Here is a 227,940-nt window from a genome sequence, read left to right as displayed (position 1 = left end):
GGGTCGAATTGCATGTCCGAGCGCCAGACGAGATTGACCCGTGCCGACTTCCGTCTGTTTCGGCCGATCCAGACCCGCTGGCTCGACAATGACGCCTACGGCCACGTCAACAACTCGGTCTATTATCATTACTTCGACACGGCCGTGAACGCCTACTTGATCGAGAACGGCCTGCTGTCGGTCACCGGCAGCGGTCCGATCGGCCTCGTCGTCGAGACGGCCTGCGTCTTCTTCGAGAGCGTAGCCTATCCCGAGCACCTGGAGGCCGGCCTGCGCATCACGCAGCTCGGGTCGTCCTCGGTGCGCTATTCGCTAGGCATCTTCCGCCTGGGCGACGACAAGGTCGCCGCCCAGGGGCGTTTCGTGCACGTTTACGTCGATCGCGAGAGCCGCCGCCCCGTGCCGATCCCCGAGGCGGCGCGTGCCGTGCTCGCACACCTGATCTGAGCGTTGCGAGCCTGTCCGTGCGCCGCAACCGGCCGGCGAGGGGCCCCGCTCAGGTCAGGTCGATCAGATGGGGGATCAGCGGCTCGTCGGCCGGGGGCATCGGATAGTCGCGGAGCTTGTTCGGCTTCACCCATTTGATGGCCTGGCCCTCGCGCGCGGCCACGATGCCCTCCCAGCGGCGGCAGACGTAGAGCGGCATCAGCAGGTGAAACTGCGCGTAGGCGTGGCTTGCGAAGGTCAGCGGGGCGAGGCACGGCTCCCTGACGGTGATGCCGAGCTCCTCGGCGAGCTCGCGGATGAGCGCCTGCTCCGGGCTTTCCGGCGGCTCCAGCTTGCCCCCCGGAAACTCCCACAGGCCGGCCATCGGCTTGCCCTCGGGGCGCTGCGCGATGAGGATGCGCCCGTCCGCATCGATGAGGGCGCAGGCGACGACAAGGAGCAGCTTCACGGCGCCGTCACGGTTGCTGCAAAGACCAGACGGTCTCCACGTCGGCGGCGATGGTCAGGGCGCCGACCTCGATCGGCACGGCCGCCCGCGGGGAGGCTGCCCGCATCATGCCGAACTCGGCCACAGGCGCCGCGCCGCGCGGTGGGTAGGTGATCACCATGATGCGGCCGACGCCGGCACCGGCTGCCTCCGCCAGGCGGTTCGCCGTCTTGCGCGCATCGGCCACCGCCTCCACGCGCAGCTCCTCGACGACCTTGTCGCGGCTGGCGACATCGAAACTCAGGCCATTGATGCGGTTGGCCCCGCCGGCGACGACCTCGGTGAGCAGGCTGCCGAGCTTGCCGAGGTCGCGGACGCGAACCGTGACGGTGTTGGTGGCGATGAAACCGTCGGGCTCCTGGGTGATCGACGAGGACGCCGCATCGCGCTTGTTGCGCATGTTCTCCGTCAGGTTGACCGCGCTGGTCTGGATATCCCTGGGTTCGATGCCGCTGCGCTTGGCGATGTCGATGACTTTCTGCGCATCGGCGGCATTGGCGGCCAGCGCGTCGCCGGGCTTGGGCGCCCGCGACGTCACGCCGAGCGACAGGCGCGCCATGTCCGGCACCATCTCGCGGGAGGCGTGGCCCTCGACGCGGACGACGCGATTTTCGCGCGGCGCCGGCTCCTGCGCCACAGCGGTCGTGGCGGCCACCAGCGCGCCGGCGAGCGCCAGGGGCGGCGTGAGAATTGACCTGATCATGACCGGTAGTCTCCGTTGATGGTGACGTACTCCTTGGTCAGGTCGCATGTCCAAACCGTGGCCGAAGCGCGGCCGAGGCCGAGCTCGACGGTGATCGTGACCTCGTCCCCCCGCATGTAGGCCGAGGTTTGCTTCTCGTTATAATCGGGGTCGCGGGCTCCTTGAGCGGCGACCCGGATGTCGCCAAAGAAGATGGCGAGCTTGTCGCGGTCGGCCGGCTCGCCGGCCTTGCCGACGGCCATGACGACGCGGCCCCAATTGGCGTCCTCGCCGGCGACCGCGGTCTTCACCAGCGGCGAGTTGGCGATCGAGAAGGCGATGCGACGCGCCGAGCGCTCAGTGGTGGCGCCCTTGACCGTGACGGTGATGAGCTTGCGTGCCCCTTCGCCGTCGCGGGCGACCTGTTGGGCGAGGTCGAGCAGCAGGTCGTCGAGCGCCGCGCGGAAGGGCGCCAGGCGCCGGTCGCCGGCGGTGCCGATGAGCGGCGCGCCCTGCGCGGCGGCGGCACCGGTGGCGAACAGCAGCAGCGTGTCCGAGGTAGAGGTGTCGCCGTCGACGGTCACGCAGTTGAACGACTTGTCCGTCCCTCTCTTCAGCAGCGACTGCAGCACGGGCGAGGCGATCGGCGCGTCGGTCGCCACGAACGACAGCATCGTCGCCATGTCGGGGGCGATCATGCCGGCGCCCTTGGCCATGCCGTTGATGACGACGTCGACGCCGCCTAGCGAGACCGTCCGGGTCGCGACCTTGGGGAAGGTGTCGGTGGTCATGATCGCCCGGGCCGCGTCGGTCCAGTGATCGCCTGTCGCCCGCTGCGCGCAGGCATCGAGCACGCCCTCGAACTTGTCCGCATCGAGCGGCTCCCCGATGACGCCGGTCGAGGCGAGGAAGACCTGGCCCGGCCGGCAGGCGGCGGCCTTGGCTGCGAGCTTGGCCGTCAGCTCCACCGCCTTGCGCCCCTTCAGTCCGGTGAAGGCATTGGCGTTGCCGGAGTTGACCACGAGCGCCCGCGCCTCGCCGCCCGGCAGCTTGGCCCGGCACCAGTCGACCGCCGCCGACGGGCATTTGGATCGCGTCAGCACGCCGGCGACGCCCGTGCCCCGATCGAACAGCGCCAGCAAGACATCGGTGCGCCCCGCGTAGCGGATGCCCGCCTCGGCCGTGGCGAAGCGAACGCCCGGCACCGTCGGCATGGACGGGACGGTCTTGGGGGCAAGGGGAGACACACTCGGCGGCATCAGGCGCTCCTTCGCCGTCGTGGCGGACGCCACAACGGCCCTCTCTAGATGTGACGAATGTCGACCGCGAGCCTCGGGGTGCGATCCGCCCGCAGTCTCGCGTGAGGTGCTATTTCGGTGCCGGCGGGCGCGCGGTGGGCTCCGCTCCCTCCCCCTTGCCGCCACGGAGGGCGGAGTCGGGCTTGGGCGGCGCGTCGAGGCGCTCGATCGTCGCTTTGGCGCGCAGGGCCAGGATGCGATCCTGCTGCGCCTTGCGCGAGACATAGGCCTCGACTTCGTTCTTGACGGCGTCGAAGGCTGGAACCGGCTTGGTGCGGCGCTCCTCGACCTCGATGACGTGCCAGCCGAACGGGCTCTTGACCGGCTCGGAAACGTCTCCCGGCTTCAGCTTGAAGGCCACCTCGGCAAACTCCGGCACCATCTGGTCCTTGGTGAACCAGCCGAGCTCGCCGCCGTCCTTGGCCGAGCCCGGGTCCTTGGAAAGCTCGGCGGCAACCCTCTTGAAGTCTTCTCCCCCCTTGATCTTGGCGTAGGCCTTCTTGGCCAGTTCCTCGCTGTCGACCAGGATGTGACGGGCGCGCACCTCTTCCTGCGGCTTCACGTCCTTGACCGTCTGCTCGTACATCTTGCGGGCCGCTTCCGGCGTTGCCGCCTTCTTGGCCTCCTGCGCAAGGTACTCGTCGAGCAGCAGCTTGTTGCGGTTGTAGGAGAGCTTGCGGGCGAAGTCGGGCGTATCGCCGATCTTGGCCTCGGTCGCGGCCTGGGAGCCGATGGTGAGATCGATCAGATAGCTCAGCAGATAGTCGCGCTTCTGATCCTCGGGGACGCGCGGCAGCCGGTCCGCCATGTCCTCGGCGGCGACGTCCAGGTCACGCTGGGTGATCGGTGTGCCGTTGACGCGCGCCAGCACCTTGTCGGGATCGGGGGCCGCCTTGACCTGCGCGGGCTGGGCCACTTTGGCGTCCGGCACCGGCCTATCCGGCGTGGCGGGGGCCGCGACCGCGGGCTTGGCGGGAGGCTGCTGCGCGGCGGCGCCCTGCAGAGGGCCCGCAACCGCTGCCAGCGCCAGACATGAAAGCAAGGCTGCGCGGTAGCCGGGGGTCATCATGCAACATCTCGTCGATCGGGCGAGCCCAAGGGCGCTCGCCGGGCATGAGTGGCCGAACGCGCAGCGCTTGGCAAGCGCCACGATGGTCGGCGGCGGCCTGTCTGCGCGCCGTGGTCTTGTCCCGCCCAGGGTGCGGCGGCCGCCGGCGACCGCTACGGCTTCCAGGCGTCGGCCGGGGCTGCCTCGTCCGCGTCGTGGCGCGCATCGTCGATGATTTGCAGCAGGCGGCGCAGCACGTCGTCGACGCCTTCGCGCGAGGCCGACGAGAGCAGCAGCGGCGGCCGGCCGGCGGCGGCCGCGAGCTCCGCGCACCGCTCGGCCCTGGTCTCCGGGTCGAGGGCATCGACCTTGGACAGGGCGACGATCTCGGGCTTGTCGGCAAGCTCGGCCCCGTAGGCGACGAGCTCGGCCCGGACGGTCGCGTAGGCGGCGGCGACATCCTCCGCCGTTCCGTCGACCAGGTGCAGCAGCACGCGGCATCGCTCGATGTGGCCGAGAAAGCGGTCGCCTAGGCCGAGGCCCTCGTGCGCACCCTCGATCAGGCCGGGGATGTCGGCCAACACGAATTCGCGACCGGCCACGGCGACGACGCCCAGCCCGGGGTGAAGGGTGGTGAACGGGTAGTCGGCGATCTTCGGCTTGGCAGCCGTGACGGCGGCGAGGAAGGTGGACTTGCCTGCGTTGGGCAGGCCGACCAGCCCGGCGTCGGCGATGAGCTTCAGCCGGAGCCAGATCCACAGCTCCTGGCCTGCGAGGCCCGGATTGGCTCTTCGTGGCGCCTGGTTCGTCGACGTCTTGAAATGGGCGTTGCCGAAGCCGCCGTTGCCGCCCTCGGCCAGGCAGACACGCTGGCCCACGGCGGTGAGATCGGCGAGCAGCGTCTCGCCGTCCTCGGCCAGTACTTCGGTGCCTGCCGGCACCTTGAGGATGACGTCGTTGCCCCTGGCGCCGGCACGGTTGCGGCCCATGCCGTGCACGCCCGGCCGGGCCTTGAAATGCTGCTGGTAGCGGTAGTCGATCAGCGTGTTGAGGCCTTCCACGCATTCGATCCAGACGTCGCCGCCGCGCCCGCCGTCACCCCCGTCCGGGCCGCCGAACTCGATGAACTTCTCCCGGCGGAACGAGACGCAGCCGGCACCGCCGTCGCCGGAGCGGACATAGACCTTGGCTTGATCGAGGAACTTCATGACATTTCGCAGGTCTGCGGCGAGGCACCGCGAAGCGCCCCGCAGCGGAGCAGCGAGGCCGGATTGGTTGTCCGCAAGGGTGCGGCCGACGAGAGCGCTTGCTTCCGATCGGCTTGCCCGCCCGGTCGGAAGCAAGCGCTCCGGATTCAATAAGTCGAGCACCTTCTAGCCGATCAGATGATTCCATCCGATCGGGAAATGCTCTAGAGCGCTTCCCGGGCGGGTGGATACCTTCCCGGGAAGAAACGCACCACGCTTCGAACCTGGAGCATGATCCGGCCGGATACCACATCCGGGCGGCACATGCGCCCGGTCTGGTGATCCTGCAAGCCTCATAATCCAGAAAAGCCATGGCCGTCCAATCGCCCGCGTCGACCTCCACCGCCCTGCGAGGCTCAGGCCACGCCACCGGCATCCTGTTCATGCTCGCCGGCGTATTCCTGTTCGCCATCAACGACGTGGCGGCCAAATGGCTGCTCGGCAGCTATGGCATCGGCCAGGTCATCCTGATCCGGACCGTCGTGGCCATGGCCATCCTCGCGCCGTTGCTCGTCCGCGCCGGCCTGGCCCCCTGGCGGACGGCGCCGAAACCGGGCCTGCAGGTGCTGCGGGCCCTGTTCTCGACGCTCGAGATCGTCCTGTTCTACGCCGCGGTGATCTACCTGCCGGTGGCAGACGCGGTGACCTTCTATCTGGCGAGCCCGATCTACGTCACTATTCTCGCCGCCCTGCTGCTGGGCGAGCGGGGCGATCTCGTCCGGTGGCTCGCTGTGGCGGCGGGCTTCGTCGGCGTTTTGATCGCCATGGAGCCATCGCGAGCCAGCATCAGTTGGCCTGCGGTCATCGTCATCCTGGGCAGCCTGATCTTCTCCGGCCTGATGATCCTGACACGCTACCTCAGAGGCACGTCCGACCTGGTGCTGGTCACCAGCACGAACATCGGCCTGCTCCTCGTCGGCGTGCTTGCTCTGCCCTTCGGCGGCTGGGTCACGCCGCCGTCCGGCGATCTGCTGCTGCTTGCCGGCGTCGGTGTCATCGCGCTCGCCGCGCATATGAGCGTGAACCGCTCGCTCAAGTTCGCGCCAGCCTCCACCGTGGTGCCCTACCAATACCTGCTCATCGTCTGGGCGCTGATCTTCGGCTACCTGGTCTTCGGCGACCAACCCCGCCTGGCCACCCTGGCCGGCGCCGTACTGATCATCGCCGCCGGGCTCGTGATCTTCGTGCGGGAGCAGCAGGTCGACGGCCGCGACGAGGCATTGCCGCCACCGCCGTAGGGCTTCGCCCTCGGCGGTCGCGCCCGGCGCGCTTCCTGGTCGGGTGGACCCACCCGACCAGAGAGAAGCGCTCCGCATTCAAATACTTAGAGCATTCCAGCCGATCAGACGGTTCCTTCTGATCGAGACAAGTCTCTAGAGCGTTTTCGAGCGAAGTGGACGCCGGTTCGCGTGAAGAAAGCGCGTTAAATCAAACAGATAGAGCATTTCGACGATTCGAAGAGACGCGGAAATGCTCTATCCGGCCATCTCGGGCTGGACGCGCAACGCATCCTTGGGCGCTTCGTCCGCCTGGCCGCGACGCAGTGCGAGCCAACCCTTGCGGGTCAGGCGCATGCGGTGCACCGGAAACAGCCCGCCGCGCGCCGGAAACAGCGACAACGCGGTGCCGTAGGTCCGGAACCCTGCCTTTTCCAGGACATGGCGGGATGCGCCGTTGGACGAGCGCGCCTCGGCGGTCACGGCCGGCGCGTCGGCGTGCTCGAAGGCCGCCGCGACCATGGCGCGCGCCGCCTCGGTGGCGAGGCCACGGCCCCAGTGGTCGCTCCCCAGCCAGAAGCCGAGAAACGGCTCAGCCAGCTGTTCGGCGACCGCCGCTCCCGACGGCGTCTCGTGCAGGGCGATGGCGCCCAGCAACTCGCGCGGCTTGCGCCGGTTGATGATGGCCAAGGTCAAGCCCGCGCCGCCGGCGTTGGCGAGCCGCGCCGCGAGAATGAACGCCGCGGCGGCGCCCGACGGGTAGGGATGGGGGATGAGAGCGGTCATCTCGGCGACGGCGCGATCGCCGGCCAGCCGCTCGATGGCGGCGCCGTCCGCCAGCCGCGGCCAGCGCAGCAGCAGCCGCTCGGTCTCGATGACGAAGCCGTCGTCGATGGTCTCGCGCGTGAACATGGGGTCCGCTCCAGCCGACATGCAGGGTGATCTAGCAACCCCCATGCCGCAAAATGACGAAAGGGAGATGGCACCCCATCTCCCTCGTCACGGACCCGTCTTCGGCACTCGCAAGATGACCTGAGACGCTGCGTCCGCCGGGCGCTGGGATGCCGGCGGAACGCTTGCCTCGGTGCGAGCGCTCGCCGTTATTCGGCTGCCGTTTTGGCGGCTGCGGCCGCCGCTGCCGGCTCGATCGATACGATCGATCGCCCGAGCTTGGTACCGAAGCGGACCCGGCCGGCCGTCAGGGCGAACAGCGTATGGTCCTTGCCGACGCCGACATTGACGCCGGGATGCACCCTGGTGCCGCGTTGGCGAATGATGATGTTGCCGGCAATGACGGCTTCGCCGCCGAACTTCTTGACGCCGAGACGGCGGCCGTCGGAATCGCGGCCGTTGCGCGAGGAGCCGCCTGCCTTTTTATGAGCCATCGAATGTCTCCGTTATATGCTGGCCGGGCCGCGGCTCAGGCGCTGATGCCGGTGATGCGCACGACCGTGTGGTCCTGGCGGTGACCGCGCTTGCGCTTGGAGTTCTGGCGGCGGCGCTTCTTGAAGGCGATCACCTTCTCGCCGCGCCCGTGCCGCACGATCTCGGCGGCGACCGAGGCGCTCGCGACAGCCTGCGCGCCGACGGCGACATTCTCGTCGCCTGCGAGCAGCAGCACGTCGAAGGAGACCGCGTCGCCCGCCTCGCCGGCGAGCTTGGCGACGGTAATGGTGTCGTTGGCGGCAACGCGATACTGCTTGCCGCCGGTCTTGATGACTGCGAACATCGTTCTCTTCCGTGTTCCACCCGGCCTCGAGCCCATGGCTCCGGCCGGCTTCTTGGCAGCCCGTTTCCGGTCCGGGATGCCTGCGTACGTTGACGCAGGCGCGAAAAACAACGGGCGCGGGTCTCCCCGCGCCTGAAGCGTGCTTTCTAATCGCAGACGGGCGCCGCTGTCAACGGTCGGATGCTATCGGGCCTGCCGAGACCGAACCGGCCTGCTAGGTCGTCCCGCATCGCCGAAGGCCGCGGCCACGGCCTTTGGTGGCTGACCCTCATCAAGGCCGCGCCGCACCAAAAGGCCGCGCCGCACCAACTCGGCTCGGATGTAGACTGTCAGCCGGGCATTCTTGTGGACGTTCATCCGACCCTCTCGTGAGATCCTGTAGCTTCGCAACCACAGCTTCCCCGGACCGGGTCGGTGGACAACCTATTGAGAGCTCACATCTAGCTCGCCGCCGCCCGGCGCGCCATGGCCGTCCGACGGTAGAGATAGTAGCGTCCCTTGTCCGCCTCGGCCGGCACCGGCTGAGGCGCGAGACCTTCCGCGGTGAGCCGTTGATCGCTGGTGATGATGCCGCCCTCCGCCAGCATCGGCACGATCAGCGGGCCGAGCCAGGCCGCCAGCCGGGCGTTCGCGGTCTCATCGCCGGAGCCGACGTCCGCATGGATGAGGGCGGCGGGCCCACCCAGCCGCGTCACGGCCCCGGGCAGCGTCTCGGCGAAGTCGCCGACGACCAGATAGCCGGCCGCTGGCGTGCACAGCGGATGGGCTGCCGGGGCGCGCTCGAACACGTAGATGCGGCGCTCCGGCAGGATCTGCCGCAGATGGTCGTAGGTGCGTCCATTGCCGAGCCCCAGCTCGACGACGGGGCCCGGTACGCCGCCCACCAGGACGGCGGCGCGGTCGAGGCAGGCTCGCTGGGCCAGCAGCCGGCGGATGAAGCTGTCGAGGCGCGACACGGATGCTCAAATGCCGGGCGAGGCGGGTCAGGGCTTGTTGGCGAGCTTGTCCAGGCGGGCCTGCATGTCCGTCACCTGCCGCTTGAGCTCCGTCAGCTCCGCATCGCTTGGTGCCGGGCTCTGCGGATCGCCTCCGGGGGTGAACGGCACGAACATGCGCAGCGCCTCCTGAAATACCGTCATGTTGGCGCGGGCCTGGTCCTGCAGGGCCTGGAAGGCGGCCGCGGGGCCGAACGTCTTGGACAACTGCTCGCGAAACTTCGCCTGATCTTTAGCCAGGTTCTCGATCGAGAACTCGAGATAGCTTGGCACCAGGGCCTGGAGGCTGTCGCCGTAAAAGCGGATGAGCTGACGCAGGAATGTCACCGGCAGCAGGTTCTGCTGGCCGACCTTGCTCTCCTCCTCGAAAATGATCTGGGTCAGCACGGAGCGGGTGATGTCTTCGCCGGTCTTGGCGTCATAGACGAGGAAGTCGTCGCCGGCGCGCACCATCTTGGCCAGGTCTTCGAGCGTGACGTAGGTGCTCGTACCCGTATGATAAAGGCGACGGTTGGCGTACTTCTTGATTGTCGTCGGTTGCTTCTCGTTGGCCATGGCGCTCCTGCTGGGGAAGGCGGCACCGTGGGGGTTGCCTCGGATCACGGATGGGCCTCGCTGCCGAACGATAGGGCTTCTGCTGCTGTTTGGAAAATAATATTGTGCAACGGAGAGGCATTTCCGTGCGGCCGGCCGCTCCGGTCTGCGCTAGATCATTATGAGCCCCTCGGCCCGGGGCAACTTCGGCTGGACAGATGCTCCGCCGTTTTGCAAAGGGGCGGAGGCATAACCAACTCTGGTCGAGACCAGGGATCGAGAGGAATGCACCCATGGCTGCTTCGGACATTGTCATTGTCAGCGCTGCGCGCACCCCGGTCGGTGCCTTCAACGGCGCGTTCGCTGCGACCCCTGCGCACGAGCTCGGTGCCACGGCCATCAAGGCGGCGCTGACGCGCGCCAAGGTCGAGGCCGGCGAGGTGGACGAAGTCATCCTGGGGCAGGTGCTGACGGCGGCGCAGGGGCAGAACCCGGCCCGCCAGGCGGCGATGCAGGCGGGCGTGCCGGTCGAGAAGACGGCGTGGGGTCTCAATCAGGTGTGCGGCTCGGGCCTGCGCACGGTCGCCATCGGCATGCAGCAGATCGCCAGCGGCGATGCCTCCATCATCGTCGCCGGCGGCCAGGAATCCATGTCGCTGTCGCCCCATGCCCACCACATGCGGGGCGGCACCAAGATGGGCGGCGTCGAGTTCGTCGACACCATGATCAAGGACGGCCTGTGGGATGCGTTCCACGGCTATCACATGGGCAACACCGCCGAAAATGTCGCCCAGAAGTGGCAGATCTCGCGCGAAGCGCAGGACGCTTTTGCCGTGGCTTCGCAGAACAAGGCGGAGGCCGCCAAGAAGGCCGGAAAGTTCAAGGATGAGATCGTGCCGGTCACGATCGCCTCGCGCAAGGGCGACATCATCGTCGACACCGACGAATACATCCGTGACGGCGCCACCATCGATCAGGTCGCCAAGCTGCGTCCCGCCTTTACCAAGGACGGTACCGTCACCGCTGCCAATGCATCCGGCCTCAACGACGGCGCCGCGGCGCTCGTCCTGATGACCGCGGCCGAAGCCGAAAAGCGCGGCCTCACGCCGCTCGCCCGCATTGCCTCGTGGGCGACGGCCGGCGTCGAGCCTGCGGTCATGGGCTCGGGCCCGATTCCGGCCGCCCGCAAAGCGCTCGAGAAGGCCGGTTGGAAGGTGCAGGACCTCGATCTGGTCGAGGCCAACGAAGCATTCGCCGCCCAGGCGCTGGCGGTGAACAAGGACGTGGGCTGGGATCCGGCGATCGTCAACGTCAACGGCGGAGCGATCGCCATCGGCCATCCCATCGGCGCCTCCGGCGCCCGCATCCTGGTGACGCTGCTGCACGAGATGCAGCGTCGCGACGCGAAGAAGGGCCTGGCGACCCTGTGCATCGGTGGCGGCATGGGCATCGCCCTCACCGTCGCGCGCTAGAGCGCTTCGCTTAGGCGTCAAGCTCCGCCCGAGCGGATCATCTGATCGGGCGCCAGACTTCTTGCACCGGTCGTCCGCCGCGCGAGCGGCGGCCGACCGGCCTGTGCCGGCATTATTACAACGTAGCACTTGCGGTTTTCGGATCGTTGCGTCAGTAACCATATGGCTGGCGCATACGCCGGCTACATCGGCTTAGAGCCGGCGAGGGGCCGGCTGCGGACACTTCCAGGAGGAACAATGGCTCGGGTAGCGGTGGTCACGGGTGGAACGCGCGGTATCGGCGCAGCCATCTCGAAGGGGCTCAAGGCGGCCGGCTATGAGGTCGCTGCCGTCTACGCGGGCAACGAGGACGCGGCCAAGGCGCTCAAGGCCGACGCCCAGTGCCACACCTACAAGTGGGACGTATCGGATCCCAAGGCCTGCGCCGATGGACTGGCCCAGGTCGCGGCCGACATCGGCCCGGTCGACATCCTCGTCAACAACGCCGGCATCACCAAGGACGGCATGTTTCACCGCATGTCGTTCGAGCAGTGGCAGGCGGTGCTGCGGACCAATCTCGATTCCATGTTCTGCATGACCCGTCCGGTGATCGAGGGCATGCGCGAGCGGGGCTTCGGGCGCATCGTCAACATCTCGTCGATCAATGGCCAGAAGGGCCAGATGGGCCAGGCCAACTACTCCGCCGCCAAGTCGGGAGTGATCGGCTTCACCAAGGCGCTGGCGCAGGAGAATGCCAGCAAGGGCGTCACCGTGAATTGCATCTGCCCCGGCTACATCGACACCGACATGGTGGCGGCCGTGCCGGAGGAGGCGCTGAAGAAGATCATCGCGGCCATCCCGACGGGCCGGCTCGGCAAGGCCGACGAGATCGCCGACCTCGTGGTGTTCCTGGCCTCCGAGCGTGCCGGCTTCTTCACCGGCGCAGTGCACACCATCAACGGTGGCCAGTACATCGCCAACGGCTGAGCACGGCAGCACGCATCGCGGGCGGGCTGGTCTCGGCCCGCCCGCGTCGCATGAGAGCCCGCTGTCTTCAAGCTTTCGGGAGCCTCTCGTTGCGATTGGATGGTCGCCTCCCATGGCGGAATGCTCTGGGTTCCGGCGTAGCACGGGATGGACGTGTCTCTGCCGCCACCGCGACCGCCATGGGCGCCGGCGCCATCCTGCTGTGGTCTCTCCTGGGGCTTTTGACGGCCGCCTCCGGCGCGGTGCCGCCGTTCCAGCTGGCGGCCATGACCTTCCTGGTGGGCGGCCTGGTCGGCGCATGCACCTGGCCGGTCAGGCCGGGGGCGATGAGGAGCCTGCGCCAGGGCTGGCGGGTCTGGGCGCTCGGTGTCGGCGGCCTGTTCGGCTACCACGCGCTCTATTTTGCCGCGCTGCGCCGCGCCCCGCCGGCGGAAGCCGGGCTCGTCAACTATCTCTGGCCCCTGCTCATCGTGCTGTTCGCGGCGGCACTGCCAGGCGAGCGGCTCAAGCCGGCGCATCTTGTCGGGGCGCTCATGGGCTTTGCCGGCGTCTTTGTTCTGATCGCCGGCCGGACATCGCTGACGCTCGCGCCGGAGCACGCCTGGGGTTACGGCTACGCCTTCGTAGGGTCGTTCGTGTGGGCGGGCTATTCCGTGCTGTCGCGGCGCTTCGGCCACGTGCCGAGCGACGTGGTGGGCGGCTTTTGCCTGGTGACCGCGGCGCTGAGCGCCCTATGCCACGCGGCCTTCGAGACGACCGTCTGGCCGCAGACGACGAGCCAATGGCTAGCCGTGCTCGCCCTCGGCCTCGGGCCGGTCGGCGCGGCGTTCTACCTATGGGACACGGGCGTCAAGCGCGGCGACATCCGCTTCCTCGGCGTCGTCTCCTACGCCGCGCCGGTCCTGTCGACGCTGATCCTGGTGGTTGCGGGCTACGCCGAGCCGACGCTCGCGCTGGCCGCAGCCTGCGCGCTCATCGTGGCGGGCGCGCTCGTGGCAACGTGGCGGCGCCGCTGAGGTCCGGCCGCTTGCCGAACGACCCAGGCATCTGAGAGACACGCCTATCCCGGGACTTGGTTCATTGACCCGTCAGATGGCATCGTCCGCTCGGCAAGAGATGCTGCAATCTCGTGATCTGGAGCGCTTCTCTTGCGCTGTGACTCCACCCACTCGAGCGGGACGCGCGCTAGGAGCGTTTTCGAGCGAAGTGGAGGCCGGTTCGCGTGAAGAAAATGCGACAAAACAAACAGATAGAGCATTTCGGCGATACGAAGAAACGCGGAAATACTCTAGCCGGTCGGCCGCGGCGTGGGTCGCCAATCCGGCGGGGCGAGCTCGAAGGCGTCGAAGATGAAGCCGGGCGACACCGTGCAGCCGACCAGCGTCCAGGCGCCGAGGCTCACGGCGGTCTGCCAGCAGTGCGGCCGCACCACGAATTGCGGTCGCTGGCCCGCAGACAGCACCGGCCCGAGGTGATGCGCCGAGGCGTCGTGGCCGTTGGGCGACACCGTCAGCACCAGCGGTGCGCCCGCGTACCAGTGCCAGACCTCGGTCGCGTCGATGCGGTGCCAGGCGGATAGGTCACCGGCACCGAGCAGATAGTAGATGGCGGTGGAGAGGGCCCGGCCGCCGCCGTCGGTACACTCGTCCCGGAACGTCTCGCGATAGAAGCCGCCCTCGGGATGCGGCGTGAGCGCCAGCGCGCGCACGACCTCCTGCTCGCCGAGCCCTTCCATCGGGCCAATGTCGGCCATCGTCCGGCCTCCGCCCGCTCAGAAACTATTCTTCCACTCCCGCAGGGCGGCGAACACCGCCACGGGGTCGCGCCCGTCAAGCTTGACGGAGCGGGCGAGCTCCGGCCGGTCTGCGCGGAGAAACGGATTGGTCGCCTTCTCGTCCTGGAGGCGCGAGGGAATCGTGAGCTGGCCGTCGGCCCGCTGGCCCTCGACGACCGCGGCCCGCAGCTTCAAGGCCTGGTTGTCCGGATCGGCGGCGAGGGCGAACCTCGCGTTGGACAGGGTGTATTCGTGGCCGCAGAAGACCAGCGTGTCGTCGGGCAGGGCGGCGAGCTTCTGCAGCGAGTGCCACATGTCCGCCGGCGTGCCCTCGAGCAGGCGCCCGCAACCCAGAGCGAACAGAGTGTCGCCGGCAAACAAAGCCTTTGCCCCGTCGAAATGAAAGACGATGTGTCCCGCCGTATGGCCAGGCGTGAAAATGACATCGGAGGCGAGCGTGCCGACCATGACGCGGTCGCCTTCGTTCACGAGCAGGTCGGCCTGGGGCACGAACTCGGCCTCGCGGGCCGGCGCCACCACGCGGGCGCCGAAGCGCTCCTTCAGCGGCGCCACGCCGGCGACGTGATCGAGGTGCTTGTGGGTGACGAGGATGTCCGTGAGCTGCCAGCCGGTCTCCTCGAGGGCCGCGAGGATCGGCCCTTCCTCGGGCGCGTCGATGCTGGCGCAGGCGCCGGTCGTCGTGTCGCGCATGAGCACGCCGATGTTGTCCGAAAGGCACGTGAAGACATGGAATTCAGCGGTCATGGGGGCGCTCGCGTTGCCAGGGCGTTCGCCTGATACCTGGACCGCCGGCCCCGGCCCGTCAACACGGTCGCCCGCCTGGGCCTCGCCAGCCCCCGGCTTCGGTCCGCCCCAGATTTAAGGACCTGGAGCATTTCTGTGCAATTGGATGATCTCATCCGGTTGCGAAATGCTCTAGAACTGTCGCGACTTCGATGTGACCGTCAGGCGAGAGCCCATGCAAGGGGAGGCTCTGCGGCGCCGGTCGGGCGGCCAGCCTGGAGCGAGGATCGCGATGCCCGTCGATGTCGTCGACCTGCGCAGCTTCTACAGCAGCCCACTGGGCGGAGTGGCGCGCCAGCTGCTCGCGCGCGCGTTGAGCCGTGCCTGGCCGTCGGCCGCCCATCTGCGCGTACTCGGCCTCGGCTATGCGACGCCCTACCTGCCGCTGTTCGCGGACGGCACGGAGCGGTTGGCGGCCTACATGCCAGCCACGCAAGGCGTGGTGAACTGGCCGTCGTCAGGGCTGTCGGCCTCGGCGCTGGTGGATCCCACCATGCTGCCGCTGGCCGACGCCTCTTACGACCGGGTGCTGCTGGTGCACGCGCTCGAGCACAGCGAGGCGCCGGCCGAGGTGCTGTCGGAGGTCTGGCGCATCCTGACGCCCGGGGGGCGCCTGCTCGCCGTCGTGCCCAACCGTCGTGGCCCGTGGGCCCGCATGGACAGCACGCCCTTCGGTCACGGCCAGCCCTACAGCCGATCGCAGCTGAAGGCGCTGATGCGGCAGACCCTGTTCTCGCCGGAGCTGTGGCTTGATGCGCTTTACGTGCCGCCGTCGGACGCACGGCTGCTGCTGCGCTCGGCGTGGGCGTGGGAGCAGGCGGGAACGCGGCTCGCCTTGCCGTTCGCCGGCGTGCATGTGGTCGAAGCCACCAAGCAGCTCTATCGGCCGATCACCGTGCGAGCCGCCAAGCCTGCGCTACGGCTCCAGCCCGCCCTCCTGCCGTCCGCCGGCGCCACCATGTCGCCCGGCCGTTCGGTGCGGGCCGGACTGGGGCGCGACGCCGACCCATGGAGCCGGCCGCGCCCACAGCGATAGGCTAGCGTGCCGTGCGCTCGGGTGGCACCACTCAAGCGCGGGATCCAGTTGCAGGTGCCCCGGGCGGAACAGCCTGGGTCACCTCAAGGTCTGGCTCCGCGATAGGGAACCACCCAGGCCTTGCCGCGCACGTCGGCCGCGACGACGACCGGCTGGCCGCCGCCCGGGCAGGGCCGCCGCGGCTCGCTCGCCAGGGTAAAGCCGACGCGGACCTTCCGCAGGCCCGGCATGCCGAGGGTATCGGCCGCCGCCGGCCTGAGCCGCTGCCGCTTGGCCCAGGCGATCTGCCGGCCCTCGCAGAAGACCGCGATGAACGTCGTGGTCTTCGGCGCCTCGCGGTCGAGGGCCCAGCCGGCGATGGCGAGGCGCTCGTCCGGCAGCGTCGCGACCTGTTCCACCTCGCCGGCCGGCGCGGCGAAGCCCGCGCCCTTTCGCGCGATGGCCGCGGCCACGGTGGCCGCGTCGGTCACGGGGCCGAGGCCGTCCAGCGCCGCGGCCGCCGCCGCGGTGTCGCGGCTTTCGATGAGATTGACCACGCTGCCGTAGCTGGCGATGACGACGAAGGCGGCGATATAGGCCCCGACGAAGGCTCGCGCTTGCGGCGCGCGCAGGCCGTCGGCCCAGCGCTTGAGTCGGCGGTAGAGGCCGATGTCGAGACGGCCGACGGCGAGGCCGACGGCGACCGCGAGCGCCGAAGCCACCGCCCAGGCCGGCCCGAGCGGCACGACCTCGGGCAGCCAGCGGTAGGCGGCCACGATCACCGGCACGTGCACCAGGTAGATGGCGTAGCTCGCATCGCCGAGCTTCAACATGGCCCGCTGCAGGGCTGCAGGCAGCGTCTCCACCCGCCAGGACAGGGCCGAGGCGATGAGCGCCGCCGAGGTGACGCCGGCGATCACCCGGTTCTCGGCCAGATCGAAATAGCCAGAGACCGCGAGGGCCGCGAGCGGCGCGAGGGCCGCCGGCCAGGGCACGCGCACGTGGCGCATCAGCGTCGGCACCAGCAGGCCGCAGGCGAAGGCGCCATTGGCGGCGTTGAATGGCAGCAGATAGAGCGGCGGCGTCAGCGTGGCCACGTCGGGCCGCGGCAGCAGCCAGAGCGAGGCCACGACGAGGGCGAGCCAGGCGAGCCCGATGGCCGCCAGCGCACGCGCCGCCCCGGCCCAGATGACGAGGAACACGAAGACGTAGAACGTCACCTCGAACAGCAGGGTCCACTCGATGCCGAGCGCATAGCTGGCCGAGCCGATGGGAATGAGCGTGGTGGCCAGCAGGCGCGGCGTGTAGGCGGACCCGATGATGAGCGGCGAGAGGGCGCAGAAGGCGGCCGTGCAGATCAGGTAGATCGGATAGATCCGGGTCAGCCGGTGCAGCAGGAAGCGCTCCGGTCCGCTGCGCAGCGCCAGCTCCGCCATGAGATAGCCGGACAGGGCAAAGAAGATGGCGACCCCGTGCAGCGCCAGCCGGCCGTCGAAAAAGCCTTGCAGATCAGGGCCCTGCCGATGCCCGATGAGATAGTGGCCGGCGTGATAGAAGACCACCATCAGCGCTGCCAGGGCGCGCAGGTACTGAAGCGCGTCGACCTTGCCGAGGCCGGCGGCGGGGAGCCGCGGCGCTTGCGCGTGTTTGCGCGAGGAGGTGGTGAGGGATGAGGCGGGCGAGGGGCGGTCCATCGCCGCGGCAGTTACAGGTGCGGATGGCCCTTTGTCCACGCCGGCCACGCAGCAAAGGGCCCGCCGGAGCCGCAGCCGCTTGACTCGGCTGCCTCCCGCGGCCAGTGCATGAGCGAGCGGCAGCCCCATTTAGGGCGCTTTCCCGATCGATGGATGCCGCATCCCGCGGGCGAAGCCCGTCAACACGGCCCGAACATGCGCAGTTATCTCGATTTCGAAAAACCCGTCGCCGAGCTCGAGGCGAAGATCGACGAACTCCGGACAGTCTCGGAAGGCGGTGTCGCCGTCGAGCTCGACGAGGAGATCGCGCGCCTCGAGGCCCGCGCCGGCAGGGCGCTGAGCGAGGTCTACGCGACACTGACCCCGTGGCAGAAGACCATGGTGGCGCGCCATCCCAGCCGGCCGCACTTCAGCGACTATTGTGCAGAACTGATCACCGAGATGACGCCGCTGGCCGGCGACCGCGTTTTCGGTGAGGACGAGGCGATCGTCGGCGGCTTCGGCCGTTTCCGCGGCGAGTCCGTCTGCATCATCGGCCAGGAGAAGGGGTCGACGACCGAGACGCGTCTGCGCCACAACTTCGGCATGGCGCGGCCGGAGGGCTACCGCAAGGCCGTCCGTCTGATGGAGATGGCCGACCGCTTCGGGCTGCCGGTGATCTGCTTCGTCGACACCGCCGGCGCCTATCCGGGCATCGGCGCGGAAGAGCGCGGGCAGGCCGAGGCGATCGCGCGCTCGACCGATACGTCGCTGGGGCTCGGCGTGCCGAACGTCGCCGTCGTCATCGGCGAGGGCGGCTCGGGCGGTGCCGTGGCCATTGCCGCAGCGAATCGCGTGCTGATGCTTGAGCACGCCATCTACACGGTCGCCTCGCCGGAGGCGTCGGCCTCGATCCTGTGGCGCGATTCCGGGCGCGCCCAGGACGCGGCGACCAACATGAAGATCACGGCGCAGGATCTGCTGCGCTTCGGCATCATCGACGGTATCATCGCCGAGCCGCCGGGCGGTGCCCATCGCGACCCGCAGGCCGCCATATCGTCCGCGGGGCGGGCCATCGCAGCGGCCCTGCAGGAATTCGCCGGCCGGCCGCCCGACGACATCCGCCGGCAACGGGAGACCAAGTTCCTGGCCATCGGCCGCAAATGAAGGCGGGGCAACCGAGCTAGGCATTTCCGTAAGGGGATGATAACTATGGGCGCGGTATCGACTGGCAAATGTTGGCCGAAGGCCCCCATCCTGCGTCGATGGACGTGTCAATGCTGAAGTCGCTCATCCGGTTCGCGCTCATCGCCGCCGCCGCACTTTCGCTGGCGGCGTGCCAGGGGGACGGCCGCCTCGGGAACGCCAAGGCCTACGCGCCGATCCCGATGAAGCTGGTGAAGCAGATGGCCGAGCAGGGCATGACCCCGGCCGCTCCCATCCTCATCCGCTCCTACAAGAAGGAAGCGGAGGTCGAGATCTGGAAGCGTGACAGCAAGGGCGAATACGCCCTGCTGAAGACCTATCCGATCTGCCGCTGGTCCGGACAACTGGGACCGAAGGTGCGCGAGGGCGACCGGCAGGTACCCGAAGGCTTCTACGCCATCACCCCGGCGCAGATGAACCCCAACTCCAGCTTCTACCTGTCGTTCGACGTAGGCTTCCCCAACGCCTTCGACCGTGCCAACGGCCGCAGCGGTTCGTATCTGATGGTGCATGGCGCCTGCTCCTCGCGCGGCTGTTTCTCGATGACCGACGAGCAGATTGCCGAGATCTATGCGGTCGGCCGCGAGGCCTTCGCCGGCGGGCAGCGGTCGTTCCAGTTCCAATCCTATCCCTTCCGGATGACGGCGGAGAACCTCGCCAAGCACCGCAACGACCCCAACATCGCCTTCTGGCGCAACCTGAAGGAAGGCTCCGACGCCTTCGAGGTGACCAAGCAGGAACCGGTGGTCGGCGTCTGCAACAAGCGTTACGTCTTCGATACGCGTCCTGCGGGCGGCGGCCGGCTCGATCCCACTGCCTCGTGCCCGCCGCTCACCGTGGATCCGACGATTGCCAGCGCGGTGAAGCAGAAGGAGCATGAGGACGACCGGAAGGTCGCCGACCTGGTCTCCAAGGGCACGCGGGCGGTCAAGCTCGTCTACGACGACGGCGGCCAGCATCCCTCGTTCCGTGCCACCGCGTATGCGTCGAGCAGTTCGGAAGGCTTGGTCATGGCGCAAGCCTCCAGCACCCCCTCCTTCGGCCAGGTGAGCCGTCCGGAGGCGCTGGCGCGTGGCCCGCAGGAGATCGTGCAGGATGATCCGGTGCCGGGCCGCCGTGCGCCGACCGCTGTTGCCACCGCGCCCGCCAATTCAGAGGCCTTGCCGGATGCGACCGCGTCTTCTGCGAACGCCGCTCGTGCGGTGACATCCCCGGCCGTCGCCAAGGCCCAGGGCGCCGGGGAACCGGTCGACCCGGTGACCCAATTGGCCAAGTCCGAGCGGAAGGAGTCTGCGCTCGAGACCTCCTCGGTCACCAGCCTCGCTCCGCTGACCACGGGCAGCACGACGTCGGCGGCGACCGCTTTCGTCAAGCGGGCCCTGTCTCTGGAGTCCTTGCTGGCCTCAAGGAAGAAGGACGGAGCGGAGACGGCGGCCGCCGCGGAGCCTGCTGGCGCCAGATAGTGGGCGGGGCGTCCCCGCCGTCAGCCCGGCAGCTCGATCTCGTCGCGAGGGAACAAGTGGTCCGTGACGACGATGCCGATCACGAGCAAAGGGATCGCCATGAAGGCGCCCGCGGGTCCCCAAACCCACGCCCAGAAGGCCAGTGACAGGAACACGACGAACGGGTTCAGCGTCAGCCGGCGCCCGACGATGCTCGGCGTGATGATCTGCCCCTCGGCCGCGTGCAGCACGAGAAACACCAGCGCGGGGGAGAGCGACCACAGCAGCGTCTGAAACGTGATGACGCCGACGCCCAGCAGCACGGCTGCCATCAGAATTGGCCCCACGAACGGCAGATAGTTGAGGATGCAGGCGAGCAGCCCCCACAGGGCGGCGTTGGGCACGCCGAGGGCCCAAAGCGCGGCGGCAGTCACCACGCCAAGGGCAACGTTGATGATCGTCACCGTCGCGAGGTAACGCGCGAGTTGATGCTCGATGTCGCGCTGGATGCGCAGCATCGTGAGCCGCGCCTCTCGGGTCATGAAGGCAACGACAAGGCGGCGCTTCAGCTGTGCCCGGCCGGCGACGAAGAACAGCAGGGTGCCGAGGAACAGGAAAAACTGGCTCAGCGCGGGCGTGGCGACGGCGATCACGCTTTCCAGCATCGACGAGCGTCCGACGTCGACGGCGATCGCGCCGCTCGCGGTGCCCATGATCGAGCCCAAGGAGTCCTGAACGGACTTGAGCGCATTAATCGGCTCCCGCAGGGCGGCGAAGCGATCGCGTAGCAGGCCGATGATTTCGGGCGCGCGATCGATCCAGCTCGACAGCGGGGCCGAGAATGCTAAGGCCGCGCCATAGATGAGCAGCAGGAGGGCGCCGACGATGAGAAAGGCACTCGCAAACGGCGGCACCTTGTGCGCCGCGAGGCGCTCGACCAGGAAGCCCACCATGGTGCCGACGAGAATGGCTGCGACGACCGGCACGGCGACCGCCCGCGTGTAGATCAGCGTCGCGCCGATCAGGATCACGAAGATGCCAAGGATGGCGAAGCGCTCGGCATTGCGCCAGACCCGCCTGCCGGCGGGCTCCTGCGGATCGCCGGCAGGCGGGGTCACGCTCGTTCCTGCCGTGCCGACCGCCGCCGCTGGAGCCGGACTCGGACGAGCGGAGGGCGACCGCGAGCGGCGCGATGACATGTGCACGGATCCGCCTCCTGAAAGGTCGACAATCGGCGGTTTCCCCTTAAAGGGAACGGCGTCCGCAATTGCGGGATGGAAACGCCGACCGTCCCAAAGCGTTCCGGCGCAGATCGCGCGCCGCTTGGGCTATTTCGCCGCCCGCCATCTGCTGCTATCGAAGGTCGATCGCCCTTCGGCCGCCGCGGGCGGCCTGGTACACGCCTGCGGTGCAGACGCGGAGATACGACGATGCGTTTGGCGTGCGTTATCGTAGCCGGCTTCGTCGCTGGTGCGGCGGTCGCTGAGCCGGTGGCTGAGCCGTCGGCCGCGCGTCTTCCCGCGTCGATCGCGCCGCTGGACGTTCCGTTGCCGGTTCCGCCGCTGCCGGCGGCCGACGGGCCCTCTGTGCCGGCCCCACCTGCCGACGGCATTGCAGGCCGGATTTCCGCCAGTCACGATGCGGGTCGCCCGCCGCTCCGCGATGCCGACCTCAGCGCCAAGCTTCGCGAGGCTACCATGGCGCAGACGAAGACCCCCGACCGGGTTAGCCCCGCGGTGGGAGCCGGGCCGTCGGCTACGGCAGGGGCGCGTGCGGGGCCGGCGAGCGGCGAGGGCGGTTCGGCGAAGCCTGATGCCGAAGCCAGGGAAGGTGCGGCGCCGAAGCCCGCAGTGGTGCGGCCGGTCACGTCGGCGGACCGGGCGGGGCTGCGCATCAAGGTGCGCACGCAGGCGCTTAAACTGGGGCTGCCGCCGCAGATCGCCGATGCGGTGGCGGAGGTCGAGAGCGGCTACAACTCGTCGGCCATCGGCGGCGCCGGTGAGGTCGGCCTGATGCAGGTGCTGCCGTCGACCGCCCGGATGATGGGTTTTTCTGGCACCGAGGCCGATCTGGCTCAGCCCGAGAACAGTGTGCGCTACGGCGTGACCTATCTTGCCCGCGCCTGGCAGCTGGCGAGCCGCGACATCTGCACGACGGTGATGAAATACCGGGCAGGGCATGGCGAGACGCGCTTCTCGGTGCGCTCGGTGGACTATTGCCGGCGCGTGCGCGCGGTGCTCACGTCACAAGGCTATCCGGTGACCGGCGAACTGCCGGAGGCGACGTTCGGCGAACCGGCGGCGGCGGGCGCCCAGGTCTTCCCGGGCCCGCGGGGGAAGGCGCGGTCGGTCGTGCAGGCGCGCACCAAAGGCGGGCGGAGCGTGGCGGCGGGCCGGCGGCGCAGCCGAATCGACTGGGCCGCTGCCGATCAGCGCATGCGGGCCATCACCAGCAAGGTGTCGGCGGCGACGCTCCTCATCGCCCGTTAGCGCTGAGCCGGCTCTAGAGCGTTTTCGAGCGAAATGGACGCCGGTTCGCGTTAATAAACGCGTCAAATCAAAGAGATAGAGCATTTCGGCAATTCGAAGAAACGCGGATGCACTAGCGCATTGAGCCATTGGATGGGATGGGATCATCCAATGGCGCAGACATGCTAGGCTGCCGGCTGGGCGAGACCCCGTCCATCGCCACGCCAGCTGAAGCGATGATCACGCGATCGGTCCGCTCCAGGCCGGCGCAGCCGCCGGTTGCGTGTCTCGCTGCGATCGGCATGCCGAATCAGCTTTCAAACGGGTTTTGAGCTCGAGCGTTCAGGCAACGCCGACCGCGGCCAAAGCAACTTGGCCGTTGAGCGGTACGGTCAGCCCTGCCGTATGCTGCATTTGCCCGCACGCCTTTGGCTGTGTCTTGCGGGTCACAGATTGGAATAGACCTCCGGTTGAGGGGCAAATTGCCCATTCGGTGAGCAGTCTGCTTAAACATATGAATTGCTAATACGCCTAATTCCCGGATCTTGGCACCATAAGACGGACACGTTCGAGGGCCTGGCATGTTCAAAACAAGACGAATTCTGGGTTGCTTCGCGGCAATCGCCGGCGCGACGCTGCTGGCAGGCAATGTCGCGGCAGCCGACTTGGAGGTGCCTGCGGCCGCGCCGGCGACACCGGACGTTCCTTTCGAGCTCCTCTTCGGCGTGAAGGGAACCACCAACTACATCTTCCGCGGCATCTCGCAGTCGAACAACAAGCCGGTCATCCAAGGCTACGCGGAAGCTCAGTTCTTCAATAACTTCCTGTATGCCGGCTTCTTCTACTCCAAGGTCGATCTGGTCACCAAGCCGTCGTGCGAGTGCGACTTCACGGCCGGTATTCGGCCTAAGTTCGGCCCCCTGACCTTCGACTTCGGCTACATCCTCTACGGTTACCCGAACGAGCGCCGTCTGCTGAGCCCCGATTACACGACCTACACGAACTATCTCACCGGCGCCTCGTTTGACGCACCGATCTATCTGACGCCGAAGAATACGGATTTCGGCGAAGTTCACGCCGCCGTCACCTACAACGCCCACGACACCTATATCCTCGGTGCCGGCGTCTACTACGCCTGGAACTGGCTGGGCACGGGCGCCCCGGGCACGTATGTCAACGCTACCGCCAAGTACAACGTGCCGGAAGGCTTCCTCGGCTTCATGCCGTCCGGCCTCTCCGTCTCGGGCGAACTCGGCTACTACGACCTGGGCTACGTGAACTCGCGGCTGGCGGTCACCTCCTACGGCACACCGCTCAAGCTCAAGAGCTATACGACCTGGAACGTCGGCGCCGCGTATACCTACAAGAATCTGACCCTGGATCTGCGCTACTACGACACCAACCTTAACAAGGGCGATTGCTACCTCAACACCAGCGATCCCCAGGGCACCGCCACTGGCTCCGGACAGTCGAAGTGGTGCGGCGCGGCATTCGTGGCCACTCTCTCGGCCGACTTCACCCTCTCGGGCCTGAAGGACCTGCTGCCGCGATAAGCTGACGTCCGGATGCGCGGGGCGTGCCCCCGCGCGCCCGTCGAGAAGAGCGATCGAGCGGCGACCTTCGGGTCGCCGCTTTTTTTTGTTTGTGTGCGCATGACGGAGCGGTACGGGCTGCGCCGAGACCAGTTGCCGCGACGGGCCGGCACCGAGCCCGACGCATCTCCCTGTCAAAACCCGTCGTTCGACTGGATCGACATGCTCCTGGGGTCGCGTTGGCAATCCCGCGACCGCCCCCGGTCCCCGAAAATCCGGCTATCTCGTGCCCGGTTCCTCGGGGGCGTCACACATGCCGTTGGTGCAGCAACCCGGCCGTCGTCACCCGCTTCCCGAGCGATGCCCGCCGTATCGCGCTGCAGGTCGGAGTTGCCGGGGACAGCCGCGGCGTCGATCCCGCTCCGCCGCCGCCCCGTCAGGCGAGGCGGCCGTGGCAGTGCTTGTACTTCTTGCCCGAGCCGCAGGGGCAGGGGTCGTTGCGGCCGACCTTCCCCCAGCTGGCGGGCTCGCTCGGATCGCGATCCTTCGCCGGCGGACGCTGCAGCGTGGCGAGCTCCTCCGGCATGGCGCCGAGGCCGGCGCTCGCAAAGCTCGGCTGTTCCGCCGCCGCCATTTCGTCAAAGCCCGTCTGCGGATCCAGGTGGTGGCCTATCATGGGCGGCAACTGCTGCTCCGCCGGCGGCTCGAACATCACTTCGACGCGCATGAGCTGGGCAGTGACCTGCTCACGCAGATTGCCGATCAGGCCGTCGAAGAGCTGGAAGGCTTCGGACTTGTACTCGTTCAGGGGGTCGCGCTGGGCATAGCCGCGCCAGCCGATGACCTGACGCAGGTGATCGAGCGTCACCAGGTGCTCGCGCCAGAGATGATCCAGGGTCTGAAGCAGCACCTGCTTCTCGATGTAGGTCATGATCTCGGGCGAGTTCGTCTCGACCCGGGCGGCGTAGGCTCCGTCGGCCGCCTTGCGCAGGCGTTCGCGGATCTCCTCGTCGGCGATGCCCTCTTCCTTGGCCCAATCGCCAACGGGAACGTCGAGGTTGAGCTGGCGCTGCACGTTCTCGGCGAGGCCCGCCACGTCCCATTGCTCCGGATAGGCCTCGGGGGGGATGCCGTCGGCCACGACATCGTCGACAGTGCCGCGGCGCATCTCGTCGATGGTCTCGCGCACGCTCTCCGCCGCCATGAAATCCCGGCGCTGCTCGAACACGACCTTGCGCTGGTCGTTCATGACGTTGTCGTACTTGAGGATGTTCTTGCGCATGTCGAAGTTGCGGGCTTCCACCTTGCCCTGCGCCTTCTCGATCGCCTTGTTGATCCAGGGGTGGACGATGGCCTCGTCCTCCTGGAGGCCGAGCCGTTGCAGCATGCTGTCCATGCGCTCCGAGCCGAAGATGCGCATCAGGTCGTCCTGCAGCGACAGGAAGAATTTGGAGCGGCCGGGGTCGCCCTGGCGGCCGGCGCGGCCGCGCAGCTGGTTGTCGATGCGGCGGCTCTCATGGCGTTCGGTGCCGAGCACGTAGAGGCCCCCGGCGCCGAGCGCCCGCTGCTTCAGCTCGGCCACCTCGGCGCGGATGACGGCGGCCTTGGCGTCGCGCTCATCGCCTTCGGCGATACCCTCCAGCTCCTGGCGGATGCGCATGTCGGCGTTGCCGCCGAGCTGGATGTCAGTACCACGGCCGGCCATGTTGGTGGCGAGGGTGATGGCGCCGGGCACGCCCGCTTGGGCGACGATGAACGCCTCCTGCTCGTGGAAGCGGGCGTTGAGCACGGCGAAGTGCTTGGAGGCCTTGCCCGAGCGGGCCGCAGCGTAGAGCGGCGCCAGCACGTCGGGCTTGCCGAAGTCGATCTGCGTCAGCCCATTCTGCTTGAGGAACTCGGCCAGGTACTCCGACTTCTCGATGGAGGTGGTGCCGACCAGGACTGGCTGGCCCTTCTCCTGTGCCTCGGCGATCTCGCGCGCGATGGCCTTGAACTTCTCCGGGACCGACCGATACACCTCGTCGTCCTCGTCCAGGCGCTTGACCGGGACGTTGGTGGGGATCTCGACCACCTCGAGGTTGTAGATGTCCATGAGTTCGTCGGCCTCGGTGGCAGCCGTGCCGGTCATGCCGGAAAGCTTTGCGTAGAGGCGGAAATAGTTCTGGAAGGTGATCGAGGCGAGGGTCTGGTTCTCCGGCTGGACCTGCACATGCTCCTTGGCCTCGAGCGCCTGGTGCAGCCCCTCCGAATAGCGCCGGCCTGGCATCATGCGGCCGGTGAACTCGTCGATGATCACCACCTCGCCGTTGCGCACGATGTAGTCCTTGTCGCGCGTGAATAGCGTATGCGCCCGCAGGGCCTGGTTGACGTGGTGGACGAGGGTGGCGTTGGCGGCGTCGTAGAGGGAGCCCTCCTCGAGCTGCCCGGCCTGTCGCAACAGCTCCTCGATGTGCTCGTTGCCTGCTTCGGTCAGCGAGACGGTGCGCTGCTTCTCGTCGAGGTCGTAGTCGGCCTTGGTGAGCTGCGGGATGAGGCCGTCGAGCTCGTTGTAGAGATCCGAACGGTCATCCAGCGGGCCGGAGATGATCAGCGGCGTGCGTGCTTCGTCGATCAGGATGGAGTCGACCTCGTCGACGACGGCGTAGGCGTGCCCGCGCTGCACCATCTGCGCGATCTCGTACTTCATGTTGTCGCGCAGATAGTCGAAGCCGAACTCGTTGTTCGTGCCGTAGGTGATGTCGCAGGCGTAGGCGGCCCGGCGCTCGTCGTCGTCGAGCCCGTGCACGATGACGCCGACATTGAGCCCCAGGAAGCCGTAGACGCGGCCCATCCATTCGGAGTCGCGGCGCGCCAGATAGTCGTTCACGGTGACGTTGTGCACGCCCTTGCTGGCGAGCGCGTTGAGATAGGTCGGCAGCGTGGCGACCAGGGTCTTGCCCTCGCCGGTCTTCATCTCGGCGATGGCGCCCTCGTGCAGCACCATGCCGCCGATCAGCTGCACGTCGAAATGGCGCTGGCCCAGCACGCGCTTCGCCGCCTCGCGCACGGTGGCGAAGGCGGGCTCGAGGATGTCGTCGAGCGTCTTGCCGGCGGCGAGTTCGGCACGGAAGGCCTCGGTGCGTGCCCGCAGCTCATCGTCGCTCAGGGCAGCGAGCTCCGCCTCGAGGCTGTTGATCCGCTGCACGCGAGGCGCGTACGACTTGAGCCGTCGGTCGTTGACCGAGCCGAAGATTTTTTTCGCGAGAGCGCCGAACATGAAGGGCCTTTCGGACGGGTCCGGGAGCGCGCGCCTCCGCGAGAAGGCGGCTCGGCGGCGCCGAACCCGGTAAACCTGCTGTTCCGGACTTGATGCCCGCTCCGGTCCGGTCCGGGGTAGGCGTCGAGCCGGCAATAGCCTCCGCCGCTGGAGCATGTCCCGATCAGATGGTTTCACCTGATCTGAACGCGCTCCAGCGACCGGAAGCACGGACGGAGCCGCGCGCACGCACACCGCCCCAGACCCGCCAAATGGGTCGAGAACGTCCTTCTGTCAACGATTTCCGGCGCTATTGAGGCCCGCGACACCCACAGCTGTCGCCGCCGCCCCGGACGCCTTCGGCCGCAGCCGTGGCGACGTTCCGCTCAGGCCGTCGGCAGCGGCTTCAGGCCGGCCTCGATCTCGGCCCGCCGCCCTTCCAGGAACGGCGGCAGCGCGAGCCGCTCACCCAGCCTGTCCGCCGGTTCGTCGGTGGCGAAGCCCGGCCCATCGGTGGCGATCTCGAACAGAATGCCGTTCGGTTCGCGGAAATAGAGGCTGCGGAAGTAGAAGCGGTCCACCTCGCCGCTGTTAGGCACGCGCAGCGCGTCCAGGCGTTGTGTCCAGGCGTGGTATTGGGCGGGGTCCGGCGTGCGGAACGCCACGTGATGCACGGCGCCGGCACCCTGCACGCTGCGTTCCAGCTCTGGGCGCTCCACCGCGTGGAGCTCGGCCGCCGGGCCACCGACGCCCATCTCGTAGACCCGCACCTCGCCGAGCGCCGGGTCGGCGTAGCTGCGGGTCATGCGCATGTCCATGACCTTGGTCAGGACGGCATCGAGCTTGTCCAGCCCGGTCACGCAGAGTGTCACCGGGCCCAGCCCGCGGATCTGATAGGGGCGCGGCACCGGGCTACGATCCCAGGGGTGTGCGTCGCCCGCGCCGCCGTCATCGATCAGCGCCAGCCGCTGGCCTTCCGGATCCTCGAAGTCCAGCGTGGGCCGCCCGTCGCGGACCGTCACGACACCGTGCGTGACACCGAGCTCGTTGAACCGGCGCTGCCAATAGGCGAGCGCCTCGGCGCTGCCCACACGCAGGGCGGTGCGCACGACGCTGTCGCCGCCGCGCTGCTCCTGCGGCACCGGCCATTCGAAGAAGGTGAGGTCGCTGCCGGGCGACGCTGCCTCATCGGCATAGAACAGGTGATATCCGCTGACGTCGTCCTGATTGACCGTCCGCTTGACCAGGCGCATGCCGAGCACGCCGGTGTAGAAGGCGTGATTGCCGGCCGCATCGGCGGAGACGGCGGTGACGTGGTGGAGGCCGGTGAGCTGCATGTGCGTTGCCCTTTCATGCGTGGGGGCTCTGGCGCACAGTTAGGCAGGCGGTCCTGGCCGGAGAAGCGGTCGCCGCGCCTGATGCCCTTTGCACCTGTGCAAGGTTTGCACGAAGCCGGCGAGACCCGGGGTGCCGGGTGCGCCGCGATCAGGGCTCCAGCTCGGTGTCCCAGTAGAGGTAGTCCATCCAGCTCTCGTGCAGATAATTCGGCGGGAAATGGCGGCCGTTCTGGTGCAGGTCGTGCACGCTGGGCTGGTAGGGCATGGCGGCGGGCAGCATGCCGATCTCCCTGGGCAGAAAGTCGCTCTTGCGCAGATTGCAGCATGAGCAGGCGGTGACCACGTTGTCCCATGTGGTCTGGCCGCCCTTGGAGCGCGGGATCAGGTGATCGAAAGTCAGGTCCTCGCGGTTGCCGCAATACTGGCAGGTGAAGCGGTCGCGCAGGAACACGTTGAAGCGGGTGAACGCCGGTTGCCGCGACGGCTTGACGTAGGTCTTGAGCGAGACGACCGACGGCAGCCGCATCTCGAAGCTCGGGCTTCTGACCAGCGTGTCGTAGTAGGAGATGATGTTCACGCGATCGAGGAAGACGGCCTTGATCGCATCCTGCCAGCCCCACAGCGAGAGCGGGTAATAGCTCAACGGCCGGTAGTCCGCATTGAGCACCAGGGCGGGGCACGCCTCCGGTGACGCGGGAAGGGGCACGTGGACCGTCACTCAGCCACCTCCAGTCGCAGGAGCAGAGTCCGATCCGCAGCGAATCGCAGTCCGCTCGCTAACTGCTGTGTTCGAGCATGACCCGAGCCACACGTGAGGCCGTTCGCGGGACGTGCCCGTGGAGCGCTTCCTGACCGATGGAATCGGACCTGAAATGCTCCGGCTGACGCGACGACGGTCGCTCCAGCGGCCGCACAAGAGGCGCGAATCTGTTGCGCGTCAATAGACTACACAGGGTGTGACGGCGTTGTGAACCTCGTGCGCCCATCTGGTGGCGGGGATGAGACGCCTGCGGCGCAAGGCTTCGCAGTGCGGCGCCGGGCGCGACGCTCAGCGCGTGGGCAGCGGCTTTTCGCCGCGATAATCATAAAAGCCACGCCGCGTCTTGCGGCCAAGCCAGCCGGCCTCGACGTATTTCACCAGCAGCGGGCAAGGCCGGTACTTGGAGTCGGCGAGCCCTTCATGCAGCACCTGCATGACCGAGAGGCAGACGTCGAGTCCGATGAAATCGGCGAGCTGCAAGGGGCCCATGGGGTGGTTGGCCCCGAGGCGCATGGCGTTGTCGATGGAATCGACCGAGCCTACCCCCTCGTACAGGGTGTAGATGGCCTCGTTGATCATCGGCAGCAGGATGCGGTTGACGATGAAGGCCGGGAAATCCTCGGCCACCGTGATGGTTTTGTTGAGCCGGCGGATGAAGGTCTTGGCGACCTCGAAGGTGGCATCCTCCGTCGCGATGCCACGGATCAGCTCGACCAGCTGCATCATCGGCACGGGGTTCATGAAATGCATGCCGATGAAGCGCTCGGGCCGGTCGGTCGAGGCGGCGAGGCGCGTGATCGAGATGGACGACGTGTTCGACCCGACTATGGTGTCGCTGCGCAGCACCGGGCAGAGAGCCGCGAAGATCTTGCGCTTGACGTCCTCGTTCTCGGTCGCCGCCTCGATGACGAGGTCGCAATCGTCGAAATCGGCATAGTCGTAGCTGGGGGCGATGAGGTCGAGTGCGGCGCGCCGCTCCTCGTCCTTCAGTTGGCCACGCGCCACCTGTCGCGCCAGATTGCCATTGATCGTCGCCAGCGCCGAGTTGACGCGATCCTCGGTCAGGTCGTTGAGGCGCACACCGAAGCCCGAGACGGCGCAGACGTGGGCGATGCCGTTGCCCATCTGACCGGCGCCGATGATGCCGACTTTCCTAATTTCGCTCGCCATTGCTTCGCCATCCGGGCCGTTGCCGTCGCCGCAGCCCCTCGATGGGAGAGCTCGGCGCCATTGCCGCACTGCGTGCCAGCTCGCCTAACGTACCGGTCACCCCGGGGATTTGATAGCCGCCCCCGCATGCCGATGCGTTCATTCTGCCGTGACCGGCGGTCGTTCCCGAAGCTCCCACCGCCGAGCCGACGCTATGTCTCGACGCAGCAACAGGTTGACACAACGGGTCACAGACGATCCCAGGCGGGCCGTCGCCGGCCCGCCTGGGATGATCCTACTTGTCCAGCGCCGCCGCCAGCTCCGGCAGGATGGTGAACAGGTCGCCCACCAGGCCGTAGTCGGCGATCTGGAAGATCGGCGCCTCCTCATCCTTGTTGATGGCGACGATGACCTTGCTGTCCTTCATGCCAGCCAAATGCTGGATGGCGCCGGAGATGCCGACCGCGATGTAGAGCTGCGGGGCCACCACCTTGCCGGTCTGGCCGACCTGCCAGTCGTTGGGCGCGAAGCCCGCATCGACTGCGGCGCGCGAGGCGCCCATGGCCGCGCCGAGCTTGTCGGCGACCGGCTCGATGTATTTGGTGAAGTTCTCCGAGGAGGCCAACGCCCGGCCACCCGAGATGATGATCTTGGCGGAGGCGAGCTCGGGCCGGTCGGACTTCGACAGTTCCTCGCCCTTGAACACGGAGAGGCCCGGATCGGCTGCTGCGGTGACGTCCTCGATCGGCGCCGAGCCGCCCTGGCCGGCCCCCTGGAAGGCCGAGGTGCGCACCGTGAGCACCTTCTTGCCGTCGCCAGACTGCACCGTCTGGATGGCATTGCCGGCGTAGATCGGCCGCTCGAACGTGTCGGGGGAATCGACCTTGGTGACCTCGGAGATCTGCATGACGTCGAGCAGCGCGGCGACACGGGGCGTCACGTTCTTGCCGGTCGACGTCGCCGGGGCGACGATCGCGTCGTAGGAGCCGGCGAGCGAGACGATCAGGGCTGCCAGCGGCTCGGCCAGGCCGTGCTCGTACGCCGCGTTCTCGGCGAGGAGCACCTTGTCGACGCCGTCGAGCTTGGCGGCCGCTTCGGCGGCCGCACGGGCGCCCGCGCCGGCGACCAGGACATGCACAGGGCCGCCCAGCGCCTTGGCGGCCGTCAGCGCCTTGCCGGTGGCGTCGTTCAGCGCCGATCCGCTGTGTTCGGCGAGCAGTAGGGTCGTCATGTCAGATAACTCCTGCCTCGTTGCGCAGCTTCTGCACAAGCTCCTCCACCGAGGCGACCTTGACGCCGCCCTGCCGCTTGGGCGGCTCGACGGTCTTCAGCACCTTGAGGCGCGCTGCGACGTCGACGCCCAGGGTCTCGGGCGTGGTCTCGTCGAGCGGCTTCTTCTTGGCCTTCATGATGTTGGGGAGCGAGGCGTAGCGCGGCTCGTTGAGGCGCAGGTCGGTGGTGACGATGGCCGGCAGTTTCAGCGAGACGCTCTGCAGGCCGCCGTCCACTTCGCGCGTCACGGCCAGGTTGTCGCCATCGACCTCGATCTTGGACGCGAAGGTGCCCTGGGACCAGCCGAGCAGCGCCGCCAGCATCTGGCCGGTCTGGTTGCTGTCGTCATCGATCGCCTGCTTGCCGAGGATGACCAGGGACGGGGACTCGTTGGCCACGACCTTCGCCAGGAGCTTGGCCACACCGAGCGGCTCGACTGCGCCGTCGGTTTTCACCAGGATGCCGCGGTCGGCGCCCATGGCGAGCGCGGTGCGGATAGTCTCGGCGCACTGCGCCGGCCCGATCGAGACGGCGACGATCTCGGTCGCCTTGCCCTTCTCCTTCAGCCGGATCGCCTCCTCGACGGCAATCTCGTCGAAGGGATTCATCGACATCTTCACGTTCGCGAGCTCGACGCCGGAACCGTCCTGTTTCACACGGATCTTGACGTTGTAGTCGACGACCCGCTTCACGGGCACGAGTATCTTCATACGGGCATCCCTTCGCGCATAGACAGTGCAAGAGCCGGCCGCTCATCCGCCGCATGTCGCCCGAGAGCCGTGCAGCCGAGAGGTCGGCTGTACGTTCGCTCGTCTCCCGCGACGCCGCGCCCGTTCAGGCGCCCCTCGCCTGGATCACGCTCCGTCACATCGAAAGGATGATGAGAGCCCGTCTCTTGAAGGGCCGGAACCTAGCGCGCCGACGCGCCATGTCAACGGCGTGTGCCGCTGCGGCAAGGCTGCACCAGGGATTTGTCGCCGCGAAGCCCCGAGGCGGGCGCCATCAGCGGTTTTGGCCCGGCACCCACAGCACGTCGGAGCGGCCGTTGCCGTTCGCCGCGCGGGCCGCGACGAACAGGAAGTCCGACAGGCGATTGAGGTATTTGACAGCCGTGGGCGATACCGCCTCGTCGGGTTGATCGGCCAGTGCGACGACCAGCCGCTCGGCGCGGCGGCAGACCGTGCGGGCGACGTGCAGCGCCGCGGCGGCCGGCGAGCCGCCCGGCAGCACGAACGACCGAAGCGGCTCGATCGGCGCATTGAGCGCGTCGATCTCGGCTTCGAGCCGCAGCACCTGGCTCTCGCGCACACGCAGTGGCTCGTGCTTGGTCGGCTTGCCGGTTTCCGGAGTGGCGAGATCGGCGCCCAGATCGAACAGGTCGTTCTGGATGCGAGCGAGCATGGCGTCGAGATCGCCGCTGGTATGGAGCCGTGCCATGCCGACGGCCGCATTGGCCTCGTCGACGGTGCCGTAGGCCTCGACGCGCAGATCGTGCTTCTTGCGTCGCTCACCGTTGGCGAGGCCGGTCGTGCCCGCGTCGCCGGTCCGGGTGTAGATGCGGTTCAACGCGACCATGGCAGCCTCCTGGCGGCGGATTCTCGATCCAGCGGCGACGGCTTCCGCCATGGCCTCCATGTCGAGATAAAGCCGGATCGCGGCCGGTGCGCAAGCTGTTGCACGCGCCGGCACCGAGGCGGATCGAGGCTTCCGCGATCGGTGGTGGACGAGCGGCCTACGTGCCCCGCCACCACAGCACGGCCATGATGATGATGACCGCGAGGAACTGCAATTGGACGCGCATGCGCATCAGCTTCTGCGAGCGCTCGGCGCTGCCGCCCTGCATCATGTTGACGAGGCCCATGATGAGCACCACGGCGACGGCGGCGACGGCAATGCCGACGATCCAGTTCGATCCGCTCATGGTTCACTCCTGCGGTTGATCGCGGGCTGCGTCGGGCCGCGTCCTCCGTGGACCGTCCGCCGACTGCATTCGATCGGCGACGGAGGGGCCCGGTGCACGAAGAGCCGCGGAGCCGAGGCGCCGCAAGAGGATCCGCTCATCCGGCCTATTGCCGGATATAGAGCCTGATCTGACGGCCGGGCGATGCGATAGGAAGCCGCGGTCCCCCCTGGGTCGATCTCGCGGTCGGCGCGGGGCAGCCGAGCGCGAGGGGCCTGCGGGCCGAGCCGCAGGACGTGCCGGGTCGCGGCGGAAGACCTCAGCGCGGCCTGAGCAGGCGCTCGAGATAGTCGAGTTCCTCTCGCGGCCGCTCCGGCTCGCCGAGGCGGCGGCGCAATTCTTCCAGGATGCGCCGCGCGCGGGCCACGGTTGCGTCGGCGCCGCTCGGGATCTTGACCCGGCCGTCCACCCAGTCGCGGCCCCGCGTCGGCCGGCCGAGGGGATCGGTGTCCTCCGCCCCTTGGGCGCGACCTTCGGGGCGGCCCGGTTCACCGTCCTGGCCGTCGGCCTGCTCGTTGCCGTTGCCCTGCTGCTGCATCTGGTCGGCCAATCCCTGGGCGCCGCGGCGCATGGCCTCCAGGGCCCGGCCTTGCGAGTCGACCGCATCGCCCGCTTCGCCGCGGCCGAGCGAACCTTGGGCGTCGCCCATCTCGCGCCCGGCGTCGTCGAGCCCCTGCTCGCCCTCCATGCCGAGGCCCTTGAGTCGGTTCTGCAGGTTCTCGAGGCGCTGGCGCAGGGCCTGCTGGCGGCGCTCGAGCTCCTCCGGCGAGGGCCCCTGTTCACCCTCGCCCATCTGCTGCTGGCCGCCGCGCTCACCCGGTGCACGGCGCTGGCCGCCGCGCTGGCCGTCTTCGCCGCGGCGCTGCTGTTGCTGGCTGCGGCTGTTCGGCATGCGCTGCTGGCCGTTGCGATAGGTCTCGTCGCGCAGGCCCTGCTGGTCGCGCATCAGGTTGTCCAACTCGTCGAGCGAGCGGTTGAGCTCGCGCGCCATCGGGTTCGGCTGCCGGCCCGGCCGGGCCGTGCGCAGGTTCTCCAGGATGTTGCGCAACTCCTCAAGCAGCCGTTGGGCCTCCGCGGTCGCGCCCTGGCGCGACAACTCCTCGATGCGGTTCAGCATGTTCTTGAGATCGTCCGGCGTCACCGTGCGGCCGTTGGGGTCGCTGCGTTGGTCCTGAGCCTGATCGCGGTTCTGCTGCTGACGCTGGGCGAACTCGCTGACGAAGCGATCGAGCGCGCGGCGCAACTCGTCGGTGAGCCGTCGCATCTCGTCCTCGGGCGCGCCGCGCTCCAGCCCCTGGCGCACAGCCTCCTGAGCGGCCCGCAGGGCCTTCTCGGCATCGGACAGGTCGCCGTCCTCTATCTGCAGCGCCATCTCCCACAGGTAGTTGGCGACCTCCAGCAGGTCCGGATCCGTCTTGGCCTGGCGCAACTGGTCAGCCGCGAAGTTGAGGCCGAGGTAGACGCCCGGCTCAGGCATGAACAGCTCCGGCGCGATGAGCAGCGCGTCGAGGGCCGTCTGGACCCGCCGGCGCTGTTCGGGCTCGATGATCAGATCGCGGCGCTGCTCCACCAGGGCGCGGGCGAGGGGCTTGGAGAAGGGCCGCTGCGGCAGGGTGACGATCGCCGTCGCGCTCGTTCCCGTCTGGCCCGCCTCGTCGCGCGCCACCAGGGTGAGCTTGACCCGGGCGCCGGCCCAAGGGCTGTCCGACAAATCGACCGTCGTCTTGGTCTCGCCGTCGCCGGCCGCCTCGCTCGGCAGAGCGAGCGCCAGCTTGGGGGGCTCGACCAGCGTGCGGCCGCTGCGGCCGTCTGCGCGCTCCACCATGCCTTCGGCCGAGGCGAGGCCGTAGTCGTCCTTGGCGGTGTAGGTGACCGTCAGCGAGCCGCGTGCGTTGGCCTGGGGCTGGCCGACCAGCGCGATCTGAGGTGGTTTGTCGGGGATCGCTTCCACCGTCAGGCGGCCGCTGGACGGGCCGGCGCGCACGGAGACGTCGGCATTGGCCGCGATCGTGAAGCGGTGCTCGCTCAACTGCGGGCTCGTCGGCCTGTTGCCCGCCTGCGCCGGCGGGAGTTCCTTGAGGCCGGCGTCGGTGTCGACCGCAAGCGGGCTGCGGCCGGCTGCGCGCAGCACCAGGGTACTGTTCACCGGCACCCGCACGTGCGCCGGCTGGCCGCTCTTGAAGTCGAGAATGAGGGGCGGAAGGCGCGTGTAGAGCGGGGGATCGATCCAGCCGTCGATGCGCACGTCCGCGCCGGCGCTCGGCAGGCCGCGCCAGTCGAAGGCCGAGGTGAGACGGCTCGCCAACTCGGGCCCGGCGACGAAGGCGCTGGCGGCCAAGGCGACGATGGCGAGGCCGCGGAGGGCATAGGGGTCTCGCCGCGTCATCTGCGGGGCGGGCGGCGCCACGGTGAGGCCCGCCAGGCTGTCGGCGGCCCGACGCTGGTGCAGCGCCCATAGCGCCTTGGCGGCGGCATCGCCGCTGCCGAGCGCGAGCGTGTCCTCCAGCGCCATCGCCGGGCGATGGGGCGAGGCAGCCGACCGGTCGAGCCGCGACAGTGCGTCGCGGCGCGACGGCAGACGCAGGCGGAGCAGCGGGACCAGCGAGGCCAGAAATGCCAGGCCGAACAAGCCGCAGCCGACGGCACGGGCCAGGGGCGGCAGATCGATCCAGACGCCGAGCCAGGCGAGCGTCACGAATATGCAGAGCACGCCGAGCGGCAGCCAGATGGCGGGCCAAGCCCGCTCCCACAGCAGCGCGCGGCGGGAACGTTCAACCAGACGGTCCAACCTCGATTGCTCGCGTCGCGGTTCCGACGGCGGGCGCAGGGCCGCCCGCTGCGGCACGTTGCTCATCCAGTTCTCCTGGCCGCGCCGCTCCGGCGCGCGTCAGTCCGATCGTCCGGTCCCAGCAAGAAACCTGCCGACGCTTCGTCCGCCCCCGCACCTGAAGCTAGCATGCGCAACCGAACTTTCCAGAGCGCCCCCGGGGTCGGCACCTCATCTACGGCCAGGACCGCGCAAGCGCGGACCCGGCGCCAAGGAGCAGCGTTACGCCAGCCACGATGGCAGGCGATCAAGGCCGATCAATGTCTCGACCGTGATGCGCGGTCGCACCACCGCATGGTCCGCCCCCTTCACCAGCACCTCTGGCACGAGCGGGCGCGAGTTGTAGGTGTTGGATTGGACTGCGCCGTAGGCGCCGGCCGTCATCACCGCGATCAGGTCACCGGCGGTGAGCTGCGGCAGATGTCGGCCCAGCGCCAGATAGTCGCCGGTCTCGCAGACCGGGCCGACGACGTCGGCCACCATCTCCGGCGCGTCGGTCGCATGGGCGACCACCGGCAGGATGTCGTGGTGGGCCTCGTAGAGCGTCGGTCGGATCAGATCGTTCATCGCTGCGTCCACGATGAGAAAGGTCTTGCCCTCGCCGTGCTTCACGTAGAGCACGCGCGAGACCAGGATGCCCGCGTTGCCGACAATCAGCCGGCCCGGCTCGAACACCAGTTCGAGGCCGAGATCGTGCGTCGCGCGCTTGATGATGGCGGCGTATTCGGCCGGCAACGGCGGCGGCTCGTTGTCGAGCTTGTAGGGCACGCCCAGGCCGCCGCCGAAGTCGATATGGCGTAGCCGGTGCCCCGCTGCCATCAATTCGCGCGCCAGCTCCGTCAGCCGGCGGGCGGAGTCCTCGAACGGCTTGAGGTCGATGATCTGACTGCCGATGTGCATGTCGACGCCGATCGGCTCGATGCCAGGCAGGGCGGCGGCGCGGGCGTAAACCGCTGCGGCCTGCGAGATCGGAATGCCGAACTTGTTGTCGAAGCGCCCGGTCGAGATCTTGGCGTGGGTACCGGCGTCGACGTCCGGGTTGACGCGGATCGAGACCGGTGCGCGGCGGCCCAGCCCCGCCGCCACCTCCGACAGCGCCTCCAGCTCCGGTTCGGACTCCACGTTGAAGCAGAGGATGCCGGCCTGGAGTGCATCGGCCATTTCCTCGCGCGTCTTGCCGACGCCGGAGAAGACGATGCGCTCGCCGGGCACGCCGGCTGCCAGCGCGCGCGAGAGCTCGCCGCCCGAGACGATGTCCATGCCGGCCCCGAGCCTGGCCAGGGTGGCGAGCACGGCCTGGTTGGAGTTGGCCTTCACCGCATAGCAGACGAGCGAAGGAACGTCGGCGAAGGCCTCGGCGAACACCCGGTAGTGGCGTTCCAGCGTCGCGGTGGCGTAGCAGTAGAACGGCGTGCCGACCTCGTCGGCCAGGCGGCGAAGGTCGACGTCCTCGGCGTGCAGGACGCCGCCGCGATATTCGAAATGGCGCATGCGGTGCAGGAGCGGGACGCCTCCGTTCCGCTCCATCTCCTGGTGGGTGGCTGATGTCGTGGGGATGGGAGGCCGAGCCCGGCCCACCCACCCGTTCGGGGGCAGTTTATCAGGACCGAGCCCTATGCGCTTTTCCCGATCCGGGCGTGCCCCTCGTTATTTGAATCCGGGGTGCTTCTTTCCGATCGGGGGCGCCTCGCCGGCGACGGGTGCTCCCCGCCCTGCCGCGAAGGGCTTAGAGCAGCGAGTCGAGGATGAAGCGATCTTTCGGGATGGTGTAGCCCTTGGGCTTCTTCTTCGCTCCGGTGATCGCGGGCGTGGGCACGATCGTATCGGGTTCGTCGTCGTCGGACTGCGCGTCGGCCTTCTGCGCCTCGGTCTGCTTGGGGGCACCGGGGTCCGGTGGCGGCTGCAGCGCGCCGCGCCGGCCGCAGGCGGCCAAGGCCAAAGCCATCACTGCGGTGACGACGACAACGCGCAACAGCGCGGGGAGGGGAGCGGACAAGGGGGGCGATCCTCACGAAGCGGGCGGCACTATAACCGAAAGATCCGGGGACGGAATCGCAAAGCTCAGGCGTCGGCGGCCGCCTCGCCCGGCCCGGCTGCGCCCGCCGGGGCGAGTGCGGCGAGCCAGCGCCGGGCCTCGCGCGTCACGTTGACCGGCGCCGTGCCGCCGTGGCTGGTGCGACTCTCCACCGAGCGGTCGACGCCAAGCACCTCGAACACGGCGGCGGTGATGCGCGGTTCCACGGTCTGCATCTGGGCGAGCGTCAGGTCCTCCAGCCCGATCCGGGCCTCGGCCGCGAGCCCGACGAGGCGCCCGGTGACGTGATGGGCCTCGCGGAAGGGCAGGCCGAGCGCGCGCACCAGCCAGTCCGCCAGGTCGGTCGCCGTGGCGTAGCCGCTGCCGGCAGCCCGGCGCATGGCGTCCAGGTCCGGCGTCAGGTCGTCGACCATGCCGGTCATGGCGGCGAGGCAGAGCGATAGGGTGTGCAGGGCATCGAAGGTGCCCTCCTTGTCCTCCTGCATATCCTTGGAGTAGGTCAGCGGCAGGCCCTTCATCACGATCAGCAGCGCCGTGAGCGCGCCGACGACGCGGCCGGCCTTGCCGCGCACGAGCTCTGCCGCGTCCGGGTTGCGCTTCTGCGGCATGATCGACGAGCCGGTCGAGAACGCGTCGGAAAGCCGCACGAAGCCGAACTGCGGCGTCGCCCACAGCACGATCTCCTCGGCGAAGCGCGACAGGTGCACGGCGCAGATCGATGCGGCGGCGAGCGTCTCCAGCGCGAAATCGCGGTCGGACACCGAATCGAGCGAGTTGGCGGTCGGCCGGTCGAAGCCGAGGGCCGCCGCCGTGCGGGCGCGATCGATGGGGAAAGAGGTGCCGGCAAGCGCGGCAGCACCGAGCGGGCACTCGTTCATGCGGCGCCGCGCATCGGCGAGGCGGCCGCGGTCGCGGCCGAACATCTCGACGTAAGCGAGCAGGTGATGACCGAGCGTCACCGGCTGGGCCGACTGGAGGTGAGTGAAGCCGGGCATCACCGCGGCGGCGAACTCCAGCGCCCGGCCGGCCAGCGCCCGCTGCAGGGCGGCGAGCTGGGCATCGAGCGCATCGACGGTGTCGCGAACCCACAGCCGCATGTCCGTGGCCACCTGGTCGTTGCGCGAGCGGGCCGTGTGCAGCCGCCCGGCTGCCGGCCCGATCCGCTGCGCGAGCTCGGCTTCCACGTTCATGTGGATGTCTTCCAACGCCCGCGACACCGTGAAGCGCCCGGCGTCGATGTCGGCCGCGATGGCCCGCAGGCCGTCGGCGATGGCGGCACCATCGGCGTCCGCGACGATTCCGGTGGCCACCAGCATGTCCACGTGCGCCAACGAGCCGCGCACATCTTGCGGGCCAAGCCTCTTGTCGAATTCGATCGAGGCGTTGATCTCTTCCATGATCGCGGCGGGTGCGGTCGAGAACCGCCCGCCCCACATCTTGTTGCTCATGTTGGTCTCGATTCCGGTCTCATGACCCCATCCATCCGCCGTCGCGCGTCCTGGCTCGTCGCTGTCGCAGCGCTCGTGGCCGCAGCTGGCGCCGCAGCCCTATATTGGCGCGCGTCGTCCCGCAACGTAGCCGAGGCGCAGTGCGGTCGCTGGGACGCGGCCTCCGTCGATGCGCTCGCCAAGGGCGAAGTGGCGGGCGTGCGTGTGGCGCGCACACCGGAGCCGGCCCCGCCCATCGCCTTCCAGGCGGCGAACGGGGCGGCGCGCACCGCCGCCGACTTTAGCGGCCGCGTCATCCTGCTCAATCTGTGGGCGACGTGGTGCGTGCCGTGCCGCAAGGAGATGCCGGCGCTCGATGCGCTGCAAGCGGCGCTCGGCGGCCCGGACTTCGAGGTGGTGGCCGTGAACATGGACGGCCGCGACCCGGCGAAACCCAGGCGATGGCTGACCGACAACGGCATCTCCAACCTGGTCTACTACGCCGACCCGCAGGGCAAGGTGTTTCAGGCGCTGCGCAGTGCCGAGCGCGCCTCAGGCCTGCCGACGACGCTCGTCGTCAACCGCAGGGGCTGCGTCGTGGCCAACCTGGATGGCCCGGCCGAATGGGCTTCGGCGGACGCGCAGGCGCTGCTGCGCGCCATCCTGCAGCAGAAATAGCGCTGCCGCTGACCGGGACCAAGCCTGGAACCGGCGCTCAAAGCACACGTAACCCGGCGTCGTCGTGGCCGGGCCGGCCCCGGCCATCCATCGGAGCGCAGCGATCGCCCGTCACGCCACCTGGCGGACGGTGATGCCGTTCTCGGTGAAGTGGCTCTGCAGCTCGCCGGCCTGGAACATCTCGCGGATGATGTCGCAGCCGCCGACGAACTCGCCCTTGACGTAGAGCTGGGGAATGGTCGGCCAGTTGCTGTAGGTCTTGATGCCCTGGCGCACCGCATCGTCGGCCAGCACGTTCACGCCCTTATAGGGGACGCCCAGGTAGTCGAGGATCTGCACCACCTGGCCCGAGAAGCCGCACTGCGGGAACTGCGGCGTTCCCTTCATGAACAGCACGACATCGTTGGACTTCACTTCGTTGTCGATCAGGGCGTGAGCATCGGTCATTGAACGTTCTCCAATCGCGCGGTCAAGGCGCGCGCAGGCTTCGCTAATCTTGGGGAGCGGATGTCGTCAATGCAAGCGCGTGCAGGACACCGCCCATATTGCCGCGCAGGGCCTGATAGACCATCTGGTGCTGCTGCACGCGGGTCTTGCCCTTGAACGACGGCGACACCACCGTCGCGGCGTAGTGGTCCCCGTCGCCGGCGAGATCATGGATCTCCACCGTGGCGTCCGGGATCGCCTGGCGGATCATCTCCTCGATTTCGCGCGCCTGCATCGCCATCGTCCGGTCCCCGCTCCTGCGCCGCGGCTCACCGCGTGCTTCGCTCCATCGCCCCACTGACTATATAGGATGGCGCTCGCACGCCCGCACGGGCGCGGCCGCCTCGCCTGTCAGGCGGCGGTCAGATGCCCCTGGCCGGCCATGTAGGTCGGCAGCCACGATTCGTGCCGCTCGCGTAGCTCGGCCAGCGCCAGCGGCGCCTCGCCGGGCAGCGCCAGCACGTCCCCGCCGGTCACGCCTAGCCGCCGCACGGGCACCTGGGCATGGGCCGCCTCGGCCATGATCGCCTCCATGGTCTCGGGGGCGGCGGCGATGACGTAGCGGGCCTGATCCTCGCCGAACAGGAAGGCATGGGCGGCGAGACCTTCCGGCAACGGATCGAGGGTAGCGCCGACGGCACCCGCCAGCGCCATCTCGGCCAGCGCCACGGCGAGGCCCCCGTCCGAGCAATCGTGCACGGTGGCGAGCCGGCCGGCCTGGATTAAGCCGCGCACGAAATCGCCGTTGCGCCGCTCGACGGCGAGATCGACCGGTGGCGGGGCGCCGGCCTCGCGGCCGCAGACGTCACGCAGGTAACAGGACTGGCCCAGCCAACCGGCGGTGTCTCCCACCAGCGCGATGACGTCGCCGGAGCGCCTGAAGCCGACGGTGGCGTGCACGGCGACGTCGTCCAATACGCCGACCCCGCCGATGGTCGGAGTCGGCAGGATCGAACGTCCCTGCGTCTCGTTGTAGAGCGAGACGTTGCCTGAGACGACCGGGAAGTCGAGGGCGCGGCAGGCCTCGCCGATGCCGCGCAGGCAGCCGACGAACTGGCCCATGATCTCAGGCTTTTCCGGGTTGCCGAAGTTCAGATTGTCGGTGATGGCGAGCGGGCGGCCCCCCACGGCGGTGATGTTGCGCCAGGCCTCGGCCACCGCCTGCCGACCGCCCTCCACCGGGTCGGCCTCGCAGTAGCGGGGAGTGACGTCGGTGGTGAGCGTGATGCCCTTGGGCCCGTCCTCGATGCGTACGATGGCGGCGTCGCCGCCGGGCGTCTGCACCGTGTTGCCGAGGATCAGGTGGTCGTACTGCTCCCACACCCAGCGCTTGGACCCGAGGTCGGGCGAGCCGATGAGCTCGAGCAGTGCTGCTCCGTTGGACATCGGCGCCGCGACCTCGGCGGCGGTCAGAACGGGCTCGAAGGTGTTGGAGATGTAGGGCCGGTCGTAGAGCGGGGCCTCGTCGCCCAGCTCCTTGATCGGCAGGTCGGCGACCACCTCGCCCCCGTGCTTGACGACGAAGCGAAGCGTGTCGGTGGTGCGGCCCACCACGGCGAAGTCGAGGCCCCATTTGCGGAAGATCGCCTCCGCCTCATCCCGCTTTTCGGGCTTGAGCACCATGAGCATGCGCTCCTGGCTCTCCGAGAGCATCATCTCGTAGGCGCTCATGCCCTCCTCGCGGCAGGGCACGGCGTCGAGGTCGAGCTCGACGCCGAGGTCGCCCTTGGCGCCCATCTCTACCGCCGAGCAGGTGAGGCCGGCCGCCCCCATGTCCTGAATGGCGATGACGGCGCCCGAGTCCATCAGTTCGAGGCACGCCTCCAGCAGCAGCTTCTCGGCGAAGGGGTCGCCGACCTGGACGGTCGGCCGCTTCTCCTCGGAATTCTGGTCGAACTCGGCCGACGCCATGGTGGCGCCGTGGATGCCGTCGCGGCCGGTCTTGGAGCCGAGATAGACGATCGGATTGCCGACGCCGGTGGCGGTCGCGTAGAAGATTCTGTCACTGCGCACCAGGCCGACGGCCATGGCATTGACCAGGATGTTGCCGTCGTAGCGGGTGTGGAAGCCGACCGCGCCGCCGACCGTCGGCACGCCGAAGGAATTGCCGTAGCCGCCGATGCCGGCCACCACGCCGGAGACCAGGTGGCGCGTGCGCGGATGGTCGGGCGAGCCGAAGCGGAGCGCGTTGAGCGCCGCGATCGGCCGGGCGCCCATGGTGAAGACGTCGCGTAGGATGCCGCCGACGCCGGTGGTCGCGCCCTGGTACGGCTCGATGAACGACGGATGGTTGTGGCTCTCCATCTTGAAGGCGATGGCGTCGCCGTCGCCGATGTCGATGATGCCGGCGTTCTCGCCAGGCCCCTGGATCACCCAGGGCGCCTTGGTGGGCAGGTTGCGCAGGTGCAGGCGCGACGACTTGTAAGAGCAGTGCTCGTTCCACATGGCGGAGACGATGCCGAGCTCGGTGATCGTCGGCTCGCGACCGATGAGCGCCAGGAAGCGCTCGTATTCGTCGGGCTTGAGGCCGTGCTCGGCGACCAGCTCGGGGGTGATCTTGGGGGCGTTCGCGATCATCGTTCTTCGTCGTGAGGCAAGCGGGGAGGGCGGTGCTCAGGCGGCGCGGCGCGCCTCAGCGAGGCTTTCAAAGAGGCCGCGCCCATCGGTGCCGCCGACGAGGTCGTCGATCAGGTTCTCCGGATGGGGCATCAGGCCGAGCACGTTGCCACCCTGCGAGTAGATGCCGGCGATGGCGTTGACCGAGCCGTTGCAGTTGGAGGCGGGCGTCAGCTCGCCGGCAGCGTCGCAGTAGCGGAAGGCGACGCGGCCCTCGCTCTCCAGGCGGTGGATCGTGTCGGTGTCGGCGGCATAGCTGCCCTCGCCGTGGGCCACGCACACGTCGATGACGGCGCCCGGTAGGTAGCGGCCGGTGAAGGCCGTGTCGTTGCGCTCCACGCGCAGGTGCTGGCGCCGGCAGACGAAGCGCAGCTGGGCGTTGCGCATCAGCACGCCCGGCAACAGCTGCGATTCGCACAGGATCTGGAAGCCGTTGCAGATGCCGAGCACCAGGCCCCCGCGCGCCGCGTGGGCCCTGACCGCGTCCATGATCGGGGCGCGCGCGGCGATGGCGCCGCAGCGCAGATAGTCGCCGTAGCTGAAGCCGCCGGGCAGTACCACCAGATCGGTGCCGGACGGTAGCGCCTGCTCGCCGTGCCAGAGCATGGCCGGTGTCGAGCCGGCGGCATCCTTCAGCGCGCGCGCGACATCGCGCTCGCGGTTGGATCCGGGGAAGATGACGACGGCCGATTTCATCGGGTACTCCGGCGACCTTCAGGTCGATGCAAGGGCGTCCGTGATCGGGTGGATCCACCGATCTCGGAGCGCTCCAGACTTAAAAAACGTGGAGCATGTCTTCGCGACCGGATGATCTCATCCGGTTGCAGAAGGCTCCAGGGCGCGGGCCAGCGCCAGGCCCATGATGTCCAGTGCGGTCTCCGCGCTGCGGATGAGCTTCGACATGGTGATGAAGCCATGCATCTGGTCACTCATGTGCAGATATGCCACCTGCACGCCCGCCTTTTCGAGCGCGGCGGCGTAATCGCGGCCCTCGTCGACCAGCGGATCGTAGCCGGCGGTGAGCACGAAGGCCTGGGCGAGGCCGCCGAAGCGCGGCGCCTTGAGCGGCGAGGCCCACCAATGGCCGACATCGCCGCTCTCGCCCATGTAGTTGCGGGCGAACCAGCGCGCCGTCGATCCCTCCAACGGAAATCCGGCGAGCGGCAGCGCGTGCGAGGGGTGGCGCATGGCCATGTCGGTGGCCGGATAGATCAGCAGCTGGAAGGCCAACGGCGGCAGCTCGCCGTCGCGCGCCAGGTGCGCCATGACCGCCGCCAGGTTGCCGCCCGCACTGTCGCCGCCGACCGCGAGCCGACCGGCGTCGATGCCGAGGTCGGCTGCGGCGGCGGCCACGTGGCGGACGGCGGCGACGCAATCCTCGACCGCGGCCGGGAAGACGTGTTCCGGCGCCAGGCGGTAGTCGACGGAGACCACGGCGCAGGCGGCCGCGTTGGCGAGCTTGCGACAGACGTAATCGTGCGTGTCGAGGTCGCCGATCACCCAGCCCCCGCCGTGCATGAAGACGAGACACGGCAGCCGCATGCCGGGACGGGTGCCGATACCGCGGTAGTGGCGCAGCGCGATGGCGCCGCGCGGACCTGGGATCTCCAGGTCCTCGACGAAGGCGACGTCCGGCGAGTCGGGGGTGAGTGCCCGGCGCGAATTGCGGTAGACTTGGCGGGCGTCTGCCGGTGCGAGCGCGGTGATCGGCGGCCGCCCGGCGGCTTTGATCAGATCGAGGACGGTCTGCGCCTCGGGGTCGAGCATGGCGTGCCTCTCAATCGTCGCACGGGGCGGATGGGCCGGGCCCGGCGCTCCAGCAGGAGCCGCGGCACTCAGGCCACGAGCTCGATGCGGTAGTTCTCGATCACCGTGTTGGCCAGCAGCTTCTCGCAGGCCTCCTTCAGGGCGGCCTCCGCCTCGCCGGCCTGGCTGTGGGTGAGGTCGATGTCGAACACCTTGCCCTGCCGGACACCGGCGACGCCGGGTACGCCGAGCGAGGCCAGCGCCCCCTCGATCGCCTTGCCCTGCGGATCGAGCACGCCGTTCTTCAGGGTGACGGTCACACGGGCCTTCATGGGGCGCTCCGGGCTGGGTCTGGTGGAATTGTTCCGCATTACCCGCTCTTGAGCCGACGGGCAACGGCCGCGTCGGTAAAGTTCAGGCCCGGCGGCCCTGGCGGGCGGACGTGATGGTCTCGATCTCCGCCGCACCGGCGCCGACGATGCCGGCGGGGTCGACAGCCACCTCGATATCCTCCGGCTTGACCGCCGGCATCAGCCGGGCTGCCGGGCCCGAGGTGTGAATCAAGGTGAAATAGACGACGACCGCCACGGACGCCATCACCGCCATGATGATGGTGATGGCCTGGAACGGATCGGCAAACAGCAGCGCCGCGGCGGCCGTGCCGAAGAGCCCGCCGCCGATCTGCATGAAGCCGGTGAGCGCCGAGGCCGCGCCGGCGATGTGCGGGAACGGCGCCAGCGCACCTGCCGTGGTGCCCGGCATGATGAAGGCGTTGCCGAAGGCCCAGAGCGCCACCGGCCCCATAACGCTGACGAAGGATGGCGGCCAGAAGTGCAGGCCGATGCCGAAGCCGAGGCCGGCCAGCGCCACCATGGTCAGGCCGAACGGGATGAGCCTCATGGCGTCGACGCGTCGCAGCATGACGCCGGCGATGGCCGCCCCGGTCAGGTACGAGCCGGTCTGCGCGAGCATGCCGAGGCCGAACTGGGTCGGCGTCAGCCCGACGCGCTCGATCATGACGAAGGGCAGCATGGCCGCGAGCGTGTAGAGGCCGCCCGGCGAGATCGCCATGAGCAGCGAGGGGCCGATGAAGCGCCGGTCGGCGAGCAGCGTGCGGTAACTGGCGATGACGTGGCGGGGCTTGGCCAGGGCGCGGTTGATGTGGCGGTTGGTCTCCGGCGTCAGGAAGCCGACCAGCACCATCACCACGAGGCCATAGACGACCATCAGGAAGAAGATCGCCTGCCAGCCGACGGTCGCCAGGATGAGGCCGCCGAGCGATGGCGAGATCGCCGGCCCGACGGCCAGCATGATGCCGATCAGGTTCATGATGCGGGCCGACTGCTGGCCCGAATACTGGTCGCGCACCATGGCCCGGGAGGTGGCGATGCCGGCGGCGGCGCCGATGCCTTGAAGAGCGCGGCCCGCCAGCAGCCACTCGAGGGTCGGCGAGCAGGCCGCGACGACGCTGCCGACGAGGTAGATGGCAAAGAAGCTCAGGCCGACCGGCCGCCGTCCATAGGCGTCCGACAGGGGGCCGCAGGCGAGCTGGGCGAAGGCGAAGCCGCAGAAATACACCGTGAGCGTCAGCTTGATGGCGGCCGGCGTGGTGTCGAAGGCATGCACCATGGCAGGCAGCGCCGGCGTGTAGAGCGACAGGCTGATCGGCCCCAGCATGACCACCATGGCGCCGGTCCAGGCGGTGCGCATCATGCTCATGGGCTGGGCGGGAGCGGTGGCCCGCCAGAACGCCGTCAACGCGGCAAGCCTCGCACGGCGGCCGGGCGGCGCGCGCCGAGGAAGGCAATGGCGGCCAGGATCAGCGACACCACAGCGTTCCAGCCGGCCATCGACAGGCCCAGGAAGCGCCAGGCGGCGTCGGTGCAACTCACCACGCGCACGCTGTTGAGTTGCTTCATGAAATCATCGATCGAGCCGCTCTGGTCGGCGGCTGCGGCGCAGCCGGCCGGGCCGGCCCACCATTTCCACTCCACGCCGGCGTGATGGATGGCGAGCCCTGCGCTCACCAGGAAGACCAGGGCCAGCAGTCCCAGCGCGATCGCTCGGGCTCGCGCCTGTGCCCGGGGCAGGCCCGCCGCGATAAGCGCCAGCGGAATACCCACATAGTAGGGGAGGCGCTGATAGTAGCAGAGCTGGCATGGCTGGTAGCCCAGCCCATACTGGAACACGAAGACGGCGGTGATGGTCGCGACAGCCCCGGCACACACCAGCATGGCTGCGGTCCGCGGGATGTCGAAAGGCGTGGTCACGCGACGATGGTCCTCAAAACGCCAGCTTGGCGAGCCCGAAGCCGATCACGACGAACCCCAGCACGAGGCCCATGACGAGACCGAAGTGCCGCTCCATCACCCGACGGATCGGCTCGGCGAAGTAGTGCATGGCTCCGGCCAGTATGGCGAAGCGGATGCCCCGGGTGATCACCGAGAGCACCACGAACCAGAACAGGCTATAGCCCGCAAAGCCGGAAGCGATTGTCACCAGCTTATAGGGGATCGGCGTGACGCCCTTGATCAGGATAATCCAATGCCCGTATTCCGCGTAGGAATGCCGGAACGCCTCCAAGCCGTCGGATAGCCCATACGCACGAATGAGCCAATGGCCCAGCGAATCGAACAGCAATGCGCCGATCGCATATCCCAACAAGCCGCCGAGGACCGAGGCGACGGTGCAAACGCCGGCGTAGAACCAAGCCTTGTCCGGGCGCGACAGGGACATTGGCACCAGCAGAACGTCCGGTGGGATGGGAAAGAACGAGCTCTCGGCGAACGACACGGCGCCTAGCGCCCACGTGGCGCCAGGCCGACCGGCCAGGCTCAGTGTCCAATCATAGAGGCGTCGAAACATCGCTTGCCCGTGGTCGGCGCAAGGATTGAAGGTCTCGAGGCGGCGCCGCTGCGGATAGCTCTATACGCATGAGCTGGGCCGGCCGAAAGCCGAAAGGCCGCCGCCACGCGCCGCTGACGCCGACGTGATCGGTTTGCGGCCGCCCCGTGGGCCGGCGCCTGTCATCGCGGTGATCGCAGAGGTCAAGGCGTCATGGCCGGTCTTGATCCGGCGATCCGTCGTCGCAAAAAGAGCAGCCCGCGGGCCGGTCATGGGCGCGCTTGCCGGCGGATGGATGGCCGGGTCAAGCCCGGCCCCATGACGGTCGATGGGACAAAGGGGGGCTTTTGCGCCCCTCCGGTCCCGCCCTTACGGCTGAACCAGCCGGGGGCCGCCGGCGGCCGGGTTCTCGTTCTCGCCCAGGATGCCGAGCCGGCGCGCCACTTCCGAATAGGCCTCGATCAGCCCGCCGAGGTCACGACGGAAGCGATCCTTGTCCAGCTTGTCCGCGGACTTGATGTCCCAGAGACGGCAGGAGTCCGGCGAGATCTCGTCGGCGACCACGATGCGCATCATGTCGCCTTCCCAGAGCCGCCCGGTCTCCATTTTGAAGTCGACGAGGCGGATGCCGGCGCCCAGGAAGAGGCCCGACAGGAAGTCGTTGACGCGAATGGCGAGCGCCATGATGTCGTCGATTTCCTGCGGATTCGCCCAGCCAAAGGCGGTGATGTGCTCTTCCGACACCATCGGGTCGTTCAGGGCATCGTTCTTGTAGTAGAACTCGATGATCGACCGGGGCAACTGCGTGCCCTCCTCGATGCCGAGGCGCTGCGACAGGGAGCCGGCCGCGACGTTGCGCACCACCACCTCCAGCGGGATGATCTCGACCTCGCGAATCAACTGCTCGCGCATGTTGAGCCGCTTGATGAAGTGCGTCGGCACTCCGATGTCGTTCAGGTTCTGAAAGACATACTCGGAGATGCGGTTGTTGAGGACGCCCTTACCGTCGATGACTTCGTGTTTTTTGGCGTTGAAGGCGGTGGCATCGTCCTTGAAGTGTTGGATCAACGTGCCTGGCTCGGGGCCCTCATAGAGCACTTTCGCCTTGCCTTCGTAGATACGACGGCGACGGTTCATCGGCGTATACCGTGTTTTCAGGAAATCCATGGGTTGCCGTGGTTCCTTAAGAGATCAAGTCCGCGGCTGGCGGGCTTCAGCAGCTAGGCCACCCGCACGAGCCAACCTAGCTGATCGGGGGGCGAAGCACAATGTGGGGTGTGGCCGCGTCCGCTACACCCGGCCGCGACGATGCGTGCTTCGGACGCGCCGCCGAATCCGCGGGGGCCGCACTGGTCTTCGCCCCCGCGGGCCTCTATATCGCTCGGGGCCGAACACGGAGGGAGACAACGGTGACGACGTTCGACAAGCGCGAGGAGGGCTTCGAGCGCAGGTTCGCTCTGGACGAGGAACTGCGGTTCAAGGCGATGGCGCGCCGCAACCGGATGCTCGGCGAGTGGGCGGCGCACAAGCTCGGCAAGACCGGTGCCGACGCTGCCGAATACGCCAAGGCGGTGGTCATGGCCGACTTCGAGGAGGCCGGCGACGACGACGTGTTCCGCAAGGTGCGCAAGGATTTCGATGCGGCCGGCATCGAGCAGTCCGACCACCAGATCCGGCGCACAATGGACGAGTTCCTGGCCCAGGCCGTGCTCGAGGTGAAGGCCCAGTAGGCACTTATCGCGGCCGCGTCACGGCACGCGCGCGGCGATCCCCCAATGGTCCGCTGCTTCTAACGCTTGGCCGGGCGTCACCCGGCCGCGGGCGCAGGCGCCATCCGGGCAATCGTCGAGGCTGCGCCGTGCCGGGGCCAGGGCCCCGTGTCATCGGCTCTTCCACGCGGATCGGAACCCCTTACGGGCGTCGGCAGCCGCGTCCGGTTGGCTGCGGCTGCCGACGCGCACCTCTTGGGGCCGCCGCTCTCCACGCTTCGCGGCTTTTCTACCGATAGCGGTAGCAGCGGGTCACCGGCGCGACGCCCCGGGCGGTGTCGCGCAGGCCGCTGCTGCAGCCGATCCGCGGCCCATGGACATGGCGATAGTATCGGGATCTGGTTGAATTTGAGGGCTTTTCGCCGATCGGTGCCTCCACCGTATCGGGCAGCGCTCAATAGATCGCCGGCGTGACCACCCAGATCAGGTCGACCGTCTGATCGCCGACGCACCAGAAGCGGTGCATCTGGGTCGCCGCGAAGGCGAAGGAGTCGCCCGTCTCCAGAATATAGTCCTGGCCGTCGACCTCCAGTCCAAGCGTGCCCGCCAGAACCGTGCCGCACTTGGTGCCGGCCGGGTTGTTGTAGGGCTCGCCAGAGGCGCCTCCTGGGCGGATGACGATCCGGATCATCTGGATGCCGGGCACCGCGTCCGGCGACAGCAGCTCCTTGCGCATGCCCTTGGGGCCCAGGTCCAAGGTCCGGCGCGCCGAGGCGCGCACCACGACGTCGTCGTGCTCGGCCTCGGCCAGATCGAACAGCCAGCCGATCGGCATGGCCAGGGCCGCACAAATTTGGCGCAGGGATTTCAGCGACGGGGTGGTAACGCCGCGCTCGATCTGGCTGAGCAAACCGACCGAGATCTCCGCGCGCTCGGCCACCTCCTGCAGCGACAGGCCTTTGATCGCCCGGCGCATTCTGAGCTTGCGGCCCATCTCGTTGGGTCGCTCCGGATCCGCCGCGTCGGGGGGTGTGCGCGCTTGTTTCGCCATTGGCTCGGGATTCCCCGTGCTGCCCCTGATGTTGGCAGCCTTGCTAAAATTCTTTGCTCATAGTTTTAGCCTAATTGCAATTTCATCCTCGCGGTGCCTATGATCCCATCCACAATAGGGTGGAGAGGTGAATGCGGGTCGGGATCGAAGTGGGCGGCACTTTCACCGATTTGGTCGCGGTGGACGGCGGCCGGGTCGAGGTGGTGAAGGTACCGAGCACGCCGGGGGCGCCCGAGATCGGCGCCTTCGGCTCGCTGGAGGCGGCGGGCATCGCGGCTGCTGATGTCACCGACCTCGTCCATGGCTCGACCGTGGCGACGAACGCGATCCTGGAGCGCAAGGGCGCGTCGATCGCTTTCCTCACCACCCGGGGCTTTCGCGACATCCTCTTCTTCCAGCGCCACGACCGCCGCAATATCTACGACCTCCGCTACGCCAAGCCGGCACCGCCGGTCCGTCGCAAGGATTGCTTCGAGGTGTCGGAGCGCGTCGATGCGGCCGGCGCGGTGATCCAGCCGCTCGACGAGGCGGAGGTGCGCGCCACCCTCATTCCGCAGCTTGCGGAAGGGGGCTACCAGGCGCTGGCGATCTGCCTCCTGTCCGCCTACATCGCGCCGGCGCACGAGGAGCGGCTGAAGGCGCTGATCGGCGCGGCGCTGCCGGAGCTGCGGATCGCCTGCTCGCACGAGGTGGCGCAGGAGTTCCGGGAGTTCGAGCGGGCCTCGACGACGGTGCTGTCGGCCTATGTGCAGCCGGTGATCGACGGCTACCTCGATCGCTTCGAGGCGACGCTGGCGCGCGCCGGGTTCCAGGGCGGCTTTTCCGTCATGCAGTCGAACGGCGGCCGTCTGCCGGCTGTGGCCATGCGGCGCAACTCCATCACTGCGCTGTTCAGCGGTCCGGCGGCAGGTGTCGTCGGCGCCATCCGCCAGGCGGAACGGTCGCAGCGGCGCAACCTGATCACCTTCGACATGGGCGGCACCTCCACCGACGTCTGCCTCGTGGTGGATGGGGCACCGGCGATCGCACCGGAGACGGAGGTCGACGGCCTGCCGATCAGGACCCCGGTGCTCGACATCGTGACCGTCGGCGCCGGCGGCGGCTCGCTCGTTTGGATCGACGACGGCGGCATGCTGCGCGTCGGCCCGCGCAGCGCCGGCGCCTCGCCCGGGCCGGCCTGCTACGGCCGCGGCGGCAGCCAGCCGACGGTCACCGATGCGCACCTGATCCGCGGCACCATCCGGGCGGATGCCTTCCTCGGCGGCACCATGGCGCTCGACGTGGAGCGCGCACACGCCTCGTTCGAGGAGGTGGCGGGCCGGCTCGGCGTCAGCGTGCGCGAGGCGGCGGCCGCGGCCATCCGCCTTGCGGTCGCCAACATCGTTCGGGCCGTCCAGCTGGTCTCGACCGAGCGGGGGCGCGACCCTCGCGACTACGCGCTGCTGCCCTTCGGCGGCGCGGGTCCCCTGCTTGCAGCCGAGATTGCCGAGGAACTCGGCATCGGTGAGATCCTGGTGCCTCCCAACCCCGGCGTCATTTCGGCGCTCGGCCTGCTGTCGGCCGACTATGTCCGGGTGGCCGGCGTCACCCGCCGGGCCTCCCTGGGCGAGGAGGCCCCCGGCCTGCTGCGCGAGGAGTTCGCCCGCTTCCGCAGCGGCGCCGAGGCCGAGTTCCGCAGCCTCGGCCTCGACGGCGAGCTCGCCTTCGACCTCACCGCGGACATGCGCTTCGTCGGACAAGCCTTCGAAATTCCAGTCGAGATCGCCCCCGACCGGTTGGCCGGCCTCAAGCCTTCGGATCTTGCCGATGACTTCGCCGCGGCCCACCGGCGCATCTACTTCCACGGCGGCGAGCCGGGCCGGAACGTCGAGATCGTCGGCCTGCGCTTCGGCGTCCGCCGCCGGCTGGACGCGCTGCCGGAGTTCCGCGAGCGGCCTGCCGCCGTGCCGCACGCCGGCGAGGCGGAGATCTGGACCGCGCAGGGCGCCGTCAAGGCGCGGCTGATCGATGCCGCCTCGCTCGACCCGGCCGATCCGGTCGAGGGGCCGACCCTCGTCGAAGGCTACAGCTCGACTCTCTGGGTGCCCCCGGCGTGGCGCGCGCGGCGGGACGAGCCCGGCAACATCATCATGCAGCGCATCAATGCCTGAGCGGAGTGCCATCATGCGCCGCGGTATCGGGAAGGCGAATCCATGACAGTCAATCCTGTCGACTACGCCATCATCAGCCAGTCCCTGATCGCGGCGGCACGCGAGATGGGAGCCAAGCTGGTCCGCTCGGCCTATTCCACCGTGCTGCGCGAGGCGCGGGACGGGTCGGCGGCGCTCCTCGATCCCGATGGAAGCACGATCGCCCAGGCCGAGCTCATCCCCATGCAGCTCGGCACCATCGGCCGCGTGTTCCAGCCCTGCGCGGCGCGCTATCCGGTTGAGACGCTGGAGGAAGGCGACTTCTTCGTCATCAACGATCCTTACTCCGGCGGCCAGCACCTGCAGGACGTCTTCTTCTTTCACCCGATCTTCTTCGAAGGGCGGGTGCTCGGCTTCTCCGCCTCCGTCGCCCACCACCTCGACATCTCCGGCGGCGATCCCGGGCTGAACACCGCGGCGGTGGATGTCTATGCGGAAGGGCTGATCATCCCGCCGATCAAGCTCAACATGACGCGGGACTGGCACGGCGGCGCCTTCGAGCGCCTGCTGCGGGCCAATGTCCGTGTGCCGCACCAGACCATGGGCGATTTCGACGCGCAGATCGCGGCGAACGCCATCGGCGCGGCGCGCATCGTCGAGCTCGCCCAGCGCTACGGGGCCGACAAGCTGACCGCGGTGATGGGCATGCTGCTCGACTATTCCGAGGCACGCATGCGCGCCGCCATCCGGCAGATCCCGGCGGGCGTCTACGTCGGCGAGGATGCGGTGGACGACGACGGTCTCTCGGAAACACCGCTCCCCGTGCGGGCGACCGTCACGGTCGAGGGCGACGCCATCGCCATCGACTTCGACGGCACCGCCCCGCAGGTCCGCCGCAACCTCAACGCGCCCTTCGCCGCAACGGTCTCGGCGGCGCTCTCCTGTGTGAAGGCGGCTTTGACCAGCCCGGACATTCCGTTCAACGCCGGCGCCGCCCGCCCGATCACGGTGACGGCGCCCAAGGGCTGCCTGCTCAATCCCCACCATCCCGCGCCGGTGCGCGCCCGCATGGAAGCCTGCTTCCGCGCATGGAATGCGGTGATGAAGGCGCTCGCCCAGGCGGTGCCGGACAAGGTCATCGCCTGCGGTTTCGACACCACCACGGTCGGCGTGCTCTCCCGCCTGGGGCCGGGCGGCTGGTCGGTCTACCTGGAGATCTTCGGCGGCGGTTCGGGCGCAGCCGTCGATGTGGACGGCTGCGATGCCGTCGACAGCCCCCTGTCCAACTGCTCCAACACGCCGGTCGAGGCCCTCGACCAGGATTTCCCGTTCTTCCGCGTCATCGAATACGCCATGCGGGCCGACAGCTGCGGCGCCGGCGCGGCACGGGGCGGCCTCGGCTTCGTGCGCCGCTACGAGATCCTCAGCGACGGCGTGCGGCTGTCGCTCTATTCCGATCGCTTCCGGCGGCCGCCGGAGGGGTTGTTCGGCGGCCGGACCGGCGAGACCGGGTTTTGCGAGGTGCTGCGCCAAGGCCGGGCCATCACCCTCAAGTCGAAGGACGCCATCGATCTGGAGAAGGGGGACGTGGTCACGCTCGCGGTCGGCGGGGGCGGCGGCTACGGCGATCCCGCCGCCCGCCCGCTCGAGAAGATCCGCCGCGATCTGGAGGACGGCATCATCTCGGCCGGCTCGGCGTCCGCCTGGTCGCAGCACAAGATCGCGGCGGAGTAGGCCGCCCATGTCCTCCTCGGCCGCAAGCTTCGAGCGCTCGCTCTGGTCGGCCACGGCGGCCGAGCCGCCGCTCGGCGCCGAGGCCTCGCGGCTCGCCGCGGCCGTCGACGTGGCCGTGGTGGGCGGCGGCATCACCGGCTGCTCGGCCGCGCTGGCGGCGGCCCGGGCCGGCGCCTCGGTGGCTCTCTTCGAGGCGCGCCAGATCGGCTGGGGCGCTTCGGGCCGCAACGGCGGCCAGGTCATCCCCGGCCTCAAATACGACCCGTCCGAGCTGCGCGGCCTGTTCGGAGAGGCGTCCGGCGCGGCGCTGGCGGAGGCCGCCGGCGGTGCCGCCGATCTGGTCTTCGAGTTGATCGCGCGCCACGCCATCCAATGCACGCCGCAGCGCGGCGGCTGGCTTCAGGCTGCGCCCTCGCCGACGGCGCTGGCCCGGGTGCAGGCCCGCGCCCGCGAATGGATCGCCCTTGGTGCGCCGGTGGAATTGCTCGATGCCGATGGCGTGGCGCGGCTCGTCGGCACGCGCGCCTATGTCGGCGGCTGGATCGACCGGCGGGCAGGTGTCGTCAATCCACTTGCCTATGTGCGGGGCCTGGCGCGGGCCGCACGGGAGCACGGGGCGGCAATCTACCAGGACACCCCGGTCAGCGGGATCCGCCGCGGCAGCGACGGCTGGCAGGTCACGACCGCCGCCGGCAGCGTCACGGCGAAGTCGCTCGTCGTCGGCACCGACGGCTACACCGATGGGCTGGTGCCCGGCCTGGCGCAAACCGTCCTGGCGGTGCAGAGCGCGCTGATCGCTACCGAGCCGCTCCCGGCCGAATTGCAGCAGACCATCATGCCGGGCGGCGTCTGCTGCTCGGAGACGCGCCGTCTCGCCTTCTACTTCCGGCAGTCCGCCGACGGGCGGCTGGTGTTCGGCGGCCGCGGCGCGGTCGGCGACGCCGAGCAGCCGCTGTTCGCCGACGCCCTGATCGCGGCTATGCAGCGCACCTTCCCGCAGACCCGCGGCGCCGCGATCACCCATCGCTGGTCCGGGCAGGTCGCGCTTACCCTCGACGGCATCCCTCACCTGCACGAGCCGCAACCGGGGCTGTTGATCGGCCTCGGCTACAACGGTCGCGGCGTCGCCATGGCCAGCCTGATGGGCCGCTGGCTGGCCGGCATGGCGTTGCGGGGTGAGCGGCCGCCGCTGCCCTCGACGCCGATCTCGCCGATCGCCTGGCACGGGTTGCGGCGACCGGCCATCGCGCTGGGCGTGGGCTGGGCCTGGCTTCGCGACCGCATGGGACTTGCCGCATGAGACTTGCCGCATGAGCACGCACCCACATCTGTTTTCGCCTTTGACGCTCAGGGGCGTCACGCTTGCCAACCGCGTCGTCGTGTCGCCCATGCAGCAATACGCCGCCGGCCCCGACGGCCTGCCGACGGCCTTCCATCGGCAGCACTACGGTCGGCTCAGCCTCGGCGGCGCCGGAACGGTCATCACCGAGGCGCTGGCCGTGTCGCCGGAAGGCCGCGTCACCTCGGCGGACCTCGGCCTGTGGAGCGACGACCACGTCGGTGCGCTCGCCGCCATCGCCGAGGAGATCGACCGCTTCGGCGCCACGCCCGCGACCCAGTTGATCCATGCCGGGCGCAAGGGCAGCGTCTCACGCCCGTGGCAGGGCTATGCGCCGCTCACGCAAGCCAACGCGGCCGAAGGCGATCCGCCCTGGACCACGCTGGCGCCGAGCGCGCTGCCGGCCAATCCCGGCTGGCACGTGCCCGAGGCGCTGACGGGGGACGGCATCGCCCGCCTCGTCGATGCTTACGCCCGCGCCACCGCCCGCGCTGCCCGTGCCGGCTTCAAGGTGCTCGATATCCATGCCGCCCACGGCTATCTGATCCACACCTTCCTTTCGCCCCTGTCGAACCGGCGGACCGACGCGTGGGGCGGCGATTTCGCCGGCCGCGTGCGGCTGCTGCTCCAGGTGATGGAGGCGGTGCGCAGCGCGTGGCCATCCGAGCGGCCGCTGCTCGTGCGCCTGTCCTGCGTCGACGATCAGCCGGGCGGCTGGACGTTGGACGAATCGGTGGCTCTGTCCCGCCTGCTGGTCGAGGCCGGCGTCGATGTCGTCGACTGCTCCTCCGGCGGCCTGGGCGAGCGCACGACGACCAGGATGATTCGCCGCCCGGAAGGCTATCAGGTGCCCTACGCCGCCCGGATCCGCGCCGAGGCGCAGGTGCCGACCATGGCCGTCGGCCTCATCACCACGCCCGCCTTCGCCGACGCGGTCGTGCGTGACGGGCGGGCCGATCTGGTCGCCATCGGTCGCGAGGCCCTGAGCAATCCGCACTGGCCGTTGCACGCGGCGCGGGAGCTCGGGCAGGACCCGGATTTTTCGCTGTGGCCGAGCTCGTGGGGCTGGTGGCTCGACAAACGCGCCCGCGCTGCCGCGGCTGCCGCTGAAGGCGGCGCGTGACGGCGGACCCGACCTGACAACGGACAACAATGTGGCCGAGGGGTGAACCGATGATCGAACGCCGACGCTTCCTGACCAGCGCCACAGCGGCTGCGGCCGTGCTGGCGGCGCCGCCCCTCATCCGCCGGGCCAACGCGCAGAGCGTGCTCGATATCGCCGCGGTCTACTCGCTCTCCGGCACCTTCGCCAACGTCGGCTCGGCATTGAACGACGGCAGCAAATGGGCGGTCGAGGCCTATGGCTCCGCCGGCGGCAACAAGCTCAACTATGTCCTGCTCGACGACCGCGGCGATGCCGGCGAAGCGGTGCGCAAGGTGCAGGAGGTGATGACCCAGCACGGCATCAAGCACGTCGTCGGCTGCACCAATTCGGCGATCGGGCTCGCCGTGCAGAAGGAGGTGCACGCGCGCGGCGGCATCTACGTCAACGAGGCGGGGGCCGACGAGATCACCGGCAAGGACTGCAACAGGTCGTCGTTCCGCTGGCCGGTCGCCTGCTACAGCGCCGTCAACTCCACGGTCCGGCCGCTCATCGACAAGTTCCCGCAGGCCAAGCGCTGGTACACCATCACCGGGCAGTACGTCTTCGGCGACAGCCTGCTCAGCAACTGCAAGCAGGTGTTCCAGGAGAAGGGCATCCAGCACGTCGGCAACAGCTACCATTCCCTCTCGGACCGGGAATACTCCGGCTACATCGCGACGGCACTCTCCGCCGCGCCCGATGTGCTCGCCGTATGCAACTTCGGCAACCAGACCGTCGATGTCATCCGGCAGGCCGTCAGCTACGGCATGAAGCGTAACACCAAGATCCTGGCCGTGTGGTCGACGGGCCTCGACCAGTATCAGGCGCTCGGGCCGGAGAATTGCGACGGGGTCTATTTCGGCTGCAACTTCTGGCACGGCGTCGACTCGCCCGGAGGCCGGCGCGTGGCGGAGATCGTCAAGCAGAAGACCGGCGACGTGCCCAACTACCTGCACGCCTGCGGCTATGCGGTCGCCCAGGTGTTGATCGAAGGCATCAACAAGGCCGGCTCCACCGATGTGCCCAAGATCATCGGGGCGCTCGAAGGCCTGAGCTACGAAGGACCGACCGGCACCGAGACGGTACGGCCGCAGGACCACCAGGTGCTCAAGGACTACTACCTCATGCTCGGCAAGGCGAAGGGTGCCATGAAGGACAAGAACGACTTCGCCGACGTGGTGGCCGCCACCAAGGCGTTCCTGCCGCCGGACAAGACCGGCTGCACCATGGGCTGACGCCTGTCGATGCCGCTCGAACGGCAGAAGCGCTCGGCGACTGGCCGGAATCACTCGATCGCAAAAAAAGCGCGTCAGATTCAAGAGTTGGAGCATTTCTCTGCCGATTGCGAAATGCTCTCGCGCCCGCGCACAAGTTTCACGCTGTCATGGTCGCTCACGCCCGGCCTTGATCGAATAGATCCGAGATCATTTTCCACCTTCCAGCGAGATCGCCGCGCCCGATGTCGACCCAGCTGCTGCTCTTCCAGGTCCTGAACGGGCTCGGCATCGGGATGATCTATTTCCTGCTGTCGGTCGGCCTGACGCTGATCTTCGGGCTGATGCGGTTCGTGAACTTCGCTCACGGAGCGTTCTATCTGGCGGCCGCCTACATCGCCTACGCGATCTCGCTCGCCTTCGGCAGCATCTGGTGGGCGCTCCTCATCGGGCCGCTCGCCATCGCCGCACTGGCGCTCGTCATCGAGCGCCTGCTGCTGCGCCACACCTACGCCATGCCGCACGAGGCGCAGATCCTCATCACCTTCGCGGTGGCGCTGCTGTTCCAGGAAATCGTGATCCTCATCTTCGATCCGCTGGCCAAGAGCGTGCCCGTGCCGGCCTCCCTCTCCGGCATCGTTTTCCTGGGGCCTTATGTCTATCCCGCCTACCGCCTCGCGGTGGTGGCCGCCGCGGCCGTCATCGCGGTCGTGCTCTGGCTTGTCGTGGAGCGCACCAAGTTCGGCGCCATGCTCCGGGCGGGCTCCGAGAACGCGGAGATGGTCGGTCTGCTCGGCATCAACGTCGACCGCGTCTTCATGGCCGCATTCGCGCTCGGCGGCGCTCTCGCCGGGCTCGCGGGCGTGCTGGCGGCGCCATTGCGAGGGGCCGAGCCATTCATGAGCACCGAGGCGCTGGGCATCGCCTTCGTCGTCGTCGTGGTCGGCGGCCTCGGCACCCTCACGGGGGCTCTCGTGGGCGGACTGCTGATCGGCCTGGTTCAGTCGATCATGAGCACGCTCTGGCCGGAAGCCGCGCAGCTGATGATCTACGCAGCCATGGCACTGGTGCTGCTGGTGCGTCCCGCCGGCCTGTTCGGGCGCTTCTGACCATGGCCGGGCGCTTTCCCAACGTCGCAACGCTGCTGGTCGTGGCCGCCCTCGTCGTCATGCCGTTCGTCATGCACACGACGCTGGCAACCCAGATCGTCATCTTCGCCACGGGCACGCTGTCGGTCACGCTGCTGCTCGGAGCCGTGGGCCTGCTGTCGTTCGGCCAGGGCCTCTTCCTCGGCCTCGGCGCCTATACCTGTGCCATCCTGTTGCGAGACCACCAGGCCGGCCCGCTCACGGGCCTCGTCGTCGCGATGCTCGCCGGCGCCGCGCTGGCCCTGGCGCTGGGCGCGCTGATCGTCAGGCGTCGGGGCGTCTACTTCGTTATGCTGACGCTCGCCTTCGCCCAGATGGGCTATTTCGCCATGCTCGCCTTCAAGGGCGTGACCGGCGGGGAGAACGGGCTCACGGGTCTGCCCCGCACGTTCAGGGTTCTCGGTTTGCCGATCGAGAGCCCGCTGTCGTTCTATGTGCTCACCACCGTGGCCTTCCTGATCGTCTTCCTCCTGGTGCAGCGCCTGACCGCCTCGCCGCTGGGCAGCGTGCTCGCCGCCATTCGCGAGAACGAGGGCAGGTCGGAGGCGCTCGGCTACCCGGTTGTCCGCTACAAGCTCGCCGCCTTCACCGCCGCCGGCGCGATCGCCGGCCTCGCCGGCGGCCTGCATGCCGTCTTTCTTGGCTTCGTGCCGCCGAGCGACATCGAGCTGGAGATGAGCCAGCGCCTCTTGATCATGGCGATCATCGGTGGCGTGGGCTCGCCGGCCGGTGCATTCGCCGGGTCGGTGTTCTACACGCTCGTCTCGGAGGCGCTGTCGGAGATCTGGGCGCGCTGGCTGGCCCTCATCGCGCTTCTTCTGATCGCCATCGTGCTGTTCCTACCGGGCGGCCTGTGGAGCATCGGGCGGCTCGTCGCCGGGCGCTGGGGCGGGAGGGCCGGTCATGGCTGAGTACCTGCTGGAAGCCAGCGGTATCGGCGTGCGGTTTGGTGATTTCCAGGCGTTGGCCGGCATCTCCCTCGCCGTCGCGCACCGCAGCATCCATGCCCTGATCGGCCCCAATGGGGCCGGCAAGACGACGCTGTTCAATGCGCTGACGGGCGTCCGCCCCCCCAACGCCGGACGCATCGTCTTCGGTCGCCACGACATCACCCGCGCGCCGGCGCATCGGCGGGTGCGGTATGGAATGGCAAGATCGTTCCAGGTCACCAACCTCTATCCGGCGCTGAGCGTGGCGGAGAACGTCCGTCTTGCCGTGCAGGCGCGGCACGAGCGCGAGGGCTGGGTGTTCTGGCGAGCCCCGCAGCGGCGGGACATCGCCGACGAGGTCCAGGCGATCCTCGAGCGGATCGGCATCGGCGAGCGTGCGGGCGCGAGGGCGGGGGACCTTTCCCACGGCGCCCAGCGCTCGCTGGAGATCGGCATGGCGCTCGCCGGCCGCCCGCAGCTCATCTGTCTCGACGAGCCGCTCGCCGGCATGGGCATCGACGACGTGCATCGCACCAAGGAGCTTATCGTCGGGCTTCGCGATGCCATGGCCGTGCTGCTCATCGAGCACAACATGAGCGTCGTGCTCAGCATTTCCGACCGGATCACGGTCATGGCCCAGGGGGCCAAGATCGCCGAAGGCCCGCCCGAGCGGGTGCGCAACGACCCGGCCGTGCGCACGGCCTACCTCGGGAGCGCGGCATGAGCGCCGCTCCGCTGCTCCGTGTCCGCGGTCTCAACGGCTGGTACGGCAAGAGCCACATCCTGCAAGGCGTCGACATCGCTATCCGCGAGGGCGAGCTGCTGGCGCTGCTGGGCCGTAACGGCGCGGGCAAGACGACGACCATGCGCGCGATCATGGGTCTGCTCAGCCGCACCGAGGGGGAGCTGGAGTTTGCCGGTGCACCGATCCTTGGCCTGCCGTCCTACGCCATTGCCCAGCGCGGCCTGGCGCTCGTTCCCGAGAACCGCGGCATCTTCGGCGCGCTCACCGTCGAGGAGAACCTGAAGCTCGCCGCGAGGCGCGGCTCGCCCTGGGGCATCGAGCGCATCTGGGCGATGTTTCCGGCGCTGGGCGCCCGCCGCCGCACGCCGGGCGGCAAGCTGTCCGGCGGCGAGCAGCAGATGCTCGCCATCGGCCGCGCTCTCGTCACCGGCCCGCGCCTGCTGCTGCTCGACGAGCCGACCGAGGGGCTGGCGCCGGTGATCGTCGCGCAACTGGTCGAGATCCTGCGCGAGCTGAAGGCCGCGGGCCTCAGCATGCTCCTGGTCGAGCAGAGCCTCGAGACCTGCATGGCGGTGGCCGACCGCTTCCAGATCCTCGATGGCGGCGCCATCGTCTGGGAGGGGGGCAGCCAGGCATTGCTCGCCGCGGCCGATGTCCGCTCCCGCCATCTCACCCTGGAACGCGCCTGATCGCGCGGCTACGCGAGCCCGCGTGATTGGCGACCAGCAACGGTACCCGCGCGTCGCCGGCGTCGTGCGCCCGGGCGGGTGTCAGGGGCCTGCGGCCGGGTGGCCGCAGTGCGCTGCCTATTCACTCCTGCCCCGGCCAAAGTCCGCTCGATCTGTATCAATCCATGACAGCGTGGGCGTTGGTGACACTTTGATACAAATCGCCTGGCCGCCTGTGGAATATTCGTGACATTCGACTGGTAGCGTTGCCTGTGGGGCGACCCCGAACGGGGACCGGAGCGAGGAGCCACCAGTGCGTCGACGCGTAGCGACAGCGATGACCGACACGTTCCACCAATGGGGACGAGACCGCGTGACGCGGATCGCGCCGGCAGCGGTGGTGCCGGATCGGATGGGCCTCTGCCGGGACGATTGCTAGTCGGGGCGCTCCCGATCGATTTCGGATCCGTCGCTGCATGGGCCAGGAGCCCCCGAGTCCCGTGCAGTGACGGGAGGCGAGGCCGGCGCCGGTGTGTTGGCCGCCCGCTTGCATGTCGTGCCGGCCTCGCCCGTTTCACGCTTCCATCGACCTCGCCGATCCCCCTCGCCGGAGCGCCCGACACCGCGGCCGGCTCCCCTGCCGCAAGGACGGAAGATCTCCCATGCCTCGTTCCAACCGCCTCGTGGCTGGTGTCGCGTTCGCCGTTGCCGCCGCCCTCACGGCGGCCGGCGCCGCCTGGCTGACGTCGGCGGCTACGTCCCCGCCGGCGCGCGCGCAAGCCGCACCGGCGCCTCCCCCCACCGTCAAGGTGGCACGCCCCCAGACGCGAGAAATCGTCGAGCGGCGTGAATTCGCGGGCCGCTTCGAGCCGAGCGCCACGGTGGAGATCCGCGCCCGCGCCGCCGGGCATCTCGCCACCATCGCGGCGGCGGACGGCACGCTGGTCGAGAAGGGCCAGCTGCTCTTCACGATCGATCCGCGCCCCTACCGCGCGGCGCTGGAGGAAGCCCGTGCGCGGCTTGCGAGCGCGGCAGCGCAGGTCGAGCTCGCCGATCTCGAGCTCGGCCGCACTCAGCAGCTCGCGACCTCCCACGCCGCATCGCAGGCGACGCTCGATCAGCGCCGTCAGCAGAAGAAGGCCGCCGACGCGGCGCACGCCCTGGCCAAGGCGGTGGTGTCGCGCGCCGAGATCGATCTCGGCTTCACCGAGGTGCGCGCGCCCTTTGCCGGCCGGATCTCCAACCGCCGGCAGGACATCGGTGCGCTGGTGACGGACGGCACGATGCTGACCTCCCTCGTCGCGCTCGACCCGCTCTACTTCGTGTTCGATATGAGCGAGCATGACCTGCTGGCCTACCGGCAGGCCGCCACGAGCGGCGCGGTTCCGGGGCTGCACGGGCGGCGTATTCTGGTCGAGCTGCGCGGGCAGGGCGATCGGGACTGGCCGCACAAGGGCACGATCGACTTCGTCGACAATCGCCTGGAGCTCGGCGCCGGCACCATTCGCATGCGCGCCGTCATCGCCAATGCAGGAGGCCTCACGCCAGGACAGTTCGGGCGCGCGCGCCTGCCGTTCTCGGCCGCCTACGAGGCGACGCTGGTGCCGGAGACGGCCCTCATCACCGACCAGGCGGAGCGGGCGGTGCTCGCCGTCGCCGCCGACGGCACGGTGCGCTCCGCCAAGGTCGATCTCGGTCCGGCTCACGCCGGCGGCATGCGCATCGTGCGCGCCGGCATCGGGCCGGACGACCGCATCATCGTGAGCGGCCTGCTGCGGGCCCGCCCCGGACAGAAGGTGACGCCCCAGGAGGCCGAGCCCGAGCCGCGCTCGGCCGCGCTGGACTGAGAGCAGTCCCATGCGTCTCGCCCATTTCTGTATCGATCGGCCGATCTTCGCCAGCGTGATGTCGATCCTCGTCGTGCTGATCGGTCTCGCCGGCTATGTCACGTTGCCGCTCGCTCAGTATCCGCAGATCGCGCCGCCGACGGTCGTGGTCAACGCGCAGTATCCGGGCGCATCGGCGGAGGTCATCAGCAGCACGATTGCGACGCCGATCGAGCAGGAGATCAACGGCGTCGAGAACATGCTCTACATGTCCTCGCAGGCGACCGGAGACGGCCGGCTCACGATCACCGTCACCTTCGCGCTTGGGACCGATATCGACGACGCCCAGGTTCTCGTGCAGAACCGCGTCGCCATCGCCGAGCCGCGCCTGCCGGAGGACGTGCGCCGCCTCGGCGTGACCGTGCGCAAGACATCGCCCGACATTCTGATGGTCGTGCAGCTGTTCTCGCCCGACAACTCGCGCAACCAGCTCTACCTCGCCAATTACGCCACGTTGCAGATCCGCGACGCGCTGCTCCGCGTGCCGGGCGTCGGCGACGTGCGCATGCCGGCGACGCGCGACTATGCGATGGTGATCTGGCTCGACCCCGACCGGGTTGCGGCGCGCAACCTGACGGCCGGCGACATCGTCGCGGCCTTGCGCGCCCAGAACGTGCAGGTCGCCGCCGGCGTGGTGAACCAGCCGCCGGTTCCGGGGACCGGCGCCTTCCAGCTCAACGTGGAGGCGCTGGGCCGCCTGTCGGATCCGGCGCAGTTCGAGAACATCGTCGTGCGCACCGACGGGGACGGCCGGGTCACGCGCGTGAGCGACGTCGCCCGGGTCGAGCTGACGGCCCAGAGCTATCGCGCCGGAGCCAACTTCAACGGCCGGCCGGCGCAGCCGATCCAGGTGTTCCAGCAGCCCGGCTCCAATGCCCTCGACACCGCCGAGCGCGTGGTGCAGGAAATGCGCCGGCTCTCCGGGCGGCTGCCGGCGGGCGTCGCCTATGACATTCCCTTCAACCCCACACTGTTCATCGAAGAATCGGTGAAGGAGGTCTACAAGACCCTCGCCGAGGCGATCGTCCTCGTGGTGGTGGTCGTCATCCTGTTCCTCCAGACGTGGCGGGCGGCGGTCATCCCCATCCTCGCCATCCCGATCTCGCTGATCGGCACCTTCACCGTGATGGCGGCGCTCGGCTATTCGCTGAACAATCTGTCCCTACTGGGCCTCGTCCTGGCCATCGGCATCGTCGTGGACGATGCCATCGTCGTGGTCGAGAACATCGAGCGGCATCTGCGCGACGGCCTCACCCCGCGCGAGGCGGCCCACCGGTCCATGGACGAGATCTCCGGCGCGCTGATCGCCATCGCGCTCGTGCTCTCGGCAGTGTTCATTCCGGCGGCCATGGTGTCGGGCATCACCGGCCAGTTCTTCCGGCAGTTCGCCGTGGTCATCGCCACCTCGACGGTGATATCCGCCTTCGTCTCGCTCACGCTGAGCCCCGCCCTCGGCGCGCTGCTGCTGAGGCCGCACGAACCGCACGCGCGCCGCCCGCGAGGCCCGCTCGGCTGGGTGCAGCGTGGCTTCGACGCGTTCAATCGGGCGTTCGATCGCCTGTCGATGGGCTACGGCGGGCTGACGCGGCGCCTGCTCCGGCTGGGCGCGCTGGCGCTCCTTCCCTACGCGGGCCTGCTGGCGCTCACCGCCTACCAGCTCGAGCGCGTGCCGCGCGGCTTCATTCCCGAAGTGGACCAGGGTTATTTCATCACCTCGGTGCAACTGCCGCCCGGCGCCGCCCTGGGGCGCACCGAGGCGATCATGACGGAGCTGTCGACGCGCCTGCTGGCGGTGGACGGCGTCGCCCACGTCGTCGCCGTGGCCGGGCAGGACGGCGCCACCTTCACCACCTCGCCGAACAGCGGCGTCGCCTTCGTGATCCTCGATCCCTTCGCCAGCCGCGCCGCGGCGGGCCGCGACGTCGACGCCATCATGGCGGACGTGCCGCGCTTGACGGCGGATCTCACCGAGGCGCGCCTAATCCCGATCAAGCCGCCCTCGGTGCGCGGCATGGGCGGCACCGGCGGCTTCAAGATGATGGTCCAGGATCGCAACGGCACGACGCCTGCCGACCTGGAGGCCGTGCTCGCCACGGTCGTCGAAGAGGCGGGGCGGCATCCCGAGCTCGCGCGCGTCTTCACGCCGTTCAACACGGCGACGCCCAAGCTCTTTGCCGACATCGACCGCGTCAAGGCGGAGATGCTTGGGGTTCCGGCCGGCCGTGTCTTCGAGACGCTCGAGGTCTATCTCGGATCGTCCTACGTCAACGACTTCAATTTTCTCGGCCGCACGTTCCAGGTCCGCGCCCAGGCGGACGGGGCGTTCCGGCAGGACCCGGCGGTGATCGCCGGCTTCAAGACGCGGAGTGACTCCGGCGCCATGGTGCCGCTCAGCTCGGTGGCCACCTTCGAGGAGCGGACCGGGCCCTACCGGGTGCCGCGCTACAACCTGGCGGCGGCCGGGGAGGTGCAGGGCGCGGCGGCACCGGGCACGTCGACCGGCACGGCGCTCGACCGCATGGAGCAGATCGCCGCGCAGGTGCTGCCCGAGGGCTACAGCTTCGAGTGGACGGAGCTCGCCCTTCAGGAGCGGCTCGCCGGCAGCTCCGGGCTCATCGTCTTCGCCGCCTCGATCGTCTTCGTCTTTCTCTTGCTAGCGGCCCAGTACGAGAGCTGGACATTGCCGCTGTCGGTGATGCTGATCGTGCCGATGTGCCTGCTCGCCGCCGTCACCGGTCTCCTCGTCATGGCGCTCGACCTCAACATCCTTGCCCAGATCGGCCTCGTCGTGCTGATCGGCCTCGCCGCCAAGAACGCCATCCTCATCGTGGAGTTCGCCAGGCAGCGCGAGGACGATGGCGTCAGCCCCGGCGAGGCCGCCACGGAGGCCGCACGGGTGCGGCTGCGGCCGATCATCATGACGTCGCTCGCCTTTATCCTGGGCGTCCTGCCGCTGGTGTTCGCGCAGGGCGCCGGGGCGGAGCTGCGCCAGGTGCTCGGCGTGTCGGTGTTCGCGGGGATGCTCGGCGTGACGCTGTTCGGGCTCGTGTTCACGCCGCCGTTCTATGTGCTCTGTCGCCGGCTGAGCGCTCGCCTCGCCAGCGATCCCGATCCGACACCGGTGAGCCTGTCGAGCAAGCCGGACGGGGCGGCCTGATCGCCCGGCCCGCTCGCCGGCCGAGCTCGGCGTCGCCGCGCGCTCAGCGACCGCTTCGCCAGAACGTGAAATTGTAAACGGCCGCGTAGCTGGTGGCGACCGTCAGCGGCAGTGCGATCGTCGCAACGACTTCGGGCGTGCCGGCGATGGTGTGGATGGCCGTGAGCAGGCTGGCGGAGACGAGGCCGGCCGCGGCGGGCGGCACGACGAGCGCGGCGATCCCCTGGAAGCGCCTGGCGAGCGCATCAACGGCCCGCTTCAGGATCAGTGTGATCGAGGCGGAGATCGCGCCCTGGATCAGGCCGGCCTGGAGCGGGGCCGGCATCGGATGGCCCCGGTTGGCGAAGGCTGCCCAACTGCCCATGGCGAGGAAGGCCACGGTCACATGGACGAAGCCGTTGCGGGCTAGGCCGGCGAACGGAGCGTTCATGGGCGCGCCGGCTCACGCAATCGCGTCGCGCCGGCGCGTGGCGAGGACGTTGCGGATCGAGAAGCTGGAGTGGATGCGCGACACGCCCGGCAACGTCGACAGGATGTCGGTGTGGATGCGCTCGAACTCCGCCGCATTCTCCACCTCGACCCGCAGCAGATAGTCGGCCCCGCCGGTCATGAGATAGCACTCCCGGATCTCCGGGTGCTTGCGGACGGCGGCCTCGAAGCGCTTGAGGTAGTCCTCCGTCTGCCGCTCCAGGGTGATGTTGATGATCACGGCGATCGCCGCCTCGCCGGAGGCATGGTCGACGAGGGCGGTGTAGCCGCGGATGACGCCGCTGTGCTCGAGCAGGCGGATGCGCCGCAGGCAGGCGGAGGGGGAAAGGCCGATCTCGCCGGCCAGCTTGGCGTTGCTCATGCGCGCATTGAGCCGCAGCAGGCGCACGATGTTGCGATCGATGGCGTCCAGTCCGTGCATGGCAGATTATTCGACGTCCCGGCAGATCGTTGCGCAAGGGCCTTGCGGACGGAACTTTCGACATCTCATAGCACGGAGATTGCGCGCTTGTTGCGCTAGGCTTCCAGCCATCCTTGATCGGGGTGATGCATGGACGGCTGGAGCTTCGACTTCGCAGGCGACGTCGCCGCCCCCGGCGTGCTGACCATCGATCTCGCCGCGCTCACCCGGAACTATCTCGCCCTGCGCGAGCGCCTGACGCCCGCACGGACCGGCGCCGTGGTCAAGGCCGACGCCTATGGCCTCGGCGCGGCGCGCGTGGCGCCGGCGCTGTATGGGGCGGGATGCCGGGATTTCTTCGTCGCCCATCTCGACGAAGCCCTGGCGCTGAAGCCCATTCTGGCCCCGGACGCGCGGCTGTTCGTGCTCAACGGCCTGCTGCCGGGGGCCGAGGAGCCCTGCGCCGCCGCCGGCGTGATCCCGGTGCTGAACTCGCTCGAGCAGGTGGCGAATTGGTCCGCCGCGGCCCGCGTCCACGGCGCAGAGCTGCCGGCCGTTCTCCAGGTCGACACCGGCATGTCGCGGCTGGGCCTCGCCGCAGCCGAACTGGCGAGGCTCGCCGGCGATCCCGGCCTGCGGCGCGACCTTCGTCTCCTGTTCCTGATCAGCCACCTGGCCTCCGCCGACGAGCCCGAGAGCCCGCAGAACGCCGATCAGCTCGATGCCTGGCGCCGCGCCGCGTCGGCCTTTCCGGGGCTGGATCTCTGCTTCGCCAATTCCGCCGGCATCCTGCTCGGAGCGAGCTATCACGGCATGCTCGCGCGGCCCGGCATCGCGCTCTACGGCGGCGTGCCCGCGGCCGGCGCGGCCGGCGTGACCTCGCCGGTGGTCCGGCTGGAGGTGCGTGTGATCCAGACGCGTACGGTGCCGGCGGGGACGCGCGTCGGCTACGGCGGCAGCCATGTCACGGCTGGCGCGGCGCGCCTGGCGACCCTGGCCGCCGGCTACGCCGACGGGCTGCCGCGCCATCTCGGCGGCCGCGGCGCCGCCTATTGCGGCGCGACGCGCCTGCCGATGGTCGGGCGCATTTCCATGGACAGCCTCACCGTGGACGTGACGGCACTGCCGCCCGGCGCGCTCGGGCTCGGCAGCCTCGTCGAGATCATCGGCCCTCACCAGAGCCTGGAGGAGGTCGCCGCGGCGGCCGAGACGATCTCCTACGAGATCCTGACCCGCCTCGGCCACCGCTACCAGCGCCGCTACCGCCCCGCCGGCGCGGACGCGAGCCGCACAATCGAACAGGCATCATGAAGATCGTCATTCTCGGCGCCGGCGTCATTGGCGTGACCTCGGCCTATTACCTCGCCAAGGCCGGTCACCAGGTGGTCGTGCTGGATCGTCAGACGGGGCCGGGACTCGAGACGAGCTTCGCCAATGCCGGCGAGATCTCTCCCGGCTACGCCTCCCCCTGGGCCGCGCCCGGCATCCCGCTGAAGGCCCTCAGATGGCTGTTCATGAAGCATGCGCCGCTGATCGTCCGGCCGACGGTTGATCCGACCGCCTGGCGCTGGATGGCCGCGATGCTGCGCAACTGCACCAGCGCGCGCTACGCCGTGAACAAGGGACGGATGGTGCGCCTCGCCGAGTACAGCCGCGACTGCCTGGTGGCGCTGCGGGCGGAGACCGCCATCGCCTACGATCACCGCAGCCAGGGTACGCTCCAGCTGTTCCGCACCCAGAAGCAGATCGACGACGTCGGCAAGGATGTCGAGGTGCTGCGGCGCGACGGCGTGCCGTTCGAGCTGCTCGATGCCGGCGGCTGCATCGCTGCCGAGCCGGGCCTGGCGCCCGTGCGCTTCAAGATCGCCGGCGGCTTGCGCCTGCCCAACGACGAGACCGGGGACTGCTTCAAGTTCACCAGCGCGCTGCAGCGGCTGTGCGAGGCCATGGGCGTCACCTTCCGCTTCGGCGTCGATATCGGCCGCCTGCGAGAGGCGCACGGGCGCATCGCGGCGGTGGAGACCGTGGCCCAGGAGATAACGGGCGAGGCCTTCGTCGTCGCCCTCGGCAGCTATTCACCGGCCCTGCTGAGGGGGCTTGGCCTCAGCCTGCCGGTGTATCCGGTGAAGGGTTATTCGATCACCGTCCCCATCGTCGATGCGGCGCGCGCGCCCGTGTCGACGGTGATGGACGAGACCTACAAGATCGCCATCACCCGGCTCGGCGACCGCATCCGCGTCGGCGGCATGGCCGAGATCGCCGGCTTTGAGCTCGACCTGCCGCCCGCCCGCCGCGCCACGCTCGCGCATTCCGTGGAGGACCTGTTCGGCGGCGCGGGCGATCAGGCGCAGGCCACCTTCTGGGCCGGCCTGCGCCCGATGACGCCGGATGGAACGCCGGTGATCGGGCGGGCCGGGTTCGCCAACCTCTACCTCAATACCGGACACGGCACGCTCGGCTGGACCATGGCCTGTGGCTCGGGGCGCGTCCTTGCCGATCTGGTCGGCGGCGGCAGGCCGGACATCGAGACGGCGGACCTGGCGCTCGACCGCTACTAGAATATTTCCGCGCTTCGTCGAATTGCCGAAATGCTCTATCTGTTTGATTGCCGCGTTTTCTTCACGCGAACCGACGTCCACTTCGCTCGAAAGCGCTTTAGCGGGGCCGACCGGCGGGCCGCCGTCTTCGGCCTTGGCGGCGGCGCGTTTCCCGACGACAAGGGTGGCAGAGCGGCCGGTCCCGGCCTCGGACGCTCCAGAGCAGGCAAGCGGGAAGAGGATGCGGCCATGACGGACGATGCCAGGATCGCCGACGTGCTATCGCAGGTCACCACGGCGACGATCACGACGATCCTGCTGAAGAAGGGGCTGCGCAACGTCTGGCTGCGCGGCACCCGGCCGCTGCGGCCGGGCCAGCCGCGCCGCGTCGGCCGCGCCTTCACCCTGCGCTTCGTGCCGGCGCGCGAAGACCTCGCCACCCCCGAATCCTGGTCGTCGCCCAAGTCCACGCGCGCCGCCATCGAGGCCATGCCCGAGGGCTGCATCGCCGTGGTCGACGCCATGGGCGTCACCGATGCAGGCATCTTCGGCGACATTCTGTGCGCCCGCATGCAGAAGAAGGGTGTCGCCGCCCTCGTGACCGACGGGGTGGTGCGCGATCTCGCCGGCGTGCTCGCCGCCGGCCTCCCGGTCTGGTGCCAGGGTGCAGCCGCGCCACCGTCGGTCGCCGGCCTCACCTTCGTCAACTGGCAGGAGCCCATCGCCTGCGGCGGTGTCGCCGTCTACCCGGATGACCTGATCGTGGTGGACGACGACGGCGCCGTCCTCGTTCCGGCGGCCCTCGCGGAGGAGGTGGCCACGCTCGGCCCCGAACAGGAGCGCTTCGAAAGCTGGATCATGGGCGAGGTCCAGGCGGGTGCCGCGCTGCCGGGGCTCTATCCGCCCAACGCCGAGAACAAGGCGCGCTACGAGGCGGCGCGGCGCGGCTGAGACTTGCGTCTGCGCATGGCTCCCCCTGTGTCAGCAACGGCCATCGAACGGACGAAGCAGCTGTGGCGGCCACCCGTTCGGCCTGGCTGCGCTTAAGATGCCGCGATGGCCACCAGTCCATTGACCCGGCGCCCGGGCTGGCTAATATCCGCCGCGCTTTGCCCCTGTGGCGGAATTGGTAGACGCGCTCGACTCAAAATCGAGTTCCGCAAGGAGTGCTGGTTCGATCCCGGCCAGGGGCACCACCCTTCAAAAATGCCGCTGATATCGTTGGCGTTTCCGCCCCGAATGTCCCACCGGGCAGAAGCGGGACCCTCGTGTGTCCCTTATACCGCTGTCCTGGGGCGAACACCGGGGCACCGCGGCGATGCCATGCTTCCCTTTAGGATTGTTCGATCGCGCTGGCGGCCTGGACTTGTGGCGGCTTAGCCGCATAACGAGCGGGAGGCCGCGGCCGCCCGTCAATGTTCAATCCGCTTCGGGTGGCCAGGCCGATCGTGTCGATGTGCGTCCGAAGCGTCTCCAGCTGCTTCGACCTGATGCGGCGGCCCATACCGTAATCGATTGATCTCACGCCACCGACGCCGTTTCTGACGCCGCCGCCAAGGATCAGGCTGTCGCGCTTGCGCGACATGGGCTGGTCGCTATGGGATCCGTTTGGGCTGATGCCCGCCGGCGAAAGCTGGGACGACGAGAGCAACCGGCATTTCGCGGACGAGTACGACACCCATCTGCTCCACGCGGCGGGCCAACTCCGCCGGGGCGCGACGGAAGCCGATATTGTCGCCTATCTGGATGTCATCGGATGGGCGAGGCAAACTTAAGACGGGCGCGCGCAGGTCAGCCCCACGTGCACCTCCTTGCCTGCAATGAGGGCTGGTTCCGTTGCAAGGATCAGCGCCTTTGCGCCGCCTCCCTTGATCGCGGCGATCCCCTCCAGCACGGTCTGCCGAACTCCATTGTTGTCGACGCTGCTGGTGTAGGTCGCCAGCGCGGACAGGCATCCGCACGCGCCGATGGGCTTGTGCACCTGAAAATCGGCATCGGAAACCGGCCGCTCGGCGGCATCCTCAGGCGCTGTATGACACGCGGCCATAAGCGGCTCGTGCCGCATTGTCTGTTCGATCCTCATCCCCCCATTGACATTAGGTGCATATGCACTCACCTATGCGATCATGAGCGTCACCAACGTCATATCGCCCGCGCTGGCCGAGCAGGTCGCGCGGTCCTGCCTGTGCCGGCGCGTCCAGCGCGCCAGCCGCAGCGTGGGCAGGCGCTTCGACGACGCATTCCGCGCCGTCGGCCTCACCAATTGGCAGTTCACGATGCTGATGGCGCTGAGCGTGCAGCGATCGCGGAGCATCAACGAGATCGCCGCCGAGCTCGGCATGGACCGGACGACGACGACGAAGAACCTGCGCCCGCTCGAGCGCCGCGGCTTGATCACGATCCGGCTTGACGACCAGGACGGACGGGTGCGCCGCGTCGCCCTCACGCAAGAGGGCAACCAGTTGCTCATGGTCGCGGTGGGTGCGTGGCAGGCGGTGAACGACCGTCTGGCCGCGGCCCTGACCGACGAGCAGCTGGAGGCTTTGCGAACTGCCTTGGACACGATCTCGGATCTCTGAACCAGCGGGCCGCTCCTGCCCCACGCACCGGGTAGGTTTCGCTTCGCAAATTACGTGCATATCCACTTTAACCGATGGAATCGACGGCGGCCGGGCCACGATGGCGGGTCTCCGGCCCGCCGATCAGGTTGCGTTCGGCGCCGACGTCGCCCGAGCCGGGAGCAGGCCATGCAGTTCAAGAACGCCCTTCTGATCGCCGCGGCCGCGCTTCTCGTCGCCGGCAGTGTCGGCCTCGTCCTGCTGGCACGGTCCGCGTCGGTGACAGCGGCGCCGGAGGATCCCCGCCGCCAACTGCCGCTCGTGCGCACCGCGCAGGCGCGTCTCCCGGCGGCCTCGCAACGTGCCTTCACCGGTCTGGTCTCGGCGCGCGTCCAAAGCAATCTCGGCTTTCGCGTGAACGGCAAGATCACCGAGCGGCTGGTCGATGTCGGCGGTCGCGTTGTGGCCGGCCAGGCGCTGATGCGCATCGATCCCAAGGATCTCGGCCTTGCGCTCACCGCGCGCGAGAATGCCGCCGCTGCGGCACGCGCGCAGCTCGTCCAGACCGAGGCGGACGAGATCCGCTACCGGCGCCTCGTCGCCGCTGGATGGTCGCCGAGGCAGCGCTACGAGCAGGCGAAGGCTGCCCTCGACACGGCGCGGGCGCAGCTCGAGGCGGCGCGGGCCCAGGCCGAGGTCGCGCGCAACGAGGCCGGTTACGCGGTGCTCCGTGCCGATGCCGACGGCACCGTCGTCGAGACCTTGGCCGAGCCAGGGCAGGTCGTCGTCGCCAGCCAGGTCGTCGTCCGGTTGGCGCATGCCGGCGCACGCGAGGCAACGGTCAACCTGCCCGAGACGGCGCGGCCAGCCGTCGGCTCACCCGCCGAGGCGCAGGTTTACGGCGTGGGAACCGGCCGCGCCCCCGCCCGTCTGCGCCAACTGTCCGATTCGGCCGATCCGGCGACGCGCACCTATGAAGCCCGCTACGTCCTGGAGGGGGCGGCGGCACAGGCCCCCCTGGGCGCAACGGTCACGGTCTGGCTTCGCGATGTTGAAGTCGCTGCCCCAGAAGAGACCGAGGTGCCGCTCGGCGCGCTCCTTGACGGCGGCCGTGGCACCGGCGTCTGGGTGATCGGCTCGGCGGGCTCGACGGTCAGCCTCCGGCCCGTCGCGGTCCGCAGGATCGGCCAGGAGACGGCGGTGGTCACGGGCCTCAGCCCCGGCGAAACCATCGTCGCGCTCGGCGCCCATCTCCTGCACGAGGGCGACCGCGTGAGCGCCGCCGAGACCCGGACCGCGGCACAATGAGCGGCTTCAATCTCTCGGCGCTGGCGGTTCGCGAACGGGCCGTCACGCTGTTCTTCATCATCGCCATCGCGCTGGCGGGGGTGAGCGCCTTCCTCAAACTGGGCCGGGCCGAAGATCCGTCCTTCACGGTCAAGGTGCTCACCGTCACCGTCGCCTGGCCCGGCGCCACCGCGCAGGAGATGCAGGAGTTGGTCACAGAGCCGCTGGAGAAGCGGCTGCAGGAGCTGCGCTGGTATGACCGGGTCGAGGCGCTGATGCGCCCGGGGCTCGCCTTCCTCACGGTGACCCTGCGCGACGACACGCCGCCCGCCGAGGTGCCGGAGCAGTTTTATCAGGCCCGCAAGAAGATGGGCGACGAGGCGCGCAACCTGCCGGCGGGCGCCCTCGGGCCCTTCGTCAACGACGAATATTCCGACGTCACTTTCGCGCTCTACGCCCTGCGGGCGCCCGGCATGGCGCCCCGGCTCCTCGCCCGGCAGGCGGAGGCGATCCGCCAGCAGCTGCTGCACGTGCCCGGCGTCAACAAGGTGAACATCCTGGGCGAGCGGCCGGAGCGCATCTTCGTCGCGTTCTCCTATCCGCGGCTGGCCACGCTCGGCGTGTCCGCCCAGGAGGTGTTCGCGGCCCTGGCGCGGCAGAACGCGATTACGCCCGCCGGCTCCATTGATGCGGATGGGCCGCAGATCATCGTGCGTCTGCAAGGCGCCTATGACGACCTCAAGACCATTCGCGACACGCCGGTGGTCGCGGGCGGTCGCACGCTCAAGCTCTCCGACATCGCCGATGTCGAGCGCGGCTACGAAGACCCGCCGACCTTCCTGATCCGCAACCAGGCCGAGCCTAGCCTCGCACTCGGCGTCGTGATGCGCACCGGCTGGAACGGTCTGGAGCTGGGAAGGGCGCTCGAGGCGCAGACCGCGAAGATCGCCGCGGCGCTGCCGCTGGGCATCACGCTCGCCAAGATCACGGACCAGGCGGTCAACATCTCCGAGGCCGTGCACGAGTTCATGCTGAAGTTCTTCATGGCGCTCGGCGTGGTGCTGCTTGTCAGCCTCGTCAGCCTCGGTTGGCGCGTCGGCATCGTGGTGGCGGCCGCCGTGCCGCTCACCCTTGCCGCGGTCTTCGTCATCATGCTGGAGACGGGGCGCTTCTTCGACCGGATCACGCTCGGCGCGCTCATCCTCGGCCTCGGGCTGCTCGTCGACGACGCCATCATCGCCATCGAGGTCATGGTCGTGAAGATGGAAGAAGGCATGGACCGCATTGAGGCGGCCGCCTATGCCTGGAGCCACACGGCCGGCCCGATGCTCTCGGGCACGCTGGTGACGATCATCGGCCTGATGCCGGTCGGCTTCGCCCATTCCTCGGCCGGTGAGTATGCGGGCAATATCTTCTGGATCGTCGCCTTCGCGCTCATCGTCTCCTGGTTCGTCGCGGTGGCCTTCACGCCCTACCTGGGGGTGAAGCTGCTACCCGATATCAAGCCCGTCGAAGGCGGCCACCACGCCATCTACGATACGCCCGGCTATCGCCGATTGCGCGCCCTCATCTCCTGGGCGGTGCGCCGCAAGTTCACGGTCGCGGCCGCGGTGGTGCTGGTCTTTGCGATGGCCGTCGTCGGCATGGGCACGGTGCGCCAGCAGTTCTTCCCCGTCTCCGACCGGCCGGAGGTGCTCGTCGAGGTGCGCATGCCGGAAGGCACCAGCATCGCCGTCACGCAGGACGCCGTCGAACAGGTAGAGGCGTGGCTGCGCCGGCAGCCGGACGCAGAGATCGTCACCAGCTACGTCGGCCAGGGGGCGCCGCGGTTCTTCCTCGCCATGGCGCCCGAGCTGCCGGATCCGGCCTTCGCCAAGATCGTGGTGCTGACGCGCGGCGCCGAGGCGCGCGAAGCCCTGAAGCTCCGCCTGCGCCAGGCCATCGCCGACGGACTGGCTCCGGCAGCCTATTTGCGGGTGACTCAGCTGGTTTTCGGCCCCTATACGCCGTTCCCCGTCGAGTTCCGCGTGCGCGGGCCGGACCCGACCGTGCTGCGCGGTATCGCCGACGACGCGCTCGCCATCATGCGCGCCAATCCGCATGCGCGGCAGGCGAACCAGGACTGGGGCCGGCGCGCGCCGACCCTGCGCTTCGTCCTCGATCAGGACCGCTTGCGACTGATCGGCCTCTCTCCGGCCGAGGCGGCGCAGCAGCTTCAGTTCCTGCTGACCGGCGTGACGGTGACGCAGGTGCGGGAGGACATCCGCACCGTCGATGTCGTGGCCCGCAGCGCCGGCGAGGAGCGGCTCGATCCGGCCCGGCTGTCGGACTTCACGCTGACGTCCCACGACGGTCGGCTGATTCCGCTCGGGCAGATCGGTCGCACCGAGGTGCGCATGGAGGAGCCCATCCTCAAGCGCCGTGACCGCGTGCCGACCATCACCATCCGCGCCGATATCGCGGAGGGCTTGCAACCGCCCGAGGTCTCCAAGGAGATCGTGGCGGCGTTGCAGCCGCTCGTGGCCCGTCTGCCGGAGGGCTACGACATCGAGACGGCGGGATCGATCGAGGAGGCCGGCAAGGCCAATGCGGCGCTGGCTGCGGTCTTCCCGGTGATGCTCGCCCTGATGCTGGCGGTGATCATGGTCCAGGTGCGGTCGTTCTCCGCCACCGTCATGGTTATGCTCACCGCCCCGCTCGGCCTGGCGGGGGCGGTCCCCACGTTGCTGGTCTTCGACCAGCCGTTCGGCTTCAACGCGATTCTCGGGCTGATCGGCCTTGCCGGCATCCTGATGCGCAATACGCTGATCCTCATCGGCCAGATCCACACCAATCAGGAGGAGGGGCTCGACCCCTATAACGCGGTGGTCGAGGCGACCGTGCAGCGCGCGCGGCCCGTGATCTTGACCGCGCTTGCGGCCGTGCTGGCCTTCATCCCGCTGACCCATTCCGTCTTCTGGGGATCGCTCGCCTATACACTGATCGGCGGCACGGCGGTCGGCACGGTTCTCATCCTGATCTTTTTGCCCGCGCTCTACGCCATCTGGTTCGGCGTTCGGGCCCGGGAGGAGGTCTCTGCCCGCCATGAAGAACCGGCCTCCGATCACCTGCCGGCCCCCGGGGAGTGATCCGGCGATCCGGCGTATTGCCGCGATGTGCGTTGGCGAACCGATCGAACGCGGCGCGCCGCGGCAGCTTTCGGCCGGGCGTGGCCGCCTCGAACGCGGCTGCGTCGATGTGCAACATCGATCAACACAAGCAGAATGAAGATGAGCCAGGCCATAATGGGCGAGGGCGCTTGTCTCCTGTCCCTGTTATGGCTGGCCTCGTGGGGAACAAGGAATGACGCAGATGAAGCAGTCGTCGTCGGCCGTCTGGGCGGGACGGGCCCTGAGTGCTGTCGTGGTGATCCTGCTGGCCGCCGATGTCATCGTCCAATTCAACCCGCCTGAGAGTTTGCGAGCCGAGATAACGGCGACGGGGTTCTCGCTGGATCAGGCGCCCATCGTTGCCTCCATACTCGCCGTCTGCACGTTGCTCTACGCAATCCCCAGGACGGCGGCGCTTGGCGCGATCCTCATCACGGGTTTCCTCGGGGGCGCCATCTGCACCCATCTGAGGATTGGTGAGTTCACTTCTCCGCCGCAGCTCATATCGCTGGCGCTCGGCGTCATGGCATGGGGCGGCCTCTATCTTCGCAACGCGAACTTGCAGCGTCTCATTCCCATATCGGCATAAATTTCAACAGAGCATCGATCGCCCAAGGAGGGCGGGCGTCGGCGTGCGCCGCTCTCGGAGCCGCGGCAATCGGACCGAAAGCACCAGGCCGGACGGTGGTGCGCATTCGCCGCCCGAGCTGGAATGCGTGCGCAGCTTGCGCCACCGCCTCGTGCCCTGCGGGAAAGCAACTGTGCGGATTGGCAAGACCCTCCGCACCGGCGCGTGCTAGCATCATCGCTGATTTTCCCTGCGGGGCTGCTCCGATACTCCCATCAAGGGTGCCGAATGCCCGATTCGTCGCAACCGTCAACGCAGCCGTCCATCGGCGCTTTGGCATTGATTGCCGTCATTGTCGCCGCCGGTGCCGGCGCCTTCGCCTACACGGCCGGATGGCTCTCCCCGGGCCGGCTGACGCCGGCCCGGCTCGTCAACTCCCTCGCTCCCCCCGGCGGCGCCGTGCCGGGCCACCGCCGCAACCACGCCAAGGGCATCTGCTTCACTGGCGTCTTCGAGTCGAATGGCAACGGCGCCGAGTTTTCGCGGGCACAGGTGTTCGCGCGCGGCCGCTATGCGGCGCTTGGGCGCTTCAATCTCGGCAGCCCGGATCCCGTTGCGCCGGATGCGGCCGTGCGCGTCCGGGGCATGGGCCTCCAGCTCTCGACTCCCGACGGCGCGGTATGGCGCACCGCGATGATTGATCCGCCGATCTTCGCGGTGGCCACGCCCGCGGCGTTCTACGAGCTGCAGACGGCGTCGCACAGTCCCGATCCCGATGCGATCAAGCGCTTCGTGGCCGGCCATCCGGAGTTCATGGCGTTTGCCGATTGGGCCAAGCACGCGCCATGGACAGCCAGTTATGCCCAGGATGCCTTCAACGGTCTTAACGCCTTCATCGTCGTCGACGCGTCCGATGCCCCGAGGGCGGTGCGCTGGTCGCTCCGGCCGCAGGCCCCGGTGGTCGCGGTGACCCCGGACGCACTCGCCAAGCTCGGTCCGAACCATCTCGAGCAGGAGATCGCGGCCCGGGTTGCCCAGGGCCCGCAGCGCTGGACGATGGTACTGACGCTCGCCGATCCGGGCGACCTCACCGCAGATCCCAGCAAGGCATGGCCGGCGGGGCGCCGCTCCGTCGACGTCGGCACCCTCGTCGTCGAGCAGATCGAAGCCGAGCGCGACGGCCCTTGCCGCGACATCAATTTCGACCCGACCATCCTGCCGGACGGCATCCGCCTCTCCGACGATCCGTTTCCCGCCGCCCGGTCGGCCGCCTATGCCAGGTCGTACGATCTGCGCACCGCCGAGACCAAGCACTACCCCTACCACGAGCAGCCAACCGCGGGGGGCCGGCAATGATCAATCCCGCCAAGCGCTTCACCGTCCCTCAGCGCGCGTTACACTGGCTGATGGCCGCCTGCATTCTGGCGATGCTGTTCATCGGCGTCGGCATGGTGTCCACCGTCACGCCCGCGTATGTGCCCCTCGTGGCCACGCACAAGACGCTGGGCATCGCCATTCTGCTGCTGGCGCTGATCCGCCTCGCCGTCCGCCTTCGCAGCGGCGCACCCGCTCTGCCCGCCGATCTGCCGGCGCCGATGAAACGCGCGGCCGAGCTGTCGCACTACGCGTTGTACGCGCTGATGATCGCCATGCCGCTGATCGGCTGGGCCATGATGTCGACGGCCGCCTACCCGGTGGTGCTGTACGGGGGCATCCGCCTGCCAGCTATCCTTCCGCAGAGCAGCACCCTGCATGCGCTGCTCTGGGACGCGCATGCCTACCTCGCCTTCGCGTTCTTCGCCCTCATTCTGCTTCACATCGCGGCGGCCCTGTTCCATGCACTCGTCCGGCGGGACGGGGTGTTCTCCGCCATGGCGCCGCTGCCGTCGCGCGGCGAGAGCGCTCCCGCCGAGTGAGAGGGCATGCACGCACGGCACGGAGGTCGTGCGTCGGCGTGGCAGCACCGTAACATAATGTATGTTACACGGGAGGCGAGTGACACGCAGCCCAAGCCGCTGGCCTGACGGCCACGCGGTCGTGCGCAGCGCGGCGACTCTGGGCCGTGGCGCAGAGCGTTATCGCCCAAAGACTCAATATACTTAAGTCACGAAACTTAAGTCGCGGGGAGGTTAAAATGGCTTTGAAGACGCCTGAGCAATATATCGAATCGCTGCGGGACGGCCGCGTCACCTATTGGGATGGCGAGAACATCGCGGACATCACCAAGAATGCCCGCTTCAAGGTGCCGCTGGACCTGGTGGCCAACGATTATAGATACGACGATCCCGCGGCTGGCCGCCTGCGCCGTTACACCACCGAGGACGGCAGCGAGGCGCATCGCATCTACGAGGTGCCGCGCACCCCGGAGGACCTCAACACCCGCATCGACCTCCTGCGCCACACCTCGATCGGTACGGCCGTCTCCGGCGTGTTCATGGCCTTGATGCAGGTCAAGGACGCGGTAGCCGAGGTCAACCCGATGTACGCCGAGAACATCGAGCGTATGTACAAGTATTGCCGCGACAACGACCTGCGCGGGGCCGAGGTGATCACCGACCCCAAGGGCGACCGCAAGCGCCGCGCCCATGAGCAGGACGATCCCGATCTCTACGTCCGCATCGTCGAGCGCCGCAAGGACGGCATCGTCGTGCGGGGCGCCAAGCTGCACATCACCGCCGCCTCGGTGATCCACGAGCTGGTTGTCATGCCGACCAAGGGCATGCGCCAGGACGAGACCGACTATGCCGTCTCGTTCTCGATCCCGGTCAATGCCCCGGGCGTCAAGATCATCAACCGCAGCTTCGCCCCGGCCGAGCTCAACGCCTTCGACTATCCGGCCAGCGCCCACCACAGCATGCCCGAAGGCCTCGTGGTCTTCGACGACGTGTTCGTGCCGTGGGACCGGGTGTTCCTGGCCGGCGAGGTGCAGCTCGCCAGCCGGCTGGCCCAGTCGCTGGGCCTGTGGGAACGTACCGGCGGCCTCATCGGCGCCGTCAACATTTCCGAGATGTTCGTCGGCCTCGCCCAGCTGGTGACGGAGATGCAGGGCAAGGAGAGCGATGCGGTCGCGCAGAACTCCATCGCCGAGCTGATCACCTACGCCGAGATGCTGCGCATGTCGCTCGACTACGCCACCCGGCACTACGAGACGACGCCGTCCGGCATGGTTCATCCGAACACGCTCGCCGTGAATGCAGCCAAATACTACTATGCCGCCAACTACCATCAGACCGTGCGCTACCTGCACGACCTGAGCGGCGGCCTGGTGCTGACGCTGCCGCTGGAGAGCGACCTGCGCAACGAGGAGTCCGGCAAGTACATCCGCAAGTACCTGGCGACCAAGAAGAGCGTGGACGTCGAGACGCGCATGCGCGTCTATAACCTGATCCGCGACCTCACCGCCGATGCCTTCGGCGGCTGGCACTTCGTCGTGGCGCTCCAGGCGGGCGGCGGCCTGCCGGCCCAGCGGCTGATGATGAACCGGCTCTATCCGCTGCAGCAGGCGCGCGAGCGCGCCCTGGCGGCGGCCGGCGCCACCCGCCGCCCCGGCGACGGCTCGCAGGCCAAGATCGCGGCGGAATAGGCGCCGCACGCAGAGCCGCTGCTGCCGGGCGGGATAGATGGCCCGGCAGCGTCGGTGCGTCGCCGCGCTGTCGCCCATCGCAGCGGTTTGCTATGCCGGACGAGCGAATGGATGAGGGCGAGGCGCCAGCGTGACGGGCCATACACAGCTTGCACCCTGGCTGCACGAGTATATTCAGCACTACGGCGCGTGGGCGGTCGCGGTCGCCATCTTCCTGGACTCGCTGGGCGTTCCGGCGCCGGGCGAGATCATGCTCATCGCCGGGGCCGGGCTGGCCTCGCAGGGCCAGCTCGATCCGACCGCGCTCCTTGTTGGCGCGTGGTGCGCGGCTGTTCTCGGCGACAACGTCGGCTATGTGATCGGGCGCAGCCTCGGCGCCGAGGCCATCGTGAGGTTCGGCGCCCGGGTGGGCATCACCGCCGGTCACTACGCCTGGGCGGTCGAGCGTTTCCGCCGGTGGGGGCCGGCCGTGGTCGCGGCGGCGCGCTTCGTCGTCGTCCTGCGGCAGATCAACGGTCTCGTCGCCGGCAGCCTGCGCATGCCGTGGGCCGTGTTCGTGGCCTTCAATGCCATCGGGGCACTGTTGTGGGTCGGCTTCTGGGGAAGCGTCGTGCTCGCCGTCGGCGCCCATCGGCACGAGCTGAGCCGCTTCGTTCACGAGCCCCTGCTGATGTTGGGCGTTGCGATCGTCGTGGCGCTCGGCGTCGGCGCCGTCCGCTACCTCCGCGGCCGACACAGCCGCCGCGAGGCAGCGCCCGCGACGCACGATGTGGCCGACGGTGCGCCTGGAGACGGCGGGCCCTCAGTCTAGCTTCGCGGAGGTTGCGGCCCGCCCGCCGATATCGTGCGGCCGGTTCAGCGCCCGCCATTGCGCCGGCGTCTCGCCGACGAAGCGCTTGAACACGGTCGTGAAGTGCGCCTGCGTGTGGAAGCCCACGCTGAGCGCGATGGCCACGATCGGCTCCGCGGTCCGGGCGAGCAGTCCCTGGGCATGGTCGAGGCGCCGACGCAGGACGTATTCGTGCGGCCGCAGCCCGGTGGCCGCCCGGAACTGGGCGGCGAAATACATCCTGCTGAGCCCGGCAGTCTTGGCCAGGTCGAGCAGCGGCAGGGGCTCGCCGATGTGCTCGTCCACGTAGGCCGTGATGCGCTTCAGCCGCCAATTCGGCAGTGCGTTGACCGGGGCGATTTCCCCCCCCGCCGCTCGGCTGGGGTCGGCGAGGCGCCTTGGAGCGGCGGACGACGCCCTCCCGCTCCGACGTGCCGTTCGCGCCGGCGGGATCGAGCGCGGGGCATTCGCCGCCAGAGGCATCCTGTCGCCCGGCGCCGACTTGGGCGGGTCCGACGCGGACGATCGATCGGTCGACGCTGCGGGCGGGCCGTCCGGGTTCAGCAAGCACGGACGCTCCTGCGGACGGCGGCTCTCGCATGGCGCGGAGGCCCAAGGGCGTCGCCACCGGCCTTGCCTGTCGCTCGTTGATCGTCGGGCGGGTCGTCATCGGTCTGCCCTTTCGGAACCTTCCTGTTGTCGCATCTATCTGCAGGCGTCAGGCGGTCCGCAGTAACCCAAACGTTGGTATGAATTGCCCTAAATCAAAAATAGGAAGCAGTTGTAAGTGTGCCCGGGCGATCTGAATACACGAAGATCCGGCGACGTGTCGCGTAATTGTTAAAGTCTTGGCCGAGCCGACATCATCGCAGAGCTTGCGTCGAGACGATGCCGATCTCGGCACGATCAGATTCGAGCGTTAGCTTGGAGCGAGACAGGCGCACATCGGAGTAGTCCGTCATGGCCATGGTCGAATCCTCCGTCAGCACCTATGCGCCGCCGGTGCCGGAGCCCGCCGTCCCGGTCGCCGGCGGCTTGCGCCGCTTGGCCATCCCCGCGGCGGCCATTGCTGCGGTGGTCGGGCTCATCGCATTCTCCAGCGACCGCTGGGGGCGCTGGGTGAGCCAGGCTGCGGTGCAGTCGAGCGACGACGCCTACGTGCATGCCGATGTCTCCACGCTCTCAGCCCGCGTCAGCGGCAACGTGCGGCGCGTGCTGGTGGACGATTTCGCGCCGGTGACGGCGGGGCAGGTGCTCGTCGAGATCGATCCGGCCGATTATCAGGCCGCCGTCGACGGGGCGCAGGCGGCGGTGGCCGGAGCTCGTGCGGCGTTCGACAACCTCGCCAATCAGGAGGCGTTGCAGAATGCCCTGTCCCGGCAGGCCAAGGCGCAGCACGATGCGGCGCTCGCCGCTCGGACCGAGGCGCTCCAGGAGCGCAACCGCCAGCAGACGTTGGTGCAAGGCGGCATCGCCGGCACGCTGCAAAAGCTGCAGCAAGTAACGGCCGCCTACGACGAGGCGGTGGCGAGCGCGGCGGCGACGGACGCGGCGACGGAGGCGCAGCAGCGCCAGCTCGACGTCCTGCTCGGACAGGAGGGAACGCTGCGCGCCAATCTCGACGCAGCGCAGGCCAACCTGAAGAGCGCCCGGCTCAAGCTCGGCTACACATCGGTCGTGGCCCCTTTCGACGGCGTGGCGAGCACGCGGCAGGTGCAGCCGGGCGACTACGTCAACATCGGCACCAACCTCCTCTCCGTCGTGCCGGTGCCGAACGTCTATGTCATCGCCAACTTCAAGGAGACCCAGCTCGCCCGGGTCGCCGCAGGCCAGCCGGTGGCCATCGACGTCGACACCTTTCCCGGGCAGACGCTGCGCGGCCGGGTCGGGCGCCTGTCGCCGGCGAGCGGCGCGGTCTTCGCTCTGCTGCCGCCGGACAACGCGACCGGCAACTTCACCAAGGTGGTGCAGCGCATTCCCGTCCGCATCGAGATCGACCCCGGTCAGCCGCTGGTCGAGCGCCTGCGCGCTGGCATGTCCGTGGAGGCGCGCATCCATGTCGACGGCGATCGTTGAGAATATGACGCCGCGCCCGGGCGGATCCTTCGGGCTCGCCTGTCCGCGGCCGGTCTATGCCGCCGCCGCCGTCCTGCTCGGCTCCTTCATCGTCGGCTTCGACACGCGCCTGTTCTCGGTCGGCCTGCCCGACCTGCGCGGCGCCTACGGCCTCAGCTTCGATCAGGGCGCGTGGCTCAACACCTTTGCTACGGCGCCGCAGATCCTGATCGCGCCGGCGGTGGCCTGGCTCGCCGCGACCTTCGGCGTGCGACGGCTGCTGTTCTGGCCCAGCCTCACCTATGCGGCGATCTCCCTGGCGGTGCCCATGGTTCACACCTGGGAACTGCTCGTCACGCTCCATGTGGTGCGGGCGCTGCTGCTCGGCGTGTTCATCCCAGCTACCATCATGATCATCTTCCGCAACCTGCCGATCGGCTGGTGGGTGCCGGCGCTGGCGATCTACGCCTTCCGCCTCACCTTCTCGCTGAACACGGGTCCGCTGCTGATCGGGCTCTACGACGCGCACCTGGGCTGGCAGTGGATCTACTGGCAGGACATGATCCTGGCGCCGATCGTCGGCCTCCTGGTGCGGCTCGGCACGCCCCGCGAGAGGGTGGACGTGGAGTTGCTCCGGCGTGCCGACTGGGGCGGCATGGCCCTGCTCGGCACGGGATGGATGCTGATCTACGCCGCGCTCGATCAGGGCAATCGCCTCGATTGGTTCGAGTCCGGCCTGATCACCTGCCTCATGGCCGGCGGGGCCGTGCTTGTCGTTCTCTTCTTCCTCAACGAGCTGCTGGTGCGCGCGCCGTGGGCGAGCCACAAGGTGATCGCCAAGCGCAATGTCAGCCTCGGCATTCTCATCATCTTCGCCTACACGGCCACCAGCTTGTCGAACTCCCAGCTGGTGCCGGGTTTCCTGATGAGTGTCATAGGCTTGAGGCCGGAGGAGATCGGCTGGACGGTGTTCGTGACCAGCGCCTTGCCGCTGCTCGTCACCACGCCGCTGGCCGTCCTGCTCCTCGGCCGGCTGGATGCCCGGCTGACGATGCTGATCGGCTTCATCGCCTTCGCCGTCGCGGCTAAGCTCGGAATGGGGCTCACGACCCTGTGGGCGCCCTGGACCTTCGCGCCGATGATGCTGCTCCAGTCGATCGGCCAGGGCTTCACGCTGCTCGCCGCCATCGTCTTCATCCTGGCCAGCTCCGACCCCAAGCAGGCGACGGCGGCGGCCGCCTACATCCAGGTGGTGCGCCTCGGCGGCGCCGAGACGGCAACGACGCTGATGGCAACCTTCCTGGTGCATCGCGAGCAGCTGCATTCCTACCTGCTGGGGCTCAACATGCCGGCCGGAGGCGCAAACACCCATAGTGCGCTGGACCGGCTGGCCCATGCCTTTGCCGGCAGCGAGAGCTCGCCCGAGGCGCTCGTCGCGCGCGGCCTGTCGAGCCTTCACGCCATCGTCGGGCAGCAGGCCAATGCGCTGGCCTATATCGACGGCTTCCAGATGGCCTTCTGCATCGCTCTTGCCGGCCTCGTGCTGGTGGCCTTGCTCGGCCGTGTGCCGGCCGGACCGTTGTCGCCGCATCCGGGCCGCTTGCCGGCGGCCGCGCCGCCGGCGCCGGCAGGCGGCCGGACGGCCGCGACACAGTTCCCCGCCAAGTAATCACGCGCCTGGTTGCCGTTCGGTCAGATGCCGTCGATGCGCTTCAGCTGCGAGCGGCGGCGGGCGCGACGCCGGAATCCTGGGCCGCTGAAGGCCGTGCCCTAAAGAGCGCACGCCGCCGACGGCGTGGCCGCCGCAATACCTCGCGCGACGTCGCCGCCTTCCTCTCCTTCATGGCGGCGAACCTACTGCGCGATCCGCCGCCATCGGGCGCTGGCGCGGCCGCTCTCAGGTGACCGCCCGGACCGCGGTGCGCCCCTTTTCCGGACCGGCTTCCAGCGTCGGCGCAGCGGGCGTCCCGATGCGCCACTGGTAGGGCGGCAGGGTGCCGTTCACGGCGAAGTCCCCGACGATGCGGTCCTTGTAGATGCGCGGATTGTGGGAGGACAGGGTGCGGGCGTTGCGCCAGTGCCGGTCGAGACCCGCCGGCTTTTTGGTGGCCGACGCGCCGAGCGCATCGAACAGGACGGTCGCCGCTTCGAGAATGAGGTTGCTGACCACCGTCTGCGCTTGCGCGGTTTCCAGCTCGGCGACGGCATTGGCACGCTCCTCGGCCGCGGGATCGCCGGCGAAGCGGGTATCGAAGGCTCGTTGCAGCGAGGCTGCGGCCTGCAGCACGATGGCGCCGGCGCAATAGGCGGCGCCGCGGATGCGGCCCACCACCTGGAGCACCTGCGGGTCGCGGCTCGAGCGCGGTGCGGCGGCGTGCGTGTAGGTGCGCGTGCGCCCCGCCACGGCCGTGGCGACGTCACCGGCAATGGCGCGGCCGATCCCCGCCAGCGTCGCCAGTTGGACGAGCTGGTAGAAGGCGGCCGAGTATTTGAAGCGGTCCTCGTCGGGCAGAATGTCATCCGCCGCGACGGCCACGTCGGTGAAGGTGGTGGTGCCGCTGGCGGTCAGGATCTGGCCGAAGCCGTCCCAGTCGTCCACCACCGAGACGCCTTCGGCGCTCCTGCGCACGAAGGCCGAGATGCGCTCGCCGGTCGGCCCGGTGGCGCCGACATCGATCCAGTCGGCGAACAGCGAGCCGGTCGTGTAGTATTTGGCGCCGTTGAGTACCAGCCCGCCGCCCGTGGCACTGACGCGGGTCGAGAAGCCATCGATGTTCGCATCGCCGATCTCGGTCCAGGCGCTGCCGGCGATCTCGCCGTGGGCGAGGCGCGCACTCCAGCGCTCGCGATGCGCCGGCGCCCTGACGTTGAGGACGTCCTCGGCGAAGCCGAAATGGGCGCGCAGCGCCTGGGTGACGTTCGAATCGGCCTCGGAGAGCTCGATCAGCAGGTTGAAGAATTCCGGCAGGCTGGCGCCGTGGCCGCCGTCCTCACGTGGCACGCGGACCGCGCCGAACCGCGCTTCCTTGAGCCAGCGGATCGGCTCGTGCGGCAGCTCATGATCCAGTTCCCGCCGCAGGGCACCCTCGGCGATCCGCGCAAAGAGGGGGCGAAAGCGGCCGGCGAGGGCCTCGTAGCCGGGGCTCGGGCCTGCGCCCCACGCCAAGTCGATCTGACTCATGCAATCCTGACCTTCGGTGGTTCGGGGAGGGGCGGTTCCCCGCCGCCGCAGCGGGCCGATCCGGGGAGCCGCGATCATATCGTGTGTCGCCGCGATGCTGCCGCTCGGGAGCCGAAGCTCACGCGGGGGCGTCGAGGGCGCCGAGGTAGGTCCGCCCGATCACGTCGTAGGAGGCGTCGGTGTTCGGCGGGTGGAACGGCCCGGAGCGGACGTCGCGATAGAGGCGCTCGAGCTCGTTGCGGCGGTAGAGCGACGAGGCGCCGGCTATCTTGGTGGCGAGGTCCACCACCCGGCGCGCACCGTCGACCGCATGCTGCTTGGCCGCCAGCAGCTTGGCGCCCCAATAGGGACCGTGGTCGGCATTCTCCGACCACTCGACGGCAACCCGGTCCAGCAAGGCCCAGATGCTGTCCAGCTCGATCGCCGCCTGCGCCACCGCCGTCTGGGTTGGCCCGTGGTAGGCGTAGGTCTTGCCGCGGAGTGCCGGCGAGGTGCGGCGCTTGGCACCATCCACGGCGAGGTCGAAGGCCCGCCGGGCGATGCCGTAGTAGACCGCGGCGATCGATGGAATGGCGGCGCCGAGGATGCCGTCGACGAACGGATCGACCGGGGGGCCCGCCGGCAGGATGCGCGTGACGTGCGCGGCGTCGGCAACCACGCCCTCGAGAACCGTGTCGTCGCTGCGCGTCGCCCGCACCCCCAGCGTGTCCCAGGTCTCCTCGACCCGATGACCCGGCGCCCGGCGCGCGATGAAGGCATGGACGATGCGGGGATTGGCAGGGTCCGAGCTGTCCAGACCGTGGATGCCCAGCCAGTCCCAGACCGGCGAGAGCGAGGTGAAGGTCTTGCGGCCGGTGAAGCGGTAGCTGCCGTCGCCGAGCGGCTGGGCGTCGACCAGCGATCCGGCCAGGCCCAGATCGTTGCCGGGCTCCCCATGGCCGGCGGCAAACACCTTGCCGGCCGCTGCCTCCTGGAGGATCCAGTCGGCGGAGTGATCGCCGCGGCGCCATAGATGGGCGGCCGTGCCGGTCCAGTAGAGGTGCATGTTGATGGCGAGCGCCGTCGCCGGAGCGTGATAGGCGAGGCGCACCTGTTCACCGAGCAGTTCCGGCAGGGCGAGCCCCGCGCCGCCGAAGCTCTCGGGCACGGAGGCGAGCAGATAGCCCGCCGCCTTGAGGTCCTCGAAGTCCTCCTGGAAGAAGCGGTTGTCACGGTCGTAAGCAGCCGCGCGCCCCGCGAAGCGGGCGAGCAGCTCATCCGTGAGCGTGCGTCCGGTTGCGAGCGGCGCGCCCGCCGGCGTCGCAATATCGGCCCGGATGTCGCGGGTGATCTGGTTCATGTGCGCATCCCTCCACGATCGGTCAGGCCGAGAAGAACTGTGCGTCCGGCACCACGTTGAGCGCGATGGTGAGCCGGTTGGCGTAGCTGAAGAAGGCGGAGATCTCGAACACCTCGGTGATGGCCTTGTCGGTGAGGCCCAGCCGGCGCAGGCGCTCGATCTCGGCCTCGCCGACGGCGGTCGGACTGCGGGTCAGAAGATCGACGGTCTCGGCCAGCGCCTGCTCGCGGTCGGAGAGCCGGACGTGTCCGTAGCCCTGGGCAATGCGCTGAGCGCGCACCTTGTCGCCCAGCGCCGAGGCGAGCGCCTGGGTGTGATTGAAGACGCAGTAACTGCAATGATTGGCCGCCGAGGTGACGACGGCGATCAGCTCACGGTCGGCCGCGGTGAGGTGGCTGTTTTTCGGATCGAACAGATGCCGGTAGAATTCGACGAGCCGGTAGGCCGTGTCCGGATTGATCGCCAGGGCGCTCAGCCAGTTGGGCACGAAGCCGTAATGCGCCCGAAAGTCGTCGTAGAGCGCGCGCACATGCGCCGGTAGACCGGCCTCATCGGGGAGCCCCAGGCGGGAGACCGGCTCCGCATCGTCGACGGTGCCTGCCGGAGATGCAGTACGATCGTGCGCAAGGGAGAGATTCGACATTGGTGATCTCCTACGTCTGTCGGGCGATGCTTTGGGTAACTCATGTAATATCTATGAGTACGGAAACATAACGCGCTTCACTTGAGTGATTCAGGATTCCGGTGGCGCTGTCGCGATGGCGCTCGGTCGCGAGGCAGGCGACGGCTCGGGTCGCCCCGGGCGCGATCCTACATGTCGTACGCCCGATGTTAACAGCGAATATTTTGTCATATTCTGCGGAAAATAAAGTAAGACTTTCTTGCGGGACGCGAATACGCTTGTTTGCGTAGAAGATAAATCTAATACTCGGAGTGCCCTTGCCCGCTTATACCGATCCCCGGCATTTTCCGGCTTTCGACAACAAGCGCGTCGTCGATGCGCACCTCGATCGGCTGGACACGCGAGGCGTCTCCCGCCGCGATTTTCTTGCGCTGGCTTCGGCGGGCGCTCTCGCGGGGGCGGTGGCCGGCGCGGCCGGCCTGCCCGGCGCCGCCGTCGCCTCGCCGGACGGCAAGCTCGTATATCTCGCCTGGACCTCGCGCGTCGAGTACATGATCCAGGCCGGCAAGGCGGTCGAGGCGGCGAGCAAGGCGCTCGGCCTCGGCTACGCCTTCCTCGACGGCCAGTTCGACAGCCAGCGTCAGCTCAACCAGTTCGAGCAGCAGACGACAACCGGCGCGGCGGGCGTCATCCTGCATGCCTCCGACGGCAGCGCGCTCAAGCGCATCGCCCAGCTCTCGCAGCAGAACAAGGTCTATTTCGCCAATGTCTGGGCGACCTTGCCGTGGTTTACGCCGTTCGACGCGAGCGATTACTACACGCTCTACGCCGTTCCCGAGGAGTTCTCGGCGCACCGCGGGGTGACGGCGGAGCTGCTCAAGGCCGTCACGGCAAGCTTTGGCGGCGGAGACATCCTTGGCGTGACCGGCGTGCCCGGGTTCTCGACCGATACGGTGCGCAGCCGCGGCCGCGACGCCGCCTTCAAGGACTTCCCGAAGACCCGGCTGGTCGGTCAGCTTCCCGGCAACTTCAACCGGGAGGATTCCCTCAAGGCCACCGAGGATCTCCTGGCGCGCCACCGCAACATCGTCGGCGTGGTGGCGCAGAACGACGACGTCGCCCAGGGCGTGATCGCCGCGCTGAAGGGCGCCGGCCTCCGGCCCGGCAAGGATGTGCTCGTGGTCGGCGCCGATGGCACGAGCGAGGGCGCCACGGCCATCGTGCAGGGCTCGCAACTCGCCACCAGCGCCAACAGCCCGGCCTTCTTCGGCGCCTTCTTCACCGCTCGCCTCTACGACGTCACCCACGGCTGGACGCCGCGCGCCGCCGAGCGGCTGCTCTACTGGCGCTCGGTCACCACCACCAAGGACAACGTCGACGTCTATGTGAAGCGCTACGTCGACAACAAGGGCGTCGAGCCGTTCGACTACCGCAAGCTGTCCAAGGTGCTGCACCCCACCGACTGGGATCCGCAGGCCGAGGTCTTCCCGCTCGACATCGACCAGGAATGGGCCGGCATCCCCAAGCCGGAAGGCTGGACCTACCCCAAAGCCTACAGCGACGCCAAGGCCAACGGCGAGTGGGAGGCCGTGACGGCTGAATACCGGGATCACTACAAGATCAAGTTCTTCGGTCCCTCGCCCAACAGCTGATCCCGTCCTCCCCGCCGGTCGGCGGGATCAAGTTCGACGGCCCATCCCCGAACCACAAGACCTGACGTCTTGTCCGTCACCCCGTGGCCTAATGCCCAGGATCCGCTTCGCGCCGATGACCCCCATCAAGCCCTCCGCCGCCTTTCCCGACTTCGAGGACCGCAAGATCGTCGACGGCTATCTCGACCGGCTGGATACCCATGGCGTCTCGCGCCGCGACTTCCTGGCGCTCGCCTCGGCCGGCGCGGCCGCGGGCGTGGCGGCAGCCGCCATGGGCCTGCCCAGCGTCGCGGTCGCCGACCCATCCGGCAAGATCGCCTACCTCGCCTGGAGCGCCTGCACCGAGTACAACCAGCTGGTGAGCAAGGGTGCCGAAGCCGCGTCCAAGGCACTTGGCCTGAACTACGTGTTCCTCGACGGCCAGATCGACAGCAATCGCCAGCTCAACCAGTTCGAGCAGCTCACCACCACCAAGGCGGCCGGCGGCTTCTTCAACATCCTCGACGGCAGCGCCTTGCGGCGGGTCGGGCAGGTCGCCAACGACACCGGCACCTATTTCGGTGCCGTGTGGGACAGCGTGGCGTGGTACACGCCGTTCGATGCCGGCGACTATTATACGCTCTATGCGGTGCCGGAGGAGGACGAGGCGCATCGCGGCGTCAGCGCCGAGGTGCTGAAGGCGGTCACCGCCACGTTCGGCGGCGGTGACGTCGTTGCCCTCACCGGAACACCCGGCAATTGGTGCGAGAACGCCCGCAACCGTGGCCGCGACGACGCCTTCAAGGATTTCCCGAAGACCCGGCTGGTGGATCAGCTTCCCGGCAAATGGCTGCGCGAGGAATCGCTGAAGGCGACCGAGGACCTGCTTACCCGCAACAAGGCCATCGCCGGCATCATCACCCAGAATGACGACGAAGCGCAGGGCGCGCTCGCCGCGCTGCGCAATGCCGGCATCCGCCCCGGCCGGGAGGTGTTCGTCGGCGGCGCCGACGGCACCTCGCTCGGCGCCCAGGCCATCAAGCGCGGGCTTCAGACGGCGACCAGCGGCAACAGCCCGGTCTTCACCGGTGCCCTGTTCGCCGCCCGCATCCACGACGTCACCCACGGCTGGCGGCCCAAGGCCGCCGAGCGCCAGCTCTACTGGCGTGCGATCACCGTTACTGAAAAAAACGTCGACGGCTACATCGACCGCTATGTCGACAACAGGGAGGTGGAGCCGTTCGACTACCGCAAGCTGTCGCGCGTGCTGCATCCCAACGACTGGGATCCGCAGGCGGATGTCTATCCGATCGACCTGGAGCGCCATTGGCGCGGCTATCCCAAGCCCGATGGCTGGGCGCCTCCCAAGGCGTATGCCCATGCCAGGGCGAGCGGCGAATTCGAGGCGGTCAAGGAGGAGTACGCGGACCACTACCGGATCAAGTTCGACGGCCCCTCGCCGAACCGGAAGGTCTGAGCTCGGATGCGCGCCATGGCCGGGCAGGCGCCGGGACGCCCATGACGACCTCCGGCCCGCTCTTACCCGCCGCGCCCGGCCTGCTGTTCGAGGCGGAAGGGCTCACCAAGCACTACGGCCCCAACCCGATCCTCCAGGACGTGGGTTTCGCCGTGCCGCGGAACAAGGTCGTCTCCTTCGTCGGCGAGAACGGCGCCGGCAAATCGACCCTGTTCAACATTCTGAGCGGCATCGTTGCGCCCGATGCGGGACGCATGCGCATTGGCGGCGTCGCCTACCAGCCGCGCGACTATGGCGAGGCGACTCGTCGGGGCGTCGCGCGGGTGTTCCAGGAACAGTCGCTGATCCTCAACGTGCCGGTCTACGAGAACCTGCTGATCGGCCAGGAGGCGCGCTTCGCCCGGCTGGGGCAGGTGCTCGATCGCCCGGCAATGATCGCCGCGGCCGAGCGCATCATCGACGACGCCGGGCTCGACGTCGATGTGCGCCGCCGGACGGGCGACTACGATTTCTCCAAGCGCCAGTCGATCGAGATCGCCCGGGCGTGCCTCGCCGGCATTCACCTGGCGGCCATCGACGAGCCCGTCGTGCTGCTCGACGAGCCGACCTCGGCCCTCGACCGGCGCGACGAGGAGGCGTTCTTCCGGCTCGTCGCCAAGATCAGGGCGCGCGGCTCGCTGTTGTTCGTGTCCCACCGCCTGACCGAGGTGCTCGACGTCTCCGACGTGATCTATGTGCTGAAGGACGGGCGGTTGGTCGCCGAACTCGCGCCGGGGGGCACCAGCGAAGCGGACCTGCACGGCTACATGGTGGGCCGCGAACGGGCGGCCGACTATTACTACGAGCGGCGCCAGCGCGTTCTGGCCCCCGCCGCCCCCGTGGTGTTGCAGGCCCGGGCGTTGGCGCGGGAGGGCGCCTTCGAGCCCATCGACCTCGCCGTGCGCGCCGGCGAGATCGTCGGCATCGGCGGCCTGCTCGATTCCGGCAAGAGCGCCCTGGGCAAGGCGGTGGCCGGCGTCGATCCGCCGACTTCGGGCACCGTTTCGCTTGACGGCGGCCCGGACGCGCAGCCGGACATCGGCCGCTTCGTGCGCCAGGGTCTCGGCTACGTGCCGGCCGAGCGCATGGCCGAGGGACTGATTGCCGATGCAAGCGTCGCCTGGAACATCTCGCTCGCCAGCGGCGCCGACCTGTTCTCCAACATCCTCGGCGTCTGGCGTCGCCGTCGCGAGATCGCCATCGCCGAGCACTACGTGCGCAGCCTCGCGATCCGCTCGGCGGCCGCGGATGTGCGCGCGGCTCGCCTCTCGGGCGGCAACCAGCAGAAGGCGGTCCTGGCACGCTGGCTCTGCCGCGAGCCCAAGGTGCTGGTCCTCGACAATCCGACGCGGGGCGTCGACGCGGGCGCCAAGGAGGAGATCTACCGGCTGGTCCGCGACCTTGCCGACAAGGGTGTCGCGATCCTGCTGATCACCGACGAGCTGCTCGAGCTCATCGGCCTCGCCAACCGCATCATCGTCCTCCAGCGCGGCCGGCGCGTCGCCGAGGTGCCCGCCCCCGCGTCCGCCAAGCCGACCGAGCGCGAGCTCGTCGCGCTGATGCTGCCCCAGTCGGGGCGCGCCGACGGCGTGCCCGGGCCCGCCGTCGCAGATCCTGTCGATCCGAATGAACCGGAGCTCGCACGATGAGTGTCGAAGCCGACACCCTGTCCCCGCCCGCCAGGCACCCGCTGCGCCTGCCGCGTCTCGACAAGAGCCTGTGGCTGCCCATAGCCGTCGTGGCGGTGCTGATCGCCTTCTTCTCGGCGACGACGGACTCCTTCGCCACCCTGCGCAACTTCACCGCCATCAGTGGCCAAGCAGGGGCCCTGCTGATCGTGTGCCTCGGCGGCACCTTCGTCATCCTGATGGGCAGCATCGACCTTTCGGTCGGAGCTATCGTGCTGTTCGTCGCCGCCGCAAGCGTGAAGTTGCTCAACCTCACGGGCGTCGGCGGCGGCGTGCTGTTCGTCGCCGCCGGCATCGGCCTTCTGCTCGGCCTGTTCAACGGTGTGATCTATGCGTATGGCCGCATCCCCTCGTTCGTGGCGACGCTGGGCACGCTGTCCATCTTCAGCGGGCTCGCGCTGCAGATCCTCGAAGGCCGTGCCATCCAGTTCGACCTGCCGGGCTTCGAGGAGATCGCCATCGGCCAGCTCGTGCCGCGGCTGCCGAACATCGCCCTGTGCGCGCTGGTGGCGTGGGCGCTCGCCGTGCTGATCGCCACACGCACCCGCTTCGGCCGCTACATGTATCTGATCGGGGGCGGCGAGACGGTGGCACGCACGGCCGGCATCCCGGTTCGGCGCTACAAGATCTACGCCTTTGCCCTGTCCGGCCTGCTCACCGGCATCGGCGCGATCCTGATGGTGGCGCGGCTCGGTGCGGCCGGACCGTCGATCGGCCAGGAGCTGCTGCTCAACAGCCTCGCGGCGATCGTCGTCGGCGGCACCTCGCTTGCCGGCGGCGTCGGCGGACCACATCGCACGCTGATCGGCGTCCTGATCATCGCCATTCTCGACAACGGCCTGAATTTGCTCGGCGTGACGCAGTATTCGCAGATGATCGTCAAGGGTGTTGTGGTCATCGCCGCAGTGCTCGTCAGTCGCGAGCGCATCCTCGGCGCTATCGTCAAGTAACCGCATCGTAGGCCACCGCTTCGCGGGCGCCGAGAAATGCGGGCCGAGCGCGGCTTCGCCACCAAGGATACCGCCCGATGACAAAGCGACTGATCCTCAACGGCTTCTCCATGAACGCCGTCTCCCACGTCTATCACGGCTTCTGGCGCCACCCGGACACGCGGCAGACCGATTTCAATGATCTCGCTCCGTGGGTGGACCTCGCCAAGCTGCTCGAGAAGGGCTGCTTCGACGCGCTGTTCGTCGCCGATGTCCTGGGCACCGACCCTGCCTATCGCGGCAGCTGGGACACCTACATCAAGGAGGCCGTGCAGATCCCGATCAACGATTCCGGGGCTCTGATCGCGGCGCTGATCGGCGCCACGGAACATCTCGGACTCACCTTTACGAGCTCAATCCTGCAGGAGCACCCGTTCAACTTCGCGCGCAAGGTGTCGACCCTCGACCATCTGAGCAAGGGGCGGATCGGCTGGAATATCGTCACCAGCGTCAGCCACAATGCGGCCCAGAACTTCGGCTTCGAGCGCATCGTGCCGCACGACGAGCGCTACCGCTGGGCCGAGGAATACGTCGACGTCGTCTACAAGCTCTGGGAAGGCTCCTGGGACGACGATGCCGTCATCGCCGACAAGCAGCGCGGCCTCTATGCCGACCCCGACCGAATCCACCGCATCCGCCACGTCGGCGAACGTTACCGCGTGCTCGGGCCGCATCTGTCGCAGCCCTCTCCACAGCGCACGCCGGTGCTCTTCCAGGCCGGCTCCTCGCATGCCGGACGCGCCTTCGCCGCGCAGAACGCCGAGGGCACCTTCATCACCAGCCTGACGCCGGAGGGGGCGGCCAGGCTGGTGACCGAGGTGCGTGGCCAGGTCGCCGCGGCCGGCCGCGATCCGGGCGACCTGCTGTTCGTCCAGGGCCTGTCCTTCGTCATCGGCAGCACCGAGGAGGAAGCGCGACGCAAGGCGCGCGACCTCGACGAATATCGCAGCGACGACGGCCTGCTCGCCCATATCAGCCGCGATCTCGGTATCGATCTCGGCCTGCTGCCTCCGGATCAGCCGGTGGACGAGCTCGACATCGAAGGCGTGCAGGGGCTGGTGCGCTTCTTCGAGGAGGCCAATCCCGGCCTGCGGGCGACGGTGGCCGACATCGGGCAGGCCTATGCCTACAACACACGCATCGTCGGCACCCCCGAGAGCATTGCGGACGAGCTGGCGCGCTGGCAGGCGGCCGGCGTCGACGGCATCAACGTCATCTACCAGACGACCCCGGGCTCCTTCGCCGAGTTCATCGAGAACGTGCTACCGGTGCTCCAGCAGCGCGGGTTGGCGCAGCGGGCGTATGGACCGGGCACCTATCGTGAGCGGCTGTTCGCCGGCTCCGGCGCCCGGCTGAATGAACGCCATCCTGCGGCGCGCTATCGCGGCGCCTTCCGGCCCAAGGCCAAGGTCGCCTGAGCGGCGCTTGACCGGCTCTCAGCCGCGGCGGGCCGCGCCACGGCGCGGTGAAGGCCCGCAGCGACGTCCGCTGCGGGCTTTGAGCTTCAGCGCTGGAAGTATTTGGCGTCCGGAATCACGCCGAGCGAGATGAAGATGCGATTGGTGTGGTTGAACCAGGCGATGGTCTCCACTGCCTCGAGGATCTCGGCGTCGGCAAAGCCCACCGTGCGCAGCTCGTCGAAATCGGCCGGTTGCACCGACTTGGGGTCCTGGGTGATGCGCACGGCGAGGTCGGCCAGCGCCTCTTCGCGTACATTGAGCGGCGCCAGGTGATGGTCGAGCGCGATGCGTCGCGCCTTCGGCGCGTCGCCGATGAGGTCGGCGAGCGCGTTGGTGTGGTGGATCTCGCAAAGGCCGCAGCCGTTGGTGGACGAGACGATCACGGCGATCAGCTCGCGCTCGCGCAATGGCAGGCGGCCGCCGACCGGGTCGAACAGGCTGCCGAAATAGGCGACGAAGCGCTTGGCCGTGTCGGCGTTGAGGGACAGCGCGCGGATCCAGTTTTCGTTGTGGTTGGCCTCGACGAGCGTGCGCACATCGGCGCTCAGCGCATCGGCGGCGGGAGGGGACAGGCGCGACAGCTCTGCCGGTGCGGAGGGCGTGGGACGGTCAAGCATCGAAATCTCCTCTGAGCGTCCCACCGTAAGATGAATAAGTCGGAATTTGCTTCTATTGTTCGGCGATGTCGAAGTAAATTCGTCGCCGAATCCGGTGGGGGCAAGAAATAGCCGCACCGGCGACGGCAGGCTGGCCGATGGGCCAAGTCCACGGCCGCCGCGCCGCCATTCCCGCACCCTCGATCGACTGCTCGGGCCGGCTGCCGATGCCGCTGATGCGTCGGGCTGGCAAGCGGCGGGCCGTCCGTTCTACGCCCCGGTCGGGTGCAGGGTCTCGCCGGCGAGCGGGGTGCTGCTGGCAAGGTCTGTGCGCCCGGAAGCGTATCGGACGGTCGCCGGCATACACAGGCGGCGGCCTCGCCGGCCCTCGACGGCATGCCGTCGCATGGACCCGCGCCCTCGGGTATGCGAAGGTTCGGCTGATCCAGATCACAGCGGTAGACGGCAAATCGGACGAGGTTTCCGGTGGAGCGTATCGACACCAAGCGGCGGACCAAGGTGCTCCCGCGGACCGAGCGTCCGCGGCTGCACAAGGTCATCCTGGTCAACGACGACTTCACGCCGCGTGAATTCGTCGTCGGCGTGCTCGAAGCCGAGTTTCGTATGAACGAGAGCGAAGCCCTCAAGGTGATGATCACCGCGCACCAGCGCGGCGTCTGCGTCGTCGCCGTGTTCGCGCGCGACGTGGCCGAGACCAAGGCGGCCCGCGCCACCGACGCCGGGCGCAGCAAGGGCTATCCGCTGCTGTTCACGACGGAGCCGGAGGAGTAGGACGCCGGAGCGCGAGGGCCTATTGCGCATGGCGCCGGCCCGATCTTGGTCCAGCCCGAACACGTATTCCTGGCCCTGATTGAAGGTCGGGCGAAGCTTTAACTCCTTGCGGACCAACCGCCGCGATCCCGCGAGGAGCCATGACCATCGAGCCGATATCTCCGCAGTCGCCATCGCCGGGCGCCGTCGTCCGGCACGCCATCAGCGACGACGATCTGACGGCCTGTTTCCCGGTGATCGCCGAGTTGCGTCCGCGCCTCGAGAATGCCGGCGCGTGGCGCGCCCGCGCTTCCGCCATGGCCGGCGATGGCTACCGGGTGCTCGCCGTCTGGAATGGCGAGCGAGCGCTGGCGGTCGCCGGCTATCGCGTGATGGAGAACCTGATTCATGGGCGCTTCCTCTACGTCGACGACCTCGTGACCGCGGCCGACCAGCGGGGCAACGGCTTCGGCGCTGCGCTGCTGCGCGAACTCTCGATCATCGGCGCTCGCCAGGCGTGCGTGCATCTGGCCCTCGACACCGCCACTGACAATGTTGCCGCCCAGCGCTTCTACAGGCGCGAGGGCCTCGCGGACCGCGCCATCCGCTTTGTCAAGCTGCTGGAGGCGGCCCCATGAACATCCTGCACATCGATTGCAGCCCGCGCCCGCAATCCCAGAGCCGGCAGCTCTCCGAGTCTGTCGTCAGGCGTCTCCTGACGTTCCACCCGGGCGCCCGCGTCAGTCGGCGGGATCTCGGCAGCGAGCCGATAGCGCACCCGGACGCGTCCTATGCGAGCGCTCTCGCATCGCCTGCCGGACTTGCGAGCGCCTCGGGCGACGCCCTGCGCCTCTCGGAGGAGCTCATCGTCGAGGTCGAGGAAGCCGACATTCTGGTGATCGGCACGCCGATGAACAACTTCACCGTTCCGTCGGTGCTCAAGGCGTGGGTGGATCAGATCGTGCGGATCGGGCGGACCTTCGTGCCGACCCCCACCGGCAAGTCGGGGCTGCTCCGGGACCGGCCTGTCTATGTCGCGGTCGCCTCCGGCGGCATCTTCTCCGGCGAGCGCGCCAACCAGCCGGATTTCCTGACGCCCTATCTGTCCGCGATCCTGTCCTGCGTCGGCTTGAACACGGTGCATGTGCTGCCGCTGCAGGGCACCGCCTTTCTGGATGAGGAGATTGCCTCGGCCACGCGCGACGCCCTAGTCGCGACCATCGATGGTCGGGCGACGGGTGCTGGGCGGTCGCAGCAAGCCTGCTGAGCGCCCCGCGGCGTGGGCTGGCTCGGAGATGAGCGCCAGCAGCCGGTGGCAGTGCTGCACGATCCGGTTCTCCACGGCGTTGCTAACCCCGAGAAGCAGTCCCGCGTTGAGCTGGGAGGCTGCGGCGAACCACGGCGAGAGCGGTGCGGGAGCAAGGCCTACGGCGCGGGCGCGCTCGGCCAGGCGCCAGTCGTCGAAGCCATGGGGCAAGGGGAGCATCACCGCCAGTCCGGCCGGCCCGCAGCCCTGCGCACCGAGCGTCCCCAGCACCTCGACGAGCCGAGAGCGCCGCCGCGCATAGAGCTGCCGCATGCGCCGCAGATGCCGCAGGTAGTGTCCTTCGCGCAGGAACATCGCGAGCGCCAGCTGCACAGCGGCGTTCGGTGGCGCCGAGAGCCACACCGCGATATCGATCAGGCGCTGCGCGAGCGGCAGCGGGGCGACCAGGAAGCCGACGCCGAGCATGGGGCTCAGCGTCTTGCTGAACGACCCGATGTGGATGACCCGTCCGGGGTGATCGGAGGAGGCGAGCGCCGGCGCGGACCGGCCCGATAGCTGGAGCTCGCCCAGGTAGTCGTCCTCGATGACCCACGCGCCGGCCTCGGCGGCCCATCTCAACAGGTCTTGGCGCCGCCGCGGCGAGAGCACGACGCCCGTGGGCGCCTGTTGCCCGGGCGTCACGAAGGCCAGCGCGGCGCGGGGCGCCAGATTGCGTCCATGGGCCACGTCGACGCCCTCGCCGTCGACCCGCACCGCGACCGGGTGGAGGCCCGAGAGCTCGAGCGCGCGCCGCGCGACAGGATAGCCGGGATCCTCCACCCAGGCCTGCCCGCCGGCGGCTCCGACGGCTTGGAGCGCCGTGGCCAGGCTTGCGCGAAAGCCGGTCGTCACGATCACCTGGTCAGGCGAGCATGCGACGCCCCGCGCGATCGCGACGTGGGCCGCCAGCGCCGCCCTGAGCGCGGGCAGGCCACGCGGGTCCAGATGGCCCGTGAGCATGGAGGTTTGCTGCACCGCCTGGCGGTGCAGGCGCGACCAGACGGTGGCGGGAAAGGCATCGTGGGCCGGGACGCCCATCCGGAAGACCAGCGGGAGGTCGACCTCGTGCCTGACGTCGGGCGTGACCAGGTCAGCGTCATCGGCAGCAGGCGGGCGTGTCGGCGACGGCAAGGGATCTGCGACCCGGGTTCCTGCGGCCCCGGCTGCGACCAGAAGCTGCCTGTCGATCAGCAACTCGTAGGCCGCCTTGACCGTGCCACGGGCGACGCCCAGCTGCGCGGCAAGATCGCGCCACGAGGGAAGCCGTCCCCCAGGTGAAAGCGCGCCCTCGCTGATGGCGGCTTCGACATGCCGGGCGATCTGCTCGACGAGCGGCGTCGGCCCCGCGCGCTCGAGCGTCAGGCCGGCCATGTATTGGGAGGGGATTCGCGCCATGTCGGTCTAGGAACTGAGGGACTCGCGCCGCTCGCCCGGCGCGAGTCGAACGTCGGGGCGCCAACCCAGCTCCGCTTCGGCCTTGTCGATCGACACCTCGCCGCCGGGATCGGCGATGTTGTACGGGCCCGCGGCGCCGCGATGGATCGCGAGGAGCGCCGCATGCGCGGCTGCATCCACGTGCACGGGCGAGGATCCTTTGGGGGTCTCCGTCCAGGCGCCTGGGCCATAGAGCTGGCCATAGCGCAGGACGATGCCGTCCATGTCCCGTTGCCCCAGCACCGCATCCTCGAGCGGAATGACCCCCTCGCGAACCGAAAGGGCGCGCAGGCCTCCTGCTTCGGTGTCGAGCGGGTCGGACTCGCGATAGGGCGGGGGCTTGGGCGCATAGGCCCAGGCGATGCTCTGGGCGATCAGGCGCCTGGCACCGGCGACGCGCGCCGCGGCCACGAGGTTGGCGGTGCCCACCCGGCGAATGCGGGCGTTGCGCGCAATGGTCTCGGTCGCCGACGCGGGATCGATACCGCCCGCGAGGCTGGTCAGCTGATGAATGACGACCTCCGGTGCGACGTCCGAGACGGCGCGCGTGAGGGTCGGCGCATCGAAGACGTCGACCATGACGGCCTCGATCCCGAGCGCTTGAAGCGCCTCGCGTCCCTGCGTCGTCCGTGTGGCGCCGACGACCAGATGGCCTGCGTCCCGAAGCTGCCGCGCCAGCGAGCGTCCGATGACGCCGGATGCCCCGGCCAGAAATATCCGCGCAGCCATGCCGGCCTCCTTACCCGAGCGCGGCGCCGAGGACGAGCCGGGCACGCGTGCAGCGACCGGACCGCAATAGACAGCACATGGGCGCACCGTCAGGACCGCTTTCCCGAAAAGCGACTGTACCATCGGCGTGCGGCCCAGGCGCGCCCGCGGCTGCCTGGCGTCGTCGTCCTCCTCTGGGAGGAAGGCAACCGAACTGCGTCGACGCCGGTGCCCGGTGAATTCGTGCCTGCTCCCGTCCAGGGCCATCAACGGCATCGACGCTTGCCCGTCGGCGCGCCGCCATCCGCCGAACTCCCGAGCTACGCCGCCAGGCTCTCTCGCCGGCACCGTCGGTGACATGTCGCCGCTGATCGGCGTCGGACGCCGCCCATGGGCGGCCATCCGGTCAGATCCCGGCGTACCATTCGTAGCCACGGTCCTCCCAGAAGCCGCCCTTGCCGCGGCCGATCGGCGCCAGGCTGTCGACGGCCTCGATGCGCATGACGTATTTGGCGTGCTTGTAGCCGAGCTGGCGTTCGACGCGCAGGCGCAGAGGGGCGCCGTGGGCCACCGGCAGCTCCTGGCCATTCATGGCGTAGGCGAGGATGGTCTGCGGATGAAAGGCGTCGACGAGGTCGATGCTTTCGTAATACTGACCGCTGCCGTCGAGCGTCTTTTCGTATTCGTCGGCGCAATGGAACACGACGAAGCGCGCGTCGCTCGTCAGCCCCGCCGCCTTGAGGACGAGGCCGAGCGGCACCCCGGTCCATTGGCCGATGGCGCTCCAGCCTTCGACACAGTCGTGCCGCGTGATCTGCGTGCGCGCCGGCAGGGACTTTAGCTCGGCGAGCGACAGCTCTAGCGGCTTGACGACCTTGCCGTCGACCCTGAGCCGCCAATTGGCGAAACGGGTCTCGACCAGTTCGGCGTAGGCCTCGCCCTCCGGCTGCTGGGTGCCGTTTGCCTTGAACACCGGCGACAGGTCCGTCTGGGTGAACTCGCGGGCCAGCTTCGTGTCCGACAACACCGCCCGTTGGGCGGCCTTGGTCAGTCCTTCGGCGGAGGCGATGACGCGGCTCACGTGGTCATTGTCGACCAACGCGTCGCAGCCGCCGAGCAGGGCCGTGGCGGCCGTGGCGGCGGAGCCCAGAAGCAACCGGCGCCGGCTGGGACGGATCAGCATCACGGGCTCCTGTCGGTATCGATGGCGAAACGGCCGGTGATCATGGAGCGCAGGTTGTTCCAGAGGCCGGAGACCAGCACCATGACGAGGTGGACGACGACGAAGGCGACGATCAGCGAGGCCGAGATGAAGTGGAGGGTGCGGGCCGATTGGCGCCCGCCGAACAAGTCCACGAGCCACGGCCATGCCGCGTTCATGCCCGGCGACATGGTGAGGCCGGTCGCCACCATCAGCGGCAGCAGCACGATGATCACGGCGAGATAGGCGAGCTTCTGCAGCGCGTTGTAGCGCCGGGCGGCCTCGCCCTTGGGAAAGCGCAGGTGCGCGTGGTCGGCGATTTCGCGGACGAGATGGGCCGGCTTGAGCTGGTCTGCGTCGGGCAGCAGGTCGCGGCGAAAATGCCCCGCGGCAAGGCCGTAGATCAGATAGGCGAGCCCGTTGATGACGAACAGCCAGGCGAAGAAGAAGTGCCAGCGGCGCCCTGTCGCGAGGTCCGTATAGCTCGGCAAGGTGAGCCAGGCGGGAAAGGCGCGGGCCCGGGTCTCGCCGTTGACGGAAGAGGCACCGAGCACGCCGGTGGTCGGGATGCTCACCGGGCCGATGCGGGTCACGCCGCGGATCCGGTCGCCGTCCCGCACCGCCCCGATGTCGATGAAAGGCTGGTCGGCATTGGCGCCGTACTGGCCCCAGTAGAGCGAGGGATGGGCGTTGAAGATCTGCAGGCCGCTGAGCAGGAGGAACATCAGGCAGATCACGTTGAGCCAGTGGGTCAGGCGCACGGCGAGAGCGTGGCGGTAGACGAGCCGGCGCCGCGGGAGGGCCGCGGCGGAGCTGGCAACGGAGCTTGGCTGGAGTGTCGTCATCGGCAGGCCTCAGAGAAAACATGCTCGGCCGCGGCTCTACGCAATCCCCTTGCCCGCCGGGTCACCCGGATCATGAGGGCTGGTGGCGAACGCCGCGTCCTGCGTCACGGCCGGACTCGCGCCGGTCTCGGTCACCGCGCGGCGGCGCCGGCCCGTGCGGTCCGGCTCCCCTCGCGCTGCGTGGGTGGATGGCCGGGACAAGCCCCGGCCATCTCGAGGCGGCAGGGCCAGGATCGACCCCGCCACGCCTCAGTTCTTCTTCATGGCGTCCGACTTCATCGAATCGGTCTTCATGGCGTCCGTCTTCGCGCTGTCCTTCTTCATCGTGTCCGCCTTCATGCTGTCGGACTTCATGGCGTCCGATTTCATGCCGTCGCTCTTCATGGAGTCGGACTTCATAGGGTCGGTCTTCTTCATCGCGTCCTGCGCCTGGGCCGCGCCGAAGGAGGCAAGGGCGACGCCGGCGGCGAGAAGGCCAACGCGGGCAATTGTGGCGATCGGGGTCATGATGGTCGTCCTTTGAACGTTAGGCGCTTTGCATCAGCGCGGGGCAAGCGCCGGCCGGCGGCTCGGCGCGGTTCCGGGTGCCGGCCAAGCGCCGGCGCCCTGGATCGAGGATCAGTCGGTCGCCGCGGCGAGGATTGGACCGCCGGCCGGCACCTGGACCAGCACCGCGGTGCGCAGGCCGGCAGGCGCGGCCGTGACGGGCAGCGTCACCGGCACGCCGGTCCAGCGGCCGAGCCGCACCAGGTCACGGACTACATTCTTATGCGGCAGGGTGCGGCCGCCGTTCTCGCCGCGCCGCACCGGCACGTCGACCCGGTGCGGGTCGTAGCGGACCAGCCAGACGTCGGCACCGCCCGCCGGCGCCGCGCTCGCGCCGACCTCGACGGCCGCCGGGCGCAGCGACACGTCCGGCGCGCCCTGCGGCCGAGGCGGGGTCGCGGCAATCAAGCCCTCGAGCGCCGCAAGGTCACTGCCGACGATCGAGGCCCGGCCATTGACGACGACCTGCGGGGTGAACGGGGCATCCTCGCCGAGCGGCCCTTCGTAGGCGATCTGCCGGGCCGTATAGTCGCGGCGCGCGAAGGTATCGGCCCAGCCAAGCTTGTCCCAGTAGGTCACACCGAAGCTGAGCGCGAGAATGCCGGGGCGCTGGCTGAGCGCGGCGAGATTGGCGTTGGCCGGCGGGCAAGACGAGCAGCCCTGGCTGGTGAACAGCTCGACCACGGTCGGCTGCCGGTCTGCGGCGAGCGCGGGGCTCGTGGCTGCGACGCTCAGCAAGGATGCGACGGCCAGCGGGGCCAGGAGCGCCGCTCGTCGGCTATAGGGGCACCTTGGCGGGGTTGCGCCGTTCATGTGCGTCTTCTCCACGGCGGGCTCGTGCCCGCCCATGGAAGACCAGTTCGCAGCGCCGGCGGCCGGGGTTACCCGGGTCACGGCCTCGTGATAGCAACGGCGCGGCGCTATGACTCTGGCCCAAACGCCGATCACGCCTGTAACCTCCGGCGGTGTTCGGCCGAACAAGGACCAAGGCTCCGTGCAGGCGGTAGAAGAGCGGCTGAGGGCACTGATGATCGCGGCGCTGGCCGGCGACGAGCAGGCGTACCGGACGCTGCTGACGGACCTCGGCGGCCGCCTGCGCGCTTATTACGCGCGGCGGCTGGGCCCGGAGCAGGCTGCGGTCGAGGATCTCGTGCAGGAGACGCTGATCGCAGTGCATACCCGGCGCTCCACCTATGATGCGGCGCGCCCTTTCACCGCTTGGCTGCACGCCATTGCGCGATACAAGCTGATCGACCATTTCCGCGCCCGCAGCGCGCGGCCGACCGTCTCGACGGAGGACGTTGCCGAGTTGCTAGCGGCGGACGAATCGGCGCCGACCGACGCGCGGATGGATGTCGAGCGCTTGCTCGAAGGACTGCCGCCGCAGCCGCGCCGCTTCATCCGCGCCGTCAAGCTCGACGGTCGTTCCGTCGCCGAGGTCTCGGCCGCCTCAGGGGTTTCGGAATCGGCCGTGAAGGTGGCCATCCATCGCGGCCTGAAGCTGCTCTCACGACGGTTGAAGGGACCGAACGCGCCTTGATCTCGACCGCAGACCTCATCGACTCCCTGGCGGCTGGCGTGACGCCGGTGCCGCGCGCCTTCGCGTCGCGGCGTCTCGGCCTCGGCCTGGCCGTCGGTGTCGCGGTCGCGGCCGTGGCGACGTTCATCGCCTGGGGCCCCCGACCAGACTTCACGACGGCACTTGAAACCGCGTCGTTCTGGGTGAAGTTCGCCTTCTCGGGGCTGCTCGCAGCAGCCGGCATCGTTGCCGCCTGGCGCCTGGCGCGCCCGGATCTCAGCGCGCGCCGCTCCGTCTTCATCGTCGCCGCGACGGTGCTAGCGATGGCGGTGCTCGCCGCCGCCGAGCTCGCCGCCACTCCGGAGGCGGCCCATCGCCAGCTGGTGATGGGCGGCACCGCCGCGGTCTGCCCATGGCTGATCATGCTGCTCGCCTTGCCCATCCTGGCGGGCGCGCTGTGGGCCATGCGAGCGCTGGCGCCGACGCGGCTGGCCTGGGCGGGGGCGGCCGCGGGCCTCGCCGCCGGCGGGCTCGCGGCGTTCGTCTATGCCGTCTCCTGCGGCGAGACCGGCATGCCGTTCGTGCTCATCTGGTACGGCCTCGGTATGGCCATTCCCACGCTGCTCGGCGCCCTGCTGGGGCCGCGTCTGCTGCGCTGGTAGCCGGGTGTGCCACACGGCGGCGCTCAGGCCGCCCGCGTTTCTGCCCCCGTGGCCATGGCCTCGACCAGCGCCATCACCTGCGCCTCGGCATCCGCCTGCGAGCGCGCGTGCCGCGCATCGCCGAACTCCTGGTACTCGACCGTGACCGTCGACACGGCGTCCGCGGCCGCCCCGAGGTAGGGGGCGCATACGGCCATGTGAGGATCGAGGTGGTTGAGCGCGGCGCGCGCGCCGCCGGGGGCGAAGCCGAACTCGCCGCGGGCGCTGAGCACCACCAGCCGCTTGCCCTTCAGGATCGGCCGGATCGGGTGGTCGCCGCGGGCGAGGTCGAAGGAGAAGGTGCGGCCGACGCGGATCACCTGGTCGATCCAGGCCTTCAGCGCACTCGGCATGCCGTAATTGTACATCGGCGTGCCGATGACCACGACGTCGGCCGCCACGAGCTCGTCGATCGCGGCATCGGACCAGGCCAGCGCCGCCTGCATCTCGGCGCTGCGCGCCCCCGGCGGCGAAAAGGCGGCGGCGATCCAGGCCTCGCTCACGTGCGGCGGAGGATCGACGGCCAGATCACGGCGGACGATGGCATCGCCCGGGCGGGCGGCGCGCCATGCGCCGACGAAGCGTTCGGACAGGGCGCGGCTGACGGAGCGCGTGAGGCGGGCACTGGCATCGAGGTGAAGAACGGTCGACATGGGGTCTACCTCCAGGGGAATGATCAGGCCGAAGCCGCCTTGAGCCCGGCGATGCCGCCAACGATGGCGAGGGCCGACAAGAGCTTGGGCCACGTCAGCGGTTCGCCGAGCAGCACGAAGCCGAGCAACACGGTCCCGAGCGAGCCGATGCCGGTCCAGACCGGGTAGGCGACGCTGACCGGCAGGGTCTTCAGGGCGAGGGTCAGGAAGCCGATGCCGCCCACGACGCCGACCACCGTGACGACGGTCGGCAGCGGGCGGGTGAAGCCTTCGGCGTATTTCATGCTCAAGGCGAAGAGGATCTCGAAAGCGGCGGCGGCGGCCAGAAAGAGCCAAGCCATCGGCAACAATCCTTAGTTGAAGCGGGTTCATCCGTAGGACCTTGTGGGTCCGTCCGGACAAGTGCAGAAGTGGGTCAATATCTCCCGTTTCACAAACGCCAAGTTCTCATTCGACAGATGATCTCAGATCACCTATCACGGGTGCTGCACACCGCGGTGAGGGGAGGAGCCGATGCGCCGTCTGCCGCCACTGGGATCGCTGCGCGCCTTCGAAGCGGCGGCGCGCCAGGGCAGCTTCAAGCGGGCCGCGGCGGAGCTCGGGGTAACGCCGACGGCGATCAGCCATCAGGTCCGTCAGCTGGAGGCGGGGCTCGGCGTCTCGCTGTTCCAGCGCCAGACCCGCCAGGTCGTGCTCAGCGCGGAGGGGCGGGCGTTCTATCCGCAGTTGCGCCAGGCGTTCGACATGATGGCCGATGCGGTCGCCGCGACTGGGCGTCCGGCCCGGGCGGTCGCTACCCTGTCGGCGACCGTCGCTTTCACGGCACGGCTGCTGGTGCCGCGGGCCGCCGGTTTCCGCCGGCTCAATCCGGGTTGGGACCTGCGCCTGCACGCCTCCGACGATCCGGTCGATCTCTCCGCCGGTGAGGCCGATGCGGCCATCCGCTACGGCCTCGGCCCCTATCCCGGGCTCGATGCGCACCCGGTCCTGGCCGACAGCTTCGCGCCGGTGTGCAGCCCGCATCTGCACCTGAGCGGACCGGAGGATCTGGCCGCGAGCAACCTGATCCATTTCGAATGGGGGCCAGCAGCGCGGCTCAGCGTCCCCACCTGGCGCTCGTGGGCGCGGGCAGCGGGCCTTGCCGGCCGGCTCGATCCGGAGGCCGGCATCGTCTTCAGCGACGAGAACAGCGCCATCCAGGCGGCGATCGCCGGCCAGGGTGTCGCCCTGCTCAGCCTCGCCCTGGTCGCCGCCGAACTCGCCTCGGGCGCGCTGGTGCAGCCCTTCGGGCCGCCGCTACCGGGCCTGCGCTACGACTTCGTCTGTCGCGTCGGCGCCGAGGCAGGTCCGGCGGTCGCGGTGCTGCGCCGCTGGCTGACGGCCGACGTGATCGGGCAAGATCTGGAGCGCTCCTCGGTGATGGGGTGACTCCATCCAGACCGCTCCGGCCGGCCGGGGCGATGCCGGCCCGGCGCCGCTCATTCCATGACGACCGCGTGGTCGGATGAGCCGCCCGCGTTGGGCGTCTCGCGAAACAGCAGCAGCAGCGGCATCACGACCAGGCACATCAACATCAACAGTTTGAAGTCGTTGATATAGGCGATGATGTTCGCCTGTGTGGTGACGATGGCGTCGAGCGCGGCGCGCCCCGCAGGGGTGTAGGGGCTGAGCGCGTGGGCGATCGACGGATCGAGGAAGTGGCGGTTGAACGGCGTGACGTAAGCGGCAATGTCGGCGTGGTTGGCCTGCGTGTTGCGGGTGAGCAGCGCGATGACCACGGAGATGCCGATGGCCGAGCCGATGTTGCGCGACAGGTTGTAGAGGCCGGTGCCTGCGCCGCGCTGGTGGGCCGGCAGCGTGGCGAAGGTGACCGTGGTCAGCGGCACGAACAGAAAGCCGAGGCCCGCCCCCTGGAGGAAGCCCGTGCTGACGATGGTCCATTGCGACACGTCCGGCGTCCAGCCGGTCATGTCGTACATGGCCCAGGCGGAAAGGCCGAGGCCCAGCGCCAGCAGCAGGCGGATGTCGACGCGGCCGATAAGGCGGCCGACGATGAACATGGACAGCATGGTGCCGAGGCCGCGTGGCCCCAGGACGATGCCGGCGGTGACGACGGGATAGCCCATCAAGGTCTGCAGATAAGGCGTCATCAGCGCCAGCGACGCCAGATAGGTCACGCCGACGATGAAGATGAACAGCATGCCGAGCGAGAAGTTGCGGTCCTTGAACAGCGTCGGATCGACGAAGGGATTCTTGGCCGTGAAGGTGTGCACCAGGAAGATGTAGAAGGCCGACGCGGCGATGACCGACTCCAGGATGATCTCGCGCGAGCCGAACCAGTCCAGGTGCTCGCCGCGGTCGAGCGCCACCTGGAGGGCTGCGATCGCGACGGACAGGCTGCCGAAGCCGAACCAGTCGAACCTGGCCACGCGCTCCAGGGGGGGCTCGGTGACGAAGGCCGAGATGCCGAGGAGGGCGATCACGCCGAGCGGCAGGTTGATGTAGAAAACCCAGCGCCAGCTCAGGTTCTCGGTCAGCCAGCCGCCGATGACGGGGCCGAGCACGGGGCCCACCATCACCGACACCCCGAACAGAGCCATGGCCGAGCCGCGCTCCTCGGGCGTGTAGATGTCGAGCAGGATCAATTGCGACAGCGGCACCAGGGCCGCGCCGAAGAACCCCTGCAACAGCCGGAAACCGACGATCTGCGTGAGCGACTGCGCCACGCCGCACAGCACCGAGGCGACGACGAAGCCGGCTACGGAGACCATCAGGACGCGCTTGCGACCGAAGCGGCTGGCGAGCCACCCGGAGGGCGGCGTCATGATCGCAGCCGCGACGATATAGGAGGTCAGCACCCAGTTGATCTGGTCGGCGCTGGCCGCCACGCTGCCCTGGATGTAGGGCAGAGCTACGTTGGCGATGGTGGTGTCGAGCGCCTGCATGATCACCGCCAGGATCACGCAGGCGGTGATCGCCCCGCGATTGGCGACGCCAGGGCCCGCCATTGCCCCGGCCGCGGCACTCATCGATGGCCCTCCGCCCGGCTGATGCCGAACAGTCTCTCGAAGCGCGACAGGACGTCCGGCAGGCCGCGGGGGCGGCCGGTGTCGACCTCCACCACCACGCTCATGCCGGCCCGCAGCGGCGGCTTCGACGGGTCGGTATCGATGCGCACGCGCATGGGAATGCGCTGCACCACCTTGACCCAGTTGCCGCTGGTGTTCTGCGCCGGCAACAGGGAAAAGCTCGCCGCCGAGGCCGGGCTGATGCTGTCGACCGTGCCGTGCCATTCGACGCCGGGATAGGTGTCGACGCTGACGGTCACCGGCTGCCCCGGGCGCACGTAGGTCAGCTCGGTCTCCTTGGGGTGCGCGTCGATCCACACGTGATCGCTCGACACGACGCTGAAGGCGGCGGTGGACGAGGCCAGGTACTGTCCGGGCTGGAGCGACGGCACATTGGTGACGACGCCGGCGAAGGGGGCCCGCACGACCGTGTGGTCGAGCTGGCGCTGAGCTTCGTCGCGCTGCGCCACCGCATCGACGTAGCGCGGGTGCTTTTCGACGGCGATATTCGGATCGCCGGCGAGGTTGGCGGCGATGCCGGCGAGTTGCTGGGTGAGCGAGGCCACCTTCTGGCGGGAGCCTTGCAGGTTGCGCTGGGCCTGCTCGTAGGTCGCCTCCGAAGCGACGGCGCGGCTGACCAGCGCCTGCTGGCGGGCGAGTTCGCGGGTGTAGAAGTCGACATCGACCTGCGCCTGGCGGATCTGCGCCTGCATGTCGCCGTAGCTCGCCTTGAGCGCCTTCAGCTCGTCGGCGACGATGCCCACCTGGGCCTGGGCGCGCGTCAGTGCCAGACGGAATGGCAGGCTGTCCAGCTTGAACAGCACGTCGCCCGCGGCGACCTGCTGGTTCTCGCGGACATTCACCTCCTTGACGATGCCGGAGATGTCGGTGGAGACGCCGACGATGTCCGCACGCACGTAGGCGTTCTCGGTCGCCATGATGCGGCCGCCGACGACGTAATAGTAGCCGCCCGCGGCAAGGGCCACCGGCAGCAGCATGAACAGCAGCGGGCGCAGCCAGCGCCGGCGGGGTTTGCCGGCGGCCACCGCCGCCAATGATGCCTCATCGGCGGGTGCAGGCGGCGGCGAATTCGGCGTCTGGCGCAGCGCTGCCGGTTCGGCGGGCTGGCGTTCGGCCACCGTCGCCGGGGCGGGCCGGGCCGGCGAGGCCGGCGGCTGTCGCGCCGGGGTGCTCATGGGGGCGGCCTTGGCCTGGCCCGACATGTCATGGGGCGTGCGGGCGCGCCAATCGGCGCCCGGCCCGTCACTGAGCGGCGGCGCTGGCTCAGCGGGCGCCTCGCCGTGTAGCAGGCGCTTAGCCATGGCGCGCCTCCTTCATTCGCACGGGTTTGCCGCAGGCCGAGACCAGGTTCCGTTTGATGTGCGTGAGCATGCCCATCAGCCGCTCGCGGTCGGGATCGCTCAGGCCCTCGAGCGCCTCGGCGCGCGTCACGTCGCCGAGCTCGCGCATCTGGTCCAACAGGGGCAGCGCGTCCGGGGTGAGATAGAGCAGCCGGATGCGCCGGTCGGTGGGGTGCGAGCGCCGCTCGATGAGGCCGCGCGCCTCGAGCTTGTCGAGGATGCGGCCGAGCGTGATCGGTTCGACCTCCAGGATCTCGGCCAGGCCACCCTGATGGATGCCCTCGTTCGGCGCCAGGAATGCCAGGCACTGCCACTGCGAGCGGGTCAGCCCCAGGTCTCGGGCGCGCTGCTCGAAGCGCTTGCGCAGCAGACGGGCCACGTCGTGCAGAACGAAGCCGAGGGTTGGTTGCAGCAGGGGCATCACTTCATTGTCGTGCTTGTTATGAGCATGCTTATATTTGCCTGAGCTTACGACAGCCGCAGGCGCCCACAATGCCTTGAGATCGCGGGCCAGCCGCGCGCCCACGGCATGAGGCGGCGGCCGACGCCCCCCTGTCAGCCGAACATGGCCGGGGCTTGACCTGGCCATCCATCCGCTGGGACACATGGTGTGACGCCGAACTGGCCAAGGCGGGAGGGAGCGGGACGTGAGCGAGATCAAGCATGCGCGCGTGGAGGCGAACGGACTGTCCTTCGCGCTGTCTACGGCCGGTGATGCGGGCCCTCTGGTTGTGCTGTGCCACGGCTTTCCCGAGCTCGCCTATTCCTGGCGGCACCAGCTGCCGGCGCTGGCGGCCGCCGGCTTTCGCGCTGTTGCGCCAGACATGCGCGGCTACGGCGGCACGCGCGGGCCGAACAGCGTCGACCGTTACAGCGTCTTCGAGCTGGTGGGCGATATCGTCGCCATCGTGCAGGCCCTGGGCGAGCGCGAGGCCATCATCGTCGGCCACGACTGGGGGGCCGCCGTCGCCTGGCAGGCGGCGCTCATCCGCCCGGACATGTTCAAGGCCGTCTGCGCCATGAGTGTGCCGTTCCAGCCGCGTCGGCCGGGCAAGCTGCCCATCGACAGCTATCGCAAGATCACCGCCGAGAAGGGGCTCGGCGAGTTCTACATCGTCGCCTTCCAGGACGAGGGGCGCGTCGAGGCCGAATTCGAGGTCGACGTCGAGCGCACCATGCGTGCCGTTTTCGGTGGCATCGCCGAGGAAGGGCGGGAAGCGGACCGCTGGTCGCTCTACGCCAAGCCGGGCGAGCCGCTCCTGCAGCTCCATAACCCGCGTCCGCTGCCGGCCTGGATCAGCGAGCGCGAGTTCGCCGTGTTCGTCGACGCCTTCCGTGCCAACGGCTTTCGCCGGCCCATCCACTGGTATCGCAACATCGACCGCAACTGGCTGCTTTCGGCGCCCTGGCAGGATGCATCGATCGGCGTTCCGGCCCTGTTCATCACCGGCTCGCGCGATCCGGTGCGCGGCTTTGCCGGCGCCGCGGAGCGCGCCCTCGCCGAGTTCGTGCCGGACCTGCGCGGCAGCGTGGTGATCGAGGGCGCCGGCCATTGGGTGCAGCAGGAGGCAGCAGCCGAGGTCAACGAGGCGCTGCTGGGCTTCCTGAAGGGCCTGTGACGGGCGGCGGCCTGCCGCGCGGAACTAAGCGGGCGGGTCGACGTTTGGTTCGGGGTGCGGGGGACAAATGGCCAAGCTGAAGACAGACAAGCCGAAGACAGAAAAGCCTGCCGAAGCGAACGGAGACGCCGCGTCGTCGGGCCTTGCCGGCCACGGCGCCAGCCGACTCTCGGCCGTCGTCGTCGACAGCTACAATCTGGAGGTCGAGGACAAGAACGGCTTCGTCGGCGACCGGGCCAGCGGACGGGCTTTTCGGGCCATGCTCGACGACATCCGCAAGGCGCTGAAGAAGACCGACGAGGACCCGCTCGGCGAAACTCCGAGCGCCAAGATCAGCAAGCGCAAGCTCGACAAGGTGCTGCGCGACGGTGACCCCGAGGCCGCCGGCGTCGTGCACGGGGCGGTCGAACATTTCGCTGGCGAACTCGCCTATGTCATCCGGCGCTTTCTCAAGGCCAAGCCGTGGGCGGACACGCAGCGCATCGTCGTTGGCGGGGGGTTGCGGGAAAGCCGCGTCGGTGAACTGGCAGTCGGCCGCGCCGCGGTGCTGATCAAGAGCGAGGGTATCGACGTCGACCTCGAGGTCATCCGCCACCATCCGGACGAAGCGGGCCTGATCGGGTGCGCGCATCTTGCCCCGTCGTGGGTCTACGAGGGACACGACAGCGTGCTGACGGTCGATGTCGGCGGCTCCAACATCCGCTGCGGCATCGTCGATCTCAAGCTCAAGGCGGCGCGCGACCTGTCCAAGGCAGAGGTCTGGAAGGCCGAGCTCTGGCGCCATCGCGAGGAGAAGCCGGGGCGCGAGGAGGCGGTCGAGCGGCTGGTCGACATGCTGCGCGGCCTCATCAAGAGCGCGGCCAAGGATGGACGCAGCCTCTGCCCGCTGGTCGGTATCGGCGTGCCTGGCGTCATCGAGCCCGACGGGTCGATCGCCCGGGGCGGACAGAACCTGCCCGGCAATTGGGAGAGCTCCCGGTTCAATCTTGCCGCCAGCCTGACGGAGGCCATTCCCACGATCGGCGATCATGAGACCGTCGTGGTCATGCACAACGACGCCGTCGTGCAGGGCCTTAGTCAGACGCCCTTCATGCAGGACGTGGAGCACTGGGGCGTACTGACCATCGGCACCGGGCTCGGCAACGCCCGCTTCACCAACCGCAACGCCAAGTCCGATTGATCGCCGTCGCGGGCCGCGGTGGGGGCGCGAATTGCGGGGCAGGAAACCGGGTGCCCGGGGTGGGCGCCCGTGCTAACGCTCGCCCCCCTTGGTTTGCGTCCGGCTTGTCCCCTGATGTCCGTTGCCATCAATACGCGCATGAGCCGCAGCGACTGGCTGCTTCTGTTCGCGCTGTCGCTGCTGTGGGGCGGCTCCTTCGCCCTCGTGAAGGTCGTCCTCACGGCGCTGCCGCCGATCACCGTCGTGGCCGGGCGCGTGTCGATCGCCGCGCTGTTTCTGGTGGTGGCACTCGTCCTCACCCGCCGCGCGCTGCCGCGCGGCTGGCGGGTGTGGCGGGCCTTCTTCACCATGGGGCTGTGGAACAACGTCGTGCCGTGGATCCTGTTCGCCTATGCGCAGACGGCGATCTCCTCGGGCCTCGCCGCCATCCTCAATGCGGCGACGCCACTGGTCACGGCGTTGGTTGCCCATGCGCTCACGACGGACGAAAAGCTGTCGGTGCTGAACTGGCAGGAGTGCTGGTCGGCATGGCTGGCGTCGTACTGATCGTCGGCCCCAGCTTTCTCACGCCCGCCGCACCGGGGGCCGCCCTGATCGGCTCCTTGCATCCCGGCGCGTTGGCCGAGCTGGCGTGTCTCGCCGCAACTTTCAGCTATGCCTGTTCAGGCATCTACGGGCGCCGGTTTCGCCGCATGGAGGTTGCGCCCATGGCCGCCGCCTTCGGACAGATGGCCGCCGCCGCGGCGGTGATGGTCCCTCTCGCCCTGATCATCGACCGGCCGTGGACGCTGCCCATGCCCGCCACCGGGCCGATCGCCGCGCTCGTCTGCATCGGCGTGGTGGCGACCGGGCTGGCCTATATCGTCTTCTATCGTCTGCTGGCGACGGCGGGTGCCACCAACCTGATGCTGGTGACGTTCCTGATCCCCGCCTGGGCGCTCCTGGTCGGCTGGACGGCGTTCGGCGAGACCCTGACCACCATGCATGGCATCGGCATAGCCGTCGTCGGAGCCGGTCTCGCCGTCATCGACGGCCGGCTCGTGGTCGCTCTGGGGCGGCGGCTGTCGCCATCCTCGGCGCCGCGGCGGGCCACGGCCCATCGCGAGGCCGACTTCGGCGATCCGTGAGCGAGCCGGACTGCGCCGGCGAGAGGCCGACCACGCCGTCCGGCGCGCCCACGGGCGTCAGCTGCCGTGCTGCCCGGCCCCTGTGCCGCCGGTGACCAGGGGCAGGAAGGCGTCCACAACCTTCTCGTAGACCGGCCGCTTGAACGGAATGATCAGGCTGGGCAGGCTGGCCACCGGCACCCACCGCCAAGCCGAGAACTCGGGCTTGTGGCCGGCCGGCGCGGCGACGTTGATCTCCTCCTCGGTGCCGAGGAAGCGCAGGGCGAACCACTTCTGCTTCTGGCCGCGATAGCGACCCTTCCAGGATTTGCGCAGGGTCTCCTGCGGCAGATCGTAGGCGTACCAGTCCGGCGCCTCGGCCAGCAGCGAGACCGAGCGGACGTTGGTCTCCTCATAGAGCTCGCGCAGCGCCGCCATGTAAGGGTCCTCACCCTCATCGATGCCGCCCTGGGGCATCTGCCAGCTGTAGGTGTCGTCGACGTGCTCGGGCCCCGCGTCCGCCCGGCGTTGGCCGACGAAGGCCAGATTGTCGGCGTTGAGCAGCATGATGCCGGCCGAGAGCCGGTACGGCAGGTGGGCAGGATCGTCGTGACGCGACATGGTGGCCTCGCTGGCTGCCGAGCGGGAGTGGCACCGCGACATGTAGAGCATGGTCGGAAAAAGTGGCGACCGGTTTTTGGACGGGATCATGCTCAAGGCAGAGAGAGGGATAGCATTCCAAGAAAAATCATCCCGCTCGAGCGGCGGCGAGGCTCGAGCGCTCCGCGATGGGGTGAAGGCGCCCTCGCGCAGGACGTGCCCGCAGAGCCTACGCACGTCTACCCGATCGGATGATCTCACCCGATCGGGACACGCTCCGACGCGTGGCGCCCCCTCACAACGCCGGCTCTGCCGCTCAAGCGGTCAGCTTGAGGCCGGCGATGCCGGCGACGATCAGGCCGATGCAGATGAGCCGTCCCGCCGAAGCCGGGTCGCCGGCCACCGCGATGCCGACGAGGACGGTGCCGACCGTGCCGATGCCGGTCCAGACCGCGTAGGCCGTGCCGACCGGAAGCTCCTTGAGGGCGAGGCCGAGGCACGCGATGCTGGCCGCCATCGCGGCGAGCGTCAGCACCGTGGGCAGCGGTCGGGTGAAGCCCTCGGTCTGCTTGAGGCCGACCGCCCAGCCCACTTCCAGCAGGCCGGCGACGAGGAGGAGAAGCCAGGACATGATGACCCTTGATTGCGGAGGGCCGTCCCGTCCAGTGGCAGTCACGCGCCAGGGTCGTCCCTGCGCGGGCGCGCCGTTACCGGCGGCGCCGGGCGATGAGCGCGCCGCCAATCAGGTGGGGACGGCGCAGGCCAAAGAAAACGGGCGCAAGCCCGTTTTCGGTGTCGACGGCAAACGGCGATCCGGGGCTCAGTTCGGCACGGGGGCCTTCTCCGCCTTCTGGGCGCCGCTCGACTGGACGCCGCGCAGGCGCTCGAGCGCCGCCTGGAGCTGCTTGTCCTTGGTCGGGTCCGTCGGGATGTAGGCGGACGAGCCGGACTTCTCCTCCGTCTTGTCGTCCTTGTCCGGATTGGCCGCGCGCAGGTGGCCTTTCAGCCCCGCCTCGCCCTTGGTCTCGTCCTTGCCCTTGAGCTCGTCCGGGATGTCCTGCAGCACCTCGATGTCGGGCTCGATGCCCTTGGCCTGGATCGAACGGCCCGACGGGGTGTAGTAGCGGGCGGTGGTGAGGCGGAGCGCGCCGTTGGCGCCCAGCGGAATGATGGTCTGCACCGAGCCCTTGCCGAAGCTGCGGGTGCCGATCAGCGTGGCGCGCTTGTGGTCCTGCAGGGCGCCGGCGACGATCTCGGCGGCCGAGGCCGAGCCGCCGTTCACCAGCACGATCACCGGCTTGCCCTTGGTGACGTCGCCGGCCTTGGCGTTGAAGCGCTGCGTCTCGTCGGCGTTCCGGCCGCGGGTGGAGACGATCTCGCCGCGGTTGAGGAAGGCGTCCGACACGTAGACGGCCTGGTCGAGCAGGCCGCCGCGGTTGTTGCGCAGGTCGAGCACGTAGCCCTTGATCTTGTCCTCGCCGATCTCCTTGGTCGTCTTCTCGATCGCGGCCTTCAGGTCGTCGAAGCTGTGCTCGATGAACTGGGTGAGGCGGATGTAGGCGATGTCGCCTTCCACACGCGAGCGCACGGAGCGGATGGAGATCATCTCGCGCGTGAGGGTGACCTCGAGCGGATCCTTGCGGTTGGGACGCTGGATCGTCAGCTTGACCTGGGTGTTGACCGGGCCGCGCATCTTGTCGACGGCCTGGTTGAGGGCGAGGCCCTGCACCGGCTCGCCGTCGATCTTGGTGATCAGGTCGTTGGTCAGGATGCCCGCGCGCGCGGCAGGCGTGTCGTCAATCGGAGTGACGACCTTGATTTGCCCGTCTTCCTGGGTCACCTCGATGCCGAGCCCGCCGAACTGGCCGCGGGTCTCCACCTGCATGTCCTTGAAGCTCTTCGCATCCATGTAGCTGGAGTGCGGATCCAGCGACGACAGCATGCCGTTGATCGCGGACTCGATCAGCTTGCCCTCGGCCGGCTTCTCGACATAGTCGGTGCGCACCTTCTCGAAGACGTCACCGAACAGATTGAGCTGGCGGTAGATCTCGGCGGAGGCGGCAGCCGCGCTCGTCGTAGACATCAGCCGCGTCTGTGTGGCCACGAGCGTGGCACCGGCGCCCATCATCGCACCGCAGATCAGGATAGAAACTTTCCGCATCATCCGCGAACCTTTTCGCCTTGAGACTTCGCCCACCAGGGGGAGGGGTCGATCGCCCCCCCGTCTTTACGGAACTCCACGTAGAGATCAGGTCCGTCTGCCCCGCCGCCGCGCGATGGCGCGACAGCGTCTCCCATGACGGCGACAGGCTCGCCGGCCAACACGAACTGACCGAGACTCACGTTGATCCGATCCATGCCAGCCAACAAGACATAATATCCGCCCCCGGCATTGATGATCAAGAGTTGCCCGAAGGAGCGGAAGGGACCAGCGAACGAGATCCAACCATCACAAGGCGCCGAAACGATGGCGCCGGCACGGCCCGAAATGGTGAGGCCCTGGGATTTGCCGCCCGTTCCGTCGGCGCTGCCGAAGCTGGTGACCGTGCTGCCGCCGAGCGGCAGCGGCAGTTGCCCCTTGGCGTCGACGAAGGCGATCTTGGGCGCCAGCCGCGCCGGATCCTTGAAGGCGAGGGACGCGAGTTTGTCGCGCGCCACCTTCAGTTCCTCTTCGGCCTTGCGCGCGGATTCCGCGTTGCGCTGCGCCGCGCTCAGCTCCGTCTCCAGGCGGCCGATCAGATCCTTGAGCGAGGTCACTTGCTTGGCGAGGGCCTCCGCATGGGCGCTTTCGCTCGCCGCATTCTTTTCCGCATCGGTGAGCCTCGATTGGCGCGCGTCGATGAGCGAGGCGAGCCGTCGGCGCTCCTCGACGATGGCTTCAAGCTCCTGTCGGCGGCTCGCCTGGTCCGCCTTGATGCTGTCGGAGAGCCGTACCAACTCGCCGAGATCGGCGGCGAGCGTCTCGGTCTCGGCGCGCAACTCCGGCACCACGGCGCCGAGCAGGATCGAGGTGCGCACCGCCGCCAGCATGTCGTCCGGGCTGGTCAGCACGGCCGGCGGCGGCCGTCGTCCCATGCGCTGGAGCGCCGCCAGCACCTCGACAATCACCGCCCGCCGGCTCTCGAACGACCGGCGGATCGCGGCGGCGCTGTCGTTCAGCACCATCAGCCGATCGTCGAGCGCCGAGATGCGCTCCTCCGTTGCCTGCACCTTGGCGGTTGTGTCGAGGAGGGCGGCGTTGAGCTGGGCACGGTCGGAGCGGATGCTCGCGATCTCCGCGTCAAGCTTGGCACGCGCCTCGGCATTGGTCTGCAGCTTGGTCTCGATCTCCTTGAGCTCGCGCTCGCGCGTCTGCTTATCGACCAGCCGCTGCGCGCGCGCCGCCGCGTCGGCCGGCGTCGGTCCCTCCGCCGCTGCCCTGCCGGCCTGTGCCTGGCCGGCCGCCTGCCGCGGCAAAGCGACGCCCGCGGCGGCGAAGACGAGTGCAGTGAGGAGCAGGGCGGCGGGGACGGGCGGCTGCATCAGGGCTTACATCGGGCGCGCAAGGTCGGCGGGGACGGCAGTGACACGCACGAACCGTGCCGAATCGGTTAAGGGCGATGATAGGGATGTCCCGCCATGATTGTCATGGCGCGATACAGCTGTTCGAGCACGAGGACCCTGACGATCTGATGGGGCAACGTCATGGCGCCGAACGACAACGTGAGGTCGGCCCGCTGCCGGACGGCCGGGTCGAGGCCATCGGGGCCGCCGATGACCAGCGCCATCCCAGGCATTCCGCCGTCGCGCCAGGCGGCGAGCCGTCCGGCAAAGACTTCGCTCGTTACCGCCTCGCCGCGCTCATCAAAGGCAACGACGGCCGTATCGGCGGCCCGGCCGGTGTCGATTCTGGCGAGGATCGCCGCAGCCTCCTCCGCCTTGCGGCCGGACGTATCGGGCGAGCGGCTTTCGGCGAGCTCGACGAAGGGAAGCACTGCCAATCCCAACGTCCGTCCGAGGGCAGTGGCGCGCTCGTGGTAACGCTGGGCGAGCTCACGCTCCGGCCCGGCCTTCAGCCGGCCGACCGCGATCAGGCCTATCTTCACTGCCGCGCTTGACCGTCAGCCGACGAGGCGCTCCTGCTCCGCCGGCCGGCTCGCGCCCCACATCTTTTCCAGATTGTAGAAGCCGCGTACCTCGGGCCTGAACACGTGGATGATCAGGTCCCCGGCGTCGATCAGCACCCAGTCGCACGTGGAGAGGCCTTCGACGCGGACCGGTCCGACCCCTGCGCCCTTCAACGCCTCGATGACTCGTTCCGCGATCGAACCGACGTGTCGGTGCGAGCGGCCGGACGCAATCATCATGGTGTCGGCGAGGGAGGTCTTTCCGACGAGGTCGATTTCGACCGTCTCTTCGGCTTTCATGTCATCGAGACAATGGCGCGCGACCGTCAGGGCATCGCGGCCCGCCTGCGCATCGGCCGGCCGGTGCGTAGGTCCGGCAGCCGGGGGAAACGGAGCAACGTCCGCTTCGCGAAGAGGCATGTGGTTCAGTGCCTGGTCCTCAGTGGAGGGCGTGACGAGCGCGCCCATGCCCCTGAACATAGCGTTAATGAGGCGACGGTTCAACGACGACCGCAGCGCAGGGCTTGAGCGGCTGAGAATTCAGGTCCCGCGCGCTACCGGCTGGCATCGCCGCCGGGCTCTGCGCCGCGGCGCAGAGCCGTCGACGACAGCGGCGAGCGCGGTCCGTGCAGGAAGATCCAGGCGGGCGGTGGCCTGCCGGCCAGCAGATGCGCCTCCTCCTCCGGCAGACGGTAGCGCGCCAGTGCCGTTGCCGCGCGGGAGCGGGCGGCGGCGATGGTGAGGCCCGGCCTATCGATGACGGCGATGGGGATCAGCGCTGCCATGCGCCGCCAGTTCTGCCAGCGGTGAAAGTTGGCGAAGCTGTCGGCGCCCATCAGCCAGACGAAGCGCACCTCCGGGCAGCGACGCTTGAGGTACGCCACGGTGTCGTACGTATACCGGGCGCCGATCTCGGCCTCGAAGCCGGTCACCGAGACGCGTGGATGCCGCGCCAGCCGCCGTGCCGCTGCCAGGCGCGTCGCCAGCGCCGGCAACTCGCTGTTGTTCTTCAGCGGATTGCCCGGAGTCACCAGCCACCAGACGCGGTGGAGGCCGAGCCGCTTCAGGGCCGCCGTCGCGACCAGGCGATGACCGGCATGCGGCGGATTGAAGGAGCCGCCGAATAGGCCGATATTCATACCTGGGGCGTGCGTCGGCAGGACAGGAAGACCGGCCATGCTCAGCCACCCGGCGCCGACGGAAATGACATGGCAACTGAGGCGTCGAGGATCACGGGAGGAGCTGAAGGACGGAGGCAACGATGCTCATTCGCGTCACCGAACGAAACGACAATACGAGAATCCTGCTGAACTCGTCGCATATCCTCATGGTCAGGCCAATTGCCGCCGGAGGTTCGACGATCTACCTGGCCTGCGGCAGCTTGCATCATCCCGATCTGCTGAAGGTGAAGGAAAGCGTCGAGGAACTGACCCAGGCGCTGCAACTGGCCGGGGATCTGCCCGCGCCGCTGCCCGCCGCGGCAAGCGTTTCGGCGGCACACTGAACGCCCCTTGATGGGGTGGGCGCGCTCGTCCGGAAAGTAGCGCTTCCGGCGCGGAGAGCTGGCACATCTTGGCTCGGCCGAGCGCATGCCCAAGAGCCGTGACTGGCGCCGCGGTCAGGGCCGGGTCTGGCCTGTGCCGCGGACCCGGTACTTGAACGACGTGAGCTGCTCGGTGCCGACCGGGCCGCGCGCATGCATGCGGCCGGTCGCGATGCCGATCTCGCCGCCAAAGCCGAACTCGCCGCCGTCGGCGAACTGGGTCGAGGCATTGTGCAGCACGATGGCCGAATCGACCTCGGCCATGAACCGCTCCGCCGTTGGCTCGTCCCCGGTCACGATGCAGTCGGTGTGATGGGAGCCGTAGGTCTCGATGTGGTCGATGGCCGCGTCGAGGCCGTCGACGAGCCGGACCGAGATCACCGCGTCCAGGTATTCGGTGCGCCAGTCATCATCGACCGCGGGCTTCACCCGGGTATCGGCCGCGGCGGTCGCGGCGTCCCCGCGGACTTCGCAGCCCGCCTCCAGCAGCGTGGCGACGAGCGGCGCGAGCAGGCGGGCGGCTCCCGCCCGGTCAACGAGCAGCGTCTCGGCCGCGCCGCACACGCTGGTGCGCCGCATCTTGGAGTTCAGCACCACCTGTCGGGCCAGGTCCAGGTCGGCGTCGCCGTGGACGTAGACGTGATTGAGCCCGTCCAGGTGAGCGAAGACCGGAACCCGCGCCTCGTGCTGCACACGGGCGACAAGGCTCTTGCCGCCCCGCGGCACGATGACATCGATGGCCCCGTCGAGGCCGGCCAGCATCAGACCCACGGCGGCCCGGTCGCGCGTCGGCACCAGCTGCACGGCGTGGGCCGGCAGACCGGCCGACGCTAGGCCCGTCGCCATGGCCGCGGCGATGGCTTGGGCGGAGCGGAAACTATCGGAGCCGGACCGCAGGATCGCCGCGTTGCCGGCCTTGAGGCACAGGGCGCCGGCGTCCGCAGTCACGTTCGGCCGGCTCTCGAAGATCACGCCGACGACGCCGAGCGGTGTCGACACGCGCTCGATGACGAGGCCGTTCGGCCGCTCGAAGCGCGCCGTGACGCGGCCCACCGGATCGGGCAGCTCTGCGATCTCGTCGACCGCCGCGGCGATGGCTTCAACGCGCCGTGCATCGAGCAGCAGGCGATCGATGTAGGATTCCGACTGCCCGTTCCGACGGGCTTCCTCGGCGTCGGCGCGGTTGGCATCCAGGATCGCCGGCGCGGCCGCGCGGATCGCCGCCGCTGCCGCGGCCAGGCCGGCGCGCTTCGTCTCGGCCGGGGCCAGGGCGAGGCGCCGCTGAGCGGCGCGGGCGCGCCTGCCGATCTCGATCATGACGGGCGCCACCGCCGGCTCCGCCTCGGTCGCGGAGGTGGACTTGTGCTCCGAGAGCAGCGCTACGCTCATCACCGTCACCTTGCATCGGACGCCGACGCCAGACCGCCGCCGCCGTCAAGCCCTCATTAAGGGGTTGCCTTCGGCTCTGGCAAGGGTTTGCCGGCCATCCTGCGCGGCCGGTGCCGTCCGGGCATCCGCGCATCCGCGGGCTTCGGCCCGGGGGCGAAGCACCCCGTCCGTGCCGGCTAGCCGGGCCCCTTCAGCGCGCCGGCAAGCACGAAGACGTCGCGGTGGATCAGCTCGGTGCGCCCGGTGAAGCCGACGATGGCGGGAATGTCGGCCGACGATTTGCCGGCGATGCGTGCCGCATCCTCGGCGTCATAGTTCGACAGGCCGCGGCCGACCTCGGTACCGTCGAGGCCGCGCACGAGCAGCGGGTCGCCGCGCGCGAAGCTGCCGTCGACCCGCACCACGCCGGCCGGCAGCAGGCTCTTGCCGCGCCTCAGGGCGGCGAGCGCGCCGTCGTCGATGGTCACCGTTCCGCGGCTCTCCAGCATGCCGGCGATCCAGGTCTTGCGCGCTCGGGTGGGGGTGGACGGCGAGAGGAACCAGGTGGCCGGCGCCCCCTTGGCGATGCATCGTAACGGCCTCTCGACCTGGCCGGAGGCGATCACCATGTGGGCGCCGCCCTGGGTCGCGATCTTGGCCGCCTCGATCTTGGTGCGCATGCCGCCGCGCGAATGCTCTGAGGCGGCGCCGCCCGCCATGGCCTCGATCTCCGGCGTGATGCGCTCGACCACGGGAATGAGCGTGGCGCCCGGATCGCTCGCCGGCGGCCCCGTGTAGAGCCCGTCCACGTCGGACAGCAGCACCAGCAGGTCGGCGCCCGCCATGGTGGCGACACGCGCGGCGAGGCGGTCGTTGTCGCCGTAGCGGATTTCGCTGGTGGCCACCGTGTCGTTCTCGTTGATCACGGGAATGGCGCGCCATTCGAGCAGCTTGGCCAGGGTGGCACGGGCGTTGAGGTAGCGCCGTCGTTCCTCCGTGTCCCACAGCGTCACCAGCACCTGGCCGGCGGTGATCCCGTGGGCGCCCAGCACCTCGGCCCAGATGCGCGCCAGGGCGATCTGCCCCACCGCGGCGGCGGCCTGGCCGTCCTCGAGCTTGAGCTGGCCGGGGGGCAGCGCGAGCACTGTGCGGCCCAGCGCGATGGAGCCGGACGACACCACAAGCACGTCGGCACCGCGGCGATGCAGCGCGGCGAGGTCGTCGGCGAGCGCCGCTAGCCATTCTTCGCGCACGCGGCCGCGGTCGCGGTCGACCAGCAGGGCGGAGCCGACCTTCACGACGATGCGGCGGAAACTGTCGAGGGAACGTGTCTTGGCCATGGAACAGGTGAACGTGGGAGCGGACGGGCCGCTTTCGAGGCGCGGCGCACTGTGATCACCTCGCTCTATACAGCCGCGAGCCGATTGACTAGGAAGCCTCGTCCGACCAGTGGGAATACCCGCGGAGAGCCCCATGTCTTTCAGCAGGCAACAGCCATCCGAAACGCTGGTGACGGTTTTCGGTGGATCCGGCTTCGTCGGCCGCCACGTGGTGCGTGCGCTGGCCAAGCGTGGTCATCGCATCCGTGTCGCCGTGCGGCGTCCCGATCTTGCCGGCCATCTCCAGCCGCTCGGCGGCGTCGGCCAGATCAGCCCGGTGCAGGCCAACGTGCGCAATCGGGCGTCCGTCGAGCGGGCGCTCGAGGGCGCGCATGCGGTGGTCAACCTGGTGGGCATCCTGCAGGAGGGCGGCCGGCAGCGCTTCGACGCGGTGCAGGCCTTCGGCCCGCGCATCATTGCGGAGGCCGCGGCCGCTCGCGGCATCGACCGTCTGGTGCATATTTCGGCGCTCGGCGCCGATCCGGACTCCGCCTCCCAATACGCGCTCACCAAGGCCGAGGGCGAAGCCGGCGTTCGCGCCGCCATTCCTGGTGCAGCGATCCTCAGGCCCTCCGTCATCTTCGGGCCGGAGGACCAGTTCTTCAACCGCTTCGCCGAGCTTGCCCGCATCCTTCCGGTGCTGCCGCTGGCGGGAGGCGACACGCGCATGCAGCCGGTGTTCGTCGGTGACGTGGCTGCGGCCGTGGCGCGTGCCGTAGACGGCGCCGTGGCCGCCGGCGTCTACGAGCTCGGCGGGCCGGAGACCCGCACCCTGCGCGAACTCGTCGACTACGTGCTGGCGACGACCCGCCGCAGCACGCCGATCGTGCCGCTGCCGCTGCCGCTCGCACGCCTGCAGGCGTGGTTGACCGAGGTGGCAACCACCATGACGCTGTCGATGTGGCCGCAGGTCCTGCGCATCACCCGCGACCAGGTGAGGCTGCTCCAGGTCGACAACGTGGTCTCGGATGCCGCCACGCGCGAGGGGCGGACCCTGGAGGGCATCGGCATCACGCCGACGGGCTATGATGCCATCGTGCCCACCTACCTGTGGCGCTTCCGCAAGACCGGGCAGTTCGATTCGTCCGACCTGCCGCCGGCGCCGCTGCGACACGACGCTCAAGCCATTGAATCTTGAGCGCTTCTTTCGCGCTGGGCGGTCCTGCCCAATCGTGAAGCGCGCGTCCCGCCGCACGTGCCTTACTTGACCTCGCTGCCGGCGGGCCGGCGGCTCAGCTGGGTCTGCCCGGCCGGCTCCGCCCGGCTGAGCGCCTTGTGCACGTGGACCATCAGCGCGATGCCGAACAGCGGCGTCAGCAGATTGGCGAAGGGCACCACCACCAACGCCGCGATGGCGAGGCCGCCGAGGAAGACGGTCGCCCGGTTGCGCACGCGCATCGCTTCCGCGTCCGCCACGGGCCTGAAGCGGGCGGCGGCCATCTCGAAATATTCGCGGCCGAGCAGGTAGCCGTTGGCGACGAAGAAGGCGATCAGGTTGACGCCGGGCACGAACACCAGCAGCAGCGCGACGATGTTGACGGCGAGCGACAGGCCGGCGAAGCGCAGCCCGTAGAGCAACGAGCGGCCGAACGATAGCGGCGTGCCTGGCACATCGTTCGGATAGTAGCGCTGCTCCACCGCCTCGGCCGCCTCGTCCAGGAAGTAGCCGGAGACCAGTGCCGACACCGGCGGCAGCAGGAACGCCAGTCCCACGAACAACCCGATGCCGACGAGGAAGAACGCCAGGGTGTCGAGGATCGGGTATGATCCGCTGATGCTGTGGTTGGACAGATAATAGTTGAACAGCCGCGTCAGGCCGAACCAGACCAGCAGCAGGATGCCGGCGGTCAGCAAAAGCGAGAGGCTCAGCAGCCGCCGGAAGGGCGGCGACAGGATCTGGCTGAACGCCTTTACGGCTCCCTCGACCAGTATGAACGGGCTCGTCGTCATGCCTCTCCAACTCACCAGGTCGCCTGTGCACGCGCCATGAAGGCCCCGCAGGTGCCGCCGGGGGCGCCGTCCCGGGGGCGCTGCGCGCCCCGACCGTCGCGGCGCGGTCCGGATTGGCGCTCCAATTCAAATGCTCTAGGCGTTCGGCTGGACCGTGATCGCGGCCGCTTCCGTCGGCGTGCGGGGTCATGCCGTAAAGCATTTCGCCGCCAGATGAAATCATCCGATCGCAGCGGAATGCTGCAACCTGTTGAATTTGGACCGCTTCTCTCCGATCGGGCAGGGTTTTGCGATCGGTACGCGCTCGGGTTTCAAATGGTTATGAGCGGTTCTGCGCCATCGGATGACCTCATCCCATTGCGAGCTACTCTAGCTTCCCGGAGCCGGTGGCGGGTCGGGCATGCCGATCCGGCCGACCTGCCGCTCGCCAGCCCCCGCGCCGGTCGAATCGTCCCGCCAGATGAAGCGCTTATAGTCGAACCCCATCTCGATGGTGGGCTTCAGGATGGCGAAGTAGGGCGAGATGTCGAAATCGCGCGGCGCATAGAGGCTGTGGTGGCGGATGTGAATCAGCTCGGCGCGGGCGTAGTGGGTGATGCCCCGCCGCTTGTTGGTGTCGATGCGCGGCAGGATCGGGTAGCGCACGTGCTGGAAGGCCTCGGCGATCAGCGTCGAGCAGATCGCGCGGGTCGGCTCTCCGGATCCCACCGCGATCATGCGCCGGCGGAAGCGCGCGGGAATCGGCAGGGGCAGAAGGTAGCGCGCCAGGTCGACCACATTCTTCATGTCGTACCTCTGGCCGATGCGCGAGGTCACGAAACGCACCACCTCGGCGCGGTCCTTCGGAGTCATCGCGACAGGGCGGCAGATGCGCACGTGCGCGTGCTCGTACTTCGCCAGCGGGACCGACACGATGCCGAGCTTCACGTCGGCTTCGATCAGCGTGTGGGCCTCGCCCTCGCTCTCGGTGCCGGGGATGTCGCCGACATAGAGAGCGGCGTGCGACCACGTGGACTGCGTCATGTACTTGATGATGCTGGCGATGCGGGTGTTGCCCTCGACCAGGAGCACGTCGCCGGGCTGCAGCACCCGCGCCAGTGCCTCCGGGTCCGGCGGTGCGGAGGGGCTATAGCCATCGAGCTCCTTGGTGAGGAAGTCGGCGATTCTGCGGCCGAGCCAGCCTCGGGCCTCCTCCATTCGGCCTCCCTCCACCCGGCACGATATGCGCCGGGGCCCAGATAGTGTCGGCGCTCGTCAGATCAACCCGCAGCCGCTGTTCCTGCTGCGGGTCAGAGCATGCTCGGCAGCACGCGGTCGGGCGGTCGGTGCCCGTCCATGAAGGTCTTGATGTTGACGATCACCTTCTCGCCCATGTCGATGCGACCCTCGATGGTGGCCGAACCCAGGTGCGGCAGGAGCACCACCTTGTGCGCCTTGGCGAGCTTGAGCAGGCGGGGGTTGACCGCCGGCTCGTGCTCGAAGACGTCGAGCCCGGCGCCGGCGATCTCGTCGGCCTCCAGCATGCGCGCCAGCGCCGTTTCGTCGATCACTTCACCGCGCGCCGTGTTGACCACGATGGCTGAAGGCTTGAGCAGCTTGAGGCGGCGGGCCGAGAGCAGGTGATACGTCGCAGGCGTGTGCGGGCAGTTCACCGACACGATGTCCATGCGCGCCAGCATCTGGTCGAGGGAGTCCCAGTAGGTCGCCTCGAGCGCTTGCTCGGTCGCCGCCGATACGCGACGACGGTTGTGATAGTTGATCGACAGGCCGAAGGCCCGGGCACGACGGGCTAAGGCCTGGCCGATGCGGCCCATGCCGACGATGCCCAGGCGCTTGCCGGTGATCCGTCGGCCAAGCATCCAGGTCGGCGACCAGCCCGCCCATTCCTGATCGTCCGGCAGGATGCGCGCGCCCTCGGCGATGCGGCGGGCGACGTCGAGGATCAGCGCCATCGTCATGTCGGCGGTATCCTCGGTCAGCACGCCCGGCGTGTTAGTCACCGTGATGCCGCGGGCCAGCGCCTGCTGAACGTCGATGTTGTCCACGCCGTTGCCGAAATTGGCGATGAGCTTGAGGCGCGGTCCGGCCTGGGCCAGCACCGCCGAATCGATGACATCGGTGATCGTCGGCACCAGGATGTCGGCCGCGCGGGTCGCCTCGACGAGATCCGCCGTCGTCATCGGCTTGTCGGCGGCGTTGAGGCGCACCTCGAAGAGCTCGGCCATCCGTTGTTCGATGGCATCGGGCAGCTTGCGGGTGACGACGACGAAAGGCTTCTTCTTGATCATGACACGTCCGGGCGGGAGCGTTTCACCCCCCGTTAAACATGGCCGGGCCACAGATAAAGGTGTCGACCCATCAATGCCTCTCTAGCAGAGGACGGCAGAAAGACAATGAGACGTGCTGCGAACGCTCCGCTGGCGGCGAGCAACGGCGGGCGCTGCCCGCTGCCTGCCGCCCTGGCCCACTTCGCCGAGAGGGGGCATTTGCTCCGTCCTCTTGCGCGCCGCCCTCGGATGCCGCGGCGCCTGGCCGCGCTCTTCGCCCTGCTGCCGCTCATTCTGATGCAGACGCCGCCCGGCGCGGCCCTGGCGGCGCAGGTCGGCACGGCCAGCGGACTGCCGCTGCCGCGCTATGTCAGCCTCAAGTCCGACCGGGTGAACCTGCGCGAGGGCCCCTCGAAGGACCATCGGACGTCGTGGGTGTTCCAGCGCGCCGGCCTGCCGGTGGAGATCACGGCCGAATTCGAAACCTGGCGGCGGGTGCGGGACGCGGAGGGCACCGAGGGGTGGGTGCTGCACAGCCTGCTATCGGGCCGGCGCACGGCGCTGGTCACCCCATGGAGCAAGACGGGCACGCTAGCGCTGCTGGAATCGGCCAAGGACGACGGGCCTGTTGTCGCCCACCTTCAACCCAACGTGATCGCCAACATCAAGCGCTGCGACGGGAGCTGGTGCCTGGTGCTTGTCCAGAACGTCAGCGGCTACCTGCGCCAGGAGAGGCTGTGGGGCGTCTATCCCGGCGAGAAGGTGGATTAGCCGAGCGGTGGGCGATGGGGACCGGCCCGACGTTGCCGGGATCCAACGCAGCCGCCCGCATCTCTCGACGCTGCATCATGGCCGAATTCGGTCCGGCCATCCGGCGAGGCGCGGATTTCCAGCATCAAGGGCTGGTCGGATGGCACCTCGTGCCCGGACCCATGGCCGAAGCTCGCCCTGCCATGGCCCTCGTGACGGGTCAGGAGACCTTCTTGGGCCGCAGGCGGATGACCACGTCGACCTTGGTGATCTCCATGCCCTCCGGCGGCGCCGGCAGGTTGCCGATGGTGACCGCCGCGCCCGGAATGTCCATCAGCCTCTCCTCGCCTTCGACGAAGAAGTGATGGTGGTTGCCGACGTTGGTGTCGAAATAGGTGCGCGAGCCGTCGATGGCGACTTCCCGCAGCAGCCCTGCCTCGGTGAACTGATGCAGGGTGTTGTAGACGGTCGCGAGTGACACGGGGACGCGTGCCCGCGTCGCCTCCTCATACAGCATCTCGGCCGTGACGTGCCTGTCGCCCTTGGCGAACAGCAGCCAGCCCAGCGACACCCGCTGCCGCGTCGGACGCAGGCCGGCGCGCCTCAGTTCGCCGCGAAGCGCATGAACGGGACATCCCTGCAAGCCGGCGTGCGCGTGCTCGTCCTGGCCCCCGGAATTTTCGACAACCCCATCGCTCATTGAACATTCAACCCGTGTATAATCCAACCAACATCATAGGCAGGAGCTGACGCAACCGCAACATCGCGGGTGCCGCTTTCAGCCGATGCTCGAACCGTGCTAGAGCATGGCACGGTCGGATGCGGTCGTGCGGCCTCCTTCAATGTTCGAAACTGGAGCGCTTCGCCGCGCGCTTTCGGGCCGGATGATTTCTCCCGACCTCGATCGCCCCTGGGGGCTGCGACGGCCGCCCGAGCCATCGTCCCAAGCCATCGTCGCCATCACACTCTTTTTTCCATCTTGTCGAGTTCAATCGGACGACGGAATGCTCTAGGACGTCAGAACTCAGCTTACGATCCACCGCCCGATGTCAGGAACATGACCGAAACCGTGACCACCGCTCAGCGCCAGTCGAGCTACAGCTACGAGGAGCTACTCGCCTGCGGGCGAGGCGAGATGTTCGGGCCCGGCAACGCGCAACTGCCGCTGCCGCCCATGTTGATGTTCGATCGCATTTCGTCGATCGCCGACACCGGCGGCCAGCACGGCAAGGGCCATGTGACGGCGGAGCTCGATGTGCGGCCGGACCTCTGGTTCTTCCCCTGCCACTTTAAGGGCGACCCGGTGATGCCCGGCTGCCTCGGCCTCGATGCGCTCTGGCAGATGCTCGGCTTCTTTCTCGGCTGGTCCGGATCGCAGGGGCAAGGCCGGGCGCTGGGCGTTGGCGAGGTGAAGTTCTCGGGTCTCGTCCTGCCGTCCGTGAAGCGTGTGGTCTACCGGGTCGACCTGAAGCGTGTGTTCCGGTCCAAGCTGGTTCTCGGCATCGCCGACGGCTGGCTGGAGGCCGATGGCGAACGCGTCTACGAAGCCAAGGATCTGCGGGTCGGGCTGTTCCAGGCGGTCTGACGGCAGTGTCCGTCTGCCGAGCGGTGGCCTTACTTTCGATGCAACCATCTGGAATGCGTGCCGCCCTCGAGCGCTTCCCGGAGGCCTTCACCTTACGGTCAGGCGCGCCAAATTCATCTAATTGGAGCATGCTCACGGGCGGAGGATGTCATCCGACCGGAACATGCCTTAGGCCGCTGGGCCCCGAATCCGGCAGCCGGGGAACTGAGGAAAGGATTGGCGAGCGATGAGACGCGTCGTCGTTACCGGCATGGGAATCGTGTCGTCCATCGGCAACAACACGCAGGAGGTCGTGGCGTCCCTGCGAGAAGCCCGCTCGGGCATCGTCCGTTCCGAGGCTTATGCAGAGCTCGGCTTCCGCTGCCAGGTGCACGGCGCGCCGACGCTCGACCCGGCCGAGGTGGTGGACCGGCGTGCCATGCGCTTCCACGCCGGCGGGACCGGCTGGAACCACGTCGCCATGGACCAGGCCATCCGTGACGCCGGCCTGGAACCGCAGGACATCTCCAACGAGCGCACCGGCATCATCATGGGCTCGGGCGGCCCGTCGACGCGGACGATCGTGGAATCGGCGGACATCGCGCGCGCGAAGGGTCCCAAGCGCGTCGGCCCCTTCGCCGTGCCCAAGGCGATGTCGTCGACCGCTTCTGCGACCCTCGCCACCTGGTTCAAGATCAAGGGCGTGAACTATTCGATCTCGTCGGCCTGCGCCACGTCGAACCACTGCATCGGCAACGCCTACGAGCTCATCCAGTTCGGCAAGCAGGACGTGATCTTTGCCGGCGGCTGCGAGGAGCTCGACTGGAGCCTCTCCGTGCTGTTCGATGCCATGGGCGCCATGTCGACGAAGTACAACGACCGTCCCGACGTGGCCTCGCGCCCTTATGACAAGAACCGTGACGGCTTCGTCATCGCCGGGGGCGCCGGCGTCGTCGTGCTCGAGGAGCTCGAGCATGCCAAGGCGCGCGGCGCGCGCATCTACGGCGAGGTCGTCGGCTACGGCGCCACGTCGGACGGCTACGATATGGTCGCCCCGTCGGGGGAGGGGGCGGAGCGCTGCATGCGCATGGCTCTCGCCGGCGTGACGACACCGATCAGCTACATCAATCCGCACGCGACCTCGACGCCGGCCGGCGACGGGCCGGAGATCGAGGCGATCCGCAAGGTCTTCGGCACCGGCGCCAAGTGCCCGCCGATCTCCGGCACCAAGGCGCTCACCGGCCACTCGCTCGGCGCGACCGGCGTGCAGGAGGCGATCTACAGCCTGCTCATGATGAACAATGGCTTCATCTGCGAGAGCGCCCACATCGAGGAGATCGATCCTGCCTTCGCCGACATGCCAATCGTGCGGGAGCGGATCGACAACGCGCAGCTCGGCGCCGTGCTGAGCAACTCCTTCGGGTTCGGCGGCACGAACGCGACCTTGGTGCTGAAGCACATCGACGCCTGAGTCTGCTGCGTCGATCGACGTCGGCGGCGCGGCCGGCGCCCCGCCCATGCGGGCGCCGGTCGATCGATACGCACGCCACCGGGCGTGTCCTAAGGATGAGTTTGCCGGCGGCACCAGGCGCCGGTTTGCGCGCGGCACGCCGCCACGCAATGGCTTGGAAGGGTAGGGCGATGGGGTTGATGGCGGGCAAGCGCGGCCTGGTGATGGGCATCGCCAACAATCACTCCATCGCCTGGGGCATCGCGCAGGCGCTCGCTGGCGCTGGCGCCGAGCTTGCCTTTACCTATCAGGGCGACGCGGTGAAGAAGCGGGTGGCGCCCCTGGCCCAGTCGCTCGGCTCGTCGATCGTGCTGCCCTGCGATGTGGAGGATCTGGCATCGGTCGACGCCGTTTTCGCGGATCTGAAGCAGCGCTGGGGCAGCCTCGATTTCCTGGTGCACGCCATCGCCTTCTCGGACAAGAACGAGCTCAAGGGCCGCTACGCCGACACCTCGCGCGAGAACTTTTCACGCACCATGGTGATCTCGTGCTTCTCCTTCACCGAGCTCGCCAGGCGGGCTGGCGATCTCATGCCGAACGGCGGCTCGCTGCTGACGCTGTCGTTCGGGGCCAACCGGGTCATGCCGAACTACAACGTCATGGGCGTCGCCAAGGCGGCGCTCGAGGCGAGCGTGCGCTACCTGGCGGCGGATTTCGGCCCCCGAGCCATCCGGGTCAACGCCATCTCGGCGGGCCCGGTGCGGACGCTGGCCGGGGCCGGCATCACCGATGCTCGGCTGATGTACAACTATCAGAGGGCCCATGCGCCGCTGCGCCGTACGGTGACAATCGAGGAGATCGGCAAGTCCGCCCTCTATCTTCTGTCGGATTATTCGAGCGGCGTCACCGGCGAGATCCACTACGTCGACAGCGGCTACAACATTATCTCGATGCCACGGCCCGAGGTGCTCAAGGCGCACGAAGAGGCGGAGGGGCAGCCCGAAGCCGCCCAATAGGCGGCATGCCGAAAGAGGAGTGCGGACAAGAGGGGATTGCAGACAAGAAAAGGGGCAGCCTCGCTGCCCCGTAGATCTGCGCCATTTAGCGGCGCGCCCTGAATGTTGCAATGCAGCACATGTGCCGCTTGCCCCGTGGGCGTTTCCTCCCGAGACTTGGGCCGCGCAAGCGAGGCCTTTTTCCTGAGCAGAGATTAACGTTGCTCGTGGCGCGTTTGCAACCGTAATTTTTTATCAAATGTCGCCGGCGCGCAATCATGATCTCCTTGTGCCCGTTTGGAGGGCAGAGCAGGCGCTCGCTTGGGCAACTCGTCGCCGCGACCGCGAGCGAGGTGGACAAGCGAGCCCTGTCGTGCCAACTCCAGGCCATGTCCCTTCTCGTTAAGATCTGCGGATTGAACGCGGTTGAGTCGCTCGATGCGGCGCTCGCCTGCGGCGCCGACATGATCGGGCTGGTGTTTTTTCCCAGGAGCCCACGCCACGTGTCCGTCGCCGCCGCCAAAGGGCTGCGGCAGCATGTGCGCGGCCGGGCCGAGGTGGTGGCGCTGACCGTCGACGCCGACGACGCACTGATCGATGCTATCTGTGCCGAGGTTCGCCCCGACTGGTTGCAGCTGCACGGGCAGGAGAGCGGTGGGCGCCTGGCGGCGCTGCGCGCGCGCTGCCGGGTCCGCTCCATGAAGGCGCTCGGGATTGCCGCCGCGGCCGATCTTGCCGCCGCTGCCGCCTTCACGGCGGCCGACCGGCTGCTGCTCGATGCCAAGCCGCCGCAGGACGCGACGCGACCCGGCGGCAATGGTGCCAGGTTCGATTGGCGGCTGATCGCGGCGGCCGAGCTGCCCCCGTTTATGCTCTCCGGAGGCCTGACAGCTGCCAACGTCGCCGAAGCGATTGCCGAGGTCGGCGGCCACGGCAGTTTCGTCGGCGTCGACGTCTCGTCCGGCGTGGAGGCTGCGCCGGGCGTCAAGGACCCGGTCCTCATCGAGGCCTTCATCCGCGCGGCGCGCAGCGCCCGCCCAATGCGCAAGGATAAGGTCGCGTGACCGCCAACACCAAGCTCTCATCCGCCGGCAGCGCACCGGTGCCCGACCGTCCGAACTCGTTCCGCAGTGGCCCCGACGAGCGCGGCCGCTTCGGCCTCTACGGCGGCCGTTTTGTCGCCGAAACGCTCATGCCACTCATTCTCGAACTCGAGCGCGCCTACGGCGAGGCCCGAGCAGATCCAGCGTTCAAGGCCGAGATGGACGGCCACCTCGCCAGCTACGTGGGCCGGCCCAGCCCGCTCTACTACGCAGAGCGGCTGACCGAGCACCTGCGCCGCCAGGCGGCTGACGCCGGTGGCAGCGGGGGCGCCAAGATCTACCTGAAGCGCGAGGAGCTCAACCACACCGGCTCCCACAAGGTGAACAATGTGCTGGGCCAGATCATGCTGGCGCGGCGCATGGGCAAGAAGCGCATCATCGCCGAAACCGGCGCGGGCCAGCACGGCGTCGCCACGGCGACCCTGTGCGCCCGCTTCGGCCTGGACTGCGTGATCTACATGGGCGCCGTCGACGTGGAGCGGCAAATGCCCAACGTCTTCCGCATGCGGATGCTAGGGGCCGAGGTTGTGCCCGTCCAGTCCGGCTCGCGCACGCTCAAGGACGCCATGAACGACGCCCTGCGCGACTGGGTGACGAATGTCGACACCACTTTCTACTGCATCGGCACCGTGGCCGGTCCGCACCCCTATCCCACCATCGTGCGGGACTTCCAGTCGATCATCGGCCATGAAACGCGTGCCCAGATGCTGGAGGCGGAGGGACGCCTGCCGGACAGCCTGATCGCCTGCATCGGCGGCGGCTCCAATGCCATGGGCCTGTTTCATCCGTTTCTCGACGAGGCATCCGTTAAGATCTATGGCGTCGAGGCGGCCGGCCACGGCGTCGCCTCGGGCGCGCACGCCGCCTCGATCGCCGGCGGCCGCCCCGGCGTGCTGCACGGCAACCGCACCTACCTGCTGATGGACGGCGATGGCCAGATCACCGAGGCCCATTCGATCTCGGCCGGCCTCGACTACCCGGGGATCGGCCCCGAGCATGCCTGGCTGAACGATGTCGGCCGGGTGACGTATCTGTCGGCGACCGACGAGGAGGCGCTGGCCGCCTTCCAACTGCTGACGCGGCTGGAGGGCATTATTCCCGCACTCGAGCCGGCCCATGCCATCGCCCGCGTGGTGGAAGTGGCGCCGCAGCTGCCGCGCGAGCATCTGATGGTCGTCAACCTGTCCGGCCGCGGCGACAAGGATGTGCCGCAGGTGGCCGACATCCTCGGGGGGCGGGCATGAGCGCGCCGCACAAGTCCGGCGGGGTTGCCCGCATCGACGCGCGTCTCGCCGCCTGCCAGGCCGAGGGGCGGGCGGCGCTGATCACCTTCGTGACGGCGGGCGATCCCGATTTCGACACCTCGCTCGCCGTGGTCGAGGCGTTGCCCGGCGCCGGCGCCGACCTGATCGAGCTCGGTATGCCGTTCACCGACCCCATGGCCGACGGGCCGGCGATCCAGGCCGCCGGGCTGCGGGCGCTGGCCGGCGGACAGACCATGGTGCGCACGCTCGAACTGGTGGCGCGGTTTCGCACCCGCGACACGGCGACGCCGATCATCCTGATGGGCTATTATAACCCGATCTACATTTACGGGGTCGAGCGCTTCCTGGGGGACGCCCGGGCCGCCGGCGTCGACGGGCTGATCGTCGTCGACCTGCCGCCCGAGGAGGACGCCGAGCTATGCCTGCCGGCGCTCGAGGCCGGGCTGGCCTTCATTCGGCTGGCGACGCCGACGACCGACGACGCGCGCCTGCCGGCGGTTCTCGCCAATACCGCCGGCTTCGTCTATTACGTGTCGATCACCGGCATCACCGGCTCGGCGACCCCCGATTTCGGCAAGGTCACGGCGGCGGTCCAGCGTATCAAGGGGCATACACGACTGCCCGTTGCCGTCGGCTTCGGCGTCCGCACGGCGGCTCACGCCGCGACCGTTGCCGCGTGCGCCGATGGCGTCGTGGTCGGCACCGCGCTGGTGGAGCGGGTGAAGGCCGCGCTCGACGCCGAAGGCTGCGGCTCGGCCGCGACGGCGGAGGGGGTGGCCGCGCTGGTGCGGGAACTTGCGGCGGGCGTGCGCGGCGCCGCCAAATCGGATGCGGCCTGAGCCGCCAGCGTCAACATTCGTTGGGGGATGTCGCGGCGCGGGCGGTTAGCAGGCGGGTCGCGCCATGAAATTGTACGCTTCGCCCCTACATACGGATCTCGCGCGCGGGGCTGTTCGAGCGCCGCGCCTGGAGGTTGGGACCTCATGAACTGGATTTCCGACGTCGTTCGGCCGAAGATCAAGACGCTATTCAAGCGCGAAGTGCCGGAGAACCTCTGGATCAAGTGTCCGGATACCGGCCAGATGGTCTTCCACAAGGAGGTGGAGGCCAACCTCTTCGTTATTCCCGGCTCCAACTTCCATCTGCGGATGGGAGCTACGGATCGCCTCAAGTCGATGTTTGACGGCGAGCGCTGGGAGGATATCGCGCTGCCGGAGGTGCCGCTCGACCCGCTCAAGTTCCGCGACGAAAAGCGTTACGTCGACCGGCTGCGCGATGCGCGCGCCAAGACCGGGCAACCCGACGCGGTCAAGGCCGGGGTCGGCGAGATCGAGCACCTGCCGGTGACCATTGCCGTGCAGGACTTCGAGTTCATGGGCGGCTCGCTCGGCATGGCAGCCGGCGAGGCGATCGTCACGGCCATGGAGACGGCGGTCAGCCGCAGCACGCCCTTCGTGCTGTTCGCCGCCTCCGGCGGCGCGCGCATGCAGGAGGGCATGTTCTCGCTGATGCAGATGCCGCGCTCCACCGTGGCCGTCCGGCGCCTGCGTGCGGCGCAACTGCCCTATATCGTCGTGCTCACCAACCCGACCACAGGGGGCGTCACGGCCTCCTACGCCATGCTCGGCGATATTCACATCGCCGAGCCAGGGGCCCTGATCGGCTTTGCCGGGCCGCGCGTCATCGAACAGACCATCCGCGAAAAGCTGCCCGACGGCTTTCAGCGCGCCGAATATCTGCGCGAGCACGGCATGGTCGACATGGTGGTGCACCGCCACCAGCTGAAGCCGACCATCGCGCGGCTGTGCCGCATCCTCACCCGCCAGCCGGTCGTGGACGAGGAGGCCGCCCGGCCCGCCGGTGGCGAGGGGCAGGCGGTATCGATCGAGCCGGCGATACCGCCTCACGCCCCCGCCGCCAACACGACGGTCAAGCTCGACGCCGCGGCTGAATGAGCACAGTCCTGCCGGCTGAGGGCGCTCCGGACTCCTCGGACGCCCTGATCGCCCGCTTCCTTGGTCTGCACCCCAAGGCGATCGATCTGTCGCTGGAGCGCATCCAGGGCTTGCTCGACCGGCTCGGCCATCCCGAGCGGCGCCTGCCGCCGGTGGTGCATGTGGCCGGTACCAACGGCAAGGGATCGACCATCGCCTTCATGCGCGCGATGCTCGAGGCGGCGGGGCTCAGGGTGCACGTCTACACCTCGCCCCACCTCGTGCGCTTCCATGAGCGCATCCGGCTGGGCCGGACCGGGGGCGGGCGGTTCGTCGACGAGGATCGGCTGGTGGCAGCGCTGCGCATGTGCGAGGCGCTCAACGCCGGGGCGCCCATCACCGTATTCGAGATCACCACGGCGGCGGCCGTCTCGCTGTTCGCCGATCATCCGGCCGACGCGCTGCTGCTCGAGGTGGGCCTTGGTGGCCGCTTCGACGCCACCAACGTCATCGACGCGCCGGCGGCGGCGGTGGTGACGCCGGTCTCCCTCGACCACGCCGAATACCTCGGCGACAGCGTCACCCAGATCGCGGCGGAGAAGGCGGGCGTGTTCAAGCGCGGCCGGCCGGCGATCATTGCCCAACAGGGGCCGGAGACCACCGCCGTGCTCGAGGCCGCGGCCGAGCGCGTCGGAGCGACGGTGTGGGTCGGAGGCCAGGACTTCCTGGCGCGCGAGGAGGCGGGCCGCCTCATCTACGAGGACGCGAGCTGCCTCCTCGACCTGCCGCTGCCGCGCCTCGCCGGCCGGCATCAGCACGTCAACGCGGGGGCCGCCATCGCGGCGCTGCGCGCCGCCGGCTTTGCCGGGGTCGCTCGTGCGGCGATCGAGACCGGTCTCGGCTCGGCCCAGTGGCCGGGGCGCCTGCAGCGGCTCAGGGGCGGCCGCCTCACCGAACTGGCGCCTGCCGGCAGCGAGGTGTGGCTCGACGGCGGCCACAACCCGGACGGCGGCCGCGCCATTGCCGCGGCGATGGCCGAGCTCGAGGAAAAGAGCCCGGCGCCGCTGGTGCTCATCGCCGGCATGCTCGGCACCAAGGATGCGCGAGGCTTTCTCGGCTCCTTCGCCGGTTTGGCGAGCGATCTCCTCGCGGTGCCGATCCGCGGCCAGCTGGCGGCGCGGCCGGCGGAGGAGTTGGCGGAGATCGGACTTGCCGCCGGGCTCAGGGCCGAGAGCCGCACCGGCATCGAAGCGGCGCTGGCGAGCCTTCGCGAGCGGGTCTGGGCGAGAGCGCCGCGCGTGCTGATCACCGGCTCGCTCTACATGGTCGGCGAAGCCTTGGCGGCGAACGGCACGCCTCCGACGTAGCGGCTCGCAAGCGGCGAGCGCCCTTCGGCGTCTCTTCGAATCGCCGAAATTCTCTATCTCATTGATTTGTCGCGTTTTCTTCACGCGAACCGGCGTCCGCTTCGCTCGAAGACGCTCTAATGCGTCTGGAGCAGTAGCTGGCGCAGCCATTGATTTGCCGGGTCGGCATCGGATTGGCAGGCCAGTACAGACAGTGCCCGTACTCGGGGCGCACAAAGGGAAACGGCAACAGCTGATTGTCGAAATGCACGTTGACCGCGAGCGCATAGCGCTCCGGCATGGTGAGAACCAGGTCCGTCTCGCTGGCCAGCCGAAAGGCGGCAAAGTAGAGCTGCGACCGCGACCGCGACCGCGACCGCGACCGCGACCGCAACCGCAACCGCAACCGCAACCGCAGCCGGCGACGCAGGTCGCGGCGTCCGAGCTCGAACTCTTCGGCCGTGATACCGAGCCGGCGCGATGATATCGCGATATGCTCCAGCGCAAGACAGGTCTCGAGGCTCACGGCGCCGTCGATGAGCAGATGGCGCTGGCGTGCCATGACGACGAGCACACGAGGGTGGCATGGTCCCACCAGGGGTTCTCCGCCAGCCAGGTCCGGCACACGGTGTAACCCGCCGCCGTGAGTTCGGCAGCGAGGGCCGCGAGCGGCTTCAGCGCCCGTGCGGGCGCGCCGTCCTCGATCAGCCGGCAGGTCTGTACATCGAAGCGGGCTTTGGCGTCAGCCGACTTCGGCGGTCCGCACATATGGCTGACGATGAAGGCCCCGGCCGGCCGCAGCATGCGCCGCACCTCGGTCAGGCAGCGGGCCCGGTCGTCGTCGTCGATCAGGCAATGCAGGCAACTGCCGTCGAGCACGATATCGAAACTCTGATCGGCGAAGGCGGACATTTCGCGGACATCGCCTATCCGGAACGCGCCCGCCAGCCCTGCGGCAGCGAAGCGCTCCTCGGCCCAGGCGATGGCCGTCGGCGACAGGTCGATGCCGTGGACGCGGTAGCCCCGTTGTGCCATCGCCAGCGCGCCCAGGCCGTTGCCGCAGCCGAGCTCGAGCAAATCGGCCGGCGCCGCCGGGATCGCGCCCTCCGAGCCGAGCCGATCGAGCGCGGCGGTGAGACGCGCAAGGCCCCGCGTATGCGCGGCACCGGCCCAGCCGGGCAGGCCGGCTGCCTTCAGTTCGCGGTAGCGGCGGTCATATTGGGGCATGGGGCATCTCCCGCGCTTCGACTCCCTCTTCTGGGCGCGCCCTTCGTCGCTTGGCAAGAACGCCCGCGCCGCCGAGGGCGTCAGCCCTGAAACGGGGCGGCGGAGGCACGCCTTGACCGGCGGCGACCGGGTGCCCTAATTCGCTCATGCGACAGAAGCGCCTCGACCCCCAGGACAAGCAGATCACCGAACGCCTGATGCAGGCGGCGGAGTTCGTGTTTGCCGAGAAAGGCGTCGACAAGGCGACGTTGCGGGAGATCACCGGGCGGGCCAACGTTAATCTGGCGGCTGTAAGTTATTACTTCGGCTCTAAATCCGATTTGACTCTTGCGGTGTTCAGCCAATTGTCGACACGGCTGAACAAGCAACGGCTCGTCGATTTGGAAGACTGTCTGGCGCGCGCCAAGGCGGCGAAATGCCCGCCGGAGCTCAAGGCGATCCTCGAGATCTTCATCAGGCCTTATGTGGATACGGGCGAGAGCGGGCGACTGTTCGCTCGCCTCGTCATGCAGCATCGCATTGCCCCGACGGATCTCACGCGGGCGATCATCAAGCGGCATTTCGATCCGATGGCCAAGCGGTTCATCGAGGCGATTTCGCTCGCCTGTCCGCATCTCGAGCCGAACGATTTCTTCTGGCGCTATGCCTTCATGATCGGCACGGTCGTCTACAGCGTGGCTGACCTCAGCATCCGTGATCGAACTGCCCAGCTATCCGAGGGGAAGATCGACGCCGGCAACGCGCGCGATTTTCGCGACGCGATGGTCAACTTCCTCATCGGCGGCATGATGGGGGCTCGCGAAGTACAGGCGCCCGTCTCCAAAGCCAGGTCCAGGCGGCTCGCGGCAACGTCTTAGCTTAGTCGTAAGCTTCGGGAGCGCGGCGATCGTCTGGTGAACGCCGGGTTGCAAGCGACCGCTGAGGCAGCGCGGCCCGAGATTGGGGCCGTTCTTCATTCTCCAAGCTGGCGCCAGGCTCGACGCGCAACCGATGCTTCCATCCACGCTCGTGGTTGACGCTATCAAAACACGTGTTTAAAACCCACGTATAAACAGAGGAAACGGGCTCGAGATGGCTATTCCAGAGCAGGAAAGCGCCGCGAACGGCACCGGCCCGGCCCTTAGCCACGCAGGTGTAGGCACCGCGGCGTGGGTTGGCCGGGACATCCCCCGCAAGGATGCCGACCGGTTCGTCCTCGGCCATATCGACTACACTGCCGACATGATCGCGCCGGGGACGCTGCGCGTCGCGATTGTACGCAGTTCGCACGCCCATGCCCGGATCGGGCGGATCGACACCGCGGCCGCGAGTGCGGCGCCTGGCGTGGTGGCGGTCTTCACGGGCGCGGACGTTCGTGCCTGCTCGGCGCCGATGCCGACGCGCGTGCCGCGCGAGCGGTTCCCGGGCCCGGTCGATATCTGGTGCCTGGCCGCGGACGAGGTGCTGTACGTCGGCCAGCCGATTGCGGCCGTCGTCGCGACGTCTCTGAACGATGCGGAGGCGGCAAAGTCCCTCGTCGAGATCGACTACGACATGCTCGAGCCGGTTCTCGACGCAGCGGCGGCGCTGGCGCCGGGCGGGGCGCTGGCCCGCGCGGATTGGCCGACCAACGTGGTCGCGCGCGACACGATCCGTCAGGGCGACCTCGACCGGGCGTTCCAGGCGGCGTTTCGGACCGTGGGCGGCGAGATCTCGTTCGGGTCGGGGACCAGCGCCCCGATGGAGCCGCGCTGCTACATCGCGGATTGGGACGACCGCGCTTCCCATCTCACGCTGCACGGCACCTTGCAGCAGCCGCACCCGACCCGCTGGATGCTGGCGCAGGTGCTTGGGCTGAGGGAGGCGCAGATCCGCGTGGTGGCGCCGCCCGCCGGCGGCACCTTCGGCCTGAAGATGGTCGGGCATCCCGAGGAAGCGCTGGTCGCGATCCTCAGCCGTGAGCTCAAGCGCCCGGTGGCGTTCCTCGAAAGCCGCGAGGAGTGCTTTCTCGCCAATGCGCGCGAGCAGACGCACCGCTTCGAAATCGCGGCCGATGCCCAGGGCAGGATCATAGCGTTCCGGAACACCATCGTCGCCGATGTCGGCGCCATTGGCGCCGGCGGCGGCTGGGTCATGGCGATGGTGACGCCGACGGTTTTTCCGACCGTCTACGACGTGCCCAACGTGGCCGTCGACGCCGTGGCCGTGACGACCAACAAGCCGCCCTGGCAGGGCATACGCGGCTACGGCAAGGAAACCGCGAACCTGGTGATGGAGCGCGCCGTCGAGTTGATCGCGGTCGAGCTCGGCATGAGCTCGATCGAGGTCAGGCGACGTAATCTCCTGCCCAAGCAAGCCTTTCCGCATCGGCTTCCATCCGGCCTCAATCTGGACAGCGGCGACTACGCGCCCGCGCTCGACCAACTGCTCGATCTGTTTCCCCTCGATGAATGGCGGCAGCGGCAGCAGGACGCGGACAGCAACGACAAGCGCATCGGCATCGGCTTCGCGTTCGATCTCACGCCGGAGGGGGCATCGTTTCCGGGTTCGATGCAGGCCGGGTTCGAGACCTCGACCGTAACCGTCGACCCGACCGGCACGGTGCGGGTCGCGACCAGCGTGACCTCGCCGGGCGGCGGCAACGAGACCGGCATCGCGCAGATCGTCGCCGACGTCTTCGGCCTCTTGCCCGATGACGTCACGATCATTCAGGGCGACACCGACATCACCCCGTTCGGTACCGGCAACACCAGCAGCCGCAGCCTGATGTTCGGTGGCGCCGCTGCCGTCCTGGCCGCCCGCGAACTCAAATCGCGCGTTGCGGCATGCGCCGCGACGCTACTGCAGGCGGAGCCCGGCGAACTGGTGTTCGCGCAGGGCCGCATCTGTGTCGACGCAGACGCCGATCGCTCGGTCCCGTTCAAGCAGGCGGTGTCGACCATCTATACGCACGCCTATTCGATCGCGGCCGACATCGAGCTGCCGCTGCAAGTGATCAAGACTTATCGCTCACCCAATATCCGGCATGTTCCAGACGAGTTCGGTCGGATCAGCGCCTATCCGTCGTTTCCTTATTCGGTGCATGCGGCGGCGATCGAGATCGACGTCGCCACGGCGCAGGTGCGCGTGCTCGATTACGCCGCGATCCACGATTGCGGCGTCGTGGTCAATCCGGGGCTGGTCGAGGGGCAGTTTCGCGGGGCGGTCGCTATGGGCATCGGCGCCGCCCTCTGGGAGGAACTGCTCTACGACGAAAGCGGCGCCACCCGCACCAATCGCTTCAAGAGCTATGTGCTGCCTCGCGCCCCGGATCTGCCGCGCATCAGGATGGGCCACCGCGTCACGCCGAGCCCGTTTCAACCGCTCGGCACCAAGGGCGCCGGCGAGTCCGGCTTCGGCGGCGCAATGTCGGTGATCACCAATGCGATCGCCGATGCGCTGGGCGAGCACGGCCGCCACGTGAACCGCGTGCCGTTCAAGCCGGACCGCCTGCTGCCGCTGCTGGCGGGGGCGCTCTCATGATCGCGCACGATTTCGACTACCACGCGCCTCGCTCGCTGGCCGACGCTCTGGCGCTGCTCGGGCAAGCAGACGCGGCGGTGCTCGGCGGCGGCACCTGGCTCGTGCCCAACATGACCTATGGTCGGCAAAGGCCAAGCGCGGTGGTCGATATCCGCCGCCTCGGCCTCGACGCCATCGAGATCGCAGGCGACATCGTGGTCGGCGCCGGCGTGACCTATCGCCAGGTGCTCCAGTCCGAGGCGCTGCGAGCCAAGCTGCCGCTGCTGGCCATGATGGCCGGGCAGGTCACCGGCGGCCCGCAGATCGTCGGGCAGGCGACGCTCGGCGGCTCGGCCTGCTACGCCAATCCCTCTTCCGACGTGCCGGCCTGCCTCGTGGCGCTCGATGCGACGCTGCGACTCGCCAGCAGGACCGGCCATCGGGAGGTCAAGGCCGCCGACTTCTACACCGGGGCCTTCCAGACGACGCGCCGCCCCGACGAGATGTTGACGCATATGGTCTTTGCGCCGCCCCCCGGGGGGGCAGGTTGCGGCTACCACAAGCTGAAGTTCAGCACCGGCTCGTGGCCGATCGTGACGGCCGCCTGCATCGCCGTCGCGGCGACCGATGGAGGTCCTCGGCACCGCCTTGCTGTCGGCGGCGCCAATGCCGTGCCGGTGCTGCTCGAGATCGACGGTAGGGATCCCGACGAGGCGGTTGCCGCCCGACTCCCGAGCCTGATTTCGCAGGAGTGGTCGGACGAGTTCGCGGGCGCCGGCTACCGCCGCCAGGTCGCGCCGGCCATCGCCTCGAGGGCATTGCGGCAAGCAAGGGGGGCCCGATGAGCCGTCCATCGATCGACCTCGCCCTTCGGCTCGACCACCGGGATGTCGTCGCGCACGTCGACGGACGCGCGCTCCTCATCGAGGCCATCCGTGACCTCGGCGCCCGGAGCGCCCGCATCGGCTGTCTCACGGGCGATTGCGGCGCCTGCACCGTCCTGCTCGACGGGCAGCCGGTCAAGTCGTGCCTCGTCTTGGCCGCAGCTGCCGACGGCCGCGAGGTCGTCACGCTCGAGGGCAGCGCTTCGGCCATCGCCGAGACGGTCCGCCGGGCTTTCATCGCCAAGAAGGGCTTCCAGTGCGGCTATTGCACGTCGGGCATGATCCTGGTCGCGATCGACCTGCTCGAGGCCTTCGCCACGCCGACCGAAGCCGACATCCGCAGCGCCATCAGCGGCAACCTGTGCCGCTGCACCGGCTACGACGACATTGTCAGCGCCATCGCGGATGCAGCCGAACAACTGAGTGCGAAGGCGGCAACGCGCGAGTCGCCCGAGATCTTCTAAAACGAGAAGGGGGGAGTGCCATGACCACCGAAGAATTGGTGCAACCACAACGCACGCCGGTCACGGCGGGCCTGTCGGCCATGCTGGGCAGCTGCATCGAGTGGTATGACTTCTACATCTACGGGACAGCGACCGCACTGGTGTTCAGCGCGATCTTCTTTCCCACCTTCGATCCGCTGGTGGGCACCCTGCTCGCCTTCGGCACCTTCGCCGCCGGCGCCATCATGCGTCCGCTCGGCGGCATCGTCTGCGGCCATTTCGGCGACAAGATCGGCCGCAAGTCGATGCTGGTCCTCACGCTCATCCTCATGGGCGGAGCCACCGTGGCGATCGGCCTTATCCCGAGCTACGCCAGCATCGGCGTCCTGGCGCCCATCCTGCTGATCCTGCTGCGGTGTGTCCAGGGCTTCGCCTTTGGCGGGGAATGGGCGGGGGCCGCGCTGATCGCGGTGGAGCATGCGCCTCCCAAGCGCAGCGGCTTCTTCGGCAGCCTGCCACAGATGGGCTCGCCCATCGCGCTGTTCCTGTCGACGGGGACGTTCGCGCTGCTGGCACTGATGCCCAAGCAGGACTTCATGGCCTGGGGCTGGCGTATCCCCTTCGTGGGCAGCGCCATCCTGATCCTGGTCGGGCTGCTGTTCCGCCTGAAATTGTTGGAATCGCCCTCCTTCGTCCAGGTGCAGCAGCGCGGCGAGGTCGCCGGCGCGCCGATCAAGGAGGTGCTCAGGAACGACCTGCGGCATGTGCTGATCGGCTGCGGCATCGTGCTGTGCACCACGGTCGCCTTCTACGTCCAGGCGATCTTCGTCGTGTCCTATGCTACCCAGACCGTCGGGGCATCGCGTCAGGTCGTGCTCAACGCCGTCCTGGTCGCGTCGTTCTTCGAGCTCCTGATGCTACCGGCCTTCGCCGTTCTGGCCGACCGCATCGGCATGAAGCCGGTCGCCTTCTTCGGCGCGCTGTGGACGGCCGCCTTCAGCTTCCCCTTCTTCTGGCTGATCGACGGCGGAAGCGCCTTCGACATCACGCTGTCGATCTCGCTTGCGATGGTGGGCATCAGCGCGCTCTTCGCGGTGCTGCCCGCCTACGTGTCGAGCCTGTTCCACGCCCGCGTACGCTACACCGGCATCTCGCTGGCCTACGGCATCGCCGCGGGCCTGATCGGCGGGCTCACGCCGCTGCTGGCGAGCAGCCTCTACATCTGGGCGAAGTCGGCCTGGCCGATCGCGCTCTATCTGGTCGTCGTCGGCATCATCAGCCTGATCGCCATCGCGGCGAGCCCGGGCCGCTGGTTCATTGCCCGCAGCGACGTGGCGGCGACGACCACCGCACGCCAAGTGCCGGCGGAATGAGACGATCCGCTCGAACCAAGAGAACCGCTCGATGATTCAGCTCGATGCAACGCACGATCCGGCCCGCAGGAGCTGGGTCGGCAGCGCCAACGACCCCGCCACCGATTTCCCGATCCAGAACCTGCCATACTGCATGTTCTCATCGGGCGCCGAGCCGGCGCGTGCCGGCGTGGCCATCGGCGACGGCATTCTCGATCTGGAGGGGGCGCTGGAGGCGGGGCTGCTGGCGCCGAGCTACGCGTCCGCGATCGCCGGGTGCAGGGGCACCGGCCTCAACGCGCTCGCCCGGCTCGACCGTGGTGCGTTGCGGGCGCTGCGGCTGCGCCTGTCCGAGTTGCTGCGCGTGGAGGACGATGCGACGGGGCCTCACCGTGACCGCCTCATCGTCAGTGCCCGGCAAGCGGTACTGCAGCTGCCGATGAAGATCGGCGGCTTCACGGACTTCTTCGCTTCGCTTCACCACACGGAGCGAGGCGGCCGCAGGACACGGCCGGATAATCCGGTTCCGGCTAATTATCGCTATGTGCCGATCGCCTACAACAGCAGGGCAAGCTCGGTGCGCGTCAGCGGCGCCGCGATCCGCCGCCCCAACGGCCAGTGGCGCCGCGCGACGGGCGACGTGCATTTTGGCCCGACCGAGGCGCTCGACTTCGAGCTCGAGCTCGGCGCCTTCGTCGGCCACAGCAGCGTGCTCGGGGATCCCGTGCCGATCGATAGGGCGCCGGACCACATCTTTGGCTACTGCCTCCTCAACGATTGGTCGGCACGCGACATCCAGCGTTGGGAGAGCGTGCCGCTCGGTCCGTTCCTCGCCAAGACCCTGTCGACGACGGTCTCGCCCTTCGTGGTGACGGCCGACGCGCTGGCGCCGTACCGCATTGCGGCCGCGGCTCGGCCGGCCGGGGACCCGGCGCCGCTGCCCTATCTCCATGCGGAGGCTGACCAGCGCGATGGAGGCCTCGATCTGCTGCTGAAGGCCTCCATCCAGACCGAGGCCATGCGGACCGCAGGCGCGCCGCCGCACTGCGTCACCACGACCAACTTCAAGCACATGTACTGGACCGTGGCGCAGATGATCGCCCATCACACCAGCAACGGCTGCAACATCGAGACGGGCGATCTGATCGGCAGCGGCACGACGTCGGGGCCGACCGACGAGAGCCGCGCCTGCCTCGCCGAGATCACCGACGGCGAGCGGCCGATCGCGTTACCCAACGGCGAGAGCCGCACGTGGCTCGTCGACGGCGACAGCGTCCTCTTCACCGGGCGGGCCGAACGGCCCGGCTTCGTCCCGATCGGATTCGGTCGCTGCGAAGGCCGCATTCTCCCAGCTCACGCGTAGTCGAAGGACCCCTGATGGCCCGCCGCCTCATCGATATCTCGGTCGCCCTGCAGACGGGCATCGCCAGCGACCCGCCGCACGCCTTGCCGAAGATCGAGTATCGCGACCACCACATGACCGCGCCGGCGATCGCCAGCTACTTCGGTGTCGGCGTCGACCAGCTGCCGCAAGGCGAATACGCGGCCGTTGAGACGTGCACGCTGAGCACGCACAACGGCACGCATCTGGACGCGCCCTATCACTATTTCTCATCGATGAACCATGCTCTGACCCCGGGCGGCGAGCCCAGCATGCGCATCGACGAGGTGCCGCTGGAGTGGTGCTTCCAGCCCGCCGTCAAGCTCGATTTCCGCGCCTTCGACGACGGCTATGTGGTGACGCCGGGCGACGTGGAGACCGAGCTGAAGCGCATCGGCCATCGGCTGAAGCCGCTGGAGATCGTCGTCGTCAACACGCGTGCCGGCAGCCGCTACGGCGAGGACGATTATGTCGACGCCGGCTGCGGCATGGGCAAAGCCGCCACCTTGTGGATGCTCGAGCAGGGCGTGCGGCTGGTCGGCACCGACGCCTGGAGCTGGGACGCCCCATTCTCCCACACCAAGCGCAAGATCGCCGCGGGCGGCGACGCGAGCCTGATCTGGGAAGGACACCGGGCGGGACGCGAGATCGGCTACTCGCATCTGGAGAAGCTGCACAATCTGGAGATCCTGCCGCCGGACGGCTTCCAGGTGGTTTGCTTCCCTGTGAAAATTCAGCGCGCCTCGGCCGGCTGGACTCGCGCCGTGGCCATCGTGGACGCGTGAGGCCCCTCAAACAGATGTGGCCGGACTTGGGGAAGCCCGGCCACACATCGATTCAAAGTCGTTGCGCCGATCAGGCGACCGCGGTGCCGGCCGTGCTCTGGATCCACCGCGACAGGTCGCCCTTGGGCGCCGCGCCGACCTTCTGGGAGGCGAGCTTGCCGTCCTTGAAGATCATCAGGGTGGGGATCGAGCGGATGCCGAACTGAGCCGCCACGCCGGGGTTCTCGTCGACGTTCAGCTTCACGATCTTGACCTTGTCGCCGAGTTCCTTGGAGATCTCCTCCAGCGCCGGGCCGATCATGCGGCAGGGGCCGCACCACTCGGCCCAGAAGTCGACGACCACCGGCTCGGCGGCCTTCAGGACGTCGGCCTCGAAGCTGGTATCGGTCACTTTTGTGGTCGCCATGGCTAACCTTTCCGCGAGCCGTTCGACTCGCTCCGTTCGTCGTTGTCCAGAAGCTAGGAAGCCGCTGCCGGAGGGTCAAGGCCGGCGCGCGCGCGGCGCGCACAGGGCGGATGTGCGTCTACACGATGGCGCCTCGGGCGGTGGCGCCGCGCTCATCCGCCCGCCGTCGCAGTCGTCGGCGCCAGCCGCTGGAGCGCCTCGTGCTGTTGCTCGGCTGTCAGTTCGACGATCGCCAGCCCGGTGCGATAGACCAGAAGTGGCCGCACCCGGCGGCCCGGGAGCGCCCGCCGGACCAGCGCACCGTAGAGTGCCAGCTGGGTCACGTGGCTGTCGGCGAGGACGCCGGGCGCCTGGCCGCTCTTGAAGTCGGCGATGAGGATGGCCTCGTCCGTCAGCGCAAGGCGGTCGATGCGACCGCTGACCGAGAAGGCGCCGCCGTCCGGCAGTGTGATCTCGCCCGCCACCTCCACCTCGCTGCGCCCGGCCGGGCCGAACAGCGCCTTGAGGCGCGGCGCGGCTATGATGGCCAAAGTCTCGGTGGCCAGTGCCTGTCGACGCGCGGCCGGCCAGTCTGCCGCCTGGCTCGCCAGGTAGCGCTCGGCGGCCGCGGGCCGCGCCGCCGCCGGCTGCGCCGGCAGCCGCTCGAGCAGCGCATGCAGCAGCAGGCCTTCGCGCCTAGCCTCTCGATCGTCGGCGCTCGGCCCCGTCCGCGCCGGCCGCCGGCCGCCGGCGGCCGAGGGCAGCAGGGCCGGGGCGGTGCTCGTCTGGCGTGGGGCCGGCGCGGTCAGCCAGGTCGGCGCGAGCCGCGCCGCGGTCGCGGGGACGCTCAACTCCACCGGCGCAGCGTGGGCCCCGCTCGCCACCACGCGCAGCGCCTCGCCGGTGCGCGGATCGGCGAGTTCGCGCACCTCCACGCCACCGCCGCCGTCGGCCGCGCCGCCCAGCGCGGCGTCGATCATGCCGTACCAGCATTCGCGGGGCGGCACCTTGGGTGCCTTGGCGAGGTGAGGCGCGATGACCAGCCGCTCCTTGGCCCGGGTCATGGCCACGTAGAGCAACCGATTGTGCTCCTCGCGCTCGCGGCTACGGGCGGCATTGCAGGCGTCCTCCAGGGCCGTCGGCCGTTCGGCCGCCGCAGGCAGCCACACCGGCACCTGCCGCGGCACCAGCCCGCCGCCGCCGACGTCGACGGTGAGCAGCGGCGGCAGGCGCTCGTCGTAGCGGCAGGCGTCGGCGAGGATCACCGTCTGCGCTTCCAGGCCCTTGGCGCCGTGGACGGTCATGACGCGGATCTCGCCGCGGCTGGCGTCCATGTCGCGTTTCACGTCGTGCGCGGCGTCGCCGAAGCGGGCCAGGAACAGGGCGAGCGAGGGGGTTTCGCGCTGCTCGTGGGCGAGCGCCAGGCCGAGGAATTCGTCGATGGCGTCGTGCGCCTCGGGCCCGAGCCGCGCCACCAGCGCGCGGCGACCGCCGAGCGGGCCGAGCAGCGCGGCATAGAAGCCAAAGGGGCCGAGACGGCCGCTCATCGCCTCGAGGCGTTCGACGACGCCCAGGGCCGCGGCGGCAGTGGCGTTGCCGGCGGCGGCCTCACTGAGCGCCGCGCGCAGCGAGACGCGGCCCGGCCGGCGCGCGGCGATGGCCACCAGGTCGTCGTCGTCGAGGCCGCCGAGGGGCGATTTGAGCACCGTGGCCAGGGTCAGGTCGTCGTCGGCGAGCAACGCGGCGCGGCCGGCCGCCACCAGGTCGAGCACCGCGATGTGTTCGCCGAGCCGCAGCCGGTCGGCGCCGGCGACCGGCAGCCCGGCCCCTTTGAGCGCGCGGATGACCGCCTCGAAAAGTGCGCCGCGCTTGCGCACCAGGATCAGCACCTCGCCGGCCGGCACCCGGCGGCCGGTCTCGTCACCCTCGCGCACCAGGACGCGGACGTTGCGGGCGATGCGCTCGGCCAGCACGACGGCGGCCGAGGTCGGCTCCGGCGTATCGACGGGCGCCGCCCAGGCGTCGGGCTCGGGGTCCTCCTCGGCCGCGGTCGGGGTCCAGATCTCGACGCGGCCGTAGTGGCCGAGCCGGCTGGTGGCGTGCACCGTGCCCGCCCGTACGGTGGCGTCTTCGCCGAATGCCAGGCCGGCGAAGTGGCTGGACACGCCGAAGACGAGGTCGACGGCGGCCAGCACCGCCGGGGCCGAGCGGAACGAGACGTTGAGCTCGAGCGGCTCGAAGCGGTGGCCGGCCGCGGCGGCCGCGCGGGCAAAGTAGCGGCCGCTCTCGGCAAAGGCTCGCGGATCGGCGCCCTGGAAGCCGTAGATCGATTGCTTGGGATCGCCCACGGCGAAAACGGTCCGGTCCTCCTGGCGGGCGCCGGCACCCACGGTGAACTCGGCCGTCAGCGCCCGCAGGATGTCCCATTGTGCCGGATTGGTATCCTGGGCCTCGTCGACCAGCACGTGGTCGATGCCGGCGTCGAGCTTGTGCAGCACCCAACTGGCTGCCTCCGAGCGCTCCAGGAGCGTGCGCGTCTTGTCGATGAGATCGTCGAAATCCAGCGCACCGCGGGCGTGCTTGAGCGCCTCGACCCGGCTCAGGATGGCTTCGGCCAGCGTCATGAGCGCGGCTGTGCGCTCTACCGTCCGCGCCGCCCGCCGCCGGTCGACGAGGCCGGCGAGCCGATCGCGTTCGTCGCGCATGCGGATGGCAAGGCCCTGCGCGACCTTCTTGGTGACCAGCGTGTCGGCGCGCGGCTTGCCTTCCTCGGTGAAGAACACCGCAAGATAGCGCTCGAGCCGCTCGGCTGGCTCGGTGGCGGCGTCGGCGGCTCGCAAATCCGCCGCGCGCTGCTGGTCGTTCCTCCCGCCGCCGGCCAGTTCGCCGGCTACGGCGGCCCACTCCGCCGGCGGCAGCCCGCCTTCGAGCATGGTCCGTTCGATCGTGGCCAGCGCGTCGCCGGGCAGCAGGCCGAGCGCCTGCGCCAGGGCCTCCATGGCAGCGGCGACACCGCCCGCGGAAGCCGCGATGTCGCGCAGGAAGGCGCGCTGGGCGAGCGCGGCGCGGATGGCGGTGGTGAACAGGTCGCCGGCCGCTTCCAGGCTGACGCGATAGAGCGCCGTGGCGGCGGAGCCGCCGGCGGCCGCTTCACTCAGCACGGCGCGGGTGGCGTCGGCCACGAGCTCCTCCTGGGCCGCTTCGTCCAGCACCTCGAAGCGGGCCGGGACATTGGCCTCGAACGGCACGAGGTGCAGCAGGCGTTCGCAGAAGGCGTGGATGGTCTCGATCTTGAGGCCGCCGGGGGTCTCGACCGCCTGCGCGAAGAGCCGTCGTGCGGCGATGAGCCGGGCAGGAGAGGGCCGCCGGCCCTCCAGCAGGCCGAGCTCGTGAGCCAGCTCGGCATCAGTTTGGGTGACCCAGCTGGCGAGGCGGTCGAAGACCTTGACGGCCATGTGGGCCGCGGCCGCCTTGGTATAGGTGAGGCACAGGATCTTGCCCGGCGGCGTGCCGGCGAGCAGCAGCCGCAGCACGCGGTCGACGAGCACCTTGGTCTTGCCGGAGCCGGCGTTGGCGGAGACGAAGGCGGAGAGGGCCGGATCGGAGGCGATGCGCTGCACCTCGGTGGCCCGGCTCACGGGGCCGGCCGCCGCGATCGTGTCGAGGCTCATGGCTCCGGCTCCGCGCTGGCGAGAGACCATTCGCGCACCCGGGCCAGGTGGTCGTAGTCGTTGTAGCGCTTGGCGTATTTGGCGAAGGGGCGGGCGCGGAAGGGCAGCTCGCCGGCGATGTAGCGGGCGATCAGCGCCTCGAAACGGGCGAGATGCTCCTCGATCAGGGCAGCGACGGTGCGGGGCTCGCCGGACGGGGGCGCCACCGGCCGGGGTCGCAGGGGCGGGACGCCGCCGTTCGCCTGGACGTAGAGGAGATCGGCCAGGCCGCCGCCCGCCGGCACGCCGGTGAAGGCGCCGCGGCGCAGCATGGCTGCCTCGAGGGTGAGCTGCGGCGCAAAGCCGACGAACACCTCCTTGGCGGTCGGCGGCGAACCGGTCTTGAAATCGACCACGGTGGCGCCGCCGTCGCGCCGAAGCTCGATGCGGTCGGCGCGGGCGCGCAGGGTGAAGGTGACGCCGTCGGCGAGCGACAGCTCCAGACGGCCGGACACCTCGGCGAAGACCTGGACGACGGCTGGCCGCCGCGCCAGCTCCCAGCGCGCGAAGGCGCGGGCGACACGCTCGAAGCGGGGCCACCACTGGGCAGCGATGTCGGGATAGGCGGCGAGGCCGGCGAACGCCTCGCGGCCCAACGCGATCAGCTCGTCGGTCGGATCCTGGACCAAGCTCGTCGGCCAGCGCTCGGCAAAGCGCCCCAGCACGTCGTGGATGATGGTGCCGCGGTCGGCGGCGCCGGGCGGCACCGCCAGCTCGTCCAGCGGATCCAGCCGCAGCACATGCTTGGCGAAGATGGCATAGGGGTCGCGCACCAGCGTCTCGACCTCGGTGACACTGAGGGAGCGGGGCACCAGGTCGGCCGGCGGCCGCGGGGCGGGCTGCGCGATGGGCCGCGGCGCCGGGGCCGCGTCCAGGGCGGCCGCCCAGTCGAGATAGCGGCGGCCGCGGGTCACGGCCTCGGCCCACGGCGAGACGGGGCCGTCGTCGGCGAGCGCCTTCAGCCGTTGCAGGAAGCGCGACGGCACGGTCGGCGCCCCGCCGCGCTTGGCGGCGCGGGTGATGACGGCATCCTCGGTGCCGAGCGCGGCGACGAAGTCATGCGCGGTCTGGCCGATGCGTCGCTCCGGTGGCGGCAGGCCGAGCGCCGCGGCCATCGGCCGGTTGATGAAGCTGTCGGTGCGGGCCGCCGGTGGCCAGACGGCCTCGTCGAGGCCGCCGAGGATCATGCGGTCCACGTGCACGAGCCGTGCCTCCAGGAGGCCCAGGACGCGCACGCGCCCGTCGCCGGCAGCGCCCTCCAGCCGCGCGACGCGGTCGCCGGCGAGCCGGGCGAAGAAGGCCGGATAGTCGCCGAGGCCGCCGGGCACGGTGCAGCCCGGGGCGGCGGCGAGGTCGTCGAAGAGGGCGAAGAGGGCGTCGGCATCCGGCCCCGTGAGCGTCGTCAATTCGCCCTCGCCGACTGCGGCTGCGAGCACCGCCTGCCGGTGGGCTCCGGCCAGTGCCACCAGGTCGCCGTCCGCGGCGGCTGTGGCCATCGGCTCCAGAGCTGCCTCCAGGCGGTCGATGAGTCCGCTGGCCAGCTCCCAGTCGCCGTCGCCGAGTCGCCGCAGCGGCCGCGGCGCATGGGGGCCGGCCGCTTCCTTGCGCCGCTCCGGCAGCACGGCGCGCAGGCCGGCCACGCCCGGTGGCGGCTCGGGGCCGCGCAGCAGCCCGATCTCCAGGGCGGCCGCGGCGCGGCGCGCCCGCCGCTGGCCCTGGCCGAAGCCGGCGAGCGGATGGGTGATCAGGGCGACGAGCGCCCGCGCCGCGCAGCGGCTGGCGGCCGCCTCCGCGACCAGACGGGCGAGCCGGCCGGCGGCTGTGCGGGCGAGGGGCCGGCCAGCGGAATCGTCGGCGTCGAGGCCCCACCGGCCGAGCTCGGCGCAGACGCGCTCCGCCAGCCCCCGATCGGGCGTGACCAGGGCGACTGTCGCGCGCGGGTCTTCCAGCGCCTCGCGGATGGCGATGGCCGCGGCCAGGGCTTCCTCGCGCTCATCGCCGGCTTCCACGATGGCAACGCCGGCGAGGGCTCGGGCCGCCGTCGCGGGCGAGGGGCGGTGCGCCGGCTCGGCCCACAGCTCTGTGGTGGCCGCCGGCCGCAAGGCCTCACTCAGCAACTGGTTGCGGGCGATGGCCGCAGGCGGGGCGATGCCGAGCGGAACGACGTCGCGCCGGTCGATCCCGATCGTGGCGATGAGCCGCGCCATGGCGGTCTGTGGATGGCCGAACGGCGCTTCCTCCATGCCGGCGCGCACCCCCGGACGGCCGCCGCTGCCGCCGGTGAGCAGATCGAAGCTGGTGTCGTCCAGGTGCTGGTCGAGGCCGGGCAGCACGACGGTGCCGTTGGGCAGGCGGGCGATGGCGGCGAGCAGCCGGGCGGTCGCCGGCATGGAGCCGGTGGACCCGGCGGCTATCATCGGGGCCCCGGAGGCCGGCCGGCCGTGCGCGCCCGCGAGCCGCGCCGCCTCGGCCAGGATGAGCGCGTTGCGGCGCGCCGTGGGGTCGCTGGCGCCACGCTCGGCCAGCAGCGCGGGCCAGGTCTCGGCGACGATGCGCAGGAAGGCGAGCGTGATGCCGAAATAGGCGCTGTGGCGCGCTTCCACCGTCGCCGCCAGGGCGTCCCAGTCGACGCCCTGGGTCGTCATGTGGTCCATCAGCCGTTCGAGGTCGCCGGCGAGCGCCAAGGCGTCGGCGGGCGAAGCAGGCACCAGCAGCGGCTCATGCGGCGCGAGCCTGAGCAGCGCCCGGTCGACCTGACGGGCCCAGGCCAGCACCAGCCGCGTCAGCGTCAGCCGGCGCTCGGCCGCCGGGATCGGCGGCGGCAGGGCGGCGTCGGCGCCTTCGAATGGTCCGGCCGCATCGTCGCTTTCGCCGAACGGCATGTCCTCGTCCACATCGCCCAACGGCACGATCCGCGGCAGGAACAGGGCGCCGACACCCGCGTGCGCCACGAGATGGTCGGCGAGCGCCCGGGCGGCGCGGCGGGTGGGCAGGAAGACGGTGGCACGGGCGAGGCCGAGCGGCTCGGCGCGCGGCGCGAAGCCCGGCACCAGCCGGCCGTCGAGCAGGGCCGAGGCGAGCGTCGGCAGGAACGGCGCGCCGGGCGGGACGGTGAAGACGCGCGGGGCGGCGAGGCGGCTGAAGAGGTCGGGACGCGGCTCGTGGTTCACCGGTTGCTGTTCGCGATCACATCCTCGGCGAGGCGCACCGCGTCCGGCGTTCCCACGTGGAGCCACTGGCCGTCGAGGCGCAGCCCATGCAGGCGGCCGCGTTCCAGCGCCCGGTCGAAGACGAGGTTGAGCGAGAAGGGGCCGTCCGGCGTCTCCGCGAACAGCGCCGGCTTGACGATGGCCACGCCCGCGTAGACGAACGGCACCACCAGCCGTTCGCCGCGGCGAACCAGACGGCCGGCGGTATCCATGGCGAAATCGCCCAGGCCATCATAGCCGATGCTTGTGGCCGTGGAGGCGAGCAGGAGCAGCACGTCCATCTGCTCCGGGTCCCAGGCCCGGCCCAGACGCCGCACGTTCGAGCGCGGCCCTTCGATCCACAGGCTGTCGGAATTGCCGACGAAGAACGGCTGATCGCCGAGCAGCGGCAGCGCCTTCTTGATGCCGCCGCCGGTCTCCAGCAGCCGGGTGCGCTCGTCCGACACGGTGATGGCCGGCGCCTTGCGCCTGCCCAGGTGCGTTTCCACCAGATCGGGCAAATAGTGGACGTTGACGATGACCTCCGCCACGCCGGCGTCCACGAAGCGGTCGATGGCGTGGTCGATCAGCGCCCGGCCGCCGACGCGGACCAGCGGCTTGGGCGTCGTGGTGGTGATCGGCCGCATCCGCTTGCCGAGGCCGGCGGCGAGGATCATGGCCCGCCCGATGGGGAGCAGGGCATTGGTCATGGCCGCATCGCCGCGGGCGGGCCATCGCGCCGGTTCCGTCACAGGAGCTGACATGCTGTTCATGCGGCTGGCGCCTAACATGCGTTCGAGCGGCCGGCGCCCCGACGAGCGCCCGCAGCTCTCCATTTGGGTTCGATGCTTTAGCGCAGGATGACCTCGGATTGAATCATCATCCCGCTCCAAGCCCTTGTTTTGAGCATGATCTTAGCCAAAAGCCGGTGGCCACCCTTTGGCGTCATGCTCTAGCGCACTCGGTCATCGGATGAGGTCATCCAATCGCCAAATGCTCCAATCATTCAATCTGGAGCGCCCTCGCGATCGGGTGGGTCACCCGACCGCGACGCGCTCTAACCGGCGTCGTCGGCGAGAAGCCGCGGCAGATGGGTCTCATACCAGGCCTTGACCGGCGCCAACATGGGATGGGCCAAGTCACGCCTGAGGTAGGCTTCTATCCGCGGCAGGTGCTTCAAGTACTGCGGCTTGCCGTCGCGTCGGTCGAGCCGGGTGAAGATGCCGAGCAGCTTGGTGGCACGCTGGGCGCCAAGCACCGCGTAGGCCTGGGCGAAGGCGGGCAGCTCGAAATCCGCCTCGGCAGCTTGGCGGGCGCGTGCGTAGGCACTGAGCAGCTTGAGCTCCAGATCGGCCGGCACGGTGACCCGCGCATCCTGGAACAGGGACACGGCGTCGTAGGCGGGGTGGCCCAGGACGGTGTCCTGGAAGTCGATGACCCCCAGCCGCTGCGCCTCGGCCCGATCCGGCAGCCAGATCAGGTTGGGCGAATGGTAGTCGCGCAGCGCCCAGGTGGGCTTGGCGGCCACGACCGGCCGCAGCACCTCGTTCCAGGCAGCCGTAAACTGCGAGCGCGCCAGCGCCGGCAGGGCGCGGCTGTTGGCGGGCAGGTACCAGTCGAGCAAGAGCTCGACCTCGATCATCAGGGCATCCAGGTCGTAGGGCGGGATGACATGGTCGATGCCGTCGGCCACCGGCAGCGTGTGCGGCAGCTCGATCGCGTGCAGCCGGGCCAGCACATGCGCCGCCGCCTCGTAGCGCGCCGGGAGGGGGACGCCATCGTCCACCACGCCGGCGTCGCCGAGATCCTCGACCAGCAGCACGCCGGCGTCGAGATCGGCGCCCATGATCTCCGGTGCGCTGATGTCGAGGGCCCTGAGGCCATTGGCCATGGCGACGAAGGCGTGGACGCTCTCGGCGAGATGCGCGATGGCGCTGTAGGGCTTGCCGCGACGGATCGCCGGCCCGTCGGGCCGGCGCGGCGAGATCATCAGGATGGCGGTCGCGCCGGAGGGCTTGGTCAGTCGCTCGTAGGCGCGGGTCGAGGCGTCGCCCTGCAGGTGCGCGCGGCCGGCGTCGTGCCAGCCGGCCTGCGCCAGCACCGAGCGGATGGCGCGCGCGATGGCGAGCCGATCGGCCCAGGCGCCGAAGCCGGTCATCACCGCAAAGCGGTGCGAAGCGCCGTCGGGCGCTATGCGCAACATGACGTCGAGGCGGTCGCGCGCGAGCGGTCGCTGGGCTCGCTCGGGCCATTCCACCAGCGCGATGGCGCCCGCCGTCGCCTCTTCCCAGCCGAGCTCGAGCAGATCGTCCGGGCCCGAGATGCGGTAGAGGTCGGCATGCACCACGCTGCCCGCCGGCGTGTCGTACTGCTGGATCAGCGTGAAGGTCGGGCTCGGCACCTCGACGGAGGGATCCTGCGCCAGCGTGCGCACCAGCGCGCGGGCGAGCGTCGACTTGCCGGACCCGAGATCGCCGGACAGCGTCACCAGGTCGCCCGGGCGCAGCATCTCGGCGATCACGCGGGCGAGCGCCAGGGTCGCGTCCTCGTCGGGCAGGTCGAGGGTCCAGGTGGCAGTGGGCCCTTCGGCTTCACCCACGGCCGGCGCCGGGGCCTGCGCCCGGCCGCCGGTGGCAGCCGACCCCCGCAAGGCGGCGACCGACGGTTGGTCCTGAGGGGCGGCGCCGGGCGTCATCGTGTCAAGATCCATGCGGCCCCTATTATTCGGCGGCGGCGGGCACGGCCAGATCGGCCGTCGGGAAAACGCAGGTGACGCGGGTGCCGCGCCCCATTTCACTGGCGATGGTCACTTGGCCGCCGTGCAGCTCGACGAAGGAGCGCACGATCGACAGCCCGAGCCCGACGCCGCGCCGGCGCGTGTCGGCCGCGTGACTCTCGAAGCGGTTGAACACCTTGTCGACGATGTCGGCCGGGATGCCGCGCCCCTCGTCGACGACGTCGAACACGACGGCATCGGCTTCACGCCGCACCTTGAGCGACACGGTCTGCTGCGGCCTCGAGAAGCCGATGGCGTTGGACAGCAGGTTGAAGAGGATCTGGCGCACGCGCTTGCCGTCCGCCGCGAAGCGACCGATGTCGTCGGGAACGTCGATGGCCAGGTTGATCGCGGCCTCGGCCAGGCGGTCCTCGACGCCGCGTGCGGCGGCCTGGATGGTCTCGCGGATGTCGACGGGCTCGCGGTTGAGCGCCATGGAGCCGTTGTCGATGCTGGCGAGGTCGAGGATGTCGTCGATGATCGCCGTCAGCGCCGTCGACGAGCGCAGGATGTGGTCGGCGTAGTCGCGCTGCTTGGCGTTGAGCGGGCCGCTCATGCCGTTGCTGAGCATCTCGACGAAGCCGATGATGTTGGTGAGCGGGGACCGCAGCTCGTAGGAGACGTGGTGCACGAAGTCGTCGCGCAGCTGCGAGGCCTTGAGCAGGGCCTCGTTGCGCTCGGACAGCACCCGCTCGATGCGGGCGCTCGCGGTCACGTCGGTGAAGGTCAGCAGCGTCGAGCCGTCGGGAAGCGGCGCCATGGCGCAGTCGACGATACCGGTTTCGCCGATCCCCGTGCCGTGGCCCAGCCGGCAGGTCGCTGCGCGCCGGCTGTCGTGCAGCCCCACCACTGCCTCGCGCACCTGTGCCCAGTGTTCGTCGTCGGCGATGACGCGGCGGCCGCGCTCGACGATCTCGTCGACATGCGGCTCCGTAGCGACCAGGCCCTTGGGCAGCTTCCACAGGCGCTCGAAGGCTGGGTTGGTCAGCCGCAGCCGCCCGTCGGGACCGAACACGCCGACGCCCTCGCGCAGGGTGTCGAGCGTCTCGCCCTGGACGCCGATCAGCCCGTTGTAGCGCGACTCCAGCTGGAAGCGCTCGCTCACGTCATCGAAGAGATAGGTGACGCCGCCCTGCGGGTTGGGGTTGGTGACGACGCGCAAGGTGCGCCCGTCGGGCAGATACCACCAGTGGTCCTGGGCCTCGACGGCGAGGTAGGCGGCCAGCACGCCGGCCTTCCACTGGCGAAAGTCCGCTTCCTCCGGCAGCCGCCGCTCGGCGCGCAACCGCTCCAGGATCTCGCCGTCGGTCGGCGCTGCGTCGAGGAAGGACTGGTCGAGCGACCACAGCAGGCGATAGGCCGAGTTGTGGAAGACGAGGTGCTGGGCGGCATCGAAGATGGCGACCGCGGTCGGCAACTGGTCGAGGGTGCGTGCGTGCGCGTCCATCTGGCGTTCGAGATCGTCGCGCAGGCTCGCCAGCTCCGACACGTCGGTGGCGATGCCGGCGCTGCCGGCCGGGCCGGGGACCTCGACGACGTCAAGCATGCGGCGGTCGCCGGCGAGCACGGCGGGTACGCGTGCGACATAGGGCAGGCCGATCTCGCGCCGGCGCTGGGAGTCCTCGCGCGCACCCTGGTCGAGCAGCTCGGTCGCTCCCGAGGCCGCACCCGCGGTGTCCTGCGCCTCGATGGCGCGGCCGTAGGCGGCATTCCACCAGCTGAGCTGGCCGGCATGATCGCGCACCCAGACCGGCTGGGGGATCTCGTCCAGCATCACCCGCAGTGCCCCCAGCTCCGCTTCGACCCGGCCGAGCAACTCCTCGGTGCGAACGAGTTCCGCCCGGTCGCCGGAGATCTCGCTGAGCCGCAGCAGCGCGGAGCCGCCGACGGCACGACCATCGGCGGCGATGAAGCGTCCGGTGGTCGTCTTGAGCCGCAGCGAAAAAGCTTCACCGGCGAGCTTCAGGCGCTCGACCGCCAGCTCGACGGCCTGGGCGTCGGTGGACCGCAGGTAGGAGCCGAAGGCCAGGATACGGCGCGGCTGGGCATCGATGGCGGCGATCGCCGTGTCGCCCTCGACGATGGGTTCGGCGGCGGGCCGGTTCCAGGTGATCAGCACCTGCGGCACGCCGGCCAGGAACGCCTCGCCGCGGTCGCGCGCGAACAGCGCGCGTTCGAGCTGGGTGCGCATCTGCCGCTCCCGCCGCCGGTGGCGGGAGCGGGCGGCCACATGGAGCCCCACCGTGGCGCCGAGGCAAAGCACAAGGCCGAGGATCAGGACCAGGAGGCCGGCGCGTGCGGTATCGAACGGGACGAGGAGGCCGGTGAGCGAGCCCGGCGTCGCCGAGCCGGCGGACAGGGCGGATTGGCGCAGCGAGGCGAGAGCGTCGCCGAGATCCGGGCGCGCGCCCGCTGGTGCCCAGGCGTACAGGGCCAGAGCGGCAACGCCCAGCGCGGCCGAGAGCACGAAAGCCCGCATGATGACCCGCGAGCCGGCCATGGCATGAACCCCTCGTCGGTGAGCCCGAGGCGACGGTAGTGCGCCGGAGCTGTCCCGAATCGGCGTCAGTGTACCTGGGCCGGCAACGCGATCGGAAGAGCGTCCGTCAAGACGCATGCACGATACGGGCCCAATAAAGCGTTACCCGGCCCGAAATATGAGATTCCCGTGCGTCCGAGCGGCGCCGTGTCGTGCCGGCCGGGTCAGACCGGCCGGCAATGCGCCAAGCGTTGAACCCGGAGCGCTTCCCTTGCGCCCGGGTTAGTCCCACCGAAGCGCGGAGCGCTCCAGTGGCCTCAGTAGCGGTAGTGGTCGGGCTTGTAGGGGCCTTCGACCTTGACGCCGATGTAGGCGGCCTGCTCAGGCTTGAGCTCGGTGAGCTTCACGCCGATCTTGGCGAGGTGCAGCCGGGCCACCTTCTCGTCGAGATGCTTGGGCAGCGTGTAGACCTTCTTGGCGTACTGGCCTTCCTTGTCGAACAGCTCGATCTGCGCCAGCGTCTGGTTGGTGAACGAGGCGGACATCACGAACGAGGGGTGGCCGGTGGCGTTGCCCAGGTTCACCAGGCGGCCCTCCGAGAGAAGGATGATGCGCTTGCCGTCGGGGAACTCGACCTCGTCGACCTGCGGCTTGACGTTGTGCCACTTGAGGTTCTTGAGGCCGGCGATCTGGATCTCGTTGTCGAAGTGGCCGATGTTGCAGACGATGGCACGGTCCTTCATGCCGCGCATGTGATCAACGGTGATAATGTCCTTGTTGCCGGTGGCGGTGACGTAGATGTCGGCACGCGGCAGGGCGTCCTCGATCGTCGCGACCTCGTAGCCTTCCATGGCGGCCTGAAGCGCACAGATCGGGTCCACCTCCGACACGATGACGCGCGCGCCGGCCTGCCGCAGCGACGCGGCGGAGCCCTTGCCCACGTCGCCGAAGCCGGCGACGAACGCGACCTTGCCGGCCATCATCACGTCGGTGCCGCGGCGGATGCCGTCGACCAGCGACTCGCGGCAGCCGTAGAGGTTGTCGAACTTCGACTTGGTGACGCTGTCGTTGACGTTGATGGCGGGGAAGAGCAGCTTGCCCTCCTTCTCCATCATGTAGAGCCGGTGCACGCCGGTGGTGGTCTCTTCCGAGACGCCCTTGATCGACGCGGCGATCTCGCCGAACCAGCCCTTCGGCTTCTCGGCCAGCGTCTTCTTGATCAGGGCGAACAGGATCTCCTCTTCCTCGGAGCCTGCCTTGTCGAGGAAGGCGGTGTCGCCGCCTTCGGCGCGCACGCCCAGGTGCACGAACAGGGTGGCGTCGCCGCCGTCGTCGAGGATCATGTTCGGGACGCCGCCGCCGTGCCACTCGAACAGCTTGCGGGTGTAATCCCAATACTCGGTCAGCGTCTCGCCCTTCACCGCGAAGACGGGCGTGCCGGCGGCGGCGATCGCCGCGGCGGCATGGTCCTGGGTCGAGTAGATGTTACAGGAGACCCAGCGCACGTCGGCGCCGAGCGCCTTCAGCGTCTCGATCAGCACGGCGGTCTGGATCGTCATGTGGAGCGAGCCGGCGATGCGCGCGCCCTTGAGCGGCTGCGCGGGACCGTACTCCTCGCGCACGGCCATCAGGCCCGGCATCTCGCTCTCGGCGATGGCGATCTCCTTGCGGCCCCAATCGGCCAGGCCGAGATCCTTGACAATATATTCGTGCGACATGCGTTCAAAGCCTCCGCTGGCGACTGCGCCGGGCTTACCACCGCGCGCCGCGAAGAGCAATAAACATATAAACAAATCTTTATGTCATGATCGTGCGAGGTTCATCGTATGCGGGCTCTGCGGTCCCGCAGCCGGCGGGGACGGGCGCCCCGCGCGCAACGGCGCGGGACGGGGGAGGTCGCGGCATGTCCTAGGGCTTGGGGGTGCGGCCGGCGCCGACGAGCGCCTCGCGCAACTCGTCGTACTCCTCGCACCCGGAGGGATGGCAGAGCAGGCGCAGCAGCTCGAGATTCTTCTCGGCGTTGCCGAAGTCCCCCTGCTCGACGAAGAGCTCACCCTGGTATTCCAGCGCCGAGCGATGGCTGGGATCGTAGAAGAGCGCCTCCTTGTACCAGCGCGCCGCCTCGTCGTAGCGCTTGAGCTTGCGCAGGGAGAACCCCAGCAGGTTGTAGAGGTCGGCGTGGCGCACGCTGGCCGTCAACGCCTCGAGCTCGGTCGCGGCCGTCTCGTAGTTGCCCGCACCGATCTGCGCGCGGATTCCCGACAGGTCGGGGAGGTCCGTCGCCGGCGCGGTATCCATCGCGGCGGCTGACTGACCGGCCGCGAGCGCCAGCGCGAGGAGCCCGATCCGCAGCAATGGCAGGCACCTGGCCAGTGCCGGAGGCGCGTGGTCGATCATGGTTGCGTCACCCCGTTCAGGCCGCGGGCCGCTGGGCCGCATCCTCGCCCATGGCGGCGAGGATGCGCTGCTTGAGCGCCACAAATTCGACGCTCGCTCGGTCCCGCGGCCGGGGCAGGCCGATCTCGATCTCAGTTGCGACCCGGCCCGGGCTGCCGGCCAAGACGACGACCTGGTCACTGAGATAGATGGCTTCGTCGACGTCGTGAGTGACCAGGATCATGGTGATCCGCTCCAGTCGCCAGATGCGCTGGAGTTCCGCCTGGAGCCGCACCCGGGTGAGCGCATCGAGCGCCCCGAGGGGCTCGTCGAGCAGCAGGATCTCGGGCCGCCCGACGATGCCGCGTGCGATGGCGGCGCGCTGGGCCATGCCGCCGGAGAGCTGGTGCGGGTAAGCTTTCTCGAAGCCGGCCAAGCCGACCAGCGCGATGTGGTCGCGGACAGCCGCGGCCTTGTCGGCCGCCGCCCAGCGCGCATTCTCCAGCGCGAGCGCAATATTGTCCTCGAGCGTCAGCCACGGCAGCAGCCGGTGATCCTGGAACACGATGCCGCGCGAGAGGGCGGGCCCCTCGATCGGCTGGCCGCCGATGAGGATGTCGCCTCCGTGCTCGCGATCGAGGCCGATGATGAGCCGCAGCAGGGTGGACTTGCCGCAGCCGCTCGGGCCCACCAGCGAGACGAAGGCGCCCGGCTGAACGTCGAGGCTGACCCGCGAGAGCACGCGCACGGGCGGCCGGCCGGCGACGGCATAGGTCTTCGAGACGTTCCTGACCTCCAGATGTCCCGGCGTGGCCATTGTCGGTGCTCCTCTCGTCGTCGGCAAATCGATCTCGCCGGCCCCCGGGTCAGCCGTCATATCCCTGCTTCCAGCGCAGCACGCGGCGCTGCAGGAGGTACATGCTCCGATCGATTGCGAAGCCGACGAGGCCGATGATGACCATGCAGACGACGAGCTGGTCGGTGAGCAGCAGCCCCTGCGCCCTGAAGATCAGGAAGCCCAATCCCTCCAGGCCGCTCAGGCCCTCTGCGACGACCACCAGGGCCCAGGCGAGGCCCGCCGCGTAGCGCAGGGACACCATGATGGAGGGGACCGCCGCCGGCAGCACGACCTTGCGCACCAGCTGCCAGCGGGTGAGGGTGAGGACGCTGGCGAGCTCGATATAGTTCTTCTCGACGTTGCGGATGCCTTGCAGCGTATTGAGGAACACCGGAAAGAACACGGACTTGGCGATCACCAGCACCTTTGCCGGCGCACCGATGCCGAGCCAGAGCACGATCAGCGGCAGCCAGGCGATGCCCGGGATGTGCCGGATAGTGTCGAACGTCGGGCCGAAGAACTGCTCGACCTTGCGTGAGAGGCCGGCGGCGATGCCGAGGCCGACGGCGGCAATCGAGCCGTAAAGGAAGGCCTGCCCCACGATCTTGACGCTGGCCAGGAAGTCGAGTGCCAGGTTCTGCTTGGTCAGCATCTTCCAGAAGGCGGTCACGACCGTGAGCGGCGCCGGCAAAAACACCCGGTCTATCCAGGCGAGACTGGCGGCGACCTGCCAGAGCGCGATGATGATCGCCGGCAGGATGATGCCGATCAGAGGCTGCGTCGGGCGTGGCCGGCGGGCCGGCCGCGCGGGCCCGCCGGCCCGTCCCACGAGGGCGGAGCCGTCGATCGCCTCGGCTGTGTTGCTCATGCTGGCCCTCTCGGGATCGACGGACGGTGCCGCCGGCGCCCGTGGCCGGCGGCTCGTGGGGGTATCAGTTGTAGATCGAGTATTGGCCGCCGACGAAGAAGCGTTCGTCGACAAAGGCATCGATCTGCGCGTCTGTCAGCTTGCGCTCGGCGAGAATATCGTCGCCATTCTCAATGTACCATGCTTGAAACGTCTTGATGGCGTTGCGCGCGCGCTCCGCGTTCGGCTCGCCGGCCATGAATTCCCATTCGCCGGCATGGGTGATCTGAAACTTGGCGACTTCGACGGGGACCCGCGTCTCCCGCGCCACGATCTCGGCTGCTTCGTCCACGTGGTCGAAGGTCCACGCACGGGTCTGCTCCCGCGCCGCCAGGAAGGCCTTCACCACCTCGGGGTATTTGTCCACGAAGTCTCGGCGCGCGAAGTAGGTGACGCGGCCCGCGTTGTTGACGTAGACGCCGTCGTCCGGCGAACGGCCGACCACCTTGAGTTTGCCGGAGAGCCAGGCGCCCGTGGCGGCGGCCCCGGCCGCGAGATGAACCGTGGTCGCGTCCGTCGCGCCGGACAGCACCGACGAGATGGCCACCGCGACGTTGTCGATCGAGGTGTAGCGGATGCGGCCCTGCTTCTCGCGCGAATCTAACGGCAGCCCGGCCTTCTGGGCGATCTCGAAGGGCGATGACCAGTAGCAGCTGATGCGGCTCGAGCCGAACTTCTTGCCGTCGAGGTCAGCGATGGTCTTGATGTTGTCGTTGTCCGCCCGCGCCAGGATCGGGGCGCGATACCGGTTGGACGGCTCGGACACCCAGATGATCTCGCCGTCCAGACCGTTCGCCCGATGCACGGTGGCGGGATAGATCATGCGCTGAGCGATCGCGATCGCGCCGCCTTTGACGGCTGCCGCCTCTGCACCGAGCAACTCGGCAGCGCCCGACGCGATCAGGTTGATCTGCGTGGTGCCGATCCGGTCGAACTCCTGCTTGAAGAAGCCCTTCTCCCGCGCGATCACCGTCCACGGCGTGAGCTGGAGATTGATTGCGGGCAGCGCTTCGGCTGCCCCGGCGGCGCCCGTCCCCGCCCACGCGCCGGTGGCGAGCGCTGCCGCCAGGGCCAGAGCGGATGAATAGAACGTCCTTCTCGATTGGCGCTTCCACAGCATAGTAAAATTTCCTTTCCGCAGATTGGCGCAAACGTTGTCTGGATATTAGAATAGGCAGCTGTAATTATGCCTGTCCACATAGTGTGAAGGTGCGCTATTTCTTTATTTCGTGCTCTCATGGATGAATTTCCTCGCGCCCAGGACGCTCGCGACGGTGCCCGCCCGGCGCTGCGGCCGACACTGCGCACGGTCGCGGCCGTTGCCTTCATCGTCGCGTGTGTCGCCGCCACTCTGCTGGCCGCGTTCGCCGGCGTCGGTGCCGCGACGCCCGTGCCCCGGCCGGCCGCGGCGCTTCGGCTCGAGGGGCCGTTGCGGCTGGGTGTGGCTTATGTGCCTCCCGCCCGGACGCCCGAGACCCGAATCTATGTCGAGGAGGGCTTCGAGGCGGATGTCGCACAGGAGATCGGCCAGGCGCTTCAGGCCGAGATCGAGCTGGTGGCCGTCGCGGCCGATCATGACGATGCGCTGGCCGCCGGACGGGTCGACGCGCTGCTCGTGCGGGTCGGCGCGGGCGATTCACTCCGCCGGACGGCTCGCGTGATTGCGACCGGCTACGCGTCGGGGCTGAGCCCGGTGATGCGATCCGATCGGCCGCCGGCGCGGTGGAGCGATCTCGCCGGTCACGCGGTCTGCGTGACCGAAGCGAACCTGCGCGGCCAGGCGCTGGCGCGCGCGCTCGGTGCGCAGGTGCGGATCATGAGCGCGCCGGCGCAGGCCTTGATCGCCGTCCGCACGGGCGAGTGTGCGGCAGCCCTGCATGATCGCGCGGTGCTCGATCCCCTGTTCCGCAAGCGGTTCTGGCAGAAGTTCTCGGCGACGCTGCCGCCGGCCGACGCAAGCGAGCTCGTGGTGGCGGTGGCGACGGCGCGGTCCGACCTCGCCGCCGCGCTCCAGACGGCGCTCGCCAGCGTGGGCTCTGCCGCGCGCTGGCAGCAGCGGCGCGAGCGGTGGGCGGAACTCGCCTCGTTCGAGGTCTATCGCGACCAGGTGGCGGGCGACTGCCACTGAGGCGGCGCGACCGGAGGCGAGCGCAGTCACGCGCTCGTTCCGGAGTGTCGCGCCCGGTCGCGGGAGGCGGAAAGCCTCAGGCCGCGAGCAGTTCGTCGGCCGGGCCGAAGAACTCGTAGTGGATGCTGTCGGCCGGCGCGCCGGCGAGCGACAGCGCCGAGACGAAGGCGCGCAGGAAGGGTCGCGGGCCGCAGAGATAGTAGTCGGCCGATCCGACCGGCGTTTCGGCGACCAGCCAGTCCGCGTCGATCAGCCCGGCATGGTCGTAGTCCCGGCCCGGGACGTCCTCGCCGCGCGGCTGCTGGTAGAAGGTGGTGACGCGGATATCGGGATGGCGCGCCCCGAGCGCTTTGACATGGGCGCCCATGGCGTGCGTGGCACCGTCATGGGTGCCGTGGACATAGTGGACCGGCAGGACGGGATGCCGTGCGGCAATGGTCTCCAGCATCGCCACCATCGGGGTGAGCCCGACGCCGCCCGACATCAGCACGACGGGCCGCTCCGGCCGGTCGTGCAGGGCGAACTCGCCCGCCGGCGGCGCGACCTTGAGGACCGTGCCCGGTGCGGCGCGATCGTGCAGCCAGCCCGATGCCAGCCCCTTGGGCTCCCGTTTCACCGAGATGCGATAGGTCTCGCCGTTGGGGGCGTTCGAGAGCGAATAGTTGCGCTTGACCGGCGGCTGGCCGGGGATCTCCAGCCAGAAGGTGAGATACTGGCCGGGCCGGTGGCGGACCACCGGGCGTCCGTCGGTCGGCCGCAGGATGAACGAGGTGATGAGGCTGCTTTCGGGGCGCATCTCGTCCACCACGAAGGTCCGCCACCCGCTCCAGCCGCCGTCGGCGGCGGCCAGCTCGCCGTAGATGCGGCGTTCGCGGGCGATGAGAATGTGGGCGAGGAACCAGTAGGCTTCGCCCCAGGCCGCCAGCACCTCGTCGGTCGCCGCCTCGGCGAGAACCGCCTTGATCGCGCCGAGCAGGGCTTCGGCCACGTGCGGGTAGTGCGCGGGCAAGATCTGGAGACCGACATGCTTCTGGGCGATCCGCTCGACCGCCGGCGCCAGCGCGCCCAGATTGTCGATATTGGCGGCGTAGGCGAGGATCGCTGCGGTCAGTGCGCGCGGCTGCGCGCCGGCTTCCCCGTGGTGCGACTGGTTGAAGAGGTCGCGAATGTCGGGGTTCCTGAACATGCGCGCATACATCTCGCGCACGATGTCGAGGCCGTGCGCCTCGAGGGCGGGAACGGTGGCCTTGACGAGCGCGATGGTGCGCTCGCTGAGTGTCGCTGACATCAACGTTTCCTTCGGCAACGGAACGAGGGACGGGGCGATCAGCCGTCGGGGGGCCGATCGTAGAAGTCGACCTGCATCCGCATCGGCCCCAGCGGCTCGACGAAATGCGCCTGTTCGGGGGCAAGCGGCCCCGGCGTGCGTGGATCCAGGACGATGTCCCGAAGCGGGTCAAAATAGGTGAGCCGCAGTCGGCCTTCCAGCACGCGGACCATGCCCCAGACCCCGGCCTTGGTGCTGTGCCGTGAGCGTAACGCTTGCGGCAGCGTCGTCTCGTCGAAGACCGGCGTCGAGCGATAGGGCTTCGAGCGATAGGGCTTGGAGCGAGGGGATGGTTTGGCGCTCATGTCAGGCTCCCCGGCCGGATTGGGGCCCCAGCCTGAAGAACAGGGCGAGCTGCAGGCTCTCGGCGATCCGCGCGGCTTTGGCCTGCAGCGCCGCCGCTTCGGCCGGCGCCATGGTCTCGGCCGTGGTTCGGTTCCACAGGGCAAGCCAGCGCTCGAACAAATGCGGCGCGATGCGATCGCGGTGCTTGAGATGGGCCGCCACCGGGTTGCCCTTGTAGCGACCGCTGGTCAGCATCACCGACGACCAGAAGGCGGCGAGCGTCTCCAGATGCTCCGGCCAATCGTCGATGGCGTCGTTGAAGATCGGACCGAGCTCGGCGTCTGCGCGAACGCGCGCGTAGAACAGCGCCACCAGCCGCCGCAGCGCCTCTTCCGTGATGTCGCCCGCGGCGTCCAAGGCGCGCTCCTAATCATGCATTCCAAATACATCTATCGCGACGCCTAAAAAGATGCAAACAAAATGCATATTAAATCGCGCCGACGGAGAGCCGATGCGGCTGACGCGCTACACCGACTATGCGATGCGGGTGTTGCTCCACCTGGGCGCACGCCCGGAGCGCCTCTGCTCGATCGGTGAGATCGCGCGCGCCTACGGCATCTCGCAGAACCATCTGATGAAGGTGGTCAACGACCTCGCCCATGCCGGCTATATCGTCAGCGTGCGCGGGCGTGGCGGCGGCATCCGGCTGGGCCGCCCGGCCGAGCAGATCAACGTGGGCGCGCTCGTGCGCCACACCGAGGACGGCTTCGACCTCGTGGATTGCGGCAGCTGCATCATCGCGCCCGTCTGTGGCCTCACGGGCGCCCTGCGCGAGGCGCTCGCCGCCTTCATGGCGGTGCTGGACGGCTACACGCTGGCCGACCTGCTCGCCAAGCGGATGCTACTCGGCCAGCTTCTCTCCGCCGCCGCCCGCACGAAGGCGAAGCCCGCCAAGGGCTCCTCGGGCTGATCCCCGGCGGCTATCCGGACGGGTGAGGCGGGGCCGTCGTCCCGCCATCGTCTGGCCCGATCCTACGCCATTCTCCAGGTTGCCCCGCTCTCGGCGGGACGCACCGCGGTGACGCATCCGTCGGCCACGCGACATAGGCGTGGGCGAAGACATGTGCTTTAGAGGGGGGCATCACGCGCTCGGCAGTGGTCCGAGCCGCGGAGCGGGCCAAGCCCGTCCGCATCCCGGGAACGGCAAAGCTCGAGGAGATTTGACGTGACGAACCTCGCCGACCAACCGACCTCCATCGCGCTGGCCGTGGACGGCCACGACGGGCCGCCGCGGCTCGCGCGCGGCGGCGCCGACGACGGAATCGGCTTCGGGCCGTCTCCCAGCGGCCTGCCATCATCCGGCCGCACGGCGGAGCAATGGCGCGACGACATCCTCGACAAGCTGCTCTACGAGGTGGGCCGCACCACCCAGACCGCGGCGCCGCAGGACTGGTACCAGGCGACGGCCTATGCGGTGCGGGACCAGATCGTCGACGGCTGGGTCGGCTCGCGCACCCGCACCTACGACGAGGGCCGCAAGCGCGTCTATTACTTCTCCGTCGAGTTCCTGATCGGCCGCCTGCTCACCGATTCGCTGTGCAACATGGGCGCCACCGCGGCGGTGCGGCAGGCGCTCAACACGCTGGGCGTCAGCCTCGATTCGATCAGCGAGCTGGAGCCCGATGCGGCGCTCGGCAACGGCGGCCTCGGCCGCCTCGCCGCCTGCTTCATGGAGAGCCTGGCGAGCCTCTCGACCCCGGCCTACGGCTACGGCATCCGCTACGAGCAGGGCCTGTTCAAGCAGGCGCTCGTCGACGGCTGGCAGCGCGAGCTGCCCGAGGACTGGCTGTCGCTCGGCAACCCGTGGGAGTTCAAACGCCCGGATGTGGCCTATCCGATCTGCTTCGGCGGCGTGGTCGAGCATATCGGCGGCGACGGCGACAAGGGCCGGGCGGTCTGGCATCCGGCCGAGCGGGCCGTCGCCATCGCCCACGACACGCCGGTGCCGGGCTGGCGCGGCCGCCATGTCAACACCCTCAGACTGTGGTCCGCCCGCTCCCTCGATCCCATGCAGCTGGAGGCCTTCAACCGCGGCGACTTCGTCGGCGCCCTGGCCGACCGCGCCAAGATCGAGGCGATATCGCGGGTGCTCTACCCCAACGACGAGACGGAGGCCGGCCAGGAACTGCGCCTGCGGCAGGAGTTTTTCTTCACCTCCGCCTCGCTGCAGGACCTCACCCGGCGGCACCTGACGCAGTACAAGGATTTCGCCAGCCTGCCGGACTATTGTGCCATCCAGCTCAACGACACGCACCCGTCGATCGCAGTCGCCGAACTGATGCGGCTGCTCATCGACGAGCACGGCATGGCCTGGGACGAGGCCTGGAGCATCACCACCCGCACGCTGAACTACACCAACCACACCTTGATGCCCGAGGCACTGGAGAGCTGGTCGGTGGAACTGCTCGGCCGTGTGCTGCCGCGCCACCTGGAGATCATCTACCAGATCAACTGGGAGCACCTGCGGCGTATCGCCGAGCACGGGCCAACGACGGACGCGCGCAACGCGGCCCTGTCGCTGATCGACGAGCAGCATGGCCGGCGGGTGCGCATGGGCCACCTCGCCTTTCTCGGCGCCCACAGGGTGAACGGCGTCTCGGCCCTCCACACCGAGCTGATGCGGCAGACCGTGTTCAAGGAGCTGAACGAGGTCTACCCGGGCAAGATCGTCAACAAGACCAACGGCATCACCTTCCGCCGGTGGCTCTTCGAGGCGAACCCGCGGCTCACCGCTCTCCTCGTCGAGACTATCGGGCCGGCCTTCCTCGACGATCCCATGCGTCTCGTCGAGGCCGCTCCCTTCGCCACCGACCCCGTCTTCGTCGAGAGGTATGCCCGCTGCCGGCGCGAGAACAAGATCTCGCTCGGCCGCATCATCCGCGACCGCTGCGGCATCGCCACCGACCCGGCGAGCCTCTTCGACGTGCAGATCAAGCGCATCCACGAGTACAAGCGCCAGCTGCTCAACGTGCTCGAGACGGTGGCGCTCTACCAGGCGATCAAGGACGACCCCGGTCAGAGCTTCGCGCCGCGCGTCAAGATATTTGCCGGCAAATCGGCGGCAAGTTATGTGCGCGCCAAGCTGATCATCAAGCTCGCCAACGACGTCGGCCATCGCATCGACGCCGATCCCGCCGTGCGCGACCGGCTGAAGCTGGTGTTCCTGCCCAACTACAACGTCAGCCTGGCCGAGGACATCGTGCCGGCGGCCGACCTCTCCGAGCAGATCTCGACCGCCGGCATGGAGGCCTCCGGCACCGGCAACATGAAGCTCGGCCTCAACGGCGCCATCACCATCGGCACGCTCGACGGCGCCAACGTGGAGATGCGCACCAACGTGGGCGAGGAGAACATCGTGATCTTCGGGCTGACGACGCCCGAGGTGCAGGCCAAGCGTGCCGCCGGCATCACCGGTGCCGAGGTCGTCGCCGGATCGCCGCGCCTGGCGCGGGTCATCGAGGCGCTGAAGGCAGGTGAGTTCTCGCCCGACGACAAGCAGCGCTTCGCGCCTCTTCTCGATGCCATCCTCGGCGCCGATCCGTTCATGGTCTGCGCAGATTTCGACAGCTATTGGGAAGCGCAGCGCCGGGTCGACGCGCTGTGGGCGGATCCCGCCGCCTGGTGGCGCGTGAGCATCCTCAACACCGCGCACATGGGCTGGTTCTCGTCGGACCGCACGATCCGCGAGTATTGCGCCGAGATCTGGGGGGCGCCCACCGACTAAGGCGCCTCGCGACTGGCTGATCCGCCCGATCGCAAAGAAGCGCTTCGCATTCAAGAAGTTGAAGCATTTGTCTGTACTTGGATGATGCCCATCCGGGTGCGAAATGCTTCAGTCTCTTCCCTTGCGGACAGGGCGGCGGAGCGGGTCGATGCGCGCCGCCGCTCTTATGCAGGTCGAGCCGATCCGCTGCGGTTCCAGGCGGACGGGCCATCTGCCGTTCGGGCGGTGCGGCCTGCGACTTGCATGGACCGGCAGCACAGGGCGGGACCACGTGCTCGCCGGCAGGGACCCGTGCATGCCGCTTCCGCTCCACGATCTCAGCAGCGCCCAGACCCGATCGGTCGAGTCCTGGCGGGACTGGATCGGCCAGGCCTATTTCGAGCTCGAGGTCCAAACTCCCGATTCGGCAGCCTTCGAAGGCGAGATGCAGTGCTGGGAGGCGGGCGAGTTCGGCCTGTCCGTGGTCCAGTCCTCGTCGGTGCTCTACCGCCGCCGCCGCGAAAGCTGCCGCAGCGGCGGGGGGCGCATCCTCGTGACCGTGCCCCTTGAAGGGGAGGTCGAGTTCTCGCAGTTCCGCCGCCAGGCCAAATGCGCCTCGGGCACCTTCGTGCTGGAAGCGAGCGACGAGCCCTACGAGTTCGCGCACGCCCCCGCGTCCCGGCTGCTGGTGTTCAGGGCCGAGGAAAGCGCGCTGCGCGACCGGGTGCACGACGTGCGCCGCTTCTTTGCGACGGGGATCAGCGCCCGAGACGGCCTCGGCCGCCTCTTCGCCGACTTTCTGCACCTCTCGCTGCCTCATGTCGTGCGGGATCCGGGGCGCCTTCTGCCGCTGCTCGGCCCTCAGTTGCTCGATCTGCTGGGAGCAGCGCTCGAGAGCGAGCCTGAAGCGATCGGCTCGTCCCTGTCGGCGGTCAAGGCGGCGCACCTCGCACGCGTCGACGCCTATATTCGCCAGCATCTGCGCGACCCCGAGCTGTCGCTGGAGCAGATCGCCGTCGCCTGCGGCGTGTCGCTTCGCTACCTTCACCGGCTGTTCCACGACGCGGGATCGACCGGCCGGCAATGGATTCGCGATCGCCGCTTGCGCGTCGCACGCGATCTGCTGATCCAGCCCGATCGCAACGTGTCGATCGCCGCCCTGGCCTATCGCGTCGGCTTCAGCGATCACGCCCAGTTCTCGCGTGCCTTCCGCGCCAAGTTCGGCTGCTCCCCGCGTGACGCCCGCGCGCATCAAAGTCCGGGCTCACGGACAGCGCGGCCGCGACCCTGACCGTGTGCACGGCGACCGCTCGTGTGCGCGCCACGCCGAATTTTCGGACCTGCGCCGGCAAGACCGACCCCTCGGCCGCTCCCTAGCATCCTCCTCCGTTGCCGCGGCGCGCAGCGCACGGCGCCTGCAACGGGCGGACGGGACAGGACGAGCGATGGGCTACAAGATATCGGTCGATACGGGCGGCACGTTCACCGACGTGGTGGTCAGCGACGCCGCCGGCGGTCTCACGATCGGCAAGGCGCTGACGACGCCAGCCCGCATCTTCGACGGCATGCGCGACGCCATCGCCGCGGCGGCCGAGCAGATCGGGCTGTCGTTCCCGCGCCTGCTAGCCGATGCGGACTTCTTGATCTACGGCACGACGCGGGCCACCAACGCCGTCGTCACCAAGACGGTGGCCAAGACGGCCTTCCTGACCACCCGCGGCTTTCCCGATACGCTGGTGCTGAAGGAGGGCGGCAAGTTCCGCCCTCACGATTTCAGCCAGGCTTACCCGGAGCCCTACATCCCGCGCCGTTACGTCTTCGAGATCGACGAGCGGGTGAATGCGGCGGGTGCTGTCGCGCGACCGCTCGACCGCGAGCAGGTGCGCCGGACACTGGCGACCGTGAGGGCGCGCGGTTTCGAGGCGGTGGCGGTGTGCTTCCTCTGGTCGGTCCTCAACCCGGCGCACGAGGATGCCGTTGCCGCGCTGATCGAGGAGCACCTGCCCGGCGTGCCCTACAGCCTGTCGTCGCGGCTGATCCCGATCATGCGCGAATACCGGCGCGCCTCGGCGACCGCCATCGACGCCTCCCTGAAGCCGCTGATGCAGCGCCATCTCCAGGAACTGGAGACGGACCTGAAGGCGGCGGGCTATCGCGGCGACATCTTCGTCAGCACCGCGGCCGGTGGCTGCAACAGCATCGCGGCCCTGGTCGAGCGGCCGATCTTCACCATCGGCTCCGGCCCGGCCATGGCGCCGGTCGCCGGCATCACCTATTCGCGCATGGAGGGTCTGGGCGAAAACGTCATCATCTGCGACACCGGCGGCACCACCTTCGACGTGGGCGTGGTGCGCGACGGCGCGCTGACCTTCAACCGCGACACCTGGCTCGGGCCCCGCTACACCGGCGATCTCCTGGGCATCGCGGCGGTCGACATGCGCTCGATCGGCGCCGGCGGCGGCTCCATCGCCTGGCTCGACGACGGCGGCCTGATGCACGTGGGCCCACAATCGGCCGGCGCCGTGCCGGGGCCGGCCTGCTACGGACGGGGCGGCGCTCAGCCCACAGTCTCCGATGCCGCCGCGGTGCTCGGCTATTTCGACCCCGCCTATTTTCTCGGCGGCCGCATGACGCTCGACGTCGCCGCGGCCCGCGCCGCCATGCGGGGGCTGGCCGAGGCCCTCGGCCTTTCCATCGAGGTGACGGCCTGGCGGATTCTCACGCTCGCCGGCGATCTGATGATGCGCGCGGTCGCCGACGTGACCATCAACGAAGGCATCAACCCGCGGGACAGCACGATCGTCGCCGGCGGCGGGGCGGCCGGCATGAACATCATGCTGATCGCCAAGGAGCTCGGCTGCGATCACGTGGTACTGCCCAAGACCGCCTCGGCGCTCTCGGCCGCCGGCATGCAGTATGCCGATATCGTGGCGGAGGAGGTCGGCAGCCTCTACAGCCTGTCGGACCGCTTCGACTTCGAGCGGGTCAACGCGTTGCTCGAACGCCTGGAGGCGCGCGTGCTGGCCATGCGCGACACGGTCCCGGGCCAGGCGGGCGCGGTCGAGCTCGAGTTCTATGGGGAAGCCCGCTACCAGGCCCAGGTGTGGGAGCTCGATACGCCCTTCCCGGACACCAGGCTGGCGTCGCGCCGCTTCGCCGGCCAGGCGGATCTCAATGCCTATGTGCAGAACTTCCACGACCTGCACGAGCGCATCTTCGCGGTGAAGGACCCCGGCAGCGCGGTCGAGACCGTCAGTTGGAAGGTGCGCCTGGTGGTCAAGCTCGACGCGCCGGTGACGCGCAAAGTGGCGGCGGCGGAGAGCGCGACGCCCCCAGTGGCGAGCTATCGCCCATGCTTCTTCGGCGATAACGAACCCGTGCAGACGCCGATCTACAAGGCGTCGGACCTGAGCGCCGGTCACGCCATCGCCGGCCCGGCGGTGATCGAGGAGCCCAACACGACCCTCGTCGTCTACCCCGGCATGTCCGCGCTCGTGAGCGCCGCCGGACACTATCGACTGAACATCCACTGAGGCCCAGCACCATGGCGAGCCCGACCCAAGCGTCCGACTTCGATCCTTACATGACTGCCATCCTGGCGAATCGGGTGGACGGCATCATCCGGGAGATGACCAACACGCTGCTGCGCGCCGCGCGCTCCGGCGTGATCAACAGCGCCCGCGACTTCAGCTGCTCGATCTGCACGGGCGACAACAGGCTGCTGGCGTCGGCGGAAGGCCTGCCGATCCACATCTTCGGCAGCCACATGCAGGCCCGCACCATGACGGACAACGCGGGGGCAGGTCTGCGGGAGGGCGACTGCTACCTCCACAACGATCCCTACACCGGCAACAGCCATGCCGGCGATCACACCTTCCTGGTGCCTGTCTTCGTGGACGGCGAGCACCTGTTCACCACCGTCGCCAAGGCGCACCAGGCCGACATCGGCAACTCCCTGCCCACCACCTACATGGCCGGGGCGCGCGACCAGTACGAGGAAGGCGCGCTCATCTTCCCGGCGGTGAAGATCCAATCGGGCTACGAAATGGTCGACGACGTGGTGCGCATGTGCCGCTCGCGCATCCGCGTGCCCGACCAATGGTACGGCGACTTCCTCGCCGGCATCGGCTCGGCCCGCATCGGCGAGCGTCGGCTGAAGGAGCTCTGTGCGAAATACGGCACGGCGACCATCAAGTCCTTCATCGAGCACTGGATGCACTATGCCGAACAGCGCATGGCGGCTGCCATCCAGGCCCTGCCGGCGGCGACGCTGACCAACACCGGCAACCACGATCCCTTCGGCGACCTGCTGCCCGACGGCATTCCCCTGAAGGCGAGCCTCACGATCGATCCCGCCGACGGCTATATCGACGTGGACTTGAGGGACAACGTCGACAACGTTCCCTGCGGCTTCAACCAGAGTGCCGCCTGTGCCAGCGCGTCGGTCATGGCGGGCATCTTCAATTCGATCCGCGCCGACGTGCCGCGCAACTCCGGCTCGTTCAGCCGCATCCGCATTCACATCCGGCAAGGCTCGGTGTGCGGCGGGCCGGTGTTTCCAGCGAGCTGTTCGCTCGCCACCACCAACGTGTCGGACCGCATGGTCAATCTCGTGCAGGCGGCCTTCGCCCAGATCGGCGATGGCTGGGGGCTGGCCGAGGGTGGCATCGGCATGGGCGCCGGCTGCGCCGTCGTCTCGGGCCGCGATCCGCGCCTCGACGGCACGCCCTTCGTCAATCAGCTGTTCCTGACCAATTCCGGCGGCCCGGCGAGCGCCGTCGCCGACGGCTGGGTGACCTACGGCCTGCCGGTGGCGGCCGGGCTCATGTACCGCGACTCGGTCGAGATCGACGAGCTGAAGCACCCGATAGACGTGCAATATGTGCGGCTCATTACCGGGACCGGGGGCGCCGGCCGCTTTCGGGGAGCACCTTCAATGGAGACCGGCTACGTCGCACGCTGTCCGCGCATGGAGGTGATCTGGCCCTGCGACGGCACGCATTTCCCGCCGCAAGGGGCATGCGGCGGCCACGCCGGCGCACAGGCCGACCATCGCCTCGTGCGTGCCGACGGCAGCGTCGAGGCGCTTCCCAACATCGTCGTGCTGGCCCTCGACGAGGGCGACCGGGTGGAGGGCTGGCAGACCGGCGGCGGCGGCTACGGCAACCCTTTCGAGCGCGATCCCAAGCGGGTGCTGCACGACGTCCTGGAAGGCTGGGAGACGACAGAACGGGCCCGCGAGGTCTACGGCGTGGCGCTGACCGGCGCGGTGGACGACGAGACGCTCGCCATCGACGCGGCAGCCACGGCGCACTTGCGCCGCGCGGCGGCCTGAGCGAGAGCTGGGCGAACGTCGTGACCGGTGCGCGGCGCCGTCCGCAACAAGGGCCTGACATGCTGGTGCAAACCGACGATTCCAGCGACTTCGCCCGATGGCTCGAGGCGAACGGCCCGATCGAGAGCATCCAGGCCGTGGTCTGCGATCTCAACGGCATCCTGCGCGGCAAGCGCGTGCCGGTGAGCCAGGCCACCAAGGTGCTCGGCGGCAACATTCGCATGCCCTTGTCGATCGTCGGTGTCGATGTCTGGGGCGAGGACATCGTCGGCAACGAGCAGATCTTCGAGAGCGGCGACACGGACGGGATCTGCGGCCTCACCGGCCGCGGTGCCCTGCCGGTGAACTGGACGTCGCGGCCCAGTGCCCTCGTGCCTCTGTGGATGTTTCACGAGGACGGCCGGCCGTTCCTGGCCGATCCGAGGCAGGCCCTCGCGGCGGTGCTGCGCCAGTACGAGGCGGTCGGCTTGCGGCCGGTGGTGGCCACCGAGATGGAGTTCTATCTGATCGACCCGGAGCCCGACAGCGCGGTGCCGCCGATCTCGCCCTACACCGGCAAGCGGCTCGATTCCGATGCGATCCTGTCCATCGACGAGCTCGACGACTTCGGGGAGTTCCTGTCGGACGTCTACCGCGAATGCGCCCGCCAGAACGTGCCGGCCGATGCGGCCGTCGCCGAGAACGGCATCGGCCAGTTCGAGATCAACCTGATGCATAGCGACGACCCCCTGAAGGCGGCGGACGACGCAGTGTTCTTCAAGCGCATCGTCAAGGGTGTCGCCCGCCAGCACAAGCTGGCCGCGACCTTCATGGCCAAGCCCTACGGCACGCGCTCCGGCAACGGCATGCACGTGCACTTCAGCGTGCTCGACGACCAGGGCCGCAACATCTTCGATGACGGCACGGCCGCCGGCGCGCCGATGCTGCGGCATGCCGTGGCCGGGCTGTTGCGCGGCATGGCCGAGACGACGCTGCTGTTCGCGCCCCACTTCAACTCCTACCGGCGGCTGCGCCCCGACACCCATGCTCCCACGACCATCGCCTGGGGCTACGAGAACCGGACGGCCGCCATCCGCATCCCCGGCGGCAACCCCACCTCGCGCCGCATCGAGCACCGCGTCGCGGGCGCCGATTCCAATCCCTATCTCGTCATTGCCGCCATCCTGGGCGCTGCGCTGGCCGGCATCCGCGGCGGATGGGAGCCGCCGCCCGACGTGCCCGGCCGGGCCTATGCGACCGATCGCTTCCCCAAGATCCCGGCCGATTGGGGGCAGGCGGTCGATGCCTTCGAGGCGGGCGAAATCGTCACCGGGATCTTCGACCCGCTGCTGCGCGCCATGCTGATCGCCTGCAAGCGCCAGGAGATCGCGGGCTTTGCCGAGCAGGTCACCGACTACGAGTTCAGCGCTTATCTCGACATCGTCTGAGAAGGCCGCCGTTTCGGCGTGTGTGGCTTGCGGACAGGCGCGGCTGCGGCCGCCGCTCCGGGTGCGCACGAACAGGAGTGATCCATGTCTTCGGGCGGCCCCGGCGCCGGCATGCGCCAAGCCCATCACGCCCCGTCCTATTATGCCGCGACGGCGAACGACACGGCGGTGCGCCCGGCCCTCGACGGGAATATCCGCGCCGACGTCTGCGTCATCGGCGCCGGCTTCACCGGGATCTCGGCCGCCCTGTCGCTCGCCGAGCGCGGCTATTCGGTGGTGGTGCTGGAGGCCGAGCGCATCGGCTTCGGCGCCTCCGGCCGCAACGGCGGACAGATCGTCAACGGCTACAGCCGCAGCCTCGAGGTGATCGGCACGCGCTACGGGGAGCCGGCGGCGCGGGCGCTCGGCGCCATGGCGCTTGAGGGCGGCCGCATCATCCGCGAGCGCATCCGCACCTATGCCATCGACTGCGACCTGGTCGACGGCGGCTTCTTCGCCGCCTTCACCGACAAGCAGATGAATGAACTGGAGCACGAGCAGGCCATCTGGAGGGCGCATGGGCACGAGCGCCTGCGCATGGTCTCCCGCGCCGACCTCCCCGCCATCGTGCGGTCGGACCTCTATGTCGGCGGCATGATCGACGAGGCGGGCGGTCACATCCACCCCCTCAACCTCGTGCTCGGCGAAGCCACCGCCTTCGAAGGCCACTCGGGCCGGATCTTCGAGCAGTCCCGCGTCGTCTCCGTCGACACCGGCACGACGCCGGTCGCGCGCACCGACAAGGGATCGGTGACCTGCTCGTTCCTCCTCGTCTGCGGTAACGCCTATCTGGGCACCCTGTTGCCCCAGATCAGCGCCAACATGATGCCGGTGTCGAGCCAGGTGATGGCGACGGAGCCGCTCGATGCCGACCTCGCGGCCGAGCTGCTTCCCGCCAACGCCTGCGTCGAGGATATGAACTACATCCTCGACTACTATCGCCGCACCGCGGACAACCGCATTCTCTTCGGCGGCGGCGTGGTCTACGGCGGGGCCGATCCGGCCAGCGTCGAAGGCAAGCTGCGGCCGCACCTCGCCAGGACCTTCCCGGGGCTCGCCGGCGCGCGCATCGACTATGCCTGGAGCGGCAGCTTCGCGCTGACCTTGACGCGCATCCCCCATGTCGGCCGACTGACGCCCACGGTCTATTTCTCGCACGGCGACAGCGGCCACGGCGTCACCACCACGCATCTGCTCGGCCGCATCCTGGCCGAGGCGGTGGCCGGCCAGGCCGAGCGCTTCGACGTCTGGAGCCGCCTGCCGTGCTATCCCTTCCCGGGCGGACGGCGCCTGCGGGTGCCGCTCACCATGCTCGGCGCGTGGTGGTACAGCCTGCGCGACCGCTTCGGCCTGTAAGCGTTCGCCCGCGTCGTCCTTTCCCACCGGCTAGGGAGACCGCCCCGCGTGGGGGCCGGCCCCCTTATGTCGCGAGCGGCTCGCCTCATCGGCGCGGACATGCTCTAGACTGGCGAGCGGAAGCGGAAACGAATTCCGGGTTCGCGGGTAGAGCATTTCGCAGTTGAAGGCGCTCATCCGGTTGCACGGAGATGCTCCAGGTCTTTGAATCTGGAGCGCTTCTCGGCGACCGGGTGATTCCGTCCAATCGCCAAGCGCCCTAGCCGCCGCCGGCAGAACACTCAGCACGAAGAGGAAACGCGCATGCAGCTGGAACTGGTCGCCGAAGGACTGCAATTCCCGGAAGGGCCCGTGGCCATGGCCGACGGCTCGGTCATCCTGGTCGAGATCCGCCGCGGCACCCTGAGCCGGGTGAAGCCCGGCGGCGCCGTCGAGGTGGTGGCCGAGCTCGGCGGCGGCCCGAATGGCGCCGCCATCGGCCCGGACGGAGCGGCCTACGTCTGCAACAACGGCGGCTTCGAGTGGCACGTGCGGCCGGACGGCGGCGTGACCCCGCACGGCATCCCCGCCAATTATGCCGGCGGCTCGATCCAGCGCGTCGATCTGGCCACGGGCAAGTTCACGACGGTCTACACGGAGGGGGGCGGGCGCAAGCTGCGCGGGCCGAACGACCTGGTGTTCGACAAATCCGGCGGCTTCTGGTTCACCGACCTGGGCAAGGCCGACGACGAGCGCATGGACATCGGCCACCTCTACTACGCCCGTCCCGACGGCTCCGAGATCATCAAGGCGCGCAGCGGCATCACCACGCCGAACGGTTGCGGGCTGTCGCCGGACGGGAAGGTGATCTACGTGGCGGAGACACGCACCAGCCGCGTGTGGGCCTTCGACATCGAGGGGCCGGGCAAGATCCGCCAGCCACAGGACCGCTTCCAGCCGCACAAGGTGATGGGGCCGCTGCCGGGCTACCAGTTCCTCGACAGCCTGGCGGTCGAGGCTGACGGCCGCGTCTGCGTCGCGACGATCATCAACGGCGGCGTCACCATCTTCAATCCGGCCGACGGTTCGACCGACCACGTCTCCGTGCCGGATACGCTGACCACCAACATCTGCTTCGGCGGGCCGGACATGCGCGACGCCTGGATCACCGCCTCGTCCACCGGCAAGCTTTACAAGGGACGCTGGCCGCGCCCGGGCCTGAAACTCAACTTCAACGCCTGAGCCTGAAGCGTCTCCCGCGGCGGCGCCGCGTTCGAAGGAGCATCGGCCGCGACGATCCGTTCGTCATGGCCGGGCTCGACACGGCCACCACGCGCGTGGGGACGCCGCTCGCCTCTCCGCGAGCGGGGTCGGGAATCGGGCCAAGCTCTCGGGCGAGGACGCCTTGCCCGTCAGCCGTCAGGCATGCCGAAACCGCCGCCGGCGGCCAGCGGCTCGCTACGGATCAGCCGCGAGTCGCGCACGGCCGCCGTCCGGTTCAGCGCCGCCTGCTGATAGGCGGGATCGCGCTGCATCTCGATGAAGGCATCCGCATTCGGGTATTCGGCGATGAAGGCGATGTCCCATTGCTCGCTTGCCGGACCGATCAGGACCAGGTCGGGCCGGCCGAGCCAGACCTGTCGCCCGCCGACCCGCGTGAAGATCGGGGCGCTCTCCGTCCCGTAGGCGCGGTAGGCGTCCCAGCCGCTCAGCCCCTTGCCGTGCTTAGGGTGATCGGCCGGGTAGGCGGCCTGCTCGCGCAGCCGGATCAGGTTGATCATGTGGAGCGGCGTGTCCTTGGGCAGTGCCTTGAACGCCCCCCAACCCTCCCGCGACCACACGATGTTCTGCTGCTCGCCGCCGTCCATGACGCTCCTCCTTTGCGGTTGTGGCGCAGATGTGCGCGCAAGGCGCTTCTTCGTCCAGCCCATCCATCGCTTGGCGGCCGGCCCACGCGCACCTTGGGCCGCCGGCCCGGTCAGCCGGCGGCGAAGGCCGCGAGCTCCGCGTTGAAGCGCTCCGGCTCCTCATAGAAGGGCGTGTGTCCGGCATCCTCGTAGAGCGACAGACGGGCGGCGGCGTTGAGCGCCAAGACCCGCTGTGACATCGGCCGCGACGTCAACGCATCCTTGGCGCCGTAGGTCACGAGCAGCCGCGCCGTGGCTGCAAAGGCCTGGTCGAGCCCCTCGCTGGCCATCCTCACGATGCCCTGCTGCACGGCGCGGGGCACCATGCCGTTGAACACCAGCATGCGCCGGAAGGCCTCGGGCGCCGGCGGCTTGGCGAAGCAGACGGCGAGGAACCCCTCGATCGCCTGGGTGCGCACGCCGAGATCGGGGGAGGCGAGGCGGATCGCATAGTCGCGCGCCGTGGCGGTCAGCAGCTCGGGCGCGAGCCGGGTCACCGCATTGACGAGGTTGACGCCGGCGATCTTCGCCTGTCCGTGGCGCGCCAGGTAGTGGCCGATGGCGAAGCCGCCGAGCGACCAGCCGACCAGCACCGGGCGGCGCAGCCCTGAGGCGGCGATGACGGCGGCAACGTCGTCGGCCCAGCGGCCGCCGTCCGCATAGGCCGCGATGTCGTCGGGCTTGTCCGAATCCCCATGCCCCCTGAAGTCGTAGGTCACGACGCGAAAGCGCTGCGTCAGCGCGCTGCCGGTCTGCCGCTCCCATGACAGGCGGCTCTGGCCGAGGCCGTGGATCAACAGGATCTCTGGGTGCGCGGGGTCGCCGTAGAGCCGGCCCGAGAGGGTGAGCCCGTCCAGGGTCCGCGCGGCGAAGGCCTCGCCGGCGTCGGCGCCGCCGCCTTCAGTGACAATCGCGGGGGATGCCGCAGCAGAGCGGGTCGCAAGCGCCGCCAGGCCGAGCGTGGCGGCGAGGATGGTGCGACGTGAATGAGGCATAGCGGGTCTCCATGTTGTTTAGTATTCGCTATTCAACCTGGTTGACGGCGATCGTCAAGCTGTTGTTTAGTGATTGCTATGGAACATGGTCCCAAACGCCGCGGCGGCCGCCCCTGGAGCTTCGATCGCGACCGGGCGGTCGAAACCGCCATGCGGCTGTTCTGGCGCCACGGCTATGAGGGCGTGTCGCTCGGCGACCTGACCAAGGCCATCGGGGTGGCGCCGCCGAGCCTTTATGCGGCCTTTGGCAGCAAGGCGGGGCTGTTTCGCGAAGCGCTCGCCCGCTACGCGACGGGCATGGGGGTCCTCGACATGGGAGCCTCGGCCGCGACGCTGGAGCAGGCGGTGCGGCGGCTGCTGGAGGGGGCGGCGCGGGCAGTGACCGCCCCTGAGCGCGAGCGCGGCTGCATGATCTCCAGCGGCCTGACCACCTGCCATCCGGACCACGAGGCGCTGGCCGGCGACGTCGCGGCCCGGCGCCAGGCGATGCGCGAGGCGATCGAGGAGGGGCTGCGGCCGTTCGTCGGCGCCGGCGAGACCGGGCCGCTGGCGCGCCACCTCGCCGCCGTCATGCAGGGGATGTCCGTCCAGGCGCGCGACGGTGCCACGCCGGCGGATTTGCAGGAGATCGTGGAAGAGGTTGTGGCGGGTCTGGCGGCACGCCGTGGGTCGGCCCGACCGACATCCTGAGACAGGCGCGGCGCTGGGATGGACAAGGTCTCGCCGCCATCAACGCCTTGAACGGCGGTTCAGGGCGTGGGGGCGGCCACCGCCGCCTCGTAGGCAGCCTGGAGCTGCGCGGCGACGGACGGCCCGGGCTTGGTGGGGGCGCCCAGGTGGACGGTGCGCAGTTCGTCCATGAACGCCGCCCACAGCTCCGGTCCGCCGGCCTCCAGAAGTTCGGCGCGCACCGACAGTTCGTAGGACGCCGGCAGATACTTGACGCCCCAGGCGCCCATGTGCGCCAGCAGGGGGACGAGCGCGATCGCCATCTCGGCCAGACTGTAGATCGCCTTCTGCTTGTGGCCGGGGTCATCGGCCCGGGTGATGAAGCCGGCCTCGGTCAACCGCCTCAGCCGATCCGCCAGGATGTTCGAGGCGATGCCTTCCTCCGATCGGGTCAGCAACTCGCGGAAGTGGCGGCGGTTGCCGAACATCATGTCGCGGATGACCAGAAGGCTCCAGCGATCCCCCAGCGCCTCCAGGGTCAGATTGATCGGGCATCCCGACCTCTGCGTCTCGCTCACGGCTTCGTCCCCGTCACAAACCGTTTGCGAAATAAGATCGGTTTTGGCAATCTGCAACCAGTTGCAAAATGCAATCTGTCTCGAGGAGAGTGCAGGTGCGCAAGCCGGTGCTATCCATGTTCATGAGCCTCGACGGCTACGTCGCCGGCCCCGACGGCGAGTTCCTGCCGCCGGAGTGGTCGGCCGACGTGGAGACCTATTGGTCCGGCTACGCGCTGACGCGGGCCGGGCACCTGCTCTACGGACGCGTCAACTTCCTGTTCAACAAGGCGTTCTGGGCGGCGGCGGAGACCGACCCGACGAGCCCGGCCGCCGGCGTCAGCTATGCCGGCACCATGAACCGGCTGCCCAAGACGGTGTTTTCGACGACGCTCGCGGGCGATCCCGGATGGAACGCCAGCCTCGCCGGCCGCGACCTCGCCGGTGCCGTCGCCGGGCTCAAGGCCGGCGGCGGCGGCGACCTGTTGCTGTTCGGCGGCGCGCTGCTGGCCCGCAGCTTCGTCGCGGCGGATCTGCCCGACGAGTACCGGCTGATGGTGACGCCCAACCTCTTGGGTGCCGGCCAGCGGCTGTTCGAGCCGGGTTTTGCGCGGCTCGAGCTGGAACTGACCGAGAGCCGGGCGCTCGATACCGGCGCCGTGATCCTGCACTACCACCGCAAGCGGAGCTGACGGCGCCCATGACTCTCGTGCTCTACGCCCATCCCTTCTCCTCCTACTGCCAGAAGGCGCTCATCGCGCTCTACGAGAACGGCACGCCCTTCGAACTCCGCCTCCTGGCGCCGGATCAGCCGGAGCACCTGGCGGCGCTGGAGGCGCTGTGGCCCTTCAAGCGCTTTCCGGTGCTGGTGGACGAGGGCTGCCCCATCATGGAGGCAAGCATCATCGTCGAGCATCTCGACCTGCATCATCCGGGACGGGTGCGGCTGCTGCCGGCCGATCCGGCTGCCGCGCTCGAGGTGCGCTTCATGGACCGCTTCTTCGACAACTACGTCTCGACACCGCAGCAGAAGATCGTCTTCGACGCGCTTCGCGCTGAGGCGGACCGTGATCGCGCCGGCGTGGCCGACGCGCGGGCCGTGCTCGAGACGGCCTATGCCTGGCTCGACACGCACATGGCCGAGCGCACCTGGGCGGCGGGCGGGACCTTCGGCCTGGCGGACTGCGCCGCAGCGCCCTTCCTGTTCTATGCCGATTGGACGCACGCCATCGACACGCGCTTTCGCCACGTGCGGGCCTACCGCAACCGGCTCCTGGCGCGCCCCTCCGTCGCCCGCGCTGTCGACGAGGCGCGGCCCTACCGGCCGTTCTTTCCGCTAGGCGCGCCTGACCGGGATTGAACCGGCGAGGGAGTGAACGCATGACGAACGACGAAGACCGGCTGGTGAGACACTGCTTCGAAGCCTTCCGCGCCGCGGACCGCGACGCCATGGAAGCTGTGCTGCATTCGGATTTCACCTTCAACTCGCCGCGCGACGATCGCATCGATCGTGCGGCCTATTTCGCGCGCTGCTGGCCCGGCGCGGGCACGTTCGCGGCGCTGGATCTGCTCGCCATCGTCGGCGATGGGACAGGCGGCTGCTTCGTGCTCTACGCCGGCCGCAGCCGGGCGGGCGCCGGTTTCCGCAACGTGGAGCGGATGACGTTCAGGGATGGCAGGATCGTCGCGACGGAGGTGTTCTTCGGGCGCGAGCCGGGCTGACGCCGCGCTGGAGAAGCGGCAGGCCGTCGCTCGCTGCGTTGTTCTCGCGCACGTCGGTGACGATCGGGCGGCCTTGGAAGAACGGCTCGTAGTCGCGAGCCGCACGTCGTGGAGCGCGGCGCGAGCGCCGCTGGGAGGCCTCCTTTCGTTCAGGTGGCGACACACCAGCGCCGCGGCCGCCATGGCGGGAATGAACGGACCATGGCCGCCTTCGGCGATGAGGTGCCAGCTGCGCGTGACCGGCGTACCGGAGAGCGCTCGGCCGCTAACCTCGACGAACATGCCGCCGCGGTGCTCGCCCCAGCGCAGGTGACGCATGACGAAGGCGACGAGCCCCGCCGCGGGGCTTCAGCGTCGGCAGCAGTCCGAGGCGCACGGCCCACGCCCCCGCCATCAGCAGGCGATAGAGATTCTCGGGCACGGGCGCCGCGCCCATCCAGATCGTCCGCGTCGCGGGCCACAGCTCGGCCAGGGCCCGAAGGTCCGGCACGTCCACCAGCGCGAACAGCCGGTTGTCGAGGGGCACGGCGCCCGGCGGCGCTACAGTGAAGCGCACGCCATCGGTGAGCGGCCATGCGGTCACCGCGGCGCCGTCGCGCTTCAGCGGCGTCGGCTGACCGGCGTAGCCGGCGATCGCCCGGATAACGCTGGGACCAAGGTCTGCATGGGGCGACGGCGCGGCGCCGCCGCGGATCGATTCGATCGTCGCCATGCCGGTCGATAGCCGGCTCCCGACCGCGGCGGTAAGCACTGGGAAGCTGGAAGCGCCTGAGAGCACATATAGGTGCCCGCGGCCCTCGCAGCCGCGTCGTAGGCGGCGACGCCGGCCACGAAGGCGGAGCCGTCGGCGAGGTCCATGTAGTCGACGCCGCTGGCAAGGCACGCCTCGATCAGCTGGTAGGCGGCGACGCCGTAGGCCTGGAAGGGGCCGCTGGCGTCGACGACGAGGTCGGGCTTCAGTGCCGTCAACGCCGCCCTGTCGCGGCTCGGTCGAAGGCCGCCGGCTGGAGCACGGCTGCCGCTTCCTGGGCCGCGCAAAAGGTCTCGGCCTTGCCGTGCGAGCGACCGGCGACGATGATGTGGAGGCGCGGCTCGTCTTTCAAGAGGCCGATGGTGCGGCTGCCGAAGGTGCCGTAGCCGCCGACGACGAGCAGGCGCAGCTGCGCGCTCATCGGCGGTCCGCCGCGAACGCCGAGCCCGCGTCAGCTGCCATGGACCGTTTCCGCGGCCGGAGCGCAGCCCGGACGTGGCGTCCACCCGCCGGACTGGGGTTCGACGAAGCGGTCGGCCTGCGCCGGGTCGGGCATGAAGCAGGTCTCGCGCCGGCCGAACCAGCGCAAGCGGTTGCGCGCGATGACGCCGTAGAGCCGGTCGGCGAGAGGGCGCGGCAGCAGCCGGCCGAGGGCCGCCAGCGACCACGGCAGGCCGAGCCCCTCCAGAATGCGGATCGAGCCGTCGGCCTTGATGCGCACCCGCCCGTCCTCGAGCAGCAGGTTCGTTTCATAGTCGCCGGCGGCAAGGCCGAAGTGCCGGTAGAGGGCTTCGCCGAGCGGCGACTGCGCCGCCAGCAGGCGGTAGCGGCGCTTATGGTCGTGGTCCAGGATGAACCGGGCGAAGCCCGAGCACAGCACGCAGTGGCCGTCGAAGACGATGATTGGCTGGTCGTCGGCAAACGGCGGCACGGCGGGATCGCGCCGGTAGCTGTAGGGTTCGGGCACGGGCGGCCTCCGCGCTCAGCCGGCGCCGCGCAGTGCGACCGCGGGCGGCCGCCGGGCCGGTCGCTGGCCGGCGTAGGCCTGCCAGGCCTGCGCCAGGCGGCGCACGCCGAGCGTGATCGCCTCGCTGTCCTGCACGAACTGGAGGCGCACGTGGTCGTCGCCGCTTCCGTCGCTGGTCAGCGCCGAGCCGGCGACGACAGTGACGCCGTGCAGCAGCGCCACCTGGGCGAACTCGGTGGCGGTGCCGGCGGGCAGGCCGGCCCAGAAGGACAGCCCGCCGGCCGGCCGCCGCCAGGTCCAGTCCGGCAGCAGCCGGTCCATTGCCTCGCAGAGCACGTCGAGACTTCGGGTGATCTCCTGGTGGCGCCGCTGGCGCACCGTGTCGGCATGGTCGAGCAGACCCGCCGCGATGGACTGGACGATGGGTGAGCCACCCATGTCGGCAACGGCCTTGAGCCGCGCCAGATGCTCGATGATCGGCTGCGGCGCGCGGATCCACCCGACGCGCAGCCCGGGCCAGAACAACTTGCTCAGCGAGCCGATGCTGAGGATCGGCGCCGTCGGCGAGATCTGCGCCAGCGCCACCGGCCGATCTTCGCCGACGAGCAGGTCGAGCATCGTCTGATCGTCGACCAGCGTCACCTGGTGCTCGTCGATCTGCTCCACGAGGGCGAGCCGCTGCTCGTGCGGCATGACCAGGCCGGTCGGTGCGTGGCAGGTGGGGGAGACGAGGACGAGACGCGGGCGGGCGCTCTTTAGCAGCGCGCCCAGCCCGTCGAGAACGAAGCCGTCGGGGTGCACGGGCAAGGGCTCGATGTGCGCGCCGAGCATGCGGAACGCGTCGATCGCCCCGGGGTAGGTCGGATTCTCCAGCACGACGCGCTCGCCGTGGGGCGCGTAGAGCTGGCCGACCAGCCAGATCGCCTGCTGTGCCCCCGAGGTGATGAGGATCTGGTCCGGCTGCGTGGGCAGGCCGCCGCGGCCCGTCACATACCGGGCGACCGCCTCGCGCAGCTCGGCAAGACCGAGCGGCTGGTAGCCGCTGCTGGCGGGCAGATCGTCCAGCGCTGCGGCCCGTCCCAGGGTCACCTCGCGCAGTAGCGGCCCGATGCTGGCCTGCCGGGAGACGCTGAAGTCGACGGCGCCGCTGCGCTGGGGCGACAAGGGCCGCAGCATCGGGTTGCGGGCCATGGCCTTGACCACATCGGAATTGACGTAGGGCTGAGGGACGGCGTGCTGGGGGTGACGAACCAGGTGGCCGCTGCCCTGGCGGCTGTCCAGCCAGCCCTCCTCGCGAAGTGCGCGGTAGGCGCTCACCACGGTGGTGCGGCTGACGCGCAGGATCTGAGCCAGCGATCGCTCGGGCGGCAGCAACATGCCGGGCGCGATGTCGCCGTGCACGAGCGCTGTGCGCAGGGCCGTTGCCAGCCGGGCGTAGAGCGCCCCCTCGGCCTGCCGCCAATCGCCGAGGATCCGTTGAAACGACTGCGGCTTCTGGAGCACCGGCCTCGACCCCGCGGCGACGTCGGCCGTCCCCATGGCCGCCGAACTGCCGTCCTGCGGGCCAATCACCACGCGGCGCCATCGGATGTCAACCACCGGAGGGTGCAAATGAAGATCCAATTTATTGAATTGGCTTCTTGATGCAACGCACAATATCGGCACGAATATCGCTATTGGCCTTTCTGGCCCCGTCCAATTCACGACGCGAGGCACAATGACCGTGGCGAGCATCCGGGTAGCCGTGGACGTCGGCGGCACCTTCACCGACATCTGCATCTTCGACGACCGATCCGGGACGATCAGCGTCGAAAAGCTGCCGTCGAGCGCGGACCCGATCGAGGCGGTTCTGCAAGGGGTCGAAAAGGCGGGCGTCGATCTGCACGACGTCGCCCTCTTCTCCCACGGCACCACGGTCGCGACCAATGCGCTGATCACCCGGCGCCTGCCGCGGGCGGCGATGGTCACAACCCGCGGATTCCGGGACATCATCGAGATCCGCCGCGGTACCAAGGAAGACCTTTGGGATGCCTACAAGGATGTGGCTCCCCCCTACATCCGCCGCCGCGACCGCATCGAGGTCACCGAGCGCGTCGACTACGATGGCGCGGTTCTAACCGCGCTGGACGAGGACGAAGCCCGCCGCGTTGCCGGCGTGCTGCGGCGCAAAGGCATCGAGACCATTGCGGTCTGTTTCATCAACGCGCATGCCAATCCGGCCAATGAGCGCCGCATGCGCGACATCCTGGCGGCGGAACTGCCCGGTGCCCGCGTGTCCTGCTCCAGCGAGGTGCTGCCGGAGATCTTCGAGCACGAGCGCTTCTCCACCGCCGCGGCCAATGCCGTCCTGGCGCCGCTGGTCAGCGGCTACGTCAACCGCCTGGGCGATCGCCTCAAATCGAGCGGCTACGACGGCGACCTGCTGATCCTCCATTCCGGCGGCGGCGTGATGACGCCCAAGACGGTGGAGAAGATGGCCGTACGTCTCGCCGCCTCGGGCATCGCGGCCGGCGCCATCGCCAGCCGCCACATCGCGGGACTGGCCGGCTTCTCCAACGCCATCGGCCTGGACATGGGCGGCACCAGCACGGACATCTCGCTGGTCGCCGACGGCGTCCTGCGGACCACCAAGGAGTGGTTCGTGGAATATGGCTACCCGATCTGCCTGCCCAGCATCGAGGTGCTCACCATCGGCGCCGGCGGCGGCTCCCTGGCGTGGCTCGACGAGGCCGGCGGCTTGCGCAACGGACCGCAGTCGGCCGGGGCCAATCCCGGTCCGGCCGCCTACGGCCGCGGCGGCACGGCGCCGACCAATACCGATGCCAATCTGGTGCTCGGGCGGCTCGGAGGCGAGTTGATCTCCGGTGCCATGACGCTCGACCGGGACGCCGCCGACAGGGCGATCGGCGGACACGTGGCCACCCCTCTGGGCCTGACCGTGCCGGCGGCCGCCAACGCCATCCTGCGCGTGGCAAACGCCAACATGGCGGATGCGGTGAGGCTGATCTCGATCCGGCGCGGCTACGATCCCCGTGAGTTCGTGCTGGTGGTGTTCGGCGGCGCCGGCCCCCTCCACGGGGTCGACCTGGCGCGCGAATTGTCGATCCCGACCGTGCTGGTGCCCCCGCACCCCGGCATCACCTCGGCGCTCGGCTGCCTGCTGGTCGACATCCAGCACGACCTTTCCACCATGTTCCTGGGGCGGGCGGACGCCGTCGACCCGGCCGACGTGGCGGCCGAGTTCGAAAAGCTGGAGGAGGAGGGCCATCGGCGCCTCGCGGCCGAGGGCGTCGCGCCGCAGGACATGCAGCTGCTGCGCCACATCGACATGCGCTACGTCGGGCAGTGGCGCTCGATGTCCATCGCCACCTCCGGGCGGCTGAGCGATCTCGGCGGCATCGTCGAGCAGTTCCACGCCGCCCACGCCCGTGAGCACAACTTCCGCCGCGACGGCGCCAAGGTCGAGGTCTACCGGCTGAACGTCACGGCCATCGGCACGGTACCAAAGCCCGACCTGCCCGAGCACGCACCCGTCACGGCAAGTCCGGCCCCCACCGGCACCCGGCCGGTGTGGTTCCAGGACGGTTCGGCTGCGATCGCAACCCCCGTCTTCGACCGCGCGAGCCTCGCCGCCGGCATGGTGATCGCCGGACCGGCGATCATCGAACAACTGGACTCGACCACTCCCATTCCGCCGGGCGCCACTGCCGAAGTCGACGCGTGGCTGAACCTCAGGATCACAGTCTGATGGATACGCAATCGCCTGCCAGCGGCGGCCCGGGCCGCGCCTATTCGCTCGATCCGGTCACCCTCGAGGTGCTCAAGAACTCCTTCTCGACGATCGTCGACCAGATGGCGGAGCAGATCCTGCGCACCTGCCATTCGTTCGTGATGTACGCCCGCGACTTCTCGTCGGCGCTGTGCGACCACGAGGGCAACACCGTGATGCAGGGCAGCGCCGACATCGCCGTGCACGTCGGCACGCTGCATTTCACCGCCAAGGCCGTCATAGAGGCCTTCGGCGACGACATCGGCCCCGGCGACGTCTTCGCGGTGAACGACCCCTACCTGGGCGGCACGCACTTCTGCGACGTGCGCATCGTGCGCCCGATCTTCGCCGGCAGCGAGATCATCGGCTACTCCCAGTCGAACGGCCATTGGGCCGACATCGGCGGCAGCGTGCCCGGCTCCTTCGACGTCAACGCCAAGGAGCATTTCGGCGAGGGCCTGCGCCTGCCGCCCATCCGCATCGTCCACCGCGGCCGCTATTGCGGCGACGTGGTGCGGATGATCGTCTCCAACACCCGCGCCCCCGAGGCGGCCGAGGGCGACCTGCACGCCCAGCTCGAGGCGACGCGCATCGCCGAGATCGAGCTCCTGCGCCTCGTCGCCAAATACGGCCGAGAGACCGTGGTCACCGCCATGCAGGAGGTGCAGGACTACGTGGAGAGGCTGACCCGCCAGCGCGTCGCCGAAATGCCCGACGGCACCTGGGAGACGATCGACTTCCTCGACTACGATCCGGCCAATGGCGAGGGCCTGGTGCCGGTGAAGGTGCGGATGACCATTGCCGGAGACCGCATCCGCTACGACCTCTCGGGCTCGGCCGAGGCGGTGGCCACCTTCCTCAATGGCACGTTCGGCTCGTCGTTCTCGGGGCTCGTCACGGGCACCAAGATGTTCTTCCCCGATCTGCCGCTCAACTCCGGCTTCTACCGCGTGCTCGATGTGGAGCTCGGGCCGCCGGGGACGGTCGTCAACGCACAATGGCCGACGGCGGTGACCGGCTTCTGCTCGGGTTCCTACGGCAAGGTCGTGAACGCCGTGTTCGAACTGTGGTCGCACGTGCAGCCGCAGCGCGCGATGGCCTGCTGCGTCGACATCGAATACCTGCTGGTCGGCGGGCGTGATCGGCGCACGCCCGATGGCGACGTGTTCATGTGGTACGACTGGATGGTCGGCGGCTGGGGCGGCCGCAACGGCAAGGACGGGTCTAGCGCCACCTCGGCGGTGTTCGGCGTCGGCGAGGCGGTGCAGCCGCTGGAAGGTCAGGAGCGTCTGTGCCCAGTGGTCACCACCGAGCACCAGATCGCCACCGATTCCGGCGGCCCTGGGCGTTTTCGCGGCGGCTGCGGCGTGCGAAAGGGCGGCGTGCTCACCGCCATGCGCGGCACCGTCATGTCCTATTGCTGCGACCGCGCCCGCTCCATTACCTGGGGGATCCAGGGCGGCCTGCCGTCGATTCCGCACGGCGTCTGGCTGACCCGGGCGGGCGGCGAGCCGCGCTACATGGGCGCCATCTTCTCCAACGTCCCGGTCGGCGAGGGCGACCGCTTCACGCGGCCCTCGGCCGGTGGCGGCGGCCTCGGCGATCCGCTGGAGCGTGATCCCGCGGCGGTGCTGGAGGACGTGATCGACGAATACGTCAGCGTCGGGCGCGCCCGGCGGGACTATGGGGTCATCGTGAGGGAGATCGATCGCGAGCTTGATCTCTTCGAGGTCGACATGGAAGCAACCAGGTCGGAGCGCCGGCGCATTCGCGCCGAGCGCATCGGCTGGTTGAGCGAAGACCCCGAGGGGGTGGCCGGCCGCTTCCGTAGCGGCGAACTCGACGTGCTCGACCTGGTGCGCCAGTTCGGCGTCATTCTCGACTGGGGCACCGGCCAACTGCTGCCTCAGACGACGGCGCAATACCGCGAGATGCTACAACGCCGGGCCGTGCCGGCGTGGCTGGCGACCGAGGGAGGTGCAGCGTGAGCTCCGGCTTCAATCTGGACCGGCAGATCGCCTCTGCCCCCGCGGAGCTGCGGACGATCCTGGCCAAGCCCGTGCCTGCGCTCGATCGCGGCCGGCCGATCATCTTCACCGGCATCGGCACGTCGCTGCATGCGGCGCGGGTCGCCGCCGGCTGGATCGCGGTGTTGAGCGGCGGCGCCGTGCGGCCCCAGGCCCTGGACGCGCACGACGTGGGGACCTGGGCGCCGCTGCGGTCCGAGGACCAGGTGGTGGTGATCAGCCATCGGGGCACCAAGATCTTCCCCACCGCCGCCCTGGCCCGGGCCCGGGCCGCGGGCGCTGCGACCATCGCCATCGTCGGGGCGACCGCGCCGGAGCAGGGGGCGGACCACACGCTGCGAACCTGCGCCAACGAGACCGCGGGAACCTTCACCGTCTCCTACTTGAGCTCGCTCGCCGTTCTGGCGCGCCTGGCAGAGCCATTCGAAACCTCTGTCGAAGGCGCCTTCGCGGCCGGGCTCGACGCATTGCCCGACGCCGTGCAGCAGACGGCGGGCCTCGGCGACCCGGTGGCGGCGGCAGCCGCGCTGACCGAGGCCGAGACACTGCTGATCGTCGGTTTCGGCATCGACTTGCCGACGGCGCAGGAGGCGGCACTGAAGATCAAGGAGGGGGCCTGGCAGTGGACCGAGGCGATGTCGCCGGAGTTCGCGCTGCACGGCACGCCGGCGAGCTACCATCCGCGCATGGCAGCCGCGCTGATCGAGCCGGGGCAGCCGGACGGCGGGCGCACCGAGCTGCTGTGCACTGCTCTCGGCGAGCTTGGCCTGCGCACGCTGGCGGTCAGCGAACGCCCTGACGCGGAGCTCCCCTTCGTGTCACCGCACCCGCTGCTGCGCCCGGTGACGGGCATCGTGCCGCTGCAGCGGTTGACCGCGGAGCTGGCGCGCCTGCGCGGCACCGATCCCGACACCATGCACGGCCACCGCGAGCCGTGGCGCACGGTCATGGCCGGCGTCCGGTTGTGATCGGCCGGTTCGGCCGAGGGGCGATGATCATGTTCCCGTCTTGTTCTTGCATTCGCCCCGATCTCCGCTAGCATAGGTTGCGGCGACGGCGAGGGTGGGGCGAACGGATGGTCACGCGGGTGTCGACGGTGGCGTTCGCGGGTATCGAGGCGCGCGCCGTCGACGTGCAGGTGCAGATTACCAGCGGCGCCGTGGCCTTCACCATCGTCGGGCTGGCCGACAAGGCGATCGCCGAATCGCGGGAGCGGGTGCGGGCGGCGCTGATCGCCTCGGGGCTGGCGCTGCCCGGCAAGCGCATCACCGTCAATCTCGCGCCTGCCGACCTGCCCAAGGAGGGCTCGCACTACGACCTCCCGATCGCGCTCGGCGTCATGGCGGCGATCGGCGCCATTCCGGGAGACGCGCTCGACGGCTTCACCGTGCTGGGGGAACTCGCTCTCGACGGCTCGATCTCGCCGGTGGCCGGCGTGCTGCCGGCGGCCATCGCGGCGGCGGCGCGCGGCCACGGCCTCATCTGCCCGGCGGCCTGCGGCCCGGAGGCCGCCTGGGCGGGCGGCGAGGTCGACATCGTGGCGCCGCGCTCGCTCATCCAGCTCGCCAACCATTTCAAGGGCACCCAGGTGCTGGCGCGACCGCAGCCGGCCATCGCCCAGGCCGCCGGGCCGCTGCCGGACCTCAGGGACATCAAGGGCCAGGAGAGCGCCAAGCGGGTGCTGGAGATCGCCGCCGCGGGCGGCCACAACCTGCTGATGAACGGCCCGCCGGGCGCCGGCAAATCGATGCTGGCGCAACGCCTGCCGTCGATCCTGCCGCCGCTGACGCCGCGCGAGTTGCTCGACATCTCCATGGTGCACTCGGTCGCCGGGCTGCTGGAGGAGGGGGCACTCACCGACCGGCGGCCGTTCCGGGCGCCGCACCACTCCGCCTCGATGGCCGCCTTGGTCGGCGGCGGCCTGCACGTCAAGCCGGGCGAGGTCTCCCTCGCCCACAACGGCGTCCTGTTTCTGGACGAGCTGCCGGAATTCACGCCCCAGGCCCTCGACAGCCTGCGCCAGCCGCTCGAGGCGGGAGAGGTGATGATCTCGCGGGCCAACCACCGCGTCGTCTACCCGGCCCGCTTTCAGCTCATCGCCGCCATGAACCCCTGCCGCTGCGGCCGCGCCACAGAGCCGGGCTATGCCTGCCGGCGGGCGCCCAACGAGCGCTGCATGGCGGGCTACCAGGCGCGCCTCTCCGGCCCGCTGCTCGACCGCATCGATCTGATCATCGAGGTCGCCGCCGTGACCGCCGTCGACCTCATCCTGCCGTCGCCCGCGGAGGGATCGGCGGACGTGGCGGCCCGTGTCGCCGCCGCCCGCGCACGCCAGGCGGACCGCTACACAGCCCTGGGCCTCGGCGGCATCATCAACGCCACCTGCCCGGCGCCGGTGCTGGAGGACGTGGCGCGGCCCGAGGCGTCGGGCCTCGCCCTGCTGCGCGATGCGGCCGAGGCCATGCGGCTGTCCGCCCGGGGCTTCCATCGGGTCCTCAAGGTGGCCCGCACCTTGGCCGACCTCGACGAGGCCGACGCGGTGCGCCGTATCCACGTCGCCGAGGCCTTGGGCTACCGAACCGCCATCGACCGGGTGGCCGCGGCGGCATGAGGAACAAAGCCCGACCGCGTTCGGGGGGCGAGCGCGCATCGAGGCCTATGCGGACCGCCTCGCTCAGATGCCCTGGCCGCCGGAGACCTCGATGCGCTGGGCGTTGACCCAGCGGTTGTCCTCGGCAAGGAGGCTGGCGATCATCGGCCCAATGTCGTCCGGCAGCCCCGCGCGACCGAGCGCCGTCATCTGGGCGAAGATCTTGTTGATCTCCGGATTGTCGCGCACGGCGCCGCCGCCGAAATCTGTCTCGATCGCCCCCGGCGCCACCGTGTTGACGGCGATGCCGCGCCCGCCCAGCTCCTTGGCCATGTAGCGCGTCAGCACCTCGACGGCCCCCTTCACCGCCGCATAGGCGGCGTAGCCGGGATAGGCCAGACGGGTGAGGCCGGACGACAGATTGACGATCCGCCCGCCGTCGGCGATCAGCGGCAGCAGCGTCTGGGTGAGGAAATAGACGCCCTTGAAGTGGACGTTGACCAGTCCGTCGAACTGCGCCTCGCTGGTCTGGCCGATCAGCGCATAGTCGCCGTGGCCGGCGTTGTTGACGAGGTGGTCGAACGACTCCCGCGCCCAGGTCTCGCGCAGCGCTGTCCGCAGATGATCGGCGAACGACCCGAAGGCGGCGATGTCGCCGGTGTCGAGATGGAGCGCGACCGCCTTACGCCCCATGGCTTCGATCTCGGCGACGACGGCTTGCGCGGCTTCGGCTCGGCTCTGATAGGTGAGGGCGACGTCGCCGCCGTGGCGGGCGATGGCGAGAGCGGTGCTGCGGCCGAGGCCGCGGCTGGCACCGGTGACGAGGCTGATCGTGGTCATGGTCGTGCTCCTCGAGGGCACCGGAGCCGTCCGATGCAAGGACAAAGCTGGAGCGGCAGCTCCGCTTCCATCGGAGCGTCCGCCGCTCTGGCGTGACCGGCTGGATATCGTGCCGCGAGCCTGCGGCGTGTTGCCGGATCCGCCACATTGCTTGCCTGATCCTCCAAGGCGTGTGCACCGGTGGCAGTGAGGATGTAGGCTCGCGCGATGACCGCCCTTCTCGATGCCGTGCGCCGCCACGCCGAAGCCCATGCCGACAGCGCCGGCATCGCCCGAACCCCGATCCCGGGCCTCACCACCGTGCGTGCCACGATGCCCAGCGATCTCGTCTACGCGATCTCGCGACCGCTCGTGGCTCTGGTGGTGCAGGGCAGCAAGCACGTCAGCATGGGGGTACGGGCACTGGCCTTCTCCGCGGGTGATTCGCTGCTGATCACCGCCGACGTGCCGACGGCGAGCCAGATCATCCGCGCGAGCATCGCGGCGCCTTACTATTCGCTGGTTCTCGAGCTCGATCTCGCCATCATTGCCGAGCTGACGGTGGAGATGCGGGCTGAGCGCGTCATCGACGACGTGCCTGTTCGGGCCGAGCCCACCGACGCAGAGGTCGCCGACGCGGCGCTGCGGCTGATGCGCCTGCTCGATCGCCCGGCGTCGCTGCCGATCCTTCGGGCGCAACTCCTACGTGAAGTCCACTACTGGCTGCTGGTCGGCCGGCACGGCCCCGCCATCCGCCGTCTCGGCTGGCCGGACGGCCATGTCCAGCGCGTGGCGCGGGCCGTCGCCGTGCTGCGCGCCGAGTTTGCCCGGCCCTTGCCGGTTGCGCGCCTGGCGGAGGCAGCCGGGATGAGCCCGTCGTCGTTCCACCACCATTTTCGGGCGGCGACGTCGCTCTCGCCGCTGCAGTTCCAAAAGCAGCTGCGCCTGATCGAAGCGCGGCGGCTGATGGTATCGGAGGGCACGTCCCCGAGCCGTGCGGCGTTCGCGGTGGGCTACGAGAGCGTGCCCCAGTTCACGCGCGAGTATGGGCGCCTGTTCGGTTTGCCGCCCGGGCGGGACGTCGAGGCGGCCAGAGCGCTTCTTGGTCGGGTGGACCCACCCGACCAAGGAGAAGCGCACCAAGTTCAACGACTTGGAGCATTTCTGACCGATCAGATGTCTCCATCTGATCGGGAAATGCTCTAAGGCCCGGGCCGCCGCCTGATGCATCGACCCGGGTTCCCCACCACACGACCGACCGCGTTGACGCGGCTGCATGGGGCGTGGTGCCGGCCTGCCGCAACGGGACTCCCCCCGCGCCGCCCGAGCCTCTATGACAGGCACCGAAACAGAGCTGGAGGAACAACCTTGATCGAGGCGGTTATCTGGGATTTCGGCGGCGTGCTCACCTCGTCCCCGTTCGATGCATTCGCGCTCTTCGAGCGCGAGCGGGGGCTGCCTCGGGATTTCCTGCGCACCGTGAACGCCACCAACCATCTGGACAACGCCTGGGCCAAGGTGGAGCGCAACGAAGTCGACGGCGACACCTTCGACCGGCTCTTCGCCGAGGAGAGCAAGGCCCTCGGTCATGAGGTGCGCGGCAATGACATCATCCCGTTGCTCAGCGGCGACCTGCGGCCGGCGATGGTGGAGGCGCTGCGCCGCATCTCCGAGCGTCTGAAGACCGGCTGCATCACCAACAACCTCGTGGCTAGCGCTTCGGACAATCCCAAGTCGATCTACAAGGCCGAGGTCATGGCCCTGTTCGGGCACGTCATCGAGAGTGCCAAGATCGGCCTGCGCAAGCCTGATCCGCGCATCTACGCCATGATGGTCGAGGCGCTTGGGGTCGATCCGGCCAGGTGCGTCTACATCGACGATCTCGGCGTCAACCTGAAGCCGGCGCGGGAGATGGGCATGACCACGATCAAGGTCGTCGACCCGGCGGTGGCGATCGCCGAGCTCGAAAAGGCGGTCGGCTTCCCGCTCGGCTGACGGCGGCGCGGACGCCCGCGCCAAGACGGCAGCAGTCCAACGACTGCGATCCAAGTCGACGTCGATGCAAACGACATCGACCGAAGCCGAAACGAAGACGAAGAGGAGACGCCATGACGGTCTATGCAGCTTTCGCCGATCGCCTCCGCCGTGGCGACTCGACCTTCACCGCCTGGGTCGGGTGGCCCGAGCCGATGGTCGCCGGGGCGCTGGCCCAGGCTGGCTACGACGCCGTCACCCTCGACATGCAGCACGGCGCCATCGACTACCTCGGCGTCTTGCGCTCGATCCCGCTGATCATGGCGGCTGACCGGCCGGCCGTGGTGCGCATCCCGGTCGGCGAGTTCGCCACCGCGTCGCGGCTGCTCGACGCGGGCGCCGCGGCGATCATCGCGCCGATGGTCAATTCCGCGGCCGACGCCCGGGCGCTGGTGGCATTCACCAAGTTGCCGCCGGTCGGCCAGCGCAGCTGGAGCCCCTACGCGGCCCTGCCGCTGTCCGGGCTCACCGCCGCCGCATATCTGGCAGGCGGCAACGCCCTGGTTCGTGTCTTCGCGATGGTGGAGACGCGCGAGGCGCTCGGCGCGCTCGACGACATTCTGGCGGTCGACGGGATCGACGGGATCTTCGTCGGCCCGTCTGACCTGTCGATTGCCCTGTCCGACGGCGCGCAGGTGGATGCCGAGGCACCGGCGGTGGAGGAGGCGCTCGACCACGTGGTGGCGCGCTGCCGTGCCGCCGGCAAGGTGCCCGGCGTCTACGCCATCACGGCCCAGCGGGCGAAGACGCTGGCTGCCCGCGGTTTCGTCTTCATCGCCGTGGGCAGCGACGGGCTGCTGCTGCACAGCGCCGCCCGCCAGGCCATCGGCATCCTGCGCGGCTAGAGTATCCGTTTTCGAGCGAAGTGGACGCCGGTTCGCGTGAAGCAAACGAGACAAATCAATCAAATAGAGCATTTTGGCGATTCGAAGAAACGCGGAAATGCTCTAGACGCGATCTCGCTCGTCCGCGGCCCAGGCGGACTCAGTCACCCGGCGCCGCATCGAGCTCCACGTAGAGCCTTCGCCACGGCGCCTCGTCGATGAGGCGCCAGCGATGCCCGCTGCCGCTCGTGTCCTCGGCGAGGAGAACGTCGCCCGGGGCCAGCACAAAGGTCTCGCCGTCGCGGGTGGTGAACTCGAGCGTGCCGCTCAAGGTGACGACGTATTGCCGGCACGGGGCGGTGTGCCAGTCGAGCGAGGCATGCGCTGGGCTCTCCTCGAGATGCACGGCGTGAGCCGCCTGGACGACGGCGAGGGGCAGGGCGATGTCCTCCACGTGGGAGCGGCCGTCGGGCCCGGTGAACAGGCGAATGCAGCGTGTCGTGGTTTGATCCACGTCGTGACCAGCGCGCCGAGGCGACCGTCGGCCGCGAGGCGCGCCTGGGCGGCATCGAGCGCCTCGCGCAAAGGGGCGTTGCCTTTGCGCACGCAGATGCCGAGCTTCTCCACGGTGATATCGTCCTGCACCACCTCCAGGTGTGACCGGTCGCGTGTCAGCCAACGCATGACCGGCGCAAGCTTCATGATGGCGGCGATCCGACCGGCCTCCAGGTCGTCGAGCATGGCGCCGATGCCGGCATAGGGGTAGACCCGCACCTCGGCCACGGCGCCCTGCGCTTTCAGGCGCTCGGCCACTGGCTGCGAGGTGTTGCCCTTCTGGACGGCGATCACCTGCCCCCCGAGGTCGCGGACGGACCGGTACGTGGGATGGCGCGCGACGTTGCACACGAGGCTCTGCCCTGAGATGACATAGGGCGCGCAGAAATCCACCTTGGCCTCGCGCTCGGGCGTGATCGTCGTCCCGGAGGCGACGCAATCCCAGGCGCCGCTCTCGAGCCCGTCGAAGATGCCGTTGAAATCGGCGCCCTCGTAGCGGCAGGCGCGCCAGGTGAGGCCGAGCTCGGCGGCGAGGGCCTGCATCAGCGCGATATCGAAGCCCGCCAGCGCGCCATCCCGCTCCATTTCGAACGGCGGGTCCGGAACGGCCGACGCCACGGTGAGCACACCCGGAACGATGGTCTCGACGGTCATGGGTGCGCCTTCCATCGGTGCTGGGCCTACCCCGCGGCTCCGCGCGCGGGATAGGGCAGCCCGAAGCACTGGGTGAGGAACAGGCCCCCGTGCCGCAGGCCCTCGGCGTCGATGCCGTGGCCGAGCCCCGGGCACAGGTGCCATTGGCAGGGCACCTCGGCCTTCGCCAGCCCCTCGGCGGAGAGGAACAGGGCGTCGGCGGGAATGAGGTCGTCGGCCTCGCCGTGGATGAGCAGCACCGGCGGCCGGCCGCGGATATCGTCCTTCAGCGCCTCGGTGCCGGCGCGCTCGTCGGCCACCAGCAGGCCGGAATAGCCGAGCAGGGCGGCGGGCGGCCGCGCGCGCCGCAGGCCGACGTGCAGGGCCATCATCGTGCCCTGGCTGAAGCCCACCAGCGCCAGCTTGCTCTCGTCGAGGCCATGGCGGGCGAACTCGGCGTCGAGGAAGGCGTCGATGACTGGCTGGGCGGCATTGGCGCCCACCCAGCGCTCGTTGGGGTCGCGCATGGTGAGCGGGAACCACTGCCGGCCGGTGGGCATCTGCGGCAGGCGGCTCGGCGCATGCGGCGCCACGAAATAGGTGTCGGGGAGCCAGGCCTGCCACTGGCGGCCGATCTCGATCAGGTCGTTGCCGTCCGCGCCGTAGCCATGCAGCAGCACGACCAGCCGCTTGGCCCTCCCCGAGCGTGGCGCAAGGCGCGGCCCGTCGATCGTCTGCGCCATCGTCTGCCACTCCCAATGGATGCCCGTCCGCTCGTCGAGCCTTAGCACGGCAGGCGACACGGCGACACGGTCAGGCGAGCGCTTTAGCCCGGTGCCGCTGCAGGCGTCGCGCCCGGCTGCGCAGCGCCGCCGGGCCGTCGGCGCTCAGGCGTGCCAGCACTTGCACAAGGCGGCGGGCGTGGGCGCCGGTGCGCACCGCGAGGTCGGCCGCGGCCTCGAGGGCGCAGGCGCGCGTGTCGGCACGGGCGGCGCCGCGGCCCTCGGCAATGCGCAGCAGCACGGCGACTGCGCGCCGCGCCTCCTGATCGGTCAGCGCCGCCCGCGCCAGCGCGCCCATCAGATGCGGAGAGGCGGCGGCATCGGTGCCGCGGTCGAGGAGCGCGATCAGCGCTGCGGCCCGGCCCGTCAGGGCCAGGGGCTTGGCCGAGGCCAGCGCCGCGAGGCCGCGGGCTGCATGCAGGCGGATGGGAGCGCTGTCGGACAGCACGCCCTCGAACAACAGGTCCGCCGCCCACGGATCGCGCAGCAGGGCCGCCGTGGCCGCGTCGCCCCCGTCGGCAAGCCCCGCCAGTTCGCCACGGAGCGGCGGCCGGGCAGCCTCGGCCGGACCGACGATGGCGGTGGTGGCGCCGTCGGCGCCCGCCACGGGGGCGCCGTCGCGGCCCTTGGCCCGGGCGTAGAAAGCCCACAGCAGATAGGCGGCGGCGCCGCGCCACGGCCGCCAGCGCAGGGCGAGCGCCGCCATCGCCGTCTCGTCGGGCCGCTCCGCCAGCCTGAGCGCGAGGCGGGCCGCCTCCTGCAGGGCGAGGTCGCCGGCCGGAAAGGTGTCGGGATGGCCGAGGCAGAACAGCAGGTAGATGTCGGCGGTCCACGGGCCGATGCCCCCGATGCGGGTCAACGTGGCGTGGGCCGCCTCCGCGTCCATGTCGGCCAGCGCGTCGAGCGGCAGCGTGCCGTCGGCGACCGCAGCGGCGATGGTGCGCAGCGCGCGAACCTTGGGGGTGGAGAGCCCGGCCGTGCGCAGCACCGCATCGGAGGCTGTCAGCAGCCGGTGCGCATCGGTCGGGTGCAGGGCCGCGTCGAGCCGCGTCCAGATGGCATTGGCGCTGGCGGTCGACACCTGCTGCGCCACGATGATGCCGGCGAGGCCTCGGAAGCCGGGCTCGCGCTTGCGCAGCGGCGGGCGCATGCCGCGCGCCATCACCTCGGCCATCAAGGGGTCGAGCCGGGCCAGCGCGGCGAGGCCCGCATCGAGCGCCGCGCGCGAATCGATCAGGCTTGTCATGGGCGAAACTTAGCGCGAAAGCAGCGGGGACATGCTCCCGGATCTTGCGCCCATCGGCCCGGTGTCGCGGCCCATCCTGCGCTTCGCGCCAAGTCCCAACGGCTATCTGCACCTGGGTCACGCCTACTCGGCGCTCCTCAACGCGCGCCTGGCGCGCCGGCTCGGCGGTGTCGTGCTGCTGCGCATCGAGGACATCGACATCGGCCGCTGCCGGCCCGCCTATGCGGAGGCGCTGCTGGAGGATCTGGCCTGGCTCGGCCTTGCCTATCCGCAGCCGGTGCGCCGCCAGTCGGACCACTTCGCCACCTACGCAGCGGTTCTGGACGAACTGAGGCGGAGAGGGCTGCTCTATCCCTGCTTCTGCTCGCGGGCCGAGATCGCCGCCGCTGTCGGCCGGCGAGGCGAGACGCCGCGCGATCCCGACGGCGCGCTCCTCTATCCCGGCACCTGCCGCGCACTGGCGCCGGCCGAGGTGGAGCGCCGGCTCGCCGCCGGCACGCTCCACACCCTGCGCCTGCGCATGGATGAGGCTTGCGCGCTGTGCAGCGAGGGCCTCACCATGCGGGTCTGCGACTGCGACTGCCGTGAAGGCTCCGTAGCTGTCGATCCCCGGTGCTGGGGCGACGTCGTGCTCGGCCGGCGCGACGTGCCGACGAGCTATCACCTTGCGGTGACGGTCGACGACGCCCTGCAAGGCGTGACGCACGTGGTCCGTGGGGCGGATCTCCTCGCCGCCACCGCCATCCATCGCCTGTTGCAGCGTCTGCTGGGTCTGGCCGAACCGTGCTATCACCATCATCGGCTGATCACCGACGATGACGGCCGCAAGCTGGCGAAGAGCGTGGAATCGTTGCCGCTGCGCCAGCTCAGGGCGCGCGGCATCACGGCCGGCGACGTGCGCCGCGATCTGGGATTCGGTGATCTCGAAGCCGGCGCTTGAGATGTAACCGGCGGCTGCGAAAGTATTGTGCGCCGCGGCGTAGCACTGCACCGCTGCCACCACTGCACCCAGACGCATGACTCAGCGCACGCACCGGCAAGCATGTCGTGATAGTGTCGCTTAACAATAACGACTGCGGCTTGGTGCCCGGCTTGGCAACCAAATTGCTAGGAGCTGCGATCGGAGGGCACCATGCGTGCTGCAGATCACGTCGGCGAGGCGGACTCGCGCACTCCCCAGGGGGACGGGCGCCGCGTATCAGGGCGAGGCTCGGCCGGCGCCGGATACGCGCTCCATTCGCGCTGCGGCCACGCTCTCCCCTGTGCCGAAACGGGAGGTTAGAATGCGCGTGAGCTACTCGACCGTGCAGGCTGCCCCGGCGGCGCGCAAGTGGTACTGGAATCGGGCGGTCTCGCGCACCTACTTCCCTTTGGAACTAAGCTTTCACAGCACGCCGGGCTTCGCCGGCGCGCTCGACGTGTGGTCGCTCGGCGATGTGTCGATCTCGCGCAACGTGTCCGATGGGCTGGTCTATCGCCGGCATGAGCGGCATCTGCTGCACGAGCGCGAGGAAAGCTTCCTGATCACGGCGCCGGAGCTGTCCGACATCGTCTTTGTTCAGGATGGCCGCGAGGTGCGCGGGCGGCCGGGCACCTTTCTCGTCGAGCGCAGCCATCTGCCCTACGAGTTCAGCCACGCCGAGCCCAATGCGCTCTGGGTGCTCAAGATTCCGGCAGCGACCCTGCGCGCCCGCGTCGGCCAGCCCGAACGGCTCGCGACCCTCACCTTCGATGCGACGCGCGGCATCGGTGCCCTGTTCGTCGACATGATCCGCCTGGCCGCGCCGCGCATCGACGAGATGGACGAGGCGGCCAGGGATCTCACCGGGCGGCATCTGGTCGATCTGCTGGCCCTGGCGGTCGAAGCCGATGACCGCGTGCTGGGCAGCCGCGGCACCTCGGTGCAGAGCGCCCACCTCCAGCGGGTCGAGCGCTTCATCCGCGCGAACCTCGGCATGAGCGGGCTTGCGCCGCAGATGATCGCGGATGCCTGCGGAATTTCGGTGCGTTACTTGCACCAGCTGTTCGAGATGCAGGGCAGTACCGTCTGTGGCTGGATCCGCAGCCAGCGCCTCATGATGTGCGACGAGGCGCTGCGTGATCCGACCAGCCGCCGGTCGATGTCCGAAATCGCCTACCAGTGGGGCTTCGGCGATCAGGCCCAGTTCAGCCGGCACTATCGGGCTCATTTCGGGCGTACGCCGAGCGACACGCGGGGAACCACCCGGGCCGGGCGGTCGGCCGCGCAACGGTAGCTGCGGCCGGCGCAGCGCCGGCACTCGCGGATCGAAAAGGTCGAGACCACCCGCTCGGGCGGGCGGCGGAGCTTTGCCGGCGCACGGGCCTGGAGCGCTTCCGGTTGGGTGGAATCACCCAGGCACAGGAGAAGCGCGCGAGTTGCAAGAGGTTAGAGTATTTCGCTGCAATTGGATGATGCCATCCATTTGCACAATGCTCTCGGACAGGAGGCGGATCCTTTGCAGAACCTGCGCGTTGCAGTAGATGTCGGCGGCACCTTCACCGACATCTGCATCATGGATGAAGCGAGCGGCCTCATCCGCATCGAGAAGACCGCCTCGTCGCCCGACCCCATCGACGGCATCATGGCGGGCCTCGACAAGGCGGCCGTCGATCTGGGCGAGGTCGCGCTCTTCTCGCACGGCACCACGGTGGCCACCAACGCGCTGATCACCCGGCGCCTGCCTCGCACCGCCATGGTGTCGACCCGCGGCTTCCGCGACGTCATCGAGATCCGCCGCGCCAACAAGGAGGAGCTCTGGGATACCTACAAGGACGTGGTCCGCCCCTACGTGCCGCGGCGCGACCGGCTCGTCGTCAGCGAACGCATCGACGCCCAAGGCAAGGTGGTGACGCCCCTCGACGAGGCCGATGCGCGCGAGGTGGCCCGCATCCTCAAGCGCCGGCAGGTGGCCGCGGTCGCCGTGTGTTTCATGAACGCCTACATGAACGGCGCCAACGAGCGGCGCATGAAGGAGATCCTCGAGGAGGTGATGCCGGGCGTGCCGGTCTCGATCTCCTCGCAGGTGCTGCCGGAGATTTTCGAGCACGAGCGCTTCTCGACGACGGTGGCCAACGCGGCGCTCAGCCCCGTGGTCGTCAATTACACCTCGCGCCTGGGCGAGCGGCTGAAGCAGGAGGGCTACAAGCGCGATCTGCTGCTGCTGCACACCGGCGGCGGCGTCATGACCCCGGCCAGCGTCAAGGATTTCGCGGCGCGCCTCGCCGGCTCCGGCATCGCCGCCGGCGCCATCGCGAGCCGGCACATCGCCATGCTCTGCGGCTTCCGTAACTCGATCGGCCTCGACATGGGCGGCACCTCCACCGACGTGTCGCTGGCCTACGAGGGCCAGTCGCGCGTCACGAAAGATTGGTTCGTCGAGTTCGGCTATCCGATCCGCTTCTCCTCCATCGAGGTGCTGACCATCGGCGCCGGCGGCGGCTCGCTGGCCTGGACCGACGAGGCGGGCTCGCTGCGCAACGGCCCGCAGTCGGCCGGCGCCAACCCGGGGCCCGCCTGCTACGGCAACGGCAACCGCCAACCCACCAACACCGACGCCAACGTGGTGTTGGGCCGCCTCGGCACCAGCCTCGCCGGCGGCAAGATCATGCTCGACCCTAAGCTCGCGACCGAGGCGGTGGAGGAGGGTGTGGCCAAGCCGTTCGGGCTAACCGTGCACGCGGCGGCCGATGCCATCGTGCGCGTCGCCAACGCCAACATGTCGGACGCGGTGCGCCTGATCTCGATCAGCCGCGGCTATGACCCGCGCGACTTCGCCCTGGTCGCCTTCGGCGGCGCCGGCGCCCTGCACGGGGTCGACGTCGCCCGCGAGCTCGCCATACCGGCGGTGATCGTGCCGCCCAACCCCGGCGTGACCTCGGCACTCGGCTGCCTGCTCGTCGACGTCCAACACGATTTCTCGGAGAGTTATCTGGTCGAGGCCGCGGACGCCGACCCGGCCGCCATCGAGGCCGCCTTCGCGCGGCTTGAGGGGGAGGCGCTGGAGCGCCTGGCGCACGAGGGCGTCGCGCCGGCCGACACCGTGCTGCAGCGCTCCATCGACATGATGTACCAGGGCCAATGGCGCTCCCTCGCCGTCAGCGCCCCTAGTCCGATCGGCGCCATCGCCGACCTGATCGAGGCGTTCCACCAGAATCACGAGCGCGAGTACAATTTCCGCCGGGACGACGCCCCGGTCAGCCTGTTCCGCCTCAACCTGAAGGCGGTCGGCGTCGTCCCCAAGGCCGAGCTCGCCGTGCACGAGGCGACGGGCGAGGTCCCCGTGCCGGTGAGCCGGCGTCCGGTCTGGTTCGATGGCGGGACGGCGCTCGACACCCCGGTCTACGAGCGGTCGGACCTGCCGGCCGGCCTCGTGCTCGCCGGCCCCGCCGTCGTCGAGCAACTGGATTCGACCGTGCTGATCCCGCCCGGCACCCGGGCCGAGGTCGATCAATATCTCAACATCATCATCCGCGTGAGGGACTGACCGCGATGGCCGAGCCGCTTCCCCTCGATCCCGTGACCTTCGAGGTGCTGAAGAACTCCTTCATCACCAGCGTCGACCAGATGGGCGAGCAGATCCTCAGGACCTGCTATTCCTTCGTCATCTACAACCGCGACTTCTCCAGCGCCCTGCACGATGCCGAAGGCAACTCGGCGGCCCAGGGCAATCAGGACATCGCGGTCCACGTCGGCACCTTGCACTTCACCTGCAAGGACGTGATGCGCGCCTTCGAGGGCGACATGCATCCGGGCGACGTCTACGCCATCAACGACCCCTATGTCGGGGGCACCCACTTCTGCGACGTGCGGTTGATCCGGCCGATCTTCGCCGACGGCAAGATCATCGCCTTCAGCCAGTCGAACGGCCACTGGTCGGACGTGGGCGGCAGCGTGCCGGGCTCCTTCGACGTGGCCGCCCGCGAGATGTTCCGCGAGGGCCTGCGCATCACGCCGATCCGCCTGTTCTCGCAGGGCAAGCTCTGCAAGGACGTCGCCAATCTGCTCGCCGCCAACACGCGCGATCCAGCCTCGATCATCGGCGACATCCAGGCCCAGGCCGAGGCGACCCAGGTGTGCGAACGTGAGATCCTGCGCCTCGTCGACAAGTACGGCCGCGACACCGTGGAGACGGGGCTCGCCGCGGTGCAGGACTACGTGGAGCGGGCGGTGCGCCAGCGCCTCGCCGCGATTCCCGACGGCGAGTGGGAGACCCAGGACTTCATCGACCGCGATCCCGCCAGCGGGGAGGGGATGATCCCCATCAAGGTCAAGCTGACCATCAAGGGCGACAAGGCGATCTACGACTTCACCGGCAGCCACCCGACCATCGGATCGATCTACAACTCGGCCTTCGGCGCCACCTTCTCCGCCGTTGCCGCCGGCATGAAGACCTTCTTCCCCGACCTGCCGCTCAACTCGGGCTTCTACCGCGCCTTCGAGATCATCGCGCCGGAGGGCTCGATCGTCGACGCCAAATGGCCGGTTGCGGTTACCGGTTTCCTGATGCCGTTCGAGAAGATCATGAACGCCATCTACGAAATGTGGTCGAAGATCATGCCGGAGCGGGCGATCGCGTGCGCGTTCAACCTCGAATACCTGCTGACCGGCGGGCTCGACGGCCGCCGCGCCAGCAAGCCGATCTTCATGTTCTACGACTGGCTGCCCGGCGGCTGGGGCGGCCGCAACGGCAAGGACGGCTGCAACGTCACCACAGCCTGCTTCGGCACCGGGCTGATGTCGCAGCCGGTCGAGGGCCAGGAGCGCGCCAACCCGATCCTGACCACGGAGTACGAGATTCTCACGGACTCGCCCGGGCCCGGCAAGTGGCGCGGCGGCGCCGGCGTGCGCAAGACCTCGGTGATGCTGGAGGCGGAAAAGACGGTCATCTCTTACATCTGCGACCGCGAGCGGGCGGTGGTGTGGGGCATCGAAGGCGGCCTGCCGTCGATGCCGCACGGGCTCGCCATCACGCGGGCCGGCGCCGACAAGGAGGAGTGGCTGGGTTCCGTCTTCTCCGACGTGCCGATCGGCCCCGGCGATGTCTTCAGCCGGCCGACCGCCGGCGGCGGCGGCTTCGGCGATCCGCTCGAACGCGTTCCGGCGCTGGTGCTGGAGGACGTCAAAGACGACTACGTCTCGGTGGAACGGGCCGCCAAGGACTACGGCGTCGTCATCCGGGTGATCGACGCCGAGCTCTGCGACTATGCGGTGGAGGAGGCCGCGACCAAGGCCCTGCGCGACGACATCCGAGCCGAGCGCGGCGTGTGGCTCGCCACCGATCCGGAGGAGGTGGCCGCGGGCTACCGGGCCGGCACCATCGACAAGCTCGACGCGGTGCGGCGCTACGCGGTGATCCTCGACTGGGACACCGGCACGCTGCTCGCGCAGACGACCAGCCAGTTCCGCGAGATGTTCCAGCTGCGGTCGGCAGCGAAGTGGGGCGCCGGCGCGACGACCGGAATCGCGGCCCAATGATCGGACAGCCGCCCATGGGCGGAGCGGGGCGGGCGCTTTTGGCGCCCGCGCGCCGGGCGTTCGCACAACCGATTGAGAAGATGGAACCTTTTCGCCCATGCCTTGGGCATGGCCATGCCCACCATTTGCCCATGGACGCCGTTGACTCGATGGGCCAGCAGCCTAATCTGTCCACAGTCTGCAACTTCAAGAGCGGCCGCCGTGGCGCCGCAGACCCACGCAGCACACGGGTTCGAAATGCTGCGGGATGCATACGGACGATGAGTCAATCGGTGGAGCAGGTTCCGGCGCCGCGGCTGATCGAGACGCTCAGTCTGTCCGATCAGGTGCGCAACCTGCTTCTGGAGGGGCTGACGTCAGGACGGCTCAGGGCCGGCGACCGGATCAACGAGGCGGAGCTTGCGCGCACCCTTGGCATCAGCCGCAATCCCATCCGCGAGGCCATCTCGGGGCTCGCGCAGCGCGGCTTTCTGGTCGCCTCGCCGCGCCGGGGCCACTTCATGCGCGCCTTCACGCCCCAGGACGTGAACGACGTGTTCTCCTTCCGGATCTGCGTCGAAGCCTTCGCTATCCGGCAGGCGTTGCCGTTGATGGACGCGGCCGATCACGACGACCTCCGCCGCATCGTGGATCGCATGATCGCGGCAGCCGAGCAGGAGGATCTCACCGAGCTGCGGCAGGCCGACATTGCCTTGCACCGGCGCATCTGCGAGCTGTCGCAGAACCGCCAGACGCTCAGGGCGCACGAGGGCATCGACACCGAGGTGCAGATGCTGGTGGCCTATGTCGACCTCGACCACGAGACGCCGATGGAGGCGGCGCTCGCCCATGTGCCGATCGTCGAGGCCATGGCGAGCGGTGACGTGGCCAGCTCCGTGGCGGCACTGGAGCACCACCTCCAGGCAACCTGGGCACGCGTCCTGGACATTTACGACAAGACCGGCCCGGCGCCGGTAAGGCTGGCGGGGGCGCATTGAACTGAGCGGCTGCTGCCGTTCGCGGCTGAAGCAACCGTCAACGTTGTGGGATGTGTACATGAAGTTTGCGCAGAATCGAATGTACATCGAGAGCTACAACAAGTGCCCGAACTGCGGGATCCTGCTTTACGACAAGCCGGCGAACGTCGATACCGGCACGGTCGTCGAAGCCGGAAAGATCTATTGCTCCCCGTGGTGCGTCGCGTGGGAAAAAGACCGCGAGGAGCGGCGGCAAGCGCAGCCAGCGCCCTGATCCGATGGGCCGGTGAACTCCGTTCATCGCGTCCCCTGCCGAGGTCGTTGCTGGCCGGCGTTGCGCACCTGAGCCGGGCGCGGCCGCCGCGTCATTGATTGCTGAAAGCTGACGGCGACGGGCGCGCATGGCCGCTTCCGCGAACGAGAGACTGCGTCCGGAAGCCGTCGCCGGATCGCCCATCCGCAGATCGCGATGTCGCGTTGCTGTGTCAGTCTGGAGGGTCAGGTGAAAGCAAAGCTTCTGATGCGCGCATTGCTGTGCGGGGCCGTCGCCGTCGCAGCACCTCGGGGCGCCGCTGCCGCCGACGACGGCATCACCATCGGCATGCCCGTCGCCTTCTCGGGCTGGATGGAGGCCTATGACGGCGAAGCCGCCAAGATGGCGGAGCTGTGGATCGAGCAGACCAACGCCAAGGGGGGGCTGCTCGGCAAGCCGATCAAGCTGATTTCCGCCGACACCAAGACCGACCGTGTCGAGGGCGCCAAGGTCGGCAAACAGCTGATCGACCAGGGCGCCAAGCTGCTGCTGGTCTCGGCCGACTACGACTATGGCGCGCCGGCCGCGCTGCAAGCCCAGAAAGCCAACGTGATCTCCGTGTTCATCGGCGCCTCCGACCCCAAGGCCGGCATCCTCGGCGTCGGGCCCCTGTCCTTCAGCGCCAACAACGCTGCTCAGCTCGAAGGCGCCATCATGGGCGAGTGGGGCTACGAAAAGAAAGGCTTCCGCAAAGGTTACATGCTGATCGACGAAACCATCGAGTACAACAAGTCGATCTGCGCCGGCTACGAGTGGGCCTTTCCCAAGAAGGGCGGCAAGATCGTCGGGCAGGACACGTTCAAGGGTCTCGATCCGACCATCAGCTCGCAGATTACCCGGCTGAGCGACGCGATCCGCACGGCCGGCGTCGACAATATCATGCTCTGCTCGACCAACCCGGGTGCGGCGAGCTCGGTCCGCCAGCTGCGTGCCGCCGGTATCAACCTGCCGATCATGAGCGGCACCGCCATGGACGGCACCTATTGGCTGAACTCGACGCCGGGCCTCAAGGACTTCTACCTGCCGGTACAGGCGCTCACCGTGAACGATCCGCGCCCGGCGGTGAACGAGATCACCGCGGCCTATGCCAAGAAGTACGGCAAGCCGCCGACCACCCAATACGCCTATCCGATCTACGCCTTCCTCGACCTCTGGGCCAAGGCCGTGACCACGGCAGGCACGCCCGATGCGGCCAAGGTGGTGGCCTTGCTCAACAAGGACGACAAGGCCGAGACGGTGCTGGGGCCGCGGACCTTCACGCCCAAGCTGCATATCCAGATCGGCATGCCGATGTTCGTCGTCTCTTACGCCGACGGCAAGGAAACGCCGGTCGAGGAGTGGCAGATCAAGGAGACCATTCCCGACTCGGTTCTTTACCGGCTCAAGAAGTAGGGCGGGCGGGACACTGGTCGGGCGAGCGCGATGATCGAACCCTACGTCGAGCCCGCCGCGCCGGGCGTGGACCGCGGCCTGACCAATGCCTCGGAGCTCGCCGCCGACAAGCTCGTGGTGCGCTTCCAGGGGCTGGCGGCCATCTCGGACGTCAGCCTCAAGGTGCAGCGCCACGAGGTGTTCGGCCTCATCGGGCCGAACGGGGCCGGCAAGACGACCCTCGTCAACTGCCTCACCGGCTTCCAGCGGCCGACCGAGGGGCGGATCATCCTCGGCGGCGGCGACACCGCGGGATGGTCCGCTTCGCGCTTCCGCGAGCAGGGGGTCGCCCGCACCTTTCAGGCCGGGCGGCTGTTCAAGGACATGACCGTCATGGAGAACGTGGAGGTCACCGCCGCGGGGCTCGGCGCCAGCCTGCGCTCTGCGCGCAAGCACGCCAAGGCGATGCTCGGCTGGATCGGGCTCGCCGACAAGGCGGCGCTCCACGCCGGCGCGCTCGCCTACACCGATCAGCGGCGCCTCGGTATCGCCCGCGCCCTGGTGCTGTCGCCGGCCTTCATCCTGCTCGACGAGCCGGCGGCCGGCATGTCGGACGCCGAGTGCGAGGACCTGATGGAACTCGTCGCGTCGATCCCGCGCACCTTCACCTGTGGCGTCCTGCTGATCGAGCACAACATGCGCGTGGTGATGGGCATTAGCCAGCGCATCCACGTCCTCGACGGCGGCCGCACCATCGCCGAGGGCACGCCCGACGAGATCCAGCGGCACGAGGCGGTGCTCGCCGCCTACCTGGGCATGGAGGCGTGATGGGCGCGCTGGTCGAGGTCGACGGCATCCACGTGCGCTACGGCGATCTGGTGGCGTTGCGGGACGTGTCGCTTTCCGTCGCCGAGGGCGAGGTCGTCTGCATCATCGGCCCCAACGGGGCCGGCAAGTCCACGGCACTCACCGCCATCGCCGGCGGCGTCGCGCCCTATGCCGGCGATATCCGCGTCGGCGGCGTGAGCGTCCTCGGCCTTCGGCCCGAGCAGGTCGCCCGGCTTGGCCTGTCCCTCGTGCCGGAGGGGCGGCACATCTTCGGCACCCTGACGGTCGAGGAGAACCTGCGCATCGGCGGCTACATCCAGGGCGACCGCGCCGCCGCCAAGGCCGACATGGAGCGGCTGCTCGCCCTGTTCCCGCGCCTCGCCGAGCGGCTGCGTTATCCGGCCGGGCGGCTCTCCGGCGGCGAGCAGCAGATGCTGGCGGTGGCCCGTGCGGTGATGACCCGCCCGCGCCTGCTCCTGGTCGACGAGCCCTCGCTCGGCCTCGCCCCGCGCATCATCGACCAGATCTACGAGATCCTGCTCGACCTGAGGCAACGCGCGGCGCTGACGCTGCTCATCAACGAGCAGAGCTCCAACCGCATCCTCAAGCACGCCGACCGCATCTACGTGCTGCGCGGCGGCCGGGTGCAGCTCGAGGGCCCAGCCGCCGACCTCCGGGACGGGGAGGCCATCCGCCACGCCTATTTCGGCTTCGGCGAAGCTCCCGTCGCACCCCTGGACGCCCCCGCATGATCCAGTTCCTGCAAAACCTCATCGACGCCATCGCCCTGGGCAGCATCTACGCCCTGGTGGCGCTCGGCGTCGGCCTGCTGTTCGGCATCCTGCGGCTGATCAACTTCGCCCATGGCGACTTCATCACCATCGGGGCCTATGCCCTGATCGTGCCGTCGGCCGATGTGACGGCGCGGCTGCTGATCGGCGGCTGGCCCTGGCCGGTGATGATCCCGATGATCTGCCTCATCGTCGTGATCGTCGCCTTGCTCGCCGACGCGCTGGTGTTCCGCCCGCTCAGGCGCGCCACCTCGCCGACCTTGATGATCGCGTCCTTCGCGGTGAGCTACATCATCCAGAACGGCGTGCTGATGGCCTACGGCTCGCGCCCAAAGGCGGTCGACCTGTGGAGCGGCGCGAACACCCAGGTGCTGATCGGCGACCTGCGGGTGCCGATGCTCCAGCTCATCACCTTGGCGGTGACGCTGGTGCTGATGACCGCGCTCACGCTGTTCCTCAAGCGCACGGCTTACGGCGTGCAGATGCGCGCCGCAGCGGAAGACTTTCGCATGGCCCAGTACCTGGGCGTGCGTGGCAACGTGGTGATCGGCATCGCCTTCGCCATCAGCGGCATCCTGGCCGGGGTGGTGTCGCTGCTCTACACCACGCAGTCCGGCTCGCTCAGCCACACCATGGGCGTGCCGCTGGCGCTGTTCGCCTTCGTCGCGGTGGTGGTCGGCGGCATGGGTAGCCTGGTCGGCGCGGTCGTCGGCGGCTTCGCCATCGGCCTCATCGTCACCATGCTACAGGCCTACCTGCCGCCGGAGCTGCGCGCCTTCCGCGACGCCTTCGCCTTCGGCTTCGTCATCCTCATGCTGCTGGTGCGGCCGGCCGGCCTGGTGCCGGCCCGTAGCACCTTCGAGCGCGTCTGAGGAGGGGATCATGGGCCACTTCCTCCTCCGCCACCAGACTCCGATGCTGCTGGCCGTCCTGCTGGTGCTGATCGCCGGGGCGACGTCGCTGAGCAGCAACGAGGCGCTGCAAGTGACGCTGACGGAGATGTTCATCCGCGTCATCGTCGTGGTCGGCCTCTACGTCTTCATCGGCAACTCCGGCATCATCTCGTTCGGCCATATCGGCTTCATGTGCATCGGCGCCTACGCCGCGGCCTGGGCGACCGCCGAGCCCTCCTTCAAGCAGATCATGCTCTCGGGACTGCCGGCATTCCTGCAGGAGCACCAGTATCCGTTCCTGGTGGCGACGGCGGGCGCGCTGCTGCTGGCGATGGCGGTGGCCTTCGTGCTGGGCCTCGCCATCATGCGGCTGTCGGGCACGGCCGCCTCGATCGCCACCTTCGCCTTCCTGATCATCGTCAACAGCGTCTATTCCAACTGGGATTCGCTGACGGCGGGCGTGTCCTCCATCATCGGTATCCCGACGGTGGTCGGCTCGTTCACGGCCTACGCTTTCGCCGCCCTGGCGATCCTCGTCGCCTATCTCTTCCAGATCTCGCGCTTCGGGCTGATGCTGCGGGCCTCGCGCGACGACGAGGTCGCCGCCCGCGCCTCGGCCGTGAAGATCATGCGCGTGCGGCTGGCCGCCTTCGTGCTGAGCGCCGGGCTGGTGGGCATCGGCGGCGGGCTCTACGCCCAGTTCCTCGGCATCCTGACGGTCGATCCGTTCTATCTGAACCTCTCCTTCATCACCATCGCCATGCTCGTCGTCGGCGGCATGGCGAGCCTGAGCGGCGCCGTCGTCGGCGTCGTCGCCGTCACCGCTATCGTCGAGATCCTGCGCCTCTTCGAGCGCGGCGTGCCCATCGGGGGCGCGAGCCTTGGGCTGCCGCAGGGCAGCCAGGAGATCGGCCTCGGCATCGTCATGGCCCTGATCCTGATCTTCCGGCCGAACGGCCTGAGCCGGGGGCGCGAGTTCGCCCACTTCGCCGGCGCGCCTCTTCCCGCGCCGTCCACCGCCGCGCCCGTCGCGCCGCCCGCCAGCGCGCCCGCGGCGCGGCCGGAGGGCATCCCCATCACCGACGAGCGCAAGGCTATCGTTTGAGGATCGCCATGACTGACGCCCCATCCCCCTATGTCGCCGGAGCCGCCTACATCGACGGGCGCTTCATGCCCATCGCCGAGGCGACGATTCCGATCACCGATTGGGGCTATCGCCGCTCCGACGTGACCTATGACGTGGTCGGCGTGTGGCAGGGCTCGTTCTTCCGCCTCGACGACCACGTCAGCCGCTTCCGCGCCTCCATGGACGCCTTTCGCTTCAAGCCGCAGGAGAGCGACGAGGACATCAGGGCGCTCCTCAACCGCTGCGTGGCGCTCGCGGGGCTGCGCGATGCCTACGTCGCCGTGGACTGCCTGCGCGGCCGGCCGCCGGCGGGCATGCCCTACCACCCGGCCTATGCGCGCAACTACATCGCCGCCTTCGCCGTGCCCTGGATCTCGCTGCTGAAGCCCGAGGTGATGGCGCGCGGCGCCCACCTGGTCGTCGCCGAGACCGTCCGCATCCCGGCCAACTCGGTCGACCCGCGCGCCAAGAATTTCCACTGGGCCGACCTGACCCGCGGTCAGTTCGAGGCGCACGACCGCGGCGCCGATTTCTGCGTGTTGCTCGCCGAGGACGGCACCATGACGGAGGGGCCGGGCTTCAACATCTTCGTGGTCGCCGACGGCCGGATCGTCACGCCCGACCGCGGCGTGCTCGAGGGCATCACCCGGCGCTCGGTGATCGAGCTCTGCCAGGACCTCGACCTTCCGGTCGAGGTGCGCCCGGTGCCGGTGGCGGAGCTGCGCGACGCCGACGAGATCTTCCTGTCCACCACCGCGGGCGGCGTGATGCCGGCCTCGCGCATCGACGGCCGCATCATGGGCAACGACCGCCCGGGGCCGATCTCCCAGCGCGTGCACGAGGCCTTCTGGAGCCGTCGTGCGCACGGCTGGCACGCAACCCCCGTCGACTACGGCGCGGCTGCCGCCTGAACCTGGCCGCAGACCCCACCGCCAACCGAGAGAAACGACGATGAGCTACAGACTGGGCATCGATATCGGCGGCACCTTCACGGATTTCGTCGCCTACGACGAAGGCAACCGGGTGCTGTCGGCGTGGAAGAACCTCTCCACGCCACATGACCCGATCCAGGGCATCATGACCGGCCTCAACGCCTTCGCCGGCGTCGCCGACACCTCCGGCATCCGCCTCGGCACCACGGTGGCGACCAACGCGCTGCTGGAGGGCAAGGGCGCACGCGTCGCGTACGTGACGACGCGGGGCTTCCGCGATGTGCCGTTCATCGGTCGCGGCAACCGCCGCCACCACTACGATCTCGCCTGGGTCAAGCCCAAGCCGTTCGTCCTGCGTCGCGACGCCGTCGAGGTGGACGAGCGCGTCGGCGCCTCAGGGGCCATCATCGAGCCGCTCGACGAGGCGCAGATCGAGGCCCTGGCCGACAAATTCGCAGCGGACGGCGAGGTCGAGGCCGTCGCCGTGGTGCTGCTGCATTCCTATCTCACCCCGACGCACGAGCAGCGGATCAAGGCCATCTTCAAGGAGCGCCTGCCCGGTGTGCCGGTGTCCATCTCCTACGAGGTGCTGCCCAAGTGGAAGGAGCACTTCCGCTCCTCCACCACGATCTGCGACGCCTTCATCAAGCCCGTCGTCGACAGGCAGCTCGGCTCCATGCAGCGGCAGCTCCAGGAGAACGGGGTCAAGGCGCAGGTCGTCGTCATGCGCTCCAACGGCGGCGAAATGAGCCTCGGCGCGGCCGTCGAGGCGCCGATCCAGATCGCCGTCTCGGGCCCCACCGGCGGGGTCATCGCCGCCAAGCGCACGGCCGAGCTGCTCGGCCTGCCCAACCTGGTGACGCTCGACATGGGCGGCACCTCCACCGACGTGTCGACTGTCGTGGACGGCAAGGAGAAGTTCACCACCGACTTCGAGATCGAGTGGGGGCGCCCGATCCAGATCCCGATGATCGACATCCGCACCATCGGCGCCGGCGGCGGCTCGATCGCCCGCATCGATGCCGGCGGCATGCTGGTGGTGGGGCCCGAGAGCGCCGGCGCCAATCCGGGCCCCGCCTGCTACGCCAGCGGCGGCACCGCGCCCACCGTCACCGACGCCAACGTGGTGCTCGGGCGGATCAGCGCCAGCAACTTCCTGGGCGGCTCCATGGCGCTCGACGCGGAGGCAGCGCGGCGGGCGGTCGAGCCCGTCGCGGCGGCCCTCGGCTACTCCGTGGAGCAGGCGGCGCTCGCGATCGTGCGCATTGCCAACAACAACATGGTGGGCGCGCTGCACACGGTGCTCACCGAGCAGGGGCTCGACCCGCGCGATTTCGTGCTCGTCGCCTTCGGCGGCGCGGGGCCGCCCCACATCAGCGACCTGATGACCGAGGCCTCCATCCCGCGGGGGCTGGTGCCAAATTTCCCCGGGCAGTTCTCGGCCTTCGGCTTCACCATGGCCGACGCCCGCGTCGACCGCTACCGCACGGTGCAGCTCAATTCACGCTTCTTCGACCGCGAGCGGGCGGCCTCCGTGATGGCGGAGCTGGTGGCGGAGTGCCGGGCGGACCTCGCCGGCCAAGGCCACCACGACATTACCGTCAGCCGTAGCGTGGAGATGCGCTACCTCGGCCAGAACTACGAGCTGGAGATTCCGGTGACCGCCGAGGCCTTCACCGACGAAGAGGTCGCCGGCCTGCTCGACACCTTCCACACCCTGCACGAGGCGCGCTTCGGCTTTCGCCTGGCCGACCACATGGAGATCGTCAACTTCCTGGTGACCGGCGTCGCCCACACCGGCGGGCTGGAGTTTCCCGTCATCGCCGAAGCCGATGGCCCGGCCGGGCCTCTTGCGCGCCGTCCCGTCTGGTTCGACGAGGGCTGGGTGGATACCCCGGTCTACACGCGCGAAACCCTGCGCGCCGGCCATGCCATCTCCGGCCCGGCGCTGGTCGAGGAGCACGCCTCGGTGACGGTGCTCGACCCCGGCAAGTCGTTGACGGTCGACCGTTACGGCAACCTGCTCATCGCGGCGTAGAACGGAACGATGTCACGTCGAGGCCTCGTTCCGTTCTCCGATTTTCGGTTGAGCGCAATCGTTTCCAAAAACTGGCGTCCGCTCTTTGGGGTCGCGCTCTAGAGCATTTCCGTGTTTTTTTGAGTCTTCGAGATGCTCTTTTTGTTTGATTTATCGCGTTTTCTTCACGCGAACCGGCGTCCATTTCGCTCGAAAACGCTCTGGAGGAGAAACCCATGGACATGGTATCTCTCAACATCGTCGGCGGCATCCTGGTCTCGATCTGCCGAGACATGGGCGTCACGCTGATGCGCACGTCGTATTCGACGATCTTCTCCGAATCCCTCGACTTCACCTGCGGCCTGGCACTGCCGAACGGCGAGCTCGTCGCCACGGGAGACTTCTGCCCATCGATGATCGGCGGCCTGCCGCTGCTGCTGCGCTCCTGCGTGCAGGAGATCGCGCTCAAAGACCTGGAGGAGGGAGACGTCATCCTCCACAACGATCCCTACCGCGGCGGTCTGCACACGCCCGAGCATACTTTTTTCAAGCCGGTGTTCGTCGATGGCGAGCTCATCGGCTTCGCAGTGTCCATCGGCCACGTCTGCGAGGTCGGCGGCATGGCCCCGGCGGGCTTCGCCGGCGAGGCGACCGAGGTCTTCCACGAGGGGCTGCGCGTGCCGCCGGTGAAGATCAAGAAGGCCGGCAAGGACGTGGACGACATCTGGCGGCTGATGCTCGCCAATGTCCGCACCCCCCGCTACAACTACGGCGATTTCCGCGCCCTCATCGCCGCCACCGATCTGGGCGAGCGCCGCATGGCCGACCTCGCCCGCAAGTATGGCGTCGCCGCCTTCCGCGAGAATGTCACCGCGCTGATGGACTATTCGGAGCGGCGCATGCGCGCCGAGATCGCCAAGATCCCCGACGGCCGCTATCGCTTCGAGGACTGCATGGAGGACGACGGCATCGAGGACAAGGTGTTCACGATCCGCGCCGAGGTGACAGTCGCCGGCGGCGACCTCGTGGTCGACTATCACGGCTCCTCGCCGCAGGCGAAGGGGCCGATCAACGGCACCCTGGGCGTGGCGCACGGTGCCGCCTACAACGCCGTCCTGCAGCTCACCGACCAGTCCATCCCGAAGAACTCCGGCTGCTTCCGCCCCATCCGCGTGCTGGCGCCGCCCGGCACCGTGGTGAACGTCAATTTCCCGGGCCCTTCGGTCGGCGGCAACACGGAGACCCACTGCCGCATCGCCAACGTGGTGATGGGCGCGCTGGCGCCGGGGCTGAAGGAGCGCTCCGCCGCCACCGACGGCGCCACGCACTCCAACTTCCTGTTCGGCGGCAGCGACGCCAAGACCGGCGAGTTCTTCTGCTGCTACGACCTGACGCCGGTCGGCTGGGGCGGGCGCAGCTTCGCCGACGGCAACGATGCGGTGGGCGGGATCAACGGCAACTGCCCGCACATCCCCGTCGAGGTCTTCGAATACCGCTACCCCTGGCACGTGGAGGAGTTCAAGCTGGTCGACGGCTCCGGCGGACCCGGCACCTTCCGCGGCGGGCTCGCCCTGTCGAAGACCGTGCGCTGCACCGATACGCCGATGACCTTCAGCTACATGAGCGACCGCCAGAAGGTGCACCCCTGGGGCATTCACGGCGGCCATCCCGGGGCCAAGGCGGAGCTCTTCATCATGCGGGCGGGCAGCGAGGACTGGCTGACCATCAGCCAGGCCTTCAACAAGGTGTCGCCGAGCAAGTTCGCGAACGTGCCGATCAGCCCCGGCGACCGCATCAAGATCAGCTCGCCGGCCGGCGGCGGCTGGGGACCGCCCGAGGCGCGCGATCCGGCGATGGTGAAGGAAGATCTGCTCGACGGCTTCATCACCGAGGAGCAGGCGCACACCGCCTACGCCGCCAAATAGCCATCAATTGCCGTCTGGCGTGCGGTCGCGTCCGGCAGGGACACTGCCTCGGCCGTCCGCACGCCCCTCAAGCTCACCCCTCATCAGGAGTCTGATCGTGACGATCCTGCCGAATTCGCTGCACGCGCGCGACGTGGCCTACCAGTTCCACCCCTATACGAATGCGCGTCGGCACGAGCGCATCGGGCCGATGGTCATCGATCGCGGCAGTGGCGTGTATGTCTACGATGACCAAGGGCGAGAATACATCGAGGCGTTAGCCGGTCTGTGGAGCGTCGCCGTGGGCTTCGGCGAGCAGCGGCTGGTCGACGCCGCGACCCGCCAGATGGCCCGTTTGCCTTATTATCATACCTTCTCGCACAAGTCGCATGAGCCCTCGATCGAGCTGGCTGAGAAGCTGGTCAAGATGTCGCCCGATGGCCTCGATCACGTCTTCTTCACTAACTCCGGCTCGGAAGCCAACGATACGGTCGTGAAGCTGGCCTGGTACTACAACAACGCCCTCGATCGTCCGCAAAAGAAGAAGTTCATCGCCCGCAACGGCGGCTATCACGGCATCACCGTGGTCGCTGGCAGCCTCACAGGTCTCCAGGTCAACCAGCGCGGCTTCGACCTGCCGTTGCCCTTCGTGCGCCACGTCACCTGCCCGCACCACTACCGCTACGCGGAGGCCGGGGAGAGCGAGGAGGCCTTCGCCGACCGGCTGGCGGCGGAGCTGGAGGCCACCATCCTGGCCGAGGGCCCCGATACCGTTGCCGCCTTCATCGGCGAGCCAGTGATGGGCGCGGGCGGCGTACTGGTGCCGCCGCGGACCTACTGGCAGAAGGTGCAGGAGGTCTGCCGCCGCTACGACGTGCTGGTCGTCGCCGACGAGGTGATCAATGGCTTCGGGCGTCTGGGCACCCTGTTCGCCTGTGAGACCTTCGACATCAAGCCCGACCTCCTGGTGGTGTCCAAGCAGATCACCTCGTCCTACCAGCCGCTGGCGGCGGTGCTGTTCAGCGACGCCGTGTATCAGGCGATCGCCGACCAGACCGAGCGGCTCGGCAATTTCGGCCACGGGTTCACCGCCAGTGGCCATCCGGTGGCGACCGCCGTGGGGCTGGAGAATCTGGCCATCATCGAGGAGCGCGGGCTGGTGGCCAACGCCGCCAAGGTCGGCGCCCGCCTGCAGGCGGGGCTTGCCACCTTCGCCGACCATCCGCTGGTGGGCGAGGTGCGGGGCATCGGTCTGATCGGGGCGGTGGAATTGGTGGCGGACAAGGCGACAAAGGCCAAGTTCGATCCGCCGGGGAAGGTCGGGCTCTACCTGTTCGAGCGGGCGCAGGAGCACGGACTGATCGTGCGCGCCATCGCCGACACCATCGCTTTCTGCCCGCCGCTGATCATCACCGAGGCGCAGATCGACGAGGTGCTGGCGCGCTTCGGGCGGGCGCTCGATGACACGCAGGCCTGGGTTGTGGCAGGCATGCCCGCGGTGTGAAGGCCGCCGCAGATCGCCGCCGCCGCAGCGAGCGTGCGGCGGCGGTTCGCGGGGCGCGTCGTCAAACGCCGAGAACCCAGAGCCAGGCGACAGTGGTGGCGATCGACAGACCGGTCGACAGCGCGATGGCGCTGGAGGCGACCGCGACGCCGGCCCGGCAGCGCTCGGCCAGCAGATAGGCGTTCACCCCGGACGGACAGCAGGCGAACAGGGTGGCGACGCCGGCCCACGCGGCGGGCATGCTGAAGACATGGAAGGTGAGCAGGTAGACGATCAGCGGGTGGATGACGAGCTTCAGCGCGGCGATGATGCCGGGCAGCGCAAAGCCGGCCGGAATGCCGTAGCGGCGCAGCGCGATGCCCATGCCGACGAGAGCGCAGGGAATGGCGGCCGCCGCAAGCTCGTCGATGATGGTCCATACCGTGACCGGCAGGGGCGGCAGCATCCTGACCGCAGAGCCGGCAAAGATGGCGATGAGGATCGGGTGCGTGGCGAGCCGCCGCGCGATCGTCGCGAGCGAAGCGCCCTTGCCTTCCGCCAGCAAAGTCGCCGCCGTCATGGTGACCGGCAGGTGCACGGCGAGCAGCAGGAACAGCGGCACCGCGCCGGCCTCGCCGTAGGCCTTCAGAATGATGGGGACCCCCACCAGCAGCGTGTTGGACTGGCCGGCCGAGAAGCCCGCCACGACCGCCTCGGTGTGGCCCAGGCCGAACCGCCGCCGGGCGACGACGTGCGCCGCGGCCCAGACGACGGCGACCCCGGCGAAATAGCCGATCCAGTAGCCCCACGGCTGGGAGAGCGGGATCCGGGCCGTGGCCAGCGTCTTGAAGATCAGGCAGGGGATGGCGATGACGAAGACGAAGTCCGACAGGCCGTCGCCGGCCCGATCGGCAAGGAGGTGCAGCCGCCGGCCGATGTAGCCCACGAGCATCAGCCCGAAGACCGGGAGGACGATGTTGACGATGCCGAGCATGGGCCTGCTGGGACGCGCCGAACCGGTGGGACGGTTAGAGCGCTTTCGAGCGAAGTGGACGCCGGTTCGCGTGAAGAAAACGCGATAAACCAAATAGATAGAGCATTTCGGCGCTTCGAAGAAACGCGGGAATGCTCTAGGCGCTTTGCGATTGGGTGGAATCACCCGATCGCTAAGCGCTCCAGAACTAAAAGACTATGAGCATTTCGCCGCCATTGGATGCCCTCATCCCATGGCAGAGAAATGCTCTCGGATGCGCTTTGGAGTTGGCGCGGCCGCGCACCGTCCGCCCGCGCGAACGAACCGGGTGGACTGGGGGAGCCGCTCCGGAGTCGCGCGGTCCGCAGGTGGATTTGCCCGTCCCTGCTAAAGCGTGCGCCGGCAAAACGGAAGGGGGCGAAACCCGTTGCGGAGCGAGGCGCGCCGGATTGAGGACGCAGGAGCATTTCTGCCGCTGGGATGATCACATCTGAGCGGCTCTGCCCCCGCTCAGGGTCCGCCGGTCTGCGCCAGCTTGGGGGTGTCGGCCCGGGCCAGCAATTGGTCGATCTGCTCGCGCTGGCGCTTGAAGTCGGCGAGCGCCCGGCCGTCGAGCTCACGGCCGCGCGGCACCTTGATGCGCAGCGGATTGACGAAGCGGCCGTTGACCAGCACTTCGTAGTGCAGGTGCGGCCCTGTCGACAGGCCGGAACTGCCGAGATAGCCGATGACCTGCCCCTGGCGCACCCGGGCGCCTTCGTTGATGCCGCGCGCGAAGGCCGATTGGTGCGAATAGGTGGTGACGTAGCCGTTGGCGTGCTGGATCTCGGTATGGCGTCCGTAACCCGAGGACCATCCGGCCTTGGTCACCACGCCGTTGCCGGCGGCCAGGATCGGCGTGCCGATCTTGTTGGCCCAGTCCACGCCGGTATGCATCTTCGAATAGTGCAGGATCGGATGGTAGCGCATGCCGAAGCCGGAGCGCAGCTCGCCTTCGGATATCGGCTTGCGCAGCAGGAACTTCTTGAGCGATTTGCCGTCCTGATCGAAGAACTCGACGGCCCCCTCGTCGCTCTGGTAGCGGTAGATGCGGCGCTGCTCGCCGCCTGTGGTCAGTGCGGCGTAGAGGATTTCGGGGCGGCCGGACCCTTCTTCGTCCTCGCCGTAGAACACCTCCAGGCTGTCGCCGCTGGTGATGTGGCGCTGGAAATCCACGTCGTAGGCGAAGATGCGCACCAGTTCCTCGATCACCGGGACCGGCAGGCTGTTCTTGAGCCCGGTCTCGTAGAGGCTCTCGTAGAGCCGCGGTGAGGAACTGTCCTCATCCTCCTCGTCGTCGTTGTCCGATGCGGCGCGCGCCGAGCCGCCCTTCTCGTCGCTTTGCGGAGGCGCGACGGCGACGAAGGTGCCGCGATCGTCGAGGGCGGCGATGGCTTCGATCCCCTTCTCGCCCAGCAGCATGACGCGGACGATCTGGCGGCGGCTGATGCGGTCCGGCCCCAATGCCGGGCTCGGCGCCACGAGGATGCGCAGCCGCTGGCCCTCGCCGAGGGCCGAGACCTTCACCTGCGACCACAGGGGTTTCAGGATGGCGCGAATCTGGTCGTCGTCGCCGCCGGCGGCGCGCAGCACCTGCTCCAGCGTCTCGCCGCGCTTCATGGTCACCACGCGCTCGTCGGAGACCGGATCCTTGGTTCCGTCCACCTTGGGCAGCACCGTCACGTTCTCGGGAACGACGCGGACCTCGATCTTGGAGAAAGGCGACTCCGGAGCGGCCGCGTAGGGCAGGCTGTCGAGGCTGCCGGGCTGCTGCAAGCTGCGGGACAACAGCAACTGCGGCGGCAGCGGCAACGCCGGCCGTTGAGCGCCGTGTTCGGCCGACGACCGCCGGTCCTCCTCGATCTGCGCGGCGACCTCGCCGTCCGACAGAGCCGGTGCCTTGTCGATCGCCGTCGAGGCGAGGTCACGCTTGACGATGGAGACCTCCGCGTCCGCCGGATCCGGCTCCGGTTCCACGGCGCGCTCGGGCGCACCGCTGTCGTCGGCGAACAGCTTGAGCGGATTGAACGGCGGAACATCGGACGCGTACTGGCCGACCGTCGACGACAGGGCCGTGGCGAGGCGCACGAAAGGCCGGACCTTGATGACCTCCCGATCGCCGGCCCGCATCGTCATCGGCGATTTGAAGGTCTGCTTGGCGGCGGCCACGACCTCGAAGCGCACGAGGCGATCGGCCTTGCGCGTCGATACGGTCGGCCTGTCGCCGGCAGCGAGGCCGATCTGCTGGCGCATGGCGGCCGAAACGATCTCCGGCGTCTCGAGGATCGCCGCGTCGCTCTCGAGCGAGACGTAGATGGCGGCGCCGAGCAGCAGAACGCCGCTGATGCCGGTCAATATGCTGCCTGACAGCCAGCGCACGCTCACCGCACGCCGGTCGGCGGTCGGCGTCGACAGACCGCTGGGGTCGAGAGGCGGCTCGTTGCCAAGGTCTGGAAGGAGGGCATGCCGGTCGAGCGGCTCCCCCTGGAACGCCGCGGGGGAGGAATCCGGCGATCGCTCTAGCATGGCACCGACGCCCCGGTCGGCCGTACCGTGTGGAGGGCCGGGCAAGCTGGAACCGCGGCGCCCGGCGCCCGCGCATGCTCGGCAAACGTGGGGACGTATTCCGCGGTCAAAATGCCCTCGGCGTTGGAGTGGACACGCATGCACCACCCGTGACGCCGTACGGGCGGCCAGCGCCTAGTTGGTCTGGCGCCGGAGCTGATTCGCTCCATTAACAAGACCCCACGCAAATCAACACGTTAGCGCACCGCGGGCACCGAGGGAACGGGTCCGGCCCCCGTAAGAGGGCTCCTGGTTCGCGTTGCGCCAACCGACATTCGCCTGACCATTTCGCAAAAGCGATGATTTTCCCCTTGCCAGATGGCCCCGGTCGATTCAGCGCCAGCGGTAACCCGCGCCGCCCATAGTCTCGGTGAACTGGCCAAACATGGCTTGAGTGAGGCGGATGGAACGGGCGCCGGATCGCGGAAAGCCGGCAGCGGGCGCGTGGCGGCCCGGGGTCGGGCGGCACTCTTATATGTATGCGTGCCGTGCAGCATGTCGCGCGTGCGGCGCGACATGCTGCACGGCTGGAGAGGTCAACGACAGGCGGCCTGTGCTCGCCCAGATCCCGACTGGCCCCTGGCGGCCGGCACGAAGGCCGAAATATGAGGTCGCGACCCGTCCTTGTGACTCCGAAGGCTTCAAAAAATGAGAGTTCATTCTGATATAACTAATTGTAATAATTGGATTTTATATGCTTTTGTGGGTCGATGTCAAAAATCCTACATGTTTGGTGTTGACAGCGGGGCGGGCCCGGATCTATAACCCACACATCGACGGGGCGCGGCGGTTTCCGCGGTTTCGTTTATCTCTTCCACCTTAGATGGGGTCTGGGCCCGATACGGATCGGGGCTAAGGCCTGTTTTTGGTGTGAAGGGATTTTGCATCGGGGTGAGGTTTTGGCCTTGCGGAGATGCGCTGCTGTTTGACAATTGAATAGGAAAGAGAAGCGTAGACGGCGTTGTCCTTGCGGGCAGGCTGAGCGTTCCACGGACGTGGGATGTTTGGTTTGCTGCCGAGGATATCGGCGGTACTACGTTTCGGAGCTCACATCGATTTGAGTATTGCTTCGGCGATATTTTGGATCGGATGTTGAGGCTCCGTCAATTCGCGTAGAGACCAAGCCGAGACAAATTCTCATCCAATCTGAGAGTTTGATCCTGGCTCAGAGCGAACGCTG

General features: G+C 69.0%; 204 protein-coding genes, 1 tRNA gene and 1 pseudogene. 106 read left to right on the top strand and 100 right to left on the bottom strand.

The features are described 5' to 3' along the window. Nucleotides 1–12: 12 nt before the first annotated feature. Nucleotides 13–447 carry an acyl-CoA thioesterase gene (locus IEW34_RS01025; protein WP_188607275.1) on the top strand — a complete coding sequence of 145 codons (435 nt, stop codon included), beginning with the start codon at nt 13–15 and terminating at the stop codon, nt 445–447. A gap of 49 nt (nt 448–496) precedes the next feature. Here IEW34_RS01025 and mutT read toward each other — a convergent pair whose 3' ends face one another. The 5 genes from mutT to obgE all read right to left on the bottom strand — a co-directional run bounded on the left by mutT (nt 497) and on the right by obgE (nt 5,170). Beyond that, nucleotides 497–895 carry an 8-oxo-dGTP diphosphatase MutT gene (gene mutT / locus IEW34_RS01020; RefSeq protein ID WP_188607274.1) on the bottom strand — a complete coding sequence of 133 codons (399 nt, stop codon included), beginning with the start codon at nt 893–895 and terminating at the stop codon, nt 497–499. Nucleotides 896–902: 7 nt separating this feature from the next. Beyond that, nucleotides 903–1,637, bottom strand: a complete 735-nt coding sequence (locus tag IEW34_RS01015) for an SIMPL domain-containing protein (protein ID WP_188607273.1) — start codon at nt 1,635–1,637, stop codon at nt 903–905. Further along, nucleotides 1,634–2,875 carry a bifunctional glutamate N-acetyltransferase/amino-acid acetyltransferase ArgJ gene (argJ, locus tag IEW34_RS01010; RefSeq protein WP_188607272.1) on the bottom strand — a complete coding sequence of 414 codons (1,242 nt, stop codon included), beginning with the start codon at nt 2,873–2,875 and terminating at the stop codon, nt 1,634–1,636. The genes IEW34_RS01015 and argJ overlap by 4 nt, the downstream gene beginning before the upstream one ends. A gap of 109 nt (nt 2,876–2,984) precedes the next feature. After that, nucleotides 2,985–3,983 carry a peptidylprolyl isomerase gene (locus IEW34_RS01005; RefSeq protein ID WP_244641667.1) on the bottom strand — a complete coding sequence of 333 codons (999 nt, stop codon included), beginning with the start codon at nt 3,981–3,983 and terminating at the stop codon, nt 2,985–2,987. A 152-nt stretch (nt 3,984–4,135) separates the two neighbouring features. Beyond that, nucleotides 4,136–5,170 carry a GTPase ObgE gene (gene obgE, locus IEW34_RS01000; RefSeq protein WP_188607271.1) on the bottom strand — a complete coding sequence of 345 codons (1,035 nt, stop codon included), beginning with the start codon at nt 5,168–5,170 and terminating at the stop codon, nt 4,136–4,138. A gap of 350 nt (nt 5,171–5,520) precedes the next feature. On the opposite strand from obgE, the gene IEW34_RS00995 reads away from it, so the two are divergent. Further along, nucleotides 5,521–6,447 carry a DMT family transporter gene (locus IEW34_RS00995; RefSeq protein ID WP_188607270.1) on the top strand — a complete coding sequence of 309 codons (927 nt, stop codon included), beginning with the start codon at nt 5,521–5,523 and terminating at the stop codon, nt 6,445–6,447. Between the two features lie 237 nt (nt 6,448–6,684). Here IEW34_RS00995 and IEW34_RS00990 read toward each other — a convergent pair whose 3' ends face one another. The 5 genes from IEW34_RS00990 to phaR all read right to left on the bottom strand — a co-directional run bounded on the left by IEW34_RS00990 (nt 6,685) and on the right by phaR (nt 9,705). Beyond that, a complete protein-coding gene (locus tag IEW34_RS00990; protein ID WP_188607269.1) occupies nt 6,685–7,338 on the bottom strand; it encodes a GNAT family N-acetyltransferase in 654 nt (217 codons plus the stop codon). 188 nt (nt 7,339–7,526) lie between these two features. Continuing rightward, complete coding sequence (gene rpmA / locus IEW34_RS00985; protein WP_188607268.1) at nt 7,527–7,811, bottom strand: 50S ribosomal protein L27; 285 nt, start codon at nt 7,809–7,811, stop codon at nt 7,527–7,529. 35 nt (nt 7,812–7,846) lie between these two features. Next, nucleotides 7,847–8,155, bottom strand: a complete 309-nt coding sequence (gene rplU / locus IEW34_RS00980; RefSeq protein ID WP_188607267.1) for a 50S ribosomal protein L21 — start codon at nt 8,153–8,155, stop codon at nt 7,847–7,849. 440 nt (nt 8,156–8,595) lie between these two features. After that, nucleotides 8,596–9,111 (bottom strand): class I SAM-dependent methyltransferase, encoded by a 516-nt coding sequence (locus tag IEW34_RS00975; RefSeq protein ID WP_188607266.1) that lies wholly within the window; start codon nt 9,109–9,111, stop codon nt 8,596–8,598. A gap of 27 nt (nt 9,112–9,138) precedes the next feature. Further along, nucleotides 9,139–9,705, bottom strand: a complete 567-nt coding sequence (gene phaR, locus IEW34_RS00970) for a polyhydroxyalkanoate synthesis repressor PhaR (protein ID WP_188607917.1) — start codon at nt 9,703–9,705, stop codon at nt 9,139–9,141. A gap of 272 nt (nt 9,706–9,977) precedes the next feature. Here phaR and IEW34_RS00965 point away from each other — a divergent pair, with 272 nt between their 5' ends. The 3 genes from IEW34_RS00965 to yddG all read left to right on the top strand — a co-directional run bounded on the left by IEW34_RS00965 (nt 9,978) and on the right by yddG (nt 13,138). After that, nucleotides 9,978–11,156, top strand: a complete 1,179-nt coding sequence (locus IEW34_RS00965) for an acetyl-CoA C-acetyltransferase (protein ID WP_188607265.1) — start codon at nt 9,978–9,980, stop codon at nt 11,154–11,156. A 237-nt stretch (nt 11,157–11,393) separates the two neighbouring features. Then, a complete protein-coding gene (gene phbB / locus IEW34_RS00960; protein ID WP_188607264.1) occupies nt 11,394–12,122 on the top strand; it encodes an acetoacetyl-CoA reductase in 729 nt (242 codons plus the stop codon). Between the two features lie 125 nt (nt 12,123–12,247). After that, the gene (yddG, locus tag IEW34_RS00955; RefSeq protein ID WP_444542156.1) at nt 12,248–13,138 is read left to right on the top strand and encodes an aromatic amino acid exporter YddG; all 891 of its coding nucleotides are present in this window, start codon (nt 12,248–12,250) and stop codon (nt 13,136–13,138) included. Nucleotides 13,139–13,410: 272 nt separating this feature from the next. Here the strand turns inward: yddG and IEW34_RS00950 are convergent, their stop codons facing one another. Next, entirely contained in the window at nt 13,411–13,875 is a 465-nt protein-coding gene (locus IEW34_RS00950; protein ID WP_244641665.1) for a cupin domain-containing protein, read from the bottom strand. A gap of 18 nt (nt 13,876–13,893) precedes the next feature. Next, on the bottom strand, nt 13,894–14,661 hold the full coding sequence (gene gloB, locus IEW34_RS00945) for a hydroxyacylglutathione hydrolase (protein ID WP_188607262.1): 768 nt from the start codon (nt 14,659–14,661) through the stop codon (nt 13,894–13,896). Between the two features lie 271 nt (nt 14,662–14,932). On the opposite strand from gloB, the gene IEW34_RS00940 reads away from it, so the two are divergent. Next, on the top strand, nt 14,933–15,736 hold the full coding sequence (locus tag IEW34_RS00940; RefSeq protein WP_188607261.1) for a class I SAM-dependent methyltransferase: 804 nt from the start codon (nt 14,933–14,935) through the stop codon (nt 15,734–15,736). 83 nt (nt 15,737–15,819) lie between these two features. Here IEW34_RS00940 and IEW34_RS00935 read toward each other — a convergent pair whose 3' ends face one another. Continuing rightward, on the bottom strand, nt 15,820–17,409 hold the full coding sequence (locus tag IEW34_RS00935) for an acyltransferase family protein (protein ID WP_188607260.1): 1,590 nt from the start codon (nt 17,407–17,409) through the stop codon (nt 15,820–15,822). A gap of 195 nt (nt 17,410–17,604) precedes the next feature. Here IEW34_RS00935 and IEW34_RS00930 point away from each other — a divergent pair, with 195 nt between their 5' ends. Beyond that, nucleotides 17,605–18,555: an acetyl-CoA carboxylase carboxyltransferase subunit alpha gene (locus IEW34_RS00930; RefSeq protein WP_188607259.1), complete on the top strand. Its 951-nt coding sequence runs from the start codon at nt 17,605–17,607 to the stop codon at nt 18,553–18,555. Between the two features lie 110 nt (nt 18,556–18,665). Beyond that, nucleotides 18,666–20,057: a L,D-transpeptidase family protein gene (locus IEW34_RS00925; RefSeq protein ID WP_188607258.1), complete on the top strand. Its 1,392-nt coding sequence runs from the start codon at nt 18,666–18,668 to the stop codon at nt 20,055–20,057. 20 nt (nt 20,058–20,077) lie between these two features. Here the strand turns inward: IEW34_RS00925 and IEW34_RS00920 are convergent, their stop codons facing one another. Beyond that, the gene (locus IEW34_RS00920) at nt 20,078–21,154 is read right to left on the bottom strand and encodes an AI-2E family transporter (protein ID WP_188607257.1); all 1,077 of its coding nucleotides are present in this window, start codon (nt 21,152–21,154) and stop codon (nt 20,078–20,080) included. Nucleotides 21,155–21,733: 579 nt separating this feature from the next. Between IEW34_RS00920 and IEW34_RS30875 the strand changes: the two genes are divergently transcribed. Together IEW34_RS30875 and IEW34_RS00910 are read left to right on the top strand one after the other, a co-directional pair. Continuing rightward, entirely contained in the window at nt 21,734–22,525 is a 792-nt protein-coding gene (locus tag IEW34_RS30875) for a lytic transglycosylase domain-containing protein (protein ID WP_188607256.1), read from the top strand. A 560-nt stretch (nt 22,526–23,085) separates the two neighbouring features. Further along, a complete protein-coding gene (locus IEW34_RS00910) occupies nt 23,086–24,057 on the top strand; it encodes a TorF family putative porin (protein WP_188607255.1) in 972 nt (323 codons plus the stop codon). Between the two features lie 415 nt (nt 24,058–24,472). Here IEW34_RS00910 and secA read toward each other — a convergent pair whose 3' ends face one another. From secA to argH, 12 genes are all read right to left on the bottom strand, one after another. After that, nucleotides 24,473–27,292 (bottom strand): preprotein translocase subunit SecA, encoded by a 2,820-nt coding sequence (gene secA / locus IEW34_RS00905; protein WP_188607254.1) that lies wholly within the window; start codon nt 27,290–27,292, stop codon nt 24,473–24,475. Between the two features lie 365 nt (nt 27,293–27,657). After that, nucleotides 27,658–28,608 (bottom strand): ring-cleaving dioxygenase, encoded by a 951-nt coding sequence (locus tag IEW34_RS00900; RefSeq protein ID WP_188607253.1) that lies wholly within the window; start codon nt 28,606–28,608, stop codon nt 27,658–27,660. A 148-nt stretch (nt 28,609–28,756) separates the two neighbouring features. After that, complete coding sequence (locus tag IEW34_RS00895; protein WP_188607252.1) at nt 28,757–29,326, bottom strand: HNH endonuclease; 570 nt, start codon at nt 29,324–29,326, stop codon at nt 28,757–28,759. Between the two features lie 330 nt (nt 29,327–29,656). After that, a complete protein-coding gene (locus IEW34_RS00890) occupies nt 29,657–30,538 on the bottom strand; it encodes a 3-hydroxybutyryl-CoA dehydrogenase (protein WP_188607251.1) in 882 nt (293 codons plus the stop codon). Between the two features lie 274 nt (nt 30,539–30,812). Then, nucleotides 30,813–31,748 carry an electron transfer flavoprotein subunit alpha/FixB family protein gene (locus IEW34_RS00885; RefSeq protein ID WP_188607250.1) on the bottom strand — a complete coding sequence of 312 codons (936 nt, stop codon included), beginning with the start codon at nt 31,746–31,748 and terminating at the stop codon, nt 30,813–30,815. A gap of 1 nt (nt 31,749) precedes the next feature. Then, nucleotides 31,750–32,499, bottom strand: a complete 750-nt coding sequence (locus IEW34_RS00880; RefSeq protein ID WP_188607249.1) for an electron transfer flavoprotein subunit beta/FixA family protein — start codon at nt 32,497–32,499, stop codon at nt 31,750–31,752. 292 nt (nt 32,500–32,791) lie between these two features. Next, entirely contained in the window at nt 32,792–33,364 is a 573-nt protein-coding gene (locus tag IEW34_RS00875; RefSeq protein ID WP_188607248.1) for a cob(I)yrinic acid a,c-diamide adenosyltransferase, read from the bottom strand. Between the two features lie 157 nt (nt 33,365–33,521). Continuing rightward, nucleotides 33,522–33,710: a twin transmembrane helix small protein gene (locus tag IEW34_RS00870; RefSeq protein WP_188607247.1), complete on the bottom strand. Its 189-nt coding sequence runs from the start codon at nt 33,708–33,710 to the stop codon at nt 33,522–33,524. Between the two features lie 298 nt (nt 33,711–34,008). Continuing rightward, nucleotides 34,009–36,603 (bottom strand): TIGR02302 family protein, encoded by a 2,595-nt coding sequence (locus IEW34_RS00865; RefSeq protein WP_188607246.1) that lies wholly within the window; start codon nt 36,601–36,603, stop codon nt 34,009–34,011. A gap of 195 nt (nt 36,604–36,798) precedes the next feature. After that, on the bottom strand, nt 36,799–38,067 hold the full coding sequence (lysA, locus tag IEW34_RS00860) for a diaminopimelate decarboxylase (protein WP_188607915.1): 1,269 nt from the start codon (nt 38,065–38,067) through the stop codon (nt 36,799–36,801). Nucleotides 38,068–38,302: 235 nt separating this feature from the next. Further along, nucleotides 38,303–38,572, bottom strand: a complete 270-nt coding sequence (gene lptM, locus IEW34_RS00855) for an LPS translocon maturation chaperone LptM (protein WP_188607245.1) — start codon at nt 38,570–38,572, stop codon at nt 38,303–38,305. 65 nt (nt 38,573–38,637) lie between these two features. Beyond that, entirely contained in the window at nt 38,638–40,059 is a 1,422-nt protein-coding gene (gene argH / locus IEW34_RS00850) for an argininosuccinate lyase (RefSeq protein ID WP_188607244.1), read from the bottom strand. A gap of 21 nt (nt 40,060–40,080) precedes the next feature. Here argH and tlpA point away from each other — a divergent pair, with 21 nt between their 5' ends. Next, nucleotides 40,081–40,716: a thiol:disulfide interchange protein TlpA gene (gene tlpA, locus IEW34_RS00845; RefSeq protein ID WP_188607243.1), complete on the top strand. Its 636-nt coding sequence runs from the start codon at nt 40,081–40,083 to the stop codon at nt 40,714–40,716. A 111-nt stretch (nt 40,717–40,827) separates the two neighbouring features. Here tlpA and grxD read toward each other — a convergent pair whose 3' ends face one another. From grxD to purC, 10 genes are all read right to left on the bottom strand, one after another. Further along, complete coding sequence (gene grxD, locus IEW34_RS00840) at nt 40,828–41,163, bottom strand: Grx4 family monothiol glutaredoxin (protein WP_188607242.1); 336 nt, start codon at nt 41,161–41,163, stop codon at nt 40,828–40,830. Between the two features lie 43 nt (nt 41,164–41,206). Continuing rightward, nucleotides 41,207–41,443: a BolA/IbaG family iron-sulfur metabolism protein gene (locus IEW34_RS00835; protein ID WP_188607241.1), complete on the bottom strand. Its 237-nt coding sequence runs from the start codon at nt 41,441–41,443 to the stop codon at nt 41,207–41,209. A gap of 110 nt (nt 41,444–41,553) precedes the next feature. After that, nucleotides 41,554–43,779, bottom strand: coding sequence for a phosphoribosylformylglycinamidine synthase subunit PurL (gene purL / locus IEW34_RS00830; RefSeq protein ID WP_188607240.1), 2,226 nt, complete (start codon nt 43,777–43,779; stop codon nt 41,554–41,556). A 36-nt stretch (nt 43,780–43,815) separates the two neighbouring features. Next, nucleotides 43,816–44,514, bottom strand: a complete 699-nt coding sequence (gene purQ, locus IEW34_RS00825) for a phosphoribosylformylglycinamidine synthase subunit PurQ (protein ID WP_188607239.1) — start codon at nt 44,512–44,514, stop codon at nt 43,816–43,818. A gap of 117 nt (nt 44,515–44,631) precedes the next feature. Continuing rightward, on the bottom strand, nt 44,632–45,585 hold the full coding sequence (lipP1, locus tag IEW34_RS00820; RefSeq protein WP_188607238.1) for a LipP1 family hormone-sensitive lipase: 954 nt from the start codon (nt 45,583–45,585) through the stop codon (nt 44,632–44,634). Nucleotides 45,586–45,653: 68 nt separating this feature from the next. Beyond that, the gene (purS, locus tag IEW34_RS00815; protein ID WP_188607237.1) at nt 45,654–45,896 is read right to left on the bottom strand and encodes a phosphoribosylformylglycinamidine synthase subunit PurS; all 243 of its coding nucleotides are present in this window, start codon (nt 45,894–45,896) and stop codon (nt 45,654–45,656) included. An 82-nt stretch (nt 45,897–45,978) separates the two neighbouring features. After that, nucleotides 45,979–47,322 carry a multidrug effflux MFS transporter gene (locus tag IEW34_RS00810; RefSeq protein WP_244641664.1) on the bottom strand — a complete coding sequence of 448 codons (1,344 nt, stop codon included), beginning with the start codon at nt 47,320–47,322 and terminating at the stop codon, nt 45,979–45,981. Then, complete coding sequence (locus IEW34_RS00805; RefSeq protein ID WP_244641663.1) at nt 47,319–47,834, bottom strand: disulfide bond formation protein B; 516 nt, start codon at nt 47,832–47,834, stop codon at nt 47,319–47,321. The genes IEW34_RS00810 and IEW34_RS00805 overlap by 4 nt, the downstream gene beginning before the upstream one ends. Nucleotides 47,835–47,847: 13 nt before the next feature. Further along, on the bottom strand, nt 47,848–48,429 hold the full coding sequence (locus IEW34_RS00800) for a YqaA family protein (RefSeq protein ID WP_188607236.1): 582 nt from the start codon (nt 48,427–48,429) through the stop codon (nt 47,848–47,850). 348 nt (nt 48,430–48,777) lie between these two features. After that, the gene (gene purC / locus IEW34_RS00795; protein ID WP_188607235.1) at nt 48,778–49,575 is read right to left on the bottom strand and encodes a phosphoribosylaminoimidazolesuccinocarboxamide synthase; all 798 of its coding nucleotides are present in this window, start codon (nt 49,573–49,575) and stop codon (nt 48,778–48,780) included. A gap of 242 nt (nt 49,576–49,817) precedes the next feature. On the opposite strand from purC, the gene IEW34_RS00790 reads away from it, so the two are divergent. Continuing rightward, complete coding sequence (locus IEW34_RS00790; RefSeq protein WP_188607234.1) at nt 49,818–50,138, top strand: DUF1476 domain-containing protein; 321 nt, start codon at nt 49,818–49,820, stop codon at nt 50,136–50,138. A 433-nt stretch (nt 50,139–50,571) separates the two neighbouring features. Here the strand turns inward: IEW34_RS00790 and IEW34_RS00785 are convergent, their stop codons facing one another. Continuing rightward, on the bottom strand, nt 50,572–51,168 hold the full coding sequence (locus IEW34_RS00785) for a helix-turn-helix domain-containing protein (protein ID WP_188607233.1): 597 nt from the start codon (nt 51,166–51,168) through the stop codon (nt 50,572–50,574). 131 nt (nt 51,169–51,299) lie between these two features. Here IEW34_RS00785 and IEW34_RS00780 point away from each other — a divergent pair, with 131 nt between their 5' ends. From IEW34_RS00780 to IEW34_RS00730, 11 genes are all read left to right on the top strand, one after another. After that, nucleotides 51,300–53,318 (top strand): hydantoinase/oxoprolinase family protein, encoded by a 2,019-nt coding sequence (locus tag IEW34_RS00780; protein ID WP_188607232.1) that lies wholly within the window; start codon nt 51,300–51,302, stop codon nt 53,316–53,318. A 42-nt stretch (nt 53,319–53,360) separates the two neighbouring features. After that, a complete protein-coding gene (locus IEW34_RS00775; protein WP_188607231.1) occupies nt 53,361–55,031 on the top strand; it encodes a hydantoinase B/oxoprolinase family protein in 1,671 nt (556 codons plus the stop codon). Between the two features lie 7 nt (nt 55,032–55,038). Continuing rightward, nucleotides 55,039–56,331, top strand: a complete 1,293-nt coding sequence (locus IEW34_RS00770) for an NAD(P)/FAD-dependent oxidoreductase (RefSeq protein WP_188607230.1) — start codon at nt 55,039–55,041, stop codon at nt 56,329–56,331. Nucleotides 56,332–56,341: 10 nt separating this feature from the next. Continuing rightward, a complete protein-coding gene (locus IEW34_RS00765; RefSeq protein WP_188607229.1) occupies nt 56,342–57,493 on the top strand; it encodes an NADH:flavin oxidoreductase/NADH oxidase in 1,152 nt (383 codons plus the stop codon). A gap of 50 nt (nt 57,494–57,543) precedes the next feature. Then, nucleotides 57,544–58,749, top strand: coding sequence for an ABC transporter substrate-binding protein (locus IEW34_RS00760; RefSeq protein ID WP_188607228.1), 1,206 nt, complete (start codon nt 57,544–57,546; stop codon nt 58,747–58,749). A gap of 224 nt (nt 58,750–58,973) precedes the next feature. Then, entirely contained in the window at nt 58,974–59,837 is an 864-nt protein-coding gene (locus tag IEW34_RS00755; protein ID WP_188607227.1) for a branched-chain amino acid ABC transporter permease, read from the top strand. A gap of 2 nt (nt 59,838–59,839) precedes the next feature. After that, complete coding sequence (locus IEW34_RS00750) at nt 59,840–60,787, top strand: branched-chain amino acid ABC transporter permease (protein WP_188607226.1); 948 nt, start codon at nt 59,840–59,842, stop codon at nt 60,785–60,787. Beyond that, nucleotides 60,780–61,529: an ABC transporter ATP-binding protein gene (locus tag IEW34_RS00745; RefSeq protein ID WP_188607225.1), complete on the top strand. Its 750-nt coding sequence runs from the start codon at nt 60,780–60,782 to the stop codon at nt 61,527–61,529. Before IEW34_RS00750 ends, IEW34_RS00745 begins: the two co-directional genes overlap by 8 nt. Then, on the top strand, nt 61,526–62,239 hold the full coding sequence (locus IEW34_RS00740) for an ABC transporter ATP-binding protein (protein WP_188607224.1): 714 nt from the start codon (nt 61,526–61,528) through the stop codon (nt 62,237–62,239). Before IEW34_RS00745 ends, IEW34_RS00740 begins: the two co-directional genes overlap by 4 nt. 641 nt (nt 62,240–62,880) lie before the next feature. After that, nucleotides 62,881–64,065 carry an efflux RND transporter periplasmic adaptor subunit gene (locus tag IEW34_RS00735; protein ID WP_188607223.1) on the top strand — a complete coding sequence of 395 codons (1,185 nt, stop codon included), beginning with the start codon at nt 62,881–62,883 and terminating at the stop codon, nt 64,063–64,065. 10 nt (nt 64,066–64,075) lie between these two features. Further along, nucleotides 64,076–67,261, top strand: a complete 3,186-nt coding sequence (locus IEW34_RS00730) for an efflux RND transporter permease subunit (RefSeq protein WP_188607222.1) — start codon at nt 64,076–64,078, stop codon at nt 67,259–67,261. A 43-nt stretch (nt 67,262–67,304) separates the two neighbouring features. On the opposite strand, the gene IEW34_RS00725 is transcribed toward IEW34_RS00730, so the two are convergent. Next, nucleotides 67,305–67,691 (bottom strand): hypothetical protein, encoded by a 387-nt coding sequence (locus IEW34_RS00725; protein ID WP_188607221.1) that lies wholly within the window; start codon nt 67,689–67,691, stop codon nt 67,305–67,307. Nucleotides 67,692–67,703: 12 nt separating this feature from the next. After that, nucleotides 67,704–68,171, bottom strand: coding sequence for an Lrp/AsnC family transcriptional regulator (locus tag IEW34_RS00720; protein ID WP_188607220.1), 468 nt, complete (start codon nt 68,169–68,171; stop codon nt 67,704–67,706). Nucleotides 68,172–68,300: 129 nt separating this feature from the next. On the opposite strand from IEW34_RS00720, the gene alr reads away from it, so the two are divergent. The 4 genes from alr to IEW34_RS00700 all read left to right on the top strand — a co-directional run bounded on the left by alr (nt 68,301) and on the right by IEW34_RS00700 (nt 71,883). Further along, nucleotides 68,301–69,461, top strand: coding sequence for an alanine racemase (gene alr, locus IEW34_RS00715; RefSeq protein WP_188607219.1), 1,161 nt, complete (start codon nt 68,301–68,303; stop codon nt 69,459–69,461). Continuing rightward, entirely contained in the window at nt 69,458–70,708 is a 1,251-nt protein-coding gene (locus tag IEW34_RS00710) for a D-amino acid dehydrogenase (RefSeq protein ID WP_188607218.1), read from the top strand. The genes alr and IEW34_RS00710 overlap by 4 nt, the downstream gene beginning before the upstream one ends. A 228-nt stretch (nt 70,709–70,936) precedes the next feature. Continuing rightward, entirely contained in the window at nt 70,937–71,638 is a 702-nt protein-coding gene (locus IEW34_RS00705) for a ribonuclease activity regulator RraA (protein WP_188607217.1), read from the top strand. Nucleotides 71,639–71,798: 160 nt separating this feature from the next. Beyond that, nucleotides 71,799–71,883: transfer RNA gene (locus IEW34_RS00700), tRNA-Leu, on the top strand. Between the two features lie 137 nt (nt 71,884–72,020). On the opposite strand, the gene IEW34_RS00695 is transcribed toward IEW34_RS00700, so the two are convergent. Further along, nucleotides 72,021–72,272: a hypothetical protein gene (locus IEW34_RS00695; RefSeq protein ID WP_188607216.1), complete on the bottom strand. Its 252-nt coding sequence runs from the start codon at nt 72,270–72,272 to the stop codon at nt 72,021–72,023. Between IEW34_RS00695 and IEW34_RS00690 the strand changes: the two genes are divergently transcribed. After that, nucleotides 72,262–72,462, top strand: a complete 201-nt coding sequence (locus IEW34_RS00690; RefSeq protein ID WP_188607215.1) for a hypothetical protein — start codon at nt 72,262–72,264, stop codon at nt 72,460–72,462. The two genes, IEW34_RS00695 and IEW34_RS00690, sit on opposite strands and share 11 nt — an antisense overlap. On the opposite strand, the gene IEW34_RS00685 is transcribed toward IEW34_RS00690, so the two are convergent. Further along, on the bottom strand, nt 72,459–72,770 hold the full coding sequence (locus IEW34_RS00685; RefSeq protein ID WP_188607214.1) for a DUF2195 family protein: 312 nt from the start codon (nt 72,768–72,770) through the stop codon (nt 72,459–72,461). The genes IEW34_RS00690 and IEW34_RS00685 overlap by 4 nt on opposite strands. A 43-nt stretch (nt 72,771–72,813) precedes the next feature. Between IEW34_RS00685 and IEW34_RS00680 the strand changes: the two genes are divergently transcribed. The 8 genes from IEW34_RS00680 (at nt 72,814) to IEW34_RS00645 (ending at nt 82,643) form a co-directional block, all read left to right on the top strand. Continuing rightward, a complete protein-coding gene (locus tag IEW34_RS00680; RefSeq protein ID WP_188607213.1) occupies nt 72,814–73,266 on the top strand; it encodes a MarR family winged helix-turn-helix transcriptional regulator in 453 nt (150 codons plus the stop codon). Between the two features lie 168 nt (nt 73,267–73,434). Next, on the top strand, nt 73,435–74,553 hold the full coding sequence (locus IEW34_RS00675; RefSeq protein WP_188607212.1) for an efflux RND transporter periplasmic adaptor subunit: 1,119 nt from the start codon (nt 73,435–73,437) through the stop codon (nt 74,551–74,553). After that, on the top strand, nt 74,550–77,660 hold the full coding sequence (locus IEW34_RS00670; RefSeq protein WP_188607211.1) for an efflux RND transporter permease subunit: 3,111 nt from the start codon (nt 74,550–74,552) through the stop codon (nt 77,658–77,660). The genes IEW34_RS00675 and IEW34_RS00670 overlap by 4 nt, the downstream gene beginning before the upstream one ends. A gap of 214 nt (nt 77,661–77,874) precedes the next feature. Next, nucleotides 77,875–78,270 carry a DoxX family protein gene (locus IEW34_RS00665; protein ID WP_308424351.1) on the top strand — a complete coding sequence of 132 codons (396 nt, stop codon included), beginning with the start codon at nt 77,875–77,877 and terminating at the stop codon, nt 78,268–78,270. Nucleotides 78,271–78,537: 267 nt separating this feature from the next. Then, entirely contained in the window at nt 78,538–79,605 is a 1,068-nt protein-coding gene (locus IEW34_RS00660; RefSeq protein WP_188607210.1) for a catalase family peroxidase, read from the top strand. After that, on the top strand, nt 79,602–80,165 hold the full coding sequence (locus IEW34_RS00655; protein ID WP_188607209.1) for a cytochrome b: 564 nt from the start codon (nt 79,602–79,604) through the stop codon (nt 80,163–80,165). The genes IEW34_RS00660 and IEW34_RS00655 overlap by 4 nt, the downstream gene beginning before the upstream one ends. A gap of 218 nt (nt 80,166–80,383) precedes the next feature. Next, complete coding sequence (locus IEW34_RS00650) at nt 80,384–81,832, top strand: 4-hydroxyphenylacetate 3-hydroxylase N-terminal domain-containing protein (RefSeq protein WP_188607208.1); 1,449 nt, start codon at nt 80,384–80,386, stop codon at nt 81,830–81,832. A 130-nt stretch (nt 81,833–81,962) separates the two neighbouring features. Further along, nucleotides 81,963–82,643: a DedA family protein gene (locus tag IEW34_RS00645; protein ID WP_188607207.1), complete on the top strand. Its 681-nt coding sequence runs from the start codon at nt 81,963–81,965 to the stop codon at nt 82,641–82,643. Here IEW34_RS00645 and IEW34_RS31025 read toward each other — a convergent pair. Further along, entirely contained in the window at nt 82,635–83,228 is a 594-nt protein-coding gene (locus IEW34_RS31025) for a helix-turn-helix transcriptional regulator (RefSeq protein WP_308424350.1), read from the bottom strand. The two genes, IEW34_RS00645 and IEW34_RS31025, sit on opposite strands and share 9 nt — an antisense overlap. A 393-nt stretch (nt 83,229–83,621) precedes the next feature. Between IEW34_RS31025 and IEW34_RS00635 the strand changes: the two genes are divergently transcribed. Continuing rightward, on the top strand, nt 83,622–84,737 hold the full coding sequence (locus tag IEW34_RS00635) for an HlyD family secretion protein (protein ID WP_308424349.1): 1,116 nt from the start codon (nt 83,622–83,624) through the stop codon (nt 84,735–84,737). Next, a complete protein-coding gene (locus IEW34_RS00630) occupies nt 84,718–86,385 on the top strand; it encodes an MFS transporter (RefSeq protein WP_244641662.1) in 1,668 nt (555 codons plus the stop codon). The genes IEW34_RS00635 and IEW34_RS00630 overlap by 20 nt, the downstream gene beginning before the upstream one ends. Before the next feature lie 228 nt (nt 86,386–86,613). On the opposite strand, the gene IEW34_RS00625 is transcribed toward IEW34_RS00630, so the two are convergent. From IEW34_RS00625 to IEW34_RS00615, 3 genes are all read right to left on the bottom strand, one after another. Further along, nucleotides 86,614–87,897, bottom strand: a complete 1,284-nt coding sequence (locus IEW34_RS00625) for an acyl-CoA dehydrogenase family protein (protein WP_188607206.1) — start codon at nt 87,895–87,897, stop codon at nt 86,614–86,616. 118 nt (nt 87,898–88,015) lie between these two features. Continuing rightward, nucleotides 88,016–89,236, bottom strand: a complete 1,221-nt coding sequence (locus IEW34_RS00620; RefSeq protein ID WP_188607205.1) for an acyl-CoA dehydrogenase family protein — start codon at nt 89,234–89,236, stop codon at nt 88,016–88,018. A 22-nt stretch (nt 89,237–89,258) separates the two neighbouring features. Beyond that, nucleotides 89,259–89,879 carry a peroxidase-related enzyme gene (locus IEW34_RS00615; RefSeq protein ID WP_188607204.1) on the bottom strand — a complete coding sequence of 207 codons (621 nt, stop codon included), beginning with the start codon at nt 89,877–89,879 and terminating at the stop codon, nt 89,259–89,261. A 296-nt stretch (nt 89,880–90,175) separates the two neighbouring features. Between IEW34_RS00615 and IEW34_RS00610 the strand changes: the two genes are divergently transcribed. The 5 genes from IEW34_RS00610 (at nt 90,176) to IEW34_RS00590 (ending at nt 97,100) form a co-directional block, all read left to right on the top strand. Continuing rightward, nucleotides 90,176–91,510 carry a sugar ABC transporter substrate-binding protein gene (locus IEW34_RS00610; RefSeq protein WP_188607203.1) on the top strand — a complete coding sequence of 445 codons (1,335 nt, stop codon included), beginning with the start codon at nt 90,176–90,178 and terminating at the stop codon, nt 91,508–91,510. Between the two features lie 115 nt (nt 91,511–91,625). Continuing rightward, nucleotides 91,626–92,966, top strand: coding sequence for a sugar ABC transporter substrate-binding protein (locus IEW34_RS00605; protein ID WP_188607202.1), 1,341 nt, complete (start codon nt 91,626–91,628; stop codon nt 92,964–92,966). A gap of 41 nt (nt 92,967–93,007) precedes the next feature. Further along, a complete protein-coding gene (locus IEW34_RS00600) occupies nt 93,008–94,654 on the top strand; it encodes a sugar ABC transporter ATP-binding protein (protein WP_188607201.1) in 1,647 nt (548 codons plus the stop codon). After that, a complete protein-coding gene (locus IEW34_RS00595) occupies nt 94,651–95,643 on the top strand; it encodes an ABC transporter permease (protein ID WP_188607200.1) in 993 nt (330 codons plus the stop codon). The genes IEW34_RS00600 and IEW34_RS00595 overlap by 4 nt, the downstream gene beginning before the upstream one ends. A gap of 77 nt (nt 95,644–95,720) precedes the next feature. Then, entirely contained in the window at nt 95,721–97,100 is a 1,380-nt protein-coding gene (locus tag IEW34_RS00590; RefSeq protein ID WP_188607199.1) for an LLM class flavin-dependent oxidoreductase, read from the top strand. A gap of 86 nt (nt 97,101–97,186) precedes the next feature. Here IEW34_RS00590 and IEW34_RS00585 read toward each other — a convergent pair whose 3' ends face one another. Then, on the bottom strand, nt 97,187–97,759 hold the full coding sequence (locus IEW34_RS00585) for a peroxidase-related enzyme (protein ID WP_188607198.1): 573 nt from the start codon (nt 97,757–97,759) through the stop codon (nt 97,187–97,189). A gap of 465 nt (nt 97,760–98,224) precedes the next feature. Here IEW34_RS00585 and clpS point away from each other — a divergent pair, with 465 nt between their 5' ends. From clpS to IEW34_RS00570, 3 genes are all read left to right on the top strand, one after another. Continuing rightward, a complete protein-coding gene (clpS, locus tag IEW34_RS00580) occupies nt 98,225–98,530 on the top strand; it encodes an ATP-dependent Clp protease adapter ClpS (RefSeq protein WP_188607197.1) in 306 nt (101 codons plus the stop codon). A 140-nt stretch (nt 98,531–98,670) separates the two neighbouring features. Next, nucleotides 98,671–99,147: a GNAT family N-acetyltransferase gene (locus IEW34_RS00575; RefSeq protein ID WP_188607196.1), complete on the top strand. Its 477-nt coding sequence runs from the start codon at nt 98,671–98,673 to the stop codon at nt 99,145–99,147. Further along, nucleotides 99,144–99,776 (top strand): FMN-dependent NADH-azoreductase, encoded by a 633-nt coding sequence (locus IEW34_RS00570; RefSeq protein ID WP_188607195.1) that lies wholly within the window; start codon nt 99,144–99,146, stop codon nt 99,774–99,776. The genes IEW34_RS00575 and IEW34_RS00570 overlap by 4 nt, the downstream gene beginning before the upstream one ends. On the opposite strand, the gene pdxR is transcribed toward IEW34_RS00570, so the two are convergent. From pdxR to IEW34_RS00540, 6 genes are all read right to left on the bottom strand, one after another. Continuing rightward, nucleotides 99,717–101,186 carry a MocR-like pyridoxine biosynthesis transcription factor PdxR gene (gene pdxR / locus IEW34_RS00565; RefSeq protein WP_188607194.1) on the bottom strand — a complete coding sequence of 490 codons (1,470 nt, stop codon included), beginning with the start codon at nt 101,184–101,186 and terminating at the stop codon, nt 99,717–99,719. The two genes, IEW34_RS00570 and pdxR, sit on opposite strands and share 60 nt — an antisense overlap. 30 nt (nt 101,187–101,216) lie before the next feature. Then, nucleotides 101,217–101,978: an NAD-dependent epimerase/dehydratase family protein gene (locus IEW34_RS00560; RefSeq protein WP_188607193.1), complete on the bottom strand. Its 762-nt coding sequence runs from the start codon at nt 101,976–101,978 to the stop codon at nt 101,217–101,219. Nucleotides 101,979–102,363: 385 nt separating this feature from the next. After that, a complete protein-coding gene (locus IEW34_RS00555; RefSeq protein ID WP_188607192.1) occupies nt 102,364–103,140 on the bottom strand; it encodes a molybdopterin-binding protein in 777 nt (258 codons plus the stop codon). Further along, nucleotides 103,140–104,003: a cytochrome b/b6 domain-containing protein gene (locus IEW34_RS00550; RefSeq protein ID WP_188607191.1), complete on the bottom strand. Its 864-nt coding sequence runs from the start codon at nt 104,001–104,003 to the stop codon at nt 103,140–103,142. The genes IEW34_RS00555 and IEW34_RS00550 overlap by 1 nt, the downstream gene beginning before the upstream one ends. Nucleotides 104,004–104,252: 249 nt before the next feature. After that, nucleotides 104,253–104,510, bottom strand: a complete 258-nt coding sequence (locus IEW34_RS00545) for a pentapeptide MXKDX repeat protein (protein WP_188607190.1) — start codon at nt 104,508–104,510, stop codon at nt 104,253–104,255. Between the two features lie 111 nt (nt 104,511–104,621). Next, nucleotides 104,622–105,362, bottom strand: coding sequence for a DUF1223 domain-containing protein (locus IEW34_RS00540; RefSeq protein WP_188607189.1), 741 nt, complete (start codon nt 105,360–105,362; stop codon nt 104,622–104,624). Nucleotides 105,363–105,543: 181 nt separating this feature from the next. On the opposite strand from IEW34_RS00540, the gene IEW34_RS00535 reads away from it, so the two are divergent. Beyond that, nucleotides 105,544–106,089 carry a sigma-70 family RNA polymerase sigma factor gene (locus tag IEW34_RS00535; protein ID WP_280516245.1) on the top strand — a complete coding sequence of 182 codons (546 nt, stop codon included), beginning with the start codon at nt 105,544–105,546 and terminating at the stop codon, nt 106,087–106,089. Further along, nucleotides 106,086–106,730, top strand: a complete 645-nt coding sequence (locus IEW34_RS00530; RefSeq protein ID WP_188607187.1) for an NrsF family protein — start codon at nt 106,086–106,088, stop codon at nt 106,728–106,730. The genes IEW34_RS00535 and IEW34_RS00530 overlap by 4 nt, the downstream gene beginning before the upstream one ends. A gap of 23 nt (nt 106,731–106,753) precedes the next feature. On the opposite strand, the gene IEW34_RS00525 is transcribed toward IEW34_RS00530, so the two are convergent. Both IEW34_RS00525 and IEW34_RS00520 read right to left on the bottom strand, forming a co-directional pair. Beyond that, nucleotides 106,754–107,422, bottom strand: coding sequence for an FMN-dependent NADH-azoreductase (locus IEW34_RS00525; RefSeq protein WP_188607186.1), 669 nt, complete (start codon nt 107,420–107,422; stop codon nt 106,754–106,756). Nucleotides 107,423–107,445: 23 nt separating this feature from the next. Continuing rightward, entirely contained in the window at nt 107,446–107,763 is a 318-nt protein-coding gene (locus IEW34_RS00520) for a DMT family transporter (protein ID WP_188607185.1), read from the bottom strand. 172 nt (nt 107,764–107,935) lie between these two features. On the opposite strand from IEW34_RS00520, the gene IEW34_RS00515 reads away from it, so the two are divergent. Beyond that, entirely contained in the window at nt 107,936–108,850 is a 915-nt protein-coding gene (locus IEW34_RS00515) for a LysR substrate-binding domain-containing protein (protein ID WP_188607184.1), read from the top strand. 50 nt (nt 108,851–108,900) lie between these two features. On the opposite strand, the gene IEW34_RS00510 is transcribed toward IEW34_RS00515, so the two are convergent. From IEW34_RS00510 to IEW34_RS00500, 3 genes are all read right to left on the bottom strand, one after another. Then, nucleotides 108,901–110,451, bottom strand: coding sequence for a DHA2 family efflux MFS transporter permease subunit (locus tag IEW34_RS00510; RefSeq protein WP_188607183.1), 1,551 nt, complete (start codon nt 110,449–110,451; stop codon nt 108,901–108,903). After that, entirely contained in the window at nt 110,448–111,686 is a 1,239-nt protein-coding gene (locus tag IEW34_RS00505) for an HlyD family secretion protein (protein WP_188607908.1), read from the bottom strand. The genes IEW34_RS00510 and IEW34_RS00505 overlap by 4 nt, the downstream gene beginning before the upstream one ends. 118 nt (nt 111,687–111,804) lie before the next feature. Then, on the bottom strand, nt 111,805–112,272 hold the full coding sequence (locus tag IEW34_RS00500) for a MarR family winged helix-turn-helix transcriptional regulator (RefSeq protein WP_188607182.1): 468 nt from the start codon (nt 112,270–112,272) through the stop codon (nt 111,805–111,807). 226 nt (nt 112,273–112,498) lie between these two features. Between IEW34_RS00500 and IEW34_RS00495 the strand changes: the two genes are divergently transcribed. The 4 genes from IEW34_RS00495 (at nt 112,499) to IEW34_RS31015 (ending at nt 115,777) form a co-directional block, all read left to right on the top strand. Next, nucleotides 112,499–113,470 carry an alpha/beta fold hydrolase gene (locus IEW34_RS00495; protein WP_373288171.1) on the top strand — a complete coding sequence of 324 codons (972 nt, stop codon included), beginning with the start codon at nt 112,499–112,501 and terminating at the stop codon, nt 113,468–113,470. A 67-nt stretch (nt 113,471–113,537) separates the two neighbouring features. Then, nucleotides 113,538–114,650, top strand: a complete 1,113-nt coding sequence (locus tag IEW34_RS00490; protein WP_188607181.1) for an ROK family protein — start codon at nt 113,538–113,540, stop codon at nt 114,648–114,650. A gap of 114 nt (nt 114,651–114,764) precedes the next feature. Beyond that, on the top strand, nt 114,765–115,196 hold the full coding sequence (locus IEW34_RS31020) for an EamA family transporter (protein WP_308424348.1): 432 nt from the start codon (nt 114,765–114,767) through the stop codon (nt 115,194–115,196). Continuing rightward, nucleotides 115,178–115,777: an EamA family transporter gene (locus IEW34_RS31015; protein ID WP_308424347.1), complete on the top strand. Its 600-nt coding sequence runs from the start codon at nt 115,178–115,180 to the stop codon at nt 115,775–115,777. The genes IEW34_RS31020 and IEW34_RS31015 overlap by 19 nt, the downstream gene beginning before the upstream one ends. A gap of 57 nt (nt 115,778–115,834) precedes the next feature. Here IEW34_RS31015 and IEW34_RS00480 read toward each other — a convergent pair whose 3' ends face one another. From IEW34_RS00480 to IEW34_RS00450, 7 genes are all read right to left on the bottom strand, one after another. Then, a complete protein-coding gene (locus IEW34_RS00480; protein ID WP_188607180.1) occupies nt 115,835–116,377 on the bottom strand; it encodes an RNA pyrophosphohydrolase in 543 nt (180 codons plus the stop codon). Between the two features lie 295 nt (nt 116,378–116,672). Further along, nucleotides 116,673–116,987 (bottom strand): quaternary ammonium compound efflux SMR transporter SugE, encoded by a 315-nt coding sequence (gene sugE / locus IEW34_RS00475; RefSeq protein WP_188607179.1) that lies wholly within the window; start codon nt 116,985–116,987, stop codon nt 116,673–116,675. A gap of 189 nt (nt 116,988–117,176) precedes the next feature. Next, a complete protein-coding gene (locus IEW34_RS00470; protein WP_188607178.1) occupies nt 117,177–118,517 on the bottom strand; it encodes a S41 family peptidase in 1,341 nt (446 codons plus the stop codon). Continuing rightward, nucleotides 118,517–119,878: a murein hydrolase activator EnvC family protein gene (locus IEW34_RS00465; protein WP_188607177.1), complete on the bottom strand. Its 1,362-nt coding sequence runs from the start codon at nt 119,876–119,878 to the stop codon at nt 118,517–118,519. Before IEW34_RS00465 ends, IEW34_RS00470 begins: the two co-directional genes overlap by 1 nt. Before the next feature lie 68 nt (nt 119,879–119,946). Further along, nucleotides 119,947–120,441 carry a 23S rRNA (pseudouridine(1915)-N(3))-methyltransferase RlmH gene (gene rlmH / locus IEW34_RS00460; protein ID WP_188607176.1) on the bottom strand — a complete coding sequence of 165 codons (495 nt, stop codon included), beginning with the start codon at nt 120,439–120,441 and terminating at the stop codon, nt 119,947–119,949. A 15-nt stretch (nt 120,442–120,456) separates the two neighbouring features. Continuing rightward, nucleotides 120,457–120,882, bottom strand: a complete 426-nt coding sequence (gene rsfS / locus IEW34_RS00455; protein WP_188607906.1) for a ribosome silencing factor — start codon at nt 120,880–120,882, stop codon at nt 120,457–120,459. A 134-nt stretch (nt 120,883–121,016) separates the two neighbouring features. Then, nucleotides 121,017–121,640 (bottom strand): nicotinate-nucleotide adenylyltransferase, encoded by a 624-nt coding sequence (locus IEW34_RS00450; RefSeq protein WP_188607175.1) that lies wholly within the window; start codon nt 121,638–121,640, stop codon nt 121,017–121,019. 83 nt (nt 121,641–121,723) lie between these two features. Between IEW34_RS00450 and IEW34_RS00445 the strand changes: the two genes are divergently transcribed. Beyond that, entirely contained in the window at nt 121,724–121,966 is a 243-nt protein-coding gene (locus IEW34_RS00445) for a hypothetical protein (protein WP_188607174.1), read from the top strand. Nucleotides 121,967–122,080: 114 nt separating this feature from the next. On the opposite strand, the gene IEW34_RS00440 is transcribed toward IEW34_RS00445, so the two are convergent. Next, nucleotides 122,081–123,394, bottom strand: coding sequence for a glutamate-5-semialdehyde dehydrogenase (locus IEW34_RS00440; RefSeq protein ID WP_188607173.1), 1,314 nt, complete (start codon nt 123,392–123,394; stop codon nt 122,081–122,083). A 176-nt stretch (nt 123,395–123,570) separates the two neighbouring features. Next, nucleotides 123,571–124,713 (bottom strand): glutamate 5-kinase, encoded by a 1,143-nt coding sequence (gene proB, locus IEW34_RS00435; RefSeq protein WP_188607172.1) that lies wholly within the window; start codon nt 124,711–124,713, stop codon nt 123,571–123,573. Nucleotides 124,714–124,846: 133 nt separating this feature from the next. Between proB and IEW34_RS00430 the strand changes: the two genes are divergently transcribed. After that, the gene (locus IEW34_RS00430) at nt 124,847–125,890 is read left to right on the top strand and encodes a complex I NDUFA9 subunit family protein (protein ID WP_188607171.1); all 1,044 of its coding nucleotides are present in this window, start codon (nt 124,847–124,849) and stop codon (nt 125,888–125,890) included. Between the two features lie 62 nt (nt 125,891–125,952). On the opposite strand, the gene IEW34_RS00425 is transcribed toward IEW34_RS00430, so the two are convergent. The 3 genes from IEW34_RS00425 to IEW34_RS00415 all read right to left on the bottom strand — a co-directional run bounded on the left by IEW34_RS00425 (nt 125,953) and on the right by IEW34_RS00415 (nt 128,990). Then, nucleotides 125,953–126,684, bottom strand: a complete 732-nt coding sequence (locus tag IEW34_RS00425; protein WP_188607905.1) for a sulfate transporter family protein — start codon at nt 126,682–126,684, stop codon at nt 125,953–125,955. A gap of 387 nt (nt 126,685–127,071) precedes the next feature. Continuing rightward, on the bottom strand, nt 127,072–127,899 hold the full coding sequence (locus tag IEW34_RS00420; protein WP_188607170.1) for a YiiX/YebB-like N1pC/P60 family cysteine hydrolase: 828 nt from the start codon (nt 127,897–127,899) through the stop codon (nt 127,072–127,074). A gap of 92 nt (nt 127,900–127,991) precedes the next feature. Then, nucleotides 127,992–128,990 carry a 2-hydroxyacid dehydrogenase gene (locus tag IEW34_RS00415; RefSeq protein ID WP_188607169.1) on the bottom strand — a complete coding sequence of 333 codons (999 nt, stop codon included), beginning with the start codon at nt 128,988–128,990 and terminating at the stop codon, nt 127,992–127,994. Nucleotides 128,991–129,218: 228 nt separating this feature from the next. Here IEW34_RS00415 and IEW34_RS00410 point away from each other — a divergent pair, with 228 nt between their 5' ends. After that, nucleotides 129,219–129,740 carry an SH3 domain-containing protein gene (locus tag IEW34_RS00410; RefSeq protein ID WP_188607904.1) on the top strand — a complete coding sequence of 174 codons (522 nt, stop codon included), beginning with the start codon at nt 129,219–129,221 and terminating at the stop codon, nt 129,738–129,740. 199 nt (nt 129,741–129,939) lie between these two features. On the opposite strand, the gene irrA is transcribed toward IEW34_RS00410, so the two are convergent. Then, nucleotides 129,940–130,419: an iron response transcriptional regulator IrrA gene (gene irrA, locus IEW34_RS00405; RefSeq protein ID WP_188607168.1), complete on the bottom strand. Its 480-nt coding sequence runs from the start codon at nt 130,417–130,419 to the stop codon at nt 129,940–129,942. 357 nt (nt 130,420–130,776) lie between these two features. Here irrA and fabA point away from each other — a divergent pair, with 357 nt between their 5' ends. From fabA to IEW34_RS00365, 8 genes are all read left to right on the top strand, one after another. Then, complete coding sequence (gene fabA / locus IEW34_RS00400; protein WP_188607167.1) at nt 130,777–131,304, top strand: 3-hydroxyacyl-[acyl-carrier-protein] dehydratase FabA; 528 nt, start codon at nt 130,777–130,779, stop codon at nt 131,302–131,304. A gap of 226 nt (nt 131,305–131,530) precedes the next feature. Beyond that, nucleotides 131,531–132,754 (top strand): beta-ketoacyl-ACP synthase I, encoded by a 1,224-nt coding sequence (gene fabB / locus IEW34_RS00395; RefSeq protein WP_188607166.1) that lies wholly within the window; start codon nt 131,531–131,533, stop codon nt 132,752–132,754. Between the two features lie 170 nt (nt 132,755–132,924). Continuing rightward, a complete protein-coding gene (gene fabI, locus IEW34_RS00390; protein WP_188607165.1) occupies nt 132,925–133,749 on the top strand; it encodes an enoyl-ACP reductase FabI in 825 nt (274 codons plus the stop codon). 368 nt (nt 133,750–134,117) lie between these two features. Continuing rightward, nucleotides 134,118–134,792, top strand: coding sequence for a phosphoribosylanthranilate isomerase (locus IEW34_RS00385; protein WP_188607164.1), 675 nt, complete (start codon nt 134,118–134,120; stop codon nt 134,790–134,792). Then, nucleotides 134,789–136,075, top strand: a complete 1,287-nt coding sequence (gene trpB / locus IEW34_RS00380; protein WP_244641656.1) for a tryptophan synthase subunit beta — start codon at nt 134,789–134,791, stop codon at nt 136,073–136,075. The genes IEW34_RS00385 and trpB overlap by 4 nt, the downstream gene beginning before the upstream one ends. Continuing rightward, nucleotides 136,072–136,935 (top strand): tryptophan synthase subunit alpha, encoded by an 864-nt coding sequence (trpA, locus tag IEW34_RS00375; RefSeq protein WP_188607163.1) that lies wholly within the window; start codon nt 136,072–136,074, stop codon nt 136,933–136,935. The genes trpB and trpA overlap by 4 nt, the downstream gene beginning before the upstream one ends. A 144-nt stretch (nt 136,936–137,079) precedes the next feature. Further along, the gene (accD, locus tag IEW34_RS00370) at nt 137,080–138,051 is read left to right on the top strand and encodes an acetyl-CoA carboxylase, carboxyltransferase subunit beta (RefSeq protein ID WP_188607162.1); all 972 of its coding nucleotides are present in this window, start codon (nt 137,080–137,082) and stop codon (nt 138,049–138,051) included. Further along, on the top strand, nt 138,048–139,397 hold the full coding sequence (locus tag IEW34_RS00365; RefSeq protein WP_188607161.1) for a bifunctional folylpolyglutamate synthase/dihydrofolate synthase: 1,350 nt from the start codon (nt 138,048–138,050) through the stop codon (nt 139,395–139,397). The genes accD and IEW34_RS00365 overlap by 4 nt, the downstream gene beginning before the upstream one ends. Nucleotides 139,398–139,455: 58 nt before the next feature. Here IEW34_RS00365 and IEW34_RS00360 read toward each other — a convergent pair whose 3' ends face one another. After that, entirely contained in the window at nt 139,456–139,902 is a 447-nt protein-coding gene (locus tag IEW34_RS00360) for a type 2 periplasmic-binding domain-containing protein (RefSeq protein WP_188607160.1), read from the bottom strand. Continuing rightward, entirely contained in the window at nt 139,899–140,603 is a 705-nt protein-coding gene (locus IEW34_RS00355; protein ID WP_188607159.1) for a class I SAM-dependent methyltransferase, read from the bottom strand. The genes IEW34_RS00360 and IEW34_RS00355 overlap by 4 nt, the downstream gene beginning before the upstream one ends. 197 nt (nt 140,604–140,800) lie before the next feature. Between IEW34_RS00355 and IEW34_RS00350 the strand changes: the two genes are divergently transcribed. The 7 genes from IEW34_RS00350 (at nt 140,801) to IEW34_RS00320 (ending at nt 148,928) form a co-directional block, all read left to right on the top strand. Then, nucleotides 140,801–141,460, top strand: coding sequence for a TetR family transcriptional regulator (locus IEW34_RS00350; RefSeq protein WP_188607158.1), 660 nt, complete (start codon nt 140,801–140,803; stop codon nt 141,458–141,460). A 214-nt stretch (nt 141,461–141,674) separates the two neighbouring features. Beyond that, nucleotides 141,675–144,104 (top strand): xanthine dehydrogenase family protein molybdopterin-binding subunit, encoded by a 2,430-nt coding sequence (locus tag IEW34_RS00345; RefSeq protein WP_188607157.1) that lies wholly within the window; start codon nt 141,675–141,677, stop codon nt 144,102–144,104. Beyond that, nucleotides 144,101–144,928 carry an FAD binding domain-containing protein gene (locus IEW34_RS00340; protein ID WP_188607156.1) on the top strand — a complete coding sequence of 276 codons (828 nt, stop codon included), beginning with the start codon at nt 144,101–144,103 and terminating at the stop codon, nt 144,926–144,928. Before IEW34_RS00345 ends, IEW34_RS00340 begins: the two co-directional genes overlap by 4 nt. Continuing rightward, nucleotides 144,925–145,431: a (2Fe-2S)-binding protein gene (locus IEW34_RS00335; protein WP_188607155.1), complete on the top strand. Its 507-nt coding sequence runs from the start codon at nt 144,925–144,927 to the stop codon at nt 145,429–145,431. The genes IEW34_RS00340 and IEW34_RS00335 overlap by 4 nt, the downstream gene beginning before the upstream one ends. A 20-nt stretch (nt 145,432–145,451) precedes the next feature. Then, nucleotides 145,452–146,783 carry an MFS transporter gene (locus tag IEW34_RS00330; protein WP_188607154.1) on the top strand — a complete coding sequence of 444 codons (1,332 nt, stop codon included), beginning with the start codon at nt 145,452–145,454 and terminating at the stop codon, nt 146,781–146,783. Between the two features lie 31 nt (nt 146,784–146,814). Next, complete coding sequence (gene fahA / locus IEW34_RS00325; RefSeq protein WP_188607153.1) at nt 146,815–148,125, top strand: fumarylacetoacetase; 1,311 nt, start codon at nt 146,815–146,817, stop codon at nt 148,123–148,125. 14 nt (nt 148,126–148,139) lie between these two features. Continuing rightward, entirely contained in the window at nt 148,140–148,928 is a 789-nt protein-coding gene (locus tag IEW34_RS00320) for a cyclase family protein (RefSeq protein WP_188607152.1), read from the top strand. Nucleotides 148,929–148,998: 70 nt separating this feature from the next. Here the strand turns inward: IEW34_RS00320 and trxA are convergent. From trxA to IEW34_RS00265, 11 genes and pseudogenes are all read right to left on the bottom strand, one after another. After that, nucleotides 148,999–149,376, bottom strand: a pseudogene (gene trxA, locus IEW34_RS00315) (thioredoxin); the annotation flags it as partial. Nucleotides 149,377–149,486: 110 nt separating this feature from the next. Further along, the gene (addA, locus tag IEW34_RS00310) at nt 149,487–152,984 is read right to left on the bottom strand and encodes a double-strand break repair helicase AddA (protein ID WP_188607150.1); all 3,498 of its coding nucleotides are present in this window, start codon (nt 152,982–152,984) and stop codon (nt 149,487–149,489) included. Beyond that, the gene (gene addB, locus IEW34_RS00305; RefSeq protein ID WP_188607149.1) at nt 152,981–156,193 is read right to left on the bottom strand and encodes a double-strand break repair protein AddB; all 3,213 of its coding nucleotides are present in this window, start codon (nt 156,191–156,193) and stop codon (nt 152,981–152,983) included. Before addB ends, addA begins: the two co-directional genes overlap by 4 nt. Next, nucleotides 156,190–156,921 (bottom strand): nucleotidyltransferase family protein, encoded by a 732-nt coding sequence (locus IEW34_RS00300; protein WP_188607148.1) that lies wholly within the window; start codon nt 156,919–156,921, stop codon nt 156,190–156,192. Before IEW34_RS00300 ends, addB begins: the two co-directional genes overlap by 4 nt. A gap of 347 nt (nt 156,922–157,268) precedes the next feature. After that, complete coding sequence (gene tsaE, locus IEW34_RS00295; RefSeq protein WP_244641654.1) at nt 157,269–158,921, bottom strand: tRNA (adenosine(37)-N6)-threonylcarbamoyltransferase complex ATPase subunit type 1 TsaE; 1,653 nt, start codon at nt 158,919–158,921, stop codon at nt 157,269–157,271. 10 nt (nt 158,922–158,931) lie between these two features. Next, on the bottom strand, nt 158,932–161,487 hold the full coding sequence (locus tag IEW34_RS00290) for a sensor histidine kinase (protein ID WP_188607147.1): 2,556 nt from the start codon (nt 161,485–161,487) through the stop codon (nt 158,932–158,934). A gap of 296 nt (nt 161,488–161,783) precedes the next feature. Further along, the gene (gene ahcY, locus IEW34_RS00285) at nt 161,784–163,184 is read right to left on the bottom strand and encodes an adenosylhomocysteinase (protein ID WP_188607146.1); all 1,401 of its coding nucleotides are present in this window, start codon (nt 163,182–163,184) and stop codon (nt 161,784–161,786) included. A gap of 190 nt (nt 163,185–163,374) precedes the next feature. Continuing rightward, entirely contained in the window at nt 163,375–163,863 is a 489-nt protein-coding gene (locus tag IEW34_RS00280) for a tetratricopeptide repeat protein (RefSeq protein ID WP_188607145.1), read from the bottom strand. Between the two features lie 16 nt (nt 163,864–163,879). Continuing rightward, on the bottom strand, nt 163,880–164,659 hold the full coding sequence (locus IEW34_RS00275) for an ABC transporter ATP-binding protein (protein ID WP_188607144.1): 780 nt from the start codon (nt 164,657–164,659) through the stop codon (nt 163,880–163,882). Between the two features lie 49 nt (nt 164,660–164,708). After that, entirely contained in the window at nt 164,709–165,548 is an 840-nt protein-coding gene (locus tag IEW34_RS00270; RefSeq protein WP_188607143.1) for an ABC transporter permease, read from the bottom strand. Between the two features lie 64 nt (nt 165,549–165,612). Then, nucleotides 165,613–166,707 (bottom strand): ABC transporter substrate-binding protein, encoded by a 1,095-nt coding sequence (locus IEW34_RS00265; protein WP_188607142.1) that lies wholly within the window; start codon nt 166,705–166,707, stop codon nt 165,613–165,615. Between the two features lie 117 nt (nt 166,708–166,824). On the opposite strand from IEW34_RS00265, the gene IEW34_RS00260 reads away from it, so the two are divergent. Then, nucleotides 166,825–167,715: a type 2 periplasmic-binding domain-containing protein gene (locus IEW34_RS00260; RefSeq protein ID WP_188607141.1), complete on the top strand. Its 891-nt coding sequence runs from the start codon at nt 166,825–166,827 to the stop codon at nt 167,713–167,715. 76 nt (nt 167,716–167,791) lie between these two features. Here IEW34_RS00260 and hmpA read toward each other — a convergent pair whose 3' ends face one another. From hmpA to IEW34_RS00245, 3 genes are read right to left on the bottom strand one after another with little or no spacing between them, the layout of a single operon-like run. Continuing rightward, nucleotides 167,792–169,003: an NO-inducible flavohemoprotein gene (hmpA, locus tag IEW34_RS00255; RefSeq protein ID WP_188607140.1), complete on the bottom strand. Its 1,212-nt coding sequence runs from the start codon at nt 169,001–169,003 to the stop codon at nt 167,792–167,794. Nucleotides 169,004–169,041: 38 nt separating this feature from the next. Beyond that, complete coding sequence (locus tag IEW34_RS00250; RefSeq protein ID WP_188607139.1) at nt 169,042–169,347, bottom strand: TehB family protein; 306 nt, start codon at nt 169,345–169,347, stop codon at nt 169,042–169,044. 1 nt (nt 169,348) lies between these two features. Next, a complete protein-coding gene (locus IEW34_RS00245) occupies nt 169,349–169,744 on the bottom strand; it encodes a group III truncated hemoglobin (RefSeq protein WP_188607138.1) in 396 nt (131 codons plus the stop codon). A gap of 94 nt (nt 169,745–169,838) precedes the next feature. Here IEW34_RS00245 and IEW34_RS00240 point away from each other — a divergent pair, with 94 nt between their 5' ends. The 8 genes from IEW34_RS00240 to IEW34_RS00205 all read left to right on the top strand — a co-directional run bounded on the left by IEW34_RS00240 (nt 169,839) and on the right by IEW34_RS00205 (nt 182,468). After that, a complete protein-coding gene (locus IEW34_RS00240) occupies nt 169,839–170,297 on the top strand; it encodes an Rrf2 family transcriptional regulator (RefSeq protein WP_188607137.1) in 459 nt (152 codons plus the stop codon). Between the two features lie 351 nt (nt 170,298–170,648). Continuing rightward, nucleotides 170,649–173,111, top strand: coding sequence for a glycogen/starch/alpha-glucan phosphorylase (locus IEW34_RS00235; protein ID WP_210324438.1), 2,463 nt, complete (start codon nt 170,649–170,651; stop codon nt 173,109–173,111). 295 nt (nt 173,112–173,406) lie between these two features. Further along, a complete protein-coding gene (locus IEW34_RS00230; RefSeq protein ID WP_188607136.1) occupies nt 173,407–174,381 on the top strand; it encodes an AraC-like ligand-binding domain-containing protein in 975 nt (324 codons plus the stop codon). A 154-nt stretch (nt 174,382–174,535) separates the two neighbouring features. Further along, on the top strand, nt 174,536–176,623 hold the full coding sequence (locus tag IEW34_RS00225; RefSeq protein ID WP_188607135.1) for a hydantoinase/oxoprolinase family protein: 2,088 nt from the start codon (nt 174,536–174,538) through the stop codon (nt 176,621–176,623). 11 nt (nt 176,624–176,634) lie between these two features. Then, the gene (locus tag IEW34_RS00220) at nt 176,635–178,425 is read left to right on the top strand and encodes a hydantoinase B/oxoprolinase family protein (RefSeq protein ID WP_244641651.1); all 1,791 of its coding nucleotides are present in this window, start codon (nt 176,635–176,637) and stop codon (nt 178,423–178,425) included. Between the two features lie 59 nt (nt 178,426–178,484). Beyond that, the gene (locus IEW34_RS00215) at nt 178,485–179,852 is read left to right on the top strand and encodes a glutamine synthetase family protein (RefSeq protein WP_188607133.1); all 1,368 of its coding nucleotides are present in this window, start codon (nt 178,485–178,487) and stop codon (nt 179,850–179,852) included. Between the two features lie 84 nt (nt 179,853–179,936). Further along, nucleotides 179,937–181,247 (top strand): NAD(P)/FAD-dependent oxidoreductase, encoded by a 1,311-nt coding sequence (locus tag IEW34_RS00210; RefSeq protein ID WP_210324419.1) that lies wholly within the window; start codon nt 179,937–179,939, stop codon nt 181,245–181,247. A 303-nt stretch (nt 181,248–181,550) separates the two neighbouring features. Further along, nucleotides 181,551–182,468 (top strand): SMP-30/gluconolactonase/LRE family protein, encoded by a 918-nt coding sequence (locus IEW34_RS00205; protein ID WP_188607132.1) that lies wholly within the window; start codon nt 181,551–181,553, stop codon nt 182,466–182,468. 170 nt (nt 182,469–182,638) lie between these two features. Here IEW34_RS00205 and IEW34_RS00200 read toward each other — a convergent pair whose 3' ends face one another. Continuing rightward, nucleotides 182,639–183,094 carry a DUF1330 domain-containing protein gene (locus IEW34_RS00200; RefSeq protein WP_188607131.1) on the bottom strand — a complete coding sequence of 152 codons (456 nt, stop codon included), beginning with the start codon at nt 183,092–183,094 and terminating at the stop codon, nt 182,639–182,641. Nucleotides 183,095–183,204: 110 nt separating this feature from the next. Beyond that, a complete protein-coding gene (locus IEW34_RS00195; RefSeq protein ID WP_188607130.1) occupies nt 183,205–184,128 on the bottom strand; it encodes an alpha/beta fold hydrolase in 924 nt (307 codons plus the stop codon). A 78-nt stretch (nt 184,129–184,206) separates the two neighbouring features. Between IEW34_RS00195 and IEW34_RS00190 the strand changes: the two genes are divergently transcribed. Beyond that, nucleotides 184,207–184,818: a TetR/AcrR family transcriptional regulator gene (locus tag IEW34_RS00190; protein ID WP_244641650.1), complete on the top strand. Its 612-nt coding sequence runs from the start codon at nt 184,207–184,209 to the stop codon at nt 184,816–184,818. A 59-nt stretch (nt 184,819–184,877) separates the two neighbouring features. Here the strand turns inward: IEW34_RS00190 and IEW34_RS00185 are convergent, their stop codons facing one another. Continuing rightward, a complete protein-coding gene (locus tag IEW34_RS00185; RefSeq protein WP_188607129.1) occupies nt 184,878–185,375 on the bottom strand; it encodes a winged helix-turn-helix transcriptional regulator in 498 nt (165 codons plus the stop codon). A gap of 95 nt (nt 185,376–185,470) precedes the next feature. On the opposite strand from IEW34_RS00185, the gene IEW34_RS00180 reads away from it, so the two are divergent. Genes IEW34_RS00180 through IEW34_RS00170 form a run of 3 tightly spaced genes read left to right on the top strand, consistent with a single transcriptional unit; the run spans nt 185,471 to nt 187,076 of the window. Beyond that, nucleotides 185,471–186,046, top strand: a complete 576-nt coding sequence (locus tag IEW34_RS00180; RefSeq protein ID WP_188607128.1) for a dihydrofolate reductase family protein — start codon at nt 185,471–185,473, stop codon at nt 186,044–186,046. Nucleotides 186,047–186,054: 8 nt separating this feature from the next. Further along, nucleotides 186,055–186,714, top strand: coding sequence for a glutathione S-transferase family protein (locus IEW34_RS00175; protein ID WP_188607127.1), 660 nt, complete (start codon nt 186,055–186,057; stop codon nt 186,712–186,714). Between the two features lie 20 nt (nt 186,715–186,734). Beyond that, the gene (locus IEW34_RS00170) at nt 186,735–187,076 is read left to right on the top strand and encodes a nuclear transport factor 2 family protein (RefSeq protein WP_188607126.1); all 342 of its coding nucleotides are present in this window, start codon (nt 186,735–186,737) and stop codon (nt 187,074–187,076) included. Between the two features lie 265 nt (nt 187,077–187,341). On the opposite strand, the gene IEW34_RS00165 is transcribed toward IEW34_RS00170, so the two are convergent. From IEW34_RS00165 to IEW34_RS00150, 4 genes are all read right to left on the bottom strand, one after another. Beyond that, nucleotides 187,342–187,788, bottom strand: coding sequence for a hypothetical protein (locus IEW34_RS00165; RefSeq protein WP_188607125.1), 447 nt, complete (start codon nt 187,786–187,788; stop codon nt 187,342–187,344). A gap of 253 nt (nt 187,789–188,041) precedes the next feature. Beyond that, a complete protein-coding gene (locus tag IEW34_RS00160; RefSeq protein WP_188607124.1) occupies nt 188,042–188,248 on the bottom strand; it encodes a hypothetical protein in 207 nt (68 codons plus the stop codon). 30 nt (nt 188,249–188,278) lie between these two features. Continuing rightward, nucleotides 188,279–188,794: a thiol-disulfide oxidoreductase DCC family protein gene (locus tag IEW34_RS00155; protein ID WP_188607123.1), complete on the bottom strand. Its 516-nt coding sequence runs from the start codon at nt 188,792–188,794 to the stop codon at nt 188,279–188,281. 15 nt (nt 188,795–188,809) lie between these two features. Then, complete coding sequence (locus IEW34_RS00150) at nt 188,810–190,366, bottom strand: aminotransferase-like domain-containing protein (protein ID WP_210324418.1); 1,557 nt, start codon at nt 190,364–190,366, stop codon at nt 188,810–188,812. Nucleotides 190,367–190,511: 145 nt separating this feature from the next. On the opposite strand from IEW34_RS00150, the gene IEW34_RS00145 reads away from it, so the two are divergent. The 4 genes from IEW34_RS00145 to IEW34_RS00130 all read left to right on the top strand — a co-directional run bounded on the left by IEW34_RS00145 (nt 190,512) and on the right by IEW34_RS00130 (nt 197,201). Further along, complete coding sequence (locus IEW34_RS00145; protein ID WP_188607121.1) at nt 190,512–192,542, top strand: hydantoinase/oxoprolinase family protein; 2,031 nt, start codon at nt 190,512–190,514, stop codon at nt 192,540–192,542. Next, nucleotides 192,542–194,551 carry a hydantoinase B/oxoprolinase family protein gene (locus IEW34_RS00140; protein WP_188607120.1) on the top strand — a complete coding sequence of 670 codons (2,010 nt, stop codon included), beginning with the start codon at nt 192,542–192,544 and terminating at the stop codon, nt 194,549–194,551. Before IEW34_RS00145 ends, IEW34_RS00140 begins: the two co-directional genes overlap by 1 nt. After that, nucleotides 194,548–195,558, top strand: coding sequence for an SIS domain-containing protein (locus IEW34_RS00135; RefSeq protein WP_188607119.1), 1,011 nt, complete (start codon nt 194,548–194,550; stop codon nt 195,556–195,558). Before IEW34_RS00140 ends, IEW34_RS00135 begins: the two co-directional genes overlap by 4 nt. A gap of 107 nt (nt 195,559–195,665) precedes the next feature. Continuing rightward, a complete protein-coding gene (locus IEW34_RS00130) occupies nt 195,666–197,201 on the top strand; it encodes a YifB family Mg chelatase-like AAA ATPase (protein ID WP_188607118.1) in 1,536 nt (511 codons plus the stop codon). A gap of 63 nt (nt 197,202–197,264) precedes the next feature. Here IEW34_RS00130 and IEW34_RS00125 read toward each other — a convergent pair whose 3' ends face one another. Beyond that, a complete protein-coding gene (locus IEW34_RS00125) occupies nt 197,265–198,020 on the bottom strand; it encodes an SDR family oxidoreductase (protein WP_188607117.1) in 756 nt (251 codons plus the stop codon). Between the two features lie 207 nt (nt 198,021–198,227). On the opposite strand from IEW34_RS00125, the gene IEW34_RS00120 reads away from it, so the two are divergent. The 3 genes from IEW34_RS00120 (at nt 198,228) to IEW34_RS00110 (ending at nt 200,878) form a co-directional block, all read left to right on the top strand. Next, the gene (locus IEW34_RS00120) at nt 198,228–199,205 is read left to right on the top strand and encodes an AraC family transcriptional regulator (protein WP_188607116.1); all 978 of its coding nucleotides are present in this window, start codon (nt 198,228–198,230) and stop codon (nt 199,203–199,205) included. A gap of 162 nt (nt 199,206–199,367) precedes the next feature. Continuing rightward, complete coding sequence (locus IEW34_RS00115; RefSeq protein WP_244641648.1) at nt 199,368–199,994, top strand: HAD-IA family hydrolase; 627 nt, start codon at nt 199,368–199,370, stop codon at nt 199,992–199,994. A 113-nt stretch (nt 199,995–200,107) separates the two neighbouring features. Continuing rightward, nucleotides 200,108–200,878, top strand: a complete 771-nt coding sequence (locus IEW34_RS00110) for an HpcH/HpaI aldolase family protein (RefSeq protein WP_188607114.1) — start codon at nt 200,108–200,110, stop codon at nt 200,876–200,878. A 139-nt stretch (nt 200,879–201,017) separates the two neighbouring features. Here the strand turns inward: IEW34_RS00110 and IEW34_RS30385 are convergent, their stop codons facing one another. The 4 genes from IEW34_RS30385 to IEW34_RS00090 all read right to left on the bottom strand — a co-directional run bounded on the left by IEW34_RS30385 (nt 201,018) and on the right by IEW34_RS00090 (nt 204,073). Then, nucleotides 201,018–201,188, bottom strand: coding sequence for a cupin domain-containing protein (locus tag IEW34_RS30385; protein ID WP_188607113.1), 171 nt, complete (start codon nt 201,186–201,188; stop codon nt 201,018–201,020). Next, nucleotides 201,185–202,066, bottom strand: coding sequence for an ABC transporter substrate-binding protein (locus IEW34_RS00100; RefSeq protein ID WP_188607112.1), 882 nt, complete (start codon nt 202,064–202,066; stop codon nt 201,185–201,187). Before IEW34_RS00100 ends, IEW34_RS30385 begins: the two co-directional genes overlap by 4 nt. A 26-nt stretch (nt 202,067–202,092) precedes the next feature. Further along, complete coding sequence (locus IEW34_RS00095; RefSeq protein ID WP_188607111.1) at nt 202,093–202,788, bottom strand: alpha/beta hydrolase; 696 nt, start codon at nt 202,786–202,788, stop codon at nt 202,093–202,095. Nucleotides 202,789–202,858: 70 nt separating this feature from the next. After that, nucleotides 202,859–204,073 carry a DNA glycosylase family protein gene (locus tag IEW34_RS00090; RefSeq protein ID WP_188607110.1) on the bottom strand — a complete coding sequence of 405 codons (1,215 nt, stop codon included), beginning with the start codon at nt 204,071–204,073 and terminating at the stop codon, nt 202,859–202,861. Nucleotides 204,074–204,104: 31 nt separating this feature from the next. Between IEW34_RS00090 and gluQRS the strand changes: the two genes are divergently transcribed. The 15 genes from gluQRS (at nt 204,105) to IEW34_RS00015 (ending at nt 223,204) form a co-directional block, all read left to right on the top strand. Next, nucleotides 204,105–205,013, top strand: coding sequence for a tRNA glutamyl-Q(34) synthetase GluQRS (gluQRS, locus tag IEW34_RS00085; RefSeq protein WP_188607109.1), 909 nt, complete (start codon nt 204,105–204,107; stop codon nt 205,011–205,013). Between the two features lie 343 nt (nt 205,014–205,356). Further along, on the top strand, nt 205,357–206,328 hold the full coding sequence (locus IEW34_RS00080) for an AraC-like ligand-binding domain-containing protein (protein WP_188607108.1): 972 nt from the start codon (nt 205,357–205,359) through the stop codon (nt 206,326–206,328). Between the two features lie 222 nt (nt 206,329–206,550). Then, complete coding sequence (locus IEW34_RS00075) at nt 206,551–208,578, top strand: hydantoinase/oxoprolinase family protein (protein WP_188607107.1); 2,028 nt, start codon at nt 206,551–206,553, stop codon at nt 208,576–208,578. Nucleotides 208,579–208,583: 5 nt separating this feature from the next. Continuing rightward, nucleotides 208,584–210,569 carry a hydantoinase B/oxoprolinase family protein gene (locus IEW34_RS00070; protein ID WP_188607106.1) on the top strand — a complete coding sequence of 662 codons (1,986 nt, stop codon included), beginning with the start codon at nt 208,584–208,586 and terminating at the stop codon, nt 210,567–210,569. Between the two features lie 260 nt (nt 210,570–210,829). Then, a complete protein-coding gene (locus IEW34_RS00065) occupies nt 210,830–211,546 on the top strand; it encodes a GntR family transcriptional regulator (RefSeq protein WP_188607105.1) in 717 nt (238 codons plus the stop codon). 58 nt (nt 211,547–211,604) lie between these two features. Then, nucleotides 211,605–211,799 carry a hypothetical protein gene (locus IEW34_RS00060; protein ID WP_188607104.1) on the top strand — a complete coding sequence of 65 codons (195 nt, stop codon included), beginning with the start codon at nt 211,605–211,607 and terminating at the stop codon, nt 211,797–211,799. Between the two features lie 228 nt (nt 211,800–212,027). Then, the gene (locus IEW34_RS00055; RefSeq protein WP_188607103.1) at nt 212,028–213,230 is read left to right on the top strand and encodes an ABC transporter substrate-binding protein; all 1,203 of its coding nucleotides are present in this window, start codon (nt 212,028–212,030) and stop codon (nt 213,228–213,230) included. Between the two features lie 30 nt (nt 213,231–213,260). Next, nucleotides 213,261–214,037, top strand: coding sequence for an ABC transporter ATP-binding protein (locus IEW34_RS00050; RefSeq protein ID WP_188607102.1), 777 nt, complete (start codon nt 213,261–213,263; stop codon nt 214,035–214,037). Further along, nucleotides 214,037–214,789 carry an ABC transporter ATP-binding protein gene (locus IEW34_RS00045; RefSeq protein ID WP_188607101.1) on the top strand — a complete coding sequence of 251 codons (753 nt, stop codon included), beginning with the start codon at nt 214,037–214,039 and terminating at the stop codon, nt 214,787–214,789. Before IEW34_RS00050 ends, IEW34_RS00045 begins: the two co-directional genes overlap by 1 nt. Continuing rightward, on the top strand, nt 214,786–215,700 hold the full coding sequence (locus tag IEW34_RS00040; protein WP_188607100.1) for a branched-chain amino acid ABC transporter permease: 915 nt from the start codon (nt 214,786–214,788) through the stop codon (nt 215,698–215,700). The genes IEW34_RS00045 and IEW34_RS00040 overlap by 4 nt, the downstream gene beginning before the upstream one ends. A 10-nt stretch (nt 215,701–215,710) precedes the next feature. Next, the gene (locus tag IEW34_RS00035) at nt 215,711–216,826 is read left to right on the top strand and encodes a branched-chain amino acid ABC transporter permease (RefSeq protein ID WP_188607099.1); all 1,116 of its coding nucleotides are present in this window, start codon (nt 215,711–215,713) and stop codon (nt 216,824–216,826) included. Nucleotides 216,827–216,834: 8 nt separating this feature from the next. Next, on the top strand, nt 216,835–217,758 hold the full coding sequence (locus IEW34_RS00030) for an aminotransferase class IV (protein WP_188607098.1): 924 nt from the start codon (nt 216,835–216,837) through the stop codon (nt 217,756–217,758). Between the two features lie 40 nt (nt 217,759–217,798). Continuing rightward, nucleotides 217,799–219,817 carry a hydantoinase/oxoprolinase family protein gene (locus tag IEW34_RS00025; RefSeq protein ID WP_188607097.1) on the top strand — a complete coding sequence of 673 codons (2,019 nt, stop codon included), beginning with the start codon at nt 217,799–217,801 and terminating at the stop codon, nt 219,815–219,817. Between the two features lie 215 nt (nt 219,818–220,032). Then, the gene (locus IEW34_RS00020; protein WP_188607096.1) at nt 220,033–221,721 is read left to right on the top strand and encodes a hydantoinase B/oxoprolinase family protein; all 1,689 of its coding nucleotides are present in this window, start codon (nt 220,033–220,035) and stop codon (nt 221,719–221,721) included. Nucleotides 221,722–221,818: 97 nt separating this feature from the next. Then, nucleotides 221,819–223,204: an aspartate aminotransferase family protein gene (locus IEW34_RS00015; protein ID WP_210324416.1), complete on the top strand. Its 1,386-nt coding sequence runs from the start codon at nt 221,819–221,821 to the stop codon at nt 223,202–223,204. 61 nt (nt 223,205–223,265) lie between these two features. Here the strand turns inward: IEW34_RS00015 and IEW34_RS00010 are convergent, their stop codons facing one another. Further along, a complete protein-coding gene (locus tag IEW34_RS00010; RefSeq protein ID WP_188607095.1) occupies nt 223,266–224,177 on the bottom strand; it encodes an AEC family transporter in 912 nt (303 codons plus the stop codon). Nucleotides 224,178–224,666: 489 nt separating this feature from the next. Beyond that, nucleotides 224,667–226,721 (bottom strand): M23 family metallopeptidase, encoded by a 2,055-nt coding sequence (locus tag IEW34_RS00005; RefSeq protein ID WP_188607094.1) that lies wholly within the window; start codon nt 226,719–226,721, stop codon nt 224,667–224,669. Nucleotides 226,722–227,940: the final 1,219 nt, after the last annotated feature.

This window comes from Chelatococcus reniformis (assembly GCF_014640075.1).
GTDB classification, from domain to species: Bacteria; Pseudomonadota; Alphaproteobacteria; order Rhizobiales; family Beijerinckiaceae; genus Camelimonas; species Camelimonas reniformis.
Note: the sequence above shows the minus strand (reverse complement) of the source record. Positions and strands in the feature narration are given on the sequence as shown.

Bases quoted from the DNA above. Each gene is read 5' to 3' on its own strand.
- IEW34_RS01025 (WP_188607275.1), top strand. From the start codon at position 13: ATGTCCGAGCGCCAGACGAGATTGACCCGTGCCGACTTCCGTCTGTTT.
- IEW34_RS01015 (WP_188607273.1), bottom strand. From the start codon at position 1,637: ATGATCAGGTCAATTCTCACGCCGCCCCTGGCGCTCGCCGGCGCGCTG.
- argJ (WP_188607272.1), bottom strand. From the start codon at position 2,875: ATGCCGCCGAGTGTGTCTCCCCTTGCCCCCAAGACCGTCCCGTCCATG.
- IEW34_RS01005 (WP_244641667.1), bottom strand. From the start codon at position 3,983: ATGATGACCCCCGGCTACCGCGCAGCCTTGCTTTCATGTCTGGCGCTG.
- obgE (WP_188607271.1), bottom strand. From the start codon at position 5,170: ATGAAGTTCCTCGATCAAGCCAAGGTCTATGTCCGCTCCGGCGACGGC.
- IEW34_RS00995 (WP_188607270.1), top strand. From the start codon at position 5,521: ATGGCCGTCCAATCGCCCGCGTCGACCTCCACCGCCCTGCGAGGCTCA.
- IEW34_RS00990 (WP_188607269.1), bottom strand. From the start codon at position 7,338: ATGTTCACGCGCGAGACCATCGACGACGGCTTCGTCATCGAGACCGAG.
- rpmA (WP_188607268.1), bottom strand. From the start codon at position 7,811: ATGGCTCATAAAAAGGCAGGCGGCTCCTCGCGCAACGGCCGCGATTCC.
- rplU (WP_188607267.1), bottom strand. From the start codon at position 8,155: ATGTTCGCAGTCATCAAGACCGGCGGCAAGCAGTATCGCGTTGCCGCC.
- phaR (WP_188607917.1), bottom strand. From the start codon at position 9,705: ATGGCCAACGAGAAGCAACCGACGACAATCAAGAAGTACGCCAACCGT.
- IEW34_RS00965 (WP_188607265.1), top strand. From the start codon at position 9,978: ATGGCTGCTTCGGACATTGTCATTGTCAGCGCTGCGCGCACCCCGGTC.
- phbB (WP_188607264.1), top strand. From the start codon at position 11,394: ATGGCTCGGGTAGCGGTGGTCACGGGTGGAACGCGCGGTATCGGCGCA.
- IEW34_RS00950 (WP_244641665.1), bottom strand. From the start codon at position 13,875: ATGGCCGACATTGGCCCGATGGAAGGGCTCGGCGAGCAGGAGGTCGTG.
- gloB (WP_188607262.1), bottom strand. From the start codon at position 14,661: ATGACCGCTGAATTCCATGTCTTCACGTGCCTTTCGGACAACATCGGC.
- IEW34_RS00940 (WP_188607261.1), top strand. From the start codon at position 14,933: ATGCCCGTCGATGTCGTCGACCTGCGCAGCTTCTACAGCAGCCCACTG.
- IEW34_RS00935 (WP_188607260.1), bottom strand. From the start codon at position 17,409: ATGGACCGCCCCTCGCCCGCCTCATCCCTCACCACCTCCTCGCGCAAA.
- IEW34_RS00930 (WP_188607259.1), top strand. From the start codon at position 17,605: ATGCGCAGTTATCTCGATTTCGAAAAACCCGTCGCCGAGCTCGAGGCG.
- IEW34_RS00925 (WP_188607258.1), top strand. From the start codon at position 18,666: ATGCTGAAGTCGCTCATCCGGTTCGCGCTCATCGCCGCCGCCGCACTT.
- IEW34_RS30875 (WP_188607256.1), top strand. From the start codon at position 21,734: ATGGCGCAGACGAAGACCCCCGACCGGGTTAGCCCCGCGGTGGGAGCC.
- IEW34_RS00910 (WP_188607255.1), top strand. From the start codon at position 23,086: ATGTTCAAAACAAGACGAATTCTGGGTTGCTTCGCGGCAATCGCCGGC.
- secA (WP_188607254.1), bottom strand. From the start codon at position 27,292: ATGTTCGGCGCTCTCGCGAAAAAAATCTTCGGCTCGGTCAACGACCGA.
- IEW34_RS00900 (WP_188607253.1), bottom strand. From the start codon at position 28,608: ATGCAGCTCACCGGCCTCCACCACGTCACCGCCGTCTCCGCCGATGCG.
- IEW34_RS00890 (WP_188607251.1), bottom strand. From the start codon at position 30,538: ATGGCGAGCGAAATTAGGAAAGTCGGCATCATCGGCGCCGGTCAGATG.
- IEW34_RS00885 (WP_188607250.1), bottom strand. From the start codon at position 31,748: ATGACGACCCTACTGCTCGCCGAACACAGCGGATCGGCGCTGAACGAC.
- IEW34_RS00880 (WP_188607249.1), bottom strand. From the start codon at position 32,499: ATGAAGATACTCGTGCCCGTGAAGCGGGTCGTCGACTACAACGTCAAG.
- IEW34_RS00875 (WP_188607248.1), bottom strand. From the start codon at position 33,364: ATGGTCGCGTTGAACCGCATCTACACCCGGACCGGCGACGCGGGCACG.
- IEW34_RS00870 (WP_188607247.1), bottom strand. From the start codon at position 33,710: ATGAGCGGATCGAACTGGATCGTCGGCATTGCCGTCGCCGCCGTCGCC.
- IEW34_RS00865 (WP_188607246.1), bottom strand. From the start codon at position 36,603: ATGAGCAACGTGCCGCAGCGGGCGGCCCTGCGCCCGCCGTCGGAACCG.
- lysA (WP_188607915.1), bottom strand. From the start codon at position 38,067: ATGCGCCATTTCGAATATCGCGGCGGCGTCCTGCACGCCGAGGACGTC.
- argH (WP_188607244.1), bottom strand. From the start codon at position 40,059: ATGAGCAACAAGATGTGGGGCGGGCGGTTCTCGACCGCACCCGCCGCG.
- tlpA (WP_188607243.1), top strand. From the start codon at position 40,081: ATGACCCCATCCATCCGCCGTCGCGCGTCCTGGCTCGTCGCTGTCGCA.
- grxD (WP_188607242.1), bottom strand. From the start codon at position 41,163: ATGACCGATGCTCACGCCCTGATCGACAACGAAGTGAAGTCCAACGAT.
- IEW34_RS00835 (WP_188607241.1), bottom strand. From the start codon at position 41,443: ATGGCGATGCAGGCGCGCGAAATCGAGGAGATGATCCGCCAGGCGATC.
- purL (WP_188607240.1), bottom strand. From the start codon at position 43,779: ATGATCGCGAACGCCCCCAAGATCACCCCCGAGCTGGTCGCCGAGCAC.
- purQ (WP_188607239.1), bottom strand. From the start codon at position 44,514: ATGAAATCGGCCGTCGTCATCTTCCCCGGATCCAACCGCGAGCGCGAT.
- lipP1 (WP_188607238.1), bottom strand. From the start codon at position 45,585: ATGCTCGACCCCGAGGCGCAGACCGTCCTCGATCTGATCAAAGCCGCC.
- purS (WP_188607237.1), bottom strand. From the start codon at position 45,896: ATGAAGGCCCGTGTGACCGTCACCCTGAAGAACGGCGTGCTCGATCCG.
- IEW34_RS00800 (WP_188607236.1), bottom strand. From the start codon at position 48,429: ATGTTTCGACGCCTCTATGATTGGACACTGAGCCTGGCCGGTCGGCCT.
- purC (WP_188607235.1), bottom strand. From the start codon at position 49,575: ATGGATTTCCTGAAAACACGGTATACGCCGATGAACCGTCGCCGTCGT.
- IEW34_RS00785 (WP_188607233.1), bottom strand. From the start codon at position 51,168: ATGGCGAAACAAGCGCGCACACCCCCCGACGCGGCGGATCCGGAGCGA.
- IEW34_RS00780 (WP_188607232.1), top strand. From the start codon at position 51,300: ATGCGGGTCGGGATCGAAGTGGGCGGCACTTTCACCGATTTGGTCGCG.
- IEW34_RS00775 (WP_188607231.1), top strand. From the start codon at position 53,361: ATGACAGTCAATCCTGTCGACTACGCCATCATCAGCCAGTCCCTGATC.
- IEW34_RS00770 (WP_188607230.1), top strand. From the start codon at position 55,039: ATGTCCTCCTCGGCCGCAAGCTTCGAGCGCTCGCTCTGGTCGGCCACG.
- IEW34_RS00765 (WP_188607229.1), top strand. From the start codon at position 56,342: ATGAGCACGCACCCACATCTGTTTTCGCCTTTGACGCTCAGGGGCGTC.
- IEW34_RS00760 (WP_188607228.1), top strand. From the start codon at position 57,544: ATGATCGAACGCCGACGCTTCCTGACCAGCGCCACAGCGGCTGCGGCC.
- IEW34_RS00755 (WP_188607227.1), top strand. From the start codon at position 58,974: ATGTCGACCCAGCTGCTGCTCTTCCAGGTCCTGAACGGGCTCGGCATC.
- IEW34_RS00750 (WP_188607226.1), top strand. From the start codon at position 59,840: ATGGCCGGGCGCTTTCCCAACGTCGCAACGCTGCTGGTCGTGGCCGCC.
- IEW34_RS00745 (WP_188607225.1), top strand. From the start codon at position 60,780: ATGGCTGAGTACCTGCTGGAAGCCAGCGGTATCGGCGTGCGGTTTGGT.
- IEW34_RS00740 (WP_188607224.1), top strand. From the start codon at position 61,526: ATGAGCGCCGCTCCGCTGCTCCGTGTCCGCGGTCTCAACGGCTGGTAC.
- IEW34_RS00735 (WP_188607223.1), top strand. From the start codon at position 62,881: ATGCCTCGTTCCAACCGCCTCGTGGCTGGTGTCGCGTTCGCCGTTGCC.
- IEW34_RS00730 (WP_188607222.1), top strand. From the start codon at position 64,076: ATGCGTCTCGCCCATTTCTGTATCGATCGGCCGATCTTCGCCAGCGTG.
- IEW34_RS00725 (WP_188607221.1), bottom strand. From the start codon at position 67,691: ATGAACGCTCCGTTCGCCGGCCTAGCCCGCAACGGCTTCGTCCATGTG.
- IEW34_RS00720 (WP_188607220.1), bottom strand. From the start codon at position 68,171: ATGCACGGACTGGACGCCATCGATCGCAACATCGTGCGCCTGCTGCGG.
- alr (WP_188607219.1), top strand. From the start codon at position 68,301: ATGGACGGCTGGAGCTTCGACTTCGCAGGCGACGTCGCCGCCCCCGGC.
- IEW34_RS00710 (WP_188607218.1), top strand. From the start codon at position 69,458: ATGAAGATCGTCATTCTCGGCGCCGGCGTCATTGGCGTGACCTCGGCC.
- IEW34_RS00705 (WP_188607217.1), top strand. From the start codon at position 70,937: ATGACGGACGATGCCAGGATCGCCGACGTGCTATCGCAGGTCACCACG.
- IEW34_RS00695 (WP_188607216.1), bottom strand. From the start codon at position 72,272: ATGTCGCGCAAGCGCGACAGCCTGATCCTTGGCGGCGGCGTCAGAAAC.
- IEW34_RS00685 (WP_188607214.1), bottom strand. From the start codon at position 72,770: ATGAGGATCGAACAGACAATGCGGCACGAGCCGCTTATGGCCGCGTGT.
- IEW34_RS00680 (WP_188607213.1), top strand. From the start codon at position 72,814: ATGAGCGTCACCAACGTCATATCGCCCGCGCTGGCCGAGCAGGTCGCG.
- IEW34_RS00675 (WP_188607212.1), top strand. From the start codon at position 73,435: ATGCAGTTCAAGAACGCCCTTCTGATCGCCGCGGCCGCGCTTCTCGTC.
- IEW34_RS00670 (WP_188607211.1), top strand. From the start codon at position 74,550: ATGAGCGGCTTCAATCTCTCGGCGCTGGCGGTTCGCGAACGGGCCGTC.
- IEW34_RS00665 (WP_308424351.1), top strand. From the start codon at position 77,875: ATGACGCAGATGAAGCAGTCGTCGTCGGCCGTCTGGGCGGGACGGGCC.
- IEW34_RS00660 (WP_188607210.1), top strand. From the start codon at position 78,538: ATGCCCGATTCGTCGCAACCGTCAACGCAGCCGTCCATCGGCGCTTTG.
- IEW34_RS00655 (WP_188607209.1), top strand. From the start codon at position 79,602: ATGATCAATCCCGCCAAGCGCTTCACCGTCCCTCAGCGCGCGTTACAC.
- IEW34_RS00650 (WP_188607208.1), top strand. From the start codon at position 80,384: ATGGCTTTGAAGACGCCTGAGCAATATATCGAATCGCTGCGGGACGGC.
- IEW34_RS00635 (WP_308424349.1), top strand. From the start codon at position 83,622: ATGGCCATGGTCGAATCCTCCGTCAGCACCTATGCGCCGCCGGTGCCG.
- IEW34_RS00630 (WP_244641662.1), top strand. From the start codon at position 84,718: ATGTCGACGGCGATCGTTGAGAATATGACGCCGCGCCCGGGCGGATCC.
- IEW34_RS00625 (WP_188607206.1), bottom strand. From the start codon at position 87,897: ATGAGTCAGATCGACTTGGCGTGGGGCGCAGGCCCGAGCCCCGGCTAC.
- IEW34_RS00620 (WP_188607205.1), bottom strand. From the start codon at position 89,236: ATGAACCAGATCACCCGCGACATCCGGGCCGATATTGCGACGCCGGCG.
- IEW34_RS00615 (WP_188607204.1), bottom strand. From the start codon at position 89,879: ATGTCGAATCTCTCCCTTGCGCACGATCGTACTGCATCTCCGGCAGGC.
- IEW34_RS00605 (WP_188607202.1), top strand. From the start codon at position 91,626: ATGACCCCCATCAAGCCCTCCGCCGCCTTTCCCGACTTCGAGGACCGC.
- IEW34_RS00600 (WP_188607201.1), top strand. From the start codon at position 93,008: ATGACGACCTCCGGCCCGCTCTTACCCGCCGCGCCCGGCCTGCTGTTC.
- IEW34_RS00595 (WP_188607200.1), top strand. From the start codon at position 94,651: ATGAGTGTCGAAGCCGACACCCTGTCCCCGCCCGCCAGGCACCCGCTG.
- IEW34_RS00590 (WP_188607199.1), top strand. From the start codon at position 95,721: ATGACAAAGCGACTGATCCTCAACGGCTTCTCCATGAACGCCGTCTCC.
- IEW34_RS00585 (WP_188607198.1), bottom strand. From the start codon at position 97,759: ATGCTTGACCGTCCCACGCCCTCCGCACCGGCAGAGCTGTCGCGCCTG.
- IEW34_RS00575 (WP_188607196.1), top strand. From the start codon at position 98,671: ATGACCATCGAGCCGATATCTCCGCAGTCGCCATCGCCGGGCGCCGTC.
- IEW34_RS00570 (WP_188607195.1), top strand. From the start codon at position 99,144: ATGAACATCCTGCACATCGATTGCAGCCCGCGCCCGCAATCCCAGAGC.
- pdxR (WP_188607194.1), bottom strand. From the start codon at position 101,186: ATGGCCGGCCTGACGCTCGAGCGCGCGGGGCCGACGCCGCTCGTCGAG.
- IEW34_RS00560 (WP_188607193.1), bottom strand. From the start codon at position 101,978: ATGGCTGCGCGGATATTTCTGGCCGGGGCATCCGGCGTCATCGGACGC.
- IEW34_RS00555 (WP_188607192.1), bottom strand. From the start codon at position 103,140: ATGCTGATCCGTCCCAGCCGGCGCCGGTTGCTTCTGGGCTCCGCCGCC.
- IEW34_RS00550 (WP_188607191.1), bottom strand. From the start codon at position 104,003: ATGACGACACTCCAGCCAAGCTCCGTTGCCAGCTCCGCCGCGGCCCTC.
- IEW34_RS00545 (WP_188607190.1), bottom strand. From the start codon at position 104,510: ATGACCCCGATCGCCACAATTGCCCGCGTTGGCCTTCTCGCCGCCGGC.
- IEW34_RS00540 (WP_188607189.1), bottom strand. From the start codon at position 105,362: ATGAACGGCGCAACCCCGCCAAGGTGCCCCTATAGCCGACGAGCGGCG.
- IEW34_RS00525 (WP_188607186.1), bottom strand. From the start codon at position 107,422: ATGTCGACCGTTCTTCACCTCGATGCCAGTGCCCGCCTCACGCGCTCC.
- IEW34_RS00520 (WP_188607185.1), bottom strand. From the start codon at position 107,763: ATGGCTTGGCTCTTTCTGGCCGCCGCCGCCGCTTTCGAGATCCTCTTC.
- IEW34_RS00515 (WP_188607184.1), top strand. From the start codon at position 107,936: ATGCGCCGTCTGCCGCCACTGGGATCGCTGCGCGCCTTCGAAGCGGCG.
- IEW34_RS00510 (WP_188607183.1), bottom strand. From the start codon at position 110,451: ATGAGTGCCGCGGCCGGGGCAATGGCGGGCCCTGGCGTCGCCAATCGC.
- IEW34_RS00505 (WP_188607908.1), bottom strand. From the start codon at position 111,686: ATGAGCACCCCGGCGCGACAGCCGCCGGCCTCGCCGGCCCGGCCCGCC.
- IEW34_RS00500 (WP_188607182.1), bottom strand. From the start codon at position 112,272: ATGCCCCTGCTGCAACCAACCCTCGGCTTCGTTCTGCACGACGTGGCC.
- IEW34_RS00490 (WP_188607181.1), top strand. From the start codon at position 113,538: ATGGCCAAGCTGAAGACAGACAAGCCGAAGACAGAAAAGCCTGCCGAA.
- IEW34_RS31020 (WP_308424348.1), top strand. From the start codon at position 114,765: ATGTCCGTTGCCATCAATACGCGCATGAGCCGCAGCGACTGGCTGCTT.
- IEW34_RS31015 (WP_308424347.1), top strand. From the start codon at position 115,178: ATGGCTGGCGTCGTACTGATCGTCGGCCCCAGCTTTCTCACGCCCGCC.
- IEW34_RS00480 (WP_188607180.1), bottom strand. From the start codon at position 116,377: ATGTCGCGTCACGACGATCCTGCCCACCTGCCGTACCGGCTCTCGGCC.
- sugE (WP_188607179.1), bottom strand. From the start codon at position 116,987: ATGTCCTGGCTTCTCCTCCTCGTCGCCGGCCTGCTGGAAGTGGGCTGG.
- IEW34_RS00470 (WP_188607178.1), bottom strand. From the start codon at position 118,517: ATGCGGAAAGTTTCTATCCTGATCTGCGGTGCGATGATGGGCGCCGGT.
- IEW34_RS00465 (WP_188607177.1), bottom strand. From the start codon at position 119,878: ATGCAGCCGCCCGTCCCCGCCGCCCTGCTCCTCACTGCACTCGTCTTC.
- rsfS (WP_188607906.1), bottom strand. From the start codon at position 120,882: ATGCCTCTTCGCGAAGCGGACGTTGCTCCGTTTCCCCCGGCTGCCGGA.
- IEW34_RS00450 (WP_188607175.1), bottom strand. From the start codon at position 121,640: ATGGCCGGTCTTCCTGTCCTGCCGACGCACGCCCCAGGTATGAATATC.
- IEW34_RS00445 (WP_188607174.1), top strand. From the start codon at position 121,724: ATGCTCATTCGCGTCACCGAACGAAACGACAATACGAGAATCCTGCTG.
- IEW34_RS00440 (WP_188607173.1), bottom strand. From the start codon at position 123,394: ATGAGCGTAGCGCTGCTCTCGGAGCACAAGTCCACCTCCGCGACCGAG.
- proB (WP_188607172.1), bottom strand. From the start codon at position 124,713: ATGGCCAAGACACGTTCCCTCGACAGTTTCCGCCGCATCGTCGTGAAG.
- IEW34_RS00430 (WP_188607171.1), top strand. From the start codon at position 124,847: ATGTCTTTCAGCAGGCAACAGCCATCCGAAACGCTGGTGACGGTTTTC.
- IEW34_RS00420 (WP_188607170.1), bottom strand. From the start codon at position 127,899: ATGGAGGAGGCCCGAGGCTGGCTCGGCCGCAGAATCGCCGACTTCCTC.
- IEW34_RS00415 (WP_188607169.1), bottom strand. From the start codon at position 128,990: ATGATCAAGAAGAAGCCTTTCGTCGTCGTCACCCGCAAGCTGCCCGAT.
- IEW34_RS00410 (WP_188607904.1), top strand. From the start codon at position 129,219: ATGCCGCGGCGCCTGGCCGCGCTCTTCGCCCTGCTGCCGCTCATTCTG.
- irrA (WP_188607168.1), bottom strand. From the start codon at position 130,419: ATGAGCGATGGGGTTGTCGAAAATTCCGGGGGCCAGGACGAGCACGCG.
- fabA (WP_188607167.1), top strand. From the start codon at position 130,777: ATGACCGAAACCGTGACCACCGCTCAGCGCCAGTCGAGCTACAGCTAC.
- fabB (WP_188607166.1), top strand. From the start codon at position 131,531: ATGAGACGCGTCGTCGTTACCGGCATGGGAATCGTGTCGTCCATCGGC.
- fabI (WP_188607165.1), top strand. From the start codon at position 132,925: ATGGGGTTGATGGCGGGCAAGCGCGGCCTGGTGATGGGCATCGCCAAC.
- IEW34_RS00385 (WP_188607164.1), top strand. From the start codon at position 134,118: ATGTCCCTTCTCGTTAAGATCTGCGGATTGAACGCGGTTGAGTCGCTC.
- trpA (WP_188607163.1), top strand. From the start codon at position 136,072: ATGAGCGCGCCGCACAAGTCCGGCGGGGTTGCCCGCATCGACGCGCGT.
- accD (WP_188607162.1), top strand. From the start codon at position 137,080: ATGAACTGGATTTCCGACGTCGTTCGGCCGAAGATCAAGACGCTATTC.
- IEW34_RS00365 (WP_188607161.1), top strand. From the start codon at position 138,048: ATGAGCACAGTCCTGCCGGCTGAGGGCGCTCCGGACTCCTCGGACGCC.
- IEW34_RS00355 (WP_188607159.1), bottom strand. From the start codon at position 140,603: ATGCCCCAATATGACCGCCGCTACCGCGAACTGAAGGCAGCCGGCCTG.
- IEW34_RS00350 (WP_188607158.1), top strand. From the start codon at position 140,801: ATGCAGGCGGCGGAGTTCGTGTTTGCCGAGAAAGGCGTCGACAAGGCG.
- IEW34_RS00345 (WP_188607157.1), top strand. From the start codon at position 141,675: ATGGCTATTCCAGAGCAGGAAAGCGCCGCGAACGGCACCGGCCCGGCC.
- IEW34_RS00340 (WP_188607156.1), top strand. From the start codon at position 144,101: ATGATCGCGCACGATTTCGACTACCACGCGCCTCGCTCGCTGGCCGAC.
- IEW34_RS00335 (WP_188607155.1), top strand. From the start codon at position 144,925: ATGAGCCGTCCATCGATCGACCTCGCCCTTCGGCTCGACCACCGGGAT.
- IEW34_RS00330 (WP_188607154.1), top strand. From the start codon at position 145,452: ATGACCACCGAAGAATTGGTGCAACCACAACGCACGCCGGTCACGGCG.
- fahA (WP_188607153.1), top strand. From the start codon at position 146,815: ATGATTCAGCTCGATGCAACGCACGATCCGGCCCGCAGGAGCTGGGTC.
- IEW34_RS00320 (WP_188607152.1), top strand. From the start codon at position 148,140: ATGGCCCGCCGCCTCATCGATATCTCGGTCGCCCTGCAGACGGGCATC.
- addA (WP_188607150.1), bottom strand. From the start codon at position 152,984: ATGAGCCTCGACACGATCGCGGCGGCCGGCCCCGTGAGCCGGGCCACC.
- IEW34_RS00300 (WP_188607148.1), bottom strand. From the start codon at position 156,921: ATGACCAATGCCCTGCTCCCCATCGGGCGGGCCATGATCCTCGCCGCC.
- tsaE (WP_244641654.1), bottom strand. From the start codon at position 158,921: ATGGATCTTGACACGATGACGCCCGGCGCCGCCCCTCAGGACCAACCG.
- IEW34_RS00290 (WP_188607147.1), bottom strand. From the start codon at position 161,487: ATGGCCGGCTCGCGGGTCATCATGCGGGCTTTCGTGCTCTCGGCCGCG.
- ahcY (WP_188607146.1), bottom strand. From the start codon at position 163,184: ATGTCGCACGAATATATTGTCAAGGATCTCGGCCTGGCCGATTGGGGC.
- IEW34_RS00280 (WP_188607145.1), bottom strand. From the start codon at position 163,863: ATGATCGACCACGCGCCTCCGGCACTGGCCAGGTGCCTGCCATTGCTG.
- IEW34_RS00275 (WP_188607144.1), bottom strand. From the start codon at position 164,659: ATGGCCACGCCGGGACATCTGGAGGTCAGGAACGTCTCGAAGACCTAT.
- IEW34_RS00270 (WP_188607143.1), bottom strand. From the start codon at position 165,548: ATGAGCAACACAGCCGAGGCGATCGACGGCTCCGCCCTCGTGGGACGG.
- IEW34_RS00265 (WP_188607142.1), bottom strand. From the start codon at position 166,707: ATGCTGTGGAAGCGCCAATCGAGAAGGACGTTCTATTCATCCGCTCTG.
- IEW34_RS00260 (WP_188607141.1), top strand. From the start codon at position 166,825: ATGGATGAATTTCCTCGCGCCCAGGACGCTCGCGACGGTGCCCGCCCG.
- hmpA (WP_188607140.1), bottom strand. From the start codon at position 169,003: ATGTCAGCGACACTCAGCGAGCGCACCATCGCGCTCGTCAAGGCCACC.
- IEW34_RS00250 (WP_188607139.1), bottom strand. From the start codon at position 169,347: ATGAGCGCCAAACCATCCCCTCGCTCCAAGCCCTATCGCTCGAAGCCC.
- IEW34_RS00240 (WP_188607137.1), top strand. From the start codon at position 169,839: ATGCGGCTGACGCGCTACACCGACTATGCGATGCGGGTGTTGCTCCAC.
- IEW34_RS00230 (WP_188607136.1), top strand. From the start codon at position 173,407: ATGCCGCTTCCGCTCCACGATCTCAGCAGCGCCCAGACCCGATCGGTC.
- IEW34_RS00225 (WP_188607135.1), top strand. From the start codon at position 174,536: ATGGGCTACAAGATATCGGTCGATACGGGCGGCACGTTCACCGACGTG.
- IEW34_RS00220 (WP_244641651.1), top strand. From the start codon at position 176,635: ATGGCGAGCCCGACCCAAGCGTCCGACTTCGATCCTTACATGACTGCC.
- IEW34_RS00215 (WP_188607133.1), top strand. From the start codon at position 178,485: ATGCTGGTGCAAACCGACGATTCCAGCGACTTCGCCCGATGGCTCGAG.
- IEW34_RS00210 (WP_210324419.1), top strand. From the start codon at position 179,937: ATGTCTTCGGGCGGCCCCGGCGCCGGCATGCGCCAAGCCCATCACGCC.
- IEW34_RS00205 (WP_188607132.1), top strand. From the start codon at position 181,551: ATGCAGCTGGAACTGGTCGCCGAAGGACTGCAATTCCCGGAAGGGCCC.
- IEW34_RS00200 (WP_188607131.1), bottom strand. From the start codon at position 183,094: ATGGACGGCGGCGAGCAGCAGAACATCGTGTGGTCGCGGGAGGGTTGG.
- IEW34_RS00195 (WP_188607130.1), bottom strand. From the start codon at position 184,128: ATGCCTCATTCACGTCGCACCATCCTCGCCGCCACGCTCGGCCTGGCG.
- IEW34_RS00190 (WP_244641650.1), top strand. From the start codon at position 184,207: ATGGAACATGGTCCCAAACGCCGCGGCGGCCGCCCCTGGAGCTTCGAT.
- IEW34_RS00175 (WP_188607127.1), top strand. From the start codon at position 186,055: ATGACTCTCGTGCTCTACGCCCATCCCTTCTCCTCCTACTGCCAGAAG.
- IEW34_RS00170 (WP_188607126.1), top strand. From the start codon at position 186,735: ATGACGAACGACGAAGACCGGCTGGTGAGACACTGCTTCGAAGCCTTC.
- IEW34_RS00165 (WP_188607125.1), bottom strand. From the start codon at position 187,788: ATGGCGACGATCGAATCGATCCGCGGCGGCGCCGCGCCGTCGCCCCAT.
- IEW34_RS00160 (WP_188607124.1), bottom strand. From the start codon at position 188,248: ATGAGCGCGCAGCTGCGCCTGCTCGTCGTCGGCGGCTACGGCACCTTC.
- IEW34_RS00145 (WP_188607121.1), top strand. From the start codon at position 190,512: ATGACCGTGGCGAGCATCCGGGTAGCCGTGGACGTCGGCGGCACCTTC.
- IEW34_RS00140 (WP_188607120.1), top strand. From the start codon at position 192,542: ATGGATACGCAATCGCCTGCCAGCGGCGGCCCGGGCCGCGCCTATTCG.
- IEW34_RS00130 (WP_188607118.1), top strand. From the start codon at position 195,666: ATGGTCACGCGGGTGTCGACGGTGGCGTTCGCGGGTATCGAGGCGCGC.
- IEW34_RS00125 (WP_188607117.1), bottom strand. From the start codon at position 198,020: ATGACCACGATCAGCCTCGTCACCGGTGCCAGCCGCGGCCTCGGCCGC.
- IEW34_RS00120 (WP_188607116.1), top strand. From the start codon at position 198,228: ATGACCGCCCTTCTCGATGCCGTGCGCCGCCACGCCGAAGCCCATGCC.
- IEW34_RS00110 (WP_188607114.1), top strand. From the start codon at position 200,108: ATGACGGTCTATGCAGCTTTCGCCGATCGCCTCCGCCGTGGCGACTCG.
- IEW34_RS00100 (WP_188607112.1), bottom strand. From the start codon at position 202,066: ATGACCGTCGAGACCATCGTTCCGGGTGTGCTCACCGTGGCGTCGGCC.
- IEW34_RS00095 (WP_188607111.1), bottom strand. From the start codon at position 202,788: ATGGCGCAGACGATCGACGGGCCGCGCCTTGCGCCACGCTCGGGGAGG.
- IEW34_RS00090 (WP_188607110.1), bottom strand. From the start codon at position 204,073: ATGACAAGCCTGATCGATTCGCGCGCGGCGCTCGATGCGGGCCTCGCC.
- gluQRS (WP_188607109.1), top strand. From the start codon at position 204,105: ATGCTCCCGGATCTTGCGCCCATCGGCCCGGTGTCGCGGCCCATCCTG.
- IEW34_RS00080 (WP_188607108.1), top strand. From the start codon at position 205,357: ATGCGCGTGAGCTACTCGACCGTGCAGGCTGCCCCGGCGGCGCGCAAG.
- IEW34_RS00070 (WP_188607106.1), top strand. From the start codon at position 208,584: ATGGCCGAGCCGCTTCCCCTCGATCCCGTGACCTTCGAGGTGCTGAAG.
- IEW34_RS00065 (WP_188607105.1), top strand. From the start codon at position 210,830: ATGAGTCAATCGGTGGAGCAGGTTCCGGCGCCGCGGCTGATCGAGACG.
- IEW34_RS00060 (WP_188607104.1), top strand. From the start codon at position 211,605: ATGAAGTTTGCGCAGAATCGAATGTACATCGAGAGCTACAACAAGTGC.
- IEW34_RS00050 (WP_188607102.1), top strand. From the start codon at position 213,261: ATGATCGAACCCTACGTCGAGCCCGCCGCGCCGGGCGTGGACCGCGGC.
- IEW34_RS00045 (WP_188607101.1), top strand. From the start codon at position 214,037: ATGGGCGCGCTGGTCGAGGTCGACGGCATCCACGTGCGCTACGGCGAT.
- IEW34_RS00040 (WP_188607100.1), top strand. From the start codon at position 214,786: ATGATCCAGTTCCTGCAAAACCTCATCGACGCCATCGCCCTGGGCAGC.
- IEW34_RS00035 (WP_188607099.1), top strand. From the start codon at position 215,711: ATGGGCCACTTCCTCCTCCGCCACCAGACTCCGATGCTGCTGGCCGTC.
- IEW34_RS00030 (WP_188607098.1), top strand. From the start codon at position 216,835: ATGACTGACGCCCCATCCCCCTATGTCGCCGGAGCCGCCTACATCGAC.
- IEW34_RS00025 (WP_188607097.1), top strand. From the start codon at position 217,799: ATGAGCTACAGACTGGGCATCGATATCGGCGGCACCTTCACGGATTTC.
- IEW34_RS00020 (WP_188607096.1), top strand. From the start codon at position 220,033: ATGGACATGGTATCTCTCAACATCGTCGGCGGCATCCTGGTCTCGATC.
- IEW34_RS00010 (WP_188607095.1), bottom strand. From the start codon at position 224,177: ATGCTCGGCATCGTCAACATCGTCCTCCCGGTCTTCGGGCTGATGCTC.
- IEW34_RS00005 (WP_188607094.1), bottom strand. From the start codon at position 226,721: ATGCTAGAGCGATCGCCGGATTCCTCCCCCGCGGCGTTCCAGGGGGAG.